Annotated in this window: 183 protein-coding genes and 3 pseudogenes (2 of these 186 running past the window's edge); 83 read left to right on the top strand and 103 right to left on the bottom strand. The window is 69.7% G+C overall.

Annotated features, from left to right (window positions below):
- From pglW to ACTRO_RS36545, 4 genes are all read right to left on the bottom strand, one after another.
- On the bottom strand, positions 1-1,409 hold the 5' portion of the coding sequence (gene pglW / locus ACTRO_RS36560; RefSeq protein ID WP_051451937.1) for a BREX system serine/threonine kinase PglW. The gene continues 3,049 nt to the left of window position 1, outside the view; only the first 1,409 of its 4,458 coding nucleotides appear in the window; its start codon is at positions 1,407-1,409; its stop codon lies beyond the left edge, outside the window.
- A 206-nt stretch (positions 1,410-1,615) separates the two neighbouring features.
- Positions 1,616-2,269, bottom strand: a complete 654-nt coding sequence (locus tag ACTRO_RS36555) for a hypothetical protein (RefSeq protein ID WP_034270626.1) — start codon at positions 2,267-2,269, stop codon at positions 1,616-1,618.
- A 172-nt stretch (positions 2,270-2,441) separates the two neighbouring features.
- On the bottom strand, positions 2,442-5,606 hold the full coding sequence (locus ACTRO_RS36550; RefSeq protein WP_034270623.1) for an AfsR/SARP family transcriptional regulator: 3,165 nt from the start codon (positions 5,604-5,606) through the stop codon (positions 2,442-2,444).
- Positions 5,607-5,823: 217 nt separating this feature from the next.
- Positions 5,824-6,312: a helix-turn-helix transcriptional regulator gene (locus ACTRO_RS36545; RefSeq protein ID WP_034270621.1), complete on the bottom strand. Its 489-nt coding sequence runs from the start codon at positions 6,310-6,312 to the stop codon at positions 5,824-5,826.
- A 380-nt stretch (positions 6,313-6,692) separates the two neighbouring features.
- Here ACTRO_RS36545 and ACTRO_RS47740 point away from each other — a divergent pair, with 380 nt between their 5' ends.
- Positions 6,693-7,055 (top strand): hypothetical protein, encoded by a 363-nt coding sequence (locus ACTRO_RS47740; RefSeq protein ID WP_157436645.1) that lies wholly within the window; start codon positions 6,693-6,695, stop codon positions 7,053-7,055.
- A 77-nt stretch (positions 7,056-7,132) separates the two neighbouring features.
- Here ACTRO_RS47740 and ACTRO_RS36540 read toward each other — a convergent pair whose 3' ends face one another.
- From ACTRO_RS36540 to ACTRO_RS36520, 5 genes are all read right to left on the bottom strand, one after another.
- Positions 7,133-7,570 (bottom strand): hypothetical protein, encoded by a 438-nt coding sequence (locus ACTRO_RS36540; RefSeq protein WP_034270619.1) that lies wholly within the window; start codon positions 7,568-7,570, stop codon positions 7,133-7,135.
- A gap of 173 nt (positions 7,571-7,743) precedes the next feature.
- Positions 7,744-10,128, bottom strand: a complete 2,385-nt coding sequence (locus ACTRO_RS36535) for an ATP-binding protein (RefSeq protein WP_051451936.1) — start codon at positions 10,126-10,128, stop codon at positions 7,744-7,746.
- 120 nt (positions 10,129-10,248) lie between these two features.
- On the bottom strand, positions 10,249-10,455 hold the full coding sequence (locus ACTRO_RS36530; protein WP_034270616.1) for a DUF397 domain-containing protein: 207 nt from the start codon (positions 10,453-10,455) through the stop codon (positions 10,249-10,251).
- Positions 10,456-10,979: 524 nt separating this feature from the next.
- The gene (locus tag ACTRO_RS36525) at positions 10,980-11,306 is read right to left on the bottom strand and encodes a hypothetical protein (protein WP_034270613.1); all 327 of its coding nucleotides are present in this window, start codon (positions 11,304-11,306) and stop codon (positions 10,980-10,982) included.
- A 100-nt stretch (positions 11,307-11,406) separates the two neighbouring features.
- Complete coding sequence (locus tag ACTRO_RS36520) at positions 11,407-11,700, bottom strand: hypothetical protein (protein WP_157436644.1); 294 nt, start codon at positions 11,698-11,700, stop codon at positions 11,407-11,409.
- 342 nt (positions 11,701-12,042) lie between these two features.
- Here ACTRO_RS36520 and ACTRO_RS50070 point away from each other — a divergent pair.
- Both ACTRO_RS50070 and ACTRO_RS46360 read left to right on the top strand, forming a co-directional pair.
- Positions 12,043-12,392, top strand: a pseudogene (locus tag ACTRO_RS50070) (IS1380 family transposase); the annotation flags it as partial.
- The gene (locus ACTRO_RS46360; protein WP_084316795.1) at positions 12,385-12,555 is read left to right on the top strand and encodes a transposase; all 171 of its coding nucleotides are present in this window, start codon (positions 12,385-12,387) and stop codon (positions 12,553-12,555) included. The pseudogene ACTRO_RS50070 and the gene ACTRO_RS46360, both read left to right, overlap by 8 nt.
- A 157-nt stretch (positions 12,556-12,712) precedes the next feature.
- Here the strand turns inward: ACTRO_RS46360 and ACTRO_RS36515 are convergent, their stop codons facing one another.
- Positions 12,713-13,195: an NUDIX domain-containing protein gene (locus ACTRO_RS36515; protein ID WP_034270608.1), complete on the bottom strand. Its 483-nt coding sequence runs from the start codon at positions 13,193-13,195 to the stop codon at positions 12,713-12,715.
- Positions 13,196-13,429: 234 nt separating this feature from the next.
- Between ACTRO_RS36515 and ACTRO_RS50560 the strand changes: the two genes are divergently transcribed.
- The 14 genes from ACTRO_RS50560 (at position 13,430) to ACTRO_RS51550 (ending at position 26,707) form a co-directional block, all read left to right on the top strand.
- Entirely contained in the window at positions 13,430-14,782 is a 1,353-nt protein-coding gene (locus ACTRO_RS50560) for a tyrosine-type recombinase/integrase (protein WP_063628132.1), read from the top strand.
- Between the two features lie 141 nt (positions 14,783-14,923).
- Positions 14,924-15,373: a winged helix-turn-helix domain-containing protein gene (locus ACTRO_RS36505; RefSeq protein WP_051451934.1), complete on the top strand. Its 450-nt coding sequence runs from the start codon at positions 14,924-14,926 to the stop codon at positions 15,371-15,373.
- Between the two features lie 86 nt (positions 15,374-15,459).
- The gene (locus ACTRO_RS36500; protein WP_157436643.1) at positions 15,460-15,699 is read left to right on the top strand and encodes a hypothetical protein; all 240 of its coding nucleotides are present in this window, start codon (positions 15,460-15,462) and stop codon (positions 15,697-15,699) included.
- 3 nt (positions 15,700-15,702) lie between these two features.
- Entirely contained in the window at positions 15,703-15,993 is a 291-nt protein-coding gene (locus ACTRO_RS36495) for a transposase (protein WP_034260505.1), read from the top strand.
- The gene (locus ACTRO_RS36490) at positions 15,990-16,910 is read left to right on the top strand and encodes an IS3 family transposase (protein WP_084315865.1); all 921 of its coding nucleotides are present in this window, start codon (positions 15,990-15,992) and stop codon (positions 16,908-16,910) included. Before ACTRO_RS36495 ends, ACTRO_RS36490 begins: the two co-directional genes overlap by 4 nt.
- Positions 16,903-17,253, top strand: coding sequence for a transposase (locus ACTRO_RS36485; protein WP_157436642.1), 351 nt, complete (start codon positions 16,903-16,905; stop codon positions 17,251-17,253). The genes ACTRO_RS36490 and ACTRO_RS36485 overlap by 8 nt, the downstream gene beginning before the upstream one ends.
- Positions 17,254-17,657: 404 nt before the next feature.
- A complete protein-coding gene (locus ACTRO_RS36480; RefSeq protein ID WP_034270603.1) occupies positions 17,658-19,904 on the top strand; it encodes an argonaute/piwi family protein in 2,247 nt (748 codons plus the stop codon).
- Entirely contained in the window at positions 19,901-21,214 is a 1,314-nt protein-coding gene (locus ACTRO_RS47735) for a PD-(D/E)XK nuclease domain-containing protein (protein ID WP_157436641.1), read from the top strand. Before ACTRO_RS36480 ends, ACTRO_RS47735 begins: the two co-directional genes overlap by 4 nt.
- Positions 21,215-21,292: 78 nt before the next feature.
- Complete coding sequence (locus tag ACTRO_RS50555; protein ID WP_051451933.1) at positions 21,293-21,493, top strand: FAD-dependent oxidoreductase; 201 nt, start codon at positions 21,293-21,295, stop codon at positions 21,491-21,493.
- A 7-nt stretch (positions 21,494-21,500) separates the two neighbouring features.
- Complete coding sequence (locus tag ACTRO_RS36470) at positions 21,501-22,925, top strand: FAD-dependent monooxygenase (protein ID WP_157436640.1); 1,425 nt, start codon at positions 21,501-21,503, stop codon at positions 22,923-22,925.
- A gap of 656 nt (positions 22,926-23,581) precedes the next feature.
- Positions 23,582-25,207, top strand: coding sequence for an IS21 family transposase (gene istA, locus ACTRO_RS36465; RefSeq protein WP_034270599.1), 1,626 nt, complete (start codon positions 23,582-23,584; stop codon positions 25,205-25,207).
- Positions 25,204-25,428: a hypothetical protein gene (locus tag ACTRO_RS36460; protein WP_034270596.1), complete on the top strand. Its 225-nt coding sequence runs from the start codon at positions 25,204-25,206 to the stop codon at positions 25,426-25,428. Before istA ends, ACTRO_RS36460 begins: the two co-directional genes overlap by 4 nt.
- Entirely contained in the window at positions 25,425-26,198 is a 774-nt protein-coding gene (gene istB, locus ACTRO_RS36455) for an IS21-like element helper ATPase IstB (RefSeq protein ID WP_034270593.1), read from the top strand. Before ACTRO_RS36460 ends, istB begins: the two co-directional genes overlap by 4 nt.
- A gap of 95 nt (positions 26,199-26,293) precedes the next feature.
- The gene (locus ACTRO_RS51550; RefSeq protein ID WP_051451931.1) at positions 26,294-26,707 is read left to right on the top strand and encodes a transposase; all 414 of its coding nucleotides are present in this window, start codon (positions 26,294-26,296) and stop codon (positions 26,705-26,707) included.
- Between the two features lie 5 nt (positions 26,708-26,712).
- Here ACTRO_RS51550 and ACTRO_RS36445 read toward each other — a convergent pair whose 3' ends face one another.
- The 3 genes from ACTRO_RS36445 to ACTRO_RS36435 form a co-directional block, all read right to left on the bottom strand.
- On the bottom strand, positions 26,713-29,976 hold the full coding sequence (locus ACTRO_RS36445) for a hypothetical protein (protein ID WP_034270590.1): 3,264 nt from the start codon (positions 29,974-29,976) through the stop codon (positions 26,713-26,715).
- A 724-nt stretch (positions 29,977-30,700) separates the two neighbouring features.
- Complete coding sequence (locus ACTRO_RS36440; protein ID WP_034270238.1) at positions 30,701-31,834, bottom strand: IS630 family transposase; 1,134 nt, start codon at positions 31,832-31,834, stop codon at positions 30,701-30,703.
- 332 nt (positions 31,835-32,166) lie between these two features.
- Positions 32,167-33,648, bottom strand: a complete 1,482-nt coding sequence (locus ACTRO_RS36435; RefSeq protein WP_051451930.1) for a recombinase family protein — start codon at positions 33,646-33,648, stop codon at positions 32,167-32,169.
- Between the two features lie 430 nt (positions 33,649-34,078).
- Here ACTRO_RS36435 and ACTRO_RS36430 point away from each other — a divergent pair, with 430 nt between their 5' ends.
- Positions 34,079-35,563, top strand: coding sequence for a YopA family protein (locus tag ACTRO_RS36430; RefSeq protein ID WP_034270587.1), 1,485 nt, complete (start codon positions 34,079-34,081; stop codon positions 35,561-35,563).
- A 303-nt stretch (positions 35,564-35,866) separates the two neighbouring features.
- The gene (locus ACTRO_RS44415) at positions 35,867-40,033 is read left to right on the top strand and encodes an alpha/beta fold hydrolase (protein ID WP_051451929.1); all 4,167 of its coding nucleotides are present in this window, start codon (positions 35,867-35,869) and stop codon (positions 40,031-40,033) included.
- A gap of 18 nt (positions 40,034-40,051) precedes the next feature.
- Here ACTRO_RS44415 and ACTRO_RS36420 read toward each other — a convergent pair whose 3' ends face one another.
- Positions 40,052-40,960, bottom strand: a complete 909-nt coding sequence (locus tag ACTRO_RS36420) for a hypothetical protein (RefSeq protein ID WP_157436638.1) — start codon at positions 40,958-40,960, stop codon at positions 40,052-40,054.
- Between the two features lie 309 nt (positions 40,961-41,269).
- On the opposite strand from ACTRO_RS36420, the gene ACTRO_RS36415 reads away from it, so the two are divergent.
- On the top strand, positions 41,270-42,535 hold the full coding sequence (locus ACTRO_RS36415) for a hypothetical protein (RefSeq protein WP_034270581.1): 1,266 nt from the start codon (positions 41,270-41,272) through the stop codon (positions 42,533-42,535).
- 190 nt (positions 42,536-42,725) lie between these two features.
- Positions 42,726-43,109, top strand: a complete 384-nt coding sequence (locus tag ACTRO_RS47730; protein WP_157436637.1) for a hypothetical protein — start codon at positions 42,726-42,728, stop codon at positions 43,107-43,109.
- A gap of 510 nt (positions 43,110-43,619) precedes the next feature.
- On the opposite strand, the gene ACTRO_RS36410 is transcribed toward ACTRO_RS47730, so the two are convergent.
- Positions 43,620-45,104: a recombinase family protein gene (locus ACTRO_RS36410; RefSeq protein WP_051451928.1), complete on the bottom strand. Its 1,485-nt coding sequence runs from the start codon at positions 45,102-45,104 to the stop codon at positions 43,620-43,622.
- A 642-nt stretch (positions 45,105-45,746) separates the two neighbouring features.
- On the opposite strand from ACTRO_RS36410, the gene ACTRO_RS36405 reads away from it, so the two are divergent.
- Together ACTRO_RS36405 and ACTRO_RS44410 are read left to right on the top strand one after the other, a co-directional pair.
- Positions 45,747-46,988: a PP2C family protein-serine/threonine phosphatase gene (locus tag ACTRO_RS36405; RefSeq protein WP_034270578.1), complete on the top strand. Its 1,242-nt coding sequence runs from the start codon at positions 45,747-45,749 to the stop codon at positions 46,986-46,988.
- A gap of 230 nt (positions 46,989-47,218) precedes the next feature.
- Complete coding sequence (locus ACTRO_RS44410; protein ID WP_051451927.1) at positions 47,219-47,683, top strand: STAS domain-containing protein; 465 nt, start codon at positions 47,219-47,221, stop codon at positions 47,681-47,683.
- 14 nt (positions 47,684-47,697) lie between these two features.
- On the opposite strand, the gene ACTRO_RS36395 is transcribed toward ACTRO_RS44410, so the two are convergent.
- The 3 genes from ACTRO_RS36395 to ACTRO_RS36385 form a co-directional block, all read right to left on the bottom strand.
- Positions 47,698-48,792, bottom strand: coding sequence for an HTTM domain-containing protein (locus tag ACTRO_RS36395; protein WP_425394896.1), 1,095 nt, complete (start codon positions 48,790-48,792; stop codon positions 47,698-47,700).
- 49 nt (positions 48,793-48,841) lie between these two features.
- The gene (locus ACTRO_RS36390) at positions 48,842-49,561 is read right to left on the bottom strand and encodes a DUF5819 family protein (protein ID WP_211244528.1); all 720 of its coding nucleotides are present in this window, start codon (positions 49,559-49,561) and stop codon (positions 48,842-48,844) included.
- Positions 49,562-49,865: 304 nt separating this feature from the next.
- Positions 49,866-51,197: an ice-binding family protein gene (locus tag ACTRO_RS36385; protein WP_051451925.1), complete on the bottom strand. Its 1,332-nt coding sequence runs from the start codon at positions 51,195-51,197 to the stop codon at positions 49,866-49,868.
- A 561-nt stretch (positions 51,198-51,758) separates the two neighbouring features.
- Here ACTRO_RS36385 and ACTRO_RS36380 point away from each other — a divergent pair.
- Positions 51,759-53,258: an FAD-dependent oxidoreductase gene (locus ACTRO_RS36380; RefSeq protein WP_084317222.1), complete on the top strand. Its 1,500-nt coding sequence runs from the start codon at positions 51,759-51,761 to the stop codon at positions 53,256-53,258.
- 123 nt (positions 53,259-53,381) lie between these two features.
- Here ACTRO_RS36380 and ACTRO_RS36375 read toward each other — a convergent pair whose 3' ends face one another.
- A complete protein-coding gene (locus tag ACTRO_RS36375; protein ID WP_034270575.1) occupies positions 53,382-53,720 on the bottom strand; it encodes a helix-turn-helix transcriptional regulator in 339 nt (112 codons plus the stop codon).
- Positions 53,721-54,065: 345 nt separating this feature from the next.
- Between ACTRO_RS36375 and ACTRO_RS49240 the strand changes: the two genes are divergently transcribed.
- From ACTRO_RS49240 to ACTRO_RS49235, 4 genes are all read left to right on the top strand, one after another.
- Entirely contained in the window at positions 54,066-54,305 is a 240-nt protein-coding gene (locus ACTRO_RS49240) for a LapA family protein (RefSeq protein ID WP_211244527.1), read from the top strand.
- Positions 54,306-55,306: 1,001 nt separating this feature from the next.
- On the top strand, positions 55,307-55,471 hold the full coding sequence (locus tag ACTRO_RS47725) for a hypothetical protein (protein ID WP_157436635.1): 165 nt from the start codon (positions 55,307-55,309) through the stop codon (positions 55,469-55,471).
- A 113-nt stretch (positions 55,472-55,584) separates the two neighbouring features.
- On the top strand, positions 55,585-55,851 hold the full coding sequence (locus ACTRO_RS36360) for a hypothetical protein (protein WP_157436634.1): 267 nt from the start codon (positions 55,585-55,587) through the stop codon (positions 55,849-55,851).
- Positions 55,852-56,196: 345 nt separating this feature from the next.
- Entirely contained in the window at positions 56,197-56,634 is a 438-nt protein-coding gene (locus tag ACTRO_RS49235) for a hypothetical protein (RefSeq protein ID WP_211244526.1), read from the top strand.
- Between the two features lie 27 nt (positions 56,635-56,661).
- On the opposite strand, the gene ACTRO_RS36355 is transcribed toward ACTRO_RS49235, so the two are convergent.
- The 3 genes from ACTRO_RS36355 to ACTRO_RS36345 form a co-directional block, all read right to left on the bottom strand.
- A complete protein-coding gene (locus ACTRO_RS36355; RefSeq protein ID WP_211244525.1) occupies positions 56,662-58,365 on the bottom strand; it encodes an aldehyde dehydrogenase family protein in 1,704 nt (567 codons plus the stop codon).
- Between the two features lie 56 nt (positions 58,366-58,421).
- Entirely contained in the window at positions 58,422-59,741 is a 1,320-nt protein-coding gene (locus ACTRO_RS36350; protein ID WP_034270565.1) for an MFS transporter, read from the bottom strand.
- Positions 59,742-59,823: 82 nt separating this feature from the next.
- Positions 59,824-60,747: a TauD/TfdA dioxygenase family protein gene (locus tag ACTRO_RS36345; RefSeq protein ID WP_034270563.1), complete on the bottom strand. Its 924-nt coding sequence runs from the start codon at positions 60,745-60,747 to the stop codon at positions 59,824-59,826.
- Between the two features lie 131 nt (positions 60,748-60,878).
- Between ACTRO_RS36345 and ACTRO_RS36340 the strand changes: the two genes are divergently transcribed.
- A complete protein-coding gene (locus ACTRO_RS36340; protein ID WP_034270561.1) occupies positions 60,879-61,475 on the top strand; it encodes a TetR/AcrR family transcriptional regulator in 597 nt (198 codons plus the stop codon).
- Between the two features lie 14 nt (positions 61,476-61,489).
- Here the strand turns inward: ACTRO_RS36340 and ACTRO_RS36335 are convergent, their stop codons facing one another.
- Complete coding sequence (locus ACTRO_RS36335) at positions 61,490-62,971, bottom strand: AMP-binding protein (protein ID WP_034270558.1); 1,482 nt, start codon at positions 62,969-62,971, stop codon at positions 61,490-61,492.
- A 335-nt stretch (positions 62,972-63,306) separates the two neighbouring features.
- Between ACTRO_RS36335 and ACTRO_RS49230 the strand changes: the two genes are divergently transcribed.
- The 3 genes from ACTRO_RS49230 to ACTRO_RS36325 all read left to right on the top strand — a co-directional run bounded on the left by ACTRO_RS49230 (position 63,307) and on the right by ACTRO_RS36325 (position 66,255).
- On the top strand, positions 63,307-64,371 hold the full coding sequence (locus ACTRO_RS49230) for a GGDEF domain-containing protein (RefSeq protein ID WP_051451924.1): 1,065 nt from the start codon (positions 63,307-63,309) through the stop codon (positions 64,369-64,371).
- 1,196 nt (positions 64,372-65,567) lie between these two features.
- Positions 65,568-65,729: a hypothetical protein gene (locus ACTRO_RS47715; protein WP_169739990.1), complete on the top strand. Its 162-nt coding sequence runs from the start codon at positions 65,568-65,570 to the stop codon at positions 65,727-65,729.
- Between the two features lie 118 nt (positions 65,730-65,847).
- Positions 65,848-66,255 carry an ATP-binding protein gene (locus ACTRO_RS36325; RefSeq protein ID WP_034270555.1) on the top strand — a complete coding sequence of 136 codons (408 nt, stop codon included), beginning with the start codon at positions 65,848-65,850 and terminating at the stop codon, positions 66,253-66,255.
- Between the two features lie 69 nt (positions 66,256-66,324).
- Here ACTRO_RS36325 and ACTRO_RS36320 read toward each other — a convergent pair whose 3' ends face one another.
- Positions 66,325-67,089 carry an SAM-dependent methyltransferase gene (locus tag ACTRO_RS36320; protein WP_245594598.1) on the bottom strand — a complete coding sequence of 255 codons (765 nt, stop codon included), beginning with the start codon at positions 67,087-67,089 and terminating at the stop codon, positions 66,325-66,327.
- 453 nt (positions 67,090-67,542) lie between these two features.
- On the opposite strand from ACTRO_RS36320, the gene ACTRO_RS47710 reads away from it, so the two are divergent.
- Both ACTRO_RS47710 and ACTRO_RS51545 read left to right on the top strand, forming a co-directional pair.
- Positions 67,543-67,692, top strand: coding sequence for a hypothetical protein (locus tag ACTRO_RS47710; RefSeq protein WP_211244523.1), 150 nt, complete (start codon positions 67,543-67,545; stop codon positions 67,690-67,692).
- Positions 67,631-68,065, top strand: coding sequence for an EAL domain-containing protein (locus tag ACTRO_RS51545; protein ID WP_157436631.1), 435 nt, complete (start codon positions 67,631-67,633; stop codon positions 68,063-68,065). The genes ACTRO_RS47710 and ACTRO_RS51545 overlap by 62 nt, the downstream gene beginning before the upstream one ends.
- A gap of 303 nt (positions 68,066-68,368) precedes the next feature.
- On the opposite strand, the gene ACTRO_RS36315 is transcribed toward ACTRO_RS51545, so the two are convergent.
- The 3 genes from ACTRO_RS36315 to ACTRO_RS36305 all read right to left on the bottom strand — a co-directional run bounded on the left by ACTRO_RS36315 (position 68,369) and on the right by ACTRO_RS36305 (position 73,390).
- A complete protein-coding gene (locus ACTRO_RS36315; RefSeq protein WP_034270550.1) occupies positions 68,369-71,272 on the bottom strand; it encodes a hypothetical protein in 2,904 nt (967 codons plus the stop codon).
- 222 nt (positions 71,273-71,494) lie between these two features.
- Positions 71,495-72,247: a hypothetical protein gene (locus tag ACTRO_RS36310; RefSeq protein ID WP_034270548.1), complete on the bottom strand. Its 753-nt coding sequence runs from the start codon at positions 72,245-72,247 to the stop codon at positions 71,495-71,497.
- 249 nt (positions 72,248-72,496) lie between these two features.
- Positions 72,497-73,390, bottom strand: a complete 894-nt coding sequence (locus tag ACTRO_RS36305) for a LysR family transcriptional regulator (protein WP_034270545.1) — start codon at positions 73,388-73,390, stop codon at positions 72,497-72,499.
- A gap of 156 nt (positions 73,391-73,546) precedes the next feature.
- On the opposite strand from ACTRO_RS36305, the gene ACTRO_RS36300 reads away from it, so the two are divergent.
- The 3 genes from ACTRO_RS36300 to ACTRO_RS36290 all read left to right on the top strand — a co-directional run bounded on the left by ACTRO_RS36300 (position 73,547) and on the right by ACTRO_RS36290 (position 75,796).
- Positions 73,547-73,906: a VOC family protein gene (locus ACTRO_RS36300; protein ID WP_034270543.1), complete on the top strand. Its 360-nt coding sequence runs from the start codon at positions 73,547-73,549 to the stop codon at positions 73,904-73,906.
- Positions 73,907-74,021: 115 nt separating this feature from the next.
- Positions 74,022-75,014, top strand: coding sequence for an ATP-binding cassette domain-containing protein (locus ACTRO_RS36295; protein WP_034270540.1), 993 nt, complete (start codon positions 74,022-74,024; stop codon positions 75,012-75,014).
- Positions 75,011-75,796, top strand: coding sequence for an ABC transporter permease (locus ACTRO_RS36290; protein WP_034270537.1), 786 nt, complete (start codon positions 75,011-75,013; stop codon positions 75,794-75,796). The genes ACTRO_RS36295 and ACTRO_RS36290 overlap by 4 nt, the downstream gene beginning before the upstream one ends.
- A 482-nt stretch (positions 75,797-76,278) precedes the next feature.
- On the opposite strand, the gene ACTRO_RS36285 is transcribed toward ACTRO_RS36290, so the two are convergent.
- From ACTRO_RS36285 to ACTRO_RS36275, 3 genes are read right to left on the bottom strand one after another with little or no spacing between them, the layout of a single operon-like run.
- A complete protein-coding gene (locus tag ACTRO_RS36285) occupies positions 76,279-77,172 on the bottom strand; it encodes an ABC transporter permease (protein ID WP_211244522.1) in 894 nt (297 codons plus the stop codon).
- 3 nt (positions 77,173-77,175) lie between these two features.
- Positions 77,176-78,024, bottom strand: a complete 849-nt coding sequence (locus ACTRO_RS36280) for an ABC transporter permease (RefSeq protein WP_211244521.1) — start codon at positions 78,022-78,024, stop codon at positions 77,176-77,178.
- Positions 78,021-79,061 (bottom strand): ABC transporter ATP-binding protein, encoded by a 1,041-nt coding sequence (locus tag ACTRO_RS36275; RefSeq protein WP_051451923.1) that lies wholly within the window; start codon positions 79,059-79,061, stop codon positions 78,021-78,023. Before ACTRO_RS36275 ends, ACTRO_RS36280 begins: the two co-directional genes overlap by 4 nt.
- 267 nt (positions 79,062-79,328) lie before the next feature.
- Here ACTRO_RS36275 and ACTRO_RS36270 point away from each other — a divergent pair, with 267 nt between their 5' ends.
- Positions 79,329-80,084 (top strand): class I SAM-dependent methyltransferase, encoded by a 756-nt coding sequence (locus tag ACTRO_RS36270; protein WP_034270535.1) that lies wholly within the window; start codon positions 79,329-79,331, stop codon positions 80,082-80,084.
- A 54-nt stretch (positions 80,085-80,138) separates the two neighbouring features.
- Here ACTRO_RS36270 and ACTRO_RS36265 read toward each other — a convergent pair whose 3' ends face one another.
- Positions 80,139-80,813, bottom strand: a complete 675-nt coding sequence (locus ACTRO_RS36265) for a TetR/AcrR family transcriptional regulator (protein WP_034270532.1) — start codon at positions 80,811-80,813, stop codon at positions 80,139-80,141.
- Positions 80,814-80,934: 121 nt separating this feature from the next.
- On the opposite strand from ACTRO_RS36265, the gene ACTRO_RS36260 reads away from it, so the two are divergent.
- Together ACTRO_RS36260 and ACTRO_RS36255 are read left to right on the top strand one after the other, a co-directional pair.
- Positions 80,935-81,681, top strand: coding sequence for a VC0807 family protein (locus tag ACTRO_RS36260; protein WP_034270529.1), 747 nt, complete (start codon positions 80,935-80,937; stop codon positions 81,679-81,681).
- Between the two features lie 5 nt (positions 81,682-81,686).
- Positions 81,687-82,598, top strand: a complete 912-nt coding sequence (locus tag ACTRO_RS36255) for a GNAT family N-acetyltransferase (protein ID WP_245594716.1) — start codon at positions 81,687-81,689, stop codon at positions 82,596-82,598.
- Between the two features lie 319 nt (positions 82,599-82,917).
- On the opposite strand, the gene ACTRO_RS36250 is transcribed toward ACTRO_RS36255, so the two are convergent.
- Entirely contained in the window at positions 82,918-83,130 is a 213-nt protein-coding gene (locus ACTRO_RS36250; RefSeq protein ID WP_034270523.1) for a hypothetical protein, read from the bottom strand.
- A gap of 225 nt (positions 83,131-83,355) precedes the next feature.
- Entirely contained in the window at positions 83,356-83,961 is a 606-nt protein-coding gene (locus tag ACTRO_RS36245; RefSeq protein WP_034270521.1) for a TetR/AcrR family transcriptional regulator, read from the bottom strand.
- 91 nt (positions 83,962-84,052) lie between these two features.
- Here ACTRO_RS36245 and ACTRO_RS36240 point away from each other — a divergent pair, with 91 nt between their 5' ends.
- Positions 84,053-84,970, top strand: a complete 918-nt coding sequence (locus tag ACTRO_RS36240) for an alpha/beta fold hydrolase (RefSeq protein ID WP_034270518.1) — start codon at positions 84,053-84,055, stop codon at positions 84,968-84,970.
- Between the two features lie 31 nt (positions 84,971-85,001).
- On the opposite strand, the gene ACTRO_RS36235 is transcribed toward ACTRO_RS36240, so the two are convergent.
- Positions 85,002-86,807, bottom strand: a complete 1,806-nt coding sequence (locus ACTRO_RS36235; RefSeq protein ID WP_051451922.1) for a DUF4132 domain-containing protein — start codon at positions 86,805-86,807, stop codon at positions 85,002-85,004.
- 200 nt (positions 86,808-87,007) lie between these two features.
- Here ACTRO_RS36235 and ACTRO_RS36230 point away from each other — a divergent pair, with 200 nt between their 5' ends.
- Both ACTRO_RS36230 and ACTRO_RS36225 read left to right on the top strand, forming a co-directional pair.
- Entirely contained in the window at positions 87,008-91,822 is a 4,815-nt protein-coding gene (locus tag ACTRO_RS36230; protein WP_169739988.1) for an RCC1 domain-containing protein, read from the top strand.
- 164 nt (positions 91,823-91,986) lie between these two features.
- Complete coding sequence (locus ACTRO_RS36225; protein WP_034270512.1) at positions 91,987-93,024, top strand: extracellular catalytic domain type 2 short-chain-length polyhydroxyalkanoate depolymerase; 1,038 nt, start codon at positions 91,987-91,989, stop codon at positions 93,022-93,024.
- A 228-nt stretch (positions 93,025-93,252) separates the two neighbouring features.
- Here ACTRO_RS36225 and ACTRO_RS46335 read toward each other — a convergent pair whose 3' ends face one another.
- The 5 genes from ACTRO_RS46335 to ACTRO_RS36200 form a co-directional block, all read right to left on the bottom strand.
- On the bottom strand, positions 93,253-93,378 hold the full coding sequence (locus ACTRO_RS46335) for a siderophore-interacting protein (RefSeq protein WP_157436629.1): 126 nt from the start codon (positions 93,376-93,378) through the stop codon (positions 93,253-93,255).
- Positions 93,379-93,504: 126 nt separating this feature from the next.
- The gene (locus ACTRO_RS36215; protein WP_034270509.1) at positions 93,505-93,861 is read right to left on the bottom strand and encodes a DsrE family protein; all 357 of its coding nucleotides are present in this window, start codon (positions 93,859-93,861) and stop codon (positions 93,505-93,507) included.
- A 106-nt stretch (positions 93,862-93,967) separates the two neighbouring features.
- The gene (locus tag ACTRO_RS36210; RefSeq protein WP_084316785.1) at positions 93,968-94,837 is read right to left on the bottom strand and encodes a peptidylprolyl isomerase; all 870 of its coding nucleotides are present in this window, start codon (positions 94,835-94,837) and stop codon (positions 93,968-93,970) included.
- 54 nt (positions 94,838-94,891) lie between these two features.
- A complete protein-coding gene (locus ACTRO_RS36205; RefSeq protein ID WP_034270506.1) occupies positions 94,892-96,808 on the bottom strand; it encodes a DUF2264 domain-containing protein in 1,917 nt (638 codons plus the stop codon).
- Between the two features lie 56 nt (positions 96,809-96,864).
- Positions 96,865-97,959: a substrate-binding domain-containing protein gene (locus ACTRO_RS36200; RefSeq protein ID WP_157436628.1), complete on the bottom strand. Its 1,095-nt coding sequence runs from the start codon at positions 97,957-97,959 to the stop codon at positions 96,865-96,867.
- 313 nt (positions 97,960-98,272) lie between these two features.
- On the opposite strand from ACTRO_RS36200, the gene ACTRO_RS36195 reads away from it, so the two are divergent.
- A complete protein-coding gene (locus ACTRO_RS36195) occupies positions 98,273-99,250 on the top strand; it encodes a hydroxyacid dehydrogenase (RefSeq protein WP_034278320.1) in 978 nt (325 codons plus the stop codon).
- 12 nt (positions 99,251-99,262) lie between these two features.
- Here ACTRO_RS36195 and fxsT read toward each other — a convergent pair whose 3' ends face one another.
- The 4 genes from fxsT to ACTRO_RS36175 all read right to left on the bottom strand — a co-directional run bounded on the left by fxsT (position 99,263) and on the right by ACTRO_RS36175 (position 108,255).
- A complete protein-coding gene (fxsT, locus tag ACTRO_RS46330; RefSeq protein WP_051451920.1) occupies positions 99,263-105,760 on the bottom strand; it encodes an FxSxx-COOH system tetratricopeptide repeat protein in 6,498 nt (2,165 codons plus the stop codon).
- A gap of 2 nt (positions 105,761-105,762) precedes the next feature.
- Positions 105,763-106,026 carry a hypothetical protein gene (locus tag ACTRO_RS36185; RefSeq protein WP_034270500.1) on the bottom strand — a complete coding sequence of 88 codons (264 nt, stop codon included), beginning with the start codon at positions 106,024-106,026 and terminating at the stop codon, positions 105,763-105,765.
- A 190-nt stretch (positions 106,027-106,216) separates the two neighbouring features.
- Positions 106,217-107,512, bottom strand: coding sequence for a UDP-glucose dehydrogenase family protein (locus ACTRO_RS36180; RefSeq protein WP_034270497.1), 1,296 nt, complete (start codon positions 107,510-107,512; stop codon positions 106,217-106,219).
- Between the two features lie 95 nt (positions 107,513-107,607).
- Positions 107,608-108,255 carry a TetR/AcrR family transcriptional regulator gene (locus tag ACTRO_RS36175; RefSeq protein WP_051452595.1) on the bottom strand — a complete coding sequence of 216 codons (648 nt, stop codon included), beginning with the start codon at positions 108,253-108,255 and terminating at the stop codon, positions 107,608-107,610.
- 105 nt (positions 108,256-108,360) lie between these two features.
- Here ACTRO_RS36175 and ACTRO_RS36170 point away from each other — a divergent pair, with 105 nt between their 5' ends.
- Entirely contained in the window at positions 108,361-109,077 is a 717-nt protein-coding gene (locus ACTRO_RS36170) for an SDR family NAD(P)-dependent oxidoreductase (protein WP_034270492.1), read from the top strand.
- Between the two features lie 123 nt (positions 109,078-109,200).
- Here ACTRO_RS36170 and ACTRO_RS36165 read toward each other — a convergent pair whose 3' ends face one another.
- Positions 109,201-109,404, bottom strand: a complete 204-nt coding sequence (locus ACTRO_RS36165) for a cold-shock protein (protein ID WP_034270489.1) — start codon at positions 109,402-109,404, stop codon at positions 109,201-109,203.
- Between the two features lie 399 nt (positions 109,405-109,803).
- Here ACTRO_RS36165 and ACTRO_RS36160 point away from each other — a divergent pair, with 399 nt between their 5' ends.
- From ACTRO_RS36160 to ACTRO_RS36135, 6 genes are all read left to right on the top strand, one after another.
- A complete protein-coding gene (locus ACTRO_RS36160) occupies positions 109,804-110,064 on the top strand; it encodes an STAS domain-containing protein (protein WP_034270486.1) in 261 nt (86 codons plus the stop codon).
- A 196-nt stretch (positions 110,065-110,260) separates the two neighbouring features.
- Complete coding sequence (locus ACTRO_RS36155; RefSeq protein ID WP_034270483.1) at positions 110,261-110,620, top strand: YciI family protein; 360 nt, start codon at positions 110,261-110,263, stop codon at positions 110,618-110,620.
- A gap of 1 nt (position 110,621) precedes the next feature.
- Entirely contained in the window at positions 110,622-111,854 is a 1,233-nt protein-coding gene (locus ACTRO_RS36150; RefSeq protein ID WP_034270481.1) for an RNA polymerase sigma factor, read from the top strand.
- 393 nt (positions 111,855-112,247) lie between these two features.
- Positions 112,248-113,285 (top strand): hypothetical protein, encoded by a 1,038-nt coding sequence (locus tag ACTRO_RS36145; RefSeq protein ID WP_034270478.1) that lies wholly within the window; start codon positions 112,248-112,250, stop codon positions 113,283-113,285.
- Between the two features lie 163 nt (positions 113,286-113,448).
- A complete protein-coding gene (locus tag ACTRO_RS36140; protein WP_051451919.1) occupies positions 113,449-115,074 on the top strand; it encodes an amino acid permease in 1,626 nt (541 codons plus the stop codon).
- A 129-nt stretch (positions 115,075-115,203) separates the two neighbouring features.
- On the top strand, positions 115,204-116,109 hold the full coding sequence (locus tag ACTRO_RS36135) for an acetamidase/formamidase family protein (protein WP_034270475.1): 906 nt from the start codon (positions 115,204-115,206) through the stop codon (positions 116,107-116,109).
- A 50-nt stretch (positions 116,110-116,159) separates the two neighbouring features.
- Here ACTRO_RS36135 and ACTRO_RS36130 read toward each other — a convergent pair whose 3' ends face one another.
- From ACTRO_RS36130 to ACTRO_RS50055, 5 genes are all read right to left on the bottom strand, one after another.
- On the bottom strand, positions 116,160-116,978 hold the full coding sequence (locus ACTRO_RS36130) for an ABC transporter permease (RefSeq protein ID WP_084316784.1): 819 nt from the start codon (positions 116,976-116,978) through the stop codon (positions 116,160-116,162).
- Positions 116,975-117,736, bottom strand: a complete 762-nt coding sequence (locus tag ACTRO_RS36125) for an ABC transporter permease (RefSeq protein WP_034270472.1) — start codon at positions 117,734-117,736, stop codon at positions 116,975-116,977. The genes ACTRO_RS36130 and ACTRO_RS36125 overlap by 4 nt, the downstream gene beginning before the upstream one ends.
- 15 nt (positions 117,737-117,751) lie before the next feature.
- On the bottom strand, positions 117,752-118,735 hold the full coding sequence (locus tag ACTRO_RS36120; RefSeq protein ID WP_034270469.1) for an ABC transporter ATP-binding protein: 984 nt from the start codon (positions 118,733-118,735) through the stop codon (positions 117,752-117,754).
- Complete coding sequence (locus tag ACTRO_RS49220; RefSeq protein WP_051451918.1) at positions 118,722-119,639, bottom strand: aminoglycoside phosphotransferase/kinase family protein; 918 nt, start codon at positions 119,637-119,639, stop codon at positions 118,722-118,724. Before ACTRO_RS49220 ends, ACTRO_RS36120 begins: the two co-directional genes overlap by 14 nt.
- Positions 119,640-119,855: 216 nt before the next feature.
- Entirely contained in the window at positions 119,856-121,304 is a 1,449-nt protein-coding gene (locus ACTRO_RS50055) for a carbohydrate-binding protein (RefSeq protein ID WP_034278309.1), read from the bottom strand.
- A gap of 378 nt (positions 121,305-121,682) precedes the next feature.
- On the opposite strand from ACTRO_RS50055, the gene ACTRO_RS36105 reads away from it, so the two are divergent.
- Positions 121,683-122,135 (top strand): DUF7144 family membrane protein, encoded by a 453-nt coding sequence (locus ACTRO_RS36105; RefSeq protein ID WP_051451917.1) that lies wholly within the window; start codon positions 121,683-121,685, stop codon positions 122,133-122,135.
- Positions 122,136-122,146: 11 nt separating this feature from the next.
- Here the strand turns inward: ACTRO_RS36105 and ACTRO_RS36100 are convergent, their stop codons facing one another.
- Positions 122,147-123,484, bottom strand: coding sequence for a chloride channel protein (locus ACTRO_RS36100; protein WP_034270466.1), 1,338 nt, complete (start codon positions 123,482-123,484; stop codon positions 122,147-122,149).
- Positions 123,485-123,753: 269 nt separating this feature from the next.
- Between ACTRO_RS36100 and ACTRO_RS36095 the strand changes: the two genes are divergently transcribed.
- Positions 123,754-124,995: a sensor histidine kinase gene (locus ACTRO_RS36095; RefSeq protein WP_051451916.1), complete on the top strand. Its 1,242-nt coding sequence runs from the start codon at positions 123,754-123,756 to the stop codon at positions 124,993-124,995.
- A gap of 13 nt (positions 124,996-125,008) precedes the next feature.
- Here ACTRO_RS36095 and ACTRO_RS36090 read toward each other — a convergent pair whose 3' ends face one another.
- The 3 genes from ACTRO_RS36090 to ACTRO_RS36080 all read right to left on the bottom strand — a co-directional run bounded on the left by ACTRO_RS36090 (position 125,009) and on the right by ACTRO_RS36080 (position 130,517).
- Complete coding sequence (locus tag ACTRO_RS36090; protein ID WP_034270463.1) at positions 125,009-125,764, bottom strand: class I SAM-dependent methyltransferase; 756 nt, start codon at positions 125,762-125,764, stop codon at positions 125,009-125,011.
- A gap of 43 nt (positions 125,765-125,807) precedes the next feature.
- On the bottom strand, positions 125,808-126,122 hold the full coding sequence (locus tag ACTRO_RS36085) for a nuclear transport factor 2-like protein (protein WP_034270460.1): 315 nt from the start codon (positions 126,120-126,122) through the stop codon (positions 125,808-125,810).
- Positions 126,123-127,733: 1,611 nt separating this feature from the next.
- Positions 127,734-130,517 carry an AAA family ATPase gene (locus tag ACTRO_RS36080; protein WP_084316783.1) on the bottom strand — a complete coding sequence of 928 codons (2,784 nt, stop codon included), beginning with the start codon at positions 130,515-130,517 and terminating at the stop codon, positions 127,734-127,736.
- Positions 130,518-130,999: 482 nt separating this feature from the next.
- Here ACTRO_RS36080 and ACTRO_RS36075 point away from each other — a divergent pair, with 482 nt between their 5' ends.
- Positions 131,000-131,422, top strand: coding sequence for a class I SAM-dependent methyltransferase (locus tag ACTRO_RS36075; RefSeq protein ID WP_034270456.1), 423 nt, complete (start codon positions 131,000-131,002; stop codon positions 131,420-131,422).
- Between the two features lie 198 nt (positions 131,423-131,620).
- On the opposite strand, the gene ACTRO_RS36070 is transcribed toward ACTRO_RS36075, so the two are convergent.
- On the bottom strand, positions 131,621-132,445 hold the full coding sequence (locus tag ACTRO_RS36070) for an SAM-dependent methyltransferase (RefSeq protein WP_034270453.1): 825 nt from the start codon (positions 132,443-132,445) through the stop codon (positions 131,621-131,623).
- 139 nt (positions 132,446-132,584) lie between these two features.
- Between ACTRO_RS36070 and ACTRO_RS36065 the strand changes: the two genes are divergently transcribed.
- Positions 132,585-133,451: a GNAT family N-acetyltransferase gene (locus tag ACTRO_RS36065; protein ID WP_034270451.1), complete on the top strand. Its 867-nt coding sequence runs from the start codon at positions 132,585-132,587 to the stop codon at positions 133,449-133,451.
- A gap of 14 nt (positions 133,452-133,465) precedes the next feature.
- Positions 133,466-133,657 carry a hypothetical protein gene (locus tag ACTRO_RS36060; RefSeq protein ID WP_034270447.1) on the top strand — a complete coding sequence of 64 codons (192 nt, stop codon included), beginning with the start codon at positions 133,466-133,468 and terminating at the stop codon, positions 133,655-133,657.
- Positions 133,658-133,706: 49 nt separating this feature from the next.
- Here ACTRO_RS36060 and ACTRO_RS36055 read toward each other — a convergent pair whose 3' ends face one another.
- Both ACTRO_RS36055 and bla read right to left on the bottom strand, forming a co-directional pair.
- Positions 133,707-135,359, bottom strand: coding sequence for a penicillin-binding transpeptidase domain-containing protein (locus ACTRO_RS36055; protein ID WP_157436627.1), 1,653 nt, complete (start codon positions 135,357-135,359; stop codon positions 133,707-133,709).
- A 108-nt stretch (positions 135,360-135,467) separates the two neighbouring features.
- Entirely contained in the window at positions 135,468-136,430 is a 963-nt protein-coding gene (gene bla, locus ACTRO_RS36050; protein WP_034270444.1) for a class A beta-lactamase, read from the bottom strand.
- Between the two features lie 87 nt (positions 136,431-136,517).
- Here bla and ACTRO_RS36045 point away from each other — a divergent pair, with 87 nt between their 5' ends.
- Together ACTRO_RS36045 and ACTRO_RS36040 are read left to right on the top strand one after the other, a co-directional pair.
- Positions 136,518-137,486 carry a LysR family transcriptional regulator gene (locus ACTRO_RS36045; protein WP_063628131.1) on the top strand — a complete coding sequence of 323 codons (969 nt, stop codon included), beginning with the start codon at positions 136,518-136,520 and terminating at the stop codon, positions 137,484-137,486.
- Positions 137,479-138,381: a serine hydrolase gene (locus ACTRO_RS36040; RefSeq protein WP_034278298.1), complete on the top strand. Its 903-nt coding sequence runs from the start codon at positions 137,479-137,481 to the stop codon at positions 138,379-138,381. The genes ACTRO_RS36045 and ACTRO_RS36040 overlap by 8 nt, the downstream gene beginning before the upstream one ends.
- Here the strand turns inward: ACTRO_RS36040 and sigJ are convergent.
- Entirely contained in the window at positions 138,378-139,334 is a 957-nt protein-coding gene (gene sigJ, locus ACTRO_RS36035) for an RNA polymerase sigma factor SigJ (protein ID WP_051451914.1), read from the bottom strand. The two genes, ACTRO_RS36040 and sigJ, sit on opposite strands and share 4 nt — an antisense overlap.
- Positions 139,335-139,442: 108 nt before the next feature.
- Between sigJ and ACTRO_RS36030 the strand changes: the two genes are divergently transcribed.
- From ACTRO_RS36030 to ACTRO_RS36005, 6 genes are all read left to right on the top strand, one after another.
- Positions 139,443-140,072, top strand: coding sequence for an LUD domain-containing protein (locus ACTRO_RS36030; RefSeq protein WP_034270437.1), 630 nt, complete (start codon positions 139,443-139,445; stop codon positions 140,070-140,072).
- A gap of 136 nt (positions 140,073-140,208) precedes the next feature.
- On the top strand, positions 140,209-141,669 hold the full coding sequence (locus ACTRO_RS36025; protein ID WP_034270434.1) for an SWIM zinc finger family protein: 1,461 nt from the start codon (positions 140,209-140,211) through the stop codon (positions 141,667-141,669).
- On the top strand, positions 141,666-142,856 hold the full coding sequence (locus tag ACTRO_RS44395) for a DUF5691 domain-containing protein (RefSeq protein ID WP_051451913.1): 1,191 nt from the start codon (positions 141,666-141,668) through the stop codon (positions 142,854-142,856). The genes ACTRO_RS36025 and ACTRO_RS44395 overlap by 4 nt, the downstream gene beginning before the upstream one ends.
- A gap of 8 nt (positions 142,857-142,864) precedes the next feature.
- Complete coding sequence (locus tag ACTRO_RS36015; RefSeq protein WP_211244519.1) at positions 142,865-143,986, top strand: ATP-binding protein; 1,122 nt, start codon at positions 142,865-142,867, stop codon at positions 143,984-143,986.
- Complete coding sequence (locus ACTRO_RS36010) at positions 143,986-146,376, top strand: DUF5682 family protein (protein WP_034270432.1); 2,391 nt, start codon at positions 143,986-143,988, stop codon at positions 146,374-146,376. Before ACTRO_RS36015 ends, ACTRO_RS36010 begins: the two co-directional genes overlap by 1 nt.
- Positions 146,376-147,539, top strand: a complete 1,164-nt coding sequence (locus tag ACTRO_RS36005) for a VWA domain-containing protein (protein WP_034270428.1) — start codon at positions 146,376-146,378, stop codon at positions 147,537-147,539. The genes ACTRO_RS36010 and ACTRO_RS36005 overlap by 1 nt, the downstream gene beginning before the upstream one ends.
- A 66-nt stretch (positions 147,540-147,605) precedes the next feature.
- On the opposite strand, the gene ACTRO_RS36000 is transcribed toward ACTRO_RS36005, so the two are convergent.
- From ACTRO_RS36000 to ACTRO_RS35960, 9 genes are all read right to left on the bottom strand, one after another.
- Positions 147,606-147,956, bottom strand: coding sequence for a hypothetical protein (locus ACTRO_RS36000; protein ID WP_034270426.1), 351 nt, complete (start codon positions 147,954-147,956; stop codon positions 147,606-147,608).
- Between the two features lie 140 nt (positions 147,957-148,096).
- Entirely contained in the window at positions 148,097-149,959 is a 1,863-nt protein-coding gene (locus tag ACTRO_RS35995) for a heparinase II/III domain-containing protein (RefSeq protein ID WP_051451911.1), read from the bottom strand.
- Between the two features lie 42 nt (positions 149,960-150,001).
- Positions 150,002-151,471: an RICIN domain-containing protein gene (locus ACTRO_RS35990; protein WP_034270423.1), complete on the bottom strand. Its 1,470-nt coding sequence runs from the start codon at positions 151,469-151,471 to the stop codon at positions 150,002-150,004.
- Between the two features lie 36 nt (positions 151,472-151,507).
- Positions 151,508-152,164, bottom strand: a complete 657-nt coding sequence (locus ACTRO_RS35985; protein WP_034270420.1) for a DUF624 domain-containing protein — start codon at positions 152,162-152,164, stop codon at positions 151,508-151,510.
- A 3-nt stretch (positions 152,165-152,167) separates the two neighbouring features.
- Complete coding sequence (locus ACTRO_RS35980; RefSeq protein ID WP_051451910.1) at positions 152,168-153,031, bottom strand: carbohydrate ABC transporter permease; 864 nt, start codon at positions 153,029-153,031, stop codon at positions 152,168-152,170.
- Complete coding sequence (locus ACTRO_RS35975) at positions 153,028-153,969, bottom strand: carbohydrate ABC transporter permease (protein WP_034270417.1); 942 nt, start codon at positions 153,967-153,969, stop codon at positions 153,028-153,030. Before ACTRO_RS35975 ends, ACTRO_RS35980 begins: the two co-directional genes overlap by 4 nt.
- A 59-nt stretch (positions 153,970-154,028) precedes the next feature.
- Positions 154,029-155,300, bottom strand: coding sequence for an ABC transporter substrate-binding protein (locus tag ACTRO_RS35970; protein ID WP_034270414.1), 1,272 nt, complete (start codon positions 155,298-155,300; stop codon positions 154,029-154,031).
- 32 nt (positions 155,301-155,332) lie between these two features.
- Complete coding sequence (locus tag ACTRO_RS35965) at positions 155,333-157,285, bottom strand: DUF2264 domain-containing protein (protein ID WP_034270411.1); 1,953 nt, start codon at positions 157,283-157,285, stop codon at positions 155,333-155,335.
- Positions 157,282-158,292 carry a hydroxyacid dehydrogenase gene (locus tag ACTRO_RS35960; protein WP_034270409.1) on the bottom strand — a complete coding sequence of 337 codons (1,011 nt, stop codon included), beginning with the start codon at positions 158,290-158,292 and terminating at the stop codon, positions 157,282-157,284. Before ACTRO_RS35960 ends, ACTRO_RS35965 begins: the two co-directional genes overlap by 4 nt.
- A 293-nt stretch (positions 158,293-158,585) precedes the next feature.
- On the opposite strand from ACTRO_RS35960, the gene ACTRO_RS35955 reads away from it, so the two are divergent.
- The 5 genes from ACTRO_RS35955 (at position 158,586) to ACTRO_RS35935 (ending at position 165,349) form a co-directional block, all read left to right on the top strand.
- Complete coding sequence (locus ACTRO_RS35955) at positions 158,586-159,698, top strand: substrate-binding domain-containing protein (RefSeq protein WP_245594596.1); 1,113 nt, start codon at positions 158,586-158,588, stop codon at positions 159,696-159,698.
- A gap of 85 nt (positions 159,699-159,783) precedes the next feature.
- Positions 159,784-161,823, top strand: coding sequence for an InlB B-repeat-containing protein (locus tag ACTRO_RS50550; protein WP_034270407.1), 2,040 nt, complete (start codon positions 159,784-159,786; stop codon positions 161,821-161,823).
- 136 nt (positions 161,824-161,959) lie between these two features.
- A complete protein-coding gene (locus ACTRO_RS35945) occupies positions 161,960-162,802 on the top strand; it encodes an LLM class F420-dependent oxidoreductase (RefSeq protein ID WP_034270404.1) in 843 nt (280 codons plus the stop codon).
- A 7-nt stretch (positions 162,803-162,809) separates the two neighbouring features.
- Entirely contained in the window at positions 162,810-163,328 is a 519-nt protein-coding gene (locus ACTRO_RS35940) for a cupin domain-containing protein (RefSeq protein ID WP_034270401.1), read from the top strand.
- Between the two features lie 749 nt (positions 163,329-164,077).
- Complete coding sequence (locus ACTRO_RS35935) at positions 164,078-165,349, top strand: HNH endonuclease signature motif containing protein (protein ID WP_157436626.1); 1,272 nt, start codon at positions 164,078-164,080, stop codon at positions 165,347-165,349.
- Positions 165,350-165,925: 576 nt separating this feature from the next.
- On the opposite strand, the gene ACTRO_RS35930 is transcribed toward ACTRO_RS35935, so the two are convergent.
- Positions 165,926-167,179: an MFS transporter gene (locus ACTRO_RS35930; RefSeq protein WP_084316782.1), complete on the bottom strand. Its 1,254-nt coding sequence runs from the start codon at positions 167,177-167,179 to the stop codon at positions 165,926-165,928.
- Positions 167,180-167,267: 88 nt separating this feature from the next.
- Here ACTRO_RS35930 and ACTRO_RS35925 point away from each other — a divergent pair, with 88 nt between their 5' ends.
- Both ACTRO_RS35925 and ACTRO_RS35920 read left to right on the top strand, forming a co-directional pair.
- On the top strand, positions 167,268-167,846 hold the full coding sequence (locus ACTRO_RS35925; protein WP_034270398.1) for a CGNR zinc finger domain-containing protein: 579 nt from the start codon (positions 167,268-167,270) through the stop codon (positions 167,844-167,846).
- Between the two features lie 259 nt (positions 167,847-168,105).
- Positions 168,106-169,608: a chitinase gene (locus ACTRO_RS35920; protein ID WP_034270394.1), complete on the top strand. Its 1,503-nt coding sequence runs from the start codon at positions 168,106-168,108 to the stop codon at positions 169,606-169,608.
- 91 nt (positions 169,609-169,699) lie between these two features.
- Here the strand turns inward: ACTRO_RS35920 and ACTRO_RS35915 are convergent, their stop codons facing one another.
- Together ACTRO_RS35915 and ACTRO_RS35910 are read right to left on the bottom strand one after the other, a co-directional pair.
- Positions 169,700-171,676 (bottom strand): glycosyl hydrolase family 18 protein, encoded by a 1,977-nt coding sequence (locus ACTRO_RS35915; protein WP_034278285.1) that lies wholly within the window; start codon positions 171,674-171,676, stop codon positions 169,700-169,702.
- Positions 171,677-171,726: 50 nt separating this feature from the next.
- Positions 171,727-173,025 (bottom strand): carbohydrate-binding protein, encoded by a 1,299-nt coding sequence (locus ACTRO_RS35910; protein WP_211244518.1) that lies wholly within the window; start codon positions 173,023-173,025, stop codon positions 171,727-171,729.
- A 262-nt stretch (positions 173,026-173,287) separates the two neighbouring features.
- Here ACTRO_RS35910 and ACTRO_RS35905 point away from each other — a divergent pair, with 262 nt between their 5' ends.
- Positions 173,288-174,205, top strand: coding sequence for a phosphotransferase family protein (locus tag ACTRO_RS35905; protein ID WP_034270392.1), 918 nt, complete (start codon positions 173,288-173,290; stop codon positions 174,203-174,205).
- A gap of 18 nt (positions 174,206-174,223) precedes the next feature.
- On the opposite strand, the gene ACTRO_RS35900 is transcribed toward ACTRO_RS35905, so the two are convergent.
- Both ACTRO_RS35900 and ACTRO_RS35895 read right to left on the bottom strand, forming a co-directional pair.
- The gene (locus ACTRO_RS35900) at positions 174,224-174,574 is read right to left on the bottom strand and encodes a VOC family protein (protein ID WP_034278281.1); all 351 of its coding nucleotides are present in this window, start codon (positions 174,572-174,574) and stop codon (positions 174,224-174,226) included.
- 20 nt (positions 174,575-174,594) lie between these two features.
- Complete coding sequence (locus ACTRO_RS35895; RefSeq protein ID WP_034270389.1) at positions 174,595-175,059, bottom strand: MarR family winged helix-turn-helix transcriptional regulator; 465 nt, start codon at positions 175,057-175,059, stop codon at positions 174,595-174,597.
- Positions 175,060-175,126: 67 nt separating this feature from the next.
- On the opposite strand from ACTRO_RS35895, the gene ACTRO_RS35890 reads away from it, so the two are divergent.
- From ACTRO_RS35890 to ACTRO_RS35880, 3 genes are all read left to right on the top strand, one after another.
- Complete coding sequence (locus tag ACTRO_RS35890) at positions 175,127-176,032, top strand: alpha/beta hydrolase (protein ID WP_034270386.1); 906 nt, start codon at positions 175,127-175,129, stop codon at positions 176,030-176,032.
- A gap of 138 nt (positions 176,033-176,170) precedes the next feature.
- On the top strand, positions 176,171-176,923 hold the full coding sequence (locus ACTRO_RS35885) for a GNAT family N-acetyltransferase (protein WP_034270383.1): 753 nt from the start codon (positions 176,171-176,173) through the stop codon (positions 176,921-176,923).
- A gap of 73 nt (positions 176,924-176,996) precedes the next feature.
- The gene (locus ACTRO_RS35880) at positions 176,997-177,665 is read left to right on the top strand and encodes a hypothetical protein (protein ID WP_157436625.1); all 669 of its coding nucleotides are present in this window, start codon (positions 176,997-176,999) and stop codon (positions 177,663-177,665) included.
- A gap of 15 nt (positions 177,666-177,680) precedes the next feature.
- Here the strand turns inward: ACTRO_RS35880 and ACTRO_RS35875 are convergent, their stop codons facing one another.
- A complete protein-coding gene (locus ACTRO_RS35875) occupies positions 177,681-178,571 on the bottom strand; it encodes a helix-turn-helix transcriptional regulator (RefSeq protein ID WP_034270381.1) in 891 nt (296 codons plus the stop codon).
- 142 nt (positions 178,572-178,713) lie between these two features.
- Here ACTRO_RS35875 and ACTRO_RS35870 point away from each other — a divergent pair, with 142 nt between their 5' ends.
- On the top strand, positions 178,714-180,159 hold the full coding sequence (locus tag ACTRO_RS35870) for an MFS transporter (protein WP_034270378.1): 1,446 nt from the start codon (positions 178,714-178,716) through the stop codon (positions 180,157-180,159).
- Between the two features lie 9 nt (positions 180,160-180,168).
- On the opposite strand, the gene ACTRO_RS35865 is transcribed toward ACTRO_RS35870, so the two are convergent.
- Both ACTRO_RS35865 and ACTRO_RS35860 read right to left on the bottom strand, forming a co-directional pair.
- Entirely contained in the window at positions 180,169-180,744 is a 576-nt protein-coding gene (locus ACTRO_RS35865) for a GNAT family N-acetyltransferase (RefSeq protein ID WP_034270376.1), read from the bottom strand.
- A gap of 19 nt (positions 180,745-180,763) precedes the next feature.
- Complete coding sequence (locus ACTRO_RS35860; RefSeq protein WP_034270373.1) at positions 180,764-181,447, bottom strand: alpha/beta fold hydrolase; 684 nt, start codon at positions 181,445-181,447, stop codon at positions 180,764-180,766.
- A 119-nt stretch (positions 181,448-181,566) separates the two neighbouring features.
- On the opposite strand from ACTRO_RS35860, the gene ACTRO_RS35855 reads away from it, so the two are divergent.
- Positions 181,567-182,586: a helix-turn-helix transcriptional regulator gene (locus tag ACTRO_RS35855; protein ID WP_051451909.1), complete on the top strand. Its 1,020-nt coding sequence runs from the start codon at positions 181,567-181,569 to the stop codon at positions 182,584-182,586.
- 476 nt (positions 182,587-183,062) lie between these two features.
- Positions 183,063-184,277, top strand: coding sequence for an IS4 family transposase (locus ACTRO_RS35850; RefSeq protein ID WP_051452410.1), 1,215 nt, complete (start codon positions 183,063-183,065; stop codon positions 184,275-184,277).
- 1,193 nt (positions 184,278-185,470) lie between these two features.
- On the opposite strand, the gene ACTRO_RS50040 is transcribed toward ACTRO_RS35850, so the two are convergent.
- Positions 185,471-186,088, bottom strand: coding sequence for a hypothetical protein (locus ACTRO_RS50040; RefSeq protein WP_342673784.1), 618 nt, complete (start codon positions 186,086-186,088; stop codon positions 185,471-185,473).
- 104 nt (positions 186,089-186,192) lie between these two features.
- On the opposite strand from ACTRO_RS50040, the gene ACTRO_RS50035 reads away from it, so the two are divergent.
- On the top strand, positions 186,193-186,357 hold the full coding sequence (locus ACTRO_RS50035; protein WP_245594594.1) for a hypothetical protein: 165 nt from the start codon (positions 186,193-186,195) through the stop codon (positions 186,355-186,357).
- Positions 186,358-186,443: 86 nt separating this feature from the next.
- Here the strand turns inward: ACTRO_RS50035 and ACTRO_RS51160 are convergent.
- From ACTRO_RS51160 to ACTRO_RS44390, 11 genes and pseudogenes are all read right to left on the bottom strand, one after another.
- Positions 186,444-186,686 (bottom strand): annotated as a pseudogene (locus tag ACTRO_RS51160) (transposase domain-containing protein); the annotation flags it as partial.
- Between the two features lie 1,227 nt (positions 186,687-187,913).
- Complete coding sequence (locus tag ACTRO_RS35840; RefSeq protein ID WP_051451908.1) at positions 187,914-189,947, bottom strand: hypothetical protein; 2,034 nt, start codon at positions 189,945-189,947, stop codon at positions 187,914-187,916.
- Positions 189,944-191,146 (bottom strand): VWA domain-containing protein, encoded by a 1,203-nt coding sequence (locus ACTRO_RS35835; protein WP_245594592.1) that lies wholly within the window; start codon positions 191,144-191,146, stop codon positions 189,944-189,946. Before ACTRO_RS35835 ends, ACTRO_RS35840 begins: the two co-directional genes overlap by 4 nt.
- Positions 191,143-193,539 (bottom strand): DUF5682 family protein, encoded by a 2,397-nt coding sequence (locus tag ACTRO_RS35830; RefSeq protein WP_063628130.1) that lies wholly within the window; start codon positions 193,537-193,539, stop codon positions 191,143-191,145. The genes ACTRO_RS35835 and ACTRO_RS35830 overlap by 4 nt, the downstream gene beginning before the upstream one ends.
- A 4-nt stretch (positions 193,540-193,543) precedes the next feature.
- Positions 193,544-194,692 carry an ATP-binding protein gene (locus tag ACTRO_RS35825; protein ID WP_084316779.1) on the bottom strand — a complete coding sequence of 383 codons (1,149 nt, stop codon included), beginning with the start codon at positions 194,690-194,692 and terminating at the stop codon, positions 193,544-193,546.
- A complete protein-coding gene (locus ACTRO_RS35820) occupies positions 194,692-198,075 on the bottom strand; it encodes a DUF4132 domain-containing protein (RefSeq protein WP_157436624.1) in 3,384 nt (1,127 codons plus the stop codon). The genes ACTRO_RS35825 and ACTRO_RS35820 overlap by 1 nt, the downstream gene beginning before the upstream one ends.
- A 144-nt stretch (positions 198,076-198,219) precedes the next feature.
- The gene (locus ACTRO_RS35815; protein WP_051451907.1) at positions 198,220-199,578 is read right to left on the bottom strand and encodes a sensor histidine kinase; all 1,359 of its coding nucleotides are present in this window, start codon (positions 199,576-199,578) and stop codon (positions 198,220-198,222) included.
- Entirely contained in the window at positions 199,575-200,321 is a 747-nt protein-coding gene (locus ACTRO_RS35810) for a response regulator transcription factor (RefSeq protein WP_084316778.1), read from the bottom strand. The genes ACTRO_RS35815 and ACTRO_RS35810 overlap by 4 nt, the downstream gene beginning before the upstream one ends.
- 30 nt (positions 200,322-200,351) lie before the next feature.
- Positions 200,352-201,089, bottom strand: coding sequence for a YoaK family protein (locus tag ACTRO_RS35805; RefSeq protein ID WP_034270364.1), 738 nt, complete (start codon positions 201,087-201,089; stop codon positions 200,352-200,354).
- Between the two features lie 76 nt (positions 201,090-201,165).
- The gene (locus ACTRO_RS35800; protein WP_034270362.1) at positions 201,166-202,281 is read right to left on the bottom strand and encodes a MerR family transcriptional regulator; all 1,116 of its coding nucleotides are present in this window, start codon (positions 202,279-202,281) and stop codon (positions 201,166-201,168) included.
- Between the two features lie 106 nt (positions 202,282-202,387).
- Positions 202,388-205,822 carry a glycoside hydrolase family 15 protein gene (locus ACTRO_RS44390; RefSeq protein ID WP_051451906.1) on the bottom strand — a complete coding sequence of 1,145 codons (3,435 nt, stop codon included), beginning with the start codon at positions 205,820-205,822 and terminating at the stop codon, positions 202,388-202,390.
- 343 nt (positions 205,823-206,165) lie between these two features.
- On the opposite strand from ACTRO_RS44390, the gene ACTRO_RS35790 reads away from it, so the two are divergent.
- The gene (locus tag ACTRO_RS35790) at positions 206,166-206,660 is read left to right on the top strand and encodes an RlpA-like double-psi beta-barrel domain-containing protein (RefSeq protein WP_034270360.1); all 495 of its coding nucleotides are present in this window, start codon (positions 206,166-206,168) and stop codon (positions 206,658-206,660) included.
- A gap of 42 nt (positions 206,661-206,702) precedes the next feature.
- Here the strand turns inward: ACTRO_RS35790 and ACTRO_RS35785 are convergent, their stop codons facing one another.
- The gene (locus ACTRO_RS35785; RefSeq protein ID WP_034270357.1) at positions 206,703-207,461 is read right to left on the bottom strand and encodes a VOC family protein; all 759 of its coding nucleotides are present in this window, start codon (positions 207,459-207,461) and stop codon (positions 206,703-206,705) included.
- Between the two features lie 83 nt (positions 207,462-207,544).
- Here ACTRO_RS35785 and ACTRO_RS35780 point away from each other — a divergent pair, with 83 nt between their 5' ends.
- Positions 207,545-208,186 (top strand): GNAT family N-acetyltransferase, encoded by a 642-nt coding sequence (locus ACTRO_RS35780; RefSeq protein WP_034270354.1) that lies wholly within the window; start codon positions 207,545-207,547, stop codon positions 208,184-208,186.
- On the opposite strand, the gene ACTRO_RS35775 is transcribed toward ACTRO_RS35780, so the two are convergent.
- The 9 genes from ACTRO_RS35775 to ACTRO_RS50025 all read right to left on the bottom strand — a co-directional run bounded on the left by ACTRO_RS35775 (position 208,169) and on the right by ACTRO_RS50025 (position 222,753).
- Complete coding sequence (locus tag ACTRO_RS35775) at positions 208,169-209,791, bottom strand: amino acid permease (RefSeq protein WP_051451905.1); 1,623 nt, start codon at positions 209,789-209,791, stop codon at positions 208,169-208,171. The two genes, ACTRO_RS35780 and ACTRO_RS35775, sit on opposite strands and share 18 nt — an antisense overlap.
- Before the next feature lie 43 nt (positions 209,792-209,834).
- Positions 209,835-210,836, bottom strand: coding sequence for a hypothetical protein (locus ACTRO_RS47700; RefSeq protein WP_034270351.1), 1,002 nt, complete (start codon positions 210,834-210,836; stop codon positions 209,835-209,837).
- Between the two features lie 216 nt (positions 210,837-211,052).
- Positions 211,053-213,461, bottom strand: a complete 2,409-nt coding sequence (locus tag ACTRO_RS44385) for a discoidin domain-containing protein (RefSeq protein ID WP_051451904.1) — start codon at positions 213,459-213,461, stop codon at positions 211,053-211,055.
- Positions 213,462-214,025: 564 nt separating this feature from the next.
- Positions 214,026-216,989 (bottom strand): AfsR/SARP family transcriptional regulator, encoded by a 2,964-nt coding sequence (locus tag ACTRO_RS35750; protein WP_084316773.1) that lies wholly within the window; start codon positions 216,987-216,989, stop codon positions 214,026-214,028.
- Between the two features lie 121 nt (positions 216,990-217,110).
- Positions 217,111-217,746 carry a DUF1707 SHOCT-like domain-containing protein gene (locus ACTRO_RS35745; protein WP_034270348.1) on the bottom strand — a complete coding sequence of 212 codons (636 nt, stop codon included), beginning with the start codon at positions 217,744-217,746 and terminating at the stop codon, positions 217,111-217,113.
- Between the two features lie 24 nt (positions 217,747-217,770).
- Positions 217,771-218,460: an alpha-ketoglutarate-dependent dioxygenase AlkB family protein gene (locus tag ACTRO_RS35740; protein WP_051451901.1), complete on the bottom strand. Its 690-nt coding sequence runs from the start codon at positions 218,458-218,460 to the stop codon at positions 217,771-217,773.
- A gap of 111 nt (positions 218,461-218,571) precedes the next feature.
- Complete coding sequence (locus ACTRO_RS35735; protein WP_051451900.1) at positions 218,572-220,758, bottom strand: ricin-type beta-trefoil lectin domain protein; 2,187 nt, start codon at positions 220,756-220,758, stop codon at positions 218,572-218,574.
- 2 nt (positions 220,759-220,760) lie between these two features.
- The gene (locus ACTRO_RS35730) at positions 220,761-222,140 is read right to left on the bottom strand and encodes a ricin-type beta-trefoil lectin domain protein (RefSeq protein ID WP_034270346.1); all 1,380 of its coding nucleotides are present in this window, start codon (positions 222,138-222,140) and stop codon (positions 220,761-220,763) included.
- Between the two features lie 208 nt (positions 222,141-222,348).
- Positions 222,349-222,753 (bottom strand): hypothetical protein, encoded by a 405-nt coding sequence (locus ACTRO_RS50025; protein ID WP_169739772.1) that lies wholly within the window; start codon positions 222,751-222,753, stop codon positions 222,349-222,351.
- A 177-nt stretch (positions 222,754-222,930) separates the two neighbouring features.
- On the opposite strand from ACTRO_RS50025, the gene ACTRO_RS50020 reads away from it, so the two are divergent.
- The gene (locus ACTRO_RS50020) at positions 222,931-223,923 is read left to right on the top strand and encodes a LacI family DNA-binding transcriptional regulator (RefSeq protein ID WP_245594591.1); all 993 of its coding nucleotides are present in this window, start codon (positions 222,931-222,933) and stop codon (positions 223,921-223,923) included.
- A 93-nt stretch (positions 223,924-224,016) separates the two neighbouring features.
- Here the strand turns inward: ACTRO_RS50020 and ACTRO_RS35720 are convergent, their stop codons facing one another.
- The 4 genes from ACTRO_RS35720 to ACTRO_RS35705 form a co-directional block, all read right to left on the bottom strand.
- Positions 224,017-225,192 (bottom strand): YncE family protein, encoded by a 1,176-nt coding sequence (locus tag ACTRO_RS35720; protein ID WP_034270343.1) that lies wholly within the window; start codon positions 225,190-225,192, stop codon positions 224,017-224,019.
- Positions 225,193-225,270: 78 nt separating this feature from the next.
- On the bottom strand, positions 225,271-225,753 hold the full coding sequence (locus ACTRO_RS35715; protein ID WP_051451899.1) for an SMI1/KNR4 family protein: 483 nt from the start codon (positions 225,751-225,753) through the stop codon (positions 225,271-225,273).
- A 216-nt stretch (positions 225,754-225,969) separates the two neighbouring features.
- Complete coding sequence (locus ACTRO_RS35710; protein WP_034270340.1) at positions 225,970-226,422, bottom strand: carboxymuconolactone decarboxylase family protein; 453 nt, start codon at positions 226,420-226,422, stop codon at positions 225,970-225,972.
- A gap of 102 nt (positions 226,423-226,524) precedes the next feature.
- Positions 226,525-227,580, bottom strand: a complete 1,056-nt coding sequence (locus tag ACTRO_RS35705) for a LacI family DNA-binding transcriptional regulator (RefSeq protein WP_034270338.1) — start codon at positions 227,578-227,580, stop codon at positions 226,525-226,527.
- 257 nt (positions 227,581-227,837) lie between these two features.
- Here ACTRO_RS35705 and panD point away from each other — a divergent pair, with 257 nt between their 5' ends.
- Positions 227,838-228,257, top strand: a complete 420-nt coding sequence (panD, locus tag ACTRO_RS35700) for an aspartate 1-decarboxylase (protein WP_034270335.1) — start codon at positions 227,838-227,840, stop codon at positions 228,255-228,257.
- 28 nt (positions 228,258-228,285) lie between these two features.
- Here the strand turns inward: panD and ACTRO_RS35695 are convergent, their stop codons facing one another.
- The 3 genes and pseudogenes from ACTRO_RS35695 to ACTRO_RS35685 form a co-directional block, all read right to left on the bottom strand.
- Positions 228,286-229,302: a GNAT family N-acetyltransferase gene (locus ACTRO_RS35695; protein ID WP_051451898.1), complete on the bottom strand. Its 1,017-nt coding sequence runs from the start codon at positions 229,300-229,302 to the stop codon at positions 228,286-228,288.
- 173 nt (positions 229,303-229,475) lie between these two features.
- A pseudogene (locus tag ACTRO_RS48385) lies at positions 229,476-229,988 on the bottom strand (phosphotransferase family protein); the annotation flags it as partial.
- Positions 229,989-230,549: 561 nt separating this feature from the next.
- Positions 230,550-230,686, bottom strand: partial view of an esterase/lipase family protein gene (locus ACTRO_RS35685; RefSeq protein WP_034270330.1) — the final stretch only. The gene runs 823 nt beyond the window's last position; the window shows 137 of its 960 coding nt (coding positions 824-960); the start codon falls outside the window, past its right edge — the gene reads right to left on this strand; its stop codon occupies positions 230,550-230,552.

Genomic DNA, 230,686 nt, shown 5'->3' with positions numbered 1-230,686 from the left:
TGGCCCAGCCCGTCGACGAGGGCAGCCGGGTGCAATCCCTGCTCCTGCTCCAGCCGCGCCAACAACTCGCCCTCGCTGCGCGCCGGCGGCTGGCCGGTCAGGATCAGGTATCCGACGGCGCCCAGCCCGTAGACGTCGAGTGCCGCCGGATCCGGGTACTCGGCAGAGAATTCCGGTGCCAGGAACATCCCAGCCCCTTCGGCCAGGTGACGGCCCGTGACAGCGTCGCGACCGAGCGACTTGATCCGCGACATCGCGGTGGAGGAGAAGTCGCGCGCTGCGGTCTGCCAGTCGATCACCCGCAGTACCGGGTGGGCGCCCTCGCGCCCGGCCGAGACGTAGATGGAGCGGGCCGCGAGGGTTCGGTGGTAAAGCGAGCGGCGGTGGGCGTAGCGCAGAGCCTCGGCGAGCTGGCGCACGAGGCCGAGCCGGGTTTCGAAGTCGAGCTGTTCCTCGTAGATCGTCAGGTAGCGGTCTAGGCGCAGGTCCTCGGCCGAGTGCCGGAACAGGATCGCGGGTCCGGCCTTGTGTGTAGACCAGTACCAGGCTTCCGCGATACCCCGGTGTCGCAGTCCCTGCAGCACGTTGTATTCACGCTCTGCCGCCCGAACGACGGCGGTGCGGGCCTGCTCGCTGGCGTCCTCTTCCGTGAGGTAGATACGTACCCTGCCTTGCTCGTCGGCCAGTCCCGTACGCCGAGCGAGCCGATCCTCCCAGGTCGGGCCCTGGTCGAGAGGCTTCGGCTCCAAGAGCCAGTCGTCCCCGAACTTCAGGTGAGCACGTGCCGCCGCGACGCCGATCTGGTGCAACAGCTTCGGCAGTTCGTCGGTGAAGCTCTCCGAGATACGGCTTTGCACCGATTGGGGCGCGCGACCAAGTAGATCGGCCCAGATCCTCGGCAACCCGGTGCTCCGGTCGTCGCGGCCGAAGACCTTGATGCGTTCGCCTTCGTCCAGATGCGATTCAAGGTCGGGCGAGGAGAGGAAGACTGCGGGCTCGATCCACGGAATCTGGATGTTCAGCCGGAGCTGCTTCGCGGCCTTCTTGAGCCGATCACGCAGCTCTTTGCACTTCAGGTCGGTGGCGTGGAGCGGATTGTGCTGGTGGAGGGTGTGCGCGCGTCCGTCGGACCCGGTGAAGCGGGACGTCCAGTCCGCGCCCCGGTTGGTGATCCTGCCAGGGTGGCCCTTGAGCTCAACCAGGTAGAGCCCGCCAGGCGTGGCGATGAACAGGTCGCACTCGTTGATCCGCCCGCTCAATGCCGTGAAGCTGAACAGAGCGACGGCCCGGTACGGTGGGGCGTCGGGCATGAACGAGCGGATGTGCGAGAGGCCCTCCTGCTCCCAGGAGTACGAACTTTGAGCCAGCTGCGTCCAGCGAGATGCCAGCCGATCCGGGCCCTGCGTCACGAGGCCCCTCCCCTTCATCCGTTCGGCACCTTGACCCACGCCAAGGCACAGCACCGTTGCGGTCGGTGCCGAGACGGTGACACCCCATCTTGCCAGCTCTGCGCTGGGGCGTGCCACCAACTTGATCGGCTCGGCATCCTCGGCCGGAGCCCTCGCCTCCACGACGCGGCGCCAACCGTGAAAGAGGGCTGGCGCCGCGTCTGAAGTCAAGGAAGTCGGTGAAGGGTCTTACCCGACCGGATCTCGACCCCGGCGATCCGCGCCCCCACGCTCGGCGCCTTGTCGAACCAGTCGGCAGGAAGGCGCAGCGACTCGGGCCAGCCGTGGTGGCGCACGACGGCGGTGATGCTGCAGTCGATCAACTGGACGACCAAGGCGGTGGCGCCGCGGACGTACCCGCTTTGAATCGACGGACGGCCCGCCCGCGTCTTGAGCGCCGTGTCTTTCGCCGACCCGGCAGCCGGGGTCTCGGAGCGCATATCGACCCGCTCGCGTGCGTCGGCATCGGCGCACCACCAGTACCAGTCTTTCGTCGCGGCGGCGTCGGCCTTCTTGTCGTACAAGCCGTGTGTCGCGGCGTCACGGGCGCTCGATGCAGACAGCAGCGCCTGGAATATCGTCGCCGTACCGGCGCGCAAGTCTTGCCCGTCGGCGCCGTACTCGGCTTCCGGGTCGCCGTTGCCGGCGAACCGCCAACCTGCCGGGCGTTTTCCGACGTACCAGGTCGAGACCCACGCCTGCCAGGTTTCGGTCAGCGGGGCGTTCAGCGTCCCGGAGTCGATCAGCAGCGCGTCGAGCGGGTGGCGCCCGGCGCAGTACTTGCCCCGCGCCTCCTCGGATTTATTGCTGCCGGGCCACACGGCCTTTCCCGATCTTTCCGGTTCCCGGCATTGTTCGCCCAGTGTGCGGAGATCGCGGCCGCATGCGGTACGGCCACGTGCGCTCGACGGACGCTCGTGGGCACGGTTTCGTCCCTTGCCGCCCTCGTCTCCAGGTACGTCGCTCCTCGAACGCCGGCGTGGCGGTTTCCGTTCAACTGTGGGAGTGCCGCCGGTCCGGCACGTTGCCTGGGGCGGGGCTATCGCTATAGGTGTGTCCGAGGAGCCGGTAAAGGCCCTGTGCTCGGCGGTGTTGGCGGTGTGCGGCGATCTTCTCACCGCGGTAGGCGAGGATGGTGCCAAGTGCCGCGCGGGCATCGGCCTCCTCGATCGGCGCGTTCGCGTTGCGAGAAAAGTCTATGGCCGTGCGCAGGTGGGCAATGGCCTCGCTGTGCCGACCCTGTGTTGCTTCGATGTGCGCGGCGGTGATTTCGGTGCGGGCACGCTGTTTCGGATCTCCGCGTTCGGCAATCAGGTGTTCGGCCTGGCGCAGGTACGTCTGTGCGAGCGCGCCGTTGTCCGTAGCGTTCGCCGAGGCGAGAGCTGTGAGGCTCTGGAGTTGGTAATCGTAGTCGCCGAGGGCTTGGTACAGATCGAGCGCGGTGCTCAGGGATTCGCATGCTGCGGTGTCATCGCCGGCACGGTGGGCGAGGATGCCGGTATTCAGGGCGAGGGCGGCGAGCCATTGCGGGTCGGTGCGTGCGGCTCCTTCTCGGCGCGCGCGCTCAAGGTACCGGGTAGCGTGCTCGATCTGGCCGGTGCGCTGATAGAGCTCGGCGAGATTGATCAACACCTCGCAGACCAAGGCCGGGTCTCCGCCGTCATCGGCGATCTCGAGCGCACGGCGGGCAGCACTGACGGCATCGATGAAGCGGTTTTGATCGAACAGGACGAGGGCGCGGTGGTAGTGGGCCAGGACACGGCCGTGGGGCAGGAGGAGTCTGGCGTAGAGCTCGTCACTGTCCCGGTAGGCGCTCACGGCGTCTTCGTGGCGCCCGGAGCGCCAGTGGATGCGGCCGAGTTCGAGCAGTGCGTCGGCTTCGCCGCGGTCATCGTGGAGCGCGCGCCAGGCGTTCAGCGCCGAGGTCGCCGTGTCGGTCGCGTCGCCGAACGCTCCGGTCCGCACATGCGCGGCGGTCAGGTGCACGAGGAGCTGGGCGAGGTCGGCGTCCGGGGGCCCGTTTCCCGCTGCGGCCAGGGCGCGGTGAGCGCGGGTGAGGATCTCGACGGCTTGGGGCCACTGGCCGCGCCGGTCGAAGTAGGGGGCGAGGATGGCTGCGAGGATGCCGGCGTGGCGGTGGCCGGGGGTGTCGGTGTGCGCGGCGAGCGCGAGCAGGTTGGCCGACTCGGTCTCGAGCCACCGGTGCGCTCCTGCGGGGGCGTCGGTTGCCAGCTCGGCGACGAGCGGGCTGGTGGGAACGCGGGCGGGAAGGCGTCGGGTGGGGCGCAGGGTGCGTTCGGCGTGTGCGGCTGTGGCGAGGTAGAAGGCGGTCATCCGTTCGAGCGCGGCGTCGATCTCGATGGTGTCTTGTCCGTCGGGCGGCTCGTGGGCGGCGAAGGAACGCAGCAGGTCGTGCAGGCGGTAGCGGTGGCGGCTGATCTCCTCGATCAGGTGCTGCTGCACCAGTGTTTCGAGCAAGACGTCCGCGGTGGTGGTATCGACGTCCGCGAGCGCTGCGGCGGCGTGGATGCCGAGATCGGGGGTGGGCTGGTGGGCGGCGAGCCAGAACAGGGCGCGGTGTGCGGCGCTGAGCATCCGGTAGGACAGGTCGAAGGCGCGGTAGACGGGAGCGGAGATGTGATCGGAGGGGTTCGGGGGCGGGTTCTCCAGGTGCTGGACGAGGTCGGAGAGGGACCATGCCGGGTGGGAGCGCAGGTGGGCTGCGGCGACGGTGATGGCCAGCGGCAGGCCGCCACAGTGTGCGGCAAAGCGGCGCAGGTCGCGGGTCTGTCCGGGGAAGCGGCGATCGGCGACGCGGGTGAGCAGGCGGGTGGTGGCGACGTCGTTGAGTGCGCTCAAGGTCAGGTGCCGTGCGTCCGGAAAGTTCACGAGGGGCCGGCGGGAGGTGACCAGGATGATTGAGCCGGCACTGACCGGGAGCAGCGGGATGATCTGGTCTGCCTCGCGCACGTCATCGAAGAAGACCAATATGCGTCGGTTGTGGGTGCTGCGGCGCCAGAGCGCGGCGAGTTCGTCGTGTGAGGCGGCTCGCCCGAGTTCCTCGACTGTGGTGCCGAGCGCCTCAAGGAGCATCACCAACGCGGTGCGGGAATCCAGCGGGTTCTGGCGCGGGTCGTGTGTGCGAAAACTGACCTGCAAGGCCCCGTCGGGGCAGCGCGGGGCGAGTTGGTGGGCGGCGCGCAGCGCGAGCGCGGTCTTGCCGATCCCGGGCATCCCGTCGATCGCGTACAGCGCGATCCCCTGCGGCCGGGCGAGTTCCTCAGCCACCGTGGCCATCAGTCCATGCAGGACCTCGTCGCGGCCGATGAGGTTGGCCGGGTCGCGGTCGAGGGTGCGGGGTGCGAGCGGTCCGGTTCGCGCGGGCGCGCGGGCGGCGTCTCTGATGGCGAGGGGCTCGCCGCGTAGCACGGACTGATGCAGCGCCGTGAGTTCGCGGCGAGGTTCGACGCCGAGTTCTTCGCGAATGCGCAGACGGGCGGCGCGGTAGGCCTCGAGGGCTTCGGCTTCGCGTCCGGCCGAGGCGAGCGCGGTCATGAGCATCTCGATGGCGTTCTGGTCGATCCGGCCGGTGCGCACGAAAGCGGCGAGCTCGCTGATCGCCTCATCTCGGTGGTTTTCGGTGCGCACGTCCAGGCTGATGCGGGCGAGTTGGCCGGAGCGGCGGCGCGCGAGCAGGTCCTGGCGTGCGGCCTCGGCCCATCTGCCGGTCAGTCCCTCGAGCGGTTCGCCGCGCCAGAGCGAGTCGGCCTGCACGAGCAATCCTCGGGCGCGTTGCAGATCGTGCTCGCCTGCGGCGGAGTTGGCACTGACGATCAACTGGTTGTAGCGGTGCGTGTCGATCTCGTGCTGCTCGGCGTTCAGACGGTATCCGCCGCCCGCCGTGCTCACGATGACCCCGACCGCGTCGCCCGCCGCGCGCAGGCGGCTGCGCAGTCTCGATATGTACACCTGAAGCGTCTCGCGGGCCCGGCCGGGCATCTCCTCGTCCCACAATCGCTCGGCGAGCGTCTGGACCGGCAAAGCCCGCCCGGCATCGAACAGCAAGATCGCGAGTATGGTCTGGGCTTTCGCCTGGCCGACCGTGTAGCTGCGCTCGCGCGCCCACACGTCGACCGGGCCGAGCAGGCGGAAGATCACGACCCCTCCTCACGGGCCGCAGCGTCGCGACCCGCCTTCTCTTCTGACATCGGAAAAAAGACCAGACCGAGTTGCGCGACTCCGATTTCCCGTAAAAAATTCGCACACATGAACGAAACATCGGTCGTGCAATATGCAGCAGCAATTGCGGTCGCACACGTGCGGATATCAGTGCTCGACTACAGGATATCAGCCGTATTTCCGATGCAATAGGGCGTCAAACTATAGGCTGCCATTGAATGTCGGATTTGAGTGATCCGACCCAGGACGCGAGCACGATCAAGCGCGGGGAGAGCTGGGCGCGCTCGAGGTGCGCGAAGGACCACGGCGAGATACCGATCTCAGCCGCCACCGCCGCACGGCTAAGCCCGATGGCGGCGCGCTCGGCACGCAGCGCCACGGCCAGCCGCCGGAGTTCCGTGCGCTCCCACGGCTCGCCGGCCACCACATTCGCAGCCCCGTCGCGCCTGCGCCCGTCCCGGTCGAGCACGACGAGCCGCACGCCGATCTCGCGGCCGAAAGCGCAGAAGTTCTCCCACGACGCCAGGCGGCCGCCCTCCCACTCGGTCACCGAGGACGCGCGCACACCCAGCGCCTCGGCAACCGCCTGCTGCGTCAGGTCTGCCTCGATCCGTGCTTCGCGCAGCTCGGCCATCCACCGCGCCGCCCGGGCCTGCGCGGCCGGATCCGCGTGGGCGCCCGTCATGGCATCGACCTTCGCGCGCGGCCTTCCACAGTGCCGCCGATACGCCTCCGGTGGTTCGGGCGTGATCGCACGAGCCCACCCCCTCGTTCGTCCGGCCCGGCTCCCGTCATCGTACGCAAGACGGCCGTGTTCTCGAACCCTGGGCACACCGCCGCGGCGGTCGAACACAACAAGCGCAGGCGTACGCAACGCGTACCATACGCGCCGGTCGGTGGCGCCGCCGTGATCCAGCACGCGTCAAGATTAATTAGAAGACGATTTCCTAGTGACCTGTGCATTTTCCGAGTCCCGGATAGATGATCTCCGAGTCTGCCCACCGGCTGGCGCTACTATCCTGCTATCGACTCAGAGCACGTCGATAAACAAGAGGGAGCATGCTGATGAGCGCGATACGTCTACGCGCGGCCGCCGTGACAGGAGTCACTGCAGCAGCGGTGGTCGCCGCGGCGTGGACCGCAGGAGAGACAGCCGCGGCCCCGGGTCGCGACCTGATGTGGACTGGTGGAGTCGCCAGTGTCACCAGGGTCGTGGTGGCGTCGGGAGCGAGCCGTGACGCTCCGGTCGTTGCCGCTGCGGAGGACTGCACACAGCAGGCCTCCGGCCGAGGCGGCGCGGGCGAAATGCGTGCGCCGCTGTGGATCGAGCGCGCCAGCAGCGAGAACGCCGTGGCGCGCTCGCAGTGGGTGGAGTACGGGAGCGCGGCCTACGTGCTCTGCATCCGCACGCACTCGCGCGAGGCCTGATCCGCCTTCTGCGACGGCCCGGTGGGATCGACTGCGCGCGCAGTCGATCCCACCGGGCCACACTTCAGAGCGCGATGCTAAGCCGGTCCGTGATCAGGCTGCCCAGATGGGTCGGGGCCGTTGATGTGCGCGATGTTTCTGCCCATGACCACCGGTCCGTGGAAAGTACCGCCGCTGATCGTGTTCGTGACGGAATTGTCTTGCGGCATCTCCGGTTCGATGCGCGCGGCCTGGGCCAGCCATGCGGTGAGCGCGAGCGCGAAGTCCTGGTCGAGTGTGGATCGCACGGCCAGGGCGGTGCTGAGCCGCTGGGCCAGCGCCAGGTCGCCGGGACGGTTCTGCAGCGCGACGAGTTCGTTCTCGCCGACGCTCACGCCGGGCTGCGCCGGCCCAGTGCGGGTATGCCGCAGAGGTTTGCGCACGAGCGCAGTCAGTGAGGCCCAGGCCTGTTTGCCCATCTCGCCCCCGGCCCCGCCGGCGATCGCCGCGAGCAACCCGACCGAGATCGGATCCATCCCCTCCACCCCCTCAAAAGAGCTGCTTCGCAGTTTACGACGAAACACGGCCGTGCTGAAAACGCAGGTAAGCCAGCAGCGGACGGCCTGGCACGGCCGTGCGGTGGTCAGCGGTCATGCAATGGATCTTGCGCGCCAGGGGCGTTGGTAGGCCGCGCAGGGCTCACGTGCTGTCAGCCATCGGAGAGTAGGTGGGCACGCAGGTTCGCGGCGGCCGGGTCCTCGTAGCGCTCCAGCAGTCTCACCGCCTCGGCCCGCAAGGAAGCGCGCTCCGTTCCGTCCTCGCACGCCTCGGCGAGGCCGGCGAGCGCGCCGGCGGTATCGAACGCCGTGGCGTGCTCGCGGCCGACCGCGACCGCGGTGCGCAGAAAGTCGATAGCCTCCTCGCCGCGGCCGAGGCGTGTAAGGGCCTGGCCGATCGCGGTAAGGGTCCGCGCCTCGCGCTGACGCTCGCCGAGCGAGCGGGCCAACCCGCAACACCGCCAGTAGCCTTCGAGTGCAAGCTCGGTTCGGCCCGCAGCCAGTTCCTCGCTCGCCTTCTCGAAATTGACGGCGTATTCGAGCCAGCGATTCGCGCCCGTCTCGGCGAGTCCAGCTTCTGCGCGATCGGAAAACTGCCTCGCCGCTGCGATGCGCCCGGCCGCGCGCTCGATGCGTGCGAGAACGAGCAGGGAACTGATACTCAAGGCCCGGTCCGCGCCCGCGTCCTCGAACAGCGCCAATGCGTCCGACGCACGCGCAGCTGCATCCTCGTTCCACCCGCCCGTCTCCGCAAGGTCGGCGAGATTGCCCTGAGCAACGCCCTGCCACACGGTCAGACCGGCATCGACGGCCTGCGCCAGCACACTCCGGAAACTCTCCCCGGCCGGTCCGAGGTCTCGATTGGAACGGTGCAGCAGGCCCAGCCGGTTCTCCGCGTCGATCATCCGCGGCACGTCGTCGGCTTCGGCAAAGACCTCGCGCGCGGCACCGAGCGCCTCACCGGCCTGCGCGGGCCTGCCGGTGAGCATAAGCGCGCTCGCCCGCGTCAACAGCACGTGCGCCTGGCCGAGCCGGTCGTCAACCTGCACGGCCGCTTCCAGGCCGATCTGCGTGATCTCCAGCCACTCGTCGACGCTTCCCGCCGTGGCGTGCAGCGGGCCGAGGCTCACCGCCAGCCGCCACGCCTCCGCGTCAAGGCCGATCTCGCGCGCTGCCCGCGCGATCGGGGCGAGATTCGCTTGCTCAGCCTGGTACCAAGCCGCGGCATCTTGCCGACCGGTCACCTTCGCGGCGGCCGGGAACGGGGCAATCTCATCCACCACGCCCGCCCGCAGGTCCTCGATCTTTTGACCGGCAGCGTGCGCCGTGTGCAGATACCACCGCACGGCCCGGGCGACCGCGTCACATCGCTTTTCCTCCGCCTCGCCCGCACGCGCCTGTTCGGCGGCGAATGTCCGCAGCAGATCATGAAACTGGTAGCGGGCCGGGCCGCTTTGCTCGATCAGATGCGCACCTGCCAGCACATCGAGAAGCCCGCCCGCCCGCGCGGCGGTCTCACCGAGAAGCGCCGCCGCGCACTCGATCCCGACATGCGGGCCGGGAAACAGCCCCAGCAGACGAAACGCGCGGGCCGCCGCGGGCGGCAGAGCGCGATAGGACCAGGCGAACACCGTGCGCACCGCGTCAGCCTCCGTCTCATCCTCCGCCGAAAGCACCTGCCAGAGCGAGGACTCCTCGCGCAGCTGCCCGATGAGCGTCTCCAGCGGCATCATCGGCCTGGCCGCAGCACGCTCGCCCGCGATCCGCAACGCGAGCGGAAGCCGAGCGCACAGCCGAGCGAGCTCCACCAGCGCCTCCGGCGGATCCCCGCTGCGGTACGGCCCGGTTGTCACCGCCACCAACTCCACCGCCTCCGACTCGGTCAGCAGCCCCACCGGCACCCGCAACGCCCCGTCCCGCGCAGCCAGGCCGGACAGACGGCTGCGGCTGGTCACCACGACCAGGCACCCAGCCCCACCCGGAAGTAGCGGACGCACCTGGCCGACCGTGGCCGCGTTATCCAGCACCACCAGCACGCGTCGATCCGCGAGTAAAGAGCGGTACAACCCGGCCCGCTCCTCCATGCCCGCCGGAACCTGGCGCGGCGCGGCGCCGAGCGCCTGCAAGAACCGCCCGAGCACCGCGGACGGATCGAGGGGGCGCACCGCGTCGTAGCCGCAGAGGTTGACGAACAACTGCCCGCCCACGAAGCGGGAGCGCACCCGGTGGGCGAACCGCACCGCCAACGCGCTCTTTCCCACCCCTGCCGTGCCCACCAGCACCAACACCTGCGCCGGCCCGGCGCTACCCGGCTCAATCGCCGCCGCGAGTCGAGCCAGCACCGCCTCGCGCCCGACGAACCCGCGCACATCCGCCGGCAACTGACCCGGCACCATGGCCGCACGCCCACCGCCGTGGAAATGCACCCCGCCGCTGATATCCCTGGCCTGCAACACCTCCCCGGCCGTGCCCGAAAGTATGGAGGAAACCGACGCCAGTTCAATACGCGGCGGATCGAGGCGACCGTCTTCGTCCATGGAACCTCCCCGACAGGCCCCTGCCCGGCGCCTCAGGGCCCTAACCGCGATCCGGGCAGGTCGCGGCGGCCCGCTCTGAAACCAGGGGATGGACCGCCGCGGCACACCACCGCCTTCCCGCTATTCGAGCGGCATCGTGAACTCGCCGTGGAACACGCCGAGCTCGAACGCCTCCCACTCCCCGCGCTCGAACACCAGCACCGGACCCTGCGGGGCCGCGGCGTTACGCACCCACACCCGCTCGCCCTCGAACCGCACCTCCACGCAGGTCGGCGGGCTGTCGCTGCTGAAACTGCTCTTGAACCATCCCTGGTCCTGCCGACACATATCGGCCTCCTTCGACCTCCACCCTCCGCGGCACCCCAGCACCATCAGTGCCCGAGGCTCGCGCTATGCGGGAGGGACTCGGTCTGTCGCGGCATGTGGCCGGCCACCCCTACGCCCTCCCTGTCGAGAATGCTGTTTCCGCACCGCCCTGACACCGCGCTTACTTCTTCCTTGACGTCACGCTTGCACCGCTTACCGCGCGGCGCGCTCCACCGGGAACATAACCGCGTGCACGGCGAAGAGACGATGTGCTGCCGAAGATCGCAAATTGTCCGCAATTCCGATGCCGTAGAGGTCGGGTGTTCATCTCGCACGTCACGCGACCCGCAGACTGGGGTGCCCCGAGTAGCACCCGGCGACGGCCGAGTCTTCTACCTCCTACCAGCGCCAATCACCGAGGGCAACCTGCCCGATATTCTCAAACCCGTCTACCCACGGCTCTATAAGCCCGCCGTGGAAGGCCTGGTGGGTCAGTTCGATCTCGCCGCGGCCGAGCCGGCGCAGCACGGTATGTGTCGAGGGTGTCAGGCTTGCCGACTGCGTTCATTCACGAACTCGGGCAGTGGCTCGGCTTCGTTCCACAGTTGGTTGTAGTAGCGGGCGAAGTAGGCAACCGCCCGGCTTCCGCGGATGCGCAATCCGGTCATCTCCTGCTCGGTTTCACCGGAGAAGGCGAGGAACACCGTGGCGTCCTCGGTATCCGCGTCGATGATGCACATGTTCAGCGAGTCGGCCCTGACGTGCCAGTCCAGGACGCGCACCTCGTAGTTCCGTACGCCAGAGGTTTCGGCATCGTGTGCTCTGGCCGACGCGAGCATCGTAGAGTCGGGCACTGCGATGATGCGTCGCATCGTGCGTCGCGAAGGATCTTCGCGCGCCCACTCGATGATGTTGCTGAAATATGCAGTCGCATCCCTGCCTGCGAACTCCGTCGGCGGCAGGCTCCGGATGTTACGTGGCCGCGACGCTGCGCCGGGCCTGCGAGATGCGCCTCCACATTTCGGAGTAGAACTCCGCGTTAGTTCCGTAGTAGTCCATCGACACAGTCGGCTCCGCGCACAGCTTCTCTCGAATCTCCAGAGCTACTTTGAGGATCAGCAGCAACGCGGCAAATACGGCGGGCAGTTGCCACGCGATCGAGAGGGAGTACAGGCCGCAGACGATGGAATACACCACCAGTATGACCAGCAGTATCATCATCGCCCGGCGTTCGACGCGTTCCCAGTCGAGTCGATCGAAACTCATGCTTATCTCCTTGCTGAGTTAACGGCGCGTGACGGCCGCAGAGAGGAAACGAAAATTCGTAGGAACAACGGCACCAGTGTGCTGATGGGCTGTCTGGTGTTCAACTCTCACGTGCTGGCCGTGGCTCCCAGCCCTCATGCGTTCGTACACGGTCATGGTTCCCTGCGGCGTAGCGGCTCCAGTCGGTGCCGGTCTCGGCGGCCAGCCGAGCGGTGGTGTTTTAGCCTCGGCGCTTCAGTAGCGACGTCCGGATCGTGGTCCTGATATACGAAAGTGCCCTCTGAGCTGGAATGATGTGGCTTCTCTAGGGTCACATGTTCCACTGCAGGGAGCACTTTCGAGGTGAAGAGTACATCGTCGCGTCCGCGTCTTGTCGTCTCGTCCGAGGGGCGGGGTGTGGTCGGGCGTGCCGGGTCACGGCTGTTGGCGGACTTGGCGAGACCAGGGGGCTGGAGTCCGGGTTCGTCGATGCCTTGGCGGCGCTGCGGCAACGGGCCGGCGGGCACGCGCCGGGGCGGGTCGCAGTGGACCTCGCGGTGACGCTGGCGGACGGCGAGGCGATCAGCGACCTCGCGGCGCTGCGCGACCAGGGGGATCTGTTCGGCCCGGTGGCATCCGATCCAACGGCCTGGCGTGTTCTGAAGTCGATCGACGCCGCGGCGATCACACGGCGAGGGCGAACTCGTGCTCGCCGAGCCCAAGAAGCTGCGCTACCGGCTGCTGCACGTCGCAGCACGCATCACCAGATCCGCAAGACGCGCACACCTGCACATTGCCGAGCACTGGCCCTGGGCGAAACAGCCGGCCACAGCCTTCGAACGCCTCGCCGCCCTGCCCAGGCCCCGCACCTGCTGACCGGCTACGACAACCCCGCCGGCCACGACCTGAAAGAGCCCGGAAGAACCCGACCACCCGCGTCGGCACCTCGACATGCCCCCGAATCGAGCGCACCAACCGGCCACCGCCCAGCAGGCTCAGAGCACGAACTCACACGCTTCGCGCAAGACACAGGCTAACCGAGGTGCTGATGGCCAGAAGCAAGATAACGCTCGTACTGGACGAGGCGCAGGCGCATGGATCGGTCCATCTGCAGCTTGGGCAGTCGTGCCACCTCAACCCAGCACACTTCGCTCGACTCGCTGCTCGCGGTGGGCTCGCCACCGACGGCGCGACCGACCAGCACGATGGAGAATTCTTGTCGGACCTCGTCGTTGCTTGTGTAGTGAATCACGTGTCGTGGGTCGGTGAAGATGCCGATAAGTCCCGTGATCTCGCAATCGATGCCGCTCTCTTCACATGTCTCGCGTACAGCAGCGTCGATCATGGATTCGCCGAGGTCGATTGCGCCGCCAGGGACGGCCCAGTTCCCGTTATCGGTGCGGCGGATCAGTAGGATTCGGCCGGAATCGTCGGAGACGACGACGTTGACGGACGGAACCATGCTGTTGACCGCAGGGGCGGTCGGGTCGTCGAAGTAGTCGATCCTCCTCGCCATCGCTTCTACTCTCTCGCTTCAAGCCGGACGCGATTTGCCCGGTCACGTGACCACCAATCTCCCATCACTGGCGACGTGGCAGCAAGCAACACGCGTCTGCGTTCTGAGAAGCTTGAAGATCCACGAAATCGCGCCAATCTGGTGTCGCCGAGCCCCTACCCGTGACTCGGCCTCCGCCCCAGACCTCGTCCAGCGACGACCGGCAGCTCTCGGCATGAGCACGGAAAGTTGAGAATGAGCAGATCAAGAAGAAGCAATGGTAAATCGTCCTGCTATCTCGGCGCAGACGGTCGCTGGCACGGCCGCGTGTCGGTCGGGCTCAAGTCAGACGGCTCACCTGACCGACGCCACGTCAGCAGCAAGGACAAACAGACCGTCCTCGAAAAAATCGAGCGCCTCGAAACACTGCGCGACGCCGGGAAAGCGGTACCTCCGAGTCGCATCCCCACGGTCGCCGAGTGGATGCGCACGTGGCTCGACACCATCGCGCCGCGCACCGCCCAGCCGAGCACCGTGAACGAGATCTACCGGCCCAAGGTGGAGCGGTGGATCATACCGATACTCGGTCGGCACCGGCTCGACCGACTCTTGCCCGACCACCTGGACGAGTTCTACACGACGTGTGCAGCCGCCGGTCTGTCGACCAAGAGCGTGCTGCTGTTGCACCAGATCGTTTCGCGCGCGCTCAAGATGGCGTTGCGACGGGAAAAGGTGCAACGCAACGTGGCCACACTCATCGACGCCCCGACCCATCGAGACGCGGAGATCGAGCCACTCAACGAAGCTGAGGCACGCGCCCTACTCGACTCAGCCCGCACCATGCGCAACGGTGCGCGATGGTCAGTCGCACTGGCCCTTGGGCTACGTCAGAACGAAGCGCTCGGCATGCGCTGGAGTTGTGTAGACCTCGGGGCCGGTACGGTGCGTGTCTTCCAGATCAAGCGCTCCCGCTATCAGCACGGATGCCCCAACCCGGCGGCCTGCGGCGCTGGCCACCACCGCCGGGCATGCAAGAGCCCATGCACGCGCCACAGCCGCTGCCCGACACCCTGCGCGAGGGGATGCACCCTGCACGCCCAGTTCTGCCCGCAGCGCTTTGGCGGCGACTGGGCATTCAAGCAGCCCAAGAGTGGGAAAGCCCGCACCGTCGTCATCCCGCAGCCACTCATTGAGCTTTTAGCCGAGACACGCAGACTGCAGGAACAGGAGAAGACCGCGGCCGGAGCCGGCTGGATTGACTGGGACCTGTGTTTCCCTGACACCGACGGCAATCCGCAGGAACCCCGGGATGACTGGGCGCACTGGAAAGAATTGTGCTTGAAGTCAGGAGTGCGCGAGGCCCGGTTGCACGACGCCCGCCATACGGCCGCCACCCTGCTGCTCGAGCAGGGCGTCGACATCCGCGTTGTGCAAGAGATCTTGGGCCACTCGACGCTGGCCGTCACGAAGAAGTACACGCACGTCACCCACCGCCTCGCGCGGGACGCGGCGGACCGGATGGCGCGAGCTTTGTGGCCCGATGCGACGGAAGGTACCACTGCGCCAGCGATCCCGACAAGACTTTCGACCAGCGCGAGATCCACCTGAAGAGGGGTCACCAAATCTCGGCCTCACCATCGCCGTCCGCCGCGATTCCGCCGTCAAGGTCGCACGGCTCGTCAGGGCGATCGGTAGCGCCTCGCACCCGGCCCGCCACAGACGGTAGCGGCGCGTCGTCGACGCGAGCAGGTGCGCCTTGCCGCGATCGAGCTCATGGACGCCGGGTGCGGGGACACCGAGATCGCGAGACGGCTGCGGGTGACCCGCAAGAGCGTGTTCGAGTGGCGACGGGCCTATCGAGGCGGCGGCCGTGAGGCGATGGCCTCGATCGGAGCCGCAGGCCGGCAGCCGTATCTCACGACAGAGCAGATCGCGCAGCTGACCGCGGTGCTCGATGAAGGGCCCGCGGCACACGGGTACGACGACGACCAGCGCTGGACGCTAGCGCGGATCAGAGACCTGATCGCTGAGCTCTTCGGTGTGCGCTACAAACACCTGAGCACGGTCCCGCGGCTGCTGCACCGGGCCGGGTACTCCTGGCAGGCACCGACCCGGCGCGCCGCCGAGCGCGACGAGCAGGCGATCGCCGCGTGGCGTGAGCAGACCTGGCCTGAGATAAAAGGACGGCCTCGGAGCTGAACGCCTGGCTGTGCTTCGAGGATGAGGCCGGCCAGGGAATGCGGCCACCGCGTGGCAAGACGTGGGGACCGCGTGGGGTGACACCGGTGGTGAAGGTCACCGCCGCGGGCACCAAACGCGTCTCGTTCGCGGGCGTGCTCGGCTTCCGGCCGGGCGCCGCTGACCGACCGCGCCTTATCCACCGCAGCATCGTCTACCACGGACGCAAGAACCAGAAGAAGGGCTTCGACGAGCACGACTACATCCGCCTGCTCGACGCCGCCCTGGACCCCCGTCAGTCTCGTAGACATTCGGAGCCGCTAAGGTGGCTGGTCTACGGAGGTTGAGCAGTGGGAGCAGCACGGAAGAAGTACACGGCCGAGTACAAGGCCGAGGCAGTGGACCTGGTCGTCAACTCGGGGCGCCCGGTCGCTGAGATCGCCCGCGACCTCGGCATCCACGAGGCGACCCTCGGCAACTGGGTCAACCTTGCCAAGAAGAACGGCACCGTCGCCGAGAAGCCCGTCACCGCCGACGAGCGCGCCCGCCTGCGGGAACTCGAAGACGAAAACCGCAAGCTGCGCATGGAAAGAGATTTCCTAAAAAAAGCAGCCGCGTGGTTTGCCAGCCAGAACCAGTGAGGTTCGCCTTCATCTCCTCCGCCGTGGAGGAACAGAAGGAATCGGGCATACCGCGCCGATACCGCTACCCGATCGAGCTGATGTGCCGCATCCTGGCGGTCTCCCGATCCGGGTACTACGCCTGGTCCAATCGCCAGGCCTGCGCACACGCACAGCGCGACGCGGAACTGACCGCCGCTATCGTCGCGATCGACCGGGCGCACGAGGGCCGCTACGGGATCGACCGCATCCACGCGGAACTCGCCAAGCAGGGCCACGCCACCTCCCAGCGCCGCGTCCGGCGCCTGGCACGAGCCGCGGGCCTGCGCTGCGTCCACCCCGCCGCCAAGCGCACCACCACGACAACCCAGGACCCTGCGAACAGCCGCGGCCTCGTCGACCTGGTCGAACGCGACTTCTTCCCCGACACGCCGAACGAGATCTGGTACGGCGACGTGACCTACATATGGACCATGACCGGCTGGTGCTACCTCGCCACGGTGATCGACGGGTTCTCCCGCCAGGTGATCGGATGGGCCGTGGCCGAGCACATGCGCGAACAACTCGTCCTGGACGCGCTGCGCATGGCGATCGCCCGGCGCCGGCCGCATCGGGGCCAGACCGTGATGCACACCGACCGCGGCAGCGTCTACACCGGACGCGCATTCCGCGACCTGTGCCTCGACCAGGGCATCCTGCCCTCCGTCGGCAAGACCGGGATCTGCTTCGACAACGCCGCCGCCGAATCGTTCAACGCTCTGTATAAAAAAGAACTGATACATCTGTCGGTCTGGGTCGACTGCAAGGCGGTACGCGCCGCCAGCTTCGAGTACATCGAGACCTACTACAACCGCACTCGGATCCAGCGTCAGCTCGGATACCTGAGCCCAGCTCAGTACGAGTCAATATTTGACAATAAGCTTTCATTAGCTGCATAATATTGCCTGTCTACGAAACTGCGCGGCGTCCACCCACCAGCAGCTCGGCGGTCCGATCGTACTCGTGTGGGACAACATCAACACGCATAAATCCGCCACGATGCGCGCGTTGATCGACAGACGGCCCTGGTTAACGGTCTTCCATCTCCCGCCCTACGCCCCCGAGCTCAACCCGGTCGAGGGCGTGTGGTCGGCGATGAAGTCCGGCTTGGCCAACCTCGCCAAGCGCAGCATCGAAGGCGTGAAATCCCTGGCCAAGACCAGGCTACGTCGCCTTCAGTACCGGCCGACCGCCCTCGCCGGGTTCCTGGCCAAGACCGGACTCGATCTCAAACCGCCGTAGACGCTACTCCCGCGAGCGAAGCTCTCTAGCCGCTACGGCGGTGACACGTTTCTGTCGGAGGTTGCCGCTACCGTGGTAGGACGCGGTGGATCCAGACCCGCCAGGGTCCGAGCTCCGCTGGCGCAGGAGCGATTAGCCGCTGAATAGCCGCTGCTGCGTCCTGGGTCGGGGTAGCCTCCGGTTCCGCCTGAGGCTAACGTGGCCGAGCCACGGCCAACCACGCTCGTCGCGCCACCGATCTTCGTGTCAGCACATCTGGTTTGTTGATCCTTTGCGTCGGAGTCAGCAGTAGCCCGGCGCAAGGCATTTGGATAAGGAGCTCCGGTCCTATGCCAGGCACATCCAATGAGCGTGCCGGATACTCGTCCCGGCCGCCCGGTTCACCGGCGCGGGGACCGAATATCGTGCTCAACTACCTGCCCGTGCGCTACAAGCCTGGCAAGTTCTCCGCGGGCGTGTTGCCCTTCGATGGCCCTGAACAGCTCAAAAAACTGAGCCAAGACCTCGCCGCCAGCCACGTAGTGGTGCGGCTGGGCCCGTCGATTGTCTGTGTGCCGACAACCGTCGATGCACCCGTGGTTGGAGCAGCCAAGAAGTTCGACACGGAAGAAGACCTGAGCGTCGTCACACCGCTGCTCCGCGCCGCCGTCGGCCGCATCCTGACCGAACGTTGGCGCTTTGAGCTACTGCGACGCCAACCGCTCGATTTCGTCTCCAGACTGCCCGGCCGCGATCTGCTTGTGAAGGCGGCGGGTGGGGTTCACCTAGAAGGCCTGCATGTCTACCCCCAGTACCGTCTAGAAGCCCGCAGGCGAGGGCCGGGCAAGATTCCGGGCCTTCTTGTCGGCATCAAGACCCGCTACGAAATCGACTTGCCGGTCAGTGAGTTGATGCGCCGCGGCATCTCCGTCCAGGGCAGATATGTCATGGCCCACGACGGCTCCAAGCCTACGCCTGGTATGGACCCCAGGGCCTCACGTCGGTTGCTGGGAAGGGTTACAGCTGTCCACGGAGACACGCTCCAGTTGACAGACTCCAGTGGTCGCAGCGAAGTCGCGGCTTCAGACGTCTGGTTGGAGTCACGCCGGGAGGCACTCGGCGATGTCCTCGAGGTAGCTGCAGGGCGAGATTTCAAGCGCATTGAGTCTCAGCTGGCGGAGGAACAGTTCCGCTTCGGTGGCGCGGAGGGTCGACTTGCCCGCATAGAGGAAATCAGCAACCGGTTGATCTCACTCAACCCGCTGACGATCGCGCCCGATGTTCGGGCTGCCATCGGCGCGCCCGCGGGCACCACGCGGCCTGTGCCCGTCCGCAAGATGGAGGCGCCCACGTTCGTCTTCGACCTGGCCGGCGGCAAGACTCACCGCTTCGTCAGACCCGGACTTGAGAAGTTCGGCCCCGTCGACTCTGAAGGCTTCACGCCCAAGACGCCGCGTATCACACTGATCACCCCGCAGCAATTCGCGGGTCGGGCCGAACAGTATCTCAATGGCTTGCTTTATGGGCTGCCCGGCACAAGCTATGAAAAGGGCTTCGTGCGCACCTACAGCCTGGTCGACTGCAAGGTCGAGCGCGTGGTCTTCGAGGGGGGCGCCTGCGACCCGGAGGCCTACCGCCAAGCTTGCCTGCGAGCCGCGGCAGGCACCCGCCCGGACCTCGCATTCGTCGTCGTCAGCGAAGAACAAGAGCACCTCGCCGGCGATGAAAGCCCCTACTACGTGAGCAAGTCGATCCTCATGGGCCAAGGGATCCCTGTCCAAGAGGTACAGATCGAAACTATCGAGACTGCCGACTTGCCCTCGACCTGCAGCAGCATCGCGATGGCATGCTATGCGAAGCTTGGTGGCACGCCCTTCGTCATCGCCACCACACGCAGACCCATGGCCCACGAGTTGGTGATCGGCATCGGCCGCGCCGACGTCCAGACGACACGGCACGGCACGGGTCAGCGATTCGTCGGGATCACGACGGTTTTCAGCTCCGACGGCAACTATCTTCTCTCCAACGCATCGCACCAGACCACGTACGAGCATTACCCGCAGGAACTCCTGAGGACCCTCAAGAGCTGCATCCGCGACGTGGAGTCCCGAGACGGCTGGCAGCGCGACGACACGATTCGGCTGATCTTTCACGTCTTCAAGCCACTCAAGGACGCGGAGGCCCAAGCGGTCAAAGGCCTGGTCGAGCAGCTGACGTCAAGGTATGCGGGCATCGATTTCGCCTTTCTCCACGTCAGCGATGACCACGACTGGCTGATGTTCGACCCCACGGGTGCTGGGCGCCGGAGCGGGCGTCGAACCATCGGCAAGGCAGTGCCCACACGCGGCCTCGCTGTAGAGGCCAGTGGAAGCGAGATGCTGATCACTGTCACGGACGCGGCAGACATGAAGCAGCCGTTGCAAGGAGCTCCACGGCCTCTGAAAATCCAGCTCCACCGGGAATCGACGTTCACGGACTTGCACTATCTAGCCGGGCAGGTTCTCCGGTTCTCGGCTCTCTCCTGGCGCCGGTTCTTCCCCGACCATCTACCCGTCACGATCCGGTACTCGACGCTGATCGCCGACCTGCTCGGCCACCTGCGGGCCGTCACTAATTGGAATCCCGATTCGATCTTCACGACCGAGCTTCGCCACAGCAGGTGGTTCCTGTGAGCTTTGAAACACCTGAAGTGCCCGAGGAAGCACCTCTCCAGCTCCTTATCGGGGCTCAGATCAGTGCACTTGAGCAGCGAATTGCCGAAGCAATCGCAGACGGTAGCTTGGATGGACTTCTGGCACGCCATATTTTGGCGGACAAGTCCGTCGCGATCGTCTGGGATTCTAGTTTGGGCGAGCGCTGGCGAGCTGAACCTGGCGAATCACCCCTCGACGCCAACGGACTGGCAGTGCTGGGTTTCGATATCGATTACTTCCCGAGTGAAAGGCCCTCGACAGACCGAAGCGCCCTCCATGAGGGACTGCGCAGACTCGCTGATCGTGATCCGCTTCGCGACAAGCTGGGATTTCCATACCACCCCGCACAGCTGGTGGGCATCAGCCTCGCAGTCGTCGCCGCTCGAACAGAACGGCCGGAATCGTCCCGATGGTTGCGGAACGTCCTGACAAGCCCCTCCTACCGGCCACCCGACGGGTTCCTCCAACTGCTCAAGTCCTACTGCGTGGCGCTCTTGGACAGCCAACCAGCACGGATCCCTGACACAAGCCCACTCACCGACGCCGTTGAGCTGGCCACAGCCCGATGGATATCGATGGGGAGGCACGGAGAACTTGAGCATGCAGACGCCGCCCGTTTGCTCGAACAGCGGACCCTGCAAGCAGTCCTCCGCACGGATGCCAGCCGACTCTCCGCACCGCGGTGCGCTCTGCTACTGCACGCCGCGATCGATATTGTGAACACGAGCGTCGACCAGGTGGTCTTAGGGCGTTCCCACGTAAGTCTCGTGCTACGCCGTTTCGAAGCCGCGATGCGCCGCTGGAGATGGGATGACGACGCACTTCAAAATCCAATCAAATGGCCAATCACTGCCGAACGAGAAGTCCAGGATATCCTGTGGATTATCCTGCGATCCGTCTTTGATGATGTCAAGGACGAGGAAACTCTTCCAAAAGTCGGCCACCACAGCTTTCGGGCTGACTTCGGTTTGCCAAAAATTAAAGTACTCGTTGAGGCGAAGTATGCCCGGAAGTCGGCCGATTTCGAGAAGATCGAGAAAGAGATCATGGAGGACTCCGTTGGCTATCTCAACCTGACCGATCTGTATAAGGAGATCGTCGTATTCATCTATGATGAGTCGAGCTCGGTCGAGCATCATGACCTGACCCGCCGGGCGTTGCTCGAGGTCCCGGGCATCAGCGAGGTGATCATCGTGTCGCGTCCCGGGGTGCTCGCGTCTGCGCCGCCTCCGCCAAGGCGTCCGCGCAAGAGCGCAGCCTCCCGACCACGCGCTACGCGACCAACATAGCTACGGGATTGGCCGCCGCCCTCCACGAAGGGGGACACGGCGCCACCGCTCTACTGGCCAGGTCTGGGAGTCGGTAGAGTGCGCGCAGCCGATTTTCGCCTCGTTTTGGCCGTGATCGAGAGGATTCTGATGGAGGTCCCGACCATTGTCGTGGGCGCCGGGCCGGTCGGCCTGACCGCGGCGATCGAATTGGCCCGTCGCGGCGTGCCGGTGCGCGTCATCGATCGGCTCGCGCTCCCCACCACAGAGTCCCGGGCCATCGGTGGTGTACCCCCGTAGCCTGGAGATGCTGGAAGCGATCGGCGTGCTCGACGAGCTGATCGATTCCGGAGTGCGGACGACGGCGCTGGAGATGAATCCGGCCGGCGGCAAGCCCTTCCGCATCGAGTTCGGGAGCGTCGACAGCGCGTTCCCGTACTCGATCATGACCGCGCAGAAGGAGACCGAGCGCATTCTTACCGGGGCGCTGGCCCGGCATGGCGTCACGGTGGAGCGAGAGTCGGAGCTCACCGGCCTGACTCAGGACGAATCCGGGGTAAGAGTTCTTATACGACTGTCCGACGGCTCGGTCCAGACCGCCACGGCGCCCTATCTGGTCGGCGCCGACGGCGCGCGCAGCGCCGTGCGCCACCTGCTCGGCACCGCGCTGGAAGGCGACTTCCACGGCGAGCGCTTCCTGGTGGGCGACGTCGACGCGGAGCACGGATTCGACCCGCACACCATGTATACGTTCTTCTCCCCGCACGACGGCCTGTTGATGGTCTTCCCGATGAAGGGCAACCGGGTCCGGTTGATCGCGCAGGTCTCGAACACCGAGGACGCTCCGGCGACCGAGCAGTGGCTGCAGCGCGTGACCGACGAGCGCTCAGGCGCACGCCTGAGCATCACGTACGCCAGATGGCTGACCACATTCGACATCCGCCACGCTCAAGTGCCGCAATACCGTCACGGCAGAGTCTTTCTGGCGGGCGCCGCCGCGCACGTGCACAGCCCTGCTGGGGCACAGGGCATGAACACCGGTATACAGGACGCCTTCAACCTGGGCTGGAAGCTGGCTCTGTGTGTCACCGGGGCGGCCGGATCGAAGCTGCTGGACAGCTACCACGCCGAGCGGCATCCGGTGGGCGCGCACGTGATCTCCTTCACCACCAAGATGACCAAGGCCGCGACACTGTCGCACCCCGTCGCGCAGCGCATCCGTGATGGTGCGATGCATGCCGCGACCGTGCTCGCCCCGGTACAGCACGCGATCGCGCAAACGGCCGAGGAGACGGGGATCGAGTACCACGGCAGCCCGGCGGTCGTGCCAGGCGGACTGAAGTCGAAGCTTGTCCCGGGAGACCACCTGCCCGATGCCCTGCCGGAACTGCGCACAGCGCTGGCAGCTGAGACGAGCCACGTGCTGGTGACCGTCGCCGCGCCTGTCGCGGCCGAACTGACCGGAGCCCTCGGCGCCGTCACGCGGCAGCTGCTGGTCGCCGCCGGCACCACCGGGATCCCGGCCGAGAGCGGCACGGCCTACGGCTCGCACGGGTACGCGATCACGATCGCGGATCCGCAGGGCCTCGCCGTGACACGCTTCGGTCTGGCTCGCGGCGGACGGATCCTGGTCAGGCCGGACGGGTACGTGGCCGCGCTCGCCAGCCTCACGGACGACGTCTCGCTGCATGCCTATGAGGCTGTCCTGACCGACTGGCCGGCCCGATCCTGATCCGGGGCGGGCACTTCGATCGAAGTTTGGCGGTGCCCCGACTCCGACGACGGGTCCACTCCGCGCGCTCGTTCAACACGTAACGGATGCGGCTGTTGATCCAGAGTTGAAGACCCAGATCGACAGCGCCTTGGCAGGGAGCTGGGGCCGCTGCCGAACTGCTGCTTGTTGCGGATCTGCTCGACTGCGAGCCGCATCCACCTCGTCTTCATCGGCGATTGACAGCTACTTCTCAAACGCGCCCTGGAGACCTGGCGTGAGCAGTCGGGAGATCAGCTACTTGCACCAAGGCCCCGCCCGAAAAAAGCGCCGGACGAGCTCCGGTGCCCGTAGTGGGCATCCTGAGACGGGTCGCGGGGCACCTCTCGCACGACCGGCTGATGTCGCGCGAAAGTGGCCGCCTCGTCGCTGTTACTGCGCTGAGCTGGGAGGATGGCGCCGCGTAAGCCGTATCGCAGTGACTTGTCGGTGTCGGCGGTCACGTAATTCCCCATCCTGACGGTTCTGCCGTCACGTAATTCCTCACCCCGTCCGTCACGTTATTCCTCAGTGGGAGCGTGGCTGGGGCTGGTGGTCTGGTCGGGCCTCGTCCGTGTGAGGCTTCCTCGTCAGCGACTTGACGGCGAGGGAGCACGATGGCGAGGAGAACCTTTCAAGTGATGGACATTACGGAGATTCTGGTCCATTGGTATGCCGGCCGTTCCCAGGTCGAGCTCGCGCAGTCTCTCGGGCTGGACCGTAAGACGATCCGCAAGTACCTGGCTCCGGCGATCGCGGCGGGCTTCGCTCCGGGCGGGCCGGTGATGGGCGAGGAGGACTGGCGGGTGCTGGTGCGGTCGTGGTTTCCGGACCTGGCCGACGCCTCGGTGCGGCAGATCACCTGGCCTGCGATCGCGGTGCATCGGGACTACATCGTGGAGATGCTCGCAGCCCGGGTGCACCAGTCCACGATCCACCAGCGGCTGCGCGATGAGCGGGGGCTGGTGGCTTCCGAGTCGAGTTTCCGCCGGTACGTGGCGGCGAACCTGCCCGAGGAGGTGCGCCGCGGCCAGGTGGCCGTACTCAACCCGTCCGACGCGGTGGCGGGGCAGGTCGCGCAGATCGACTACGGGCGGCTGGGGACCTGGACGAGCCCGCGCACCGGGCGCCGGCACCGGATCGAGGCGTTCGTGATGGTGCTCGCGCACTCCCGGCACATGTTCGTACGCCCGGTGATCGCGCTGGACCAGGAGTCCTGGACGGCCTCGCACGTGGCGGCGTTCGAGTTCTTCGGCGGGGTGCCCGCCCGGCTGGTGCCCGACAACCTCAAGACCGGGGTGGAGCGCCCGGACCTGTACGACCCGAGGATCAACCGGTCCTACGGGGAGTTGGCCGCGCACTACCGGACGCTGGTGGACCCGGCCCGCGCGATCAAGCCGAAGGACAAGCCCCGGGTCGAGCGGCAGATGCCTTACATACGCGATTCGCTGTGGCGGGGGCGGGAGTTCGCCTCCTTGGAGGCGATGCAGGCCGCCGCTCGCACCTGGTGCATGGAGGTGGCCGGGATGCGACGGCACCGGGGCCTGGACGGGGCGGCGCCGCTGGCGGTGTTCGAGGCGGCGGAGCAAGGCGCCCTCGGCGCCTTGCCGCGTGAGCCGTTCACCCTGGCGGTGTGGTCGAGGGCGAAGGTGGGCCCGGATATCCACGTGAAGGTCGGGCGGGCGCTCTACTCCGTGCCCTGGCGGCTGATCGGGCAGAGCGTCGACGCGCGTTCCACGGCGCTGATGGTGCAGATCTTCCACAACGGCGAACTGGTCAAGACCCACGTCCGGCACGAGCGCAAGCGCACCGACCTGAAGGACTACCCCGAGGAGAAGATCGCCTTCCACATGCGGACCCCGGTGTGGTGCCGGGAGCGGGCCGCCGAGGTCGGGCCGGGGTGCACGCAGGTGATCGAGTCGCTGTTCGAGGTCAACGCCCTCTACCGGCTGCGATCGGCCCAAGGGGTGCTGCGGCTGGCCGAGAAGCACACCGCCGCACGGCTGGAGGCCGCCTGCCACAAGGCGATCGAGGCCGGCGACCCGTCCTATCGCACGGTCAAGGGCGTGCTCGAGGCCGGGCTCGAGCACGACCCGGTGCCCGAGGGCAGCGGCGACGGCGGCGCCGCGGCGTTCCTGCGCGGCCCTTCGCAGCTGTTCGCCGACGTCATCCCCCTGTCCCTACCGGAGGCGCCCGCCACGGCGGACACCGGCGCGGCGACCGGTGCGACCGTGATCCCCATGCCCGGTGTGCGGGCGTCATGAGCCCCGGCGCGATACCCCTGGACCCGGTGACCGCCCGCGATCTGGCTGATCTGACCGCGCTACTTGCCGAGTTCCTCGAGGCCTCCGGCGCGGCAAGGGCCGGCCTGCGCCGCTTCACCGCCGAGAAGCCCGGCTACCACACCGAGCAGATCATCACCGACCTACGCGAGTACGCCCGCGACCTGGACCGGGCCCTTCCCCACGTAAGGAATCTCCCATGAGTATCCTGCAACCCCCGCTGCATGCGAGCCTGCGCGCCCTCAAGCTCTCCGGCATGCTCGACACCCTCGACACCCGCCTGGCCCAGGCCCGCGCCGGCGACCTCGGGCACCTCGAGTTCCTCCAGGTCCTGTGCGAGGACGAGATCGCCCGCCGGGAATCGGCCGCGATGAACCGGCGCATCCGCCGCGCCCGCTTCGAAACCCCCTCCACTCTGGAGGCCTTCGACTTCGCAGCAGCCCCGAAGCTGCCGGCCGCCGCCATCCGCGATCTGGCCGCCCTGCGCTGGCTCGGAGCCGGGGAGTCCGTGGTGCTCTACGGCCCGGTCGGAGTCGGCAAGACACACATCGCCCAAGCCCTGGGCCACCTGGCCATCCGCTCCGGCGCCGACGTGCGCTTCACCAAGACCGGCCGCCTGCTGGCCGACCTCGCCGGCGGACACGCCGACCGCACCTTCGAGCGCCGCCTACGCGAATACGCCCGCATCCCGGTCCTGATCCTCGACGACTTCGCCATGCGCGAACTGACCGCCACCCAAGCCGACGACCTCTACGAACTGGTCACCGAACGCGCCACCCTCGGCGGATCCATGATCCTGACCTCCAACCGGGCACCGGTCGACTGGTACCCCCTGTTCCCCAACCCCGTGGTCGCCGAGTCCCTCCTCGACCGGCTGATCAACACCAGCCACCAGATCTTCATGAACGCCCCGAGCTACCGGCCGAACAAGCGCCCCCGACAGTCGGCGACCGCTGTCCCCATGGACAACTAGACAGAAGTAGAACACTCACGATAGAACATCAACCAGAGGCCCGACCCTGAGGAATTCGGTGACGGCAGGCCTGGGGAATAACGCGACGGTCGACATTGTCGGACGCCGAGTTGGCGCTGATCGAGCCGCAGGTGGCCGCGCGGCGCGCACCGCGGCTCGAGCGGAAGGTCAGCACGGATCAGCCGCTGCACGACTTGCGCGAGACCACGAACGTGACGCTGTACGTCATCGCACGGGATGACACCTGGAAGTACCTTCCGCACGGCTTTCCGCCGTTCAAGACGGTCTACGGGTACTTCGCCGCCTGGCGCGACGACGGCACGACCGAGCACATCCACGACGTACTGCGCCGGCGCGTGGCCGCACTGAGGAGCCGAGCGCGGTGGCGATCGACTCTCAGACCGTCAAAGCCGCCACGAAAGCGCAGGCTGGGACCGTCGGGTGTGACGGGAACAAGAAAAGTGGGCGGCTACACCGGCCAACCCATCAGAACACGACGATTTTCGTGACGCTCCTAGCTAACTTTGAAGCTCAGCAGGTGAGCCGCGCTCTTCTCACGGACGGAGAAGTGCCCGTACACGGCGAACCGGACCACAAGGCGGAGCATTTCGTCACGAATCAATGTCTTGGCCTGACGGTCAGCTTCGGCGGAGCCCGCTTGGGGCTGGCCACCTTGCTTAGCCAACTCTGCAAGGTAGTTAGCGACGGATTGTTCCGCCTCCTTCTGCTCGGGCTCACTGATCGTGAGCACGGCCTCGAGATGCTTCGCCGTGTTTGAGTGCGCCGGCTCGAAGTCGACGAAGTTCGCGAAATCGATGATGAGAATCTCGTTGTTGAGGGCACCTATCTGGAAGACCGGTGTCGTTCCGATGAGTCCGGCGAACTGCCACTGGGCTTCGAGGCCGACAAGGCCGAACTCTCGCAGCGCCGCCTGCCGGAGTTCCTCCTGCTCCGTCAAAGGCGGCTGCGCCGGCGTCTCGCTGGGCCTTCCAGTCGCAGTCAAGCCGAGCGCCTCACGTAACGGCGTTGAGAAGGGAATGAGGACGACGACCCGAGCGGCGTTTGCTCTAGTCTCAGGCTCGCGAGGCTGCTGCAGTTTCGCGCAGGCCGAGAGGACCGCGCCTTGGGCGTCGACAATGGTGGTCTGCTGCGTTGCCGTGTTGTCCCGCGCGACTTTGAGGAAGGCCGCCATCACATGGCCGGCTAGCATCTCGCCCAGACTCGTTGCTGCGTCCGAGAGGTCAGAGTTTTCGCCGGTCAACAGCTCGCGAGGGATCGCCGATACGGCTTCTGCCGACGGCGTGTCGCTACTGGGCAGGTCGGCGGAATAGGCCGGCTTCGAGCCGGACCACGAGAGAAGCCGACCGGTCAGGTCGAAGTCGTTGAAGCGAGCCCCGGCCTCGGATTCAAACCGTGTCCGGCTCTGCTTGTTCAAGGGAGCGTGGATGACGCTTTCCGCGGCACCATCGCGCGCGTCCTCCTCCTTCTGTGAGATCACCGCGATGATTCGCTCTGCACGTTGACGCGCTGCCACCTCGTCCACGCCGTAGCGGTTCAGCCAGGCGAGGTACCGGCTGAGCGCGGTGCGGACCGCGGTGCGGATGGCCTCGCCTTTCGTCAGCGCGAGCTCTGGGCTGGGGGCGCTGCCGTCGATCAGCTCCGGGCGCATCAGTAGGGCGAGGATGATGACCTCGAGTAGATCGGAGCTTGGCCGAGTACCTCCGGTGAAGACCACTCCGAGGGTGGATAGTTCGTTGTCGCGGAGACTGCGTTGGCGGTCGTGCTCCCTCGCCTGGTCGAGAGCCGCCGGAAGAGTTTGCCAGAATTCTACCGGCGTTAGTTCGGCGAGTGTGTTCTCGACAGCGGCATTTCGGGCTTGTGGCGAGGTTGGGTGGATCGCGCTGCTGTGAATGAGTGTCCCGTCCCCGTCCAGATGTACGGCGGTGACCAACAGCCTGAGGTGCATGGCGCGCAGTTGCCTTGTAGCGTCATCAAGCGCGCCGGTGAGCTCGGTCTGCAGGGCCGCGAACTCGCCTATGGATGAGACTTCCGCCGGGGCTGCCATCCGTTCAATCTGTGTCCGTGCTGAGGCGGTGAACGAGACGTGCCGCCACCGCGCGAGGATCTGGATGATGGTCGGCCCGTCATCGACCTCGACGGCCCTCCGTAGAAGGCTCAGCATTCCTTCATTGATCACATTCACTTGCTCGATCAAGTGGCGTGCCGCCGTGAACGAGGTTCGCCAGGCCTCCTGCGGGGCGTTCTCGTAATCGACGCTGAGTGCGCCGAGAACCAGAGTGCGGATGTCTCGTTCCAAGAGCGAGACTGGCGCGGTGATTGTCTCGTTGATGCGACGGCGTGCGGCACCGTCGGCCGGCGGCCATGTGGCGCCGGACTCACGCACCTCGTCTACCACGGCGCTATAGGCAACCTCGAAGGTCTTCATCAGGGCGGCAACTGAGGCTTCGGCCCGAAACGTGGCGGCTCGCTGTGCGGCCTGGCGCACCAAACTGGCGGCTTTCCGGCGAAGGTCCGCGTCGCGGCTGATCGCTGCGGCTCTCGCCTGACTTTGAAGCCGCTCGATGATGCTCAGGGCCACGGGGCGATCTCGGCCCAGCCAGAGCCAATAGCCTTGTTCGGTGGCGGTGGAGTAGCGCCGTTCGTGCGCTCTGTATGCCCTCCAGACCGCATCCAGCATATCGCCAGTACTTTGGATTCCTTCCACCGCGTCGACTGGGCGATCGGCCCTAATCGATTCGAGAGCCTCGGTGTGGAGTGCATCGAGCGCTTGGAGGAATCGATCGGGCCCGACGTCGCGCACCTTCACACACCGGCGGGCCCACCATCTGACTGGCGGCCATGCCGCGGGGTCGATGGTGAGAAGGACCTGACCGGTCCCTCCGCGCAGTCTCCTGCCGGGCCAGCAGTGGATGACCGGCTGTTGAAGCTTGCGAACCTTCGCGTACCGTCGCAGAGCATTAAGCCGCCACGGCGACAGGTCGTAGACGACTACGGGTGTCGAGCGATGGACTTCAACATTGCGACCGCGGATCGCCGTAGAGGCGTAGAACATTTGCCGCGGCCCGCCGAACTCGCGCTCCATGAAGTCGATGGCGGCGGCCTCCCCGATCTCCCGCCGCAGTGCGTCCCCGAGCACGTTGGCGCGGTACGTCAATTGAGCTGATTGCGCCGTTGCCGGATCGATCGCTCTGATGGTCAACACGAAAAGGACGCCGATGGAAGCGACGGATGCGAGTCCGAGGATGATCGCGTCGGTTACCGCGATGCCATGCCCGTCATTTGCCGTAGGAGTCGACGGGGCTATCTGACGGCCGACGCCAAGCAGTACCAGGCCGTCGAGGATCATGGAGACCACGCCGAGCGCGACGATTGGCAGCGCACCCGAGCGGCTCAGAAACTCTCGGTAGGTCACTCTTCCGCGAGTCTGCGGCAACAGGCCGAACACGAACACCGCCAAGGCCAGGGCAAGCGAGACGGCGCCTGCCTGAACTTGCCAGAGAGTAGTGAGAAGCCCGGTGGTCGCTGCCCCGATTCCCCATGATCGCCTGAGCAGGTAGCTGAGAACTACAAGCGCTCCAAGACCGAAGATGGACAACAGAGCCAATCCGAGCGCACTACTCAACGCGTGGCCCAGAAGCTGGATGACAGCCCGCGCTCCGAGCGGCCACGGGGGCTCGCCAGCCCCGTCACGACGGGCACGCGCACGCTTAACGCGCAGCTCCTTCGCAACGCGCCGTCTCACGGAGCTGATCATCATGACTGCTCGCAACCTCCATACCATGAGCGAACGCCGGACTGCTCATCATACGGAGACGTTCTCCCTCTGAGCGCACACCAAGGTCATCCACCCGCGTCCAAGACATGCGGACGATTCGACTGGGCTCAGAAGTTGGCGGCGAGCCGTGGCCCTGTCGGTATCTCCCCGGACAGGATGACGCCGTGCCGCGTGGCGGCGACTGTAGGTCCAGCGGGCCAATCGAAGGAGGTTTCGGCTACGGCGCAAGGTGCGGTTGTGTCCTCCTGGCTTCACTTTAATTCTTGATAATGAGGACCAGTCCGCCGGCGATGCCGCACGCACCGAACCGCTCCAACCGCGCCTGAGCCTGGCGCACCCCGGTCATCCGCACCCACCACCTGCCCACGCCCGCGAACCCAACCTTTGCGGAAGATCCGCATCGACGCTTACGGGCATCGTCTCGCCCGTTGCCGACTGGGGAAGACACCATCTCGGTTCACCCGAAACACCAGCTCGCACGAGGGCACGCTCTGGAGTGGATCAGATATCCGATTACGCTCCGAGAATCGCCCACTCAGGCTTTCGGGGGCCGCCATGCGGCGGCCCCCGAAACTGGCACCCTACGTGTCAGGATCTCTCGAAGTCTTACGCCTCGATTGCGCTGAATCGGTTGACGCGAAGAAGGATCCTCGCCATACTCGAGATAGAGGCTCAGTGTGACGCGGAGCGTTCGGCTAGTGCCGTATCAGGCTACGTTCGCCCGGTTGACGATGCGGCGTAGTTCGCGGTTATCGGCGTTGCGGTTCCGCCAGGCGATGTAGCGGCGGATCATGCTGCCCTGTTCCTGGTGGGTGTGGTGGTCGGTGCCGTCGAGAGCGAAGTAGCGCAGGGCTGTGAACTGGGCTTCGATCCGGTTGAGCCAGGAGCTGTTGGTCGGGGTGTAGGCGAGCTCGACGTTGTTCGCCTTCGCCCATGTCCCGACTTTCTGGTCACGCCGGGTGCTCAGGTGCGGGGAGAAGTTGTCCACGATGATCGCCATGCGCATTTCGCGCGGGTAGAGGCTGCGTATGTACCGGCAGAACTCGAGGAATCGGGTGCGGGTCTTTCTCGGCCGTACGTGCCCGTAGAGCCGGTCGCGGCCGAGGTCGTAGGCGGCGAACAGGTGGCGCACGCCGCCGGTGCGGTGGTAGGTCGCGCGCAGGCGCGGGCGGGGCTCGCGTCCAGGTTCCTTCGCGTTTCCGCTGATCGCAGCCCATGCTCGGCCCGGGCGCGGTTGCAGATTGAGCGGCCCGAACTCGTCGATGCAGATCACGATCTCGGGCTCGCCGTCACGCGGCTCGGCCTCGCCGTCGGCGATCGCGTACAGTCGCTCGATCCGGGCTTTCTTCTGCTTGAACTCCGGGTCGGTCGAGCCCTTCCACGTCTTCAGGCGTTGAAAGGTGACGCCTTCCTCGCGGAGCAGGATGCGCAGGCCCTCGTGGCTGATGTCGTCGACCACCCCCTCGGCGACCAGGAAGTCCGCCAGTTTGGACAGGCTCCAGGTCGAGAAGGGCAGGCCGTGCTCGGCCGGCTTGGTCTTGGCAATCTTCTTGATCTCCCGGCGCTGCGGGAGGGTGAACTTCGGCGGGTGACCGCCGCGGTAGCGCGGGTAGAGGGAGTCGAACCCGTCCGCGTTGAAGTTGTGGATCACATCCCGTACGTGGTCCTCGCTGGTGAACGCGACCCGCGCGATGCCGGCGACGTCCATGTTCTGCGCTGAGAGCAGAACCATCTGCGCCCGCCGCCAGGTCACCACCGACCCGGTGCCCCGGCGCACGATCCGCACCAGGCGTTTTCCCTCGTCATCGTCAATCTCACGCACTCTGACACGCTCGGCCACCGACCCAGTCTCACGGATCAGGGCCCGAACGCCAAGCCACCCGGTCGAACAAGCTCGACCGGGTGAATGTAGCCTGATACGGCACTAGTTGCAGATCAGTCGGACACATAATTTCCCCACGGAGAGCTGTTTTCGGGCAGCTCTTTTTGGCGTCTGAGCTCGGGTTTCTCCCGTCTCAGGCGCTGCGTCGTTTCAGGCAGGGTGTCACCTCCTCACGTAATCGTCTTGCGGCGTCGGGCGCCGTCCGGCTTCCTTGCCTCTCCTCTCAGGGTCTCGTCGTGCGGTGTCGGGGTGGTGCGATGTGATGCCTGACGCGTGTGTCCGGGACGCGGTCAGACGGTGATGCGGATGGGCAGCTTCCCACTGACCTCGAGGGTCTTGGTGGGGTGGTGGTAGGTCAGGGTGCGCGCGGTGCGGCGCAGTTCGTCGATCACCTCCTGTGGCGTCGGAGTCACGGCCTTGGGCGCGACGGCGCGCCCGGGTATGGCGCGCGCGGGCGTTGCCGCCTTCACAGTGGTCATAGTCGTCGCTCGGTCGAAGACGAGTCGGTGGTGGAGCAGTGGCATGCGGGCGAGCAGGTGGGATTCGCGGACGTACGCCTGGGGTGTCCGGCTCGCGGAACTGCTGGCGCTGGAGTGTCCGTGCCGGCAGCGGTATGCGGCGGCGCCGTTGTTCCAGGACCCTTCCATGCGCCGGGCGCACTCGCCGCACAGCAGGATCCCGGTGTATCGGTAGTCGTGGACCTGGTCCGGGCGCGGGCTGTGGGTGCTCTGGACGGCGACGAACTGCTCCTCACTCACGAGGGCCTCGTGCGCGATGGGGATGGAGATGACCCACTGGTCTGGGGCGTTGCGGCGCACGTGCTGGGCGAAGCCGAGGGCGAGGTTGTCCTCGTCGACGAGTTCGTGCTTGGCAAACGTGCGCTTCCACACCGCATGTCCGGTGTAGACGGGGTTGGCGAGGATCGCCTGCACGGTCGGGATCTGCCAGGCCACACCGGCCCGGTGCGGGTTCCGCTGCGGGTCCGCGGCCGAGGGGCACGGGATCGCGGCGTCGTTCAGGGCCCGTACGATCCGGGCCAGTGTGTGTCCGTCCAGGCGCATCTGGAAGATCCAGACGACCACGGGCGCGGTTTCGGGGTTGGGCTCGAGGCACAGCAGTTGCCGGCCCCAAGCGGCGTGCTGGCGCTTGGGGTGCGGTCCGACGGCGACGAGCCGGCAGCCGTAGGCGGGCCGGCCCCCGACGTACCGGCCGTAGTCGCGCACCAGCGCGGTCATCGCCCCCACGGTGCGGGCCCGGGCACGGATGATCTCGCGCTTGGCCAGGATCCCGAGCAGCGCCACGAGCTCGTCGTGTCCTGAGGTGACCGGCCCGCCGACCTCTGGCATCCACAACTGCACGCCGTGCTTCTCCAGCAGCGGCAGGATCAGCGAGGCCTGGTTGCCGTAGAAGGCACGCTCGTAGGAGCCGATCACGATCGCGTCGAAGCCGCGGTTCGGATCCTTGATCGCCTCGATCAGCCGCGCAGCTTCGGGGCGCAGATGCCAGGCCAGCGTCCGGGACCGGCCGCAATCGAAGAACTCCTCGGTGATCCGGCCCTCGCCCGTGATCGTCGCCTCGGCCTGGTCGTGCTGCCAGGCATGCGAGGTGACCGGGTTCTGTCGATCCTCCGTCGAATACCGCCCGTAGAACGCGAACCTCAACAGCCCACGCCCGACCTCGACCGTCCGCGCCGCAGCAGACGACGCCCACGCGCGCAGCGCACCGACCCCGCCCGCCGCGGGCGGTGCGGTCCTGGTCGAGGTCTGGGTCATCACGCGCTTCTTCCAGTCAGCGGAGGTCGATAGATCGGAGGAGTCGGTCTCTTGTTGCTCAGCGTCCGTCCTAGCAAACCGGGGTGCCAGTCTTCCTCGCGGAAACCGTTCAGGTCAGCGAGCGCACGCGACGCCACACCCAAGCGCACGGGCGGCGCACCGCATGCACCGACGGCTCGCTGTGGACTGCTCTGGCCTCACGCGAGTACGGCGCGATTCCTCTTATCACCTAGGAAGACAACGCCCAACGCCCGTTCGAGGCGCGACGGCCATCCCATCTGCTGGCCGAAGCGGCCTGCTGAAGGTCCAGCATCTCCGGGCACGTGTTGGGGCCAGAGGAAGACGGCAGCGGCAGGCACCCGGGGCGGAGTGTCGGGTTCAGCGCATAATTGCGAGCACGTGGAGTTCGCGTTGCCCCATCATCGTTGCTATGACGTCGGACGCGCACGGTGGTGGTCGGGATGAGCCCTCGAACGAAACCCTCGACAGCCCCTGCATCGAGTTCGGCACCGGGCAGCCGCTCTATCCCCAGATCCTCAGGCACTTGTACACGCCGAACGCCCTAAACGAGCCGATCGCGCTTTACCGCGGCCAGTACTGCCTTCCCCCTTCGGACTGTGACGAGTTGGCCTACCACGGCACCATCGAGCTCAAGTGGCTCCCGCATCCCCAGATCGAGGCGTGCGGCGAACGCACTCTGGAGCTTCGCGACCGCTTCCGAGCCGAGTTGGCCCGGCGGGCCCAGCAGCCCGGAACCGCCTGGGTGATCATTCCCGGCGTGCGTCTGCCCGGTGTGCCCGGAGTGCCGCCCAAGCCCGCGCAAGCTGCTGTCAACACCGCGCCAGCCTCCGGGATCGGCGAGCAGCTGACCACCATGGTCTTTCCGTCTGAGTTCGGCGACGGCAGCGCCCTCTCGCGTGTCACCGGGCTGGTTGTGAACGGCTTCGACGCCGGCGACGGATCGCCCGTGATGGACCCGCGCGGTCTGAGGTGGCCGGTGAGCGCGCGCACCATCGGTAAGGGCGGCGGATGGGTGGTGACCGTGGACAGCCTCACTTTGAGCGACGCGGACTGGAAGGAGCTGGAACGCAACCACGGCTATCAGGCCACGCACGTGGTCGAGCTCGCCCGCGAGGACGGGGCGTGCTTCACTGCGGACCAGGCCGATACGGCACTGGAAGTGATCGGGTACGGGTTGACGATCGCTCTTGGACGGCACGTGTGCGTGATGCTGCCGGTCGGCTGGCAGCAGGAGGAGGCGGTCTGGACGCGTTGGCGCTTCCGCAGGATCGATCCGCACAGCGGCTCGGGCACCTGGCTCGACCATATGGTCGCAAGCACGCAAGTCGGCGAGCTGCTCGGCCGCATGCTCGAGATCTGGCAGGACGACCTGAGGCGCGAGACGCTGCGCGACGCCTCCTCCTACCTCGTCCAGGCCCAGGCCGGGCAGGCGGAGCTCGGGATCACGCTCCCGATCAGCGGGCTGACCCTCCTCAGCTACAGCCATCTGGTCGAGGAACTCGGCACGCACAGCAAGGCGCAGTGGGACAAACTGTGGGTCGAGGGGCAGATCCGCGAGCTGATCACCTCCCTGCGCAGCGCTGCCAATCTCGAGGTACCAGCCGACCAGGTGTATCTGGAAGCGCTGCGCGCCAGGCTGGCGGCGAAATCGTCGAAGGCCGTGTTCGATGGCCTGTCCTGCATCGTCAAGATGCGCAACGCGATCATGCACCCGAGCCGCGGAGAGCGTTCGGACTGGACGTACGAGGAGATCGTCGAAGGGTACCTGCTGGCGACCCACCTCTTCGAGATGGCCCTGCTCGCCTACGTCGGTTATCGCGGCAAGGTTCACCCGCGTATCTCCGCGGTGCGGATGGCGGGATACATCGAAGACGTGCCCTGGGCAACGGCTTGAGCCCTAGTGTCGTCCGGTCCTGCCTCCCCAAGGTGAAGCCCGGACGCGTCTGATCCGCCTGCCATCTGCCGCGTTCTCCGCGCATCGTGTCGGCGGACGCACAGGCCCCCTCGGAAGCACCGCATCTTCCGCGGTACACGCTGGTGATTGGCCCCCGGGCCTATCACGAGCCGGGCCAGAGCGAGTGCAGTTCGTTCGGGTTCCGGGCTCAACCTTGCAGCCGGTGTCGGTGGTGTTCAGTAACCTAGTCGGGCATCTCGGCCGAGCGCCGACGACGACGGTGGACTCGGAGAGGCGGCGCGAGTGCTGGGCGTGGTTCTGGTACACGGCGTGAGGTCCAACCACAAGACGTGGGAAAAGTTCGCTGACCTGATCGAAGGCGACGAGGACCTCGCGGAATCTGTGTGCCTGGTTAAGCCGTGGTTCGAGTACGCCACGGGCATCTGGTTCCCGAGCGGGGGGCGGCCGAGGCTTTTTCAGCGGATGCCGTCCATCGACACGGCTGCGGACAAGCTCAAGTCGCACCTGGCCGCGTACGCTGACGACTACGAGCGCCTCGTCCTGATCGGGCACTCGATGGGAGGCCTGGTCATCCAGCGGCACCTCGTGCGGATGCTGCACGACGGACGGGGTCTGGAGCTCCAGCGCGTCCGTCAGGTGGTTCAGCTGGCAACCCCGAACACCGGCTCCGAGTTGCTGCGCAGCTTGCGGCGGGCGCTCGTGCTCAACAACCCTCAGGAACGAGGGCTGCGGCCGCACGACGAACCGGTCTCCGACACTCTGCGCAGCTTGATGAGAGATGTCGTTCGCGCGCCGGCGGTGCCGACAGCTCACGGCTGCAGGATACCGTTCACCGTCTTCGCTGGGGAGAAGGACGGGATCGTCACTCGTGCATCGGCCCAAGCCACGTTCGACGATACGGGAGTGCTCCCCGGAAACCACTTCAGCATCATCCAACCGCCGGACAGGGATGATCTTCGCTACGCCGCCGTGAAGCGGCTGATCCTTGGAGCCGTGCGGAGCCCTGATCCGCCTGTACCGGATCCGCCTCCGCCAACTGAGATCAACAGGCTGGCGATATCCGCACTGCTGGACCCGGAAGCCTACTTCCGCCGCAGCGAACGCAGCATCCGCTTCACCCATCAGTGGAAACTGGTCGGGCGTGAGGCAGAGCTCAACGGCCTCCTGCAGTTCATGCGCGGCGGGCACGGCCGACTGGGGGTGCTGGTCGGGCGCGGTGGCCTGGGCAAGAGCAAGCTCCTGCACGCAGCAAGCCAAGGCGTGTCAGCCGACGGCCGCGTGCACATCAGATTCCTGGACATCCACGCGCCCTACGATTCGCACGCGCTCGCGGATCTTCCCGCGGGCGATCTCGTCGTCGTGATCGACGATGCCCACACGCAGCCGTATCCACTGACGGCTGTGATCAATGCCGTGCTCGAAAAGAACGAGCGAGCTCGTGTCCTTCTCGCCCTGCGGCCGTACGGCCAGTCGGTGGTTCGTGGTCAGCTGATCGCCGCGCGCTTGGCGTTCGACGAGGCATTTGCTGTGCGGTTGGAGCATCTGCGTGACGAAGACGCGCAGGATCTGGCCCGCGAGGCTCTCGGCACGCGCCACGCGCACTTTGCGCCTCGTCTCGCCGCCGCGGGTTACGACCTTCCACTCGTGATCGTGGTCGGCGCGGCGCTGATCAAGAACGGCGAGCTCGATCCTAACCACCTCGAAAGCAACGCCAGACTACGCGCCGCAGTGATGGACTCCTATGCGGCGGTGGTCGGCGCGGACGCGGCGGCCCAGTCACTCACCCGCGCCGAAGTCCTGACCGCCGTTGCCGCGCTGCAGCCGGTGCATGCGCATGACGAAGTCTTCAAGGCGGCGCTCTCGGGGATCGTGGCTCTACCATTCCGCCACGTTCAAGGCGAGCTCGACGAATTGGAGCGCATGGAGGTACTCCTCGCCCGCGGCTCAAGCTATCGCGTGGTGCCCGATCTGCTCGGCGACATGCTCGTCGCGCGAGCGGCATGCGGCAGCAAGGGGATCACTTCCACCGGATACATCGACGACGTCCTGCCCCACGTCGAAGGCGATGCCCTCGAGAACCTCATCGTCAACGCCGGGCGCATCGACTGGCAGGAACGCTCGAACCGCCCGAGCCGTTTGCTCGACGGACTGTGGGCCGCAGTGCAGCGGCGCTTCCGCGAGAGCGACTCCCACAAGCGGCTGGCGATGCTCAACATTTTTGCAAGGGTCGCCTTCTTTCAGCCCGCACCCTGCCTAGAACTCGTGCAATGGGGTGTGGAGAACCCCATCGCCGGCCATGGTCAACAGGCGGCAGACATCACAGCCGCCCAGAGCCTCCTGGCGGACGCCATCGGCCCGGTACTGCGCGGAGTCGCAGCGCACCGCGAGTACTTCGCGCCCGCCGTGGACCTGCTGTGGAAGCTCGCCCTCGACGACACTCGCGAGCCTGGGCGCTATCCCGCCCATCCGCTTGCAATCTTGGGCGGCCTGGCGAGATACACCCCAGCAGGGCCCTCGTGGCACCAGGAGCTGATGGTGGATGCCGTTGTCCGATGGGTCGGCGCAGCCGGTGGCGGCTCTATGGATCCCCTCACTGTCCTGTCTCCGTTGCTGGCAGCCGAAGGTCAGGAAGAGTCGTTCAGGCCCGATGCGCTGGTGTTGAGCAGTTTCCTGATCGATCCGCTCCACCCGCCCACCGCGGCCCTGCGCGAGCGCGTACTGAACCTGGTCTTCGAACGCCTGCGCTCCCCGGAACCGGGCACCATCGCGGCCGCACTGGGTATGGTCGGGGCCGCACTGTTCGGGCCCATTGGACGCTTCGGCGAGATCGCGCCCGAAGTCAGGGCACTCTGGGAGACCTCTCACCTCAGCGTCCTTTCAAGGCTTCAGGCCCTGCTGGAAGACGTTGTTCTCCCGGCGGCGCTCTACGTGTCACTCCGCCTGAAGATCCAGTGGCTCTCGGAGCACGGAAGCGCCCCGATCAGGGAGGCTTGCCGCGGGATCTTCGCCACGATCCCGACCGAACTCCGCAACGACTTGGCGCGCGCGCTCCACAGCGGGCCGATCGACCCGCCGGCGGACATGCGCGTGGAACTGGACCTTGAGTACCGCAACCGCGCCCAGCAGGACCTGTTCTCCGCCGCGGGGGCCAGACTCCGGGAGCTCGGGGATGCTCAAGCTGCTGAACTGATCGAGCAGCTGATCGACGAGCTGCACAACCTCATCGGAGACGAAACAGGCCAGCCGCGCCCCTTCCTGTTCGTCACGGTACGAGCCCGTCCCGCTCTGGGCAGGTCCCTGCTGGAGCGGGTTGCCGCCTCGCCTGAGGGCCAACTCGCCGGGCAGTGCTCCATCATTCTGCTCGCCCTCGTCGAGACAGCCGGCGAGGCGGCCGTCGGAGTGGCAAAAGATCTGCTCGCCACCGGTCATATGCACCTCGCCCGCGAAGTCGCCCTCGTCTTCGGGCTGCAGCGCGGACAACGCCAGTCCCTCCTGGACGGGGAACGGGAACTGCTGCGGACCCTGACCGCCCACGAAGACGCACGTGTATCCCAGCTGGCGTTCGGGGCAATCCGCTCGCTCGCCCAGACGGCCCCTGAACTGGCCGCGGAGCTCCTCGTCATCGTCCCACCCGATGACGAGCGCTTCGCCTGGGAAGAGTTCGCGACGTTCGTCGGCCCGCGAGGAGCCCTGCCTTGGCGCCTGATTCCCGAGGCACTCCAGGAACAGATCTTCTACAGCCTGCGGCAGCGCGACTCGCTGGAGGGCTACGCGCTCGGCGAGCTGCTCATCCAACTCAGCTACGACGATCCGCGGCGGGTGTTCGAACTGCTGCTGGGCCGGGCGAAGGCATTGAACAACCAGACCGCAGCCGGAGGATTCTCGCCGCTACGCAACAGGTCGACCGAGAAATACCGATTCCGGGAGCTTCCAAAGTTCCAGGACTATCTACGCGAGGTCCGGGCCTGGTTCATCGACGCGCCTGCCTCCGGCTGGCGCTCGGTGGTCGGTCCGCAGCTGTTCTCGGCTGTCGCCGGCACATTCGATGAAAGGGTCATCGAGGTCATCGAGGAGTGTTTTGTCGCACCGACCATCACGGGTATGAACGCCGTTGCCGTGATGCTTCGCAACGCCCCGAAGAGCCTGCTGGAAAACCTTGAGTTCATTGTCGCAGCCTTGCACGCTGCGCGGCAGGCTGGCCCAGAGTGCCTCAGCAACCTCCAAGGAGCGCTCCGTGGGGTGGCGTTCACCGGAAACCGGTTCGGGATGAGCTGGACGCATGTAACGGATACAGGAGATCAGAGATCGGCAGCAGCAGAGCTTGCCGACCGATGCCCGGCGGGAAGCATCGAGCAACAGTTCTATCAGTCGATCCTTGAGGCGGCTGACCGATGGAACGCGTACCTGTCGGCAAACGACGGTGTACCCACCGACGACAGAGACTGGTAGATCGGCCAGCCCGCTTCATCAGCGGAGCGGACTATTGTTCGACGATTCCGAGCGAGATGCAATCTGCTTCTCAAGCTCGGCAGTCAGTTGCTCTCGTCGCTTCTTGTTCTTCTTCTCCATCTCCGCATAGTGTGCGGCGAGCGCTGGGGGCTGCGGTAGCACCATGCTTTGAGACCGAGAGAGCCAGTAGGTGCGGGAGCGTTGCGGCGCCGGTCCGCTATCGAAGTACACTGTTTTAGGATCTCCGGGCGGGCGCAGGCGCCAGCCTGCGGCCACGTCCTTGATCGGGACGATCGGGGTTCCGATCAGCATTGGATACCACCAGTCATCGACGCCGTTGTCATTGTCGTCATGCACTGTGATCCAAACTGAGCCCCACGCCGGTGTATGGCCGACCTCGCCAGCCTCCGCGTACTTGTAGTTCAGGGCCCACTCGGCGAGCGGCGCCCGCGCCTCGAGCCAGAACGACCACGCTTGACCGGGCGAAAGTGAAAAGCTGTGTTCGGTGTCGAGCACGCGCTCACCGCTGTTGGGAATCGATTCGATGAGAATTGCGCCGACTGCCTTGCCATAGACGATCTTCTCGCTGCTGTTGGTGAGCTTCATTGCGCTCCGCACGGCGAGCATCGTCTGTTGGTCTCGTGGGAAGTTCCATGTAGTAGCCGGCGGGCACGGATTGGCGCGTCCGTCGAGCATCGTGGACGGCAGCAGCGGTCCAGTGAACTCGCCATAAGTCAGGTCGACCGTGGCCGCGTTCTGGTCCAGCCGCGTACGCGCGGAGTCCACCGCGATCGCTGTCCACTGGTCTCGTGACAGCTTGCCTTCCTTGACGAGCCTTCGGGTCAGCTCGGATGACCATGCTGTCGCAAGTGCCAATGCGCCCGTCGCAGCGCCGCCGAGCGCGATGAGGTCGTTACTCACGTCCACAGTGCGCAATTCTATGGCCGTGCACGGTTGGCGGCGACAACCGGCGTCGGCCCGTGGTAAGTCCGGTTGCGCTGGAAGTGGGCCCGACGTCCCTGGCGGTGTCGAGTGGTTACCAGTGACATGTGCGCCGACCCGCAGGTCTGGGGTTAGGCAGGCGCCGCCCATGCGGGGAAACGGGAACTGGCATCCACTAACTGCGGGAGGCGCCGACATGATTGCGCGGTGAGCGCCGCGCATGATCTACGAGGTGCCAAGAAAAATCTTCGGCTCCCGCGGAACGGATTCGGGAAGTAGTGTCGTGGAGGGTACGTGACTATCACCACCGCGACGACGGACACAGACATGGCCGAGGGATCCGCGCTCTCCAAGGACGAGGACGACGAGACCTACTGGCGCTCGCAGCTCTTCCTGGACGCGAGCGAGCAGGACGCGCAGCCGGACTGGTATCCGAGCCTGAGCAACGTCTCCACCGGCATGATGTACAACGCCGTGCTGCGCGCCCACGATCCGGAGCCAGCCGAGTACGTGACGATCCCGATCGCCACGACCGGCCGCACCGCGCAAGATCGCGACCTGGAGCTGGCCGTGGCGAACTGGAACATGCAGTGGGAAGCCGCCCAGTACCGCAGCCTGATGTTCGACGAGGAAGAACTCCCGTCCCCGGTCAGGGAGTTGGCCGAGCGCGGCGAGTTTAACGTCGTGTTCGTCCCGCGAACCAGGTCGCGGTACTACGAGCACGCCCCGCTGTTCCACCTAATCCCCAAGGCGATGCTCGACAGGCACGGCCTGCCCCAGATTCGGCGGGGTTTGTGGCCGTTCACGATGGATACGGCGGAACCGGACCGCTATCTCCCCGAAGACTTCGATGTCCGCCTCTCCCGAGCGTGGGCCTCCACCGTGTGGAGTCACCTCTTTCGCAAGTCGCCGCTGAATAGATTCAGCGACTCCGACCCGATCCGCCTCTTGGCCCACAACCTCGACTTCTGGCTGCCGGCCGGCACGGAAGTGGTCCAGGACGTGTTGCGCGGATTCGGCGAGACCGACCACGGAATTACCGCGCACCCCGTCCACTTCACCGACGGGACGGTCTTCGACGGTGGTGTCAGGGCCAATCCTCGGATGGGCGGGCTGCTGTGGTGCGGCGAGGAAGAGGCTGAGCAGATCGTGAGGCAGACTATCGAGACGGCCGACACCCACGGACGGCTCCGCGAGATCCTCGAAGCCGTGCGTTCCAACCGCGTCGAGGAGGACTTCTCCGACCGGTGGAGCTACGCCCGAGAAGACTTCGAACGGAAGCTCTATCACAAGCGGTTGAAGGTCAAGGTCCGGTTCGTGGAGCTGACCGAGACTGTTCCGGTCCAAGGTCCGGAGACCGAGGTCCTTGGCAACATAGTCACCGGCGACTTCCTCGCAATTTTAGACGAACGCGACCGCCAGGTCGTCGTGCTGCTCCACAGCGGTGTCACCAACCTCACGCAGGTTGCCGAGGTGATGGGCTACGCCAACCACAGCGCTGTCTCCAAGCGGCTCGGGCGGATCCGCAAGCAAGCCGCCGAGTTCTTCGACCTCCGCTGACCACCTCGCCCAAGCGAGTCGGGCGCTCACGGCCATGGGGCCCAGCAGTGGAATGCCGGCGGGCATCGCGCGTCGATGCCCTGAGACCGGCGCGATTTTGCCGATGCCCTGCTCGAATAGCCCTTGCACAGGATTCTGCTGTGCTGGGCTGCTCAGAGTGCGGGACAGGAGACCAACAGAGAGTTAGCCGGTGAGCAGCATAACGAGAGCGAACGAGAACCAGGCGGGCCAACTTGCGCCGACGGCGAAGGCGGGAATCAAGGTCGATGTTGCAAGCCTCGGGAGCATTACCGCCTCAGCAGAGTTGACTGAAGACCGTGCGCACATTCTGACCGCCACGGCGATCGAGATTGTCGGCGTGGCGTCGGCGTCGTTGCTGCCGCTGGCGACTCTCTACGCGGCCCGCGGAGTGCTCACGGCAACAGAATGCCTCGTAATAATCGGCGCGCAGTTCGCCCTGGTCCTTATGCTCACCGTACGCGCCTCGGCTCGGCTCCAACAGCGACGCTTTACTGGCAAACGTGGCCCGTCAGCACAGTCTCGGCCGGCCAGCCATGGTGGCCCCGAGATGTAAGCGGAGCGATGCGCCCGCTCACATCAGAACCTCGTACGGGAACACCAGTCGGAAGACCATCGCGCCCGGCGCCGCTTCGGGGGCCGTCATGTGACGGCCCCCGAAACAGGTACTCTGCTTGTCAGGATCGCTCGAAGTCATGCGTCTCGATTGCGCCGAAGCGCTTGACCTATAAGAAGACCCGAGTCATACTCGGAGTAGTGGTCCAGCTGACCCTGAGTGCCCATCCAGTGGCAGATCTTCGACAACACGCCACTGATTTGGCGGGGTTCGGACACATAATTTCCCCACGAAGAGCTGCTCGCGGGCAGCTCTTTTTGGCGTCTGAGGTCGGGTTCCTCCCGTCTCAGGCGCTGCGTCGTTTTCGGGCAGGGTTTCACCTCCTGACGTGATCCTCTTGCGGCATCGGATCGCCGCCGACTTTGGTGCCTCTCCTCTCGGTTCTCGTGGTGGCTGTGGTCGTGGTGATGCTGGGTGGTGTGCTGTCTGGCGCGTGTGTCCGGGACGCGGTCAGACGGTGATGCGGATGGGCAGCTTCCCGCCGTCGACCTGAAGGGTCTTGGTGGGGTGGTGGTAGGTCAAGGTGCGCTTGGTACTGCGCAGTTCGTCGATCACCTCCTCCGGTGTCGGAATCACGGTCTTCAGTACGTTGGTCCGCTGGGGTAGGGCGCGCGTGGGCGTTGCCGCCTTCACAGTGGTCATAGTCGTCGCTCGGTCGAGGACGAGGCGCTGGTGGAGCAGCGGCATCCGGGCGAGCAGGTGGGATTCGCGGACGTACGCCTGCGATATCCGGCTCGCAGGACCGCTGGCACTCGATTGCCCGTGCCGGCAGCGGTAGGCGGCGGCGCCGTTGTTCCAGGATCCTTCCATGCGCCGGGCGCATTCGCCGCACAGCAGGATCCCGGTGTACCGGTAGTCGTGGACCTGGTCCGGGCGCGGGCTGTGGGTGCTCTGGACGGCGACGAAATGCTCCTCACTCACGAGGGCCTCGTGCGCGATGGGGATGGAGATGACCCACTGGTCCGGGGCGTTGCGGCGCACGTGCTGGGCGAAGCCGAGGGCGAGGTTGTCCTCGTCGACGAGCTCGTGCTTGGCAAACGTGCGCTTCCACACCGCATGTCCGGTGTAGACGGGGTTGGCGAGGATCGCCTGCACGGTCGGGATCTGCCAGGCCACACCGGCCCGGTGCGGGTTCCGCTGCGGGTCGGCCGCCGACGGGCACGGGATCGCGGCGTCGTTCAGGGCCCGTACGATCCGGGCCAGCGTGTGCCCGTCTAGCCGCATCTGGAAGATCCAGACAACGACGGGCGCGGTGTCGGGGTTGGGTTCGAGGCACAGCAGCTTCCGGCCCCAGGCCGCGTGCTGGCGCTTGGGGTGCGGTCCGACGGCGACCAGGCGGTAGCCGTAGGCGGGCCGGCCCCCGACGTAGCGGCCGTAGTCGCGCACCAGCGCCGTCATCGCCCCCACGGTCCGGGCCCTGGCGCGGATGATCTCGCGCTTGGCCAGGATCCCGAGCAGCGCGACCAGTTCGTCGTGTCCGGAGGTGACCGGTCCGCCGACCTCGGGCATCCACAGCGCCACGCCGTGCTTCTCCAGCAGCGGCAGGATCAGCGAGGCCTGATTGCCGTAGAAGGCACGCTCATAGGAGCCGATCACGATCGCGTCGAAGCCGCGGTTCGGATCCTTGATCGCCTCGATCAGCCGTGCGGCCTCGGGGCGCAGATGCCATGCGAGTGTCCGGGACCGGCCTCGGTCGAAGAACTCCTCGGTGATCCGACCCTCGCCCGTGATCGTCGCCTCGGCCTGGTCGTGCTGCCAGGCATGCGAGGTCACCGGGTTCTGCCGGTCCTCCGTCGAATACCGCCCGTAGAACGCGAACCTCAGCAGCCCGCGCCCGACCTCGACTGTGCGCGCAGCAGCAGACGACGCCCACGCGCGCAACGCGCCGACACCGCCCGCCGCGGGCAGTGCGGTCCTGGTCGAGGTCTGGGGCATCACGCGCCTCACTGAGTCGTTCGAAGTCTGCCTGTCCAATGAGGCGGCTCCCGTGGGCATACCGTCCTCCCTGGCTTGTCGCAGCGCCAGTCATCGCGCCAGAATCCGCCCAGGCGAGCGAGCGCGCACAGTACCGAACCCCGGCACGCGGTACGGAGGGCCGCCTCGGCCGCGCCTGCCAATCACCTCTATCGATCAGCGAATGACTCTGCCGGTGGGAGATGGGAGGAGGCTCCTGTCTGGAGTGGTGGCAGGCCGGAGAACACCGCGCTCATAAGATGATCTACATCGCGCACGACCCATCATGGAGGGTCCTGACGCTCCGTTACCACCGGAGGTGCGACAGAGCCGAAGACCGTACAGTCCCAAGATCCCTGCTACACCACTCGGCGGGACGCCATCGGAGGTCTGTGTTCTGACATGCCGCGTTTGGAGCAATGAGCTCTTGCGGATGGTTGGCCGCGACATTCTGTACGCGTTGAACGCTTGCGCCCGGAGCCGGTGTCCATGGCTGCGTGAAAGGGCCTTCAAGGGGACCGGCTGTGACCGCCAGGGCGGACCCGAGCGTGTCGGGACCTGCATCGGCTACGTGGAGGCGGGTGGGCCGGGCCGGTTCTGGCGGGCGTTGAAGGGAAAGCGGCGATGGCGCGGGACCAGCGGCGGCGTGACGTGGACGTGGTGGACCGGTCCGAAGGGTTCGGTGAGCGTCTGCTCGGGGTGCTGCTGGACCGGGCGCACGAGATGCCCCCGGCGCTGATCGCCCCGCTGGTCGCCGAGGAGGTTGCCAGGGTGGGCGGGCGCGACGTCTCGATTCTGCTGCAGGACTACGGCCAGCGGATGCTCGTGCCGCTGCCTAGGCGGCGGCTGACCGTCGGCGAACCCGAGCCGATCGGCGACTCCCCCGCCGGCACGGCCTTCCTGCACGCAACCCCCGTGGAAGTCCCGGAGACCGACGGCGTCCGGATGTACCTGCCGCTGCTCGACGGCAGCGACCAGGTGGGGGTGATGGCCCTGACCATGGACGCCGTCGACGACGACGACCGGCGGCTGCTGCGCCGCCTCGCCGGTCTGGTCGCCGACACCATCGTCACCAAACACAGCTACACCGACCGGTTCTTCCAGGCCCGGCGCCGCGAACCGATGAGCCTGGCCGCCGAGATCCAGTGGTCCCTGCTGCCCCCGCTGGCGATGACCGTCCCCCAGGCCAAGGTGGCCGGAATCCTCGAACCCGCCTACAAAGTCGCCGGAGACAGCTTCGACTACGCCCTCAACGACGACCTCCTGCACATCGCCATGATCGACGCGATGGGCCACGGCCTGGACGCCGCCACGATGGCGACCGTCGCCATCGGCGCCTACCGGCACGCCCGACGCTCCGATATCGGACTGGCCGAGATCTACGCGTTCATAGACCGGGCCATCGCCCAGCAGTTCGGCCCCGACCACTTCGTGACCGCGCAGATGATGATCCTCGACATCGCCACCGGCCGTCTGCAATGGGTCAACGCGGGCCACCCCGCACCCCTGCTGATCCGCGACCACGAGGTGCTCGGGAAACTCGAGAGCCCGACCACCCTCCCGGTCGGCTTCGGCGGCGAACAACCCCGGATCAGCGAGCAGACCCTCCACCCCGGCGACCGCGTGCTCTGCTTCACCGACGGCCTGATCGAAGAACACGAAGCCGGCGAAAAGCAGTTCGGCGAGGAACAACTCATCAGCTGGATCAACCGCACCGAGCACGCCGAGAAAGGAGTGCGCGCGGTCGTACGCGCCCTCTCGCACGCCTTGATGCACCAACGCGGCGGCACGACCAGCGACGACGCGACCTTACTCATGATCGAGTGGCGCGGGGGCGTCGCCGACCACCTCGCCACGCTGGATTGAGCCGCAGACTGCACCGCCACCAAGGCCCGTCGATGGCCGCGCGTCCCGCGGGGGTGTCATGTGGCCAGACGGTGAGGTAGGGTACAGATACAACCACCTCATGACGCTCGGGACTCAGGCGCCGTGATCCCCGGCGCAGGGTACGCGATGGGAACGCGGTCGGCCCGAAGCGGCCGAGCGGCCCCGGTGAGCGCGCCCGGTGCATCCGCATCCGAGGACGCGAGGCCGACGTGAACGTGTTCGTGAGCAAGTGCGACGGCTCCTTGAGGGTCATCGCCCTGCGTGGAGAGATCGACGTGGCCGCGGTGGAAGACCTGCTCCTCGAGGTGACCGCGTTGGCCGAACCCGCACGCGGGCCGGTCTTGCTGGATCTCTCCCGGGTCACCTTCATGGACTGCGCGGGTTTCGAGGCTGTCTGCGCCGTGAACCGACAGGTGCGCGCCGTCGGCGGCACCGTGCGTGTCACCGCGGTTTCCCCCTCGGTCGCCCGACTGTTCCAGCTGGTCGGCGCGGCCGGTAGGACGCCGTATGGGCTGGCCTGGCCTGTTGCCGCGCGCCAGGTACCGTGTTTCGCCGCGGGTAATGCCACGCACCGGGCGAGGGAACGCACCGTCCTGTCGGCCCTGTGCGCCGGAGCGATCACCGGTCGCGGGGCTGGAGAACGACGGCTCGTGCGCCGGCATCCGGGTCTGTGACGCCGATTCCGCCGTCAGGTGCGATCCAGCGCGTCAGCTGTCCGAACCTCCTGCGCCGGGACGAGAGGATGCCCCATCGCGCCGGCATCCGGCAATGCCGGTGCGGTTCGCCGTACGAGCCGGCGGGCTCTCCGCTCCACGGCCAGGTAGAACCGGTCCGACAGGAACACGGCGTCCGCGACGACCATCGAGCCGGAGAACATGGGCAGACCCATGAGCACCGCGATGCCCAGATGCATGCAGAGCAACATGCTCAGGACGACGTACTTGAGGCGGCCGAAGAGGGCGAACGGGAAGGCCACCTGCACCAGGACGGTCAGGTACGCGGCTACCGTGATCATCATCGGGTGGCTGTCCGCCACGGCCGAGAGTGCCGGCCACGGCCGGAACAGGCTGAGGTGGAGAACGTAGTGCAGCGCGGTTCCGTTGTCCCAGTCGCCGCCCTGCACTTTGTAGAGACCCGCGGTGGCGTAGAGGATGCAGATCTGGGCGCCGATGACGACCATGCCGCAGTTGTGCAGCACCGTGACCACGACCCGCCGGGACACGCCGAGGTGCCGGGCGAACTCGGTGGCTGCGAACCGCGCGAACAAGCTCCCGGGCCGGTCCGCAGATCCCCGCAGCCGGGCCCTGCGCGCGTCGAGCGACCAGCGTCGGCCGCAGGCGGTGGCGACCAGGTAGATGCTCATCAGCGTGATCAGGTTGTCGCCGCCGTCCGTCATGAGGACGGACCTGGCGTAGAACGACGTCACCACGAGTGCGAAGACGATCGAGAGCATCCTGGTCCGCCAGCCGAGCGCGAACAGCACGCAGACGACGAGAGCGAACCCGTAGCAGACCTCGAAGTAGATCGGGCTGTCCGAGAAGGTCAGCACGCTGAACCAGCCGGTCCGGTCGAGCAGCTCTCGGGACAGCGCCGGCGTCATCGGGGAACCCGGGCCCCAGAGCTCGTCACGATGCGGGAACTCCCGCAGCAGATAGGCGAGGTAGATCAGTCCGTATCCGATGCGAAGCGCCGCCGCGGCGTACAGCGACCACGTCCGCTCGGTGAGGGCGAGCCCGAACGCGTCGAGGCGGCCGAGCACGCGCGCCAGGCCGGAACCGCTCACGGCCGGCACGCTCTCGCCTCCCGGCACGCACGCCGCGATCGATCCCTGTTCACCTGCCACGAGACGTCACCTTCCACCACGGTAGGGTCCTGATATCAGCGGCGGGCGCCTTCGGGCGCGGGCCGCCCGGCACGGCCTGCGCCGGGATGGGCTGCGTCACCACACGCAACTGGATGCTGTCGATAGCGCCCGCGCGGTGGGCCTCGACCCGGTCCACCGCGATGTTCCGCAAGTACTCCCGCACCAGCACAGCCCAGTCCGAGTCGGCTTGATCGCCGGCGCCGAACGCGGCGGCGTACGCGGTCCAGGCCCGGCGCAGCGTGTTCTGCGCGGTGTGGCTCGGGAATACGTCGTGCTTCACCGCCGCGTCGTCCAGGGCCGAGAGATCGAACCAGGAGCTGATCCGGGGCCTGCCGTCCGGCCCGGCGCTCATGGTCCGCGCCGAGATCTGCCAGTTGGCCGACTGGGGTTCCGGCGCGAACAGCTGCCAGTTCTGATCGAAGACAGGATCGATCCAGTCATCGATCTCCCTGCTGTAGCGCTGCGAGACGGCATTCACGGGCGCCACGTACAGACCGACCATCAGCAGGTGCAAGGCGGTGGCCACCAGACACAACGCGACCGCCGCGCCGGTGGCCGCCCGCAGCGGGCGCGGCAGCTCAGAGAGCGAAGACGGCTCGGCGTGGCCGGCCGGGGCCGACGGCGTCCGCTCGGCACGGACCTCGACCTGGTCGTCGAGTACGTCCAGGTCGGATTGCTTCACCTCCACCGAATCGATCCCCTCACCACGCGGCGACACCGGGCCCTGCCCATCCCGTCTGCTCCTCTCGGGTCAAACTCGAGACACACCCCGTGCGTCCCTCCTCCGGCGCCGGTGGCGCGCTCCCGTGGTCGGCAAGCGCGCCACCGGCGGATTCCGCGGTGGCCGTCGTTCTCCGGTCCGGCGCCCGACGACGATCGATCTCCGTCAGGCGCAGCGGCTACGTCCCTCGTCAGCGAGGCGATCCTCGCTTCGTCCGCGATGTAGCGGGCCGCACCCATCGTCTGGCGCTCGTAGAACGGCGGCCGAGTGCTCAGGAGCCGCCACTCCAACCGGTGTCGTGGCCTCCCGAGGCGTTACTCCAACCGCCGTCACTGCCTCCCGAGGTGCTCTGACCCGAGGGGCGGCAGGGCAGACACGGCTTGGGTTCCACCTTCACGGGCTTGTGGCACGGGCACGGCTTGGGCTTCGGAGGCATCACCGGCTTGTGGCACGGGCACGGCTTGGGCTTCGGAGGCATCACCGGCTTGTGGCACCCGCACGGCTTGGGCTGCGGATAGTGGTGGAACCCGCCGGTCATCCCACCGTTCTCGCCACCGTTCATTCCACCGTTCTCGCCACCGTTCATCCCACCGTTCATCCCGCCGGTCTCACCACCGACAGTGCCGCCGGTGGTGAACCCGCCGATGGTCCCACCGCTGATCGTCCCGCCGCTGATGGTGCCGCCGGTGATGATCCCGCCTGTGACGATCCCACCCGTGGTGATTCCGCCCGTCGTGATTCCGCCGAGCAGACCACCGGAGAGCAGGCCACCCGAAGTACCCCCGGTCAACAGGCCGCCGGACAGGAGTCCTCCCGTGGCCGTGGTGCCAGTGGTGGTCGTACCCGTCGTACCGCCCGTGGTGGTCGTACCCGTGGTACCGCCCGTGGTGGTGGCGCACTGGGGCCGGGTGATCGTGTTGGTATCCAGGGTCACGGAACCGGTGCGCGCCAGCGCCCGACCGGCGATGGTCGTCCCGGTGGTCGCGGTGATGGATGCCTGGGCGAGGATCGTACCGGTGAAGTTCGAGTTGGTGCCGAGCGTCGCCGAGCTCCCGACCTGCCAGAAGACATTGCAGGGCGAGGCACCGTTGATCAGCGCCACCGTGCTCGCCGACGCGGTGGTCAGCGTCGATCCGGCCTGAAAGACCCAGACGGCGTTGGGGTTGCCCTGCGCGTTCAACGTGAGCGTGCCGGTGAGCCCCATGGACGTCGAGGAGTTGTAGACACCCGGAACCAGCGTCTGTCCACCGAGATCGGCCGTGATGGTGCCGTCCGGCGCCTGTCCCGCGGCGTTGTTGTAGGCCACGGTGAGGTCACTCTGAGCCTGGCCCCCGACGGGATCGGCCCCCGTATGGACGGCGCCGTTGACGATTCCAGGGGGGAACCCGGTCACCGACGTTCCCGGGCTTACGTCGAGGTCTCCGTTGATGATGGAAGGGCCGGTATTGGTGACCGACTGGCCGCCGAGAACCGCGACGCTCTGCAGCGTACCGAGGGGAGGGGTGGTCGCGATCGCCTGCGCGACCGTGGGACTCAGCGCCACGGCGGAGACGGCGAGCGCCCCCGTCAGGGCCGTCGCGGCCCACACGGACGCCGTGCGCATCGGCGGAGAATCAGGGTTTCTTAGTCTCATTCGAGCTGCCTGCTCCCTTGTAAACTTCTGGCCTGTTCGCGGTCCACACAATGCAGCGATGAACCGGACGATTCTTCGGGGAAGACTAGTCCGCTATAAACTGTACGCATCAACCCACGCGGACAGATTTGAAAAAATCAACCATGCGTGGACGCCAGGCAGTAAGTCTTATTACTGCATAGATGCACAAATGCCCGCGCGGAAACATCGGCCCACTTCGGCGTATTCGCCTGGTCGCGCGCGTGGGCGTCCGCCGATGCCCGCCTCGTTCGTCACGTATCCGCTCGATGAGCCTTCTGACTTTCCCGGCGCGGATCCGCAGACCCTCAAGGCCGATTAGACTTGATGTAAGGAGACAGCGTCGCGGCAAGCGGCTGAACCCTGTCAGTCTCACTCCGAAGGCCTATGGGAACGCGATTTGTTTGATGAACAGAAACAGGTGTGCGAAGTCGTGTCGGGTCCAAGCACACGAACTCCGCGCTGCCGCGTCTTCACCTCCTCGCGGGTCGCTACGAGGCCTTCGGAGGCCTGGTGACCTCCGCGGTCGTGGTCGGTGGCGGTCCCAACGGCCTCGCCGCCGCCGCACTGTTGGCGAAGGCGGGGCTGGAAGTCACGGTGCTGGAAGCAGCGGAAGAGACCGGCGGCGGCACCCGCGGCCATGAAGCCATCCTGCCGGGGCTGATGCACGACCACTGCTCGGCCATCCACCCGATGGCCGTGACCTCGCCGGCGCTGCGCACACTCGATCTCGCGCGCCACGGACTGCGGTGGCTGCTGCCCGAGATCGACTGCGCCCATCCGCTCGAGGACGGGACAGCGGGCGTGCTGCTGCGCTCCGTGCACGAAACCGCCCGCGGCCTCGGCGTCGACGGCAACCGCTACCGGCGGCTCCTCGGACCGCCGGTGCGCCACTGGGACGCACTCGCCCAGGACGTGATGCGCCCCATGCTGCGCATCCCCGACCACCCCCTGCTGCTCACACGTTTCGGCCTGCCGACGGTGCTGCCCGCCACCGTCCTCGCGTGCCTGTTCCAAACGCCCCAGGCGCGGGCGCTGTGGGCCGGCATCGCCGCACACGCCTACCGACCGCTGTCCGATCCGTTCAGTTCGGCGATCGGCCTCGGCATCCTGACTGCCGGCCACGCCGCGGGCTGGGCGGTCGCCGAGGGCGGCTCACAAGAAATCGCCCGGAGTATGGAGCGAGCGTTACGCGAGCACGGCGGCGCGATCCACACCGGCGTGCGCATCACCGAGAGCAAGCAGATCCCGCCGGCCGACGTGACCCTCCTGGATCTCGACCCCGGCCAAGTCGCCTCCCTCTACGGCGACCGGCTGCCGCGCCGGGTTCGCGCCGCCTACCGGCGATTCCGCCGCGGCCCTGGCGCGTACAAGCTCGACCTCGCGGTCGAAGACGGAGTGCCCTGGCACAACGAGCACGCGCGACGCGCCGGCACCGTGCACGTCGGCGGCACCTTCGCCGAGGTGGCGCAGGCGGAGCGAGCCGTCGCCGCCGGACGCATGCCCGAACGCCCCTTCATCCTGGTCGGCCAGCAATACCTGGCCGATCCCAGCCGCTCCGTCGGCAACGTACACCCCGTCTGGGCCTACGCCCACGTCCCGCACGGCTACGACGGCAACGCCACCGACACCGTCATCGAACAGCTCGAGCGGTACGCACCGGGCATTCGCGAACGCATCGTGGGGTCGCACGTCACCCGGCCGGGCGACTTCGCCGCGGCCAACCCCAACTTCACCGGCGGCGACATCCTCACCGGCACCAAGACACCCCGCCAACTGCTCCTCGGAGCCCGCCTCGCGCTCGACCCCTACTCCACCGGCCTGCCCGGCGTCTTCCTGTGCTCGGCCGCCACCCCGCCCGGCCCAGGCGCCCACGGCATGTGCGGCGCGGGAGCGGCGAACTCCGCACTGCGCTTCCTCGGGTCACCGTCACGCGACGCTGTGGCACCGAGGTCCGCGTTCGACGACGGCGACATGTCGCGCCGCGTCCCCGGCGAGATCAGAAAACCGTAGGTTGTTGCGACGAACGTGCACGTGCGGAGCCTCGCAACGCCGACGGCCGCTAAACGGGCCCACCCGCGGCCGTCGAACCCGTTTCTCGTGACGCGCCGGAGACAAGGCGCTTTGGACGGGAGCCTAAGCTACGCCCCCGGCCTCCGGCACTGCGCTCCCCGGGGCTCGGTCATCGTGCTGCTCGCCGCTGTGTCCGAGCAGGACGGCCAGGACCTCGCCGACCGCGGGTTCCCGGCTGCCTGGTTCGAGCAGCGGGAGGTGGGCCTGGATCTGGTAGCGGTTGCGTCGCCCGTCCTTCTCCTTGATCACGTATCCGGCCGCGGTCAGATCGGTGACGATGCCGTACGCGCTGCGCTCGGTCAGCCCGAGACTGACCGCGATCTCACGCAGCCGCACACCCGGGTCGCGCGCGATGCACAGCAGGACCCGGGCGTGATTGGTCAGGAAACTCCAGTTCTCCACAGATACAGGCTAACATATTCTAGAAATGCATTGCTAGTTTCTTGTTTCCAATGTAGATTGGAAACAAGGCGCCGGGAGGATCGACCGCAGACGGCGGCCAGGCTCCCGGGCCACCTTGGGGGAAGCACGCGAGGCGGGCACACGCCCCGGCTCCCCCGCTTTCAAGGGAATCCCCTCATGACCGACCAACTGACCCCCGAAGCACCCACCACCGTCCCGCCGCGATCCGTAGACGGCAGCACCGTCCGACCCCCGCCGACGCCCCCGACCGCACCGACGCCCGCACCCCAGGCACCTGCCGAACCGTCGGCACCCGCGGGACCGGCACGAACCAGGACCAGCAGCGTGCGGATCGCACTGATCGCCGGCACGCTCGCCCTCGCCGCGGTGCTGATCTTCATCATCCAGAACACCAGCGGCGTGAGCATCAACTTCCTCGGCGCGCACCTGCACGTGTCACTCGCCGTCGCCATGCTCCTCGGCGCCGTCGCGGGCGCACTGATCATGGCCGCCGCGGGAACCGCCCGGATCACCCAGCTGCGGCAGAACATCCGCCGCGAACGACGCAACTCACGCGACCGGTAACCAGCCCGGGAGAGCCGAACTCGACACCTAGTCGGGTCCGTCGAACCCGCGAGCCGGAAGGGGTTGGTGAGGTGACTCCGATGGGCGAGTCCCGCCCCGGCGGGCAGAAAGTGCCCGCCCGGATGACTCCGAGCGGGCTCCGAAAATCCCGCGCTCGCCCTACGTATCAGATGCACTATATATGATCAATGGCATATGTGAGCCGCCGTTGACCGCGCTTGAGGGTGATTGCGTGTGATCGCCCGGCCGACCCACGGCCGACTCGAAGTGGTCGGGTCGCGCATCGAGCGCCTCGGCGCAGGCGTACCACAGCATTGATATCGTTCGTTGGCTGATCTCGTTGTTCGGGCTGCCACGGCCCCTCCGGTACCGCCGCGGGCTGTGGTTGCCGAAATCCTCGTCCGTGCAGGTCAGCCGACAGTTAGCGTCCGACGTGCTCCAAGGCTTCATACAGAGTTCTTCGCGTCACGCGTGTTCGCCCGTCCCGGCCCCGCAGCGCCGTCACCCTCGAATCCTCAGTCATGCCTGTCGAGTCATCCCCGAGGTGGGGCGATCTCGGTCGTCCTCGCGAGCCTTGGCCCATCAGCTCGAACCGCCTTGCGATCTCCTCGATGAGGGCGACGTCGGAGTCCCAGGTCTGGCTGCCCATGCCGAGGATGAAGCCCGCGTGGCCGCTTACAGCGAAATACTCGTCGGTGTGCTGTATGGCGGCGCCGTCGGCGCTCCGGACGACGAAGTCAAGCGCTCCGGACCGGAACTCGACCGGACCGTGGTCGCATCGGCTCGTACGGGGGCGGGCGGAGGCGCACACAGGAGTACAAACGCTTGCGCACGGTACAGGCATTGTGAGGAGATAGGAAAGCGGGACAAAACCCGCATGGTCGATAGGCGTCCAGACCCCGCGCCTCGGTCACTGAAAGCGCACCGGCAGAGTGGACTCATCCTCTGCCGGCGCAAAGTGGAGCGGTCGTCGCCAGGCACCGCTCGGCCGAGGAGCGGACATGAACGATCACAGGGGCGTGCCGGGCGCCCGCAGCGGCGGCCCGACGATCCACGACGGCGCGACTCACACCACGCACGAGTCGCGCGAGGGCGGGGTCGGCAGCCGAGAACGAGCGCCGGCCTCTCCGCGTCGCCTGGGGACTTCCGAGGCAGACCGCGCGTGACCCACCCGCACCCCACACCGGCTCCGAGAGGGCCGCTGTTCACCACGGCCCTCCGCATTCCCGGGCCTTTCGGCCAAGACGAATTGGCGGATGCGCTCAGGCTCGCCCACACGGTGGCGATCCGCGACCGCGGCCACGACATCCAGGCCGTGTTCGCCGTCATGAACGAGGATTGCGGCACGGACCTGAGCCAGGACCAATGCACGCAGATCGCTCGCGCGGTTCTGTACTTTCTATGCGGCATCGGGGCACTCGACACCCGGGACACGATCAGTGCGCTGAACAGGTGGCATCTGAAGAACCGTCGCAGGCAGGACGTGCTGGCATGGGCGATCGCCGAGACGCTGCGAAGGCTCTGGCCGCCCTCCAGCGCGGCATGAGCGCGACCGAGACGGGTCCGGGCGGGCGAGACGGCCTGTAGTACGTCTGAATTCGGCCGCGTGCTCGGACCTGCGATGATGGTGGACCGTGCAGGTTCGTCTGATCTACCGGTTCGCTCTCGCAGTGCTCTCCTGGCTTGTGCTACTGACCAGGTCGCAGGCTGCTTAGAACACCGAAATACTGGTGCTGCGGCACGACGCGGTCCGCCGGCGCACCAACCCGAAGCCACGGCTCGACTGGAGCAACCGGGCCGTGCTCGCGGCGCTATGCCGGACACTGCCGAGGAACCTGCCGCACCGCACCGCACCGTCACGCCCGGCACCCTCCTACGATGGCATCGGCGCATGGTGGCGAAGAAGTGGACCCAGCCGCGGCCGCCAGGCAGGCCGCCGCTCGCGGGCGCCCTGATCGAGCTGAACATCCGTCTCGCCACCGAGAACCACGCCTGGGGCGTCGTCCGGATCCAGGGCGAACTGCGCCGCCTCGGGCACCGGATCGCAGCAGGCACCATCGGTAAGATCCTGCGCAGCCGACGGATCCCACCGCCGGCTTTACGGGACGAGACGTCGTTTGTCGACCTTTCGGCCCGGCTGGCACCATCCGCCGAGGAACGCGAGCCTGCGCAGCGTAAGAGTGGAGGCCGCGGCCGAGGCGGGCGCTTCGCGCGATTCGACCCGCACTGCCGGATGTCCGCAGGAGCACGGCCGGTCGCGCTCTTCGCGCATCGCGCGGAAGGTGTCCTTGCGGCCAGGACTCACCGCCGCGATCACTGCCGTCGTTGATGAACTCCCCGGTGAGCAGGTCGGGAATCAGCCTCTGAGCGCGGACGCGAAGATACCGGGCAGCCCTTTGACACCGGGGGACGCCGTGAAGCGGGTGAGTCGCTCGATGGTCGTGGGCCCGGTGCGGTTGGTGGCGAAGTACGGCGGGGGTGGGGAGAGGGAGGCGGAGCCGGTGAACGCGCCGCGCGGCATCGGTGCGAAGGGGGCGCGCAGCACCGTCTTCTCGACGTCTTCGAGCATGAAGGCGTTGTGTACGAACCCTGTGCCGGATCCGATGGCTTGTCTGGTGTGGCCCGGGAACGCGCCCCACGGGGTGTAGCCGAGGAGGAAGCCGACGGCGGACCAGCAGTTGACCCCGACGGTGCCGTAGCGCAGCGCGCCGATGGCGGCGTGTACGGCCTGTGCCTCGCGCCTCATGGTCTTCGGGTGGATCAACATGGTGGCGCCGAGGGTCCCGGGCAGCACGTCGTTGGCGAACTCGACGGCGTCGAGCAGGTAGGTGGGCGTGTCGCCGCCGGGCAGACGCACGACGCCGAGGGCGCTGGCGAACACCTCGGTGGTGAGCATGGCATCGTCGTGCCCGGTAACGTCCGGCACCAGGATGCGGTCGCCGTGAGGCCCGTGGATCTCCGCCGTCGGGTAGGTCTCGCGCACGGCGGCGAGCCGTTCCCGAGCGCCGGGGTAGTAGTCGGAGCGCGCGGGAAGCGAGCGCAGGACCCTGCGGATCTCTTCGAGCAGCCGGTCCGTGCCGGGCCAGCCGCGCGGGACGACCAGGATCTGGCTGGCGATGCAGTTGTGCCCGGAGTTGTTCATCTTGCTGGTGACGATATGCTCGGCCTGGTAGCGGAAGTCCGCCGCGCTCCACGGCCCGGGCACGACGATGCACGGGCTGACTCCGCCGAGTTCGCTGCTGAACGGTTTGGTCACCAGCGGCCGGTCGGTGCGGCGCCGGGCTTCCGCCTCCTGGCCCGTGCCCCAGACGATGGCGTCGTAGGTGCGCTCGCTCCCGGTGATGTGGAGGGAGTCGATGCCCGCGTGGCCGACAAGGTGCGTGCCTTCGGCAGCTCCCCCGTCGACGAAGCGCACGAAACCGCGTTCCCGGAACTCGGCGAAGACCGATTCGAAGTGCGGGCGGAGGTAGGCGTTGACCGGGTTCATCTTGGCGACCACGACCTGGCCTTCGACATACAGCTTGTGCAGGATGTCGAGCGCGGTGATCGCCGCGACGTTGCCGGCGCCGAGCACGAGTGCGACGCCGGGCGCGGCGGGTTCAGCCCGATATATGCGCGCAGCGCGTTCGAGCACGTCGTGCGGCGTGGTGCCCGGACGCGTCCAGACCTTGGCCGTATAGCCGCTCAGGAGAAGGCGGTCCCATCCGGTGGCGGGGAACACGTCCACGACGACGCGGTCGTCATCGCTCTTCACCGCGCCGGGCTCGACCGGCCGTCGGCCGTCGCGGATCCTGCGCAGCACGTGCAGGTACGCGGACGCCGTCTGGGCCAGCGCCCAGGGTCCGCCGGCCCAGTCCTCGGCGGCCCACGGTGAATCGGCGGCGTAGCCCTTTGCCGCCGCAGCCGCCGCGACCATCGGGCCCGCTGCGCCGGGCACCTTGGCCAGCAGTCGTTCAAGCATCGCCAGGCGCTCGTCGAGCCCGGTCCGGCACCAGGAGGCTGCGTTGCGGCCGACGTCGGCCACGGTGAGGTCGAGGTCTGCGAAGTCGGCTGTCGGCACGGCGTTCACGGTCGCTCCGAGATGTCGGTGGGTCGTGGGGACGGGTTCGGCCTGGCTCAGCGGGCCAGGCGGCGCGCGTCGCGGGCCGGATCGACCAGCGTTGCCGCCGCGAGCGCTCCGACCAGGAGGATCACGCCCGTCAGCTCGAGGGCTTCGCGGTAGCCGCCGGCGCCGTGCGCATCGACGAGATGTCCGACGAGCGCGGGGGCGATCAGCCCGGAAAGTGTGGCGACCGCGTTCATCACGCTGAGCGCACCGGCGCGGCGTGACGGCGGGGCGAGCTGCGCGACGGTGGTGACCGCGATCGTCACCATCACGCCGGCGAAGCCGATACCCAGCACCAGCACGAGCGCGAAAGCCGGGCCCCGCCCCAGGAACGCGAGCGCGAACGCCGCGAGGCCGGCCACGGTCAGAGCCAGTGCGCCGAACCGGGCGCGGACCCACCGGCCCTCGACGCCGCGCCGAAGCAGCCGGCCGGCGAGCGCGCCGTGCCCGAGGATGACGACGGTGTTGACCGCCCAGATTCCGGCCACCAGGCTCGCCGAGGACGCCGTGGTGTAGCCCACCGCATCGTGCAGGTACGAGGGAATCCACACGAGGGAGAGCGCCACGACCCAGTACGTGCAGAAATACGCGACGGTCGCCCCGATCCAGGTCCGGGTCGCGCAGATACGCCGATAGCCGACCGGCGCGATGTCGGAGGCAGGTGTGGGACCAGCGGGCGTACGCGTCGGCGGCCTCTTGGGCTTTCGCGCGCCGCGATGCTCTGAACCGAACGCGAGCCACGCCGCCGCCCACACGAGTCCGGCGCCACCGACCGCCCCGAATGCCGCGCGCCAGCCATGGTGATCGATCAGCCAGGTCAGCGTCGGCGCTGAGACGATCACGCCGAGGGCGGTGCCGGAGAGGATCAGGGCACTGGGAAGGTTGCGCCGTGCGTCGGTGAACCAGGACAGCGCGCTGTGTTCGGCGACTGGGAACGCCGGGCCCTCAGCCGCGCCGAGCAGAATGCGCGAGGCGAACAGCAGGGCCACGCCGCCGCCGAGCGCCAACGGCAGCTGCGCGAGTGACCACAGCAGGGCCATGCCCAGCAGGAGCCACCGCGGCCGCACTCGGTCGGCCGCGAAGCCCACGGCCAAGGTGCTGACGGAGAACAGCAGGAAGAACGCGCTGTTGGCCAGCCCGTACGCCGTCGCGGACAGACCCAGGTCCCGGCGGATCGGATCGGCGGCAAGGCCGAGCACCGACTTGTCCGCGAAGTTGATCATCATCAGGACGACGAGCAGCCCGGTGACGACCCAGGCTCGCGCCCGCCCCTCGCCGGGCGCGGGCTCGAGGGCGGTCGGGTGGGCGGGTACGACTTCGATGTCGGACACGGCGGCTCCGCGGGGGACGTGAGGGACGAAAAGGCACGAACACGATTTGATTGACCTGCGGTGGACTGCGGGCGCGGCCGCGTCAGGACAGCGGCACGCCCGCGATCGAGATCCGCTCCATGACCCGGCGCTGCGGGAAGTAGTCGTTGATCGCGTAGTGCTGCGTCGCGATGTTGTCCCAGATCGCCACGGATCCGGGCTGCCAGCGGAAGCGGACCTGGTACTCGGGTATGCGCGCCTGGAGCACGAGTTCGCACAGCAGCGCCCGGCTCTCGTCTTCCGGCAGCCCGGCGATGCGGATCGTGAACGGCTCGTTGACGTACAGGAGTTTGCGACCGGTGCGCGGGTGGCGCACCACCACGGGGTGCTCCACGATCGGAAGCCGCTGCCGCAGCGCGATGATCTGCGCCGGCGTCATGGTGGTGCCCCAGCTCGGTTCCCAGTCGTGGACGGCGCTCGAGCCCTCGATGCGCTCCTTGAGTCCCTCGGGCAGGTTGTCGTAGACGGCGTACATGTCCGTCCACATCGTGTCCCCGCCGGCCGGCGGGACCTCCACCGCGCGCAGCACCGCGCCGAGCGCGGGGGCGGCCATGAACGAATGGTCGCTGTGCCAGATGTTCTCGTGCCCGAAGGTGATCTCGTCCTTGGCGAGCCGGGAGACCTCGACCGAATCGCCCTGGGGGAAGAAGGGGTTGGCTTCCGGCGCGCCCCACACGTCGACGAGCGCGCGATGCGCCGACGGGGTCATGGCCTCCTGACCGCGGAAGAAGAGCACCTTCCACTCCAGCAGCGCCGCCCGCAGTTCCCGCGCCAGCTCGTCGTCGACGGGCGAGGACAGGTCCACGCCGGTTACCTCCGCGCCGATGTGCGTGGTCAGCGGGCACAGGGAGATACGGCGGTACTCGATTTCCTCGGCGCCGGCCGCCGAGCGCTGGAGCATGCGCGGCCCGTAGTGCATCAGCGGGTTGTTCACCAGCGGCGCCGTTGCCGTGGACGCAGTCGTCATGGAAGCCCTCCATCAGGCCGAAAATTCGATATCGACAGTCTCGTTATGAAGGGCTGGCCGCGCAAGAGGGCGGCGGCGGAATTCTCGCGGCCGCGCCCGGCACGCGCAGCGCGGTGCCGTAGGCTCTGCGCATGGGCGGCGTGCGCAGGAACGGATCCGAGACGGGGCCGGGACGCCCGCGCCTGGAGATGGACGGTCCGGTCCTCGGCGCGGTGATCGACTTGATCACGGAGAAGGGGATGAGCGCCGTCACGATCGACGCCGTCGCGGCACGGGCCGAGGTGAGCCGCGCGGCGATCTACCGGCGATGGCCGACCAAACACGACCTGCTCGTCGCCGCCGCCGAGACCCGTGTGGGCGAGCACGACGTCCCCGACCAGGGGTCGTTCCGCGCCGAGCTGGCCATGTTGCTCACCGCTCGCCTCCAGGTCTACCGCATGCCCGGCACGAACCGGCTGCTGGCCGGCCTGATCGGCACGGGAGCCGAGCACGAGCCGGCGCCGGCCGTGTACGCGGTCTACACCGAGCGCATCACCGAGCAGACGCGGCGGATCATCAGACGTGGCATCGCCCGCGGCGAGGTGCGCGCCGAAGTCGACGTGGACGCCGTGACGACGCTCATCGCCGCGGCTCTGCCCTTCCGCCTCGTCGCCGAACTGCGCCCGCCGGACGACTCCCTGGTCGAACAGGTCGTCGACCTGATCACACGCGCTGTCGAAACACCCTGACGAACGGCCCGCCGTCAGCGGGCGGACGCGGGAGCCGTGATCTCACGTTTGAGGATCTTGCCGGTCGGGCCCTTCGGCAGAGAGTCGAACAGCCACACCTCGCGCGGATACTTGTAGGGCGCCACACGTTCGCGGACGAACTCGCGCAGTTCCTCGGGCCGAGCCCGGACATTCGGGCGCAGCGCGACCGCTGCGGCGATCTCCTCGCCGAGCTCCGGATGCGCGACGGCGAGGACGGCCGCCTCGGCGACGGCGGGGTGCTCGTAGAGGACCTCTTCGATCTCCCGGGGGTAGACGTTGAAGCCGCCGCGAATGATCAGATCCTTCTTGCGGTCGACGATGTAGTAGTAGCCGTCCTCGTCCACGCGGGCCAGATCGCCGGTGCGCAGCCAGCCATCCTCGAGCGCCTCGGCCGTGGCTTGCTCGAGACCCCAGTAGCCGGCCATCACGTTGCGGCCGCGCACGCACAGCTCTCCCACACCCTCGCGCACGTCGATGAGCCGCATCTCGGCCCCGCGGATCGCGGTGCCGACGGAGCCGGGCCTACGCGGGCGGTCCGGGTGGTTGAACGTGGCGAGCGAGGCGGTCTCGGACATGCCGTACCCCTCCAGCACCACACAGTCGAACGCTGACTCGAAGCTGTGGAACAGCTCGACCGGGAACGGCGCTCCGCCCGAGACGCATACCCGGAGCGAGGCGGTGTCGATGGATTCCCCGGCCTGCCGACGGGCGGCCAGCAGCGCCGCGAACATCGTCGGGACGCCCAGCAGCACGCTGACGCGCTGCCGCTCGATCGCACGCAAAGCAGAACCCTGCTCGAAGCGCGGCATGAGGCTGAGCTTCGCGCCGGTGCGGACGGCCGCGTTCATCGCGCACGCACCGAAGACGTGGAAGAGCGGCAGCGCGCCGAGCAGCGTGTCGTCCGGGCCGATGCGCAGCAGGTCTTCCGCGGCGATCTCCGCGGTGCGCACCAGGCTGTCATGGGTGAGCATCGCGCCCTTCGGCGCGCCGGTGGTGCCGGAGGTATAGAGGATCACCGCCAGGTCGTCCGCGTCGCGCAAGACCCCGAGCGCAGGAGCGGGATGGTCCGCCAGCAGGGAGGGCAGGCAACCCGGCTCGACCGGGACGATCGTCGCGCCCGTCCCGTCGCACGCGGGCACCGCCTGTTCCATGGCCCCCGGGAAGACGAAGACGAGCCGCATCCCCGAGTCAAGCACATAGTGGGCTATTTCGCGCTGCTTGAGCAGCGGGTTCATCGGTACGACCACGGCCCCGGCGCGCAGCGCGCCGTAGTAGAGGGCAGGGAACTCCGTCAGGTTCGGCAGCATCAGCCCGACCCTGTCGCCCACCGCCACGTCGTGCGAGGCCAGGAACGCGGCGACACGGCCGGCCGACTCGTCGAGTTCGGCATAGGTCAGCTCGTTGCCCGCGAGTTCGACCGCGCAGCGCGCGCCGTGGCGCGCGGCGGCCCGCGCGAGGAGATCAGCGAGACTCACAGAGGGTCCTCTCGGGCAGCGGTCAGCCGCGCGGTCCGGGACGTAGCGCCGGCGCGGGGGCGGTGAGCAGGCGGGATTCGCCGCCACGGGATAAAAACGATATGGAGAGTATCGTTATTGGCTCTGGGGTACAAGCCGTGCGGACTTACTCGTCCGCCAGGTCGGCGCCGCCCGTTTGCGCAGCTCTGCTAGGCGCGTGCGTCCCGGGCGGTCACGGCGTGCACGGCGCGCGACTTCGGCTGCCCGTTGCCGCCGCCTCGTCCGACCACTGCGGCGCGCACATCGGGCCTGCGTGTTGCTCCGGCCAGCCGCACCGCGCTCGGTAGCTTGGTTCCGTGCGACCGCCAGCCGAGCCCCCGGCGACCCCAGGGGCCGTCACGCCGCAGTTCGCAGCGTCGGTCGCGGGCGGCCTGCTGATCATCGGCGCAGCGCTGAGCGCCGGGCTGACCGCATCGCTCGCAGTGAACTCGCCCGAGCTGATCAATGCCTACCGCCCGGCGGTCTACGCCGTCAGCGCGGTCGCAGGAGGGCTCGGCCTGGCTGTGATAGCCGCCCGAAACCGGCTGCCGCTACGGCTGCTCTACGGCTACCCCGCGTTCGCCTACATCCTGATCTGCGCACCCGCCGTCGTCTCGGGCACGAGCACGCTTTTCGGCCAAACCCTGATGCTGTGGCCGGTGCTGTACTCCGGCTACCTGATGCCGGAAACGGTCACCTGGGTCACCCTCATCGCGGGCCTGGCCGCATCCGGCGCCCTCGCCGGCGCCGCGCAAGGCTCGACCGGGCATGCGGCCGGGCTGGGGATCACCCTCGGCGTCACGCTGCTGGCCAGCTCAGCGGTCGTGATCTCGCTGCGCCGCCGGATCGACACGCTGGTGGAGCACATGCGCCGGGAGGCACGTACGGACGCGCTGACCGGCCTGGCGAACGTGCGAGCCTTCGAAACCGTGCTGGATCGGGAACTGCTCATCTACGAGCGGCACGGGTCACCGCTCTCCCTGCTCGCCATCGACATCGACTATTTCAAGCGCATCAACGACGCCGCGGGCCACCCGGCCGGCGACGCGACGCTGCGCAGGCTGGCGGACCTCTTCACGCACGCCGTCCGACGCAGCGACACCGTCGCCAGGGTCGGCGGCGAGGAGTTCGGCGTGCTGCTGACCGACACCACGTGCGCCCAGGCGGCCGAACGCGCCGAGGCACTGCGCCAGGCGACCCAGGACGCCTCCGCGCACTGGCCACAGCCGCTGACCATCAGCATCGGCGTGGCCACCATCCCCGACCACGCCCTCGATGCGCCGACCCTGCGCGCCACCGGCGACACAGCGCTGTACGCGGCGAAGTCCGCCGGCCGCAACACGGTTCGCACCGCCCCACGACGCGGACAGGACTCCCCCTGACACCGACGTCGCGCTTTGATCCGCACAGGGGACACCCCCCGCATGAAAGCTCGACGATCTGTACGGTCACATCCCCCGACAAGAGGAAGGCCGGCATCGGCTTCACCCATGGAATGGTCGTGGACGACGTCGAGGAGCTCGGCCATGCGCAGCTGCCGCCGCGCAGGCGGGAGAGCCCTCCGCCGATGTGCATCACGCAGATGTTGTCGGCCGCGCAAAGCACTTCGGATCCGGTCGCGACAATGTCGGCGATCTTCTCGGCGAGCATGGCTGTAGATGGCGCAGGGTTCTTCAACGCGATGGTGCCGCCGGACCCGCAGCAGGATTCGACGCCGGAGAGTTCGACGAGGAAATGGAACGGGCGAGTTGACCGGCGGCTCGAGAGCGAGGTGTCGGCATTGCGATGCCGATCCGGAGATGGGCCGCGGCGCCGGGGACGTCGACGGCTGGGCCATGGACTGCCGCATCGGAACAATGGCATATGCTCTCAATGCCGCTGCGATCGAGCCTGCCGGCATGACGTCCGCGACGATGTTTCCGTCGACGACTTTCTACGGCGCCTGGGGAGCTTCCACAGCCACAGAATGCCCGATGATTCTCGGCATGCGGGTCGACTCGGTATTTGCTTCATCGTGCGGCCTGGGCTCGTCTCCGACAGCGGCCGCGGCACGTAAACGAAGCACCGCAGCGCTGTCTCGCCTGTTTGACCGTGCTGCGCCATAGATCTGGGCCGAAAAATTTCAGTTGAACGAAGCACGCGACACGCAAGCGTCAGATACTGCATTGCAGCGTCCGCTCATTTCGGGGACCGTCGGACGACGGCCCCCGAAAGTGGATACCCCACCCGCATGCTTCTCTCGAAGTCACGCACCTCGATTGCATCGAATCGCTTGACCAGAAAGAGGATTCGGGCCATACTCGAACGAGTGGCTCGGCGTCACTCTCAGCGCCTGGGCAGTTGCAGATCAGCGACAATCTTCCAGGGATTTGGTTGGGTTATGGTATCGATCCCCCCTCGGACACTTATCCTTTCCACGGAGAGCTGCTTGAGGGCAGCTCTTTTTGGCGTCTGAGGTCGGGTTTCCCCCGTCTCAGGCGCTGCGTCGTTTCGGGCAGGGTTTCACCTCCTCACCCGTGACCTGGACGACCGAGTACACGGCCTTGCCGTCGCGGCGCTACGGGCCGAAGGCCGGACCGTGGAGGACGAAGTTCTCGCCCATATCTCCCCGGTCCACCCCGAGAACGTCAACTTCTTCGGCGTCATCGACGTCGAAGGCGAACTCGCCAAGCTCGACGGCGACGGCTTCCGCCCACTGCGCGGCGGGATTTCCGACGGCACGATCCCGCAGGCCGGGTGAGCCCGGCACGCCGTTTGAGGCGGCGTGGGTCGCTCGAAGCCGCTTCCTTCGCGCCCTGCCAGTAAATCAGAGTCCTGCGCCACATTGACCCGAAATCTACTGCTCAGGAGGGCACCGGATGGCCGGCGGATGTACGGGGAGCGGCGCGACCAGTTCGGACCTGTCGGGCAACGCCGGCGATGTCGTCCAGGCCCGCGACATCGCCGGCGGCATCCACTTCCACGGCCGCGGTCGTGATTCCTCGCCTGTCTTCGCGCAACTGCCCGCCGACGTACGCGGCTTCGTCAACCGCACTGCCGACCTGCAACGCCTGGACATCATCCTCGGCCAGGACCTCGAACACTCCGGCTCCGCCTCCGTCTGCGTCATCGCCGGAACCGCCGGAGTCGGCAAGACTTCCCTGGCCGTGCGCTGGGCACACCGCAACCGGGAGCGCTTCCCCCACGGGCAGCTGTACGTCAACCTGCGCGGCTACGACCCCGCGAGCCCGTCACCGCTGTTCAGGCCCTCGAACGCTTCCTCATAGCCCTCGGCGTTCCCGCAGTAGCGATCCCCGCCGAGGTGGAGGACCGCAGCGCTCTGTTCCGCACGCTGCTCAGTTGCGCACGCCGACCGCGGCGTAGGCCGAATATCGGGCCACGTCTCCGCCAAGCGGATCGGTCAGCTCGCTGGCCGGATCAGGCCGCCAGCAGATCATGTCGGCGACGCCCGGCGGAACCACCTCGTATCCGGCGCCACCCATCAGCGCAGCCAACTCCTCGCGGCCGCGTGCGTTCATCCCCGCCGTCGCACCACGGTAGACGTCCTGCATCTCGCCCATCCGCTTGGGCTGGTAGTCGGCGGTGGCGTGGCTGATCGCCAAGTATGAGCCCGGCGCAGTGGCGTCGCGGTAGGCGCCGAGAATCCCGGCCGGATCGTCGCTCTCGGGTACGAAGTGCAGTACCGCGAACATCAAGACGGCCACAGGCTTACTGAGATCGATCAGGTCGAGCAGGGTCGGATCGCGCAGGACAGAGTGCGGGTCGCGCAGGTCCGCGTGCATGACGGCGGCGTTCGGTACGTCGGCGAGAATGGACCGGCTGTGGGAGACGGCCACCAAGTCGTTGTCGACGTACACGGTGCGCGCTGCAGGGTTCAGGCCTGAGACGATCTCGTGCACGTTGCCGACCGTCGGGATGCCCGACCCCAGATCGATGAACTGATCGATTGCCTGGTGTGTCAGGTAGGTCAGCGCACGGCGAAGGAACGCCCTGTTCGCCCGCATAACGTGGGGCAGGTCGGGCCAAACCTCGAGCACCTTCGCGGCCAACTCCCGATCGGCGGCGAAGTTGTGGCTCCCATCGAGGTAGTAGTCATACATGCGCGCCGGTGCCGGTCGCTCGATGTCGACGTCATCCGTTGCCCATGCTGGACGTGGACGGTGGGTCATGCGTTACGACCTCTCTCCCCGGGAAGCGTTCGATGCTGTCACGACTCAACGTGCACAGCTACACACCGAGTGATGATACGTGCCCCCGTCTACCTGACGTAACCGGTAGACAACGGTCAAGAGCCCCCTGCGACCCTGAAAGCCGGCCGTAATGCGTACTTCCATGGCAGGGCGGGCGCCGGCTTGCCGACTCGATCGTGTGGAAGACATGTACTCCGGCTACGGTCAGGTCCAACCCAAGATAGAGCTCCAGTCCCGCAACCGGCCGCGTCCGGCTGCCCTACCGTCGCTTCGACGGGCACCACGCGCTGATCACGAACGCGCCGTGAACGACGACGCTACCCACAGACTCCTGAGGCAGCTCACGGCCAACCCCCGGCCGCCGTGGCCCGCCCGATGGTCGGACTCGCCCGCGACCAGACGCTCGACCTGCTCGGCAGCGTCGGATTCGGGCGCATCGTGTTCATCCGCGATGCACTGCCCGCCATCCGCCGGATCGACCTGGTCATCCGCACCCACGAGGCGCCGCCCTGACCCGAGCGGCCGGAGGGCGCGGCGTCGCGCGCTCGTCGAAGGAATCGTCCACATGGCCAACGAACTCGGCCTGACCACCGTCGCCGAAGGCGTGGAAAACAGAGAGCAACACACACGACTACGCGCCGCCGGGAGCGTCCGCCCGCATGCGCCCTGCCCCGCTCCCGTCGCTCAGAGATCCGCCTGCTCATCACAAGCGGCCCGGCTACCCGTAGCCTCGCCCAGGTCCGCAGGAAGCGAGCAGGTTCTCTTCGTGCCCGATTACCCGCCACCCGCCCGTCCCGACCGGCTGCTCGTCGGCGTAGAGGGGATGGGCAGCGCGGCCTTGAGTGCCGCAGCCGCGCACGGCAGCCGGAAGGCGCCGCGGACCTAGCCCAGGACGGTGCCGAAGCAGTCGCGGGCCAGGGCACGGCGACACCGCGCCCGCGACGGAGATGACCCGATGTCGGGTTCCAGGGTTCAGTCCAGAACTCCGCCATACCCGCGAACAAGGCACTCGACTTCGGCGGGGGCGGTGGACCGTCCCCGCCGAAGTCGACCAGCCTTCCCGCGCGTCGATGGGCCGGTGGGCTCAGCGCGTTCGGGCTACACCGCGATACTGCGCCGCACCGGCGGCGAACTTCGAGGTTGACTACTGGCTGAAACCGGGTTGTGTCCGGGTACTGAAACGCGGAGCCTACCGGTGGACGCGAACGGAGATCTTCGGCCGTGTGGCGCCGACGGCGCCGACGATGACCTTGATCGATTCGGGACTGAGCAGCAGGCCGTCTCCGGCATCGGCGAAGCTCGCCGTGCCCTCGGCGATCGACGGGTTGAGCAGCCCGTAGTCGTAGGTCTTGAGCGTTCCGTTGCGGGTCAGGCCCTCGATCGCCAGCGTGACCGGGCTGACGTCGTCGGTGTTGATCAGGCAGATCGACTCCGTTCCGTCGAGGTACGAGGCGTAGGCGCGGACCGTGGAGGTGGACGAGGGTGTGATCTCGGTCAGACAGGCGCCGGGCTTGGTCATCAAGGACGCGAGGACGAAGCCCCAGTAGGCGGGCAACGGGGTGTCGAGCGACGGCTCCTTGAGGCCGGACTCGTTCACGGTGGTTTTCCCGGGGTGCGGCGCGCTGAGCGCGGGCGTGAAGGTGATGCCGGTGCTCACGATCCCGTCACCTGCGGCATGCCCGGTCGTCAGCGGGGCGGTCAGGGTGATCCCCGTGCCGTCCGTGGCCGCCACCTCGCCGGTGGCGTGATTCCTCTTCAGCGGTGTGGTCAGGGTCAGGCCGCTGCCCGCATCGCGGGTCGCGGCTCCTGCGGCATGGTTCTTCTTCAGTGGCGCGGAAACGCTGATGCCGGTGCCGAGATCGACTACGGGGACTCCGGCGGGGTGGGCCGCGGCTATCGGCCGCGAGAGGTTCACGCCGGTTCCGATGTCGACCACCGAGGCGCCGGCGGGATGCGAGAGGGCGAGCGGGCTCGAGAGGGTGACCCCGGTGCCGGCCGCGCCGGCACTGCCCACGTTCTGGATGATGGAGGTCTCGAAGCTCGCCCCGGTGTCGACGGTGACGGGGTGACCGGCGAAGAGCCCGGTGGTGCTGGCGACCTTGAGGTTGGTCGCGCCCGGCGCGGCCGGGGCCGCCAGGGAGACTGTCGTCTGCGACCCGACGGCGGCGACCGCGGACACGATCTGCAGCTGCGAACCGGTGCCGATCATCAGCGGGTGTCCCACCGTGATGCCGGCGACACTGGCGAGGTAGACCGTGCGGTCCCCGGGCTTGACCGGCAGGACGGTGGCAGTGGGAGCCGACGCGCTGGAACCGACCAAGGTGATGGTGCGGACCTCTTCGGCGGAATCGGCGTCGATGGTGATCGGGTCGCCGACGTAGTTGGCGACGCCGGTGTTGGAGTCGTTCACCGCGACGACGTAGAGCACGGTGTCGCCCGCAGAGGCCGGCGCCGCGAGACTGGTGCCGAGACTCGATGAGGTGCCGACGGCCGCGATGGTGGCCGTCTCGGCTCCAGAACCGGAGCCGATCGTCACGGTGGCGCCCGTAGCGAACCCGGTCGGCATGAACACGGGAATCGACTGGCCGCCCATGCCGGTGCCGACGATGCGGATCGTCTTGTCGCCGGCCACGGCGGGCGCAGCGAGCGCAGCGGTGCTCGCGCCGGTGCCGACAGCCTCGACGACGTGCGATTCCGCACTCGTCCCGCTGCCGATGACGACCGGGGTGCCCGGCGCGAAGAACTGGTCGTAATCGGTGGTTGCGCCCACGGTGGTCAGCGAGGAGGTATCGGTGACCTTGATGACCCGCGCGCCCTTGGCCGCCGGTGCGGACAAGGTGGTGTTCCCGGGAAGCGCGGTGATCTTGCGTGACTCCACCGCGGAGCCGGTGTCGAGCGTGAACTGATGGCCGTAGTGGAATCCGGTCGGATCGGTCACGGCGATATTGCGCGCCCCCGCCACCGCCGGAGCCGAGAGCGTCGTCGCACTGGGTCCGGGCGTGCCGGTGCCGTTGGACAGGAAACCGAAGTCGCCGTTCATGTTGTCGCTGTTGTGCACCTGCCACCACAAGTACGATTCCGCGCCGACCGACAGCCACTTCAGCGCCGTCGCCACCGCGAAGAGCGCTGCGACCGGCTGCGCGTTGTACACGATCTCCGACTGTGACACGTTCGATTCGCTGACCACGACCGGGGAGTTCGGCGCGTACTCGCTGATGATCGATTGCAGGTATCGCATCGCACCCGGGATGCGGTCGACCGTCTCGAACAGTTGCGCGTTGGAGAGAACGGGGATGCCGAAGACGGGATACCAGTGGAAGTCCACGAAGTCGATCTGGTCGGCGTTCTGCTTGAGCACCGTCCTGTTCCACAGGTCTGGGTCAGCCACCCATGTCCCGGTTCCCCCGGCCACCGTGCGGTCGATCGTCATCGGGAACCCGACCCTGGTGGCCGGATCGACACGGTGCATGGCCTCGAAGTACGGGCGTGCGTTCGTCGCATAGGACTGTGGCGTGTGCGGGTCGGAGTGCTGGTCGAGCTCCCACGTCCCGTACCCCTCGTTGCCCAGCAACCACACCGCCGTCTTGGCGTCGTAGTTCGGGAACGTCAGCGCGCTCGCCACCCAAGCGGCCGCTGCATCGGGGCCCTGATTCAGACTCCCGTAGTTCACGGTGACCATCGGAGCCGCGCCGATCTGCGCGAGCAGCTCCATGTACTGCGGCCACGGCAACGCGGCAGTGGGCGCCATCCAGTTGACGTAGTCGGCCCCGGAACCGCCGGGGTAGCGGATCCGGCCGATACCCGCGGCCGTCAGCAACCCCGGGACGACCGGGTCCGCGAAGTTCTGGTCGCCCGAGGTCGTGTTGACCCCCAGCGCCTGAGCCGTCATCGTGAAGCCGTCCGAGTTCGGGCCCATGGCCGCGCTGCGCGCCGTCGGCCCGCCCCGTTGCGTTGCCGACTCCGCGGCGCTCGCGGGTTGCTTCACCAATCCGGTGAGCGCGACCGCGCCCCCGGCTGCCGCACCCATCCCCAGCAGCGCGCGCCGGTTCAGACCACTGGTTCCGTCTCGCAGTACGTTGGCGTCCGAACTCATGACAAGCCCCTTCCGCATGACAACGTTGTCTTTTCCTCGTGAGGGAACTTATACCGGGCCGAACATGTACGTCCAGACCAGCTTGGCCAGTGAGACAAGCCCCTGCCGGTGGAAGGCGTCACCCGCGCTGCCGGGCAGGCGAGCCGGAGCCGGCGGGCTGTCCGAGACCTGCTGAAAGCAGATCTCGGACAGCCCGCAGCATTCACGCATTCTGAGTCGGAACTACTCCACGCCGTAGGCGTCGGTGACCGTCTGGGTGACGGATGCGCCGTCAGCCGACTTGAGCGTCACCTTGAGCGTGACCAGCTTGCCGGACTGCCCGGTGTGGTCCACGTAAGCGGTCCAGACGCCGTTGATCTGCTTGACCTTAGCGGTGAGCCAGTCGACGCCGTCGTCGTATGAGTACGACAGCGAAGCCGATGTCAGTGTCCCGGGCGTGTAGCCCTGCTGTCCGGTGGCAGCCAGTGTGATCTGCTGGGGGCCCGGAGTGACGTTGTTCGACGGGTCGAGGGCGATGCCGTAGGACGGGTAGAGCAGTGGCAGGGACTGCGAGTAGGCCTCGCCATCCAGACGCGACCGGAAGGTGAAGTCGGTCTCCACGGTGCCCGAGCGCTGCCATACATCCGTGTGCCAGGCCCGCTGCTGCGAGAGCTTCAGGGTGTAGTCGGCCCCAGCGCTCGGAATGTCCCACACGTTGTACGGGCCGAACCATGATGCGCCGTAGTCGGTACCGTCGGCGCCGACGAGGTCGACCGTGCCGTTGTCGCCGAAGGATCCCTGGAGGCCGACGTGGTCCGGATTGCTGTCGCCCCACAGGTTCTGGCTGAAGTCGACGCCGATCTCATTACCTTGACGCTCACCTTGCAGTGTCTGCGCGCCGGCGGGGTCGAGTCCGACGACCGGCCGGATGACGCCCTTGTACCAGTCCTCGGTGCGGACGCTGCCCGGCGTGTAAGTGCGGTCGATATCCTCCATGGTTTCGGTGAACGGCCAGTGGCTCTGGGCCGCGTGCTCCCAGGCGATCCAGGCCGATTCCCGTGCCCACGAAGGCTTTCGTGAGCCAGAGTCTGCTGCCGGTCCGGTTCCGAGGGCGGTGGTCCTGTTGATCAGCAGGCGCGGGTTGCCGGTGCGGGGCCATCGGATCCGGCGGTAGTCGAGGCCTCCTCGCCGACATCCGAGTGTGCACTCCGGAGCAGCCTCAATCCTCATCTGTATCGACGAAGGCTACAGCCGGGCTTCGCCCAGATCCTCGACGACTTGGGCCATGGCCCTTATCCGGTCGTTCTCCGATTCGGCGTGCCACACCAGTCCCCAGTGGAGTTCCGGGCCGTCCTCGATGAGCCGATAGGCGATATCCGGGCGGGTCTGGAAACGCGTGACGTGCATGCCCAGGCTGTGGACGGATTCCCCGGCGCTGACGATGGCGTAGATGTCCTCGAGAGTGGGGATCGGCGCCTGGTGGCGGGGGATCGCGCGGCCGGAGGGGGTGAAGAACGGTTGGAAGGCGTCCTCCCAGTACTCCGGCTCCGTCGATCGGGCCGATAGGACGCTGTGGTCCGCGAGAACCTCCAGTGAGACCGGGCCCGGGTCGGCCAGCGGGTGATCCAGCGAGCTCATGAGGACCTTTCGTTCGCGGAACACCCTCGGCCCGACGATGAGGTCGTCCTCGCGAATCGGCGTCCAGGCGACGAGGACGTCGAACTCGCCGCGCCGCAGCAGTCCGAAGGCGTCCACGTAGTTCGCGTGCCTGACCTGCAGCTCCCAGTGCGGGTGCCGGGTGCGGAACGCGGTCCAGTAGGGCTTGAGTTCGTGGCCGTTGATGGCCAGCATGCCGACGCGCAGAGTCCCGGTGACACCCTTGGCGGCCATCCGGGCCCGCCGCATGCTCTCCCTGAGCCCCTGATAGACCGGGATGAGATCGGTACGCAACTGCTCGCCGATCGGCGTCAACCGGACGTTGCGGCTGGTGCGCACGAACAGCTCGGCGCCGATCACCCGCTCCTGCTTCTTGATCGCCTGACTGACCCGGGCCGGCGAGACGCGCAACCGCTCTGCCGTCCGCCCGAAGTGCAGCTCCTCGGCCAGCGTCAGAAAGATCTCGATGTCACGAAGCTCCACCGCACCCCCTCGCGATCGTGAACCGCCATGTTAACCGACGTTGCAAGATCAGCCGTTGATCCACTCCCGGTCGAGGCAGAACAATTCTGGCATCGACGAGAGGAGAGTTCGTCCCATGACGTACCTCGGCCACCGGGCACCGGCACGGGTGGCACCGTGAACATCATCGCCTCAACCGTGGCGCTGACCGTCGCGGACGTCGCGGCGTCCAGCCGATTCCTCGCCACCCATCTGGGCTTCCGCGAGGTGGCCGTCACCGACGGATTCATCCGGCTGGCTCGCGACGACGGCGCCGCCGACATCGAACTCTGGGCCGGCGGGCAAGCGCCGAGCGGGGCGGTCGTGTCCTTCACGGTCACCGGCATCGCCGCCGAGCACGAGCGCCTGCTGCACGAAGGCGCCGAGGTCAGCACACCACTGCGACGAGAGCCGTGGGGTGAGTGGTCGCTGCGGCTGACCGATCCCAACGGCGTTGTGATCCAGCTCGTCGAATGGGCTCCACCGGCCGGTCTCTGAACCGGACGCCGTTCCGCATCACCCACACCCCTGCATAGGAAGGCTTTGCCATGCCCGAAAAACCGTACAGCCGCATCCGCCGCGCGCCGCGCCCGGACGAAGAGGTCTGAACGCCATGACGACCATCCCTGCCGGCGCCGCGATCTCGGCCCGCGACCTTCGAAGGTCCTACGGCGACAAAGTCGTACTCGACGGCATCGACCTGACCGTCCCCGCGGGCACGATCTTCTCCCTGCTCGGCCCGAACGGCGCCGGCAAGACCACCGCCGTGAAGATCCTCTCCACCCTCGTCTCCGCGGACCCGGCCTCCGGCGCCGTCCACGTCGGCGGCCACGACCTGGCCGCCGACCCGCAGGCGGTGCGTGGCGCGATCGGGGTCACCGGCCAGTTCTCCGCCGTCGACGGCCTGATCACCGGCGAGGAGAACATGCTCCTGATGGCCGACCTGCACCACCTGTCCAAGCGCGAAGGCCGTCGGGTCGCCGCCGAGTTGTTGGAGCGCTTCGACCTGCTCGACGCGGCGAAGAAGCCCGCTTCCACCTACTCCGGCGGGATGAAGCGCCGCCTGGACATCGCCATGACGCTGGTCGGGGACCCGCGGATCATCTTCCTCGACGAACCGACCACCGGCCTGGACCCGCGCGCCCGGCACACCATGTGGCAGATCATCCGGGAGCTGGTCGGCGGTGGCGTCACCGTCCTGCTCACCACCCAATACCTCGACGAGGCCGAAGAGCTCGCCGACCGGATCGCCGTGCTCCACAACGGCAAGATCGCGGCCGAGGGCAGCGCCGGGGAGTTGAAGCGGCTCGTGCCCGGAGGCCACGTCCGGCTGCGCTTCAACGACCCGGCCGCCTACCAGTGCGCCGCCGGCGCTCTGCACGAAGCCACCCGGGACGACGCGGTACTCGCGCTGCAGATCCCCAGCGACGGCGGCCAGCGCGACCTGCGCGCCATCCTCGACCGGTTGGACGCCGCCGCCATCACCGCCGACGAACTGACAGTACACACCCCCGACCTCGACGACGTGTTCTTCGCCCTCACCGACACCGCCCCGAAGCCCAGCCACGCCGACGTGTCCGGCCTGCAGGAGGAAACCGTCCGATGAGTTCCCTGACCCTCGCCGCGCGCGACTCCTCGACCATGCTGCGCCGCAACCTCCTGCACGCCCGGCGCTACCCGTCCCTCACCCTCAACCTGCTGCTCACCCCGATCATGCTCTTGCTGCTGTTCGTCTTCATCTTCGGCAACACGTTCAGCTCGGGCATCAGCGGCGTTCCGAACCGGACCGCGTACATCGCCTACGTCGTCCCCGGCCTGCTGCTGATGACCATCGGCAGCACCGTCGTCGGCACCGCGGTCTCGGTGTCCAACGACATGACCGAGGGCATCATCGCCCGCTTTCGCACGATGGCGATCCACCGACCCTCGGTTCTGATCGGGCACGTCGTCGGCAGCGTCCTGCAGTCCATCTTGAGCGTGGTCCTCGTCGGCGTCGTAGCCGTGGCCATCGGCTTCCGGTCTCACGCAAGTGCCCTGGAATGGCTGGCGGCGTTCGGGCTACTGGTTCTGTTCGCCCTCGCGCTCACCTGGATCGCCGTCGGCATGGGCCTGATCAGCCCGAGCGCGGAGGCGGCCAGCAACAACGCCATGCCGCTGATCCTGTTGCCGCTCATCTCCAGCGCTTTCACCCTGATCCGCTCCATGCCCGGCTGGTTCCAACCCATCGCCGAATACCAGCCGTTCACGCCGGCCATCGAAACCCTCCGCGGCCTGCTGCTCGGCAGCGCCGTCGGCCACAACGGATGGCTCGCCATCGCCTGGTGCCTCGGCCTGGCCGTGATCGGCTACTTCTGGTCGACCGCGACGTTCAACAGCAACGAGAAGTAGAGCCCGCGCCTCGGTCAAGTCCTGCCGCCACCGGTGGGGGTCCATGCCAAGCTTGGACCCCCACCTCTCGCGGAATTCCATGCACGCGACTACTGGTCGTCCGTGTGGCTCAGGGCGAATTGCCCGATAGGTCGCATCGAAGTGCGTCTAGGCAAATTGTAGTTCGCCCCTCGGACGCTTATTCTCTCCACGGAGAGCTGCTTACGAGCAGCTCTTTTTGGTGTCTGAGCTTGGGTTTCTCCCGTCTCAGGCGCTGCGTCGTCTCGGGCAGGATTTCACCTCCCGATCCCTGTCCACGGCACCTGACTGACTGCCGCGGGGCCGATCGCGGATCCGCTCACGTCCCATCCGAACGGCCGCGGGTAGAGGACGTAACCCCCGGACGGCAGATCGGCCGGAGCAGCCGTGCGCCGACGAGCGCCTCGGGCGCGAGTGGTGACGGGGATCGCCGGAGGTCCTGCCGTGCTGTCGTGATGGCGGGGTCAGCTTCCTGTGCTCTCGTATCGCAGCATCCCGCGGCGAAAGATCGACACCGCCAGCAGCAGACAGTACCCTGCGACAGCCGGGGTGGCTAGCACGATCCACAGGGCGTGGCTGCCGGTCAGGTAGTCGGCCGGGTAGAAGCCGACGAAGGCGAACGGGATCACCACGGTCAGGGCCACGCGCAGGACGGGCGGGAAGAGCGTCAGCGGATACCGGGTCAGCTCGCCCGCCTGGTGGACCGCCATGGCGAACAGCGGGCTGGGGCTGGCCACCCAGAACGAGACCGAGTTGGTCGCCAGGCTGATCGCGATCTTCACGGTGATGCCGCCGGCGAGCAGGATCAGCCCGACCGCGACCTCCGCCACGGTCCAGTGGATGCCGCTGTGCCAGATGCCGAGCACCAGCATGGCGACGCCGGTGGTGAGGTTGCCGAGGCCGTTCAGGCCGATCTCGGAGCTGCTCACCTGCAGCAGGACCGGGTACGGGCGCACCAGCATGTAGTCGAGTTCGCCCTGGTTGATCAGCTCGGCGACGCGCCACATGCCCTCGAAGCACAGGCTGCCGACGCCCTCGCCGACGGTGACCATCCCGAACATGATCAGGATCGGCCAGAGGGACCAGCCGTTCAGGTCCGGGATGAGCCGGAAGATCGCCGTGAGGAGCACGACGCCAACCGCCTGGGTGAGCACGGCGGCCAACATCATGATCCAGAAGTCGGCCCGGTACTCCATCGCGCCGCGCAGGTGGGTGCCGAGCAGTCTGAAGTACAGGCGCACGATCCGCAGCGGCGAGTGGCCCCGGTCGCGGGTTCGGTGGTCTTCTGCCGTGCCGGGACTGTCGTCGAGCTCTGAGGTTGCGCCGGCCCTGGTCGGTGTCGTGCTTCCGGTTCCCACGCGTCAGCCTCCGTGAATGGTCAGTTGTCGCAGCGCTCCGCGCCAGGCCAGCCGGCCGACGAGCCAGAGCGCGATGGCCCAGGCTAGCTGCACCGCGACGAGCCGCACCGCGTACCAGCCGGTCGCGTCGCCGATGAGGATGAGGCCGGGGGTCGAGGACATCCCGGCGAAGGGCAGCCACTGCGCGGCGGCGCCGAGCCAGTGCGGCAGGAGGCTGAGGGGCACGACGGCACCGGAGAGCACGCTGGTCACGGCGAGCCGCGCCCATTGCAGGCCGACGTAGTTCTTGGTCCAGAAGCACAGCAGGCCGGTCAGGTAGATCACGCTGAACTTCAGCAGCGCGATCAGCGCGAAACTCCCGAGGAACAACACCAGGTAGGCCGCCGACGGCAGCGTGATGCGCAGTCCGAACGCGAGCATCACAGCCCAGACGAAGCAGATGCCGGCCAGTTCGGTCACCAGGCTGCCGGCCGTTTCCGCGAGCCGCGCGCCCTGATAGTCGATCGGCTTCACCAGATCCAGCGCGACCTGGCCGGTGCGGATCCGGCGGGAGATGCGGAAGTCGGACAGGGTGGAGACGAGGGTGCCGGAGCTGAAGCCGACGAGCAGGTACACCTGCATCTGCGGCCAGGTGAACCCGGGGATGGAGCGCGAGGCGAGCAGCGCGTGCCAGACCGTGAGCATGGCCACCAGCTGGAACAGCACGCCGAGCAGGCTCAGCGCGAACTGCAGGCGGAAGGCGAGTACCGAGCGCAGTGTGGCCGCCGCCATCGCCCGGTAGGGGCGGGCTCGCGCAGCGAAGCCGACCGGCGCGATCGCCCCGGTGTGCCGAGTCGGGACCAGCGCGCTCACCCGAGGTCTCCGGCGGCGACGGGCTCGTTCGGCTCGGCCCGGGCCAGCAACTCCCCGGCGTAGACCCGGCGGATCACGTCCTCGATCGAGGGCTCCTCCACCTGGAAGTCGGTGATCTCGGCCAGGGTGCCGACGGCTGAGACGATCTGGCCCGCGGTCGTGGTGAACCGGTCGAAGCGGACCGTCACCGCCCGGGCGTGCTCCCCGGCGCCGACCTCGCAGGCCGGAAGCAGGGCGCCCAGCGCCGCCACGTCGATCGCGTCGGCCATCTCCAGACGCAGCACCCGCTCCTTGGCGAACTGGTCCTTGAGCGCGACCAGGTCGCCGTCGAAGATGATCCGGCCGGCGTCGATGATGACCAGGCGACGGCAGACGTCTTCGATGTCCTGCAGGTCATGGCTGGTGAGCATCACCGTGACGCCCTCGTCGCCGAGCGAGCGCAGGAAGGCGCGCACCCGTTCCTTGACGGCCACGTCGAGGCCGATCGTCGGCTCGTCGAGGTAGAGCACCCCGGGATCGTGCAGCAGCGCCGCGGCCAGATCGGCGCGCACGCGCTGGCCGAGCGAGAGCTTGCGGCCGGTGACCGGCAGGATGTCTTCGAGCCCGAGCACTTCGTCGAACCGTGCCAACCGGGTGCGGTAGACCGACTCCGGCACGCTGTAGATCTCGCGGAGCGTGGCGAGCGAGTCGGCCACGCTCAGGTCCCACCACAGCTGCGTGCGCTGGCCGAACAGGACGCCTATTCGCCGGGCGACGGCGGCGCGCTGCTCGTGCGGCACCATCCCGTCGATGCGCACCTGACCAGCGGTGGGGACCAGGATCCCGCACAGCAGCTTCACCGTGGTGGACTTGCCCGCCCCGTTCGGGCCTACGTAGGCGACCGCCTCGCCGGGCTCGACGCGCAGGTCGATCCCGTCGACCGCCACCTTCTCCTGATAGGTCCGGCTGACCACGTGCTTGAACGAGCCGGCCCAGCCGGGCTTCTTGTCGGGCTGGCGGAAGACCTTCGTCAGTCCCCGCGCATCGATCACCGCCATGCCAGTCCCCCGAAACTCGGTCGTCGTATGCAGATCTCAGATGAATCCGGCACTATGCGTGTCCTGCTATGAGCGCCCGGCGAGCAGGGCGATCCGAGCTGGCCGGAAGGCCGGGACCGCCTTGGAGAGCGCTCTCCAATCTGCTCCGGATCATAGGAAGCAACTTCGTAGACTGTCAAACGCTTTTCACCGAGACGCACTGGTGGCGCGGTCTCGGGTTCGGCGGCGCGGTAGTGTCCTCGACGTCAGATGTGACGGGAGGAACAGGTGAGTACGAACGAGGTTTCCGGGCGGTCTGCATCGGACGAGGCGGCGCGGGATTACCGCGCTTCACGCGAGATCCCGCTCGAGGGCTTGGCGGCGTGGCGCGAGGCGATCGCGGAACACACCGGCTGGGGTCCGGGCATGACCGTGCTCGACGTCGGTGCGGGAACGGGGGGATTCGCCCGAGCCCTGCGGGCGTGGTTCGGGGTGGACGTCGTCGCCGTGGAGCCCGATCCCGCTATGCGGGCTCTCATTCCAACCGATGACGGAGTCGTCGCCGTACCCGGATACGCCCACGACCTGCCGGTCACCGACGGCGGTGCACAGGGGGCGTGGCTAGGTTCGGTCATCCACCACCTGCCCGATCTGAACGCTGCGGCCGCCGAACTGCGCCGCGCACTCGTCCCGGGGGCGCCCGTGCTCATCCGCAACACGTTCCCGGGCCGCGCCGGCGAAGACCTGCGCATCCGGTTCTTCCCGGAGACCGCCGAGGCCGTCGCCGGCTATCCGAGTGTCGACGAGGTCGGCGACGCGTTCGCCGCGCACGGCTTCGACCGCCGAGCCCTGATATCCCTGCCTCAGGTCAGCGCGCCGAGCTTGGCCGCCTATGCGGCCGGATTGCGCCGCGCGGCGGACGGAAAGCTGCGCGCCCTGTCGGACGAGCAGTACGCGGCGGGACTCGATCGGTTGCACGCCGCCGCACGGGAGCGCCCCGAGGAGCCCGCGGTGAGCTGGATGGACCTGCTCGTGCTGGACTGAATCAGAGGACGAATATTCGCCGCGCCGGAGGTCGTGGCGATGGCGTGAAGGCCCTTATGCCGAATCAGCGCCCTCAGTCTTGACGCCGTAGTCGCCGAGCGAGCCGTGGAACTGGTCGAAGGCCGCGTTCGCGGCGCGCGTCAGGGCCTCGGCCAAGGGTGCGGCGGGTTCGGCGGCGAGGAGACGGCGTCGGGCTTCGTAGTACAGCACCCTGATGACACCGATGATGTGGGCGGCTGCCAGCCGTGGCCTGAGATCGTCGGGTTCGGCGCCCATGTCGTGCGTGAGCTGTTCGGCCAGGGCGAGTTCGCGCTGGTCGTGCATCTGCCGCTCCCGGGCGACGAGTGCGGGGCTGGATTCGACGAGCCGGGCGAAATCCGGGCCGCGGTGGGCCAGCGTGGGGTCGCCGGCAGCGAGCGCGTCGAGGTAGAAGCGGCGGGCCGCTTCGAGCGCGGACTGCGCGGGCGCACGGGCGGCCACCGCGTCGGTCAGTCCGGCGATGATCGCCTCGCGCCGGTCGAAGACCAGGTCCTCTTTGACCGGGAAGTGGTTGGTCACGGTCATTTTCGCGACGCCTGCGGCCTCGGCGACCTGCGCGATGGTGACCTTCTCGAACCCGCGCTCGACGAACAGCCGCGTGGCCACCGCCGCGATCTCGTCCCGGGTCTGCTGCTTCTTGCGTTCGCGCAAGCCGGCGCCGCCGGGCGCCGGGCTGAGGGCTTCGGTCATGAGCCCAGGATAGACCTAAGTTTAGGTTCGGTACAATCTTAGGCTTGACCTAGTCATTAGGTCAGACATAATCTTGTGCTGAGCCCAGCCAAGGGCCGCCCGCCGACCCAGGAGAGAACCCGTGCACACCGTCACCGCCACGCGCCGGCCCACCGCAACCGAAGCCACGGCCGAGCAGACCACCGGCGGCGCGACCGCGCGGCGCCCGGCAGCGACGGACCCGCGCTCGGCCTTCGCGCCGCTGCTCGTAGACGTCGCCGTACCACTCGGCACCTACTACGTGGCGCACTCCGCGCTCGGGCTGAGCACCGCCGCCGCCCTCATCGTCAGCAGCCTGATTCCAGCCGCGCGCACCCTCGCCGGACTGTTCGGCAAGCACGAGCGCAACGCCCTGGCCACGCTCATGCTCGTGGTCAACCTGGTCGGCATCGCGCTGACTTTCGCCACCGGTGACGCCCGGCTGATGCTGGCCAAGGACTCGGCCATCAGCAGCGTGATCGGCATCGGCATGCTCGCCTCGGTGTTCGGCCGCAAGCCGCTGATGTCCGCAGCCCTCAAACCGATGCTGACCAAGGGCGACCCCGCGAAAGACGCCGCCTGGGACCAGCTCACCGCCGGCTCTGCGCGCTTCCGACGCAACGAACGCGCCTTCACCCTGATCTGGGGAACGTGCCTCCTCACCGACTGCGTGGTCCGCTTCATCGGCGCGTTCACCCTGCCGGTCGCCACGATGACCTGGCTGGGTACCGTGATCCTGGTCGGCGCCATCCTCCTCGCGATCGCACTCAGCGGCCACGCATCGAAGACCATCGAGAAGCTCGTCGACGAAGCCGCAATCGCAGCCTCAGCCTCAGCCTCAGCAGCGTGACCGCGATGACCCGCGTCCTCGGAAGATCAATCGACCCTATAATCCGCGAGCAGTGCCCTCATATCCTTTGCCTGGAGGACGATGTGACGTCGATCATCCGACTCGACGCCGTCGAAGACGGACGCCCTCTGGGGCCGCGGATCCCGTTCGTCGCGGAGTCCGAGGGCGTGCCGGTCGCCCACGGCGATCTCATGGCGCGCTCATGGATGGGAGACGAGACCGGCCGTCTGGTCGACGTGCGATGGGAGCCCGGCCACAGCGAGGCGGCACGGCTCGTCGTCGAGGCGGCCATTGCCGCAGCGCGGCCCGGAGACGTGCTCAACGCCGCAACGAATGCCGAGATCCATCCGGATCCGTCCGAGCGTGTCGCCGTGTTCGAGTCCGGCGGATTCACCTTGTGGCAGGAGAAAGAGGGATTTCGGTGGGCCGACGAAGGCCAGGATCTGCCTGTCCCGCAACGCATCACGGCGCGCCCGCTCTCCGAGGTCGGCGCCGGGCGTTTCGCCGCGGCACTCGCCGCGTGCTCGGCCGACACGCTCGATCGGATCGACCGGGACGCTATCACCGCGATGACACCAAGTGCCTGGGCGCAGGCGTTCCTCGACGCGTCGCAGGACTCGACCTGGCTGCTCGCCGAGGAGGCCGAAGGAACGGCGGTCGGCCTCGTCTCGGTCGGTGAGTTCGATCCGGGCGTCGGCACCATCACCTACATCGCGGTCCTGCCCGGGCAGCGCGGCCGCGGATACGTCGACGAACTGCTCAAGCTGGCCAACCGGACCGCGCGCGAGCTGGGCTTCCGGGCCATGCTCTCGGACACCGACGTCCTCAATACCCCGATGCAGCTGGCATTCCACCGCAACGGCCACAGCGCACAGGCCACCGCCTGGCACAAGTGGATGCATCAGCGCGCTGTGTGAATCGGAGCTCTGTCATCGCCTTCGATTACCGAGCACTTCGGAGGAATCTGTTCAGTTTCCGAGTATCACGGTGCTGAGCATGACGGCTGCTTCGGATGCCGCCTGCGCAGGCGATCCGGCCGTCGGCCGGTGCGCGGAACTCGGCCCCCATTGCAAACCCCTTCCGTGAAGTGACGTCGGCCCGCGCCCCGGTCACCGAGTGCAGCGTCGGAGAAGGTATCCGGGCCCCCGCATCACGCCCGGAGGGGAAAACGACCGTCGTCCGTCCGCATGGGTGGCGGACGGACGACAGGGGTGAATCAGAGGTCAGCGACTGACGTCAGCAGATGCCGTTGTACGTGACCCGCTGTCCGCCGCACGTGGTGTACTCGCAGTAGATGTGGCGGCTGGGGGTCTCACACTGGGTGTACTCGATCCAGCAGTAGCCCTCGTTGACGCCCCTGATGCCGATGCAGGAGTCCGCCTTGGCCTGCCACGTCGGAACGAGGCGGCCAAGCAGGGAGTCCCCGATGACCTTGAACGGATTCGCCATGGTATTCACCTCCTTGCCGATGGAACGCGAAGATCCCGCCGGCTCGGCGCGATCTTCGGGTGTGCTAGGACGCGTGTGCTGTAAGCGCTTACTCGGGTGCAAGAGTTATGATATGCACGACTCTGTTCACTGTCAATATCAGTTTTCTTATTCAATATCCGCAGTCTGATGAATATGGCTGATAATTCGGTTCTCGACCTCGCCGAACCGGGAACCCCGAGGGAGTCACGCGCGGCCGGACCGACCGCCGCCACGCAGCGCCTGCGCGAACGCGTCGATGCTCACGCCCGCGACGGCCCGCAGCTGTGCCGGGCTCGATCCGCTTCCGCTCAGGATGGCGAGCGATAGGTTCACGGCCGCCATGTGCAGCGCGAAGTCCTCGGCGTCCTGGTCGTTCAACCGGCCGGCTTTGAGCGCCGAGCGCAGGCGCAGGCGCTGGGCGCCCAGCGCCTCCTTCGCCCGCGCCGCGGCGCCCGGGCTCAGTGTCGCAATCGCCATGGCCGACTGGGCCATCAGGCATCCGTCCGGGAGCTCGGGGTCGGCGATGCGCTCGAGGGTGACCTCGAAGAACGCGCGGACGGCGGCGACGGGCTCCGATCCCGCGCGGGCGAGAGCGGCGTCGTACCTGGCGCCGAAGCGCGCGGCGTACCGGTCCAGGCAGCGGACGAAGAGCGTGTCCTTGTCGCCGAGCGAGGAGTAGATGGAGCTGCGGTTCAGGCCGGTCGCCCGGGACAGATCGTCCAGCGACGTCTCGGCATAGCCGACGCGCCAGAACTGGATCATCGCGGCGTCGAGCGCCGTCTCCATGTCGAACTGCTTCTTGCCTGCCACGTGGCACCTCCTCGCCGGGCGCTCGTTCCTGCCGCGTTCGCGCACCCTATTATCTTGAACCGATCAGTTCAAGATGTGTTAGCCTTCGGGCATGTCAGCCTCCGCCGAAGGTAATCCGTTGCCCGATCTGCCCCTGCACGACCTGGCCGGGTTCGTCCACCGCCAGGTCGACGCGGACGGTGTGCGCCTGCACGCCGTCGAGGGCGGCCGGACGAGCGGCCCCGCGCTCGTCCTGCTCGCGGGGTTCCCGCAGACCTGGTGGGCCTGGCGGAGGGTGATGCAGAGCCTTGCCGACCGGTTCCACGTCATCGCGATCGACCTGCCCGGTCAAGGCCACTCGGAGCGTCCGGAGCGCGACTACGACACGCACACCGTCGCCGGCACCGTCCAGGCCGCCGTGCGTGCTCTGGGGGTCTCGAACTACTGGCTGGCCGCGCACGACATCGGCGCCTGGGTCGCCTTCTCCCTGGCCCTCGGCTTCGAGGACCGGCTGCACGGGGTCGCCCTGATCGATGCCGGGATTCCCGGGATCACCCTGCCGGAGGCGATTGCCCTCGACCCGGATCGGGCGTGGAAGACCTGGCATTTCGCGTTCCACCTCGTGCCCGAGTTGCCCGAGACGCTCCTGGCCGGCCGCGAGCGGGAGTATGTCGGCTGGTTCCTGAAAATGAAGGCCCTGTCCCCCGACGCGTTCGATGACGCAGAGCTCGACCATTACGCAGCGGCCGTCGCGGCCGACGGCGGCCTGCGCGCCAGCCTCGCCTACTACCGGGACGCCGCCGAGTCGGCACGCCGGAACCACGAGGCGCTCAAGCGACGGCGGCTGGCCGTGCCCGTGCTCGGGATCTCCAGCAGCCACGGCTCCATCCCCGACATGGCGGCCTCCTTGAGCCCCTGGGCCGAGCACGTCAGCGGAGTCATCGTGCCCGACGCCGGTCACTTCATCCCTGACGAGCAGCCCGAAGCAGTCGCCGCCGCCCTGGCCGCCTTCATCCTCGACAGCGCCTGACGACCCTCCCCGCCGGCGGCGAGTCAGGGCTCTACGCCGTCGTCAGATCGGTCAGGTCGCGCAGCACCTCCGAAGCGGTGATGGCGTCGAGCGTCGCGAGCGGCACGCGGTCGCGCTCCACCTGCCAGAGCACGACTTCGGGCAGGCTGGTGAGCCAGACCTCTGTGATTTTCTGTTCGTGGCCGAGCAGGTGCAACCCGCCCATGACGAGCCCGGGTTCGATGCCGAGCGCGACGCAGCCGCCGCCGGGGACGGGCCGGGACATCCATGTCTGTATACCGTGGTCGGAGGGGTCGCCGCGGCGCCAGCCGAAGCGCTCCAGGCCGACGACCTTGCCCGCGGCGACGGTGAGGTCGTCGAAGCGCTCCAAGACCGTGGACTGCTTCTCCTCCTCCGTGAGCCGGAAGACAGCGCGTCCGAGTTGCTGGAACGGCTGGATGAGCATGTAGTCGGCGAACAGTTCCGGCCAGGCCGTCGCCTCGTCGCCGAGATCGAGCGGGTACACCAGGCCGACCGACGCGGCCGGGTCGAGCGTGTACGTTTCATCGGCGGCGTCGGCGAGGGTGCGGTCCTCGGCTATTCGGAAGGCGGTCCGCAGCTCGCCGCCTTCGGTGTAGGTGCCCCAGAGCAGCGTGCGCGCGACGCGGAAGACGACGGGGTGGGCCACGACGTACTGCTGGAACTCTTCCACCGACCAGCGGCGCCCGAGGACCATCGACCGCTCCAGGCGGCGGATCTGGTCAGCGGCCAGCGTGCGGGCCGCCTTCTTGAACTCCGTGTACTTCGCTCGGGCTTCGGCGGCCCGCTTCGGATCGTCGGCGGCCCCGGGCGTCGGGAGGTCTTTGAGCCGCTTGCCGGCCTGGTCGGTGACTACGGGCTTGAGCTGCTCGTCGAGCTTGACGCTGAAGGTGCGCTGGCCGAAGTCGAGCTCGAGGACGCCTTCCCGGTCCAGACCGAGATCGGGGACGACGCGGTCGGCGAGCTGCTCGGCCGACAGGCCGAGGGCGTCCGCGACGGCTCGGATCTTCTCGACGGCCCGCTCTCTCAGCGCCTTGAACTTCACCCTCTGCGATATGCCGTACAGCTGGGTCAGCGCCGTGTTCCCGCCGATCTCGGCGAGGACGTCGAGGCCCTGCACGGCCCGATGGTGCGCGCTCTCACCCGGCCAGAGCCGGATCAGCGGAGCCAGCCGCATCGCGACCGCGTCGTCTCCGAGCTGTCCGAGGGCGTCGAGCGCCCAGGCGTCCGCGGCGGGCATCCCGGCGGTCCGCCAGCCTTCGAACAAAGCCCAGGCGAACTCGGTGAGGGACGCGGCGTCGAGGGCGGTGCGTACCTCCTCGAAGGCAGGCAGCCACCGCTGCGGCTTGGAGATCGCGAGCATCAGGCACAGGTTCCGCACCGCTTCGGCGGGCAGCGCGGTGGCGCCGCCGGCGAGCCGCACCTGCGGCAGCAGGCTCGGATCCGTCCACAGCGGCAGCGTCGGCATGACCTTCGGAATCACCGGCTCGACGACCTCCGCGACGAGATCGGCGACCGCGCTCTCCGCCTGCGGGCCGTAGGTGGCCGCGGCCGCGCGGACATCGGCCTCGAAGCCCGCGTCGGCCAGCGTGCGCAGTGCCCGTTCCGCGGAACGCCTGGCCGGGCCGGACTTTCCGAGCGCGTCGGGAATCAGCGCGCGTGCGGCCAGATCGGGGTGCCTGGTGAGCCAGGCCAGGGCGTGCGGGAGAGCCTTCTTGGGCTGCGTGAGCCAACCGGCCATCAGCCCGGCGACCTCGGTGTGGGCGAAGGGCAGCAGGACTCCGCCGTAGTTCGCCGGGTCGTCGCCGACCCGCTTCATCAGCAGCCTGTGGCCTCCCCGCTCGGATCGAGTTGATCGCGAGTCTAGGCGGCCCCACCGACAACATCGGACGCAGCCGAAGAGCGGTGTCTATCCGGAGTAGACGACGACTGTTACAGTCTCTTTCGGTGGCGGCCCGGTGACCCGCTGTCGGTGTCCCGCCGGGCCCAATGAGTGCGCTTACTGGTGGGGAGACTGGTATGAGTGCGTTCCTTCGCTATGCCCCGAAACATCGCAGAGCCCGTATTCCGGCCGTGCTGGCCGCGCTGGCGCTCGGCGCCTGCGGACTGACGGCGGCGGCCGCGACCACGGCCGCCGCGGACACGGCGACGACCCCGCTGACGGTGTGGGGCGCCAACTACGACGGCGAACTCGGCGACGGCACCACGAACAACGCGCAGACGCCGGAGCAGATCACGCTGGCTCCCGGTGTCAGCGCGGTCCAGGTCGCGGCCGGTGGGTCGGCGAGCTACGCGATCGGCTCCGATCAGCAGATCTACAGCTGGGGTGACAACCAGTTCGGCGAGCTGGGCAACGGCTACATCGAGGCGGATTCGGTCGAGCAGCCCGAGCCGATCTCGCTGCCGGACGGCGCCGTGCCGGTCGGGATCGCGGCCGGTTCGGAGAGCGCCGTCGCAGTGGACTCGGCCGGCCGGGTGTGGACCTGGGGCGACAGCGAGTTCGGCGAGCTGGGCAACGGCACGCAGACGAACAGCGGCGTGCCCGTGCAGGTGACGCTGCCCGGCGGCGACAAGGCCGCGTCGGTGGACGCGTCCGGCTACAGCGTGGCCGCCGTCGGCACCGACGGGAAGCTGTTCACCTGGGGCATGAACGAGAACGCCGAGCTCGGCGACGGCACCACCACCGAGCACCACAGCCCGGTGCAGGCGACCATGCCGGGCGGCGATCCGGTCGCGCAGGTCTCGCTCGACGACGGGCTCGGGCTCGCCGTCGGCACCGACGGGAAGCTGTTCAGCTGGGGCACCTACAACTACGACGGCCAGCTGGGCGACGGCACTACCGACCCGCACCTGTCGCCGACGCAGATCAGCCTGCCGGACGGCGTGCACGCGGCAGCCGCCGCGGCCGGGACCGAGTTCGCGATGGCGCTCGGCGTGGACGGGCGCGTCTACACCTGGGGCTCGGACGAGTACGGGCAGCTCGGCGACGGCGGCCCGACCTCCGAGGTGCAGCTGAGCCCGAAGGCGATCACGCTGCCCGGCGGGGTCCTCGCCGCCTCGGTCGACGCCGGCGGCGGAGCGAACGGCTACGTGATCGGGCAGGACGGCGTCGTCTACGACTGGGGTTACAACGGCTACGGCTTCTCGCTCGGCAACGGGACGGATCAGGACTCGAGCTCTCCGGTGGCCATTCAGCTGGCCGACGGCGCCAAGGCCGCCTCGATCTCCGCGGGCGGCGCCGTGCTGGTCACCCAGGACGTGCCGAACTTCGTGATCGCCAACCCGCCGACGGTCACCGCCTCGGGCTGGCAGTACACGTACGGCTTCACCGACAACGGCGTCCCGGCACCGACTTTCACGCTGTCCGCCGACGCGCCGAGCTGGCTGAGCATCGACGCCGGGTCCGGCAGGGTGACCGGCACGGTCCCGGACGGCATCAGCAGTTTCACCTACAGCGTCACGGCGACCAACCCCAGCGGCAGCTCGACCGCGGGGCCGTTCACGGTCACGATCAAGCCGGGGACGACCGTCTCCGGCCGCATCGTGGGGCCGGACGGGGCGACTCCGGCTCCCGGCAGCCTCGTCCAAGCCTGTTCGGCCGACGCGACCGAGTGCCAGCAGGCGACCTCCGGCGCGGACGGCGGCTTCAGCGTGAAGGCGGTGGTCGCCAGCTCGGTCGTGCTCACGGCTTATCCGCCCGCTGAGAGCGGCGAGGGGTCGGTCTCGACGAACGCCATCACGGTGCCGGCGGCGGGAATCCAGGGCGAGACCCTCGCGCTGTCCGGTGTCGCCTCGCTCTCCGGCGGCCTGACCGTCGGCGGAACCGACACCCCGACGCTGTACTGGGGCAACCCCTCCGACACGTCGGTCAGCGGATGCGAGGGCGGGCTCGGCGTGGTGAGCGTCGTCGGTCTGAACAACGACACCGGTGACTACCAGGCCAGCTTCACTCCGCTGACGGAGACGTCTTACGGCTCCGGCGACTATGCCGGCACCATCCCGGCCCTGGCCCCGGTGCACGGCCCGGCGGAGATCGACAGCTCCACGACCTGCCTGCCGCGCGGCACAGTGCAGCCCGCCTCGGGCGCGGTCGGTAGCAGCGTCCTGATCACGGGTAGCGGCTTCACCGGCGCCACCGCGGTCGACTTCGGCGCCACGCCGGCCACCGCGTTCACCGTGCTCGACGACGGTGACCTCCAGGCCACCGTCCCGGCCGGAACCGGAACCGCGCAGATCGAGGTCACGGCCGGCGGCAACGCCATCAACGCGGGTCAGTACTCGTACTCGGACATCTCCTCGGTCGGCCCGTCGACCGGGCCGAACGCCGGTGGCACCGCGGTGTTGATTGCCGGAACCGGGTTGTCCGCGGCGTCCACGGTCGAGTTCGGCGACGTCGGCGTGCCGTTCACCACGGTGTCGGACAACGAGATCGAGGCGGTGAGCCCGCCGGGTTCCGGCACCGTGGATATCAGCATTCAGACTTATTACGGTGCGACCACGCCCACGGTGGCGGCGGACCAGTTCTCTTATACGGGTGGCGCCGCGGACACCGGGCACGGCAAGGCGGCGAGCGCACGGCCGGAGGCGGCCGCGGCGAAGACCCTCACCGACGGCGCGAGCGGGCACAGCCAGGCGGTGCAGCCGATGGACACCGCCATCACGTTCACCCAGGTCATGGACTTCATCGACAGGTATCTCGAGCAGGTCCCCTCGTTCAACTACCCCGGGACCAACGTCGTCAGCTACATGCAGGCGATCTCCGCCGCGGCGCAGGCGTTCCTGCACCCGAGTTGCGCGACCGGGAAGCAGGCCACCATCAACGCTGCGCTCGCCGCGCTGCAAGGTCCGATCCGCGCCTTCGGCGCCGCGCTGGCCGCCGGTGCCGACATCGCGATCCCCGCGCTCATGGCGGACTCGCTGGTACTCGCGCCGCTGATCCCGGCGATGGAGGCCGCACTGGCCACCCCGGCCGCTCAGATCGCGCTCGACGTGGCCACCAGCTTCGCGGCCAACTGGATGGCGAAGCAGGCCGTCACGGCCGCGGCGACGATCGCCTTCGACATCTTCTGTCCCGACGCCCCGCAGCCGGACAACGCCTACATCGACCCGTCCGGCACGGTGCTGGACACCCATGGCAACCCGGTCCACGGCGCCACAGTCACCATCCTGCGCGCCGACACCGCCTCCGGGCCGTTCACCGCGATGGACCCGAGCGCGCTGGGCATCCGGCCGGCCGTGGACCCGGAGACCACCGGGGCCGACGGCACGTTCCACTGGGACGTCTTCTCGGGCTGGTACGAGGTCCAGGCCGACGCACCGGGTTGCACCGACGCGCAGGACACAGGTAAGACCTCGGCCACGATCGGCCCGTACCCGGTGCCGCCGCCGCAGCTCGGCCTGACCATCACCCTCGCCTGCAGCGGTGAAGCGCCGGCGCCGACCCCGACCGTGACGCAGCTGGGCGCGGCCAGCGGCCCGGCGGCGGGCGGGACCGCGGTCTCGATCATCGGCACCGGATTCACCCCGGAAAGCTCCGTGTCCTTCGGCTCGGCGGCGGCAACCTCGGTGACCTTCCTCTCGCCGGAGCAACTGACCGCCATCGCCCCGCCCGGTTCCGGCTCGGTCGACGTCACGGTCGGCAACGGCCCGGCCGTGAGCGCGACGTCGAGCGCCGACCAGTACTACTACGGCTCCGCGCCCGCGATCTCCGGGCTGAGCACCGGCAGCGGACCGGCCGGCGGCGGCACCACGGTCACGATCAACGGCAGCGGGTTCACCGGCGCGAGCGCGGTCTCGTTCGGCGCCGTCTCCGCGGCCTCGTTCACCGTCGTGTCCGACACGCAGCTCCGGGCGACCACGCCGGAAGAGACCCAGGGCACTGTCGATGTCCAGGTCATGACGCCGGCCGGGGTCAGCCCGACGACGTCCGCGGACGAGTTCACCTTCCAACAGACCGCCCCGGCGTTCACGGCGGACACTCCGCCGGCGACCGCCACGGTCGGCCAGCCGTACAGCTACACCTACGCGGCCACGGGGGTTCCGGCGCCGACCTTCTCGGTCGCGTCCGGTTCGCTCCCGGCTGGTCTCGCGCTCAACGCGGCCACCGGGCTGCTCTCCGGCACACCGACCGCGCCGGGTGCCGCGACGTTCACCGTCAAGGCGGACAACGGCGGGGGCAACGCCGCGGTCGGCCCGTCCACGACGATCACCGTCGCCGCGTCGAGCGGGCCGACGATCGATCAGCAGGCGACCGCGTCCGGAACGACGACGGCCACCGCGCATCTGACGACCGCCGGTTCCGGCGACCTGATCGTCGCCTTCGTCTCCGGGGACGGGCCGTCCGGCGCGTCGCAGAAGGCGAAGGTCTCCGGCGGCGGCCTGACCTGGACCCTCGCCAAGCGGACGAACGGCCAGTACGGGACCGCGGAGATCTGGACGGCCCGTGCGAGCTCAACGTTGTCGAACCCTGCGATCGCCGCGACCCTGACCACGACCGGCTACGGCCTGTCCCTGACGGTCGTCGCGTTCGGCAGCGCGACCGGCACCGGCCAGACCGCGGGCGCCTCGGCGGCGAAGGGCGCGTCCACGGCGAGCCTGACCACCTCGGGCGCCGACGGGTGGGTCTTCGCGGTGGGCAACGACTGGACGGCCTCGAGCCCGCGCATCGTCGGGCCGAACCAGACGCTGCTGACCCAGTCCACTGATGGCAAGGGCGACACGTACTGGGTCCAGTACGTCACCGCGCCGATTCCATCGGCGGGCACAGCAGTCACGGTCAACGACACCGCGCCCACCGGCGACCGGTGGAACCTGGCGTTGGTCGAGATCGACTGAGAGAGCCGCTGAGAGGCCGCCGACCGGCGGTATGTGGGTGGGTCACAGCGGGCGCATACGCCGGTTGTGGCCCACCGACGTGTCCGGGGCCGCTTGCACGCCGGATGCTCGCTTGGGCCGCCACGTCGCGCGGCCGAACCGGTCGCGATCAAAGGTGATCCCTTATGGCCAGTGTTCCCCCGCTCCGACGACGTCGTGCCCTGACATGGCTGTCCGTCGTCCTCGCCGCCCAGGGCGCCGCCATCGCCGCCGCGGCCTCTCCCGCGCAGGCCGCCGGCTCGCTGCCGTCGTACGCCGTCAGCGCCGACTACGTCTCCGGGGTCTCGTCCGGCGGCAACATGGCCAACCAGCTCGCGGTGGCGTACTCCGGGACTTTCAAGGGCGCCGCGATCTTCGCCGCCTCGCAGTACGACTGCGCGCTCGACAATACCTATCAAGCAGTTTACGGGTGCGCGGAATCGCTTTATCCGGCCTACCTCAGCACGGATGAGGCGAACGCGGCCACCTTCGCCGCCGAGGGGCTGATCGACCCGACGGCCGATCTCGCCGGACAGCGCGACTGGGTCTACCACGGCACCGACGACACCGTCGTCGCCGGCGCCCTCGACCAGGACGACGTCTCCTTCCTCCAGCACTTCGGCGCATCCGTCACCTACGACCACTCGACCGCGGCCGGGCACGGGTGGATCAGCCCTCTGGGCCCGGGCGCCTGCTCGGCGTCGCAATCCCCGTACCTGAACGACTGCGGGACCGACCCCGAGGGCGCTTTCCTCAAGCAGCTGCTCGGTTCCGTCAACGCCCCTCAGGCCACGACGACGGGCACGCTGCTGTCGTTCAACCAGAACTCTTACGTGCCGGGCGGCAGCGCGGCGGCGATCAGCATGGGCCCGACCGGGTACGCGTACGTCCCGCAGTCGTGCGCGTCGGGAGCCACCTGCCGGTTGATGGTCGCGCTGCACGGGTGCGAGATGAGCGCCGGCAGCATCGGTCAGAGCTTCGTGAAGGACTCGTACCTGGACAACTACGCCGACACGAATTCCATGATCGTGCTGTACCCGCAGGCCGAAGCGACCGCTTTGATCAACCCGCTCGGCTGTTGGGACTGGTGGGGCTACCTCGGCGCCGGGGACGCCGCCTATCCGACGAAGGCGGGCGTGCAGATCACCGCGATCATGAACATGGTCCGGGCGCTCGGCGGCTGACCAGGCAGATCGCGCCGCTACTCCTTTCCCGTGGCCAGGGTGGACTCGCCGGCGGCGAAGGCGTAGCCGCGCGGGTCCACGCCGGTCAGGGCACGTAGTTCGGCGAGGGCGGCCCGGCCGGGCACCGTCTCGGGTTGTCGCGGATCACCCAGTCCACGTAGACGCCCTCGGGTGCTTCGAGATCACTGCAGTCCGGCTTGGTCGGCACTTCCTGGATCACTCGGCCGGTCACATGGCCGGGCGCATGAAGAGCCGGAACCAGTGGTCGTAGCCCAGGTACGCCAAGTCCGTGAGCGAGCGGCCGCCCACGGTGACCCTTCGCATCGAGGGGGAGGCCGGCTCGCCGCGGAGCACGGTGAGGTGGAGGGTCCCGGGCTGCGCGGACAGGAGACGAGGGGTCTGCGCTATGGAGATTAGGTTAGCCTAACCTAACTGTCTCATGTCTGGCGAAGCCGGCCGCCACCCGTCGTGCCGCGGCCGCTAGAACGTGATGACAGTGGCCTGCTCGAGGGTGAACCGCAGGAACTCGTCGCGCGCGACGTGCAGACCGAGGCCACGCTGAAGAAGCGCGCCCTCGGTGCCGTCGGCGCGCGCGGCGTTGACGCAGGCCCCGACTACGACGCCCCGGGCGATGAGCTCGTCGATCTGCCGGTTGAAGGTCGCGACGGCCTCGCCGCCGCTCGCGCCGGCCAGGCGGCGCTGCGCAGGGCCGAAGCAGAAGACCTCGACGGTGACGCCGTTCTCCGCAGCGACCTCGTGGATGCGCTGAGCGACCCGCGTCCCGGTGGCGAGCGAGTCATCGTCGTCGTGGAACACGTGGATGACGGTCTTGGGCATGGCGGGTCTCCGATCGTCCGTTCGTTCGCCGAGGCGCTTTCGGAGCCTAACAGCCGTCTCGGGGAACGGACGATCACGTCTCGATCGGTGGACCCGCCGCCCTGGGCTAGCGCACCGTCACCGACTCGATCTGCACCGACTCCTTCGGAACACCGTCACCGGCGGAGTTGGAGTCGTCGGTGCCGGCTTGAGCGATCTGTTGAAGGACGTCCAGGCCCTCGGTGATCGTTCCGAAGGGGGTGTAGGCGGGCGGGATCGGCGAGTCCTTATAAACAAGGAAGAACTGGCTGCCGTTGGTGCCCGGGCCGGCGTTCGCCATCGCCACCGTGCCGGCCTTGTACGTAACCGCGCCGGTTGCGTCCGGAGTGCCGAGGGAGGCCAGGTTCTCGTCCTGGAACTGGTAGCCCGGACCACCCGATCCGGTTCCGCTCGGGTCGCCGCACTGCAGCACGTAGATCCCGGCGGTCGTCAGGCGGTGGCAGGGCGTGGTGGTGAAGTATTGCTTGTTCACCAGGTAGACGAAGGAGTAGACGGTGTACGGCGCGGCCTTGCCGTCAGCCGTGAACTCGATATCCCCGCGATTGGTTTTGATGGTGATCGTGTAGGCCCTCTTCGCCGCCGCCGCGTCGTAGTCGGGTATGCCGACGTTCCGGGCTGCCGTGCCACATGCCTCGTAGCCGGTCGGCTCGGCGGTGATACTGGCCGCGGCGACGCAGGGAGCTGGCGCTCTGCTGGCGGAAACCGGGGGGAGCGCCGCCCGGCCGACCGCTGAAGGGTGCGGATCGTGCCTCACCAGCTGGCCCAGGAAGAAAGCGCCGAGGGCGAGACCCCCGATGACAGCGAAGGTCACCACAGTGATCAAGACGGTCTTCGGCGAGCGACGGCTGGGCTGCTGCGGATAAGGCTGCTGCGGTTGACCCCACCTCGCCGGTACGGCGTCCTGCGGACCGCCGTCCTGCGGATCCCCGCTGTTCATCAACCGACCCCCGATTCAAGCTGTGACCAGGCAAATGCCTTGGGCTGGGGCACTCTACTCCCCCGCCGGTCGCAGGGCGACGCGATGGCCGTCGGGGAACGTCGCGATGATCGATCCGTCGGCTTGGATCTGTATGGAGGCAGCGGCGTCGGTCGCGCCGGCCTCGGCGGGGCGGGTGAGGGAGGCGAGCGAGGCGTACCAGGCGCGGCCACCGGGGTGCGCGGCATGCAGAGCGGGGGCTGCGGAGTGCGAACCGTACGCGTTGGCTTCGGCCGCCTCGTGCACGCTTTGCCGTGTCCAGCCGAGGATTCCGGTGAGCGAGGACGTCAGGCCGTCGCTCGGGCGGCTCACCGCATCGTCGTGTATCGCCAGCGGCTCATGGCCGGCGACGGCGTAGCCGCCTTCGCGCACGCCCCAGCCCTCCGTGGCGTCGACGGCGTGGATCCGCAGGTCCCAGCAACGCCACGCGATGGTCCAGCTCTCGATCTGTGCGCCCTCGATCGGCTGCGCCTCGCCATCGGCGCGCGTCACGTGCGGGATGTGGACGGAACCGGCCCATGCGGCATCGCCGTCCGCGCTCGCACCGAGCCGGGTGAAGGCTCCTCGGCGCGACGGCGTATCGTCCGGCGAAATCAAGGCGATGTGGCTGTCGACCCGGCACACCCACGACTCCTCTGCGGTGTCGGGGGCGGTGGCGGTGCTGTACGCGAGCTTCGAGTAGAACGGATCGTCCTGCTCGTGTCCCGAGCTTCGATCGACGTGGTCTGATCCGTGGTTGTGCAGACGCACGATGCCGTCGTTCTGCGTGCCCTGGAGGATCCAGTTCGGGCCGTTCAACACGGTGACGAAGTCGGCCCGCTCGACCGGCAGGGGTTCTTCGACCGCGGTCCAGACCCGGTGGTCCGACGGCAACAGCAGGCCGAGGAACGCCTTGCTCGCCCAATAAGGCGATGCAGGGCCCGAATACGGCTGCACCGTCGGCAGGTGCTCGCCGTACCAGCCCAGCGAGAGCAGGCCTTGGGCGTTCACGGCGCCACGGTCGATGAAGTGCTTGGCAATTCCGCTAGCGGCACGCCGTGTCTCTCCCGGGCTCAGCGGAGTGCAGTCGAACAGCTCGCCGACCCACAGCGGGGCCGCCGCGCCGAAGCGGTAGGTCAGGGATCGGCCTTGGTGCATCGGAGCTCCATCGCCGCCGATGAACTTCGGGTAGTCCTCGAGGAAGCGGCGCAGCCGGGACCGGTAGACCTCGCGTGCTTCGACAGCACGAGCGCCGCGAGCGCCTCCATCAGCGATTCTCGTCCACATCAACGGATACAGGTGCAGAGCCCAGGCGTTGTAGTAGTCGAATTCGCTGGTACGCCCGTCGGTGTACCAGCCGTCACCGACGTACCAGCCTTCGAGCGCGTCGAGGCCGCGCACGATCTCATCGTCTCGGTGATCGGCGCCGACCGAGGCGAGGAACTCCTCGGAGATCGTCTGGAACAGCATCCAGTTGTTCGGCCACGTGTGGTTGCCGATGAAGCCGCCGAGCCACCGTGTCACCCGCTCTTGGACGTCCGGCGCCAGCTTCTCCCACAGCCACGCGCGGGTTTCGTGCAGGCCGAGGGCGATCGACGCGGCCTCGACCATGGGTTGCGTGGCACGGCCCGGCACGATGGGCAGCCACGCCTCGGAGCCGGCCGGATCGGTGCCTGCTGCGATCCCCGCGGCGTAGCGCTCCAGCAGCTTCGTGGCGACGGGCCCCTCGCCGCGCTCTCCGGCGATGCGGAACGCGGCGAGCAGGAAGGTGCGCGCGTATCCCTCCAACGCGTCGGAATCGTTGCCGCTGTGCGAGGTGTGGGTGCCAGGGAGCTGATAACGCGCGAACGACGGCGATGCGTACGGGGTGACGGCGTCGAGCAGGCGGTCGGCGAGACCGGTCCAGTCGGCGCGGGTCCAGCCGGTGTACGGGGCGAGGTCGGAATGGTCCATCAGATACTCCCGTGGGTGCGATCGAACTTCGCTTCGTCGGGCGGTGCGGCTTTCGGTCACGCGGCTCGCGCGGCGCGGGGGATGCGCGCTGCTCCCCCGCACGTCTCGCGCACGACCAGCGTCGGCAGGAGCGTGAGGTGGTGCACGGGAGTGGCCGGGCCGTTGCGGATGCGGTCGATCAGCCGTTCCAGGCCGATCTGGCCGAGCGCCTGCTTGGGCGGGGCGATCGCGGACATCGGGATGCTCGCGACCGAGGCGATCTCGTCGTCGTACGAGACCATCGCGAGCTGGCCTGGAATGCGAACGCCCCGATGCAGCAACAGGTTCTGCAGCGCGAGAGCTTCCTCGTCCCCGTGCGCGAGCACCGCCGTCACCCGGTGCGCTGCGAGAGTATCGGCTGCCTGCGCCAAGGCGCGGTCGAGTTCCCCGTCCGGTCCAGGTGCGTGCGGCACGACCAGCACTGGCATATCAGTAGCCAGATTAAGTGCCGTCACGGCCCGCGCGTAGCCGGCTCGTAGCAACGGGGCTGTCGGGCCTAGATCCTTGACCAGCAACGCTATTCGGCGATGACCGAGTCGGGCGAGGTGTTCGACGGCACCGCGGGCTCCGGCGTCGTGGTCGGTCACGACATGGTCGAACACGTCGACGAGTCGCTCGCCGGCGAGTTGCCGCTCGACCAGCACCACCGGGACTCGCAGCTTGCGCAGCTCTTTCTCCAACTGGGTGTGCCGGGAGGAGCCCTCCGGCGCCGGCGCCAGCAGCAGTCCGTGCGCGCCATTGTCCAGGTGGCGGCGGATCGAGCGCAGATCTTCGTCACCGTCGTAGTGGGAGAGGGCGAGCATGAGGTGCGCGCCGGCGTCGTCCGCGGCCTCGCGTGCTCCGGCGAGCACCGATCGAAAGTAGGGCCCGGCGGGCAGCACGACGCCGATCTTGAGCTCGCGCTGCCGGTCGGCTCGTCGCTCGGCGTCCGGATCGATCAGGGCGACGCCGCCGTGGAAGCGCCGGGCCAGACCCTCGCGTTCGAGGTTGTCCACGTCCCGTCGCACGGTCACGTCGGATGCGCCCAGCACCGAAACCAAGTCGCTGATCCGGGACGTGCCGTGCTCGCGCAGGTGTGCGAGCAGCAGTTCCCGGCGGTCCGGAGAGAACACGGCCACCCCTCGGGTTTCGATTCGGCTTGGGACCGTTTACGAATGAACAGCACTGTGCGTCTTGGGAGGGTCGATCCGCAAGGCCTGCCTCGATTCAGCGGGCAACGGTCGCATGCGCTCCAGTGCGAAGCGTCGCAAATTGGGCAGCGCGCGTGTCTTATTGCTTTCGATCGGCTGGGAATGGTTTCGCTTGTTTGTCTCGCCTTGACCGCACCGCGCGTGCCGAAGACGCTTGATCCGCCGCCCGGACCCGCTAGGAGTTCTTGCTGTGACATCCGTTGCACGCCTTGAGCGGCCACGCGTCGTGCTCGCCATGCGCCCTGATCTCGAGCCGCAGTTGTTCGATCCGGCGCTGCGCGCAAGGCTCTCCGAAACGGCCGATGTCGCACCGGTCATCGTGTCCGACGCCGCCGCGCCTGTTGCGGCCACGCTGCTCAACGAGGCCGAGGTATTGCTGACTGGTTGGGGCGCTCCGTGTATCGACGAGGCGGTGCTTGCGGCGGCTCCGCGGCTGCGGGCGGTCGTGCATGCGGCCGGGTCGGTGCGGGGCATCGTCACTCCCGCTTGCTGGGAGCGCGGCATCGCCGTCTCCACGGCGGCCGCAGCCAACGCGCGGCCGGTGGCCGAGTACACGCTCGCGATGATCCTGCTCATCGGCAAGCAGGCGCTGGAGATTCGCGAACGCTACCGGACCGAGCGTCGCTCGTACTTCTGGCAGCTGGAGTACCCCGACGCCGGCAATTACGGCCGGACTGTGGGGATAGTCGGCGCCTCGCGGACCGGCCGGGAGCTCATCCGCCTGCTCGCGCCGCACGACATACGAGTTCTTGTTTATGACCCCTATCTCACAGCTGAGGACGCCGGCGATCTCGGCGTGGCCCGGGTTGACCTCGATGAACTGTGCGCCGGCAGCGACATCGTCACCGTGCACGCGCCGGAACTGCCGAGCACCCGTGACCTGATCAACCGGGATCAGCTAGCTCTGATGCGCGATGGCACGACCCTGATCAACACCGCACGCGGATCCCTGGTGAACACGGCGGCACTCCTCGACGAGCTGGGCACCGGACGAATCAACGCCGTGCTCGACGTGACCGAGCCGGACGTCTTGCCCGCCGACTCGCCACTGTTCACCCTGCCCAACGTCGTGCTCACTCCGCACATCGCGGGCTCGATCGGCACCGAGCTGCGCCGCCTGGGGGCCTCGGCGGTCGCCGAGATCGGCCGTTACGCCCGCGGCGAGGCGTTCGCCTTCCCGTTGCTGCACGCGGAGATCGACCGCACAGCCTGAGAGCGAGCAGGGTCAGATCGGTTGCGGCTCCAGGCTCCAGTCCAGCCGCTCGCCCGCCCGGGCCGCGTTCGTGCGGTGATGCGTCGGACCCAGAACCGTCTCCATCTCCTCGACGACCCGTGCGCGCAGTTGCAAGGCCTCTGCCTCCGAACCGAGGGACTGCAGGCTGATCGACAGGTTCGACTCGATGGCGAGCACGTCCGGGTGTTCAGGGCGCAGGACCTCCGCCAGCTTGCGCGCCGCGTCGTGCCCCAACTCGGCCGCCCGGGCGTGTTCTCCCGTGTCGGCCAGGATGACGGCGAGGTTCGCCGCGGCCACGAGCGTGTACGGGTGCTCACTGCCGAGCAGGGTGTGGAATCCCGAATGGGCGCGCCGAGACGTGCGTAGCGCCTCGTCCAGGTAGTCGAGCTTGCGCAGATAGGCGGAGATGTCGTTCAGGCAACACAGCGTGTAAGGGTGCTGTGGCCCGAGCTGCTGCTCGTATACCTCGAGCACGGCTTCGCTCAACCGCAGCGCGGCTTCGTCACGCCCCGACGCCGACCGCGCCACCGCGTAGACCAGCGCGGCGGACTGCAGATCAGAGATCGGAGCCACGATCTTCGTGCGGTAGCAGGTAAAGGTGTCCCGGGCGAGGGTCAGCGCTTCGTTCAGCTCGCCGGCCTTCAGCAGCGAAGCGGCCAGGCTGATCGCCGTACGCAGCGCTTCCGGGCTGTACTCCCCCAGCTCGTGCCGGTAATGCCCCAGGCTCCGGCGCAGGAGGTCGACGGACTGTACGTACTGGCCCGCGTCGCGCAGGTCGCGTGCCAGGTTCTGGACCGCGTAGCGGGTGCGCGGATGCATCGGACGGAGCACCGACGCCATCCGCGTGCACGTGCTCTGGTCTAGGTCTGCGGCCTTGTAGCAGTCGCCGAGCAGCCGGTAGTCCACGGCGAGATCACTCGCTGCGCCCAGTAACCGCGGGTCATCCTCGGAGTAGACGCGGCGGTGCCGCGCATAGCTCTCCGTGTCGTTCTCCAGGGCCTCTTTGAACCGATTGAGCCCTCGAAGATCGCTGCCCAGCGAACGGCGGCCGGCCAACGCATCGGGGTGCTCCTCGGTATTCAGCCGCTCCTGTTCCGCGATCACCTCAAGGTCGATCTCGTACGCCTCGTGGAAGGAACCTTCGGATCGCAGCACAGATGCGTGCAGGCTTCGAAGCACCAGCCACTGCCGGTAGAGCGCCGCTCCCGCAGCCGTCCGTCTTCCGCCGAACTCGTCGATCCGCCGCAGCCAACGCTCTTCGAGGCCGCAGCCGGTTTGCAGGGCATTGCGATAATCGCCGCGGATCCACAGGTAATGCACCCGCTCGATGAGCAACTGCCGCACGGCGATCTCGTCGCAGTCAACCGCGTCGGACGGCGCCAGGTGAGGCCACAGCCGCGCGTAGTACGGCCAGTTGTCCGGGTCGTCCGGACCACCGTCACTGGGCTCGGGCCGCGCGGAAGCAAGCATGCGATGCACGACGTGGCGGGCCTCCTCCACCCGATCCGACGACATACGATCCCTGATGATCGCCTGGACCAACCGGTGCATGCGCAGGTCCCCGGTGGCTTGATCCTGCTGCAGTAAGGAGAATCGCACCAGTTCCGCGACCACCGCGCCGAGCATTTCCAAGTCGACGAGGGACGGGTCGTGCTCGCGCAGGGCCTCGAGCATCGCGGCCGAGCAGATCAGGCCGGACAGGGAGATGGCGTCCGGGTTCATGAAGGCGCACAGCTCAAGCAGCCTTGCTCCCGACGGCTGCCGCCGTTCCAAGCCCTCCATCACAGCGCTCCACGTCGCCGCAAGCGAGACCAGACCGTCCCCCGCCGCGGCAGCCTCCAAGAGATCAAGGTACTGCGAGGCGGTTTGGCCACTGAGGGCAAGCGCAGCAGCCACACTCTCCAGCGCCAGTGGCAGGTGGCCCGCGAGGTCGGCCGACCGAACAGCATCCTGATGCTCAAGGCCCAGCGCGATCCGACTCAGATACTCGAGGCTCTCCGGCTCTGTGAATGCGTCGATGTAGAGCGGAACGGCTCGCTCCGCCCAGGCCGGGTCGCGCGAGATGATCAGCACATGCCCGGACGTGCCGGCGGTGAGGAACGGCTCGAGCCGGCTCGGATCCACGGCGTTGTCGTAGATCAACAGCCAGCGCCCGCCCTCGCCGCGCCGCAGCGCGTCACGCAGCGCCGCCGCGTCCTCGGTGCAGGACTCGCCGACGCCCGGCAGCCGCATCCGGCGGGCGGCCTCGGCCATCGACTCGTCGATGAACTCCGTGGTCTCCGCATCGATCCACCAAATGAGGTCGTAGTCGGCGCTGAAGCGGTGCGCGTACTCACAGGCCAACTCCGTCGTGCCGACACCGCCGCGGCCGTGCAGCGGCGCCGGCAGGACCACCGTCATCGAGTCTCCGACGAGCCGGTGGCGCAGCGCCTGCATCAGCGCGTCCCGTCCGGTGAACAGGGCGTTGCGGGTGCCCACGTTCCAGATCGCCGGTCGGGCGGATGGGAAGCGCCGGCTCGCCGGCGGCCGGACCCTGGCGATCCCGGCGTCCGACACCTCTGCCAGATCCAGCAGGATCCGTGTGGTGGCAACGGGATCGGTCTCGCCTTGCAACTCCGCGGTCGGCACGGCGAGCCGGCTCTCGGCCGGCAGCTCGGCCAAAGCCGCGACGGAGAGCCTGCCGGTGCCGGCCCAGTCGCGAAGCTGCGCCATCGCCTCGGCATCCCGCGCGGTCGCCTCCGACATCAGGGCGACGATCCTGGCGTGCCGCTCGATCGTCGGAAGCGCGGAAGGATCGCCGAAAAGCGCGTATATCTGCGCATTGAAGTCCGCCTGGAGGTAGAGGGCCTCCAGCCACTCGGCCCACAGCCGGTCCGCGGCCGCATAGGCGATGACCAGCTGCTCCGGCCGGCTCGGCTGCAGCCGCACGGCTTCGGCGAACATCGCTCTGCGCAGGGCCTCCGGCATCTCCGGAAAGCCGGCCACCTCACCCTTCGTCAGCACCTCGGCGAGCCGGACATACGAGCTCAGCAGTGAAGTCCGGTCGTCGGCGGCGACCACGAACGGGGCCAGGATCTCCTCATAGTTGTAGAAAGGCACATAGGGAATCTCGACCCGGCTCCAGTACTGGGTCTCGGCCAGTTCGTCCAGATCGAGCTGTGCGAAGCGGCTGCGGGCGGCCGCCCGCAGCGCGTCCGCCCGGCCGCTCTCGCCTCCGTCCACCCGCATCGGCACCGCCAACAGCCGGATCGGATGGTTGGTCCACCGGGAGACCGCCCCGGCGAACTGCAGCGCGCCTTCGAGACCGCGGCGATTGAGCGTGAAGCTCTCCACCACGACGTCGGGCAGGTGCAGGGTGCAGATGTCGGCGATGTCGCTGAGGCCTTTGCGACTGTCGATCAAGGCGTAGTCGTAGTTCTGGATCATGTCCGCGCGGAAGGCGTCGAACAGCTCGCCGCCGCCCAGCCGTTCGTAGAAACGCTCCCAGTCGAGCGTCGCGACCGCGTTGGTGTAGCTGTGGTTCTGCAGGCCCGAGGACATGTAGTGCAGCGCGCCGTCGCCCGGGAAGGGCCAGCGGATGGCGAGCGCGTAGTCCCGCACCCGGGCGAAACGGCGATACCAGTTGCGGCCGCGGTTCTCATCCGGGGTCTCCGCGGCCACGTCCTCGAACTCGCGCACCATGTCGACCACGCCCCTCAACGCGGCGAACGCCTGCGGATCCAGGAGCGAGGGCGGGAAGTACCGGTGCAGCCCGGGCGACTCCAGCTCGAAGTCGACGATCAGCACCCGCTTGCCGTTCGCGGCGAGGATCCAAGCCAGGTTGGCCATCGCCATGGTCTGGCCGGTGCCGCCCTGGAACGAGTGGAAGGTGACGACCTGCCCGACGCGTCCCTGCTGGGTGTCAGACGACTGTCCCGTCCACAGACGGCCGGTGAGAGGCTGCGGCGTCTCCGTGCGCCAAGGCTCGAGCACGGGTGGAATCGAGGGATCGGAGACGGCACCGATCCCGAACGCGGCTCGCACCGATACGGCACGCTCCACGGTTTCCTGGGCGAGACGTGGCTTCCCGAGTTGCCGTTGGACCGACTCGAGCGCGTGGTAGACCTCGATCAGCGCGTCGAGTGCGGCAGGGTCCTGTGTATCTCGCTCGAAGGCGCGCATCGCCGCATCGGCAGCCTCCTGATAGCAGACCTCAGCCACGTCGAGGCGGGCTCTGCGCTGAGCGAGTTCGGCGAGCTTCACCTGAGTGGCCGAGGCCGCCATCGACGAGCGCGCGCCCTGCCGCCGGGGCGTGACCGCGTGGAACTGCAGCGCGCACCGGTACAGGCGCTCGGCCTCGTCGTAGAGGTCCAGGGCAGCGGCCTCGTCACCGAGCTGCGTGAACGTGCCGGGAAGAGCGTGGTCGTCCGGCTCACGGGCGTTCTCCCGTGCCAGCCGCGCGCCCGGCTCCCCCGCCATCAGCCTGATCAGGCCGTGCGAGATGCGCGAGATCGACGCCGCCTCGGCCGCCGGCTCCTGAGCCTGCAGGGCGGCGCGGCGCAGCAATCGCGCGTGGCTGGTCAGGAGTGCCGAGCACACGGAAGCGGTGAAGCGCCGCTCGTTGGGGAGGATGCGCACCAGCGTGTCCAGGCACGTGGCCACCTGCTGATCGCTGGGCAGGGCAAGCAGATCGCAGAGCAGGTCGGCCGCCGCCGTCTCCGCGCTCGCGGTCGACGAGGCCGAAGTCAGGACCGTGACGATCAAGTACTCGCCGAGGCGGTCCGGGCGCAGCGGATTGAGCACGTGCGGCCTCGGATAGAGCTGACCCAACCAAGCCAGTGCCCTGCCGACGAAGGCGGAATCAGGATGCTGTTCAAGCGCGACGCCGAGCAGCCGGCGCGCTTCCTCCTCGGTTCGAGCGCCGACGAGGGTGGCCAGCGCCACGCACCGCAGCCTCGCATCCGGTTCGAGCCCAGCGGGCGCGGTCGCGTTCCAGTAGCTCTGCTCATGTTCGAGGATGCGCTCGACTCCCGGCCGCTCGTCCGATCCGCTCGGTCGGAGCGCGTTGTCCATCGCCTCGAACAGGATCATCAGCGGAAGCGAGAACTGGTCGCCCTCAAGACCGAGCGTCTCCGGCACGGCGCCGAGATCCGGTAGCCGACGGGTCTCCTGGTCCTGATACCAGGCTGCCGTGAAACTCTCCATCGCACTCTGATACAGCTGCTGCCGCTGCGATCCGGTCAGGGCGGTCGTGGCGGCGTCCACGATCTCCGCGCCCGACAGCACGTTGCGGACCTGGCCGGAGGCGTTGCGGTTCAGACTGATCAACAGGTCGGAGCGCCCGTCGCCGGATGCGTCGCTGGTGCGGTGTAGCAGCAGCACGCGGATCGGCGCGAGTTCGGTCGCGTGCGCGTGCATCTCGTCGAGATCCGCACGCAGGCGGTCCTGGGGCATCCGCTCGACGTAGTCGACCACGATCAAGCGCGGCTGCTGAAGGCGGATCAGCTCACCGATCCGGTGCGGCGCATCAGACCCCTGTTCGTCCGGCCACAGTCCGCTCGTCCAGCCCTCCCGCGCCATCTCTCGGCACAGCTCCCGGGCGAACCGCGTCTTCCCGGCCCCGCCGTCGCCGGTCACCACCGCCACGGACATCGCGGCCGAGGCCCGGCACCAGTCCCGCATCCGCCGCAGCTCGTCGTCGCGGAAGAGGAACGGCACCACGCCGTAGTCCGTGTGCAGCAGGTCGGACGGGCTGGAGCGGGCCTCCTTCTTGAACTGCGCATCCATACGCCGCAACGGATTCTCGGCCGCGTCGATCGGAAAGAGGCGCCGCCAAGTGCCGAGCGTCCGCCCCACGGCCTCGCGGGAGTTCGCGAACAGATGCGCGCCGAACTGCGCCAGCCGCGCGTCGCCGCACAGTTCTTCGTTCAGCAGAGCCGAGATCGGCGTCGCCAGCGCCCCCAGGTCGCTCTCGAGATCGCGCGACCACCCGACCACCCCGACCACGGCCTTGCGGGAAGGGCACACCAGCGGAGCGCCGGAAAGCCCCGGCTGCGCCTGCCCGGCCTTCAGTTTGAGGAAGCCCTGCTGCAGCCCTTCGAACGTGAACGTGGCCTGAGAACCCCGAGGCCCGCCGGCCTGCTCGAACTCCTCGCGGGTATGCCCCCAGGCGTACACCGGCCGCCGCTCGTCCGGCAGCTGGTCGCTCAACAGCACGCACGGGTGCGTGAACGGCTGGTCCAGCTGCAGCAGCGCGAGATCCGGAAACGGCCAGTTCCGCTGCCATCCCGGCGCCGCCGAGCGCGCCTCGACATGCGCGCGCAGATCCCCGGCCCCGCCCAGCGATCGGTGCGCGACGATCCCCACATGCTCGCGCGCGTCGACCACGTGCGCGCACGTGAGCAGCCAACCGGCGCCGACGAAGAACCCGGTCCCCAGCGGCATGCCGTCATCGAGGTCGAAGATCTGCACGACGTGGCGGCTGAACAGCTCGCTGTCGAACGAGGTCATACCTACCGGTCCCAGACGAGTCGCCCGAGCAACCCCTGGAGATCTAGATCAGGATCCTGACCCGGGTCCAGCGCCTTGGCCTCGTAGTGGAACTGCGAGTAGGCGCGCAGCATCACGCTCAGTCGCACCGCCAGTTCACTCGAAAGGGTGCCGAGGACGCCGCAAGCGCGGATCGCCACGGCCTGCTCGGCGATCGCCGCCATGCGCCGGACCATGGCTCCGTGCCCCGCAGGCCACGGGACACCCACCCCGAACTCACCGGCCATCGGCAGCTCCTCCGCACACGGCGTTGCATCCGCACGCCGCAGCCGGTCCGCGATCGCACTGGAATCGCATCGCCGCGGCGTGTTACCCCGCCTGATCGGGATCGACGGTATCTGTCAGATCATCAGTACCCTGCGCAGCACCGTCCCAACGTGCGCGCGTGGCCCGGATGCAGGCCGCGCGCACCACGTTTCAGGGCCTTGTGGTGGCCCGGCCCACGGACAGGTAGGTGAATCCGGCCGCGGCCATGGCCTCGGGGTCGAGGACGTTGCGGCCGTCGAGCAGCACCGAGCCGGTCATCGTGGCTCGGGCCTTCTCCCACGGGACCTCGCGCAGCTCGGGCCACTCGGTGACGATCATCGCGGCTTCGGCGCCGGTGACGGCGTCCAGGGGGGTGTCGTGCCGGGTGGTCAGCATCCACGGCTCCTGGCGGGGCAGGCGGGCCATCGGGTCCCAGCAGCGGACCGTCGCGCCCTCGGCGAGCAAGCGGGCCGCGATCACGGTGGAGGGGGCCTCGCGCATGTCGTCGGTGCGGGCCTTGAAGGTCAGGCCCAGCAGCGCCACGGTCTTGCCGGACAGGCCGCCGAGCTCCTCCTTCAGCCGGTTGACCGCGCGGCGCCGCTGCAGGTCGTTGACCTCGATGACGGCGTTGAGCAGCTGGAACGGGTAGCCGGAGTTGGCAGCCAACTGCTTGAGCGCGACGCTGTCCTTCGGGAAGCAGGAGCCGCCCCAGCCGAGTCCCGCCTTCAAGAAGTGGGCGCCGAGCCGGTGGTCCGCGCCGACCGCGGCCATCACCCGCTCCACGTCCGCGCCGGTGGCCTCGCACAGGTTGGCGACCTCGTTGGCGAAGGAGATCTTCGTGGCCAGCAGGGCGTTCGCGGTGAGCTTCACCGTCTCCGCACTGGGCACGTCCATCCGCAGGACCGGGCCGTCGATGCCTTCGTGGATCTCGGCCACCAGCGCGGCGGAGGCGTCGTCGAAGGCGCCGATGACGATCCGGTCCGGGCGCAGGAAGTCCTCCACCGCCCGGCCCTCCGCGGTGAACTCCGGGTTGGAGGCGTAGCCGACGTGGCCGAGGCCGGCCTCGTCGAGGTAGGCGCGGATCTTCACGCCGGTCCCGGTCGGCACCGTGGACTTGACGACCAGCGCCTTGAGGTGGACCGCGTTCTTGAGCGCCTCGACGACGGCCCAGACCCGGGACAGGTCCGCGTCCCCGGAGGCCGTGGGCGGCGTGTCCACGCACACGAACACCGCTTCGGCTCCGGCCGCGGCCTCGTCGGCGTCGAGGGTGAAACGCAGCCGCTCCGCGTTGCGCGCGATGACCTCGGACAGGCCGGGCTCGTAGATCGGGACCTCGCCGGCGTTCAGCGCCGCGACCTTCTCCGGCACGATGTCGCGCACGACCACCTGGTGCCCGAGGTCAGCGAAACAGGCCCCGGTCACCAGACCGATGTACCCGGCACCGAAAACGGCGATTTTGCGCGGCATGTTCCGTTCCCCCTACAAGTTCGTTCTGACCGAGGCTGACACTCTACATTCCGTACTATCGCATCGATCTGAACGCCGGGTGGACTGCCGGACCGTCATCGGGGCGGCGTGGCCGCGAGCATCTGCGCGGCGGTGAGGGCGGGCACCGGCAGCGGGGTGGCCGCGGCGGGGCGCAGCGCGTCCAGCGCGAGGGCGAGGTGGCGGCGCCAGGCCTGCGGGGCCGCCTCCCGGGTGGCGTCGATGATCCCTGAGATGCCCCAGAGCAGCAGGATGACGTCGGCCGACTCGACGTCGGCCCGCAGGCTGCCGGCCGTTTTCGCCCGTTCCATGATCCGCGTCTTGAGCGCGCCCATCCGCTCCCGCGCGGCGTCGATGACCGGGGTGTCGCCGATCCGCGTGCGGTAGATGTCGGTGTAGCCGCGCTCCGCGGCGATCAGCTCGCACATGCCGCGCAGGTAGCCGACGAAGCCGTCCCACGGGTCCTCCTCCCGCAGCGCCTGCTCGGCGAGCAGCACGGACTGCTCGGCCACCGGCCCGAGCGCCGCGTCGACCAGCTCCCCGCGCGAGGGGAAGCGGTTGTAGAGGGTTCCGATCGAGACGCCGGCCTGCTTGGCGATCTCCTCCAGCGGCGATTCCAGGCCCTTGCGGTGGAAGACGTCCCGGGCGGCGAGCACCAGCAGCTGCCGGTTGCGCGCGGCGTCCTGGCGCAGCGGGCGTCCGGCGCCCGGATTCGTGCCGGTCATGGACGCCATTCTAGCGAACTTGAGGATCACCTCAGTTTAGGGCTACAGTGAGAGCGCACGGAAAGTTGAGGATCACCTCAACTTAGCGATTTCAGGGAGGAACTCATGGGGACCATCGCGATCTACGGTGCCGGGCCGTCGCTCGGCCAGGCCGTGGCCCGCCGCTTCGGGCGCGAGGGCTTCCGGGTGGCGCTGGTGGCGCGCGACCCGGAGCAGCTCGGGGAGAAGGTCCGCGCACTGGCGGACGAGGGCATCGAGGCCGCCGGCTTCCCGGCGGACATCGCCGACCCGGCCGCGGCGCTGCGGGCGGCGGACGAGATCGAGGCCCGCTTCGGCGCGATCGACGTATTGGAGCACAGCCCGACCCCGGGCCGGCTGTTCGCGGGGCTGCTCGAGCTGGAGCCGGCCACCGTCTCCGCTCTGGTCGACCTGTACCTGCTCACCCCGATCGCGCTGGTCAACCGGCTGCTGCCGGGCATGCGCGAGCGCGGCAAGGGCTCACTGCTGTTCACCATGGGAGCCGCCGCCGTGCACCCGATACCCCAGTTCGCCGCGGTCAGCGCCGTCCTGCCGGGGTTGCGCGGCTACATCCACACGCTGCACCAGACGCTGGCCGAGGAAGGCGTCTACGCCGGCGCGCTCATCGTCGGCGCCTTGATCGAGGGCAGCGCCGCGCACCGCAATGCTGCCGCCTTCGCGACCGAGGGCCGGCAGATGCCGACGGTCTCGCCCGAGGACCTGGCAGACCGGCTGTGGGCCCTGTCCGCCCAGCGCGACCGCGTCGAGGAGATCCTCGCCCCGGCGCTCGAACCCCGGGGCTGACCTGGCTTTATCCGAGGGGGCGTGCCTGAGCAACCGTGCCTGAGGGGGCGGGCCCGAGCGGCTGGGGAAACGGCGAAGGGCCGCCGGTTCACCCGGCGGCCCCGATCTTCGGCGTTACGAAAGTCAGATGGTCACGATGTTCGCGGCCTGCGGACCCTTGGGGCCCTGCGCCACGTCGAAGCTGACGGACTGGCCTTCCTTCAGCTCACGGTAGCCCTGGCTGGCGATCGCGGAGTAGTGCGCGAACACGTCCGGGCCGCCCCCGTCCTGCTCGATGAACCCGAAGCCCTTTTCGGCGTTGAACCACTTCACGGTGCCGGTTGCCATACTGAAGAACTCTCCTTCATGAAACGCTCGCCCCGGGCCTGAAAGTGCAAGTCCGCGCTGCGATCAGCGTTCCATCTACAGCTCCAGGTTAGCTGATGAAATCCCGGACGCCGGTCACCGGCCCGCGAGAGCGCGGCCGGTACTGGGCTCGATCTCCGCGCGGGCGGGCCGGCCGAGGCGGTTGCGGGTGCCGCCGAGCGGCGTCGGGGCGGCTGCGGCTCCGGTCCAAGCTCGGGCGCCAGCCCGGAATCCGGCTCGGGCTCGGGATCGGGCGCCAGTTCGGAGACCGGCGCGAGCTCGGCCGGGGCCGAGGTGGTGAGCACGTCCAGGAGCGGGCCGACGCGGTGGCCGAGCTGGGACGGGTGGCGGAAGGGCGCCGAGGAGTCGACGAGGTAGCGGGTGCGCCGGCCGACCCTGGTGGTCGACGTGGCGGCCGTGGGGTTCTGCGACTGCGCCGGAGTCCGCGAGCTGAACGCGGCCGCGCGCCGCACCCGGGCGGAGGGCGGCGAGTTCCGGCTGCTCGGCGCGGACGAGTCGTTGCGCCGCGTCTGCGAGCTGGCCGGGGCGCGGGACATGCTCGCCCCCTGCCTTCCGCCGGATCCGGCCGACCTGATCCGCGGGTCCGCCGTCACCGGAACCCCCGACCCGCTGGACTCCTGAATCCGGCCCGATCCGGCGCGACCGAGCCCCGGCTGAGTCGGCTCGGCCGAGAATGCGGCTCGAACCAGCGCGACCGTCCCGGCGGACTCGGCTCGATCGGCTCCGGGGCAACTGCGTCCGGCGCGGTGTCGATTCCGGGGGCGGCTCCTTCGTCGTGTGGTAAGAGTGCACCGCTATCGCTGAGAGGAAAGCCGCCATGGCGCATTACCTACTGCTGATCCACGACAACGAGTCCTACGAGGACACCGCGGGCGAGGCCGTCATCCAGGCCAGGGACGAAGGGCACGACCGCTGGCGGGATGAGCATCGAGACGTTCTGCTCTACTCCGGGCATCTGCAGCCGACTTCGACCGCGACCACGGTGCGCGAAGACGGGCTCGGCGGCTATCTGACCACGGACGGGCCTTACGCCGAGACCAAGGAGGCGCTCGGCGGCTTCTACGTGATCGACGTGCCCGATCTCGACGCGGCGCTCGCGGCGGCGCGGAAGCTGCCCTACTTCGGGCCGGCGGGCGAAGCCATCGTCGAGGTGCGGCCGCTGTTCCACGCCGGGTGACGTGGTGCCGGACGTCGCCGAGGCCGTAGCACGCGCCCACCGCGAGCAGTGGGCGTTCGTGCTCGCCTCCACCGTGCGTGTCACGCGGGATCTGGACCTGGCCGAGGAGTGCGTGCAGGACGTCTACGCCAAGGCTCTGGTCGCGTGGGCGACTACCGGCGTACCCGGCCGGCCCGGGGCCTGGCTGACGACCGCGGCCCGCAACCGAGCGGTGGACCTGATCCGGCGCGCCGCGCTCGAGCGCCGGAAGCTGCCGCTGCTGGCGCAGGACGAGGTCGTCGCCGGGCCGGCCGACGAGGACGAGGAGTTTCCGGATGAGCGGCTCCGGCTGATCTTCACCTGCTGCCACCCGGCGCTGGCGCTGCAGGCGCAGGTCGCCTTGACCCTGCGCTTGGTGTGCGGGCTGACCACGGCTCAGATCGCCCGCGCCTTCCTGGTCACCGAGACCACCATGGCGGCGCGGATCACCCGGGCCAAACGGAAGATCGCCGCGGCCCGCATCCCCTATCGCATCCCGGACGCGGACGAGCTGCCCGAGCGGGTGGACGCCGTGCTCGCCGTGGTGGATCTGCTGTTCACCACCGGCCACACCGCGCCGAGCGGCGATCAGCTGGTGCTGGCCGAGCTGGTGGACCGCGCCACCATGCTGGCCCGGATGCTCAGGCTCCTGCTGCCGGGCCACGCGGAGGTGGCCGGGCTGCTCGCCTCGGTGCTGCTGACCGACGCGCGCCGCGCGGCCCGGACGGACGAGTCCGGCCGGCTGGTGCTGCTCGCCGACCAGGATCGGAGCCGCTGGGACCGGGAGGCGATCGCCGAGGGGGAGGCGCTCGTGCGCGTCGCGCTGCGCGCCCGGCCGCCGGGCCCGTTCGCGCTGCGGGCCGCGATCGCGGCCGTGCACGCCGAGTCGCCGTCCTGGGAGGCCACCGACTGGGCGGAGATCGTCGGGCTCTACGACCTGCTGATGCGGTGTCGGCCGACGCCGGTCGTGGCGCTCAACCGGGCCGTGGCGCTGGGCTTCGCCGAGGGCGCCGAGGCGGGCCTGGCCGCGCTGGCCGACCTCGCCGCCGAGCCGACGCTGGCTTCTTATCCGTACCTCGGCGTGGCCAGAGCCGACCTGCTGCGCCGGCTCGGCCGGGACGGACTCGCGCGCGCGGCGTACGAGGAGGCCCTGCTGTTCACCGAGAACAAGGCGGAGCGGGAGTTCCTGGCCCGTCGCATCGCACAGCTCGAATAAACCTCTCGGCCGACTTCCCGCAGGACCGGCCGGGTGGCGGCCCCGCGTGTCCGCCCTCTCCGCCCGGAGAGTATGACTGCTCTTATACAGAGTCCAGAGAACCGATCGAAGGCCACGACGATCTTCGCGATGGAATCGATCATCCGGCTGTATCGGGCGAACACAGTTCCCGCCCATATACCGCACTCCCGCCGTCCTCGTCGGTGACTTCACCGGAACGACGAACGACAGGGCACTGAATTCGACACTCTACGCTTCCTGTCCCCGGGCCACTGTTGCGTCACACTGCGTGCGCGTGATATTCAGTTCCCTGATTTTCAGGCCTGTTTGAATGATCATCAGTCCCATGGGTCACAACGGAGCGGCGCCAACGCCGCGGAAGGCGGGGGGCATATGCCAGGGTTCGGTCTGCGCCCTAGACGCCTGCGCCTGGACCCCGATCCGGCGTTCGGTGACGGGGAGCTGCGCCGTGCCCGGGACGCGGCCGCGATGGGCGGCTGGGAGGCGGTGCGCGACCTGCTCGCCGCCACCGGCGAGGACTGGCAGCTGCGCACCCACCGGATCACCGTGCTCGCCAACGCGGCGCTGGGGCTGGAGTGGCCGCGCGCCTGGCAGCTGGCCGAGCCGGGCAACCCGGACGCGCACACCGTGGCCGTGCACGCCGAGGCGGTCCGCCTGCACGGCATGATCATCCGCCGCGACCCCGCCGCCACCGACCAGGCCGCGATCAGCTTCGTCACCGGCGCCCGGGAGGCCGCCGAGCGCAGCCCGCTCGACCCCACGCCCTGGATCAGCCTGCTCTCGCTGGCCGGCGTGCTGGGCGACTCGGGCATCGAGGTGGCCCGCTGGAGCGACCTGTCCTTCGAGTCCGGGGCGCGCAGCTGGCTCTGGTTCCAGGAGGCCGTCGCCCGCCACCCCGACTCCTGGCACGCCCACCACCGGATGCACGAGGCGCAGCTCGCCCGGCTGCGCACCGGCCCGGCGCACGACCTGGTCAGCCTGCTCGACTTCGCCACCGCCGCCGCCGCGCACGCCCCGGTCGACTCGCCGCTGCGGGTGCTGCCGCTGTGGGCGCACACCGAACTGCGCTTGGGCGGGGTAGCCGGATTGCTCAGCCCGGCCGAGCGGGAATGGCTGGGCCAGCGCAACGAGCAGGACGTCGAGGACGCCTACCGCCAGTGGTTCCGCGGCCAGGACCCGGCCAAGCACCCGGCCGCGCCCTACGACCTGAACATCCTCGCCTACCAGCTCGTCGAGACCGGCCGGCGCGCGCTGGCCGGCCCGGTGTTCGCCGCCATCGGTTCCGCCGCCACCACCGCGCCGTGGGCCCAGGCGGCCCGCCTGAGCGGCGCCGCGAACGGACCCGAGGCCTTCCTCGCCGCCCGCGCCGCCGCCGAGTCCGCCAGCCGGTCGGGCCCGCCCCCGCCCTGACGCCAGCCGGTCCCTCGACCCCGCCCGTCCCACCGCGCCCGACCCGCCCACGGGCGCGACCGCACCGCCCCGCACAGCACCGCCCCGCACAGCACCACCCGCACCGCCGCACCAGCACCGCCCGTCCTGCGCACTCCCTCTCTCTTCCCCGGAGCGAACCCCCGTGGCCGACGACAACGACATCCGCATAGACACCACGAAAGCAGCCGTGGCCGGCGACACCGCCGACACCGACGAGCTGCACCGGCTCGGCTATCCCCAGCTGCTGCACCGAGGCCTGACCGGCTTCCGCAACATGGGCGTCGCCTTCTCGATCATCTGCATCATCGGCGGCGTGTCGCTGATGTACGGCACCGGCATGAACGACGGCGGCCCGGCCGACCTGTTCTGGGGCTGGATCGTGGTCGCCGCCCTGATCCTGGCGCTCGGCTCGGCCATGGCGGAGGTCTGCTCCTCCTACCCGACCTCAGGCGGCCTGTACTACTGGTCGGCCAAGCTGGCCAAGCGCAACCGCGCCGCCTGGGCCTGGTTCACCGGCTGGTTCAACGTCCTCGGCCAGATCGCCGGCACCGCGGGCGCCTCCTTCGGCGCCGCGTTCTTCATCAACGCCTTCGGCCAGATGGAGGGCTGGTGGCGTACCACCACCGGCACCACCGTCGGGGCCTACGTGATCGCCACGGTGGTGATCGGCATCGTGGTCACCTTCGGCCGCAAGCTGGTCGGCGTCATCGGCGCGATCAGCGTCTGGTGGCACACCGGCTTCGCCTTCGCCATGATCGTCGCACTGGTCGTCGTCCCCTCGCACCACACCTCCGTGCACGACGGCCTGATCGCGTTCCACAACGGCACCACGTTCCACTGGCCGCTCTACGCGGCGCTGCTCGGCCTGCTCGTCGGCGCGGAGACCTTCACCGGGTACGACGCGTGCGCGCACCTGACCGAGGAGACCAAGCAGCCGGGCATCTCGGCCCCGCGCGGCATGGTCCGGGCCATCTCCATCGCGGCCGTCCTCGGCATCCTGATGATCGGCGCGCTCAACTTCGCCATCCAGGACTACGCGAGCGAGGCCGCCGGCACCAAGACCGGCAACCCGGTCGGCGACATCCTGGTCGACGCGGTGGGCGTCGGCTTCGGCAAGATCATGGTCGCCGCGATCGCCATCGCGCTGCTCTACTGCGTCAACGGCAACCTGACCTCGAACTCGCGGATGATCTACGCGTTCTCCCGCGACTTCGCCCGGGTCGACGACGGCCGGTCGCACTCGCTGTCCAAGCTGCTCAGCTCGGTGCACACCGGCAGCCGGGTCCCGCGCCTGGCGGTCTGGGTCGCGGTCCTCGGCGCCTGCCTGCTCGGCGTGCTGAACCTGTGGAGCGCGGTCGCGTTCAACGCGGCCATCACCATCAACGTCATCGGCCTCTACACCGCCTACGCCATCCCGGTCTTCCTGCGGCTGCGGCTCGGCGACGACTTCCAGCGCGGCCCGTGGCACCTCGGCAAGTACTCCAAGCTGGTCGGCTGGACGGCCGTGGTCTGGGTGGTCTTCGCCGACATCCTGTTCGTGCTGCCGACGACGAACCCGGTGCTCACCCGCTCCACCTTCCCCTACACCCTGCCGGTGTTCGTCGTGGTCATCGGCGGCGCCGCGCTGTGGTGGCAGCTGTCGGCGAAGAAGTGGTTCGTCGGCCCGCGCTCGCTCGGCACCCCTGAGGAGCTCGCCGAGATCGAGCGCAAGCTCGGCCGGGTCCCGGCCGAGGTCGCGGCCGCGCCCGCGGACCGGGTCGCCGGCTGACCCGGCGTCAGCGGGCACTATAGGCACCACCACCCGCCGGGCGGCGCGCCAGCCGCCCGGCGGGCGCACGCCCCCCGCGGCGGCCGGCCACCCCGGCCGCCGCTTTCGCACGACACGAAGGAGCCCTCCGTGCACCTGGGAACCGACACCGTCCACTACGCCTGGGACCGCGACCTGGCCCCGGCCCTCGAGCTCGGCGCGGGCACGGTCGAGCTCGACCTGCTCGACTCCGGCGCCGGCCAGTTCGACGCGACCAGCACCGCGGGCAGCCTCGGCAGCCTCGACTTCGACCGGGTCAACCCGGTCACCGGGCCGATCCTGGTGCCCGGCGCGGAGCCGGGCGACGCCGTGCTCGTGCGGGTGCTCGAACTCGCACCGGCGTCCTGGGGCTGGTCGGCCAACATCCCCGGCTTCGGCCTGCTGGCCGAGGACTTCCCGGAGGCCGCCTTCGTGCACAGCCGGATCGGCGAGAAGGAGGTCGAGCTCGACTTCGGGCCGGTGCTGCCGGCGCTCCCGATGATCGGCACGCTCGGCGTCGCGCTGCCCGAGGCCGGGCCGCACCCGCTGCTGCCGCCGTCCCGGCACGGCGGCAACATGGACATCCGCCAGCTCGGCGCGGGCTCGAGCGTGCTGCTGCCGGTCGGCGTGCCGGGCGCGCTGCTCTCGCTGGGCGACGCGCACGCGGCCATGGGCGACGGCGAGATCTGCGGCACCGGCGTGGAGACCTCGGCGCGTGCGGTGATCGAGATCGAACTGGTCAAGGACCGGCCGATCTCCGGGCCGATCCTGCAGACCGCGCCGGCCGCCCGCCGCACCGGCGCCGCGCTGGTGACCACCGGCGTCGGCCCCGATCTGCTCGCAGCGGCCAAGGACGCGGCCCGCTCGCTCGTGGACGAGACGGTCCGGCGCACCGGGCTCAGCCCCGTGCACGCCTACATCCTGGCCTCGCTCAGCGCCGACCTGGTGATCAGCGAGATCGTGGACCTGCCCAACTTCGTCGTCTCGCTGCACCTGCCGTTCGAAGTGCTGGGCTGACGCGGATCCAGGTGGCCCGGGCGGCGCGGACGCCGCCCGGGCCCGACCCGTCAGGCCGTGAGTTTCCGGCCCAGCCTTCGGGTGGCGAGGAGCATGGCCACGGCGCCGAAGACGACGAGGTAGAGGCCTGCGATGACGAGGGTCAGCGCCGGAAAGCGGCCGAGGGCCGGCTCGCGAATCAGCTCTATGCTCTGATACAGCGGCAGCACCTCGATCACCGGCCGGAGCCAGACCGGGTAGGTGGTGACGGGGTAGAAGGTCGTGGCGAACAGGTACATCGGCAGCATGACCAGCTGGACCAGCTGGAAGTCCGGGAAGTCGCGCAGGTAGGTCGTGACCGCGAGCCCGCCCGCCGCGAAGGCGAAGCTCACCAGGACGGCAGCGGGCACGGCCCACAGGATGGCGACCGAGACGTCCAGCCCGAGCAGTGTCGCGGCGGCCAGGAAGCCGACGGAGGTCAGCAGGCCGTTGATGACCGCGCTGGCCACCTCGCCGATCGCGATGTCGACGGCGGACAGCGGCGTAGGCACGATCGCCTCGTAGGTCCGGTCCACCCGGATCCGGCTGAAGACTCCGAAGCCGGTCTGGTTGAACGCCGTGTTCATGGCCGTGGTGGCCAGGATCGCCGGCGCGACGAACGCGGCGTAGCGCACGTGGACGCCGGGCACCGAGCCGACCAGCGTCCCGACGCCGAAACCGATCGTCAGCAGGTACATCAGCGGCTCGACCAGGCCGAAGGCGAGCTCGGTGACCGACCTGCGGTAGATCATCAGGTTGCGCTCGACCAGCGCTGCGGCGCGGCCGACGGTCCAGCTCGCCGGCTTGGGCGCGGACGGCGCCGACGGAGCGGTCAGGGTCGTGGCACTCATGCGTGCAGCCTCCGGCGGTAGGCGAGGCGGGCGAGGACGAAGCCGAGCACGGCCAGGGCGCCGAGGTAGCCGATCCGGGCCGCGGTCGGGCCGGCCGCGGCCGTGCCCAGCGAGAGCGAGCGGCACAGCTCCACGCCCTGGGCGAGCGGCAGCGCCTCGATCAGGACCCTGAGCGGCCTCGGCAGCTGGGACAGGGCGAAGAAGGTCCCGGAGAACATGTACATCGGCATGATCACCATGCGGAAGACCGTGTTCCCCTTTCTCAGCACCCGCACGCCGACGGACCAGGCCGCGGCGGGCGTGGCGAAGGCGAGGCCGGTGAGGGCCGCGGAGAGCAGCACCCACGGGCTGCGCGCGCCGGAGACGAGCCCGAAGCAGGCCATCACGATCACGAACGCGGCGCTGGAGGTGATCACCCGGAAGCCGACGAACAGCAGGTGGCCGGCCATCACCTCCTCCGGGTCCAGCGGGGTCGGCAACGTGCTCTGATACGCCCCGTCCGGCATGGCCGCGGTCGCCACCACCCAGGAGGACTCCAGGAACGCCGTCTGCATCGCGGCCGCCGCCAGCAGCCCGGGAGCGAAGAACGCGGCGTAGGAGGCGTCGCCCATCCGGGCCGAGGAGTGCAGATCGACCAGGTGGCCCAGGCCCGCGCCGATGCCGATCAGGAACAGCAGCGGGTTGGCGAAGCTGATCACCGCGGTGCCGCGCCAGGTGCGGCGGTAGCGCATGAACCAGTACTCGAAGACGCGCAGCATCTCTTCGACGCCCCCTCAGTCGATCAGCGAGCGGCCGGTCAGCTTGAGGAACACGTCCTCCAGCGTCGCCCGGCGCACCAGCGCGGTCAGCGGGATCAGGCCGAGTCCGTGTACGGCGGCCAGCGCGGCCTCGCCCTCGTCGGCGTACACGAGCACCCGGTCCGGCAGCGGCTCCACCCGCGGGCCGTTCTCCGCGCCGTCCCCGGCCAGGGCAGAGCCGCGCAGCTTGGCGCTGGAGGCCTCGGCCAGATCGAGCGGGAAGCGCAGCTCGAGCACCTCGCGGGTGACGTGCGCGCCGATCAGGTCGCGTGGCGAGCCCTGCGCGACGATCCGACCGTGGTCCACGACGAGCAGCCGGTCGCACAGCTGCTCGGCCTCCTCCATGTAGTGCGTGGTCAGCAGCAGCGTCACGCCGTCCTGCTTGAGCCGGTAGAGCCGGTCCCACAGCACGTGCCTGGCCTGCGGATCGAGCCCGGTGGTCGGCTCGTCGAGCAGCACCATCTCCGGGGTGTTGATCAGCGAGCGGGCGATGGTCAGCCGCCGCCGCATGCCGCCGGAGAGCGACTCCACCGGGCTGTCGGCCTTCTCCTCGAGCCGGGCGAAGGCGAGCAGTTCCTCGCTGCGCTGCCGGATCGCGGCCCGCCCCATCCGGAAGTATCGGCCGTATATATAGAGGTTCTCCCGGACGGTCAGCTCGCGGTCGAGCGCGTCGTCCTGCGGGACCACCCCGAGGCGCGAGCGGATCTCGGACCCGTGCGTGCGCGGGTCCAGGCCCAGCACGCTCAGCTCGCCGCCGGTGCGGGGCGAGGTGGCCGCGATCATCCGCATGGTGGTGGACTTGCCGGCGCCGTTGGGGCCGAGGAAGCCGATGGACTCGCCGCGGTGCAGCTCGAAGTCGATCCCGTCGACGGCCGTGAACGCACTCTGCTCTCCGCGAGCAGGGTACGTCTTCGCCAGGCCGGCGGCGCGGACCAGGGTTTCTGGGTCAGATCCCGGCATGACGCATCCTCACTTCGGCTTCGTCGCGCCCGAGCGCGTCGAGGTTGTCGAGATGGAACTTCTTGGCGTTGAAGGCACGCACCCACAGCCCTGCGGCCCAGCACAGCTGGAGCTCGTCCGGGTCGAATCTGCGGCCGCGGGCGTCCTGGTAGTGCTCCAGGAAGGCTGCGGTGCGCTCGACCGTGGCACCGGACCCGGTCGGCCCGCCCTCGAACATCGCGGCGGCCTGGCCGGCCATGACGACCTCGGGTTCGTAGATCACGCTGTCCCAGTCGTGTACCGCAAGCGGCCGGCCGTCGTGGAACTTGACGTTGCGTCCGTCCCAGTCGCCGTGCCCGATGACGCGAGGGGCGTCCTGGATCGCGGCCAGTCGCTCGCGTACGGCCGCGCCGAGCTCGTCCAACCACGCGGTGGCCGGAACGTGCTCGGCGTTCAGATCCGCGTCCCGGTCGTCCGGGACCGGCCAGACCCCGTTCTCCTGGTGGTACCAGCAGATCCAGGCGGGCGCGGGCCGCAGTGACGGCTCGGGCGGGAGGTCTTGCGCGCAGATGACGAAGTCGGCCAGCAGCCGCGCGAACAGCTCCGGCGCGGCTTCCAGCGCCGGCTGCTCGCCGCCGGGCAGCGACGCCTCGGCGTTCGCGGCGTATGCGTCAAGCGGTGACGGCCCCGCAAGCGGCTGCGGGCAAGCGAATCCGGCTTGCCACAGGGCGCGCTGCACCCGGGTGCAGGCTTCCAGCCGCGCATCCGCGGGCCGGACCTTGACCACGACTTCACGTCCGTCGGCGAGTCTGAGGCCGTAGACGGACGAGAGATGGCCGGCCTGGAAGGTGCGCTGCGTGACGGAGACGCCGAGGTGGCGCGCGCACCAGTCGGCCAAGGCCCGTTCATTCACTTCCGCGCGCATGCGTCTCCTCTGAACGGGGCAGCGCCATGACCGATCATTGCCACCGGGCCACAGCAGACGGTACGTCTCCCCCAGGAGTCTGCACGAAATTGGCTCTACTCTGCAATATATTTACGAAGACAGCGCAAACATCTAAGATTTCAGGCGCTCGGCGCAAAGCGGCCGCCCCCGTACCGACCGACATCGGTACGGGGGCGGCCGCCGTGCGGGCTTCGCCTACCCGGTCGGGAAGTCGAAGTAGTGCAGGCTGACGAAGGGCGGATTGCCGGACGCCCCCGAGGAGAAGACCAGGTAGACGTTCTGCGTGCCGGTGACCTTGGTGATGTTCGCCGGAACCGTCTTCCAGGTGCTCCACCCGCCGGTGTTGCCCACCGCGAAGGAGCCGACGATGTTGGTCGGACTGCCGATGGCGACCTCGACCAGGCCGCTGACACCCCCGGCCGCGCCCGACGCCACCCGGGCGTCGAACTGGGTGGAGCCGCCGGAGCCGAAGTTGACGCCCGGATACTCCACCCAGTCGCCGTTGGTCAGCTGGGAGAGCTGGTTGCCGTCGACGCCGGAGGGGTTGGAGTCACCGGAGGCCGCCGACTTCGTGATCGTGCCCTGATGCGAGCTGTAGCAGTCCGCGGAGATGTTCGAGGTGGCGGTGGTCGAGCACGTGGTGCCGCCGCCGCTCCCGCCGGTGCTGGACGGGCTCGGGCTCGCACTGGTCGGCGGGGGCGAGCTCGGCGGCGGCGCACTGCCGGTGCTCTGATACGCGGCCACGTACTGCACGCTCATCGTGCCGCCCGAGGTGGTGGCGGTGGTCGGGGAGGTGCAGCCGCACACCCCGTTCGGATACCCGCCGCCCATCGCCAGGTCGAAGATGATCGAGAAGTTGTGGTCGATCGCGGCCTGCCAGGTCGCCGTGGCCACCTGACTCTCGTTGATCTTGAAGAACTGCGTGCCGTCCAGATACCAGGTCACTGATTCGGCCGAGGTGTTGGTGCGGTTCACGATGACCGTGTAGGTGTGGTAGCCGGACTGGCAGCCGGAGCAGCCGAGCAGGCCGCTGCCGATGCCGTTGGTCTCGTTGCACGGGCCGCCCGGATCGGTGCCGCAGTGCAGCGTGCCGGAGTGCTCGGACAGGGCGTTGACATCCTCCATGATGTCGATCTCGCCGTTCTCCGGCCACTGGCCCGGGCCCAGCATCCAGAACGCCGGCCAGTAGCCGAGGCCGCCGGTGGGCTGCTGGATCGAGGCGGTCACCTCGAGCTCGCCGCCGGCCGGGGCGCCGACGTTCGCGGTCTTGGTCTGGATCCGGCCCGAGGTCCAGGCGGTGCCGCTGCGCAACGCGGTGATGTCCAGGTCGCCGTTGCCGTCGAGGTGGACGTTCGAGGTCGAATTCGTCATGGTCTCGATCTCGCCGGTGCCGAAGGTGGAGCCGGCGCCGGTGTCGTACATCCAGTTGGAGGTGCTCACGCCGGTGCCGGAGCCGCCGGCGAAGTCGTCGCTGAACATGGTGGTCCAGCCGGAGGGCGGGGCGGGCACCGCGGCCGAGGCGGCGGTGCTGCTGAGCACGCTCAGGCCCAACCCGGCCAGCGCGGACGCGGCGAGCATGGCCACCGCGGCCCTGATCGAGCGGCGCCGTCCGTCGGGCGCCGATGGGGATAAGGCTTTGAACATCGACAAGCGCTCCTCGCACTCGAGAAGGTGGATGCGGCGGGCCGCCGTGGGCGTGCCGCCGCAGGATCCGAACACCGGTGCAGGTGGGTCAGGGAGCGCTCTCCGCATGTTGTGTGTAACTCCGCGGTGCGGACCCGTCAATACCCCGGAAACGTTTTCGGCCGCTCCGGAAACGTTTTCGACCGGGCTGCGCGGGCGCTGCGGACCGCCCCGGGGCCAGCCCGGGCCGGGCCCACCTGCGCCGTTCGCCCTCACCCGGACGGCTCAGCACCAGGGCGCCGCCGGGTCTCCGGAACCGGTCCGCCGGATTAGCGTGGAGCTGTCCTCGATGAGCGTGGGCGGGCGGGTCCCGCCCCGGACGTCACGGTGGAGGATTCGATGGCATCGACTACACATCGCGGGCCGACCGACACGGGTTGGCGCGGGGGAGCCCCGGTCGAGCGGGGCTCCGAGCGGCGGGGGACGGGCGGGCTGGCGCCGTTCGGCGGCGTCCTGCTGCTCCTGCTCGGCTTCTTCAACCTGCTCGACGGCATCGCCGCGATCAACCGCTCCCACGTCTTCGTCAACGGCGCCGTCTACGCCGTCGGCGACCTGAGGTCCTGGGGCTGGACGATCATGGCGCTGGGGATCCTGCAGCTCCTCGCGGGCCTCGGAGTGCTGGCCGGCAGCGAGGCGGCGCGCTGGTTCGGCGTGCTCATATTGGCGCTGAACGCACTGGCCCAGATGTTCTTCATCCCGGCTTATCCGTTCTGGTCGCTGCTGATCATCGCGATCGACATCGTCGCCATCTACGGACTCGCCGTGGCGGGTCGCCGATCCGCCGTCGAATAGCGGGCTCGGCCTCAGGTTCGCGGCGCCGCGGACGGCACGGAAGTGGCCGTCCGCGGCGCCGCGAACCGTACCGACAGGACGTGGCTGACCAGCACCGCCACGATGACCAGCGGCATCACGGTCACCCCGGTCCGGCCGAGCAGCAGCGTCACCAGCAGCACCGAGGTCATCGGCAGCCCGAGCAGCGCGGCGCTCAGGGCACCGATGCCCATGGCCGCACCGGCCGCCGTCGACAGGCCCGCCACGTGCGAGAGCAGCAGGCCGGCGGCCGCCCCGAGATACAGCGACGGGAACACCGGCCCGCCCCGGAACGCCGCCATCGACAGGCAGTAGGCCAGCCCCTTGCAGGCCAGCAGGAGCACGAGCGCGCCGACCGAATAGGCCGCGCTGGAGCCGACCAACGGGCTCAGCCCGGTCTGCCCCGAGAACAGCACGTCGGTCAGGGCGTGCCCGCTGCCCTGCGCGTAGGCGGCGGCCAGCCCGGCGACGGCCACGCCGATGGCCGGCGTCAGCAACAGCCGCGTCCGCGTCGAGGCCGCGACGGGCCGGCGCAGCAGCTGCGCACACCGCTTGATGAGCAAGCCGAGCAGGGCGCAGCCCACGCCGAGCACCAGCGCCCAGCCGAACTCAGCGACGGTCGGGCTGGTGGCGTGCGGCGGATTCTGGATCGTCAGCGACAAGGTGCCCAGTCCGGTCCAGGAGCCGAGGCCGACGAAGATCAGCGCGCCGATGCCGGCCGCGAGCAGGCCCGGCAGCAGCACGATCTGGAGGTCCGACCCTCCCAGCCCGGACGCCTCCATCAGCAGGAACGCACCGGCGAGCGGGGAACCGAACAGGGTGCTGATCGCGGCGAAGCTGCCCGCGGCGCCCGCGACCGCCACCGTCTTCTCGTCGGCGTCGCGCTTGAGCGCCCGCAGCACCAGTGCGGCCGCTCCCCCGCCCAGCGCGACCAACGGCGCCTCGGGCCCGATCACCGCACCGATCCCGATCGACACGACGGCGGCGAGCAGGATGCCGGGCAGGTCCCAGCCGCCGGACACGCCCTGCACCTTGAACCCCTCCGACGGCTCGTGGCCGCCGTTGCCCGGGAGGTAACGGATGATCAGCGCGACCACGATGCCGGCCGCGGCCAGGAACGGGACCGGCCACCACAGCGGGGCCGAACGGTATCCCAGCGCCTGCGGCCAGGAGGTGTAGAGCCAGGTCTGCATGTGCTCGGTCAGCTGCAGGAAGCCGAACGCGCCCGCCGCCAGCGGCACCCCGAGCAGCGCGCTGAGGACCAGCAGCACCACGTAGCCCCGCGTGCGCAGCGGCGCGAGCGGATCCGTGGCCGGGGGCGTGATCGCCACGTGGGTCCTCCGGCGGTTGAGATGGCGCCATTGCACTGCGTCTACGCAGTCCACTGTCTCTCCGCGGCTGCCGAAGGGGCGGCCGGGCGGTCCGCACGGGTGACGTCGCGAGCCCGCCGAGGGCCCGTCCGGAACCCGCCAGGAGCCTGCTCGCGCGGCCGGCAAGGGTGGACTTAACCCCACCGACCAGCGGCGTCGCCCGGTTCTACGCTGCCCTTGCGGCGATATTTCGCCCGGAGACACCGGGCAGGCGCGGGCACGGAGGACGCATGCGGATCAGAGGCTACGACCTGGGGGCGCGGATCAGGCGCAGCGGGTTGACCGTCGGGCGCGGCCTGGCGCAGGCGGTGCTCTCCCAGGCGGTGTGCATCCCGTTGACCATCGCCACGCTGCTCTCCACCGCCTTCATCGCGCTGGGCGTCGGGTTCGTGCTCGCGCCGCTCTCGCTGCGCGGGGTGCGGAACCTGGCCGGCCTGCAGCGGCGCTGGGCGGCGCGGTGGTCCGGCGTGGAGATCCCGGAGCCCTACCGGCCCGAGCCGCGCGACGCGCACGGCGGCGCGGCCGGGGCCGGACAGCGCAGGCTGTGGGTGCTGACCGATCCGGCCAGCTGGCGGGACCTGCTGTGGACGGCGCTGAACGTGCCGGTCGGCCTGGTGCTCGGTCTGCTGCCGCTGTGCCTGATCGGATACGGACTCGAAGGCGTCCTGGGCGCGCCCTGGGCGCTGGGTATCGGCGAAGACCACCCCGTGTGGTGGGTGATCTCGTTCGTCTCCGGTGCGGCCGTGCTGGCCGTCGAGCCGTACGCCGGCCCGCGGATCCTGCGGGCTCACGCGCTCTTCTGTGCCGCGCTGCTCGGCCCGTCCCGTGCCGACCTGGCCGGCCGCGTCGACCACCTGGCCGAGACCCGCAACCGCCTGCACGACGACGCGGCGACCGAACTGCGCCGCATCGAGCGGGATCTTCACGACGGAGCGCAGGCGCGGCTGGCCGCGGTGGGCCTGAACATCGGCCTGGCCGAGCAGCTGATGCGCACGAACCCCGAGGCAGCCGGCGAACTGCTCGCCGAAGCACGCTCGACCAGCGGCCAGGCGCTGGCGGACCTGCGCTCGCTGTTGCGCGGCATCCACCCGCCCGTCCTCGCCGAGCGCGGCCTGGCGGACGCGGTTCGCGCGCTGGTCGTCTCGCTCCCGCTGCCGGTCGATGTGAGCTTCGACCCCGACATCAGCCTGCCGCGGGCGCAGCAGACCGCGATGTACTTCGCGATCTCGGAGAGCCTGGCCAACGTAGCCAAGCACAGCAGCGCCACCCGCGCATGGGTCCAGGTGCACCGCCAGCCGGACGCGAGCGTGCTCGCCGTGGTCGGTGACAACGGCGTGGGCGGCGCCGACCCGGCCGGCGGCGGCCTGCGGGGTGTGGAGCGGCGGCTCGCAGCCTTCGACGGCGTACTCGCCGTCACCAGCCCGATGGGCGGGCCGACCAGCGTCATCATGGAGCTTCCGGGCGTGGCCTGAACCTGACGGCTCGTCAATCCTTCGGCGCGACTGCTTCGAGGAAGAAGCGGTGCTCATGCACGATGAGGCCGCCCTCCGCGAGGATCTTTCGGTCCATGTCCCGGAGTTCGACCTCGTATGCTGCCGGATCAAAGCCCGGCACCTGCCACGCGACCATCCGCAGTTGGTAGACCACGGCACCGATGTCGCGGAACGTGCACGGCAGCAGCACCTCGTCTGCGTGCTCCACACGAAGCCCGGCCGCCTCGAGCTGTTCGACGGCGACGTTCAACGTCCACGCGTCCGGCGGCTGCGCAGCCGGCACCCGCAGGAGCTCGTTGAGTTCGAGGTGATTGCGGCTTCCGACCTGCTGAGTGAGGAGACGGCCGCCGGGAGCCAGCAGCGCCGCGAGCGCGCCTGCGTCCAAGCGTCCGTGGCGATTGAGGATCAGGTCGAAGCCCGGCTCGCCGTCGGCCACCGCACCTAGCCGGTCCTCGACGCGCACACCGAGCGGGACCAGGCGCTTTCGGGCGATCGCGATGTTCGGGCCCCACCTCTCGACGGCCACGCTCCGCGCCGGCAGCGGCGCGAGGCCGGAGACGAACTCTCCCCCGCCGGTGTCGACATCGAGCAGGGACTGCGCATTGCGCACCAGCTCACCGGCCCGCTGACGATAATCCCAGGGCAGCTCCGGGCTCTCGACTCGGCCCGCCAGGTACGAGAAGTCCCAACCGCCGCGATCGAGCGTCCACGCCTCGTCGACCAGGTCCTCAAAGCTCCGCGACACCATCGTCGCACGGTAACGCGGAGCACGAGCCCTGACGAACGGTTTTTCAGGCCTGCCCGGTCTCGAAGCGGGAGATCTTGTCGCCCGACACGGTGAAGCGCCACGTCGTCCGCATGGCGCCCCAGGTGTCGTTCGCGTAGTCGGCTTCCAGAGCGGTCCCGCCGTCGGAGATCGACTCGACCTTCATTCGGCCGTTGCTGCCGAAGATCTCGCGCTGGACCCAGTCACGCAGATCGCGATCGGTGCCGTCGTCGCTCATGGTGGCGTCCGGCGTGAGCATGCTGAAGAACGCGGCGGAGTCTCCGGCGTTGAGCGCGTCGATGAACTTCGCCACGGTCGGGTCGAGCTGGTTCGACGTCATGCTGCCTCCAAGGGGTCGGCGAGTGGCCGTCCCCTTAACGATCACCGAGCCACGAGGTCACTCGCCAGTCTCGACGACCGTGTAGGCCGTCTGTAACCGATCCGGCAACGCAGCGAGCGTGCGTGGCAGGCGTCGCGGACCCGGCGAAAGTTTGAAGATACGGCCTACTGCGCATTGATGATCGGCTGAGTGTTCCTGGGGCGTGGTGCCTTGCCGGGTCGGGGTGGTTGTCGGGGTGTGGGCGGCCGCTTCGCGTCGCCCGTTTCGTCTGACCACCCACCCACCCGTTGCGTTGGCGGGGCGGGCTCGGGTTTCAAGATCGAAAGGCGCCGCTGGCAGGCCCTTCCCTCGGAGAGGGATGCCGGAGTCTGTGGGGTGCTGGCTTTGGTGGGGCGGGCTGTGGTCCGGGGTGGCCGGGTTGCGGGTGTGTGCTCTCTCCCCGGTCGGTCCCCGGAGGCAATCAGGAACCCGCCGGGAGCTCAAGCGGCGGCGGTTTCCGCTGATGCTCGATTCTGCATCGCGCCGCTTGACCTCCCGGCAGAACCCTGATCGGGCTTCGCCTGCCCGACCGAGGAGAGAGCACACCCCCTGGGGGAGTGGTTTGAGCGGCGCTCGGGCCCGGGTCCCTCCCTGTGGCCGGGCCGCGCTCGATCCGGAAGGATTCTGCATCACCCTGATCCGACCATCTCGATCATCGATCCGCGCGGCGGGGCCGGTGGTCCGGCCACGCCTGATGTGAGATCTGGCATCGCCGTCTGAGCCGCTGTTTTCTTCTCTAGTCCTTCAACGCCGGGGAGCACGCCCGAGTTCCCCTTAAATCTCCGGAATCTTCCTTATCCAGTAAAAGCCAGATATACGGCTTTTGTCGGTGGCGGCGTCTAGCATGGAAGCGTACGGAGGTTGTCGGGACTTGGGACTTGTGGCGGGAGGGGTGGTGGAGGTGACCAAGGGACGCGCCCGTCGGAGCGTACGACGCCGGATCGGAAGATCCCGGGCCGCATGCCGCACGGAATCGTCACCGTCCAGCACGTACGAGATGCAGGAATTCCCCTCAGCGCACGACCGAGCCACGCGATCCCGCGCCTCGCATGACCACCGGGACAATCACACCAGGGCGATGCAGAATCCTTCCGCACCGAGCACGACCAGGCCACCGGACAGAACCCGGCCCGAGCGCAGCCCGCACCACTCCCTCAGGGGGTGTGCTCTCTCCTCGGTCGGGCAGGCGAAGCCCGATCAGGGTTCTGCCGGGAGGTCAAGCGGCGCCCTGCAGAATCGAGCATCGACCCAAGTCACCGCCGCTTGAGCTCCCGGCAGGTTCCTGATTGCCTCCGGGGACCGGCCGAGGAGAGAGCACACACCCGGCACCCGACCACCCCGAACCCCAGCCCGCCCCGCCAACGCCAGCACCCACGAGGACCCGGCACTCTCCGAGGGAAGGGCCCGCGCCGGAGGCGAGATCTTGAAACCCCAGCCCACCCCACCAACGCAACGGGTGGGTGGGTGGACAGACAAACCGGGCGGCGCGAAGCGGCCGCCCACACCGAGACGACCACCCCGACCCGACAAGACACCACACTCCAGGAGCACTCAGCTGATCATCAATTCGCCCTAGGCAAGCGCCTCGGGGAGTTCCGCGCGTCTGGTGATGCCGAGCTTCCGGTAGACCCGGGTCAGGTGTTGTTCCACCGTGCTGATCGTGACCCACAGCGCGCTGGCTATCTCGCGGTTCGTATGTCCGAGCACGACGAGGCCGACGATTCGGCGCTCGGCGTCGCTCAGCTCCGGCGCGGCGGACTGCACCAGACACGCCTGCGCGCCGACGGTGCTGGGCACGGCGGGCACGGCGGGCACGCCCGCGCTCATCCGGCGCAGCAGGCCGATCGCCTGGCACTGGCGGGCGATGGTGCGGGCGGTGCGCAGCGTCAGCCGGGCCCGGCTGGTCTCCCCCGAGGCGTCTAAGGTCTCTGAGACATCGGCGTAGGCGCGGGCCACTTCGAGCCAGTCCTCCGCCCCCTTGAGCAGCTCGATCGCCTCGCGCAGCATCGTCATCCGGTGCTTCGGCTCGCCCGCGCAGGCGAGCACGCGCAGCGCCCGGCCGCGCAGCATGCCGTGTTCCGGTGCGAGCATGTTCAGCTGTTCGGCGGCGAGCCGGGCGGCGCATTCGCGCTCCTCGGCGGCCAGGTGCGCGGCGGCGAGCCCGAGCCGCCAGGGCACCACGCCGGGCATGTCGCAGCCGAGCGCCACGGCGGTCTGGCCGCACTCGCGCAGGTCGATCAGGGCGTCGCCGACCCGGCCGGCTGCCAGGTAGTACAGGCCGCGGGCGAACAGGTAGCGCAGGCCGAAGACAGTGCGCATCATCCCGGCCGGCACCGGCAGGCCCAGGTACCGCGCGGCGTCCTCGTCCCGGCCCGACTCGGTCGCGGTCATGACGAGGGTGGCGAGCACGGCACCGGCCGCCAGACCCCAGCCGCGGATGCTGATCAGGTCGAGCGCCTTGTTCGCGTCCGCGGCCGAGGCGGCCAGATCCCCCTTGGCCAAGACGATCTCGGCGCGCACGGCCAGCAGCAGCGCCTCGAGCGTGGTCTCGTCCGCCGCGATAGCCGGGCCGAGCAGCGCGTCGCACCAGAACGCCGCGGCGTCCGGGCGCCCGATCCGCAGCAGCACCTGCAGCGCGACATAGGCCTGAGTCGGGTACTCGCCGCCCGGGCGCATCCGGTGCAGCGCCTCCTCGGCGGCCGCGGCGGCCGCGGGGCCGTCGATCCCGGCCGTGGCCAACGCCGCGGCAACCAGTGCCGCGGGCGTGGCGCCGTTGGCGGAGGCGCCCCTGAGCCCTAGCCGCGTGCGGTGCGCCCGCACGGCCGCGGCCTGCTGCGGGAACGTGAAGGCCGTCCACAGCAGCGCCTCGTCCAGGCCCTCCGCACGCTCGCCCGCGCCGACCGATGCGGGCAGCAGGTCGAGCACTTCGGCGCCGAGGTCCGGACGGTCGTGCCAGTACAGCGCATGCACCAACGCAGCACACTGACGCGTGCCGAGCCGTCCGTCACGCACGGCCGCGACCAGATCCGGCAGGTAGGGGGCGGCGGCCGACGGGTCACTGCGCCACTTCGTCCGGGCCTTGAGCGAGAGGATCCGCGCCTGCCGGCCACAGTCGTCGCACGCTGATTCGGCCTGCCGCAGACAGGCCAGCGCGTGCTCCGCGTCGCCCGCGGCGAGTGCCTGCTCCGCCGCCTCGAGTAGCACCGGCACCGCCCACTCCGGCTCGATCCGGTCGACCGCTACCAGGTGCCGGGAGACCGCTTCGACCGGCTCCCGGTCCCGGTACGCCAGCAGGGCGGCCGCCGCGTGCATCTCGGCCAGCTCGTCCGGCCGCAGCGTGTCGAGCACCGCGGCGCGCGCCTGCCGGCAGCGGAAGCGGCCGGCGTCGAGCAGGCCGGCCCGGGTGAGCGCGGCCATGCCGCGCTCCACCGCCTCCTGGGTGGTGTCGAGCAGCCGGGCCGCGCGGGCCGGGGCGAAGGCGGGTTCGAGCACGGCGAAAGCCTGCGCGACGGCCTGCACGGCCGGCTCGGCCGAGCGCAGGCAGGCGCGGAACGCGTGGGCGAAGACCTCACCCGGCACCAGGAACGGCTCCTGGTCCGGCGGCATGGCCAGCGCGTCCTCGATCAGGGCCCGCAGCAGCAGCGGATTGCCGCCGGTCACCGCGTGCGCCCGGCCGGCCCGCTCGGCCCCGGACAGCCCCGGGAACCGGTCGAGCAGGGTGGCCACGCCCTGGCCGCTGAGCGGGGCCAGCCGCAGCGGCCGCGCTTCGCCGTTGCGCCGCAGCGCGGCGTGGATCAGGGGGCTGACCGGTGCCGGCCCGTCGCCCTCGGTCAGCACGATCATGGTGCGGGTCCCGCGCAGCCGGGCGATCAGCGAGGCCAGGCACTGCTGCGAGGCGAGGTCCGCGTGCTGGGTGTCGTCGACCGCGATGACCAGCGGCGCGACCTGGGCGACGTCCGCGAACGCGGAGCACAGCCGGCGCAGGGCGCGCGCGGTGGACTGCTGTTCCGCGCCGAGCATCGCGTCGTGCCAGCTGTCGGCTGCGACCTCGGCCATCAGCGGGCCGATCCGCTCGGCGACCCGGGCCAGCGAGCGCGCGTCGTAGAGCAGCTGATCGACCACCCCGAGCGGCAGATCGCGCTCCTGCGGCGACGCGGCGGCGCCGAGCACGCTGGCCCCCTCGCGGGCGGCGAGGTCCCGGAACCAGCCGAGCAGCGCGGTCTTCCCGCTGCCCGGCGGGCCGCTCAGCACGGCGACCGGGCTGTGCCCGGCCACGCACGCGTCGAACACCTCGGCGAGGTGGCGCGTCTGCCGCTCGCGTTCGACGAGCGTGGTGCACACCTTCATCGCAGACATGTCAGTCCCCTACTACGAGTGGTGACACGGCCGTGGCGAAGCACCGCACAGCACGGTGCCGGGGCAGCCGACGCGCAGCGCAGCGGGCCCACCGACGCCGCATACGAACGCATGACCACCCGGCGCGGGGCGGGAACCGCCCGGCGCTCGACCACCAGAATCAGAAGTAGAATAACGGCAAGTGGCCGCGCCGTGGCAATCCCCGCAGTCATTTTTCTCGTTCTCGTCAAACGCGACCGCCCCTGCCCCGTAGGGCGCGGACCGAAACACAAATGCACTTTCGGATTGCGGAACGAGGCGCCGAGCCGACGCCATAGCGCAGGGGACTGACAAAGATATCAATCGTTTCTCTTCGATCCCGTCTCCGACCCTTGCTATGGCGCGGTCCGCGCGGAGCGGCGGAAAAGCTGGGGTGGTGCCCCGGCGCAGCGCCTGAGATCGTGGCGCCGAGCCGCCCACCGCCGGAGGGGTCCACGGAAGACTTGATCCAGTTCATCAACGCGCAGGCCGAGCAGGTGCGCGGCCTCGACGTCGGCGACGAGATCGCGGACGCGCTCGCGCGGCTGGACCCGGGCGCGCGGGTGGCCGTCTTCGGCTGCGGGCCGCGGGTGCCGGACGGCGGGTCGGAGCGGCTGTTGGCCGACTTCGACGAGCAGGTGGTCGGGCAGCTGCGCTCACGCCATCCACGCGACCGGGTACGGCACAACCTGGGCATCCGCCTCGACGTGCCGAACCAGGCGGTCGACGCGGTGATCGTCACCTCCCGGCTGCGGGGGCTGTGGGAGCGCTTCGGCGCCGACGTGCTCGCCGAGGCCGCCCGCATCGGCGCGCGCACCCTGATCACCTTCGACGACTCGGCGGTGACCCCGGCCGCACCGTCTCACACACCCCTACCACGCGATTAGGGGTGGGCCGCCGCCGCGACTGGTGCTTGGGCGTTTCGGATGAGACTTCGAATATCAGTGGTCGAGATCAGTGCAACGAAGCCGTGGTGGGCATTCCCTCATATGATGAAGGTTGCGGAGCCAGGATGCTGTTTCGCATCAGGCTCCGGAACCTCTTCGTTCGCCGTACACTCTTGCCGTCCTGCCAGCGGGAACGGCTCAGCCGCTGCGGCCGACTCCGGCGAAAGTCGAGTAGCGGGCGACGTCGCCGCCGAGCGGGTCGTCTTCGAGCTCGGCCGGGTCCGGGCGCCACAGGATCACGTCGGTCAGGCCGGGCTCGAGCAGGTCCCAACCGGCCGCCAGAGCCTGGATCTGGGCGCGGTCGCGCGGGACGATGCCGTGGCTGGCGTTCTCGTAGACCTTGGTGATGCCGCCGGTGTTCGCCGGCCGGTACTCGTTGGTGCCGTGGGTGAAGACGAAGTAGCTGCCGGGCGCGACGGCTTCGCGGTAGGCGGTGACGATGCCGATCGGGTCGTCGGCGTCCGGCACGAAGTGCAGGGTCATCAGCATCATGACGGCGACCGGGCGGCTGAAGTCGAGCAGGTCCTTGACCTCCGGGCTGGCGAGCACGGCGTCCGGATCGCGCAGGTCCGCCTGGACGTACGCGGCGTTCGGCTCGTCGCGCAGCAGGGCCTTGCCGTGCGCGGCGGCGACGGCGTCGCAGTCCACGTAGAGGGTGCGGGCCTCGGGCCGCACGGCCTGCACGATCTCGTGCACGTTGCCCGCGGTCGGGATGCCCGAGCCGAGGTCGAGGAACTGGTCCACGCCGGACTCGGCCAGGAAGGTCACGGCCCGGCGCAGGAACGCCCGGTTGGCCCGGCACATGTAGGGCGTGTCCGGCCACGCCTTCAGCGCCGCCTCCGCCAACTGCCGGTCGGCCGCGAAGTTGTGGGACCCGCCAAGGTAGTAGTCGTACATCCGGGCCGCCGACGGAACCTCGAGGTCGACGACATCCGGCGCCCAGGCCGGCCGATAGGAACCCATTCCCGTATCTCTCCCTTGATCGGTCGGGTACAACCGTACCCGGCCCGCCCGGGTACCGGAACCTTCAGCCGCCAAAGCGTGACGTGGCCTCGAGTAAACCGCTTGCCGCCGCCCGGACCGGCTGGCAGCATCGGCGATCATGCACCGCGACGAACACGCCGGCCCGATCGACCTGCGGGCCATGCAGGGCCTGGCGACCCGCCTGTTCCCGGAGGCGAGCTGGCGCCATGCGGGTGACCTGGCCTGGGCCGCCACCTGCGCGGGCGAGGCCGAGCAGGGCCCGACGGCCGTGTGGCGCGATCACGATCGCGTCGTGGCGTGGGGCTGGCTGGAGGGCCCCGGCGAGCTGACCGTGCAAGCCGACCCCGCCTATCCGGCCGTGGTGGACGAGGTCCTCGCCTGGGCAGAGCATTCGAGCTCTGTCCCGGTCAGCACCACGATCAGCGACAACGAGCCCCACATCGCCGCCGCACTCACCGCCCGCGGTTACCGCGCGGCGGTGGACCGCCCATTCTTCTCCTGCCTCGGCATCGATCTCAGATCCCTGCCGCCGGCGTCCACGTTGCCCAGCGGTTATGAGCTACTGCAATGCAATGCCGCACACATTGCCACCCGCGCGGCAGCCCACCGCGAGGCCTGGTCTGCCTGGGGTTCGACCTACCGCGAGCAGCAGCACGCTGCGATGCGCGGACTCTGGCCGTACAAGCCGCAATTCGATCTGCTGGCGATCGCCCCCGACGGCACCCCTGCCGCCTACTACCAGGGCTGGTACGACGAGATCAGCCGCGTCGGCCACTTCGAGCCCGTCGGCACCCACCCGCAACACCGCCGCCTCGGCCTCTCCCGAGCGCTCGGCACGGAACTGCTCCGCCGCTTCGCCGCGGCCGGTGCCCGCATGGCCACCGTCAATCCTCGCGGCGACGATGCGTACCCCGTGGCCAGGCTCACCTACGAGACGATGGGCTTCACCCCGTTCGGCCGGACTCACACCTACGGTCAGGCGTGAGGATCGAAGTCGGCGTGGGTGAACCGCATGGGCTTCAGGACACATCCGCGGCGCTCAGCCCGGTCTCCGCGCATGCTGCTGCACGCCCGGCTGACTCCTGCTACCAGTTCGGTTACACGTACAACATCAGCAGCTACGAGATCCAGCCGGAGTTCACCGGCGGCTCGGGGCACACGACGTACTCGTTCACCGACGCCTGCGGCTGAGTCCGACCGGCCCGCGGCGCGCGCCTTCCGGTGCGCGCCGCGAGACCCGTCAGGGCTCCACGGTCCGCAGCACGCTGTTCGCCTCGGGGCCGGCGACCGAGGCGCCGTAGCCGCCGTCGACCGCCAGCGCGCAGACCGCGTAGTCACCCCGGTACGCGATGGTCCAGCTGTTGTTGGAAGCGCCGACCTCCGCGGTGCCCGTCTTCCCGTACGTGTCGGCCGAGGGCGTGACGACGCCGGCGAGCGTGCCCTGGGTGATGACGGAGTGCATCAGGGTTCGCAGGTTGCTCAGATCGTCCGCGGGCATCCGGTCCGCCGTGATCTGGGTGGTTCCGGGAATCAGGATCGGCTGCCGGAACCGGCCGTCCGCCACGGTCGCCGCGACCGAGGCCATGGCCAGCGGCGACGCGGTGATCTTGTCCTGGCCGACCATCTCCTCGGCGGCGGAGTCCTCGGCCGCGTAGGGGACGTGCGCGTACGTGGTCGGCTGGTTCAGGCCGATGTCCCAGGGCTCGTCGAAGCCGAAGTACTTCCGGGCCGTCGCCGAGATGTCGGACGTCGTCAGCTTGTTATAGAAACTACTGAATGCGTTGTTGCAGGACTGTGCGAAGTCCTGCAGGAAGTCGTTGCCGGGCGCGGCCTCCTGCTCGGAGTTGTGCAGCGCGAGCCCATCCGCCTCGAGCACCTTCGGGCAGGGCACGGGCTGGCTGAGGCTGGTGACGAGGTTCTGGTCGAGCAGCGTGGCCGAGGAGACCACCTTGAACGTGGAACCGGGCGCCAGCTTGCCGACCATCGCCGTGTCCGGGCCGCCGGGCGGGTTGTTGGCGATGGCGAGGATGGCGCCGGTGGAGGGCTTGACCACCGCGACCGAGCTGTTCGGGGCGCGGTCGGCGGCCTTCTGGGCGGCTGCCTGGACGGACAGGTCGATCGTGGTGCGCACGGCAGCGGCGGCGGTCGGCCGGGCGACCGTGGCGACTTGGCCCGCGACGGTGCCGTCGGCCTTCTCGATCTCGACCGTCGTGCCGGCCCGGCCGCCCGAAGGGGTGGCGTTCTGCTCGATGGTGTGGACGAGGTTGGCCAGGCTCGGCGCGTTGACGGAGGTGATCGCCCGGCCCGAGGCGTCATCGACCTCTGAGACGGTCGGCTTGGTCGTGCCCAGGGCCAAGTGCTCTCCGGCCTTGAGGCTGGTGAACTCGATACTCGGGCTCCACTTCACGAACCAGCGCGACTGCCCCTGCACAGTTCCCTGATACGCGGCGAGCCCCGAGGTGTAGGACCAGGGGCTTGCCGGCGAGCCGACCTGCGCCTCGATGCTGAAGGTGAGCCAACCGGCCGAGCCGGTCGTATTCGGCTGCGTCGTCAGACCGCTGAGGTGCAGGTCTCGCTGGTAGGCCGCGAGCGCGGCGCCGGCGGCGGCCGGTGCGTCGGTCAGGTTCGCGGCGGCGTGCAGGTCTCCGCGTTGCCAGGCGGCCAGGAACGCCTCGCCGGTCTGCTGGGCGCCGGACGCGCCGCTGCGCGGGTCGGGCGAGAAGCCGAGGGTCGGCGCGGCCGCGGCGCTGCGCCCGTGCGCGCTGGCGAACCCGGTGGCGACCAGCGTCACCGCCACCGCGACGACGAGCGCGCCGACGGCTCCGAGCACGCCCCGTCGCGGCACTCTCCGACGCGGCTTCGGGTTCCGCCGCGGCGGCTCCGGCTCGCTCATCAGACCTTGGATATGGCGTATGCGGGCCATGGGATCGTCGTTCATCGAGTTCATGGGTTCTTCCCACCCCTTTCTTGCCGGTGCAGATGCCCTGCCGGTGCAGATGGCTCAGTCGAGTTGCTGGAGGGCGAGCTTCGTGGCGTCGGCGATCAGGCCGTCGTCCGAGCTCGCGTTCTGGGTGCCGCGATGCGAGAGCACCGCGATCACGATGGGCGCGCCGTGCGTCGGCCAGAGCACGGCGATGTCGTTGCGGGTGCCGTAGTCGCCGTTGCCGGTCTTGTCGCCGACCTTCCAACCGGTCGGGACGGCGGCGCGGATGTACGGGCCGCCGGTGGTGTTCGCCTGGAGCCAGGCCGTCAGTCGGGCACGGCGGCCGGCCGTCAGCACGTCGCCGAGCACGAACGCGCGCAGGTCCGCGGCCAGCGCGCGCGGCGTGCTGGTGTCCTGGACCGCGCCCGGCACTGCGGTGTTGATCGTGGGCTCGGTGCGGTCGACGTCGGTGGTGGCGTCGCCGAGCGAGCGCAGTGCGCTCTGCAGTCCGGCCGGCCCGCCGAGCCGCCCGAACATCAGGTTCAGCGCGGTGTTGTCGCTGACCTCGATCGCGGCGGACATCACGGCCGTCAGCGTCATACCGCCCTGCACGTGCTTCGAGGTGACGGGCGAGTAGTCGACCAGGTCGGACGCGCTGTAGGTGATGGTCTGCGCGAGCTGCGCGTCGGTCTCGCGGCGCAGCAGCTCGCCGGCGGCGAACGCCTTGATGGTCGAGCAGAAGGCGAACCGCTCGTCCGCCTGGAACGCGACCGAGCGGCCGGTGCCGGTGTCGATCGCGTACACGCCGAGTCGCGCGCCGTAGCGGGACTCGAGCTGCTGGAAGGCCGCGGTGTCGGTGGTGGAGGACGGCGCGGTGCCGGTCGTGGCGGACGACGTCGCGGCGGCCGTGGCCGTGGTGGTCGCGGCCGCGGGCGACGCGGCCGGCTTGGCCGAGCAGGCCGTCAGGGCGCCCGCCGCCATCCCGATCGACGCCGCGGCCGCCGCGATCCGGCCGGAGACCCGCTGGGGGAACATCTTCATGATCCGACAGCCTGGTCCGAGCCCATCCATGCGGTCAAAGACCCTTGTGCGCGTTTCCATGCTGTTCTGGCATATGATCTGGTCTCCATGGACCTCGTCAGCGCCTGCCGCATCTTCGTGAGCGTGGCGGAGCGCGGCAGTTTCACCCTCGGTGCGGCCGCCGAGCGCATACCGCAGTCGGTGGCGAGCCGTCGCATCGCGGCGCTGGAGCGGCATCTCGGCCAGCCGCTGTTCGACCGGACGACGCGGCGCGCCGCGCTGACCGTGTTCGGCCGGGACCTGATCGTGCCGGCCAAGCGGCTCGTGCAGCAGGCCGAGGCGCTCGACCACCATGCCAAGGAGGCCCGGCTCCGGCCGCTGACCCTGGCCGTGCCCGAGACCTGCAACGTCCGGGACCTGGCCCGGCTCGACGCGGCGGCCCGCGACGCGCAGGTGGTCCTGGACATCCGCACCGCCGATCCGGTGCGCCGGGCCGAGTGGCTGCGCGACAAAGAGGTGCGGGCGGTGGTCGAGGCGGTGCCGCCGAGCGGCGCGGCCTGGGTCGTCCCGCTGGGCATGGCCTCGCGCGCGGGCGGCGACGGGCGCACTGCTGCCGAAGGCGCCGCCCCGGCCGCCCACCCGATCCGGCTCGAGTCCCTGCGGCCCTCGCGGGCGGAGCCGACGTACCGCCGCGTGTGGATCCAGCCGGAAGACGACGTTCCCTACGTGCGCGACATCGCGCAGCGTGCCGGCCACCGTGCGGCGTTGCTGCCCGCGCAGATCTCGGTGGCCGCCTCACTCGTCGCGGCGGCGGGCGCGGCGATGCGCGCGGGCGACTTCGTGCTCTGCTCCGCCCGGCAGGCGGGGGATCTCGGCCTGACCTGGCGGCCCGTCGCGGATGCTTCCTTGGCACGCGGCTACGCCGTCTCCGCCCACGTCGGCGACGACGCGCTGCTGATCCGCGATCTGTTGGGCCCGGAGTTGGCCCGCGCCCTGGGCGTTCCGGCCGGGTCACCGATCACCACAGTACCCGTACAACAGAGCATTGAGCCGGAGGCGAGCGATGCCGATGCATGACAGAGATCTGATCGATGGACTGCGGGACCGGCTCGCGGCGGCCGGACTATCAGGGTCCTTTCTTGTCCGGAATCTCGCCACCGGCGAAGAGATCGGCATCGAACCGGACCGCGCGTACCCGATCGCGTCGGTGGTGAAGGTGCCGCTCGCCATCGCCGTGCTCGAAGCCATCCGCGTCGGGAGGCTCGACGGCGCGACGGCGCTGGAGATCATCCCCGGCGGCGGTGACGAACAGTCCTCGCCCGGCATCGCCAAGTTCGCCCACCCCGTCCGCATCGCCGTCGACGACCTGCTCTACCTGGCGATCGCGATCAGCGACAACGCCGCCGCGGACGCGCTGTTCGACCTCGTGCCGCCGGCTGAAGTGGACCGCGTGCTGGCGGACGCGGGCATCAGCGGCATCGCGGTGCGGCACCCGATGCGCGACCTCTACGCCGTCGCGATCGATGGGCTGAACCAGGCCGGCGTGCAGGTCGCGCACGCCATCGCGGTCGGGGCGCGCACCCCTGGCGGCGGCCACCCCGTCGCTCAACTCGACCTGACCCGCGCGAACACCGGCACCGCCCGCGCCATCGCGGACCTGCTCGCCGCGCTGTGGACGCCCTCCGCCATCCATCCGGAGGTCGCCGCGCGTACTCGGGCCCTGCTCCGCAACGCCCTGGTCCAGCGCCGCCTCGGTCCCGACTTCATCTCCGACTCGACCACCTGGGCCTCGAAGTCCGGCACCCTGCTCAACCTGCGCCACGACGCCGGCGTCGTCGAACACGAGGACGGTGAGGCCTACGCCGTCGTCGCCCTCACCGAATCGGCCGTCCCGGCCGCCGCTCAGCCCGCCGCCGAAGCCCTCATGGGCCACGTCGCGCGCTCGCTGCACGACCGGCTGCGGGAGCGCTAGGCCGTGGCCCAGCGGCGCAACTTCTCCGGGTTGCGGATCGCCCAGATGCGGGTGATCCGGTCGTCGGCGACGTCGAACGCGAAGACGGTCAGGGTGACGCCGTCCTGTTGGGCCACCAGGCCGGGCTGACCGTTGACGCTGCGCTCCAGCAGCGTCATCGCGCTGAGCGCCCGGTTCGCGATCTCCATCCAGGCGTGGGCGATCCGCTCGCCGCCCTCGATCGGTTCGAGGAAGGTGACGGCTTGGCCGCCGCCGTCCGCGGTGGCGACGGCGTCCGGGTCGAGCAGGCCGATGATCGCGTCGATGTCCTTGGCCTCCCACGCCGACTTGAACGCCCTGACGACGTCGCGCCGGCGTTTGGCGGCGGTCGTCTTCGTGGCGGGGCGCGGGGATTGGACGCGGCGGCGGGCCGAGGAGGCCAGCTGGCGGCACGCCGCGGGAGTGCGGCCGGTGATCTCGGCCACCTCGCCGAAGGGGTAGCGGAAGACGTCGTGCAGGATGAACGCGACCCGTTCGGCCGGGGTCATCGCGTCGAGCAGGACGAGGAAGGCCATGCTGACCGACTCGTCCATGGTCACGCGCTCGGCCGGGTCGGCGGCGGCGCCCGGACGGCTGCCGGGCCACTCGGCCGGTTCGGGCAGCGGCTCGGGGATCCACTCCCCCACGTACGTCTCCCGCCGCGCGCGGGCCGAGCCGAGCAGGTTGAGGCAGACGCGGGTGGCGACGGTGGTCAGCCACGCACCGGGTGACTCGATGGCGTCTCGCTGCTCCCGGGACATCGCATACCAGCGCGCGTAGGTCTCCTGCACGGCGTCCTCGGCCTCGGCGAGCGAGCCGAGCAGGCGGTACGTCAGGTTGATCAGCTGGCGGCGCTCGCCCATCACCGTGCTGAGGCCGGTCTCGAAGTCACTGTCCACGTCCACGCCTTGTCGCCTCCCGTCGTCCGTCCGCATTGGTTCGACAAGACAGGCCCGCGGAATGTGAGGCGGGCGCGCCTCACATTCTCGACGGCCATCTTGTCGTACTGATCGAACGCCCGCGACGAACGACAGGAGCCCGACATGTCCACCCCCGTCACGACCCCGCTTTTCACCGACCCGGCGTCCACCGCTCAGCTCGAACGAGTGGCCGCGGCCTTGCGCGGGAAGAACTTCGCGGCCGAGGTCCTCGAGGGCGCGGCCGCCGCCCGCGTCCGGGTCGAAGAGCTGATCCCGCCGGGCGCGAGCGTGCTCACCGGCGCCAGCGAGACGCTCCGGCTCTCCGGCATCGACGCGGACATCAACGAGAGCGGCCGGTACGACGCCATCCGGCCGCGCGGCATGGCTATGGACCGCGCCACGCAGATGGACGAGATCCGGCGGATGATCGCCAGCCCCGACGTCATCGTCGGGAGCGTCGCCGCGGTCACCGAGGCCGGCTCCCTGGTGGCCGTCTCCGCCACCGGCAGCCAGCTCACCGGCTACGTCGGCGGGTCCGCTCAAGTCGTCCTGATCGTCGGCGCGCAGAAGATCGTGCCCGACCTCGAGACGGCGCTGCGCCGCATCGAAGAGCACTGCCTGCCGCTGGAGAGCGAGCGGACCCGCCAGGCCTACGGACAGCCCAGCGCCGCGAACCGCGTGCTGATCCTCAACGGCGAGCTGCACCCCGGGCGGTGCACCGTCCTGTTGCTGGATGAAGCCATCGGGTTCTGACACGCCGGTGCGCCCACCGTCGCGGCGCCCAGGCGGACCCCGCTGTCTATGGCCTCGACTCTGAGATTCGACCTCTTATCGGGTCGGTCCGGATGCCCGCCGGTTTCTGTCGGAGGGGTCGTCTAGGGTTTGGACCATGGCACCGGAAACCAGTTCCGGCTCACCTCAGCGGTGGTCGGTGGCGCAGATACATGCCCTGGCTCCGGACCCGGCATCGCAGAAGGCGGGCACCAAGCTCGCGGCGCCGGGTCCGTGGAGCGAGACGGGGACGAGCCCTGGCGCGAACCTGTTATGGGGGGACTGCAAGGGCAGCGGCTCGAAGCCGTATCAGGTCACAGTCGAGCTGTCCGCGCCCGCGTTCGCGTGCAGCTGCCCCTCGCGCAAGTTCCCCTGCAAGCACGCCCTCGGGCTGTTGCTGCTGTGGTCGGCGGGCACGGTGGCGGACACTCCGACGCTCCCGGCGCGGGTCGAGGAGTGGCTCGGCGGGCGCAAGGACCGCGCGCAGAAGGCCGAGGCGCGCAAGGCCGCCGTGGCCGAGAAGGCGGCGGAGTCGGCCAACGACCCGGAGGCGGCGCGCAAGGCCGCGCTGGCCGCGGAGAAGCGCACCGCCCAGCGGGCCGGCCGGATCGACGCCGGCTTCGACGAGCTCGAACTCTGGCTCACCGACCAGGTGCGCGGCGGGCTCGCCGGGCTGCGCGGCTCCGGCTACCGGCCGCTGGACGGGCTCGCCCGGCGGCTCGTCGACGCGCAGGCGGCCGGCGCGGCGGCCCGGGTGCGCGACCTCGCGCCCGCGCTCTCCGCCCCCGACTGGCCCGACCACACGCTGCGCGGCTTCGCGCAGCTGAACCTGCTGGCCCAGGGCTGGCGCCGGCGGGCCGACCTGCCGGGCCCGCTGGCCGCCACGGTGCGCCGCCGGGTCGGGCTCGCGCCGTCCACCGAGGAGATCGCCGCCGTCGGCGAGCAGGTCTCCGACCGCTGGCTGGTGCTCGGGCTGCGCGACGACACCCCGGACAAGCTGGTCGAGCGCCGGGTGTGGCTGCGCGGTGAGGACAGCGGCCGGATCGCGCTGCTGCTCGCCTTCGCCCCGCAGGGCCAGAGTCCGGGACTGGCGCTGCCCGTGGGCAGCTCATTCGAGGCGCGTCTCGCCTTCGCCCCGGAGGCCGTGCCGCTGCGCGCCATCGTGCTCGAACAGGGCGAGCTCCAGCCGTCGCCGGCCGACGGGCCCGCGCCGGGCGGCGGGAGCCTCAGCCAGGCCGCCACCGCGTACGCGCGGGCCGTGGCCGCGGATCCGTGGACCACCACCGTGCCGGCGCTGATCGCGGCCGCGGTGCCGGTGCTCGAACAGGTCGGCGACCGACGCGAGTGGCGGATCTGCGACGCCGAGAACGCGCAGACCGTGCCGCTGGTGCGCCCGAGCGCCGGCGAGACCGCGATGGCGCTGGGCACGGCGGCCAAGGACCCGGACATCCCGCGCTGCGCGTACGCGCTGCTCGCCGCCGGGGGCGGCCGGCCCGTGCCGGTCTTCGGTATCTACAGCCTGTCAGGTTTCTCCCCGGTGACGCTGTGGGGCGAGGAAGGGCCGGTGAGCCTGCCGTGAGTCAGTACCCGAGTTCGTCGTGGTCGGAGGTGCTCTCGGCCGCGCTGGTCGGCACCGACCGCCGTCCGTTCGTGCCCGGGGCGGCCGGCCCGGAGGCCGGCGACCCGGCACAGGAGCTGCTGCGGCAGGCCATGGTGCTGACCGTCCCCGCGCTCACCGGCGCCCCGCCCGCCCGCCACGAGGGCGCGCTGCCCGAGCCGGCCCCCGCCGACGGCAGGCCCCTGATATCTCCGCTGGTCCAGCTGCGGCTGCGCTCCCTGCTCGACGCGTACCCGAAGTACCTCGGCGAATGGCTCGCCGCGGTGCAGGCCGCGGGCCTGCGGCTGCCCTCGGCGACGATGCCGGCCCTGCTCGACGTCGGCCGGACCAACACGGCCATGCGTCCCGCGCTGGCCCACGTGCTCGGTCCGCGCGGGCAGTGGCTCGCCGGGCAGAACGCGGATTGGCGCTACCTGCGCCGGGAATCTGTCGGACCGCTGCGTCCGGAGGACTGGGACGGGCCCGACCCGGACGCGAGGACCGCCTACGCGAACGGCCTGTACGCCGCCGACCCGGAAGCCGCCCGCGCCCTTTTCACCGCTGCCTGGCCGACGCTGACCGCCACCGTGAAGCTGAGCCTGCTCAGCGTGCTCGGCCGCCACCGCACCGACGCGGACCTCCCGTTCGTCGAAGGCCTGGCCAAGGATCCCTCCAAGCAGGTGCGCGAAGAAGCCCACGCGATCGAGGCGCAACTCAAGGGCCGCGATCAGCGGGCCGAGTCGCGACCTGCCGAGGCGTTCACCGCCGAGATCACCCGGATGGCCACGGCCGAGGTCCCGACCCACGACATCTACCGCTACGCCGCGCCGCAGGCGCACCGCCCCTGGCCGCTCGACGCCGCGCGGGTGATCCTCGCCGTCCTGCTCGAGCACAGCCGCGAACGCGACACCACCGCCGCCGGCGCGGCGGCCGAGAAGCGCGCCCGCGGCAGCGACTGGGCCGCCGGCCACCTCATGGGCATGCTCGCCGACTGCGCGCCGCTGGAGCTGCACCCCGAGGCGGAGCGCGTGAGCCAGGCTCAGGCCGCTGAGATCGCGGCCGGCCGGGTCCACCACCTCGACTTCCACGAACTGCTCAGCCCGCTCGGCTTCCGCGCCGACATGCACGCCGAACTGACCGCACCCGCCGACGCCCCCGGACAGGAATGACCAACGCCATGACGCCGACCAGCACCGCCACCGCGAATCCGACGCCCGCCGAGGACGCCCTGCGCCCGCACGCCGAGGACGCCTTCGCCGGCGAGCTCGACGCCCTCGCCAAGGGCGACGACCGCCCGCGCCCGCCGCGCTGGAACCTCTCCCCGCAGGCCGTGACGACCTACCTGCTCGGCGGCACGGCCGCCGACGGCACCGCGATCACGCCCAAGTACATCGGCCCGCGCCGGCTGGTCGAGGTGGCCGTGGCCACCCTGGCCACCGACCGCGCGCTGCTGCTGCTCGGCGTGCCCGGCACCGCCAAGAGCTGGGTCTCCGAGCACCTCGCCGCGGCGGTCAGCGGCGATTCGACGCTGCTGGTGCAGGGCACCGCGGGCACCTCCGAGGAGGCGATGCGCTACGGCTGGAACTACGCCCGGCTGCTGGCCGAGGGCCCGTCCCGGCAGGCCCTGGTGCCCTCGCCGATGATGACCGCCATGGCGAACGGCAAGGTCGCCCGGGTCGAGGAGCTCACCCGCATCCCCGCGGACGTGCAGGACACCCTGATCACCATCCTGTCCGAGAAGACCCTGCCGATACCCGAGCTCGGCGACGAGGTGCAGGCGGCCAAGGGCTTCACGGTCATCGCCACCGCCAACGACCGCGACCGCGGTGTCAACGACCTGTCCTCCGCGCTGCGCCGCCGGTTCAACACCGTCGTGCTTCCGCTGCCGGCCACGGCCGAGGACGAGGTGCGCATCGTCGCGCAGCGGGTCGAGTCGCTCGGCCGCTCGCTCGAGCTGCCCCCGGTTCCGGCCGCGGCGGAGGAGATCCGACGGGTCGTCACGGTCTTCCGCGAGCTGCGCTCCGGGCGCACCGAGGACGGGCGCACCAAGGTCAAGTCGCCCTCCGGCACGCTCTCCCCGGCGGAGGCGATCTCCGTGGTCACCGGCGGGATCGCGCTGTCCGCGCACTTCGGCGACGGCACGCTGCGGCCGGAGGACGTGGCCGCGGGCCTGATCGGCGCGGTGATCAAGGACCCGTCGGCGGACCCGGTGGTGTGGCGGGAGTACCTGGAGACGGTCGTCAAGCCGCGCGACGGGTGGAAGGGCTTCTACGAGGCCTGCCGGGAGCTGTCCGCCTGATGACGAGCACGCACACCGACGCCGGCCCGAGCGTGGCGGTCCTCGGGATCCGCCACCACGGGCCCGGCTCGGCCCGCGCGGTCGCCGCCGCGCTGGCCGAGTACGCGCCCGACCGGGTGCTGATCGAGGGGCCGTCGGACGCGGGCGCGCTGATCCCTCTGATCGGCGCGGCCGAGATGGAGCCGCCGGTCGCGTTGTTCGCCTACCGCGAGGCGGACCCGCAGCTCTCCGCGTTCTGGCCGTTCGCCGAGTTCTCCCCGGAGTGGGCCGCGCTGCGGTACGCGCTGGCCCAAGACGTGCCGGCAGGGTTCTGCGACCTGCCCGCGGCCGCCAGCCTCGGCATGGACCGCGGCGGCGACGGGCCGACGGACGAGTCCGCCGAGCCCGGCGAGCAGGCAGAGCCCGAAGAAGGCGCCGAGCCCGCCGCGCCGGAGGAGCCCACGCCGGACGAGTCTGCGCCGCCGCGTCGCCGGGACCCGATCGGCCAGCTGGCCGAGGCCGCCGGCTACGAGGACGGCGAGACCTGGTGGGAGGACGTCGTCGAGCACCGGATGCACGCCACCGACGCGCTCGACGCCTTCGCCGCCGTCGCCGAGGCGATGGGCGAGGTCCGCGCGCACGAGGAGACCAGCGCGTTCGACGCCGTGCGTGAGGCGCACATGCGCACCGCCGTGCGCGCGGCGCTGGCCGGCGGCGCGCGACGCATCGCAGTGGTCTGCGGTGCGTACCACGTGCCGGCGCTGCTCGGAATCGAGCGCGGCAAGGCGAGCGGCCTGCCGACGGCCACGCAGGACAAAGCCGCGCTGGCCGCGTTGCCCAAGGCCTCGAAGGCCACGGCGACCGCGCTCACCTGGGTGCCGTGGACGCACAGCCGGCTCTCCTACCACTCCGGCTACGGCGCCGGCATCCAGTCCCCCGGCTGGTACGGGCACCTGTTCGCGCACGACGACCACATCGCCGAACGCTGGCTCACCCGGGTCGCCGAGCTGCTGCGAAAGGAGCGCGTCCCGGTCTCCAGCGCGCACCTGATCGAGGGCGTGCGGCTGGCCGAGACGCTCGGCGGCCTGCGCGGCCGCCCTCGCCCGGGCCTGGCCGAGCTGACCGAGGCGACCGTCGCGGTGCTCTGCGAAGGCTCGCCCGAGCTGCTCTCGCTGATCGAGCGCGAGCTCATCGTCGGCGACGTGCTCGGCGCGGTGGCGCCCGAGACCCCGATGGTGCCGCTGGCCGCCGATCTGGCCCGCGAGTCCAAGCGGCTGCGACTGCCGCGGGCCGCCGCCGAGAAGGCCTACGACCTCGACCTGCGCACCCCGAACGACCTCGACCGCTCGAAGCTGCTGCGCCGGCTCGCGCTGCTCGACGTGCCGTGGGGCGAGCCCGGCAAGTCCAAGTCCACCGGCACCTTCCGCGAGTCCTGGCGGCTGGTGTGGGAGCCGGCGCTCGAGGTCAAGCTGGTCGAGGCGAGCGTGTGGGGGACGACGATCCCGAGCGCAGCCACCGCGCGGATGCTGGAGCGGGCGGCCAAGGAGACCTCGCTCGCCGAGCTCACCGGCTTCGTCGAGCGCTGTCTCGCCGCGGACCTGCCGGACGCGGTCGGGCCGATGGTGGACGCGGTGCAGAACCGGGCCGCCGTGGACACCGACATCGCCGAGCTGGCCGGCGCCCTGCCGCCGCTCGTCAACGTCCTGCGGTACCGGGACGTGCGCGGCACCCGGGTGGAGTCGCTCACGACGGTGGTGCGCGGGCTCGGCGTGCGGCTGGCCATCGGACTGCTCGGCGCCTGCGTCGGCATCGACGACAAGCCGGCGATGAGCCTGGCCGTCCGGATGTCCGAGGCCAACGGCGCGATCCAGCTGCTCGAGGATCCCGAGGTGGGCACGCCCTGGACCGAGGCGCTGACCAGGGTGGCCGACTCGGAGGCCGCGCACGGGGTCACCGCCGGGCGCGCGGTGCGGCTGCTGAGCGACAGCGGCATCTTCGACACCGACGCGGTCGCCGAGCGGATGGCCCGGGCGCTGGCCCAGGGTACCGAGCCGGCTCGGGCCGCGGCCTGGCTGGAGGGCTTCCTGGCCGGCAGCGGGCTGCTGCTCGCGCACGACAAGACGATGCTGCGGCTCATCGACGCCTGGATCTGCGACCTGGACGGCGAGCGCTTCGAGACCGTCCTGCCGCTGCTGCGCCGAACCTTCGGCACCTTCGCCGGGCCGGAGCGCCGGGCCATCGCCGAACAGCTGCCCGACCTCGCGTCGGGGTCGGCCGATGGCGAGGCGGCGGAAGGCGCCGCGGCCGTGGACGCCGATGCGCCGGAGTGGCTGCTCGCCGCCCGGGCGGAGGCCGTGTCCACGATCGCGCTGCTGTTGACCGGTACGGCGAGAGAACGGGAGCTGGTCTGATGACGGCGGCCTTGGAGACGAGCGAGCGGCTGCGGCGCTGGCGGCTGGCGCTCGGCAGCGAAGCCGAGGGCTGCTGCGGCGGCCTCGGCGGAGACGACACGCGGATGGACGCCGCGCTGGCCGGGCTCTACGGGGGCGGTCCGGGCGCGGGCGGCGGGCGGCTCGGCCGCAGCGCCGGCCTGGGTTCCTCCGCGCCGACGGTCGCGCGCTGGCTCGGCGACATCCGCGAGTTCTTCCCCACCACCGTGGTCCAGCTGATGCAGCAGGACGCGATCGAGCGGCTCAACCTCAAGCAGCTGCTGCTGGAGCCGGAGCTGCTGGAGTCGGTCGAGGCGGACGTGCACCTCGTCGGCACCCTGCTCTCGCTCAACAAGCTGATGCCGGAGGAGACGAAGGAGACCGCGCGCACGGTCGTACGCAAGGTCGTGGACGAGCTCGAGGCGCAGCTGGCGCAGGGGTTCCGGGCCGCGGTGTCCGGGGCGCTGAACCGGGCGGCGCGCACGAACCGGCCGCGGCCCCGGGACATCGACTGGAACCGGACCATCCGGGCGAACCTGAAGAACTACCAGCCCGAGTATCGCAGCGTGGTGCCGGAGCGGCTGATCGGGTACGCGCGCGCGGCCCGCGCGGTCAAGCGCGACGTGGTGCTGGCGATCGACCAGTCCGGCTCGATGGCCGCCTCGGTGGTGTACGCCTCGCTGTTCGGCGCGGTGCTCGCGTCGATGCGGGCGCTGAAGACCTCGCTGGTGGTCTTCGACACCGAGGTCGTGGACCTGACCCCGGAGCTGGCCGACCCGGTGGACGTGCTCTTCGGCACCCAGCTCGGCGGCGGCACGGACATCAACCGGGCGATCGCCTACTCGCAGTCGCTGATCACCCGCCCGACGGACTCCATCTTCGTGCTGATCTCAGACCTCTACGAGGGCGGCGTGCGGGCCGAGATGCTGCGCCGGGTCGCGCAGATGACCGCGGCCGGAGTCCAGGTGATCGTGCTGCTCGCGCTGTCGGACGAGGGCGCCCCGTCCTACGACCGGCAGAACGCCGCGGCGCTGGCCGCCCTCGGCGTGCCCGCCTTCGCCTGCACGCCGGACCGCTTCGGCCCGCTGATGGCGGCGGCGATCGAGCGCCGCGACCTGAGCCAGTTCGCCGGCGAGGAGGTCTGATACGGGCCCGCGCACGCGACGGCGCCGCACACCCCGGGGCAGGGGTGTGCGGCGCCGTTCTCCGGCTCAGACGGTCTCGGGGAAGAGCACGGACAGGTACTTGGGGAACGGGCCGTAGGTGATGGCGCGCGCGGGGACCCGGAAGGCCGCGCCGTCGCAGTTGATCCCGGTGAAGACGAGCGCGTCGCGGTCGGTGAGGTTGGTCAGGGGGCCGGCGATGTTGTCCGCGTCGATCCTCAGGCAGCGGTCGTTCGCCGGGTTGATCAGCGCGTTCTCGCCGGTGTTGTAGTTCCAGTAGATGAAGTTGCCCGCCGCGCGGGGCTGCGGCGTCGCGTCGGCGAAGGCGGCGCCGGCCGGGGCGGCCACCGCGAGGGCGCCGGCCAGGCCGACCGCAGCGAGGGGACGGGAGATGCGCATGGTGGGGTGCTTCCTTTCCGCAGGGGGTGACGGGTGATCCGCCGCGCGGGAATCTTCCCGACCTCCTCCCTGGGTATTCCGATAATCACACCAATGTGTGACTGCCTGTCAACCCCGGTTGCCGGTCCGCTGACGAGGTGTTATGCCGCCCGCTCCACCCGCCATGTGAAGGTGCCGCTCGAACCCAGCGCGGTGACGTCGATCTCGAGGCGGGTCAGCCGCTTTCCCCACACGTCGGCGAGCCAGGGGTCGTCCAGCTCCCGCACCGTGACGGCGGCCGGGGCCTGCGGCGGATCCCACGAAATCGATGCCCGGCCGGCTCCGTCGACCGCCTCGACCAGGGCGCGGCCTTCGCCGGGTGCCACGTCTCCGGCGAGCATCAGGTGGATGAACGTCTGAGCGCCGCCCTCGTCGTGAAGCGCCTCCCACGTCTCGGTGACGCGGACGCGGTGGCTGCGGCGGTCGAGGCGGGCGTCGCGGCGCCAGCGGACGAGGCCGGGGGCGGGGTAGGCGGCGGCGATGTCGAGCGCCAGGCCCGGTTCGTCGCCTTCGAGGTTCGGGGTGACGTCGCGGGCCGCGTACTGCGCACCGGCGGCCTGCGGGGTCGCGCGGATCTCGGGCACGGAGTGCCAAGAGCTTTGCATGGTCCAGATCTTGTAGCGGTCCGGACTGAAGGTCTGGGCGGTGTACGTGGGGCGGCCCGGGTCGACGACCACGGGGACGCCGTCAAGGGCGACGACGATGCCGCCGACATCGTTGTGGTTGTGGTGCTCGCCGTTGTGGCCGCCTTTGACCGCGAGCGTGATTCCGTTGGCCGTGCCCGCTTTCTCGCGCACCAGCAGAACCTGAGTCGACGGCAGCCAGACCTCGCGCGGCAGCGGTGCGTCGGTCGTTGCGGCCTCGACCCACTCACGATCCGTCAGTGCGCGCAGCAGCCTGCCGAGCCCTTGCTCCTCCCGCGCGACGGGTGCGTCGCCCTGGCGGTGGGTGGCGGCGTGGGCCTGCGCTTTTGCGTCGCCGACGCGGCGGGCGGCTTGGTGCAGGGCACACCAGGGCAGCTCGCCGGAGGGGAGCCGGGCGGCTCCGTCGGCGAAGTTGAGGTACCAGTCGCCGCCAAGCTGCATCCGATGCGGGAAGGCGATGACCTGGCGCAACGACTCGGAGGTGATCGCGCCGAGAGCCCCGCCGGAGGCGTGGTGCAGCAGGTCCAGCGCCTCCAACGCGCGGCAGGCACCCTGCCACCAGTACATGAAGCCCTCGTCGATCGCGCCGTCCGCGGGGATCGAGGCGATGTACTGATCGAGCCCTGCCACGACCGTTTCGACGACCTCGTCCCGCACCTCCGGCTCGTCGATCAGAACGAGCGCCGCAACGAGCACGTTGCTGTGGATCCAGGCGCTCCAGTTGTGCACGTCCTGCAGCCAGTGCCAGTCCCGGCGGGTGACGAACGGAGTCAGGACCCGGCGATCCACCTCGTACCGGATCCGAGCCCTGATACCTGGCGCGCGCTCGTCCAGCTGCTCGCCGAGCAGGTGGTCGATCCAGGCCAGCTGCGCGGCGACGTCACCCGCGCGCAGGTCGAGGAAGGGCCGGGTGACGTCGGTGACCGCGCCCCCGCGGGCGAAGCAGTCGTCGTGCGCGGGCAGGCACCAGGTGCTCTGCTCGCACAGCAGGGCGACGCCGTCGACGACTTCGTCGATCCAGGCCTGATCCAGCGTCACCGCGGCCATCACCGCCGCGCGGGTGAGCCGGTGTTCGCGGGTGAATACGACGTCCTCGTACTCGGCCCGGTCCCCGTCCCGGACGTACCGGGCGAAGCCGCCGGCCAGTGGGATCGGCCACGGCTTCGCCCGGTCGGCCGCCGCGCGATCCGCGAGTGCGCGGATCGTCGGCGCGTGCAGGGATTGCGCCGACCACACCGAGCGGTCGCCCGCCCTCGGCACCGCGAGGGCCTCGGCACAGGGCAGCAGCTGTCCGCGGACGCCGCTCGGTGTGGTCGGCATGTTCCCCCTCTTTTCGGTTGGGCTCGTCAGGTCAGCTCAGGATCAGCCGGCCGCGGAGATCTTCCACTGCTGGTTGGTGCTGCCGCTCGAGGCGTACTGGGCCAGGCTCGCGCCGTTGGTCGTGCGGCCCATGCCGTCGATGTACAGGCCGGTGCCCCGGTTCTTGATCATGACGTAGTTGCCGTCGCTGACCAGGGTCCACTGCTGGTTGGTGCTGTTGCTGTAGCTGTACTGGCCGACCGCGGCGCCGTTCGTGGTGCGCCCCATGCCGTCCAGGTACATGCCGGTGGCCCGGTTCTCGATCAGGACGTAGGTGCCGTCATTGACGATGCTCCACTCCTGGTTCGTGCTGCCGGACGACGCGTACTGCTCCGTGTCCGAGCCGCTCGTGGTCGAACCCGCGCCGTCGAAGTACAGGCTGGTGGCGTCGTTGCGGAAGCTGACGTACGTGCCGCCGCCGGTGCCCACGCCCCAGGCGTACTGCAGCCGGGTCAGCCCGCTGGAGTTGACCAGGGAGAGCGCGATCGACGAGCCGCTGCCGGTCTTGCTGGTCAGGCTGTACCAGTCGCCGTCACGCAGGCCCGGCCAGTAGACGCTGCCGACGCCGAGGGTGCGCAGCTCGCTGCTCACGCCCCGGACGTACTCGGCGAAGTAGGAGCCGCTCTCGATGCTGTAGTCGATGGGGTCGTATTCGACGCTGTTCTTCGATCCCGTGCTCATCGGCGCACCCCACTCGGTGGCGATGGTCCGGCTGGCGTAGCTGCCGATCTCGCTGGAGATCCCGTTCGCCCAATCGGTCTCGTCGTTGTACGGCGAGCTGACGAAGAAGGTGTAGTAGTGCGCGCCGATCAGCGTGCCGTTGAGGGCGCTGTCGCCGCCGACGGTGGAGACACCGGTGGCGTATCCGGAGCCGTCCAGGATCACGTGGCCCTTCGGCACGCTCGAGTAGCGGGAGAGCCAGTTGCTGTAGAAGGTCTGCAGCGCGGAGGTGCTGTAGGCGTAGGGCTCGTTGATGACCTCGAAGTAGACGTTGGCGTTGCTGCCGTACTTCGCGGTGACGGTGTCCCACATGGTGTCGAACGCGCTGACGCTGTCGGGCTCGCCGTTCTCCCAGGCCCAATAGGACAGGATCACGTTGCCCTTGGTGAGCGCTCCGTCGATGGCGCCGGTGTAGACGCTCCAGTCGTTGGCGACGGTCGGCTCGTTGATCGGCATGCGGACGGTGTTGGCGCCGGTGAGGGAGTCCAGCTGGCCGACCACCTGCTGCCCGACGGTGTAGGCGGAGGAGTAGGTGTCGGTGGAGCTGAGTCCGGACGGGTAGAGAACCCCGTTGACGAAGTTGTCTCGCTGATCGGCCCAGTTCACGCCCTTGAAGCCGGCGGTTCCTGTGGCCGCGTGCGCCTGGTGCTGGCCGGCGGTCAGCAGCGTCGCCACGGCGAGAGCGCAGGCGAGCAGCGCTCTGACGACCATGGTCGGGCCTCTGCGGACCGCACTGTCGTGGGAGGTGGCCAACGGTACATCCTTTCCCTGTGTGGGGTGGGGCCGGCCTCAGCCGAGGCCGGTGTCCGTGGTGGTCAGCGAGGCGACGATGTGGCGCGTGTTCGCCCAGACCACATAGAGGGCGGGCCCGGGCAGCACGGCCAGGCCCAGCACGGGTTTGCCGACGATCGCCGCGAGCAGGACGCCGAGCACGGCCAGGTTCGCCAGGCTCAGGTACCACTTGCGGATGGAGAGGTAGGCGCAGGCGAGCAGGCCGGCGGCGGAGAGCCGGCGGCCGGACGCGAGCATCGCCGTGGTCATCAGGACGACCACGGCGATGAGCGCGGCGAGCATGGGGATCACCGCCCTGGCCGGGGTGCCGGCCGCGGCCTCGAGGTCGACGCCCAGCACGATCACGGCCGCCGCGGCGACGGCCGCGACGGCCAGCGAGCGGGCGAAGGCGGCCCGGTAGGCGGACCAGAAGACCCGTCCGACCCGGTCCGTCTCCTCCCCCATGCACGCGCACGCGGCGAACGCGGCCGTGACCGCCGGCCCGCACAGCGCCGCCAGCGCGGTGAAGAAGGGCCAGGCCTCGATCTGCGAACCGGTGAAGGCGAAGGCGAGCAGCACCGGCAGGCCCGCGGCCAGCAGGCACAGGTTGAGCCGGAACACGGCGTAGACGTAGCCGAAGATCGCCTCGTAGGGCAGCGCCGTCTTGGATCCCATGGCTCAGCCCTTCATTCCGGAGGTCGCGATGCCCTGGATGAAGTAGCGCTGCCCGAACAGGAAGATCACCAGGATCGGGAGCACCGAGAGGACGGAGCCGGTCATCATCATCGCGTAGTCCGCGTTGAACTCGCCGATGAACGACTGCAGGCCCAACTGGATCGTCCAGTGGTCGTTGTCGGTGAGGTAGATGAACGGCCCCATGTAGTCGTTCCAGGTGGTCACGAACGTCAGCAGGGCCAGGCTGGCCAGCGCGGGCTTGGAGAGCGGCAGGATGATCCGGGCCCAGATGCCGTACTCGTTGAGCCCGTCGATACGGGCCGCCTCGCACAGGTCGTCCGGGATCGTCAGATAGAACTGGCGCATCAGGAAGACGCCGAACGCGCCGAAGGCCTGGATCAGGATGAGCGAGAGGAAGGTGTCGGTGAGCCCGGCCTTCACCATCATGATGTACTGCGGCACCATGTACGCCTGCCAGGGCAGTGCGATCGTCGCGATGTAGAGCACGAACAGGGTGTCCCGGCCGCGGAACTTAACCTTCGCGAACCCGTACGCGGCGAAGCTGCCGGTGAGCACCTGCAGGAAGGTGATCACGATGCTGAGGAACACCGTGTTGCGCAGGTAGGTCGTCATCGGGATCTGCGACCAGATGTCGGCGAAGTTGCGCCACTGCACGTCGTGCGGGATCCACTGGATCGGGATGGTGAAGACGTCGTTGTTGCGCTTGAGGCCCGCGCTGATCATCCACGCGAATGGCAGCAGGATCGCGGCCGCGGCGGCGATGAACAGCGCGTACAGGATCGTGCGGCCGATGACGCGGCGGGCGGAGCGCGGCGTCTGACGGCGCTCCAGGGCGGTGGTCGTCACTTGCGCTCCCTACGGCCGTTGAACCAGAACTGGATCAGGGTCAGCACCAGGACCAGCGCGAACAGCAGCACGGAGATGGCCGAGGCGTAGCCGTACTGGCCGTCCACGATGCCGGTCTGGTAGATCTGCTGGGCGAGCACCAGGGTGGCGTCGCCCGGTCCGCCCTGGGTCATCACGTAGATCAGGTCGAAGACCTTGAAGGCCTGCACGGTCAGCAGGATCAGCACCAGGAAGCTGGTCGGGCGCAGCCCCGGCACGGTCACCGCGCGGAACCGCTGCCAGGCGTTCGTGCCGTCCACCTCGGCGGCCTCGTACAGCTCCTTCGGGATCGCCTGCAGCCCGGCCAGGAACAGGATCATGTAGTAGCCCATGTCCCGCCAGACGCTGGTGACGATGACCGCGGGCATCGCCCACGTCGTGGAGGTGGTCCAGCCCGGGCCGTGCACGCCGAACCAGCCCAGGAACTGGTTGACCGGCCCGAACTGCGGGTTGAACAGCATGTTCCACACGATCGCGACCGCGACCAGCGAGGTGATGTACGGGAAGAACGCGACGGCGCGGAAGAAGGCCACGCCGCGCATCTTCCGGTTCAGCAGCAGCGCCAGGCCCAGGGCGGCGAGCATGGTCAGCGGGACGTAGCCGACCGCGTAGTAGAGCGTGTTCCACAGCGCCGTCATCGAGGCGTCGTCCTTGAACAGCCTGCGGAAGTTCTTCAGCCCGACCCACGACGGCGGGTTGTAGCCGTCCCAGGAGGCGAAGGACAGGGCGAACATCGCGAGCACCGGCACGAGGGTGATCGCGACGAAGCCGATCAGGTTCGGCAGGATGAAACTCCAGCCGATCAGGGCGTTGCGCCACCCGCGGGAGCGCCGGCGCCGCGGTCTGGGCCGGGCGAGCACCGACGGCGAGTCGGGCGACGCGGTGATCAGGTCGGTCATCGTCTTCCTCCCGGTCCGGTGCGCGGCGGTGGGGCTCGCCGCGCACCGGACCGCCTCGACTATTCGACTTCGGTCTGCACGCGGGAGTCCATCTCCGCGATTCCGGCGGCGATCGACTTCTGCTTGGTCATCACGAGCGTGTGCTCGGCGGTCAGGATGGTGTCGATCTGCGAGCTCTTGTCGTTGACCGGCATCTCGAGCACGACCTTGTCCGGCTTGAACGCCGTCTGGAAGCCGGCGTCGGTGGGCATCCCGTCCAGTCCGAAGTAGACCTTGCGGGTGTCGTCGTTGAGCAGCGCCGGCACGATGCCGATGCCGGCGACGATCGCGGCGCCCTGCGGTCCGGTGGCGAAGTCGATGAACTTCTCCGCCGCGTCCACGTTCTTGGCCTTCTTGTTGATGGAGAAGGCGGTCGGCGAGCCGAAGGTGGTGACGCCGCTGGCGCCGGAACGCTGCGGCATGGGCGCCATCGACCAGTCGATGTCGGTGGTGCCGGACTTCTTGTCCGCCCACAGGGTGCCGATCAGCCAGGTGCCCATCGGCAGCATCGCGGTCTTGCCGGTCTCGATCATCGCCTGGTACCCGGTCTTCTGGGTGGTGGCGGTGCCGTAGTCGAGCGCCGCGCCGGCGTTCTGGATGCCGAGGGCGATGTCGTACTGGTCGGTGAAGAACTCGTACTTGCCGCCGATCAGGTCGCCGCCGGTCTGCGCGGCCGAGATCGCCTGCACCACCGAGCGCCAGGTGTGGTGGTAGGTGCCGTAGACCTTGCTGCCGCCCGAACCCGTGGTCAGCGACTCGGCCAGGGTGGCGTACTCGTCCCAGGTCATGTTCGTCGGGTACGGCTTACCTGCGGCGTCGAACAGCTTCTTGTTGTAGAACAGGGCCCAGAAGTCCTGGCGGTAGGGCAGCGCGTAGTACTTGTCGTTCATCTTGAACGAGCTCAGGCCCTGCAGGGAGGGGGCAGTGCCGGAGGACGCCAGGGAACTGATGTCGCGCAGCTGGCCGCGCTCGGCGAACTGGCCGTAGTCGGTGGTGTTCTTCATGGTGATGATGTCGGTGGAGTCCCCGCCGGAGAGCATCACCTTCACCTTGGTGCTGTAGTCGGCGGCGAGGATGTCGACCGGCTTGATGGTGATGTTCGGGTAGAGCTTCTGGAAGGCGTCGAACAGGGCCTTGAACTCGGGCGTGGTCGACATGCTCCAGGTGCTCACGGTCAGGGTGACCGGCCCGTCGCTCCCGCTCGACGAGCCGGAGCTGGAGCCGCAGGCCGACAGCAGCGGGCCGGCCGCCGCGGCGGACGCGGCGAGCTGGAGGAACTTCCTTCTGTGCACGGGTTTTCCTTCCTCGACGTGGAGTGGAGCGGTCAGGCAGCAGGCAGCGTGGCGACGGTCTCGGCCCGGTCGGGCCAGGTGATCGAGACGGTCGTGGCGCCCGGAGCGGGTTCGGGCAGGCGGAGCCGGGCTTCGGGGGCCCGTTCCGCTTCTCCCAGGGCCAGGGCGGCGATCTTCCAGAGCCCCGGCTCCGGGTCGGCGAGCAGCCAGGGCGTGGCGGTCCACATCCCGAGCGGCGTCGCGTCGTGGCCGCGGTGCACGCCGGTCTGGTCGAGACCGTGCAGGGCCACCGCGGTGGAGGTGTGCCGGCCGACGACGACGGCGCCGGCCGGCCCGACGTAGGTGGAGAGCGGGTCGGACCCGGAGACGGGCCAGCCGCCGATCCGCAGCGCGACGACCTCGTCCCAGCCGGGCGCGCCGGCCGGGTCGACGCGCACGCAGCGCACCTCCCAGGCGCCGCGCACGATCGAGACGGTGGTGACGGTGGCCGCGTCGATCGCAGTACCCTGACGGCCGGAGCCGTGCTCGGGCCCGCTGCGGTCGGGGTCGAGCCAGCGGCACCGCGCCCGCGAGGCCAGCAGGACGGCGCCGTCGAGGTCGGCCGCCTCGAGCGTCTCGAAGCCGGACCGGTGCGTGGGGCGCCCGTCGCCGTCGAGCAGGACGACGGACTGGTCGGTCGGCGCGTCCCAGCCCTCTTCATCGACCTGCGGGCAGGTCGCGGTGGAGTAGCCGATGCGGGCGTAGAGCGGGGAGTCGCCGGTCCGGTCGCCCGGGCGGGCGTGGTCGGTCCCGTGGTTGTAGACGCGCACGACGCCGTCCGCGGCGGTCGAGCTCAGCGCCCAGCCGGGGGCGGAGACGAGCGCGAGCTGGTCCGCCTCCTCCACCGGCAGCGGCAGCTCAGTGCTCGTCCACACCGGGTGGTCGGCCGGCAGGGCGAGGCCGAGCATCCCCTTCGCCGCCCAGTACGGCGATCCGGGTCCGGAGTAGTTCTGGGCCAGGCCGCGCCACTCGTGGTGCCAGCCGAGGGTGAGCAGCCCGTCTTTGTCCGGGGCGCCGCGGTCGACGAAGTGCTTGACGATGCCGGTGGCCGCGCGGCGCAGCCGACCCGGTTCCACCGCGCCGGTCCCGGCATACGCGCCGATCCAGAACGGTGCCGCGGCGGCGAAGCGGTAGACCAGGCTGCGTCCCTGCAGCAGCGGCGAGCCGTCCGCGCCGACGAGCCGGATCGCGTCGAGCAGGAAGCGGTCCAGGCGCGCGGTGTACTCCGGCAGCAGGGGCGCGGCGAGATCGGCGGCCCCGGACATCCGGCTCCACAGGATCGGGTACAGGTGCAGCGCCCAGCCGCAGTAGTGGTCGAAACTGCGCTCGTCGCCGTCGCTGTACCAGCCGCCCTCGCGCACGAAGGACTCGTGCAGGGCGAGGTCCGCGTGCATGTCGTCGAGCGACCAGGGCCCTGAGACGGAGGAGAGGAACTGCTCGACGACGATGCGGAACCAGAGCCAGTTCGTCCGCGGATAGTCCTTGTCCCCGACGACCTGGGCCAGGTAGTCCACGACCCGTTCCTGTACGCCGCCATCGAGCTGGTCCCACAGCCACGGCCGGGTCAGGTCGAGGATGAGCGCGATGGAGGCCGCCTCCACCTTGGCCTGGCCGTGCTCGCGCGGGGTCACCCAGCGCTCCGGCGACGTGGGGTCGGTGCCGGCCGCTATCCCCTCGGCGTAGCGGGAGAGCAGGTCCAGCGGGTCTTTGCCCTGCTCGCCGGCCAGTCGGAATCCGGCTAACAGAAAGGTCCGGGCGAAGCCTTCGAGTCCGTCCACGCGGGTGCCGTAGCCGCCGGGGGCGCCGGGCGGGGTGATCAGCGCGTGCGACGGGGAGGCGTGGCGCCGGGCGGCCAGCAGCATCCGGTCGGCCAGCGCTGTCCAGTCGTCGCGGGTCCAGCCGGTGTACGGGGCTATGTCCGAGTCCTGATCCCGGAGCGAGCTCATGCGCTGACCTCCATGGCCTCGCGGGTGACCGGGTGCAGCGGCGCCTCGCCGCGGGCGTAGCGCTCGAGTTCGTCCAGGGCCTGGGCGCTCATCCGCCGGGTCTCGGTGCCGAGGGACCCGGCGATGTGCGGGGTGATCATGACGTTCGGCAGCGAGACCAGCAGCGAACCCGGGGGCAGCGGGTCGGGGTCGGTGACGTCGAGGATCGCGTTCAGCCGTCCCGTGACGCATTCGCGTTCGAGCGCCGCGGTGTCGATGACGGAGCCGCGGGCGGTGTTGATCACCGTGGCGCCGTCCGGCAGCAGGGCCAGTTCGCGGGCGCCGATCGCGTGCCGGGTCTCGGGCAGCTCCGGCAGGTGCAGGGAGAGGATCTCGGACCTGACGAGCAGTTCGTCGAGCTCGACCAGGCGCCCGCCGGCCGCGGCCACCGCCACCGGGTCCGCATACGGGTCGGTGACCAGGATCTCGCCGGTCTCGAGCAGGCGCAGCCGGTCCATCAGCTGCCGCCCGGTCCGGGAGAACCCGACGATGCCGATCACCCGGCCGTAGTTGGACAGGTCCTCCCGGTCGCCGACGGCGTGCCAGCTGAAGGGTTCCAGCCTCGACTGGCCGGCCAGCACGTGCGCCTTCTTGCCCGCGAAGATGATCGCCGCCAGGGTGTACTCGGCCACCGGCGTGGCGTTGGCCTCGGCGGCGCTGGTCACCAGGATCCCGCGGTCCCACAGGGACTCGGAGACCACCGGCCGGACGCTGCCGGCGCAGTGGAACACGGCCCGCAGCCGGGGCGCGGCCGCGAGCGCGGCGGCGTCGAGCCGGGGCGAGCCCCACGAGGTCAGCAGCACCTCCGTCTCGGCGAGGCGGGCCCGGACGGCGCTCTGGTCGAGGTCCTCGGCCCAGACCGGATCGCCGAGCTCGGCCGCGGCGCGCAGCCGGCCGAGCTCGCCGGGTCCGAACTGGATCCGGAACGTGCCGCGCCGCATCACGAGCATCGCCTGCGGACGGTGCATGCGCTCCCCCTCTGCTGAAGTCCTCATCGACCTGATCGACGATGCTCGCCGACTGCTGATCGAAAGTGTTCGCTTACGTTCGATCGCTCAGTGAGAGGAGTAGAGCGCACACAAAACCGCAACACAAGGCCCCGTTATCGACTTGTGACCCCACTAGACCTGAACCAATCAGTGCGATTATGATCGAAGTCGATCGTATGAACGCTGGCCTCCGCGCTGTGCCATGATGCACACGGCGTGCCTTCGTGACGTTCGATCACGACCCTGACACGTCAAGGAGTGGAGGCTCCGCCGTGACCGAGACCGAGCCACCGCTGCTGCCGGTGCAGCGCCGGGAGAGCGTGCTGGCCGAACTGCGCGCCCGCGGCACGCTGCGGGTCGCGGACGTCGCCCGGGCGCTCGGGGTCAGTGCCGTGACGGTGCGCCGGGACATCGCGCAACTGGCCGACGAGGGCGCGATCGAGCGCGTGCACGGCGGAATCCGGCTGCCTCGCGGAGGCGGCGCGGTAGCCGTCCCCGAGGACGCCGCCGCCCCGGGCGATCCGGACGAGGCCGACCTGCCCCCGGTCGGCATGGTCGTGCCGTCGCTGGACTACTACTGGCCGCAGATCATCCGCGGCGCCCGCGACGCCGCCCCCGCGGCCGGGGTGCGGATCGTGCTGCGCGGCTCGTCCTACGACGACGTCGACGACCTGCGCCGGCAGACCCTCTGGCTGCTCGAGACGGTCGGTATCCAGGGTCTGCTGATCGCCCCGCCCACGGCCGGCGAGGCGGCCGCCGAGCTGATCGGCTGGCTGGCCGCGCTGCCCGTCCCGGTCACCTTCGTCGAGCGCTCGGCCACCGTCGGCCCGTTCCACGAGCACGTCGAGTCGGTGACGACGGATCACAGCTTCGGCGCCGGTTTGGCCGTGCGCCACCTGGCCCTCGAGGGCCACCGCCGGATCGGCTTCCTCGCCTCCTCGACCAGCCCGCACACCCAGGCGGTGCGGCGCGGCTGGCGCGAGACCGCCGAGCAGATCGGAGTGGAGCTCGACGGCACCCCGGACGTGCTCACCCCCGACTACCGCACCCCGAGCTGGAACGCGCGGCTCGACGAGTTCCTCGACGCCTGCATCGCCAGCGGAACCAGGGCCCTGCTGGTGCACTCGGACCGGGAGGCGATCTCGCTGGTCGGCCGCTGCCAGGAGCGCGGTATTCGCGTCCCGCAGGATCTGGCCGTGGTCGCCTACGACGACGAGGTGGCGGGCCTGGCCGACCCGGCGCTGACCGCGATCCGCCCGGCCAAGCTCAGCCTCGGGCAGACCGCGGTCGAGCTGCTCGCCAAGCGCATGCAGGGCGACCCGGACCGCCCGATGCACCGGATCCAGATCAGTCCCCGGTTGGTGATCCGCGACTCGAGTGTCTGACGTCTGACGCGCCCTCCACCCGTTGACACGCCGCCGGATGGTCGAACTCGATCACATCTAGCTATCGTATGGTTACCCTCCATGCATGATCAACACATCGCGTCTGACGCGGTTCTCGGCGGTGGCCGCGCTGACCGCGGCGACCTGGACGGCTCTGCCCGGCAACGCGTTCGCGGCGAACGTCACCACCTACGCCGCGCTGCAGGCCGCGTTCACCAACCCGGCGAGCGCGGGCGGCGTCGTGACGCTGGACGCCGACGTCGTCCAGGGCGGCAACGCAGACCTCTCGCTCGCCGCCGGCTCCTCGCTCGTGCTCGACCTGTCCGGGCACAGCCTGGACACCGGCTCGATCAAGCTCGGCTCCGGATCGAAGCTGACCGTCACCGACTCCAGCGTCGGCGCCGCCGGCACGCTCACCGCGCTGGCCGCGAGCGGTGACGGCGCCGGCATCTCGGTCGACGGCGCCACGCTCCTGATCGAGGGCCGGGCCGTGGTGCACGCCACCGCCCGGCAGAGCACCGCCGCCGGGATCGGCGGCGACTCGCGCCACCCGGAGAACGGCTCCGTCACCCTCACCGGACACGCACACGTCCGGGCGGCCGGCGGCCAGTTCGGCGCGGGCATCGGCGGCGGTGACCACGGTGCCGGCGGCACCGTCACCATCAACGACCACGCGACGGTCACCGCCGCCAGCACCGACGGCGCGGGCATCGGCGGGGGCGACTACGCCGCCGGCGGCACGATCCACATCACCGATTCGGCGCACGTCACCGCGACCAGCGGTGCGGGCGCGGGCATCGGCGGCGGGTACTGGGGCGGGGACGGCGGCGCGGTCACCATCGACGGCGCGGCCACGGTCCACGCCACCAGCACCGGGCGCGGCGCCGGAATCGGCGGCGGGCAAGCCGCCCTGACCAGCCCGCCCACCGGCGGGAACGGCGGCACCGTGGCGATCGGCGGCAGCGCCGGCGTCGTTGCGGAAGGCTCATACATCGGCGCCGGGATCGGCGGTGGTGGCAACGGTGCCGGCGGCTCGCTCACCGTCACCGGGCACCCGATCGTCGTCGCGAAGACCACCGGGTACGGCGCGGGCATCGGCGGCGGGTACCACGGCGCGGGCGGCCATGTCCTACTCGACGGCGGCATGGTGACCGCGGCCAACCGCGAGCACTACAGCCACACGTCCTCCGCGGTCGGCATGGGCGACGGCGACACCACGTTCGGCTCACTCGCCGTCAACTCCCCCGCCACGCTGGAGATCCCGGAGGGCGCGGTCCTGCGGGTGCCCGCGGGCATCATCGTCACCGGCAACGGCTCGCTTCACGACGCGCCGGGCGGCACGGTCGTGAACGACGGCGCGATCCAGCTGCCCACCGCGAACGTTCAGTGGCAGCTGCTGGGCCTGCTGCCGCACAACTACCTGGTCACCTTCAACGCAAACGGCGGCACGCCCACCACCGCGGTCCGCGTGTTCGCCACCACCTTCGCCGAGGGTGCCCGCACCGTCCCCGCCGATCCGACCCGGGCCGGCTGGGACTTCGAGGGCTGGAACACGAAGGCCGACGGCAGCGGCCAGAGCGTGCACTTCACCGCGAACACCGTGATCAGCGCCGACGAGACGCTCTACGCCCAGTGGGGTGCGGCAACGGTCACCGAGGCTGTGCCGCGCGGCAAGGCCAAGCCGGGCCAGGACCTCCCGGTCGACGTGACCGTCCACGCGCTCGATGCCGTCGCCGGGATCCCGCACGGCACGGTCACGCTCTACATCGACGGCAAGGCCGTGGCCACCGCCACCCTCGACGCGCACGGCCGCGCGGTGCTGACATACCCGCACGTGACCAGGGGCGAGCACGTCCTGCGCGTCGTCTACACCCCGTCCGGCCGGGAGTGGGGCCCGTCACGGAGCCCGGAGATCAGGATCCAGGCGGGCAAGCCCTACCCGACGCAGCACGGTGGCCACCCCGGCAACGGTCACCCCGGCACAGGCGGCCAAGGCTGGCACCGCCCCGGCCACCTCGCCTCGACCGGTCCGACCGGCCTCGTCGAGGCGGCCGGCCTCGGCCTGCTTAGCCTGCTCGGCGGCCTGGCCTCGCTGCGGGTCGGCCGGCGGTTCCGGCGGCGCTGAGCCGAGAGCCCGCCGGATCCGTCAGCAGGTCCCGAGGAGCGCATCGGCCACGGCCGATGCGCTCCTGCTGTCATACCTTTGACACCTTCGGGGGAAGTGGGGAATCGCCCGGCCCGCGAGCTCCGTTGCACCAGGCGTGACTGATCACCTGAAGAAGATCGAACTGGGCTCCTACGGTGTGTGGCGGGGCGGAGCGGTCTCGCCGGAGCTCGCCGTCGAGCTCGAGCGGCTGGGCTACGGCGCGCTCTGGCTCGGAGCGTCGCCCTCGGCCGACCTGGCAGAGGTCGAGCAGCTGCTCGACGCGACCGAGAAGCTGGTGCTGGCGACCGGGATCGTGAACATCTGGTCGGCGCCCGCGGACGAGGTCGGCCGCTCGTACCAGCGCATCGCGGCCCGGTACCCGGACCGGTTCCTGCTGGGCATCGGCGCGGGCCACCCGGAGGCGACGTCGGAGTTCACCAAGCCCTACGAGGCGCTCAACGCCTACCTGGACGTTCTCGACGCGGCCGGCGTGCCCCAGGAGCGGCGCGTGCTCGCGGCGCTCGGGCCGCGGGTGCTGCGGCTGGCCGCCGAGCGCACCGCCGGGGCGCACCCGTACCTGGTCAACGCGGAGCACACCCGCGAGGCGCGCGAGATCCTCGGCTCCGGGGTCCTGCTCGCGCCCGAGCAGAAGGTGGTGCTGGAGAGGGACCCGGCCGCGGCGCGCGCCGCCGGCACCCCCACCCTCAAGCGCTACCTCGGGCTGCGCAACTACGTCAGCAACCTGCGACGGCTCGGCTTCACCGAGGACGAGGTGCGCGGGGACGGCAGCGATCGGCTCTTCGACGCGGTGATCCTGCACGGCGAGACCGAGGAGATCGCCGCCGGCGTGCGGGCCCACCTCGATGCCGGCGCCGACCACGTCTGCGTCCAGGTCATCGGCACCGACGACGTCCTCCCCGGCTTCCGCGAGCTGGCCGGCGCGCTGGGCCTCGGGTGACCGGCCGATGACCTATCCCATGACGTCGTATCCGGAGCCCCGCTACACCGGAGAGGGCGGCGAGGTCAGCGCCCGCCTCCGCGCCGCCGACGCTCCGCCGGATCTGACCTATCAGAGCGGCAACCGGGTGCACTACCTGGCCACCGGCGCGAGCACGGACGGCAAGTTCGGCCTGTACCGCTGGGACTTCGGCGCGCAGCCGAGCGGCCCGGCCCCGCACTTCCACCGCACGATCGCGGAGTCCTTCTTCATCCTGGCCGGCACGGTGCGCCTGTTCAACGGCGAGAAGTGGGTGGACGCCACGGCCGGCGACTACCTCTACGTGCCGGAGGGCGGCATCCACGCCTTCCGCAACGAGTCGGGTCAGGAGGCGTCGATGCTCATCCTGTTCGCCCCCGGCGGCCCGCGCGAGCAGTACTTCGAGACCCTGGCCGCCCTCGCCGGGCAGCCGGACACCGAAGAGACCCGCGCCGCCCGAGAACGCAATTCCCTGATGCACGACAACTTCTGGGTCTCATACGATTGATGATCGGCTGAGCGGTTGTCGTTGGGTTGGGGCGGGCGCTTCGCGTCGCCCTCGGTTTCGTTTGTCCGCCCCGCCCACTCGTTGCGTGGGTGGGGCGGGTTGGGGTTTCAAGCTTTCGCCTCCGGCGCGGGCCTTCCCTCGGAGAGAGATGCCGGAGTCTGTGGGGTGCTTGCGTTGGCGGGGCGGGCTGGTGTTCGGGGTGGTCGGGTGCCGGGTGTGTGCTCTCTCCTCGGTCGGTCCCCGGAGGCAATCAGGGACCTGCCGGGAGGTCAAGCGGCGGTGGTTTCCGTTGATGGTCGATTGTGCATGGCGCCGCTTGACCTCCCGGCAGAACCCTGATCGGGCTTCGCCTGCCCGACCGAGGAGAGAGCCCACCCCCTGGGGAGTGGTGTGAGCTGCGCTCGGGCCCGGGTCCCGGCCGGTGTCCCGGTCGCGCTCGGTGCGGAAGAATCCTGCACCGCCCTGACCCGACCGACGCTCCTCTTCGGCTGCCTGGTTCGCTCAGCCTTGTGGTGTGGTGTCCGGTGGTTCGGCTGTGCTCGATACAGGATGTTGCATCACGTAGATTCCTGTATCGCCGGTTGCGGTACCGCTCCCATCTCCTACTTCAACGCCCGGGAGCATCCGCGAGTTCCCGGGAATATCCCTGATTCTTTTACCACGCAAGGGTCGTATACACGCCTTTTGTCAGTGGCGGGCTCTAGAATAGAAGTGTTCGGGGATGTCGGGGCCGGTGAGGGGAGGGTGTCGTGGACGGGGTGACTGTGGAGATCGCGTCGATGTCCCGCGTGGTGCGGGGGGTGCTCGAGCGTGCGCGGGCGGGTGGGGATGATGTGGGGCGGGTTGATGCGGTGCGTGAGGCGATCGTGGAGGTGGGCCGGGCGGCGCAGGCGCTGCAGGGGATGCTGCTGGCGCTGGTCGGTGAGGGCGACCGGCTGGGTATCGCGCGTGGGGGTGTGGGTCCGTGGCTGGGGACGGTGCTGGATGTGACCGAGGGCCGGGCCCGCGCGCTGGCGCACGACGCCCGGCTGCTGGCACGGCTGCCGGGGGTGGAGGCGCAGTTGTGCTCCGGGATGATCGGGCCTGATTCGGCGCGGGCGTTGGCGCGCACGGTCAAGGCGGTGCGGGCGACGGGCCTGGACCCCGCGGAGGAAGCCGCCAAGACGCTCGAGGTGACCCGGGAGCGCGGTGCGCGGGCCGGGCTGGAACGGGTACGGGTGCTCGAGGAGCAAGTCGCGCCGGGTTCGATCGAGGCGCGTCACGCGCGGGAGCGCGAGCGTTCTTTCGCCCGGATCAGCACGTGCGGGGAGGGTCAGATGCACCGGTGTGAGATCCTGCTCGATCCGGTGCGCGGCGCCGTTTTCCAGGCCGCGATCGATCTGCAGGTCGCCGAGATGATCCGGACCCGGCAGTTCGACGGCGGAGAGATCGTACCGGAGGATGTGCGCAGCACCGAGCAGATGAACGCGGAAGCGGTCACCCGGCTCGCACAGGTCTTCCTCGATGCCCCGCCCGAGCAGCGCCACGCCCACTTCTCCCTGCCCGCGCTCGCCGTCACCATCGAGCCTCCCGCACCCGCGGCGGCCGTGAAGAAGCCTGCCGCACCCGCGGCGGCCGTGAAGAATCCTGCCGTGCCCGCGGCGGGCATGAAGGATCCTGCCGTGCACACGGAGATCCCCGCCGGCTGTGCGCGCACGGTGTTCGGGGCGTTGGTTCCGGCCGGGCGCCTGCCCAAGCGCGGTGATCCGCGGCGCCACGAGCTGGTGACCGACGGGCGTACGGGCACCTTCGACGGGATCGCGCTGGACGGTGACCCCCGGGCGCGTCTGGCCTCGCCCGCGCAGCGCGGGTTTCTCGCATGGCGCGACCGGTACTGCACCTACCCGGGCTGTGACCGCCCCCTCACGTTCGCCCTGCACGCCCACCACGTCGTGCCGTTCGCGCACGGCGGAGAGACGAGAGTGGGAAACCTCCGCCTGTACTGCGCGAAGCATCACACCACCGTCCACCAGGAGCGGTGATGCACGATCCTGTATCGGCCCCCGGGCTGCCGGACACTGCTGGGCACGGCTCCCGGACCACGCAGCCGAAGAGAAGCGGTCCCATACAGGCGGTGCAGGATTCTTCCGGATCGAGCACGGCCAGGCCACGGGATGGGACCCGGGCCCGAGCGCAGCTCACACCACTCCCCAGGGGGTGGGCTCTCTCCTCGGTCGGGCAGGCGAAGCCCGATCAGGGTTCTGCCGGGAGGTCAAGCGGCGCGATGCAAAATCGAGCATCAGCCCAAGTCACCGCCGCTTGACCTCCCGGCAGGTCCCTGATTGCCTCCGGGGACCGACCGAGGAGAGAGCACACCCCCGCAACCCCACCACCCCAAACACCAACCCGCCCCACCAACGCCAGCACCCCACAGACCCCGGCCTCTCTCCGAGGAAGGGCCTGCCAGCGGCGATTTTTGTCTTGAAACCCCAGCCCACCCCGTCAACGCAACGAGTGGGCAGGGTGGGCAAACGAAACCGTGGGCGAAGCGAAGCGGCCGCCCCAACCCGACAAGCCAACTACACCCCGCCAACACTCAGCCGATCATCGATTCGGTACTAGGCACGCTCTATGCAGCCCTGGCCCGCGGCAAGACCCGCGACCAGGGCCGAAGCGGGCGCGTTGGCGACACAGACCCCTGCCACTACCCACCACAGCAGCGCCGGGCCGCCGGCGGCGAGCAGCCAGGCGCTCAGCAGCGGCGCCAGGAAGGTCGCGACGCCCCAGCTCAGGCCGTACACGGCGAGGTAGCGGGCGGCGGCGCCGGGCGGCGCGAGGTCGCTGACTAGGGCGAGCGACCGGCCCATCACGAGCAGCTCGCCGATGCTGATCAGCGCGGTCGGGCCGAGCAGCGTGGGCAATGTGTGCGCGAGGGCGAATCCGGCGAGGCCGAGCGCCATCAGCACGTAGCCGCCTGCGAACATCGATCCGACCGGCAGCTCGGCGATCCTGCGGATGCGCATCACCGGACGCACCACCACGAGCGTCAGCGTCGAGGCGGCCATGAGCAGGCCGGCGCTCGCCGGGTTCAGGCCGTATCCGGCCAGGGACAACGGAAGCGCGACGATGATCAGCATGTAGATGCTCGCGAAGACGGTACCGCCGGCCGTCACGAGCAGCAGAGTCCTGTCTCGCCAGGGCGACGTGGTGCCGGAGCCAGCGCCGGAGCCGGACTCCTTCGGCGCTCCGGCTCGGCGCGGCCTGGCGGCGTCCGGCTCCAGCGAGCAGCGCACGAGCAGCGCGCAGGCCAGGCAGCTGGCCGCGTCCACGACGAACAGCCAGCGCAGGTTCGAGCGGCCGACGAGATCGGCGACGAGGCCTGCTCCCATATTGCCGACCGAGAGCGCGGTGGTGAGCAGCGCGAAGGCGGCGGTCCGGTCGGCGGGGCGCACCGCGTCGGCGATCATCGCCTGGCTGGGCGGCTCGTAGAGTTCGAAGGCCAGGCCCAGAACGATCGCGAAGACGGCGGCGAGGGCCAGATCCGGCGCCGCGGCGAGGCCGAGCTGGGCGGCGGCGCAGCCGAGGAGCCCGATCAGGATCGTGCGGCGCGGGCCGCACCGCTCGGCGAGGCGGCCGCCGAGCAGCCGGCTCGGGATGGTGGCGAGTCCGAACGCCGCCGAGACCGCGCCCGCCGTGGCCAGCCCGGCGCCGAGGTCGCGGCTGAGCAGCACGGTCAGGAACGCGAGGGAGAACGCGCCGAGCTGGTTGACCGCCCGGGCCGCGATCAGCAGCCTGACCTGGGTCGGCAGGCCGCGTTCGGTTTGCCCCGCCTGGTCCGGTTCGGCGGGCGCCGACGTGGTCGCGACGCGCATGGCGAGCCCTCCCTGACGCAACTCGTGACTGACGAAACCTGTATCGTTGGTTATCAACCTAGACGCGGGGAGAGTGACCGGTCAAGTGATGTTCGATAGTCACGTGGCGCTGCTGTTGGAGGCGTCCGTCTCGTTCGTGAACGACTTGACCGAGGGCGAACGCCGCGGAAAGCCTTATGCCGCACCGGTTGGCGAGTCGCTGTTGACCGCGGCGGCGTCGGCCATCCCGGCCGGGACGCAGGGCAGCCGGCCGGCCCGGCTGCCGCTCGACGGCGCCGAGTACCTGGCGCGCGCCGCGCAGGTGATGCGCCGCGTCTTCGAGGCCATGGAGGACGGCCGGGTGGACGACGCCGCCGAGGCCGTCAACCTTCTGCTGCGCGACACGGGCGCCCGCCCACAGCTCGACCGCGTGCCCGGGGAGCCCTGGCAGCTGCACTTCCACGGCTCGAACGACGGGTACGGGGTCGGCTGGTCCGCCGGATGCGCGACGGCGCTCGCGCTCGCGGTCGGCAGCGAACTCGCCGGCCGCCTCGGCGTGTGCCGCGCCCCGCACTGCGACCGTGTGTACGTCGACACCTCCCGCAACGCCGTCCGCCAGTTCTGTTCGGCCTCCTGCCAGTCCCGGGTCAAGGCCGCCGCGTTCCGCGCCCGCCGCGGCCAGGGCTGAGCCTGCGAGCAGGTATAGACCTGCTGCACGACCGCGGCGCCGGCCCCCGGCGCCGGGCCGCGGCCCGGCCGGCAGCGCGGCTTGAGCCGTGATTGAGGATCACTTAACCGAGCAAGCCTTGACCGCGCCAGTGGTCTAGTCCAATCTGTGACCTCATCAGGCCCCTGCGGACGACCGCCGCCCCGCGGCCGAGCCCGACCGCGCCCGCCCGCGACCCGCGGGCCGGCCGGGGGCCGACGAGAAGGAGGACACCCCACCCATGCGCTTGCGCAAGAGCGTCCGAGCACTCCTGGCCGTGGCCCTCGCCACCGGCGGCACCGCAGGCATCCTCGCGGCCACCGCCGAGGGCGCCCAGGCCGCCGCCACCGCCATCCCCGCCCACGTCTTCGCGCCCTACTTCGAGGCATACAACGGCGACAGCCTCTCCGGCCTGGCCCAGCAGTCCGGCGCGAAGTATCTGACCATGGCCTTCATCCAGACCGCGAGCAAGGGCTCGTGCACCGTCGACTGGAACGGCGACAGCAGCACCCCGATCGGCACGGCCTTCGCCAGCGACATCGCCTCGGTCCGGGCCGCGGGCGGGGACGTGATCCCGTCCTTCGGCGGGTACACCGCTGACGACACCGGCACGGAGATCGCGGACAGCTGCACCACCGTCGCCTCCATAGCCGCGGCCTACGAGAGCGTCATCACGACCTACAACGTCACCCGGCTCGACCTGGACACCGAGGACAACTCGCTGACCAACTCGGCCGGCATCGACCGGCGCAACAAGGCGATCAAGATGGTCGAGGATTGGGCCGCGGCCAACGGCCGTACCGTCCAGTTCTCCTACACCCTGCCCTCGACCACGAGCGGCCTGGCCGACTCCGGGCTCGCCGTGCTGCAGAACGCGGTGAGCAACGGCGCGCGCATCGACGTCGTCAACATCATGACGTTCGACTACTATGACGGCGCCACCCACGAGATGGCCACCGACAGCGAGAGCGCGGCCTCCGGCCTGCACAGCCAACTGGCCTCGCTCTACCCGAGCGACAGCAGCGCCCAGCTGTGGAACATGATCGGCGTGACCGAGATGGTCGGCATCGACGACTACGGCGCGGCCGAGACCTTCACCACCGCGGACGCTCCGACCATCGAGAGCTGGGCCACCCGGCAGGGCCTGGCGGAGCTCTCCTTCTGGGCGCTGCAGCGCGACAACGGCGGCTGCCCCGGCACCGCCGGTTCCGACAGCTGCTCCGGCATATCGCAGAGCACGTGGTTCTTCTCGAACACCTTCGAGCCCTTCACCAGCGGCGCGGGCACGACCCCGAGCACCAGCGCTTCGGCGTCCGCGTCGGCTTCGGCCAGTGCGTCGCCGAGTGCCTCGGCGTCCGCCTCGTCCTCTCCGACGGGCGGTACGGGCACGTGCACGGCGACGGCGTGGAACTCCACGACCGCCTACAACGGCGGTGCGGTCGTCTCGTACAACGGCCACACCTGGACCGCCAAGTGGTGGACCCAGGGCGACATCCCCGGCAACAACTCGCAGGGCGTGTGGACCGACAACGGCGCCTGCGCCGGCGGAACCCCGACCGCGACCTCGACGACGTCCGGCGGTTCAGGCTCGTGCACGGCGGCGGCCTGGAACTCAACGACCGCCTACAACGGCGGCGCGGTGGTCTCGTACAACGGCCACAAGTGGACTGCGAAGTGGTGGACCCAGGGCGACACCCCGGGCAGCAACTCGCAGGGCGTGTGGACCGACAACGGAGCCTGCTGATAACAGAGCAAGAAAGAACCGGGTCGCGAGCCTTGGCGAGGCTCGCGACCCGGTTCCTTTTTCAGCGGAGGTCAGCGGAGATCAGTCGCTCTCAACAAGCGCCGTTGTCCGTCCAGACACCCTGCGAGTTGTTGCCGGGGATGTCGCCCTGGGTCCACCACTTCGCGGTCCAGGTGTGGCCGTTGTAGGACACGACCGCGCCGCCGTTGTAGGCGGTTGTGGAGTTCCACGCCGCGGCCGAGCAGCTGCCCGAACCACCCGTCGGAGAAGACGAAGTGGTCGGGGTTCCGCCGGCGCAGGCGCCGTTGTCGGTCCACACGCCCTGCGAGTTGTTGCCGGGGATGTCGCCCTGGGTCCACCACTTGGCGGTCCAGGTGTGGCCGTTGTACGAGACGACCGCACCGCCGTTGTAGGCGGTCGTGGAGTTCCAGGCCGCCGCTGTGCACGTGCCCGTACCGCCCGTCGGAGAGGACGAGGCGGACGCCGAGGCACTCGGCGACGCACTGGCCGAAGCCGACGCGGACGCCGAAGCAGAGGCCGAAGCCGAAGCCGAAGCGCTCGCCGAGCCGGTCGGCGGCGCCGGGCACGAGGCCGCGGAGCCGTTGATGTCGCTCACAGTGTCGTTGAACAGCGTCGCCGCCGGGTCGAGATCGTAGAGCGAGAACATCATCGCGCCGCCGAGGCCGTTACAGTGCGCGTAATCGGACAGCGCCTGGATGGACTGCGCGTCCTCGCCGGTCCAGAAGTTGGTGCCGTCGTAGAAGTACGCGGCCTCAGCCACCGGATCCCAGTACGTGTCCGCGGAGTTGGCCACGATGCCGGTCAGCTCCTTGTACATCTGCACACCCGGCACGTTGCCCGAGTCGGCTGCTCCGCCGGCCGGACTGCTGGCCGGTTGGAACAGGCCGTGGTTGCTGCCCGCGGCCACACCCGTCCAGCCGCGGTAGTAGAACGGAACGCCGACCGTCAGCTTGTTGGCCGGGAATCCGCCCGGGATGCCGTACTGCGAGTCGCCCACCGTGTACGCCTTGACCGCCTCGTCGACCGAGTACTTCTCGGTGCCCGGGGAGACCGGCGTCATCGGGTCGTTCGGATCGTCGTAGATCGGCGCCTGGTGGTTGGTCGGGCCGGTGGCCTCGAAACCGCCGTGCATGTCGTACGTCATCGCGTCGCCGAAGGTCAGGTACTGGCCGATCTTGTCGGTCTCGATGTTCTGGATCTTGTCCTGACCGGACGGAAGGGCGGCGGAGAGGGTGTACTGCTTGCCGGTGGTGGCCGTCAGGGCAGTGAGCTCGGTGCGGAACTCCTGCAGCAGCAGGGTGTAGTTCTGCTTGTCCGCCGGGCTCGCGTCGTTGCCGAGGTGGCCGCCGCCGCCCGGGTACTCCCAGTCGATGTCGAAGCCGGAGAAGATCCCGGCCGCCGTGCCGGCGCCGCCGTAGCCGCCCTGCGAGGGCAGGTTGCCCTTGATGAACATGTCGATGCAGGAGGAGACGAACTTCTGCCGCGAGGCCGCGGTGGCGGCCACGTCGGAGAAGTACTTCGAGTACGTCCAGCCGCCGAGGGAGACCTCGACCTTGAGGTTCGGGTACTTCGCCTCCAGCTCCTGGAGCTGGTGGAAGTTGCCCACGATCGGCATGTTGTACGCGTCGGCGGTGCCGTCCACGCTGATGTCCGAGCCGAAGGACTTCTGGTAGTCGGCGAACGCGTCGCCCGCGCCGTCGCCGGCGTTCGGGTCGTTCTCGCCGGCCGGGTCCGGGTCCGAAGCCTTGGTGGCCTCGAAGCAGGTCTTGTTGGCCGGGTCGATGTTCTCGAAGTCGTAGATCAGGTAGTCGAGTTTGCCCGCCATGCCCTCGGTGTCGAGGTTCTTGAGGTAGAAGGCGTTCTGGTAGATCGACCACTGGTCGAAGTAGGCGATCTTCAGTCCGCCGGAGGTGGCCGCGGCGCCGGTGGTGTTCAGCGGCGCGGCCTGCGCGCTGCTCGCGCCGAGGACGGAGAGGGTGGCGGTTCCGACCGCCACCGCGAAGGCGGTACCCGCGGCAGCGAGCACCGCCTTCAGGGATCTGCGCATGGTTCGCTCCTGGTTGTAGGGGTTGCTGATGCGCCGGCCGGGCCAGGGGTTCAGCACGGGCCGTTGTCGGTCCACACGCCGGCGGCACCGCCGGGCGTGTCGGCCTGCGTCCACCACTTGGCGGTCCAGGTGTGGCCGTTGTAGCTGACCACGGCACCGCCGGTGTACGCGGTCGAGGAGTTCCACGCGGCGGCCGAGCAGGAGCCGGTGGTCTTGGTGCTGCTCGGGGAGCCGGTGGCGGTGGCCGTCGCGGTCACCGTCGGGGAGGCCGAGGCGGACGGGCTGGCCGGGGGCGCGCTGGTCGGCGGGGTGGCCCCGGCGAACTGCGCGGTGTACTTGGTGAAGTCCCAGGAGTTCTGCGGCACGCCGGAGCAGGAGCCGGAGAGCTGGCCGTTGTTGTCCGCGGGGGTGCACTGGCGGTCGCGGTTGACGTCCCAGAAGGTGTAGCGGCCGAGCCCGTGGCTGGTCGCGTAGCTGAGCACGGTGGAGAAGTCGGCCTGGTAGAACATCTCGGCCGAGTCGGTCCGGCCGTTCATCATCGACACGCCCTCGTGCGCGTAGGCGGTGGCCGAGTCCCAGCCGAAGGTGCTCATCAGCAGCGTGTGGTAGGCCTCGAGCGCGCTGGTCTGCGCCGCGGCGCCGCTGAAGCCGCCGTCGAACGGCATGATCGAGTAGTTGTTCGGCGTGAAGCCGAGCGACTTCGCCTCCTGCAGCAGCTGGGTGCCGAACCAGCCGGTGCCGGCGGCGGTGCCGGGCATGGTCACCGAGATGTACATGCCGGGGTTGTTCTTCTGCAGGATCTGGGCCGCGCCGAGCTCGTTCGCGATGGCCTGGGTGTTCTCGTACTCGGGCTCTTCGAGGTCGAAGTCCATCGCGTGCAGGCCGTACTGGGTGACCACCTGCTGGTAGGCGGCGGCGGTCGCGGCGGCGGTGCCGCAGACCTGGCCGAGCTTGGTGCCGCCGTAGCCGCCGATGGACACCGAGACGTCGCCGCCGGCGGCGCGGATCTCGTTGATCACCGGACCGACGGTGGTGTCGCCGGACGTGGGGTCGGTGCCGTTCCAGGTCGGCGTGCAGCCGCCGGAGTTGGGGGCGAGGATGAAGGCGATCTCGAACGCCTTCTGCCCGCTCGCGGACATGACCTGGGTGGGGTCGGGCTGGCTGCCGTCGACGAACAGGTAGGGCGCCGAGGCGTACCAGTTGGAGCCGAGGGCGGAGGTCGCGGCGTATCCGGTCCCTGACGCGGCCAGGACCCCGCCGACGCCCAGTCCGGCAGCGGCTAGCACGGCGACGAGGCCGGTGCGCCTGCTGCGCAGTCGGCCTCGGCCGCGGGATGTCATGATGTCCATAGGTGTTCTCACCACTCCGATGCGTTGCTGTTTCACGGCGCTCCGGCAGAGCCGAAAGGTCGACGCCGCGAGCGTGGGTGCGCGCCGGTTCGTGGGCGAGTCGGCGCGGTGGGATAGATGTACTCGCGAAACTGAGAGATCGTCAATACTGGTCTAGTCCAATGGGACTAGACCATGCAGATCGACCAGCGAGAATCAGCAGGTAGAGACGTTGATCGTTCGCAGTGTACGAGTGATAACCCGAGTTTAAGGAAACCTTGAGATGATCTTAAGCTTCGGCGACGTCACCTCGGCGGCCGCGGAACTGCTCGGGACGCCGGTCCCCGAAGCGGTCCGGCTGCCCGCGAGCCACACCAACGAGACCTGGCGGGTGGCGACCGCGGCCGGAGCAGTCTACGTGGTCAAGATCGGGCCCGCCGGGTACGCGGCGAAGTGGCGATCAGCGCATCAGGCTCTTGATCTGGCGGCCGCGGCCGGCGTGCCGGTGGCCCCGCTGGTGCGCTCCGCCGTGCGGGGCGACCGGTTGGTGCGGGCGTTCGGCTGGGTCGAGGGCCGCCCGCCCGAGCCGGGTGCGCTCGGCCCCGAGGGTGTCCGGCGGCTGTTCACCGACCTCGGCGTGGCGCTGCGCGCGCTGCACGGGATCGAGCGCGATGGATTCACTTCTCGGCTCGACGGTTCCGCGCCGTCCTTCGCCCGATGGCCGGACTATCTCAGCGTTCGGATCGAGGCGATCGCGGCCCGCTGCCGCGCGACCGGCGCGCTCGAGGAGAGTGAGCTCGCTCGGGTACTCGCCGCGGTCGAACGGCTGATGGCGCACGTGGGCGACGAGGCCCGACCGACCTTGTGCCATCGGGATCTGTACGCCGACAACCTGCTCGTCGAGCCGAACGGACGGCTGGCGGCGATCCTTGACTTCGACACGGCCGAGGTGTGGGACCACGCCGGCGAGTTCGACAAGCTGGATCGCTTGCTGATCCCCGCTTTCCCGGGCGCGCGGCGCTGGTTCGACGCGGCGTACTGGGAAGGGCTGCCGCGCCCGCCGCACTGGGACGAGCGCGTGCGCCTCGTCGCCTTGATCGAGGCACTCAATACCCTGCCTAACGCGATCAGCGCCGGGTGGGAAACGGCTTTCGCCGACGATGCCCGGGCGCGGATGCGGAGCATGATCGAACTCTGCTAGACACTTGTTCGACCCCTGTCACACCGAAGGGCCCGGCTCGACGCAGAACTCATTGCCTTCCGGGTCCGCCATCGTGGTGAGCGCCGCGAAGTGCCGCACGACGGTCGCGCCCAGGGCCTCGAGCCGGCGAACCTCGTCGTCCATCGGGCCCGGGGCGCGCAGGTCGAAGTGCACCCGGTTCTTCGCGGTCTTCGGCTCGGGGACGCGGGTGAACCAGATGTTCGGCCCGCCCCACCCGGCCGCCTCCAGGAACGCCTTGTCGGGCGTCGCGTCCTCGTCGACGTCGGTCCCGAAGACCGCCGCCCAGAACGTCGCGAGCGCCCGGGCGTCGTGAGCATCGAACGAAACGCTCTTGATGACACTGGCCATGCGCGCCATGGTAGCGAGGATCAGCCGGCCGGAGCGCCGATCCGGCCGTCCTCGAGCGCCGAGCGCAGCACCGCGAAGGCCCGCGCCGCGTCCGCGATCGCGGCGGGCCCGAGCGGCCCCGCGACCAGCTCGGCCAAGGCCTCGCCGACCGTCGGCACGGCCGCGTCGACCAGCCGCGCGCCCTCGTCGGTCAGGACCAGCAGCGAGGAGCGGCGGTCGTCCGGGTTCGGCTGCCGCTCGATCAGGCCGGCCCGCTCCAGCCGATCAGCGCTCTTACTGGTCGCGCCGATGCCGACGGCGAACTCCGCCGCGAGGTCCGCCACCCGCGCCCCGGGATGCTCGCGCAGGTAGTGCAGGAACTCGAACTGCGAGGTGACGATCCCGTGCCGCTCGCGCAGGCGGTCGTTGAGGGCGTTGTAGAGCCGGGTCTCGCAGCGCACCACGTCGGCGAAGAACCGGGCGAGGGCGGCCGGGTCGTTGCTCAATTTAGCTTCCTAGGCATATAGTGTTCGAGAAGATACTTCCGAGGATACTTCTAAGGAGAGCGTACCCGTGAGCAGCGAACAACGCGCCCGTCTCGACGCGCAGATGCGGCACCCGCGGCCCGAGCAGGAGCAGCCGCCGATCGAGGAGGTGCGGGCTGATTTCAGGGAATTGATGGCACGGATGGCGCTGCCGGACGGCTTCCGCACCACCCCCGCGACCCTCGGCGGCCGGCCGACGCTGCGGGTCGAGCCGGAAGCCGGGGCGCGCCCCGGCACGATCCTCTACCTCCACGGCGGCAGCTGGATCGCCGGCTCCCCCGAGACCGCGCTCTGTCTGACCGCGAACCTCGTGGTCAGGACCGGCTTCACGGCCTACTCGGTGGACTACCGCCTGGCCCCCGAGCACCCGTTCCCAGCCGCGATCGACGACACCGTCGCCGCCTACCGGGAACTGCTCGAACGCGGCGAAGACCCGTCCGCCATCGTGTTCGCCGGAGACTCCGCCGGCGGCGGCCTGTGCGTCACCGCCTCCCTCGCCGCGCGCGACGCGGGTCTGCCGCTGCCCGCCGGCATCCTCACCTTCTCGGCCGGCCTCGACGCCACCCGGACCGGCGAGAGTATGCGGACCAAGGAGGGCATCGACCCGATCTTCAGCCGCAAGGACTTCCAGGAGACCTCGCCCATGTACCTGGCCGGAGCCGACCCGAGCCAGCCGCTGCTGAGCCCGGCCGTCCACGCCGACCTGACCGGCTTCCCGCCGCTGCTGCTTCAGGTCGGCGGCAACGAGATCCTGCTCGACGACTCCACCCGCCTGGCCGTGCGCGCCCGGGAGGCAGGCGTCGACGTCACCCTCGACGTCACCGCCGGCGTGCCGCACGGGTTCCAGGTGTTCACCGGCGTCCTGGACGAGGCGAACGAAGCCCTCGACCGCGCGGCCCTCTTCCTCACCCAGCGCGCCCGGTCACGCCGGTAGGGAGCCACCAGCGCCGCCGGTCATGACCGTCGCAATGATCGGCAGAGCTTTTCATTAAGTCTCGATCTTCGTCGAAACGGGGGCCCGCATCGCCGAAGCCCCTGGCGGGAGGGGACATTCGTCTGCGAAGATCAGCCCATGACGACGGACCCGCTGGTGGCAAGAGCTCGCGCGCTGTGGCAGGAGCTGGCCGGCGAGCCGGTGTCCTTCGATCCGGCCGGCGGCGTGCGGGTGGTGGTGGCGCCGGAGTCGCGATTGTGCCCGCGGGGCTGGGTCGGGGCGGTCGCGATCGGCGGTTCGGTGCTCGTGACGGCGCCGGACGAGAGCGTCGCCGACGCGGTCGGCACGGCGTTCTGCGGCCTCTCGGTCGAGGCGATGGTGAACCCTGATACCGTCGCCGCGATGCTTCCGGTCGCCGAGAGGCTCGGCCCGGCGACGCTGGCCTACCTCAGCCCGGCCGAGTTCCGGCCGGCGGTGGCGAGCGGCCTGGTCGTCGAGCAGCTGCCGGCCGAACATTCCGACCTGCGCGAACTCGAGCGGTCGGCCACCGCCGAGGAAGCCGGCGAAGCCGGGCTCGACGGCGTCACCTCACCCGCCTTCGTCGTGCGCATAGACGGCACGGTCGTCGCCGCAGCCGGATACCGCGGCTGGCCGGGCCGCACCGCCCATGTCAGCATCCTGACCGCACCGGCGTGGCGCGGCCGGGGCCTCGGCCGGGCGGCGGCGTCCAGCGCCGTGGCCCACGCGCTCGCGGAGGAGCTGCTGCCGCAGTGGCGGGCCCGGCCGCCCGCGTCCCGCCGCGTGGCCTCCGCGCTCGGCTTCCGCGAGCTCGGCGCGCAGCTCAGCTGGCGGCCGACTGGAACGGTTAAGCTCGACGAGCCAGAACCCTGATGGTTCCGGGAACGGCCGCCGCGCCGGGCGCGGCGGCTGGACCCGGGCGGCCGCGCGGGCCAGAATGCATCCCGTGATAGGTGAGCAAGGCACCGCTTCGGTCCAAGCCCCCGTCGAGCGCTCGTTCCTGACCTGCACCACCGAGGTCGCCCTCCTCCTCGAGCTCGACATCAGTACTCTGCTGAGCGGCCCCCGCGCGGCGCGCCACGTGGCCGCCGCCGTGCGCCGGCCGCTGCTCGAGCGCCCCACCCTGGCCGAGTCGTTGTTCCGCCCGCTGCTGGCCGCCGCCGTCTACGAGCCGGACCCCAGCTTCTGCCGCTGGTTCATCGAGCCCGCGCTCTACGCCTTCGGCCGCCGCCGCGTCTGCCAGGCGCTGGTCGACTACCTGCGCGAGGGCTCCGACGCCGAGCGGGCCGGCGCGATCAGGTCCTGGTACTGGGCGCACCTGCCGCTGCGCGCGAGCCGCCGCCCCGCCTACGCGCCCACCGGCATCCGCGACCCAGCCCTCGACGAGTCGCGCGACATCGTCGACGCGTGGCTGGAGACCTCGCTGCGCATCTTCGAACACAGCGACGACCTCAAGACCCGCCGCCGCGTCCTGCTCCAGCTGCCCGCCTCCCCCACCGCCTACCCGCCGCACCTGCGCGGCCTGCTCGACGAGAACGTCGCCGTCGCGCAGGTCCATGAGGACCAGCACATCCGGCACTGGGGCGACGCCGTCGCCGGCCGCCGCGCCGATTGATCAGGAAGACACTGCCTAGTCCGCGATGCGGCTGAAGGCGGCCTCCGGTGCCGCCGTGTGGACCGAGTGCGCGAGCAGGGCCAGCCCTTCCGCAGCCGGCGTGCCTTCGGCGGCGGTGTAGACGAGCAGGCGCTGGCCCTCGTCCTCGGCCGTCGTCAGCGTCTCGAAGTCGAGTTCGAGTGCGCCGACCACCGGGTGGTGGAGCAGCTTGCGGCCGGAGGTGCAGTTGCGCACCGGGTGGCGGGACCAGAGCGACTCGAACTCAGGGCTGTTGATCACCAGCTCGCCGACCAGCTCGGCCAGCTTGGGGTCGCCGGAGAAGCGTCCGGCGGCCAGCCGCAGATTCGCCACCGCACGCTGCGCCTCCTCATCCCAGCGGGCGTAGAGCTCGCGGGTGTGCGAGTCCAGGAACAGCATCCGCTGGAGATTCGGCCGCTCGGTCGGACGCTCCGGGGCCCGCTCGGGCAGGTGCGAGGCGACCAGGGCCCACCCCATCCGGTTCCAGCCCAGCACATCGCTGCGGCGGTCCATCAGGATCGCCGGGGTGTCGCCGAGCCCGGCGAGCAGCTGCCGGAGCCCGGGGCGCGCGAACTGCGGCCGGGGCGCCGGAGTACGACGGCGCGATCCACCGGAGTCGGCCAGGTGGCGCAGGTGCGCCCGCTCATCCTCGGTCAGCCGCAGCGCGTCGGCGAGGGCCTCGAGCACCTGCACGGACGCGTGCACGCTCTGGCCCTGCTCGAGCCGGGTGTAGTACGCGGCGCTCACCCCGGCCAGCTGCGCCAGTTCTTCGCGCCGCAGCCCGGGCACGCGGCGGCGCGACCCGTAGTCGGGCAGGCCCACGACCTCCGGACGCAGACCGGAGCGACGCGACTTGAGGAACTCACCGAGCTCAGCGGAATCAGCCACGATCTCAGTATCCGCCCGACAAGGCCGCGCATCCCCGCTCAGCCTGACCCTGTCATGCATAGGCATCGGCGTGGTATGCGGCCGGTGCCTACGTAAAGCAGACGTCTGGCTGGCCGCCGTCCGCGAACGCAGACTTCCCCTCATGTCAACGCTGAACGATCTCTCCGAACCCGTCACCGAACCGGCCTCGTCCGCGGCTCCGGTCCGGCTGGACCGGCGGCTCCGGCTGGTCCTCGTCGTCCTGCTGGCCGCGCAGTTCATGCTCGCGGTGGACTTCTCGATCCTGAACGTGGCGCTGCCCGCCCTGGGGCGCGGCCTGGACTTCCCGCTCGGCGACCTGCAATGGGTCGGCACCGCGTTCGCCCTGGCCGCCGCAGGCTTCACCCTGCTCTTCGGCCGCGTGGCCGACCTGATCGGGCGGCGCCGGCAGTTCCTCGCCGGGCTCGCCCTGCTCGGCATCTCCTCGCTGGTCGGCGGCCTCGCCGTGGATCCCGGGATGCTGCTGGCCGCGCGGGCCGTGCAGGGCCTGGCCACTGCGGCGGTGACCCCGGCCGGCCTGTCCCTGTTGACCTCCGCCTTCCCGCAAGGACCGTTGCGGGACAAGGCACTCGGGCTCAACGGCGCGTTGATGTCGGCCGGCTTCACCACCGGCGCGGTCCTCGGCGGCGTGCTCACCGACCTGCTCAGCTGGCGCTGGGCGTTCTTCATCAACGTGCCGGTGGCCTTCGCCGTGCTCGCGGTGGCGCCCCTGGTGCTCCGCGACAGCCGGGCCGCCGAGCGCCCGCGGCTCGACGTGCCAGGCGCCGCGGCCGTCACCAGCGGTCTGCTGGCCGTCGTATTCGGGCTGACCACGGCCGGCGAACACGGCTGGGGCGACCCGATCGCTCTCGGCTGCCTGATCGGCGGCATCGTCCTACTCGGCGCCTTCGTGCGGATCGAGCGGGCCGTGCCGCGGCCGCTCGTCCCTGTCAGCATCCTGACTCGGCGCACGGTGGTGGTGGGCAACCTGGCCGGCCTGATCGCCTTCGCCACCGAGACCTCGCTGGTTTTCGTGCTGACGCTTTACCTGCAGAAGGTGCTGGGTTTCTCGGCCATGGCCGCCGGGTTGTGCTTCGCCGTGCTCGGACTCGGCACCGTCATCGGCGGCGTCCTCGCGCCCCGGATGCTCGGCCGGATCGGCCCGCGCTCCACACTGATGTACGCCGGAGCGGTGCAGGCTCTGGCCACGGTCCTGCTGCTCGCACTCGGCCCGGGCCACGGCTCGCTCGGCCTGATGCTGCCCGCCACATTCCTCGGCGGGGTCGGCAACATGCTGGTCATCGTGGCCTTCATGGTGCAGGCCACCTCTGACGTGCCGCAGCAGGATCAGGGCATGGCGACGGGGCTGGCCACGATGACCCAGCAAGTCGGCATCACCATGGGCACGCCGATCATGAGCGCCGTCGTGACGGCGCGCACCAATGGCCTGACCGACCCGGCCGCCATCCTCACCGGCGTGCACGCGGCCGTCTTGGTCAACGCGGCGCTGGTGGCGGCCGGCGTGCTGATCGCGGCGCTGTTCGCCCGCCGCCGCGCCACGAGGCGCTAGGAACCCGTGCTAAAGCGGCTCGATCAGCCTGCTGACGATCCACGCGTGCTTGCCGACCTGGCGCACCCGGGTGAATCCGTGCTCTTCGAAGAGCTCGACGGTGGCGCTGAACAGGAATCGGCCCGGCGCCGTGCGGCCGGCGGTGACCTCGGAGATGGCCTCCGTGCGTCCGCCGCCGGCCCGGCCGATCTGCTCGACCGCACCGCGCAGCGCCTCCCGGGCCACGCCCTGCCCGCGGTGGCGGGTGTCGACGTAGAAGCAGGTGATCCGCCAGTCCGGCCGCGGCGGAGCGTCCTTGTCGTACTCGCGCCGATGCTTGATCGAGGGCAGCTCCTCGGGCGAGCCGTACTGGCACCAGCCCTGAGCCTTGCCCTCGGCATCGAGGACGAGCGCGGCGTGGGCGCGATCAGTACGCACGCGCTCCTCCTTCTGCTCGCGGTTGCTGCGCCCCGCCGGGTCCTTCTCGTTGTGCGGCTTGTGGAAACCGATGCACCAGCAGCCGCCGAAGACGCCGTTGTTGCGCTCGACGAGTTCGGCGAAGGCGGGCCAGGTCTCCGCGTCGAGGGGCCTCGCCGTGTACGTCATCAGGCCACCGCCCTTCCGGTCAGCTCGTCGCGGCTTCGTGGAGTTTGCGCGCCAGTTCGGCGGGCTGGGTGAACATGGGCCAGTGTCCTGAGTCGATGTCGATGTACTCGACGTGCTCGGCCTTCGCGATCTCGGGCACTTCGCCCGCCTCGATCCACCCCTTGGCCTGTTCCGGCGAGTACTCCGGGCACACGAGCACGGTGCGAACCCCGTAGCGGCGCTCGTCGGCCAGCTGCACGATGCCCTTGGCCACGCCCTCAGGCACCGGGATCGCGGCCGCGGCGATGCTCTGACGCGCGTCCTCGTCGAGATCGACACTGTCCGGGCCCTCGAACGGCTCCCAGCCGGGGAAGGCCATCCCGCCGTCGCGCACCTCGAAGAAGGAGGCGTACTCCTGGCCGTCCGGGCTCGGGAAGCCGCCGATCAGCACCACCGCGGCCACCTCGTCGGGCCGCGCGTCAGCCGCGATCCAGGCCAGCGAGCCGGCCGCGGAATGCCCGACCACGACCGGCTTCTCGGCTGCGTCCACCGCGGCCAGCACCGCGGCCCGCTGATCCGCGAGGGTCGCGGCCGTGTTGCCGTCGCCCTGGCCGGGCAGGCGCACCGGCACGGCGCGGTGGCCGAGCCGCTCGAGCTCCGCGACGACCTGGGTCCAGGCGTCGCCGCCGTCGAGCCAGAGTCCGGCGATCAGTACGAAGTCCATGAGGGGTGCGCCCTTTCGATCAGTACGGCAGGCAGGCTCCGAGGGGAGCAACGGCTATGCTAGGACTCATTCCGGACGATCGGCTTCCGGATTGCGCGCGGCGCGGATAGCGTGTCTCCGTGCCGAGATCGGAGCCCGCCGCGCCCAGCCCGACCGCGCGTGCCCTGCGCACCCTCGAGATTCTGCAGAACCGGCCGGTGACCACGGCCGATCAGCTCGCCGCCCGGCTCGGGGTGACCGAGCGCGCGGCCCGCCGGTACGTCGAGATCCTGCGCGAGGCCGGGATCCCGGTGGCCTCGGTGCGCGGGCCGCACGGCGGCTACCGGCTCGGCCGCGGCACCCGGCTGCCCCCGGTCGTCTTCACCCAGGAGGAGGCGCTCGGGCTGGTCATGGCCGTCCTGGACGGCCGGCCCGCCGCGATCGACGCCGACGACCTCGTGGGATCCGCGCTGGGCAAGGTGATCCAGGCGCTGCCCGCCGGGATCGGCCGCCCGGCCGGAACGCTGCGCGCGCACACCGCCGCCGTCCCCGACCGCGAATCCGCCCCGACCGACCCGGCCACCACCAGCGTCCTGGTCGACGCGGTGGCGGCGCGGCGCCGAGTCCGCCTCACCTACCGCGGCGAATCCGGCCGCGCGTGGGCGGGCGACGTCGACCCCTGGGCCGTGGTGGTGCGCCACGGCCGGTGGTACCTGCTGTGCCATTCCCACCACGCGAACGCGATCCGCACCTATCGGATCGACCGCGTCGAGACGGCGGAGCCGATCGCGGGGACCTTCGATCTGCCGGAGAACCTCGATCCGGTCGCCATGCTCGAGGAGAACCTCGGCGCCGGCTGGGAATTCTCCACGCGGGTCGTCTTCGCGGCGCCCCACGCCGAGGTCGCACGGTACATCAGGCCGCCGATGGGAAGGCTGGAACCGCTGGACGACGCGTCCTGCGTGCTGGTCGGCACCACCCGGAACACGGCGATGTACGCGCAGGAGTGGCTGGCCGGGATCCCGTTCCCGTTCCGCGTCGAGGGCGGCGACGAGCTGCGCGCAGCCATGACGAGCCTTGCCGTCCTGCTGAACGCTGCCATTGCCGACCCACCTGCGTCGCCAGCAGGGGCAGCCCACTGGGAGTTGATGCCCGGCTGAGTGCTCGTGGGGCGTGGGCGTGGTGGCTAGTCGGGTCGGGGTGGTCGTCGTGGTGTGGGCGGCCGCTTCGCGTCGCATGGTTCGTCTGACCACCCGCCCACCCGTTGCGTTGGTGGGGCGGCTGCAGTTTCAAGATCAAAAAATGCCGCTGGCAGGCCCCTCCCTCGGAGAGATTGCCGGGATCTGTGGGGTGCTGGCGTTGGCGGGGCGGGCCGGCGTTCGGGATGGTGAGGTTGCGGGTGTGTGCTCTCTCCTCGGTCGGTCCCCGGAGGCAATCAGGAACCTGCCGGGAGCTCAAGCGGCGGTGGTTTCCGCTGATGGTCGATTCTGCATGGCGCCGCTTGACCTCCCGGCAGAACCCTGATCCAATGCCACGTAGCCTGGGTTGATCATGTGTGTGGCCTGGGTGTTGGGGGGTGGTGTCGTAGTCTTGGTTCGTGTCGGTGGACTCTGGCGTGGATCGCGGGCGTGTGGTGATGGATCAGGTTTCTCTCGGGGTGCTGGTCGAGGCGGTGCCGCGGTTCAAGGTGGATCAGGCCTTGAACGACGAGAGGATCAGGGCTTTGCGTTCGGATGGGAAGCTGCCGCCGCATGTGACGGCGTATCTGACGATGGCGATGGCGCTGTTCGCGCAGGATGCCGCGGAGGAGGTCGCCACGAGGGTGACCGGGTCGCTCGACGCGTTCGGGGTGTGGGACGCGTCCTGGGGCGTGCCGACCTCCTCCGGGATCACGCAGGCGCGTAAACGGTTGGGCCGTGATGTGCTGCGGCGGGTGTTCGGGTACTGTGCCGAGCCGGTCGCGGTTCAGGATGAGACCCGGGGCGCGTTCGCGTGCGGGCTGCGGGTGATGGCGATCGACGGGTTCGCGATGGACGTGCCCGACACGCCGGGCAACGTCGCGGAGTTCGGGTACTCCACGACCGGGGGCAATCCGTCGGCGTTCCCGAAGGTGCGGGTGGTCGGGATCACCGAGTGCGCCAGCCACTGCTTCGTCGACGCGCGTATCGGTCCGTACACCACCGGGGAGCAGAGTCTGGCCGCGCCGCTGCTCGCGCGTCTGGACCGGTCTTGGCTGCTCACGGCGGACCGCGGGTTCTACAGCTTCCCGGCCTTCTCGGACGCGGCCGAGACCGGGGCCGGGCTGCTGTGGCGGGTCAAGGCCGACCTGCGCCTGCCACCCCTGCGGGTACTCGAGGACGGCACGTACGTGTCCGTGGTGATCGACCGCGAGATCCGCGGCGCACGGCGCGAGGCGATCGTGCGGGCCGCCGAAGCCGGAGAAGAGCTCGACCCGCACCAGGCCCGCCGGGTACGGGTGCTCCAGTACGACGTGCCCGACCGCGCCGGGCCCGCCGGCACGGAACTCATCTGCCTGATCACGAACCTGCTCGACCCGCAGAGCGCGCCGGCCGAGACCCTCGCGTACTGCTACCACCAGCGGTGGGAACAGGAGAGCGCGCACGACCAGCTCGAGACCGACCTGCGCGGCTCCGGGCGCGTCCTACGCTCGAAGCTACCCGACCTCGTCTACCAGGAGGTGTGGGCCTACCTCCTGGTCCACTACGCGATCAACGCGCTGATCTGCCGGGCCGCGACCGGCGCGGACATCGACCCGGACCGCGTCTCCTTCGTCAAAGCCGTGCGCATCGCGCGCCGTACCGCCACCGGTACCGCGCGCTTTTCCCCCTGAACAGATGAAAGCCCCCGCCGCCCGCGCCGCCGCGCAACTGACCGCACCCGCCGCACTCAACCCGCCCCGTCGCGAACGCACCTACCCCCGCGCCGTCAAACGCATCCGACACAACCCACACCGGGTGAAAAAGGCCGCTGATACCGGCATACGGCACCCGAACCCGCCCACCATCCGAATCTTCCGCACCAACCCACCCGCCACCAGCGGCCGAACAAGATCAACATAAGCTACGTGGCATTGGTTCCTGATCGGGCTTCGCCTGCCCGACCGAGGAGAGAGCACGCCCCCTGGGGAGGGGTCTGAGCTGCGCTCAGGCCGGGTGCGGTGGCTCGGTCGCGCTTGATGTCGGATTCTGCATCGCCGTTCCGGGTCGCTCTTTTCTTTTCTACTTCTTCAACGCCGGGGAGTTCGCCCGAGTGCCCGGAAATCTCCAGAATTATTGCTTATCGAATGAAAGCCGGATTCACGACTTTTGTCAGTAGTGGCGTCTAGTATAGAAGCGTACGGGGATCGGGAGTTGTGACGGGGGGTGACGGGATGCCTGGGCATGTGGCATCAGGGGTGTGGCCGAAAGCGGTGCAGGATTTCCTCTCGGGATGCGACCGGGCCACGCGGCCGTGCGCATCACGGGAGCACCGGGTGGATCCGACCAGGGCGATGCAGAATCCTTCCGCATCGGACACGGCCGGCCTGCGGGATTCTGCCGCGAGATCTGCGATCGGGGTGGATCGCACGAGGGCCGTGCAGGATTTCACATCAGTCGCGACCCGGGCATCGGCGCCTTCGCGCGGATCGAGAATCGGATGTTCGGATCAGGGTGATGCAGAATCCTTCCGCACTGAGCGCGACCGGGCCACGGGACAGGACTCGGCCCGAGCGCAGCTCAGACCCCCTCCCCAGGGGGCGTGCTCTCTCCTCGGTCGGGCAGGCGAAGCCCGATCAGGAACCAATGCCACGTAGCTTATGTTGATCTTGTTCGGCCGCTGGTGGCGGGTGGGTTGGTGCGGAAGATTCGGATGGTGGGCGGGTTCGGGTGCCGTATGCCGGTATCAGCGGCCTTTTTCACCCGGTGTGGGTTGTGTCGGATGCGTTTGACGGCGCGGGGGTAGGTGCGTTCGCGACGGGGCGGGTTGAGTGCGGCGGGTGCGGTCAGTTGCGCGGCGGCGCGGGCGGCGGGGGCTTTCATCTGTTCAGGGGGAAAAGCGCGCGGTACCGGTGGCGGTACGGCGCGCGATGCGCACGGCTTTGACGAAGGAGACGCGGTCCGGGTCGATGTCCGCGCCGGTCGCGGCCCGGCAGATCAGCGCGTTGATCGCGTAGTGGACCAGGAGGTAGGCCCACACCTCCTGGTAGACCAGGTCGGGTAGCTTCGAGCGTAGGACGCGCCCGGAGCCGCGCAGGTCGGTCTCGAGCTGGTCGTGCGCGCTCTCCTGTTCCCACCGCTGGTGGTAGCAGTACGCGAGGGTCTCGGCCGGCGCGCTCTGCGGGTCGAGCAGGTTCGTGATCAGGCAGATGAGTTCCGTGCCGGCGGGCCCGGCGCGGTCGGGCACGTCGTACTGGAGCACCCGTACCCGGCGGGCCTGGTGCGGGTCGAGCTCTTCTCCGGCTTCGGCGGCCCGCACGATCGCCTCGCGCCGTGCGCCGCGGATCTCGCGGTCGATCACCACGGACACGTACGTGCCGTCCTCGAGTACCCGCAGGGGTGGCAGGCGCAGGTCGGCCTTGACCCGCCACAGCAGCCCGGCCCCGGTCTCGGCCGCGTCCGAGAAGGCCGGGAAGCTGTAGAACCCGCGGTCCGCCGTGAGCAGCCAAGACCGGTCCAGACGCGCGAGCAGCGGCGCGGCCAGACTCTGCTCCCCGGTGGTCGTACGGACCGATACGCGCGTCGACGAAGCAGTGGCTGGCGCACTCGGTGATCCCGACCACCCGCACCTTCGGGAACGCCGACGGATTGCCCCCGGTCGTGGAGTACCCGAACTCCGCGACGTTGCCCGGCGTGTCGGGCACGTCCATCGCGAACCCGTCGATCGCCATCACCCGCAACCCGCACGCGAACGCGCCCCGGGTCTCATCCTGAACCGCGACCGGCTCGGCACAGTACCCGAACACCCGCCGCAGCACATCACGGCCCAACCGTTTACGCGCCTGCGTGATCCCGGAGGAGGTCGGCACGCCCCAGGACGCGTCCCACACCCCGAACGCGTCGAGCGACCCGGTCACCCTCGTGGCGACCTCCTCCGCGGCATCCTGCGCGAACAGCGCCATCGCCATCGTCAGATACGCCGTCACATGCGGCGGCAGCTTCCCATCCGAACGCAAAGCCCTGATCTTCTCGTCGTTCAAGGCCTGATCCACCTTGAACCGCGGCACCGCCTCGACCAGCACCCCGAGAGAAACCTGATCCATCACCACACGCCCGCGATCCGCGCTATCCACCGACACGAACCCAGACTACGACACCACCCCCCAACACCCAGGCCACACACATGATCAACCCAGGCTACGTGGCATTGAACCCTGATCGGGCTTCGCCTGCCCGACCGAGGAGAGAGCCCACCCCCTGAGGGACCAGTGCGAGCTGCGCTCGGGCTGAGTCCCGTCCCGCGGCCCGGCCGCGCTCGATGCACGATCTTGCATCACCTTGATCCGACCATTCCCAATCCATGCGAAGGGACCGGTGGTCCGGCCACGCCTGATGTCGGATCTGGCATCGCCGTTCTGAGCCGCTGTTTTCTTCTCTGAACCTTCAACGCCGGGGAGCACGCCCGAGTTCCCCGGAAATCTCTGGAATCTTCCCTATCCAATAAAAGTCAGGTACACGGCTTTTGTCGGTGGTGGCGTCTAGCATGGAAGAGTACGGGGGATCGGGACGTGTGACGGGAGGGGCGGTGGACGGGATGGCTGTGCAGATGAGGTCATGGGTGTGGCCGAAAGCGGTGCAGGATTTCCCCTCGGGTTGCGGCCGGGCCACGCGATGCTGTGCAGTACGTGAGCACCGGGTGGATCCGACCGGGGCGATGCAGAATTCCACCGCAGGCATGACCGGAACACCGACGCCTTCGCGCGGATCGAGAGCCGGGATGGCCGGATCACGGTGATGCAGGATTCTTCCGGATCGAGCGCGACCGGGCCACCGGCCGGGACCCGGGCCCGAGCGCAGCTCGCACCGGACCCTCAGGGGGTGGGCTCTCTCCTCGGTCGGGCAGGCGAAGCCCGGTCAGGGTTCTGCCGGGAGGTCAAGCGGCGCGACGCAAAATCCACCACCAGGGAGAATCGCCGCCGCTTGACCTCCCGACAGGTTCCTGATTGCCTCCGGGGACCGGCCGAGGAGAGAACCCACCCCCGCAACCCCACCACCCCCAACCCCAGCCCGCCCTCCCAACGACAGCACCCACCCAAACCCGGCACTCTCTCCGAGGGAGGGCCCGCGCCGGAGGCGAGATCTTGAAACTCCAGCCCACCCCACCAACGCAACGGGTGGGCGGGTGGACAGAAGAACCGTGGGCGACGCGAAGCGGCCGCCCACGACCACCACGCCCACCACGACCCGGCAAACCACCACCCCCAACCAACACTCAGCCGATCATCAGCTCGCGTTAAGCGTGTCCTGCGTGTGCTTTCTCCGTAGCGGCGTCATCGGCAGGACTCGACCGCGAGAAGGCAGTCGACCCAGGCGCGGGCGCGTGCCGGGCGGTCCTCGGTGACGAGGGTGGCCGCGTAAACGTCGAGGAGCGCGGAGACCGCGCTCAAACCGTGCCGACCGAGGTCGTGCGCGAGCCGGTGCACGCGGTCGGCGGCCGCGTGCGCGAGCATGCCGACGCCGCGATGCGCGTGCTCGACGAGCAGATCGGCCGCGTCGTCGAGCAAGTCGAGAGCCGCCGCGAGCGGACGTTTCCCCCGGGTCCGCGCGACCCCGCCCGGCACCCGGCCGCGCCCACCCGTCTCCGCCAGATCCGGCACCACGAGCGGCGTGTCCGCGCCTCGCCAGATCGCCAGGGGCCTGAGATGGATACGGCCCGACTGGACCGTCACCGTCCCGCTGACCAGGCAGCTCACCTCACCCCCGGACAGCGCTTGCCCCACCGCGTTCAGCGCATGCTCGCTGTAGGCGCTGTAGTCCGCGGCGATGGTCGCCTCCGTGCCGTGCTCGTCCACGACGAAGGCCTCGAGACGCTGCTCCGCCGGGTCGTATCTGAGCCCTTCAACGTTGCGCACCGCGAGCACGAACACGTCCTCCGCGGCCACGCGCGGGCACAGCAGACGCGGGCCGCGCCGGGCCAGCCTGGCGAGCAGGGCATTGAAATCGCGGATGACCAGCGATTCCGGCAGCGCCCGCCACGCGTTGCCGACCGGCATCACGGCCGTCTTCGCAATACTCTGCGAGTTGAGGTCGATGACCCGGCTGGCGCTGCGGCTGGCCACCTCGGAGACGAGGTTGGCGGCGGCGAGGTGGTGCAGCGTCGAACCCGCGACACGACGGCTGCGCAGCTGCGCGATCGTCGGCGCCTTCTCCTCGTCCACCGGCCAGGTCCGGCGCAGCACGAGCACTGTGCCGTCGAGCGGATGCGCGAAGAACAGCTCGGCCGTGCGGAAACCCGCTCCCCCGGCTATCCGGCAGCCGAGCCCGACCAGCCGGACGCGCTTGAGCGGCGTGCTGCGCGGCTCGGCCGTGCCGAGGATGGCGCGCGCGGACGCCGGCGTCCGCGCGGCCGCACGGTGGCGCGCGTGAAACTCACTGATGAGGTCCGCGGTGCGACGCATCTCGTGCCGTGCGCTGCGTTCGGCGTACCAGTCGGCCTGATCGGCCAGGTCCTCCAGCACCGCCGCAGGCCACAGCATCGAAGCCGCATCCAGTTCCCTCGCCAGATGCCGGACGTTCCCACGCAACAACGGGCCCGCGTTCGCGGTGCCGTCGAGCAGAAGAGTGTCGACGACTTCGGCGGCCGCTGCGAGCGCACTGAGGTCGATCTCGGCCGTCTCGGTGGCCGAAGCACCGAGATGTACCCGCACACCGCCGGCGGCGGGCACCGCCTCGGCGTCGCCGTGCGCCTCGATCGAAGCCCGGTAGCCCCAAACCGCGAGCACGACCGCCTCGGCCCGATGCGCCTGCGCGGCATCCGTCGTCGCATACGAAGGATCGTCCGGCACGAGGAAGGTGACCGTGCAGGTGGGAAGCTCGACCCGGGCGGGCGACGCGCCGACGGCCCTGTGTACGACCACGTCGAACCCCTTGGCCAACTGTCGGCGCGCGGTCTCCAAAGACCGCGCGCCGAGGACACGCCCGAGCGTCACGTCGTCGATGTCTGCCGGCGACGACAACGTGCCCTGCGACTCTGCCGTGCCCTTCTCGCTCGGGCCCGAACCACCGTGCCACTCTTGGTAGGCCAGCACGAGCCCGACACGGTGTCGGCAGAGCCCGGGAGCGGCACAGCTGCACGCCGCCTCGGCGAGCGCCGCCGCGGCCGGAAGGACGGTGGTGACCCCGTCGGGATACGAGGCCTCCACCGCGCCGTCAGCCGAGACGCCGATGGAGGCGCCGAGGCCGCCGGCGAGCTCCTTGACCGCACGCTTGACCAGGCCTCTGTTACCGAGGGCGGTCAACGCGTCCTCGTTCAGCGCCAGCAGATCGCCGCGGACCGTCGCCGCCGAGCCGGCCTCGCCGCTCATCGCCCCAGCCTCTCCGCCACGAACTCCGCCAACTGCCCCGGCGTCATCGCCCCCACATGCGCTCCCACGTTCGCCAGCCGCTGCGCCATGGCCCGGTCGTAGGCCGGCAGCGCCTCCTCGTCGAGCGCGGCCAGCCCGAGCACGACGGAGCCCTGCTGCACCAGCGACCGCACCTCGCCCACCAGTCGTGAGCTGTCCCCGCCCTCGTAGAAGTCCGAGATCACCGCCACGATCGCGCGGCGAGGGTTCTCCACGAGTTGCGCGGCGTAAGCCACCGCCTTGGCCACGTTCGTCCCACCGCCGAGCTGCGCCTTCATCAGCAGCTCGACCGGGTCCGCGACGTCCGCGGTCAGATCGACCACGCTGGTGTCGAACGCGACCAGGTGCGTCTTGAGCCCGGGCAGGCTCCACAGGCAGGCCGCGGTGACGGCGCTGTGGATCACCGAAGCGGCCATCGACCCGGACTGGTCGACGAGCAGGATCAGCTGCCAGGTCTCGAGATGCCGCCGGGCCCGCGAATGGAAGCGCGGCTGCTCGATCAGGAGCCTGCGTTCCTCCGGCTGGTAGTGCGCCAGGTTCGCGCGCACGGTGCCGTGGAAGTCGAAGTCCCGCGCCAGCCTGACCCGGCTGGGCCGGGCCACCCGGCTGCCGTGGAAGGCCGCACGCAGCTGCGGCTGCAGCCGCTCCATCAGATCGCGCACGACCCGCTCGACGATCCGCCGGGCGAGGGCGAGCACCTGCGGGTTCATCAGATGCTTGGTACGCAGCACGGCGCGCAGCAGCGTGGCGCTCGGCTCGATCCGGCTCAGCAGCTCCGGATCGGTGAGGATCTCCTCGATGCCGTACTGGTCGACCGCGTCGCGTTCGAGCCGTTCGACGGTGTCGCGCGGAAAGAGCTGGTGGATCTCGTCGAGCCAGTCCACCACCGTGAGCGCGGAAGCCTCGCTGCCCCCGCGCCGGTCCTCGCCGCTACCCCCGCCCGGCGTCGAAGGGCGGATGCCGCGCCGCCGCAGGTCCTCGTCTCGGCCGTAAAGCCAGTCGAGTGCGGCGTCCTGCCGGCATGCCACACCGTTCGCGGCATCGTCGATAGGCAGCGTCTGCTGTACCGCCGCGCCCAGGATCAGCCGCCACCGCTCCAGATCCGGGTCGATCCGGCCCGCGCCCTTGCCCATGTCCGCACGCACGTCCGCACGACTCATATCCGCACGCCCTTCACCAGCTGCTCCGCTTCCGTTGAGAGCAGCCCGTGCTCGACCAGCTCGGCGAGGGCGGTCCGTTCCCGGCTCCTGGCCTCCATGCCGTTCGCGGGCGAGACGGAGACCCGAAGCAGCCCGCGCGCGTCCCCGCGCAGGCCGCGGCGGTCGAGAAGGCTCCGCGCCACGGCCTCCTTCTCCCGCGGCGGGAAGTAGGCGAAGGCCATCCGCAGCGCGGGCAGGGCGCCGAGGAATTCGTCCTCGGTCATGGCGCCCACCACGCCGTCGAGCAGACCGATCATCTCAGCGCTCGATGCCTCCTCGCGCGCGAGCGCGAACAGCCCGGCCAGCCAGTCCCCGATCCGCCGCACCCCGATCCCCGGCGGCACGGCCACCACTGCGCCGCCGACGCCGACGACGCCACCTCCGACGCCGAGGCTCCAGCCGAGGCCCAGTGCGGCGCCGCGCAGGTCCGGCGGCGCCTGCTGATCACTCGCGATCCGCGCTGCGGCGGCGGTGACCTCGGCCCGGTCCACCGTCAGCACCGGCTCCGCGTGCCGAACCGCGTCGCGCAGCGCCGCTAGCGCCGTCGACCGATGCGGATCCGCCGCTGTGTCCGGCCCAGTGACCGCATGCGCGAGCCGCAGCAAGCGCTCGGCCGCGGCCGCGATGACGTGCGTCAGGCTCGGACTGCGCGCGATCCGGAAGACCCGGTCATGCCGCCACAACCCAAGCGATGCCGAAAGCACCGAGCCGAGCGGCCCGAGATCAGCACCGCCCGCTGAAGCGGTGTCAGCAAGCACGTCGGCGATCAGCGCCAGGATCTGATCGGCATCGGCCGGAAGGCCGCACAGCACGGTGTCGAAGAGCGTGCCGGAGAGCAGCGGCAGCACGTCGACGCCGCCCACCCCGGAGACCCGCTCCTTGAGCGCCGAGGCCGCCGCCTGCGCCAAGGTCGCCCCGTGCGCCCCGGCCTCGATGAGCGCGACCAGCCGCCGCTCCCCCCACCCGATCCGCCACCGTTCCCGCGAAGCCGGATCAAGCCCGTCCGCCGGCCCCGCCTCCCGCTCGGCCCCCGGCACGCCGAGCACCCGCAGCTGATGCAGAACGCTGCTGCGCGCGAGCCCGGTGGCGTCGCAGAGGTCGAGCTCGAGTTCGCCGGAGCAGTCGTCGAGACCGAGCCGTTCGAGCTGCGCGAGAGCGTCGTGGACGAGCGGCGGCGCCGGAGTCTTCGCGTGCAGGCGCCCCACCCGCGCCCCGCTGATCGCCGCGACCATCTCGACCACGACCGGATGCGACCCCGGCGTCAGTCCCCCGCCCCGCCCCCAAGGCACCGGCTGCCCGAGGTCCTCCGAGACCAGTGCGCTGACCAGCCCGTCGAGCAGGTCGACCCGCGTCGGCACCCGGCTCCCGCGCAGCCGAGCCAGCCCCGAAGCCTGAGCCCCCGCCGCGATGAGGTGCGCGGTCGAAGCCGCCAACCCCCGCTGCCGAAGCCGCTGCGCGACGGCCTTGACCACCTCATCCGCCGCCCGCCGAGCCCCGTGCTCCCAGAGCAGCTGGTAGTACTCGGGCGAAGGCATGCCGGACTGGTAGCCGGTAAAGGCATCTAGCCGCCGGAAGGAATAAGGCACCAGGTAGCTGGACACGCGCGCCCCGTCCTCCGGCGAAGGCACGTCGGGCCAGGCCGCGTTGTCGGCTGCCGTCCCAGCCCCGTCCCCTCGCGGGGCGCCGGGCCTGTCATCTTCGCGCCTCGCACCCTCGACATCAGCGCCCTGGTCCACGAGGCGCCGCAGCGCGGCGGTGTGGAAGCCGCCCGTCACGACGACCACCGGTGCGTCGCCGGCCTGCGCCGCCGCCGCGCGGATCCAGCGCGCCATGTACCGCTCGCGCTCGGCGTCGCCCTCGCTCGCGTCCAGGTCGCCGCGCAGCAGGTCGAAGTACGCCGTCAGCCGCTCGGCCAGGCCGTCGCCGTCCTCGACCTCGAACATCCGGTCCCAGAGCTCGTCGACGCTCGACGCGCGCAGCTCCCGGCACAGCCGCTCCATCGCCGCCGCATAATGCAGCTCGGCGTCCGCGTAGCGGTTCGAGCGGTCGCGGAACGCCGGGTGCCAGGCAGGCAGGTCGATGAACAGCGGCACCGACTTCGCCGTGCGGGCCGCCGTCAGCGCCGCCCATTCCGGCGAGTACGCGCAGAACGGGGCGTACGACGCGAAGCCCGGCCCGCTGCTGAAAACCGCGATCGGCAGGCGGTGGCGCAGATACAGCTCGCTGATCCGCTCGTTCATGTCGGCTGGGCCCTCGACCAGCACGTACGCCGGACGCAGCCGCGCGATCGTGCGCGCGACCAGGCGTGCGCAGGCGGGCGAGTGGTGGCGCACTCCGATGTAGGTGATCGACATCGGCTCAGCCCGGCAGCAGGTGGCGGGCCTCGTGCAGGTCGCGCCACAGGCCGTCGCCGCGGCTCTTCGCCTGCTTCTCCAGGTAGCGACGCAGCCTGCTGAGGTCGTCGGCGCTGTCCTTGGCCACGGTGCCGGCGAGGCACGCGGCCACGTCGGCGACGCCGCCGGACTCGCCGCGCAGGAACCAGCCGCGCAGGCCGACCGCGTGCGCCACCGAGACCGCCTCGGCCGTGCTCATGATCGCCGAAGGCCGGTCTACCGGGGTGCCGTCGGCGGTCACGCCCGTACGCAGGTCGCGGAACGCCCCGACCAGGACCTCGAGCACGTCCAGGCGCGGCGGCGCGGTGACGCCCGAGGCCTGCAGCAGGCGTTCGACCTCCTGCTCGACCAGCGCGAGCTCGGTCTCGAAGTCCGGGATGGGGAAGACGGTCTCGAAGTTGAAGCGCCGCTTGAGCGCCGCGCTCATCTCGTTGACGCCGCGGTCGCGGGAGTTGGCCGTGGCGATGACGTTGAAGCCCGCCCGGGCGAACACCGTCCCGGCGGCACCGAGCTCGGGCACGACCAGGGCGCGCTCGGACAGCGGGGAGAGCAGTGTGTCCTGCACCTCGAGCGCGCAGCGGGTGATCTCCTCGAACCGCACGATCAGCCCCTCGGCCATGCCGCGCAGCAGCGGCGCGGGCACGAGGGCGCGCTCGCTCGGGCCTTCGGCGACGAGCAGGGCGTAGTTCCAGGAGTACTTGATCTGGTCCTCGGTGGTGGCCGCGCCGCCCTGGATGGTGAGGGTGGAGGTGCCGCAGACCGCCGCCGCGATCAGCTCGCTGAGTAGGGACTTGGCCGTGCCCGGCTCACCGACGAGCATCAGACCTCTGCTGGTGGCGAGGCTGACCAGGGCGCGGTCCACCAGCGCCGGATCGCCGACGAACTTGCGGCTGATCCCGAGGCTCTCGTCACCGATCACGAAGGCGCGCACGGCTTGCAGGCTCAGCCGCCAGCCAGGGGGACGGTGGCCGCCGTCGCTGTCGGCGAGCCGGGCGAGCTCGTCGGCGTGGCGGATCTCCGCGGGCGGCCGCTGGAGCTCGCCGACTGCGCCGGCCACCGCGGGCGCGGTGGTGTCGGGTGCGCCGGCGTCGGGCGCGGCGGGTTCGTTCCGCATCAGGGTTCTCCATCGACGAGTCGGTTCAGGTCGCCGATGAGTTCGGAGACGGTGATCGGGTCGAGATCGTGCAGGGGCGACGGCGGCAGGCTCCGGCCGGAACCGTCGACGTGCGGGGCTTCCAGGATGCTGACGGAGTCGACGCGCGACCGGGCCTCCGGGCCCGCGGTGTACTGGAAGTCCGGCTTGAGTGCGAGCGCGAGCCATCTGCCGTCCGGCGTGGGGCGCAAGAGGCACTCCCGCGGACCGTATCCGTACGACCTTTCTCGCTGCCAGCCGCGTTCGAGCAGTTCACGCATCCTCTCACCGAGGACCAGCGCCTCCTGGTATCGGGTGAACGGCGCTCCGGTCCGCTCCGCGCCGACCAGACCGTAGACGGGCCGGCCGAGCTGCGGGAAGGGTTGGATGATTTCGTAGTCTGCGAACAGTTCGGCCCACGCGCCGAGATCCGCGCCAAGCCGGGCCGCGTGCGCGATGCGGACGGTGGCCTGCTGTGGGAGCTCGTACGTGCGGTCCTCGACGTCTGCGAAGGCGCCGTCCTCCGCTATGCGGAACGCCGTGCCGGGACCGGAATCCTCGCTCAGCCAGACCAGGCCGCGTGCCATCGTTCCGACCAGCGGGTGCGTGAGCAGGGTACGGAGCTCCGACGTGCTGAAGGCACGGCTCATCGACATCGCCGACTCCAGCCGCTCGGCCGCGTGGGTGCGCACCAGCTTGGCGTCGTCGATCAGGCTGCTGAGCCGTTCTCGGGCGGTCTCGGCGAGTTCCGGGTCGTCCTGGCCGGGCTTCGGCTGCGGGAGCGTCGCGTACGTCGCGCCCTGTTCGTCGGCGAGCGAGTAGCCGCCGAGTTCGTCGAGCTCCACCCGGAACCGGCGCGGGCCGTAATCGAGCCAAGTGCCCTGCTGCGCATCAAGGCCCAGGTCGGGGATCAGGCGGTCGACGAACTGAGCGGGCGTCATGCCGCGGGCCGCCGCGAGGTGGCCCACCTTCTCCCCGGCCCGCTCGCGTAGCGACCGCCCGGTCGTGGTCCTTGATATCCGGTAGAGGTGCAGCATCGCCTGATCGGTGCCGAAGTCGTCGAGCACTTCGAGCCCGAGCGTCGCACGGTGGTTGCCGTTCTCACGCGGCCAGCCGCTGATCAGCGAGACGAGGTGGCGCACGGTCGACGCGTCACCCAGAAAGCCTTGGGCGTAGAGGATCCAGGACTCTTTGGGCACGTAATCCCGCGCGCGCCACGCGGCGAACAGCGCACGGCCGAAGCCGCAGAGCGAGACCGGATCGGCCAGCTCGACGACCGTCTCAAGGCCCGCATACGGCTCGCCCGGCCTGGAGAGCATGAGCATGGTCAGCACATGCCGCACGGACTCCTCCGGCAGAGCCTCCTTCCGGCCGCGCAGCAGGATCTGCGGCAGGTGGGCCTCGCTCAGCCAGTCGGCGAGCTTCGGTGCCCGAGCGGGGATGAGCTCGAGCGGGTCCGCCTCGACGACGGACTTGACCTCTACCGCCGCCGACGCGCCGTATTCGCGCTCGGCGATGCTCGCGACCTCGACGCCGACCTTGGGCTCGGCGAGGTAGCGCAGCGCGTCCTCCGCGAGCGGACGCAACTGCTTGTCGGTGCCGAGCGCGTCCGGGATGAGCAGGACCGCGGCATCGGCACCGTGGCGGGCGAGCCACGCCCGGGCCGGCGGACGGCCGCCGTCGAGCCGCTGCAACCACTGCGCCATCAGCCGGGCCACCCGCAGCTCCACGATCGGCTGCAGCACCGCGCCGCGGTGAACCAGGCTTCGATCGCTGCCCTGGTAGAGGATCGGCTCGATCGCGTCGGTGCCGAAGCGCACGAGCAGCGGGCCGAACGCGTAGACCTGATCCGACTGTCCGAAACCGGAGCGCAGGAAGGACAGTGCTCGGCGTGCCTCTGCCTCAGGTGCATGCAGCAGGGCGCCGCGCGCGTCGTGGTCCCAGCGGGTCAAGCCCCGGGCCTCGATCTCTTTGAGGATCGGCTCCCAGTCGGACTCGAAGGTCTTCGGCCTGCCGTGGTCGAAGGTCTCGCGCTCGCCCGGCAGCCAGTCGATCCGGCAGATCTCAGGGGCCTGTAACGCATCGGGCGCCGGTTCGACCGGCCCGGCCGCCGATCCGCGGGCCGGCCGGGGCCTCGGGCGCTTGCGCGTCCACGGCGGATTCACGAGTAGCTCGGGCAGCGTCTCGACGGGTGCGGCGGGCCGGCCGGCGGCCAGCGCGCGCAGCTCGTCCACCAGCGCTCGCTCCGCCTCGGTGAGCGTGGGCCGGACACTCGGGACGAGGTCCGCGTGCCGGGCCAGGTGGCCGACGAGGAGGTTGCGCGCGAGGAGCGCGTTCTCGGCAGCCTCCGCGGCGCACGCGGCCCCGGCCAGCAGGCGCGTTGCGCGACGCGGAAAGCGCTCGGCCGCCTGCGCGGCCGCGGTCGAGACGTGCTTCATGGTCAGCCGCTGCGTCATGACGGCGAAGGCTTCGTCTCCCGGTATCCGGGCCAGCACGTCGAGCGCGGCGCGGCGCACGGCCGCGTCCGCCCATCTGTTGTCCAGCACGGGTGGGAAGAGCTCCACCGCCGCCGGGCCGAGCGAGATCGCGAGCGTGGCCAGGAGGCCGAGGTCGACGTGGCCCATCTGAAGCACCTTGCGCTTGCGCAGGGCTTGCCATTCCTCGACACCGCCGACCGAGCACTGCAGAAGCACGACCAGCGGCCGCCATTGCTCTACCTGTGTCCTGATCTTCCCGCCCTCGGCACAGGCCTGCGCCACCCACGCCGCCTCGGTCGGCGCGAGGTACGCCGCCAGGACCCTGTCACGCAACTCCGATCGATGTGCTGCGAGCACTTCGACGGCCTGCGCGTACGCGGGCTCGGACGCCGCCGCGAGGTACCCGCGCAGGCACCGGAACAGCTCGAGCTGCATGCCGCGCAGACCGGCGTAGCTCGACACGGCGAGCCGTGGCTCCGAGCGGTAGTAGGGACTGGTCAGCTCGATCCGACCGGCTGCGAGCGTGGCCTCCACCGCGAACGGCAGGCCGTGGGCCGTGATCCAGGCATCGAGGTGCGCCCGGAGATCGGTGCCGGATATGGTTTTGGCCGCCAGGGCAGCCGCCGCGGCTCCGGCCGGCGACGTCTTACCGGCCAATTGAGCCTTGAACGCCTCGGTCAGCTCCGGAGCGGTGCGGGAGTTCTCGATCAACTCCGTGGACGCCGCGGCCACCTGCGCGTGCAGCTCTTCGAGTGGTCCCGTCGCGCCGGTGTGCGCGGGCAGCTCGATCGCCGACGCCTGCGATCCGCCCCGCCGGGGATGCAGGACCCGCATCCACTCGGCCGGGATGACCAGCTCCTCCTCCGCCCCCGAGACAGCCGTGCTCACCTGCACCTTCTCCCCCTCCTCAGCACTCGATCCCCACCCTCTCCGGAGGGGATGAGGCCATCTTAAGGAGATCCACTGACAGAAATCGCGGCCGCCGGAACAGCGTTCTCGGACGCATCGAAGCGACCGGCGCGACGGCGCCGGCTAAGTCGCAGCGCCGAGGTCGAGTTCGACGGTCAGGCCGCCGCCTGGAGTGTCGCGCAGGGCTGCGTCGCCGCCGTTCGCCGCGGCCAGCCGCTGCACGATGGCCAGTCCGAGGCCGTGGCCGCGCGGCTCGGGGTGGCCGTAACGGTGGAACGCGGCACGCTTGCGCTCCTCGCTGAGTCCTGGGCCGTCGTCGACCACGTGCACGATGGCGCGGCCGGCGCGGCGCAGCACTTCGACGCTCACGTGGCCGGATTCGTCGACGGCTTCGAGCGCGTTGGCCACGAGGTTGTCGAGCATCTGCTCCAGATCGCCGGAGCCGAGGGCGGCGGTGACGGGCTCGGTCCGCGCGCGCAGCGTGACGGCTCGCTCGGCCGCGACCGGCTCCCAGGCGGCCACTCGTTCGTCGACGACCTCGTCGATACGCACTGGCTTCCGCTGCGGGACGGCGGCCTCCGCGCGGGCGACCGCGAGCAGGCCGTCGACGAGGCGGGAAAGCCGGGCGACCTCCTCTTGGGCACCGGCGAACTCGGCCGCCGCGTCCTCGTCGGAGACGTTTGCGGCCAGCAGATCCAGGCGCAGCCGCAGCGCCGTCAACGGCGTCCGCAGCTGGTGGGAGACGTCGGCGAGCCAGGAGCGGTGGCCACCTACCAGGGTCTCGATCCGCTCGGCCATCCAATCGAAGGTCTCAGCGAGCTGTCGTACTTGCCCCGGGCCGGTCTGCGCGTCCGCGCGCACGCTCAGATCGCCGGCGCCGAGCCGGGATGCGGCCACGCCCAGCCCTTCGAGCGGGCCGGTGATCCAGCGGGCCAGCCGGACCGACAGGATCGCCGCGAGCGCCAGCACTCCTATACCGGTGATGGCGAGCCAGCCCCACATGGCGGTAACGCGGTCGTCGGTGGGGTCCATCGTTCGGGCGAAGACGACCGCGCCACTCAATCGGCCCTCGTCACCCACCGGCGCGCCGACGAGCAGCCACTGACCTTTCTGCGCGGTGAGGTCTTCGTCGGGATTGTCACCGCGATCTCCGCTGAGTACGCGACGGGCCAGGGCATCGGAGACTGCGCGGAAGTCGTGTGAGCATTTGCTGGCGGCCGTCACGGACCCGTCGGACGTGTAGACGATGGCGCAGTCGCCGCTTTGGGCGGGCTGGTCCAGCGCGGCGAGCATCGGGGTTCTCGAGTGATGGTCGGACAAATACTCTTCCGCGGTGTTCGCCACGGTCCGCGCGGCGGAATCGGCGTCGAAGCGGAAGTTGGTGCGCTCGTTGTGCGCGATCGACACGCCGAGCGGTACGACGGCGAGCACGATCAGGGCACTGAGCAGGGCGAGGAACGTGCCGGCGATGCGCCTGATCACGGCGTGCAGTCCGGGTCGACCTCGCCGAGGCGGAAGCCGCGACCGTAGACCGTCTCGATCAGCCCGGCTATGCCCAGCTTGCGACGCAGCGCCGCGACGTGGACGTCGAGGACCTTGGTCGGGCCGTACCAGTGCGCATCCCAGATCCTTTCCAGCAGCTCCTGCCGCGTGACCACCCGGCCGGGGTCCGCGGACAGGCACTCGAGAATCTCGAACTCCCGCGGCGTCAGCGCGACCTCGCTTCCGTGCATGGTGACCTTGCGGGTCCGCGAGTCCACCGAGAGCGGGCCGTGCTGGACCGCGCTGGGCGCGGCGGGCTGGACACGGCGAAGGACGGCCCGGATGCGGGCGAGCAGTTCGGCCAGGCCGAAGGGCTTGACCAAGTAGTCGTCGGCACCTTCGTCGAGCGCGGCGACTCGGTCATGTTCTTCGCCGCGCGCTGTGACCACGATGATTGCCGTGTTGCCACGGCCAGCCAGCGCGCGGCACACATCCACACCGTCGCAGTCGGGCAGGCCGAGGTCGAGCAGGACGACGTCGGTGGGCCCGGCGGCCAGAGCCTGCGCTCCGGTGCCGACGACGCGAGCGACGTATCCGGCCCGCTCGAGGCCGCGCACCAAGGAACCGCCGATGCCAGGATCGTCCTCCACGACCAGCACGGTCGTCGGCCCGCCGGCAGTCGCCGCGCCTCCGGCGGGCCCGCCCCTGATCGCGGCCCCGCTCCTGGTCGTGCCTTCTGCCATGCTCGCGACTGTATAGCGTCCGCCGGCGCCTCAACTCACGGGCTTCACCCACGGCTCGCGCGAGTCGAGCTGGCGCGACGTGAACACGCTGGCGCCGAGCAGCAGCAGGAGCGCGACCAGAAGGCTCACGCTCGGATGGCTGTGCCGGACTGCGAGCGCGCCGATCAACGCGCCGACGAACATGGTCAGCACGGACAGCAACCGTCGTCCGGTCTTGCCGCCCTGCCCGCCGGCCGCGCGGCTGTCCGCGCTGGCGCCGGTGATGGTCATGGTCAGCACGGTCGTGGTCAGGTCGGGCACCGCGAGTGCGCGGGCGGACGCGTTCTGCACGCCCATGGCCAGCCCGAGCAGGCAGATCAGCGCGTAGCGGCTGCCCGCCGAGGTGGCCGGGTGGGTGCTCCCGGCCACCGCGTACGCGACAGCGATCAGCACCATCTCTATCGTCAGCGCGAAGTGGACCAACCGCCCGCGGTGCTCGCGCCGCTCCGACGCGACCCGGCCCCCGATCAGCGCGCCGGCCGCGAAGGCGGCGAGAGCGGTGACCGAGGCGGGCAGCGAGAACCCGCCGGTACCGGCGAGCGCGAAGCCGCAGAAGACGACGTTGCCGGTCATGTTCGCGACGAAGACGTGGCCGAGCACCAGGTAGCTGTAGGCGTCGACGAACCCGGTGATCAGGGTGAGCAGGAGCAGCAGCGGAGCGAGCGGGCCGTGCCGCTCGCCGCGTTCCGGGACGACGGTGTGCCAGGCCCCGAGGAAGACTTCGGACATACCGCCTGACTCTAGAGGCTGTCCGGCGGCGGGTGCCCGGCGCACGCCCACCCACTCGGGGCGAGGATGGAGATGGTCAGGCGACGAGCAACCGCAGGCCGAGCTCGGCTGCGTCGAGGGCGAGGAGCTCGCGGTTGCGCTCGGACCACCGGCCGGTGGCGAGGTCGTCGCGCAGGCCTTCTACCGCTCTCCGTTCGGCCAGCGGCCCGACCCGGGTCCACACCGACATCGCGCGGCGTACGTGTTCTTCCAGGTATGCCTCGGGCCGGCGCCAGTAGGCCTCGAAGAACCCGTCGGCGCAGTCCCACGGGATCAGCACCGGCTCGATCCGCGCACCGATCGACCCGGCCAGTTCCTCGACCGAGGGCCGCCCTTCGACCAGCTCCGAGACCTCGGGCAGGTAGTCGCGGCTCAACCAGAAGCGATGCCGCCATGCGGTGTCGCTGCCGTCGTGGGTGAACACCACCACGCGCCGCGCCACCCGCCGCATCTCGCGCAGTCCGGCGATCGGGTCCTGCCAGTGGTGGACGGTGCTGAAGGCCATCGCCGCGTCGAAGGACTGATCCTCGAACGGGAGCCGCTCCGCCGCCGCGGCCACGCACAGCGCCGCGCCCGCCGGACGCTGTGCTCGCATGACCGCGGACGGCTCGACCGCCGTGACGTCGCGGCCGACCGGCTCGTAGGAACCAGTGCCGGCGCCGATGTTCAGCACCGTGCGCGCGTCTCCGAGCGCGTCCCAGACCTTTGCCGCGATCCGCGGTTCGGTGCGCCGCGTCGCCGGATAGGCGGATCCGATGGTCTCGTACAGCTGCGCGCCGAACGGCTTCAGCTGCTCCTCCGGCGTCGTCTTGATCCCCATTGCCCGTGCCTCCAGTTCTCGGTCTATGGCCGTCACCATGGCGGCGGCGCGGTCGCGCTGTTCCAGCAGCAGGCCGCGCAGCCGGCGCAGGCGCGCGACCGCGTCGGCGGCCGGGTCGTCCACGAGGTCTGCGATCTCGCGCAATCCGAAGCCCAGTCGCCGAAATGCCAGCACCTCCCGAAGCCGCTCCACATCCTCCGCCGAGTAGGCCCGGTAGCCGCCCGCGGTCCGCGCGGACGGTTGGACGAGGCCGATCTCGTCGTAGTGATGCAAGGTTCGAACGGTCACGTCGGCCAGTTCGGCGACCCGTCCCACGGTCAGGTGCTCTTCCACGCTCCCGACTATCCGGCATCACGTCACGTGAGGGTCAACCCGCATACGACGATTCAGCCCCGCCGGGCACGCCGACGGGGCTGAATCCTTCGTTGCCAGGCCGCGGTCAGCAGCCGTTCAGTCCAGCCCAGGCAACGACCGAGACGTTGGCCGTGTACGAGCTGTTGGCGCCGTTGAACGTGAAGGAGCGGTTGTTGACGTAGCTGCAGGAGCTGCCTTCCTCCACGTTCGTCCAGGTTCCGTTGAGGTCGAACTTGTACTGCAACGTGCTGCCGGACACGGCGGGGACGATGATCTGCCACTGGTTCGTGCCGATCTTCGTCATCGGGTACAGCCCGGCGGACCAGTCGTTCGCCGAGGACATGCCGATGCCGAGTGCGGAGAAGTTGCCGGAGATGTACACCTCGTCGCCGGACGGGGTGGTGGAGGGGACGGTGACGTCGATGACGGCCTGGGCGTTGCCGCAGGTACTCGGGCCAGCCCAGTTGAGTACCGTGTCGTTCTCGGTGCCGCTCACGGTCACGGACCGGTTGGCGACGTAGCCGCAGGTGGCCGTTTCCTCGACGTTGTTCCAGTCGCCGCCGAGGTCGTACTTGTACTGCAGGCTCGCCGCGCCGCTCGCGGTAACGGTGGCGGTGTAGTGAGTGTCGTCGATCTTTGTCATGGCCACGCCGGTCGCGGCCCAGTCGGTCCCGCCCTGGCCGAGGACGGAGAAGTCGCCGTCCAGGTAGACGGTGTCGCCGGATGCGGCCGTGTTCACCGGGACGGTGACATTGAACGTCTCGGTGTAGCCGACCGAGGTCTTGGCGGACACGCTCGAGGACGCAGCCGAGACGTCGCCATCGGTGTCATAAGCCTTGACCGTGTACGTGTACGTGGTTGCCGGGCTGAGGCCGGTGTCTGTATATGAGGTCGAAGTCGTCGTGCCGACCTGCGTTCCGTTGCGCAGCACGTAGTAACCCGCGACGGCGTAGCTGCCGCTGGTGGTCGCCGCAGCCCAGGTCAGCGGGACGGTAGTAGTGGTGACGGTGCCGACGGTCAGGCCGGTCGGCGCGTTGGGCGCTACTCCGGCCGCGTTCGTGGTGGCGCTGACCGACGAGCTCGCCGCGGAGGTCCCGGCGGAGTTGTACGCCTCGACCGTGTACGTGTACGAAGTCGCGGCGGTCAGGCCGGTGTCGGTGTAAGAGGTCGAGGTCGTCGTGCCGACCTGGGTGCCGTTGCGCAGCACCTTGTAGCCGGTCGCGCCGCTCGAGGCGGTCCAGGACAGCGAGACAGTGCTCGAACTCTTGGCGGTGACGGCCAGGCCGGTCGGCGCCGCGGGGACGGAGACCGGGCAGGTGCTGAACGTCTGGCAGACGATGGCCGGGGTGTCGATGTCGCTGCCGTGCGAGATGTCGTCGGCGAGGCGCACGTACTGGGCCATCGACCACATCAGCGGATCGGCCGAGTTGTCCGGCTGGCCGAGGGTCCAGCCGGTGCCGGAGGCGGTGGCCGCGGTGGAGCCGCCCCAGACCTGCTCGGGGATCTGGCCGTCGGCCTCCGCGGAGGCCTGCATGATGCCCAGCTGGGTCTCGGCGGCGGAGACGCTGCCGTCGGTGACGTCGTACTCGCCGCGCTCGCCGTTGAAGACGGGCCACAGGTTGCCCACGCCGGCGCCGGTGTAGTCGGCTCCGGTGGAGGTCTCACCGTAGCCGTCGTGGTTGTAGCGGTGGTACATCACGCCCTGCGGAGTCGTGACGCCGATGGTGGAGTCGACCACGGACAGGGAGTTGGTGATGTCGGTGGCCGAGGCGGACTTGATGCCCAGGCGCACCAGCTCGAGGAATCCGGCGTCGACGACCGCGCGCTGGTCGTAGCTGCCGCCGCCGTTGGAGATGCTGATCGTGTTGGAGTCGTTCGGTGTGCCGTTGGGGGCGATGCGGATGAAGTACGAGCCGCTGCCGAGCGATCCGCTGGTGGTGTAGGTCCAGCCGTCCACGTTCGACGCCCAGGTCTTCGCAGTGCTCAGATATGTCGCGGCATCCGTGCTGTCACCTTGGCTGGTGGCCAGGGAGTAGGCGCACACCAGGCCGGCGATCTCGGCGGCTACCGTCGAGGGCGAATATCCGCCGTTCTCCTCCCACCGCTCCTGGCCGGTGTACGGGCCGTTGGCGACGATGTAGTTGGCCTCGGTCTTGAGCGTGGCCCAGTCGGTGGAGCTGGTGTCGCCGAGCTGGTAGGCGAGGATGATCGGGTCGGCCGACTCGTCCATCTGCTGGCCGCCCCACTCCTGGTTGCCGTTGAGCCAGGTGTTCTGCTTGGCTTCGCCGCTGGATTCGATCTCGTACTTGAGGATGTAGGAGAGCGCGGCCTGGGCGTCGGTGGAGTCGCCGGCCGCCAGCAGCGCGGTGGCCATCTCGTACTCGTCCCGGGTCCAGACCAGGTGGTAGCCGTGGTTTCCGGCCCCCGCGGCGCTGGTCGAGGCGCCCCACGGGTCGGTGGGCGAGGCGACGAAGCCGCCGACGTACGTCTTGTCCTCGTCCGCCTTCAGCTCCATCAGCGAGACGTAGTACTGGTTGAGCAGGGCGGCGCTGCCGGTGCCGCCGGAAGAGGCCGGCTCGACCGAGGCGGGCGGCGCGTTGAGACCGGCCAGCCAGCTGTGCCAGCCCGACTCGAAGCTGCTCTCCAGCGAGCTGAAGCCGCTGCCGAGCGCGGTGGAGGCGTCGCTGATCGCGGCGGACTCGCTGGTGTCGAAGGCCAGCGCGAGGGTGAAGGTGGTCGAGCCGGTGGAGCCGACCGGGATCTGCGCGGTCTGGTCGAGGTGGCCGCTGCTGGAGACACCGGAATAGGTGGTGGCGATCCCGTACCCTGACGTCAGTTCACTGACGCCCGAGCTGCTGGTGCCGACGTACCCGGTGCTGGAGGTCGAGAAGCCGGAGCTGGCGGCGAGGGCGCTGGCCACGGGGCCGTTGACGGCTTCGAGGTCGCCGCTGGCGGTGTCGGTGCCGCCGGTGTTGCCGTCGCCCTGGTCGTCCAGGTAGGGCTGGTAGTCGGCGTAGAGGTAGAGCGGGCTTGAGGTGTTGTTGGTGAACGTCGTCTGGATCAGGATGACGCTCGCGTTCGGGTCCGCGATGTAGGTCTTGGTGATGGTGAAGGCGCCGTTGGTCGCGGTGTTCGTCTGCTGCCACGTCAGCGAGGTGGCGTCGGCCAGCGTGACGGCGTGGGTGGTGTTGGAGACCTCTGAGTCGGTGAAGCTCGAGCCGTTGCTGACGTAGTACTGCAGCCCGTAGGTGTCGGGCTCGTCGTCTTCGGGGTAGAAGGCGTTCTCGAGTTCGCCGTTGCCGATGGTGTAAGACACCTTCGACGCGGAGCTGGTGGAGTCGGCGAAGCCCTGGACCCCGCCGCTCTCGTTCCAGTACGGGGTGGATCCGGGGCCGCCGGACGCGCTGGCCGCGAGGGCGGTGGCGGTGACGGCGGTGAGCAGTCCGGCGGTGAGCGCCAGGACGCAGGATACGGATGTCAGGGATCTGGTTCGGCGGTGCCTGCGGGGTGCCGAGGCCATCGTGCGTTCTCCTTCGAACGAAGAGGGACCGACGGGTCGCGTCAACCCCGTCGCGCGCGGGCTGGGTGGGAGTCCCGCGTCGACGGCCGCCTGGTTGGTTGTGCGACCGAACAAAATTGGTGAGCGGTGCGTAACGTAACAGACAACGAAGGCCTTCGCTAGGCCTTCCGGGTGGGGATTATGAGCGAATCCCTTCGTAGATCAGCGCACGTGGCGCAAGTGATTGTTGGACCAACATCCAAAACCGGTCGGCCCGGGACCACTCACCCGGACGGTCCCGTACCCGCGCGCGGGGCGCGCGGCGCGGGCTTGGATGGGAGGGAAGTCGAGGAAGGGAGTGACCATGAGAGCGCTCCGGCGCTCCGGCCCGGCCGGCCGCGGCCTCCGCGCGGCGCTGTTCGCGCTGGTCACGCTGGCGGGCTGCACCGTCGCCCGGCCCGCCGCGGCCTCGACCGGCGCTGTGGAGAATCCCGCCCCGGACGGCGGCCCGATGGTCTTCAGCGCGACGGCGACGCTCGAGGCGGGCGTGGTCTTCGACGCGCTCGGCGATCACGTGCACCTCGGCATCTGCTCCGGCCGCGACCCGGTCGGCATGTTCGCCTCCTTCACCGCGTACCTGGTCGAGGTCCCGACGCCGCTGCTGGGCGGGAACGTCGAATGCGGCAAGCACATCGCCATCACCAACACCGCAGGTCGGACCGTGAGCGCCACGATCGTCGGCTCCTGCGGCTCGTGCTCCGGCGGCGACCTGGCCCTGAGCCCGGCCCTTTTCGCCCGGCTGATCAGCATGGATCAGCACGACACGACGATCCCGGTGACGTGGAAGTTCGCCGACTAGCCGCGGCGCGGATCCGGTTCCGGAACCAGGCCCTGAGCTCGGCTACGGCGCCAGGCCGGTTTCGGGAGAACGCGGCGTGAGGCAGTAGATGCCGCCCGCGGGATCGCGCATCACGGTCCAATACCGGCCCTCGCACACGAACCGCGCGCCCAATTCCTCATGCCATGCCCGGACCGCCGCGATGTCCGAGCAGGCGACGTCGATGTGCGCGCAGGCCGGTCCGGGGTCGTCGCAGCGCTGAATAAGAACCCTGACCGGGAAGTGAGCGGGAGTGCGCAGCCGGCCGAACTCGGGATCCCCGACCGGCCCGGCGTCCCAACCGGTGAGCTCGGACCAGAAGTCTGATTCCCCGTCGAACACCTCCGGCGCGAGGTCGAGACAGATCTGGTCCACCCGGGTGAGCGCGCCGGACGGGGTGGTGACGGCCGGGGGCCACTGGGACTGACCGTCCCAGTCGGTCAGGCAGAACGGCTGGCCGGCCGGAGAGCGCAGCACCGACAGGCCCTCCTCGGCGAGCACGCGCGTGGCGCCGAGGGCGACCGCCCGGTCCGTCGTCTCGGCCAGGTGCGCGACCTCGAAGTCCAGGTGCGCGCCGCCGCCCTCGAACACGCCCTGGAGTTTGAGGTAGGCGTCGCCGCGCGGCGGCAGGAGGGTCGCGAACTGCTCGTGCCCGCCCCGCCTCGGCGAGAGCGTCGTGCCGGACACGCGCGTCCAGAACCGGGCCGCCTCGGCGAAGGCGTCCAGCGGCCGATCGATGAAGGCCCACACCCAGCGGACGTCGGACACACGCGCAGCAGCCATACCGCGACCCTAACGCAGCCGAGACCTCTTTTCATCAAACTTTTGTTCTCGAAGTGAGTCCGAACCCGTACACTCTTGTCGCCATGGAGAAGCTCGACATCGCGATCCGTCCGGCCGGGCGCGCCGACGTGCCGGAGGCCGCGCGGATGCTGGCCCGGGCCTTCCTCGACGATCCGGCGTTCACCTACCAGCTGCCGCACCAGCCCTCCCGGGAGCGGCGGCTGCAGCGCTATTTCAGAACACTGCTTCGCCGCGAGGCGCTGCCGCTCGAGGCGACGGAGCTGGCCCTCATCGAAGACCGGATCGTGGGCGCGACGATCTGGAAGCCGCCGGGCGCCTGGCAGCCCTCCGCCACGGTGCAGATCGCCGCGCTGCCGGGCTACATCACCTGTTTCCGGGCCCGTTCGCTGCGCGCCCTGCACACCGAGTCGGTCATGTTCAAGGAGCATCCCCGGGACGATCACTGGTATCTGCACGTGATCGGCACCGATCCCGCCTGGCAGGGCAAGGGCGTCGGGGCCGCGCTGCTGCGCTCCCGGCTAGAGCGCTGCGATCGCGAGGGCCTGCCGGCGTATCTGGAGTCGAGCAAGCTCTCGAACGTGCCGCTCTACGAGCACTTCGGCTTCGAGGTGACCGGTGTGCTCGCCATGCCCGAAGCGGCGCCGCCGATCACCAAGATGTGGCGTCCGGGCAGACCTGGGGTGGGTCTAGACCCCGGTCGGTGAAGAGCGCTGCGCGCCGACCAGCTCACCTTCCAGCGCGGCCAGCTGCTCCGGGGTGCCCATGGAGCGCGGGCCGATGAACCACTTGCGCGCCGACAGTCCCCACCACAGCGCCGCGCCGCCGATCACCAGCAGGAAGGCGGGCAGGGTGTAGGGGAAATCGCCCCAGGTGAAGACGGGCTGCACCACGGGCAGGCAGAAGAGCACGTCCGCGAGCGCGACCCAGCCCACTGCGATCCAGCCGACCGTCTTCGACCAACGGCCCAGGTGCCAGGCGCCGCGCTCGAAGTCGTCACCCAGCCGCAGCCGGAGAAAGACAGGGATCGCATACGCGGTGTAGAGGCCGATCACGTTGACGGTCACCGCGGTGGCGAAGGCGACGGTGCTCCACAGCTGCAGGGCGCCGATCAGCAGCGCGCCGAGGCAGGAGAACCAGACGGCCACGCGCGGCGTGCGGCTCTCCAGGTCGACGCTGCTCATCAGCTTCGAGAGCCGGTGGTTGCGGCCGTCGTCGGTGCGGGCGAAGTCGCGGGAGAACGCGTAGACCATGCGCGAATTCGAGGCCAGACATCCGTTGACGCACACGAAGAGGGCCACGGCCAGGCCGAGGACGAGCAGCTTGCCGAAGGTGAACCCGAGCGCGTCCACGAAGATGTCGCCGACCGGGCTGTGCGTGCGGGTGCCCGCCGCCTCGCTCGCATAGTCCTGAATCGCCGAGGACAGCGCGTAGATGACGATGGCGCCGAGCACGGTCGCGGCCAGGATGGCCCGGACCATGCCGCGGGCGGCGGCCACACCCGGCTGCTTGGTCTCCTCGGACAGGTGCGCGCACGCGTCGTAGCCCACGAAGGTCTCGGCGCCGACCAGCAGGCCGAGGATCGAGACGTACCAGTTCCAGTGAAGGGTGGAACGGTTGACGAAGGTGGTCAGGACGAAGCCGGCGCTCTGGTGGTGCTCGGGCACGGCTAGCAACGCGATGATGATCACCAGGCTCAGTACCGTGTTCCACCAGATGCTCAGCGCGCCGAAAAAGCCGATGATCTTCCCGCCGAAGGAGCCGAGCACCGCCATCACGAGCAGCACCGCGACGTAGACGATGCCCTCCAGCGTCGGCGTGACGTTCCAGCCCCACTGCATGTCGCCGAACGCGCAGGCGAAGAAGGTGAACCCGTACGAGGACGCGGCCACACCCGCGACCAGGCCGACCACGTTGAACCAGCCGGTGAACCAGGCCCAGGCCGCGCTGTGGTGCCGGGCGAGCCGGGCGGACCAGTAATACAGGCCGCCGGAGGTGGGATAGGCCGAGGTCAGCTCGCCCATCGCCGCGCCGAGCGCGAGCACGAGCAGGCCGACGCCGAGCCAGCCCCAGAACACCACGGCCGGTCCGCCGTAGACCATGCCGATCAGGCCGTAGGTCAAAGACATGCCGCCGGTGACGCAGATGATCGAGTAGGCGACGCCGGCGTTGCGGAATCCGCTCAGACCGCGGCGAAGCAGCTGAGGATAGCCGAGGTTGCGCAGCTGCTCGGCGTCCGCGGCCTCCGCTTCCTCCGCTGCGACGAGGGCCGAAGCCTTGCCGGTGTCGATGCGGATCGGAGAGTTGCGCACGTGGACTCCAGAACGGGGAGAGGGGCTCGGAACACGGCGGTGCTCAAGACGCCGGGTCCGCGACGGCGGCATCCGGCGGGAGTTCGATGCCGGTGATCGCGGCCAGCTCGGCGGCGACCAGCCGGGCCTCGGCGGGTCGACGGGCCTGCAGTAACGCGTCGGCCAGCGCGACGAGGTCGTGGCCGGCCTGCGGGTGGCGGCGCAGTTCGGCGCCGCGGAACCAGCCGTCGAAGGCGGTGTCCAGGTCGTGGGCGAGCCGTTCGTTGAACCAGCTCAGCTCGGCCGGTCGCAAACGCGGGGTGATCGCCGCCCGATCCAGTGCGGCGGCCGCGTGCACGCCCATGACCACGAGCGGCGAATCAGGGGCCGCAGACGCGGCGACAGCCGCGGCGTAGTCGAGCAATGCGATGCTCTCGCGTGGCGGGCCCATCCGCACCCGGGCGATCTGGGCTCGGAGCATGTACTGGTGGGCCAGCCAGTTCTCCGGGTCGCGCTCGAGGGCCGCGCGGAACCACTCGAAGCTCTGCTCCCCGCTCTCGAACGAGGCCTCCCCCCACTGCATCCGCTCCGCCCGGCCCTCCCCCAGCACCGGGGCGAGTGCCAGCAGGCTGATCCACGGGCCCGGATCGCCCGGGGCCAGCTCGGCGAGCTCCTCCAGCCCTCCGACCACGGCCCGGGCCGATTCGTCGGTGGCGGACGGATCGCGCCGAAGGATCAGGGCCCTGAGTTCGAGGACGTCCACGTGCGCGCCCAGCACCCGCGCGTCCAGGCTCTCCGGCTCGGCCAGCAGCCAGGCGGTGGGCCACTGCAGCCCGAGCGCGCCACGTGCCAGGACGCTGATGCGGTGCCCGCGCAGCGGCCAGTCCTTGCCGCTGACCGCGAGCAGGTCGCGGGCGTGCTCCCAGCTGCCCATGGCCGCGTGCCGCGCGGCCCGGCGCAACGGCTCGTCCCCGAGCGCCGGCTCGTCGGCGACGGCCCGCACGAGCCAGGCGTGCAGTGAAGCCGGATGGCGCTCCTTGCGTCCCAGCCCGAACGGCGGCGGCAAGCTCCCCCCTCTCCTCGCGCGCCGCGCTCGGAGTGGATCAAGGCACGACGACGGTTGTGTCTTGGTATCACGCGGTCACGCTCCGAGGCAAGAGCGTAAGGGACGCGGCCGGGCAGGGCCCGGCCGCGTCTGATGAGAATCGAAGATTTCGTTGTCTCCGCTGGTACGGGAGCTGTTCAGCGGTGCCGGAGTGACGTCCGGCACCGCCTGTTCATATCAGCTTCCGTAGGCCTGGAACTCCCACAGCGAGTAGCCGTACTGGGTGGCCCGCGCCGTGCCGTACATCCGGACGTACCGGCCGCTGCCCGAGACGCTCAGCGTCTGGTTTCCGCCGGTGCCGGTGGTGGTGGAGTAGATCGTGGTCCAGGTCGAGCCGTCGTTGGAGGTCTGGATCTGGAACGCGGTCGCGTAGGCCGCCTCCCAGTCGAGCGCGACCTGGTTGACGGTGTGCGTGGCGCCGAGGTCCACTTCCAGCCACTGCGGGTCGCTGAACGCGCTGGACCAGCGGGTGCCGGTGTTCCCGTCGGTGGCGGCCGCGGCGGTGAAGGACGCGTTCTCCAACGACGAGGCGGTGGTCGTCTTGCCCTGGGAGAGCAGCGAGCTGCTGGTGCCGCTGCCGCTCGAGAAGAGCTGGAACTCCCACAGCGAGTAGCCGTACTGGGTGGCCCGCGCCGTGCCGTACATCCGGATGTAGCGTCCGGAGCCGGAGATGTTCAGCGTCTGCGTGCCACCGGTGCCGGTGGTGGTGGAGTAGATCGTGGTCCAGGTCGAGCCGTCGTTGGAGGTCTGGATCTGGAACGCGGTCGCGTAGGCCGTCTCCCAGTTCAGCACCACCTGGCAGATCGACGTGGTCTGGCCGAGGTCCACTTCCAGCCACTGCGGGTCGCTGAACGCGCTGGACCAGCGGGTGCCGGTGTTGCCGTCGACCGCGGCCGAGGCCGGATCCCCGGCGTTCTCCAGCGAGGAGGCGGTGGCGGTCTTGCCGAGCGCGACGTTGGTGGTGCCGCAGGTCCCGCCGCCGGCCGCGTTGACCGTCCAGGTGAAGGAGGTCGTGCCGGTGGCTCCGGTGCCGTCCTTCGCGGTGACCGTCACGTTCGAGGTGCCCGCCGCGGTCGGGGTGCCCGAGATCAGGCCGGTCGAGGCGTTGATCGACAGGCCGGCCGGCAGGCCGGAGGCCGTGTAGGTCAGCGTCTGCCCGGAGCCCGAGTCAGAGGCGCTCACCTGCGCGCTGGCCGCGGTGCCCACCGTCGAGGTCTGATTGCCCGGGTTGGCCACCGTGACGGTGTTGCCGCCCTGGGACCCGCCGGTCGGGAAGTTCCATATCTGCGTGGCCGCGCCGGTGCAGGTCTCGATGTCGAGCCGGGTGCCGCTGTTGCCCCCGGGCTCGGTCAGGCAGAGCCCTGAGTTCGGGTTGGTCACCTCGCCGTTGGCCTGGTGCGTCCAGTTCTGGGCATTGGAGCCGTTACATGGATACCAGTCCACGTTCGTGCCGCTGGTCGTGCCGGCACTGACCACGTCGAGGCAGCCGCCCTGGACCCGCACGGTGCCGTCGGAGTAAGGCGACCACTGCTGCCCGGCGCTGCCGTTGCACGCGCTCAGGTACAGCGGGTTGCCCTCGGTGTTGAGCGAGTTCTGGTTGGTGGCGCACAGTCCGCCGTTGCCGGTGAGCTGGCCGGTGGCGGTGGCCGTGCCGGACGGCGTGGAGTTGCCGCCCTGCTCGTACACCGCGACGTAGCCGACGCTCATGGACGCGCCGGAGCTGGTGGCCGTGGTCGGGGTGGCCGAGCCGTAGATCCCGTCCGGGTAGTTCCCGCCCATGGCCAGGTCGAAGATGATGAAGAAGCCGTGGTCGATGGCCGCCTGCCAGGCCGCGGTGCCGACCGAGGCCTCGGTGATGGTGGACTCGACGTTGCCGTCCATCAGGAACTCGAGGTATTCGGCACTGGTGTTCACCCGGTTGATGATGACCGAGTAGGTGTGGTAGCCGGTCTGGCAGCTCGAGGAGGTGTCCGGGCAGGCCATCAGGGCGTGGCCGGGGCTGTTGGCCGAGTCGTGCAGGGTCTGCGACGCCTCGTTCAGCCCGTTGACGTCCTCCATCATGTCGATCTCGCCGGACTGCGGCCAGCCGCCGCCGGTGCGCATCGGCGAGCCCAGGGCCCAGAACGCGGGCCAGTAGCCGAGGCCGTTGGCCGGGTTGGGCTGCTCGATCGACGCGGTCATCTCGAGCTGGCCGCCGGCCGGGGCCTGGAAGTCGTCCCGGGTGCTCTCGATCCGGGCGGAGGTCCAGGCGGTGCCGCTCTCGGTGGCCTTGAGCACGAGGTGGCCGTTGCCGTCCACGTAGACGTTGTTGGTCGAGTTCGTGGTCTGCTCGTGCTCACCGGTGCCGTAGCCGGTACCGATGTCGTAGAACCAGTTGCCGGCCGACGGCGCGGTGCCCGCGGAGCCGGCGAAGTTGTCGGAGAAGACGGTGTTCCAGCCCGACGGGGCGGGCGGGACGGTGGCGGCGTGGGCGGCCGGTGCGGCGGCCACGGCGACGGCGAACGAGCCGGTCAGACTGCTCGCGATCAGGGCCGCGGTGGCCAGGAGGGAGCGTCGGCGCGGTGGTGGGCTGCTGTGCTCAGGCATGTGCGTGTTTCCCTTCGGCGCGGTGCGCGCGCGGGCGCGGATGGATCAGCGGCGCGAGTGGGAGAGCGCTCTCCAATCAGGGAATTGTTTACGGCGCGGTTACCGGGATGTCAAGGGGCGAGCGACGGTTCCGGAACCTGGACGCGCTGGTACCTCGGCCCCGGCTCCTCCGCTTCGCTATGTTCGCCGGGGCCTACATACGAGCGCACGGTTCCCTGTGCTATTCGGGGGCACGGCCCCCGAACCCCCACGCCGGGGACACCCCGGACCCCGCGCGTAAGTCGGGTGGGAGGTCGGGAGGAATCGGCGGCCGTAGCCGGCGGGGGTGGATGGACTGCCAGTTGGGCGCGGGTCTACCGGGGTGCGTGGGCCGTTAGCCGGTCGTTAGCACGGTATGCGAGCTTAACTATGAGAACCGCGCCCGCAGGTACACGGCAGAACAATGCTCGTACTTCTGGCACGGTGGCCGCGGCATTCGCGCCGGCGTCGGAGACCTTCGCGTCCCCGGACCGGGCCGCGGCATCCGGATAGGTCCGTCGCACCGCGGCGGGGAAAGGTGCCAGGTCATCCGGAACGTCCGTGGGGGACGGCCGCCCGGGCTTGGCCCAGGCTTTCGAGCGCTTGGGCCAGGCCCGCTTGGTCACCGAGATCCCGGTACAACGCGAGGGCGAGCTGCAGTTCGCGGGCGGCCTGCGGATGCCGGCCGTCGCGCAGGTGGACGACGCCCAGGTTGGCGTGGGCGTCCGCCTCGCAGTAGCGGTCCCCGAGCCGCCGGCACAGGTCGACTGCCTGTTCCAGCTGCCTTTCCGCGGCTGCATAAAGACCCTGATGCCGCTCGGCGGCGCCCAGGTTGACCATCGCCTCCACCAGTCCGCGCTGGTCCCCCACCGAGCGGTAGAGCGCGATCGCCTGGCGGTGCCGGTCGGCCGCCGCCACGGCCTGGCCGCGGCGCAGGTCGAGAACGCCCAGGTTGGTCAGCGCGTCCGCCTCGCCGGCCACGGAGAGCAGGTCGTCCGGGCCCAGCCGCTCGCGCAGATCCCGGTACAGGCCGAGGGCTTCGGTCAAGTGCTCCGCCGCCGGGCCGAAGTGGCCGAGGCTGCGCTCGGCCACCGCCAGGTTCACCAGGGTCCTGGCCACCCCGAGCGTGTCGCCGTGGGAGCGATTGAGCGCGAGCGCCTGCCGCAGGTGCCCGACCGCCTCCTCGAACCGGCCCTGATGCCGTTCGACCAGGCCGAGATTGTGCACGGCGTGGGTCTGGCCGCGGGTGTCGCCGGCCGCCGCGAACAGCGACAGGGCCAGGTTCAGCAGGTCCGCGGCCGAGGCGAACCGGCCCTGGCGGAAGTCGACGCTGGCGAGGTTGCGCAGCGCGGCCGCCTCCGCCGAGACGTCCGCGATGAGCACGGCGGCACGGCGGGCCTGTGTGTGTACGAGCATGCCCTCGGGGAAGTGGCCCTCGCTGTCGAGATAGCGGTAGATGACCTCTGATAAGCGCGTGGTGTACGCCGGCCACCCGGAATGCGCGGTGTGCAGGGCCATCGCGACCAGATTGGCGCGTTCCGCGTCGAGCCAGGCCCGGGCCGCGAGCGGTTCCTCGACGTGTGGCGCCGGTCCGGGCGGCGCGGCGACGGCCGGACGGCGCGAGGACTCGGCCGGGAACAGCGCGTCGATCGCCTTCGCGGCCGTATACAGGTAGAGGTCGAACAAACCGGTCAAGGCCGCGTGCCGGTCGGGCTCGGATTCGCCGGCCACGGCCAGTTCCCGTGCGTAGGCGCGCAACAGGTCGTGCATCGCGTAGCGGCCGGCGCCGGCGCTCTGCACCAGGTACGCCCGGGCGAGCCGGTCGAGCAGCCGCCGAGCCGCGGCCAGGTCGATGCCGAGAAGCGCGGCCACCGCGTACGCGTCGAAGTCCGGGCCGGGATGCAGGGCACTGAGTCGGAACGCGCGGGCGACCTCGGGCTCGAGAGTGCGATAGGACCAGGAGAACACGGCCCGGATGGCGCTCGCCTCATCCCCGCCGGCGTCGAAAGCATCGAGCCGGTCACGGGAATCGGCCAGGTCCGCGGCGATCTCGTTCAGCGGGACGCCCGGACGGAGGGCGGCGAGCTCGGCCGCGATGCGCAGAGCCAGCGGCAGTCCGCAGCACAATTCGGCCAGCATCCGCGCGGCCGACTCGTCGCGTACCGCGCGCTCGCCGATCAGCTCCCTGAGTAACGCCACCGCCTCGTGCGGAGGCAGGACGTCCAGGTCGAGGCGGACGGCCCCGTCGCGGGCGACCAGGCCGCCGAGCGCTTCCCGGCTGGTGACCACGACCGCGCAACCCGGCGCTCCGGGAAGCAGGGGCCTGACCTGCTCCAGCCACCGAGCGTTGTCCAGCACGATCAGTACTCTGCGGTCCGCCAGAAGGCTGCGATACGCCGCTATCCGCTCGTTGCTGCCGGCCGGTATGCGTGGCGCCGGAACGCCGAGCGAGACGAGGAATCCGGCCAACGCGTCGTCCGCGTGCACCGGGTCCTGCGGGTCGTATCCACGAAGGTTGACATACAGCTGGCCGTCCGGGAACCGCGGCGCCGCGGCGTGCGCCCAGCGGATCGCCAACGCGGTCTTGCCCACCCCGGCCGTGCCGCCGATGGCCGAGATCAGCACGGTGGCGGCGTCGTTCGCGGCGCGGTCGAGATGCGCGGTCAGCCGGGCCAGTTCGCCGTCCCGGCCGACGAATCCGGCCACCGGTGGCGGCAGCTGCCGCGGCACGGCCGACGGCGCGGGCTCGGGCGCCGCGGCCTCGTCGGAGAGGATCTGCCGGTGCAGTCGGCGCAGTCCCGGGGTCGGCTCGCTGCCGAGCTCGGTGACCAGCACGTGCCGCGCTTCCCGGTACACCGCCAGCGCCTCGCCGCGTCGGCCGCAGCGGTAGAGCGCGAGCATCAGCAGGCCGTGCAGCTGCTCGCGCATCGGGTGCTCCTGCGCCAACTGCCTCAGCTCACTGATGACCTCGGCGTTGCGGCCCAGCTGCATCTGCGCCTCCAGCCGCACCTCCCACACCTGCAGCCGCAGCTCGGACAGCCGCGGCGCCTCCCGGGCCAGCGCGTCCGAACCGAGGTCCGCCAGCGGCTCCCCGCGCCACAGCTCGAGCGCGTCCGCGGCCAGCTCGCCGGTCTCCGACCAGTCTCCCGCGCGCGCGGCGACGCGGGCGGCGTCCAGCAGCGCCTCCGCCCGCGCCACGTCGAACCCGTCCGCCCCCAGCCGCAGCAGATACCCGCCCGGCTCGGTCAGCAGCCGCCGGTCGGCCGGGGCGCGCCCGGCGTCGAGCACCGTGCGCAGCCGCTTGACCTGGTTGTGCAGGCTGGCCCGGGCGGTCGGCGGCGGCGTCGCGCCCCAGAGCGTGACCAGCAGCTGCTCCACGCTCACCACCCGGCCGGCCGAGAGCAACAGTGCCGCCAACAGCTCGCGTTGCCGCGGCGACAGGTTCGTCGGCGATCCGTCGCAGCGGACGATCACCGGCCCCAGCAGTCCATACTCCACTGTCTCAGGCATGGCAGACCCCTAGCGTCACAGTGTCCTGTGTTGCGCACGCGTCCGCCGCCCGGGGCCCACGGGCGGGGACGGGGCCGCCGGTGCGCCCGCCCCACCAGGCGGCGCACGCGGCGGCGACACGTCAGCGCGGCAGCGCCGGGTACCGGACCGGCCGCCTGCGCAGCCAGTCCATGAAGCCGCGCAGCGGCGGACGGGCGGTGATGTTCCCGCTGCCCACCGAGCCGGAGACTTCCACCCGCAGATACGTCGCCGCCGGCGTCGGGCTCCGCGGCACCCGCACCTTCGTGTTGCCGCTGCGCACCGACACCTCGTCCATCAGGACTTCGATGCCCGGCCGGGTCACGATGGTGATGTTGCCGCTGCGCACGTCCGCCTGGATCTTGAGCAAGGGGTGCGCGATGATCGCCTCGGTCAGGTCGATCTTGATGTTGCCGCTGCGCGCCTTCAGGTTCATCGCCCGAGGCACCACCCAGCGCCCCTGGCGCTGCGCGCTGCCGCTGGTGACGTCGATGCTCACCAGATCCTTCACCTCGGCCGGAGCCGATCCGACCGCGCCCGGGGCCGTCGGCAGGTCCCGCACCAGGACCTCGAGCTCGCTGCCGGTGCGCGCGTTGAGCGCCCGTTCCAGCCGTTCGTCGAGCTCGTCCATGGTCAGCCGGCCGTCGCCCGCCGCGATCTGCAGCTGCTCGGCCACCCGGTCCCGATCCGCGTGCGAGACCCTCAACTCCGGCCGCTGGGGCAGCCTGTCGTCTGTCATGGGAGGTAGCGTATGCGGTCCGGGTCAGCCGGGACCAGGTTCGTCGGACTCGAGCCCGGTCTGACGCAAAGTCAGGTTCAGCCGGCCCGAGCCCAGACCGGTCGCCGGATCGCCGGTTCCCGGGTAGAGCCTGGGCACCGCGTGGTAGGCGAAGCGGGACGGCCCGCCGAAGACGAAGGCGTCTCCCGAGGCCAGCTCGACGTCCCGCCAAGGGCGGTTGCGGCTGGTCGTGTTGCCGAGGCGGAAGACGCAGCGGTCGCCGATGCTCAGCGAGACGACCGGCGCCGCGCAGCGCTCCTCCCGGTCCTGGTGCATCCCGAGCTTGGCGTCCCGGTCGTAGTAGTTGATCAGTGTGGTGTCCGGCGCGTAGGCCGCCGCCGCGGCCGGATCGTCATAGGCCTCGGCGACCGCACGCCGCCCCAGGTCGGCCAGCCAGCCCGGCAGCTCGGCCACCCGCGCACCGTTGACGTCGTCCGCGGTACGGGAATAGCGGTAGGGCTGCCAGTGCCAGCCGAGGCACACCGTCTGCACGGACATCACCCCGCCCGTGGCCAGCTTCGTGTGCCGCATCGGCACCGGTCCGCGTGCCCACTCCCGACCCGCCGCGACCAGCTCCCGCTGCTGCTCGAGCGTGAGCCAGCCCGGCAGATGCACCGCACCCGGAGCGATCTCCACCCGCGTGCCGCGGTCCGGAAGCTCGGGGAACGGGATCACGGTTCCATCGTAAAACGGCCCGGGCCGGGCGCGCCCGAGTGCGGCGCGCCCGGCCCGGCCGGTGCAGTTGCTGCTGTTCTTGCTGTTCTTGCGGCGCGGTGCGCCTGATCTTTAGTTGTACGAGGTCAGGTACGCCACAGTGCTGCTCGAGTTCACCGTCGACCCGTTGTTGTCGACGATATGCGAGATGGTGCCGGTGCCGCCCAAGGAGACGGTGACCATGTCGTGCCACTGCACGCCCGAGCTCGTCGGCGAGGTGAAGGCGTTGGCGCTCACCACGCTCGAGTTCGTGCTGAAGTAGCAATAGCTGCCCAAGCCGTACGCGTTGAACGACGTAACCGAGTTCGCCACGTTGATCGACGGGTAGCCGTCCGAGGAACCGTCCATCCAGGAGGACTGGTTGGGCGGGTCGTACGGCATCTCGCTCTGGAAGAAGTAGTCAGAGCCGCCGTTGCCGTTCCACTGGACCTGCACGGCCTGGTAGTGCTCGACCGCGAGCCCGTACATGGTCACGTTCGCGCCGTTCACGACGAGGCCGTTGGCCGCGGTGTTCGTGCTCCAGCCGACCGTGCCGCCGTTGCCGTGGTCGGCCCGCCACAGCCACAGGTCGTCACCCACCACGTTCGCGCTGTTGACCACCAGCGTCTGCGTGGCCTTGCCGACGGTCGCGCCGCCGATCCGGGCGAAGACGTCCGAGAGCACGGTCGGGTCGCTCGCGTGGCTCGCGCTCGAACCGCTCGGGCCGATCTGGATCAGCGTGGAGCTGTTGGTGGTGCCGGCGTCGAAGAGCAGACCCGCGATCCGGATCCCGTTGACGTCGGCGGTGGACAGGATCGTGTTGCCGCCGTTGGACACCAGCGTCGCAATGCCCAGGCCGAGCACCACCGTGTCAGGGTTCGTCACGTTGATGGTGCCGTTGATCTGGTAGACGCCCGGGGTGAACAGCAGGTCCTGCCCCGCCGCGAGCGCCGCGTTGATCTGGCTCACCGTGCTGCTCGGAGTGGCGATGTAGAAGTCGCTGATCGGCAGCGAGGTGCCCGCGGTGTTGCCGCCGGACCAGCTGGCGCCCTGGGAGTTCGTGCGGTTGGAGGGCACGAACACGTCCCAGTTGCCCGAGCCGTCGATGTAGAGGTAAGGCTTCTCGTCGACCGTCGGCGTCGTGCCGACCGTCGTGTCCGGCGGACTCGGGAAGCTCTGCGACGGCGCGCCGGTGTCACCGACGAACACCATGTTCCAGTTCGACCCGGTCCAGCTGCCCATCTTGTCGTTGCGCATCAGGAACTGCTGCTGGGTGCCGGAGGTCACCTTGCCGGTGATCACCGAGTCGCTGATGTAGCCGCCCGAGGACCAGTTGCTCGAGCTGTTGCCCGAGGTGTAGTCGTCCAGCGTCAAGTTGCCGTTGATCTGCACCCGGCGCATCGGGTCCGCCTGGGAGACGGCCCACTCCATCGTGCCGGAGGACGGGTCGTCGGTGATGTTCTCCACGTCGCGCCAGAAGTTCGTGGTCGCGTTCCCGCCGGACCAGGCCGCGTCGGCGTAGATCCCGCCGGTGATCACGGTCTGGCTCGGGTTCTGGCCGAGGCCGATGACCTCGGTGTAGAAGCCGACCGGCACCGTCACGTTGTAGGTGCCGGGCTCGAACGCCAGCGTGTAGCGCTGGGTGCCGAACTGGTTCGACTGCTGCGTGGAGTACACGGCGTTGATGTCGGCCTGGATCGTCGAGGTGGACATCGAAGGCGTGAACACGTACACGTTCGACCCGAGGGCCGGCGTGGTGCCGGTACCGCCGCCGCCGCCGGTGGTGGTGCCGCTCGGCACCGTCCACTGCTGGTTGGAGGTATCGCCGCAGGCCCAGATCTGGACCTGCGTGCCCGAGCCGCCGTAGCCGGTGTCGTCGAGGCACTTGCCCGAGTTCGGGTTCAGCAGCTCGCCGTTCGTCTGCGGCACCCACGTCTGCGCGGCCGTGCCGTTGCAGTCGTAGAGGTCGACGAGCGTCCCGTTCGCCGTGCCGGCCGCATCCACGTCCAGGCACTTGCCCAGCACCTGCAGCGTGTTGCTCGAGGTGACCGTCCACTGCTGCGCGGTCGTGCCGTTACAGGTGTAGACCTGGATCGGGTTGTAATCCGCCGTGCTCGCGGACCGGTCGTCCAGGCACAGACCCTGATAGCCGGTGATCGTCCCGGTCGCCGCGGCGTGCGCCTGGTGGGCGACCGCCACGCTGAGTGCGAAGGCCAGTCCGATCGTGGTCAGCAGCGCGGTGGAACGCCGCGTCAGGCCCCTGAATCCGATCGAGGTCATCGTCACGGGATGTTCCACTGCTGGTTGGAGGTGTCGGCGCAGGCCCAGATCTGGACCTGCGTGCCCGAGCCGCCGTAGCCGGTGTCGTCGAGGCACTTGCCCGAGTTCGGGTTCAGCAGCTCGCCGTTCGACTGGTGCACCCAGGTCTGGGCCGCGGTGCCGTTGCAGTCGTAGAGGTCGACGAGCGTCCCGTTGGCCGTGCCGGCCGCATCCACGTCCAGGCACTTGCCCAGCACCTGCAGCGTGTTGCTCGAGGTGACCGTCCACTGCTGCGCGGTCGTGCCGTTACAGGTGTAGACCTGGATCGGGTTGTAATCCGCCGTGCTCGCGGACCGGTCGTCCAAGCACAGGCCCTGGTATCCGGTGACGGTCCCGGTGGTCGTCGTACCGCCACCGCCACCGCCGCCGGTGGTCGTGCCCCCGGTGATCTTGTTGAAGATCGACGAGTACTGGTACCCGGTGCCCTTGTCGTAGCCGTCGACCTCCCAGAAGGAGAGCTCGCCGACTCCGTTGTTCGCCGCGAAGCTCTCCAGCGTGGAGGCGTTCGCGGTGGTGAAGTTCTCGTTGTCGTCGTTCTGACCGGCGATCGGGGTGAGCCCCATCATGTTGTACGCGGCGGAGGTGGAGATGCCGTAGAGGCTCGCGAGCTGGCTCGCGGACGCGGTGGCCGCCGACTCGGCGTCGTTCAGGGCGTTCTGCCCGTTGCCGAAGTCCATCGTCATGAGGTTGACGACGGAGACCTTCACGCCCTTGGACTTGGCGTCCTGCAGCAGCGCGTACTCGGAGCCGGTTCCGGTCGGCAGCCCGTTCGGCGCGACCGCCAGGGTGAAGTCGACCTGAACCGCCGGGTCCTCGGCCTGCAGCGCGGCCAGCGCCTGGTCGCGACGGGCCGTCGAGGCGGTGTCGGAGAGCACGCCGCCTTCGATGTCGAAGTCGAGCCGGGTGGCGCCGGTGGTGTTGACCACGTTGAGATACGCGGCCGTAAGCGACGAGACGCTGGTACAGGTCTGCGCCAACTCACCGCCGTCCGCGCCGCCGAACGAGACGATGACGTTGCCGCCGGCCGCCTGCAGCGAACTGATCTGCGAGTTGAACTGTCCGACGCCGTAGCCGCCGTCCTCCCATTCCGGCGTGCAGCCGGACTGCGGGATCAGAAAGGCGAGCGTGTAGTACTTCAGACCCGTGGCGGCCATGTCCGAAGCCATGTCACCGGAGTCCGAAGTGGAGATCTGCAGGTAGGGCGCGGCGTAGTGGGCCGGGAAGGACGCCGCGGCGTCCGCCGTCCCGGCCGTGGCCAGGCCGAGTCCGCCGGAGACCATGGCGGCTCCGGCGACCAGGGCGAACGCCCTGGTTCTGTGCGTGGGTGCGGTGCTGCTGCGCATCGGCGATCCTCTCGACACGAGCGGATGGCGGCGGGGTGGGAATCCCGCCTTCGGGGTGAGAAACTGCTTGCGTCGCTTCTGAAACAAGACGGAAACGACCGGCGCCGTTGATTGCAGCAATGCCGTCGAATGGAGTCAACCACTCTGGTCCAGACCTGTTCTGACCGCCTGAGATCGTTATGGGGGAGAGATGAAACAGACGGCTGTTTCAGGTTTTGGTACCGGAACCACGGATAGCGAGATCGAGAACGGGGCCGGCGCTGAAGCCGGCAGAGGGACCAGCGACGGAAGCGGCGACGTGATCGACAGCGTGATCGAGAACGGCAGTGGCGGCGTGATCGACGGCGGTAGGGGAAGCGTGATCGAGAGCGGCGTCGGGGCGGGCGACGCCGGCGCGATCGGGGGCGGTGGGGACGGCGGCGAGCGCGGCGACGGCAGCGGCGGGGCGGGGGCCGAAAGCGGAGACAGGAGTTTGATTCACCCTGAATCCGATGCTGCAGGCCGCCGCGACCAGGCCGTTCCCGAGGCTGCGAAGGATCTTCAGAGCCCTGACCCCGAGATCGCGAAGGACCGCCAGCACCCTGGCGTCGAGGTCGGCCGCCAGCGCGTTCACGCCGAAGCCGGGAAGAGTCGTCAGGATCCTGACACAGATATCGCGGACGGAGGCCGCGGTACCTGGGTCGTCTCCGAGCCCATCAGGACCCGCCCCCACACTTCCGGTTCCGACGTTGCGGACGGCCGCACCTGGGCCGATACCGACGCCGGCAACGGCCGGGTGACGGTACGGGCCGTGGCCGCCGCGGCGGGCCTGTCGGTGGCCACCGTCTCGCGCGTGCTCAACGACCGCGAGAACGTCTCCGCGGCGACCCGCCGCAAAGTGCAGGACGTGGTCGAGCGACTCGGCGCCCGCGCCCCCGAACCGCGCCGCCGCTCCCCCGTCCAGGGCCCGCGCCCACCGGTCTTCGTTCGCTGTCCGTACCTGCTCACGGACTATTTCGGCCACATCGTGACTTCGGTGGCTGAGACTCTCGCGCTGCACGGGCAGGAGATGATTCTGGACGTGGGTGACGCGACCCTGAGATCCACCGCGGTACGCGGTCTGCCCACGCGCAAAGACGCGCATGGCGCGGTCCTGATACTGCCGCCCGAATCACGCACGGATCTTGAAGCGCTGGCCGCGCGCAGCTACCCGTTCGTCATCGTGGACCCGCGGATCACGGTCCCGCGCAAGACGGTGTCGATCTCGGCCGCCCACTTCTCCGGCGCCCGCGCCGTGACCCGCCACCTGATAGGTCTAGGCCACCGACGCATCGGCGTAATTTCCGGTCCGCCCTACTGGCGCGCCCGCGACGACCGCGTCGGCGGACACCTCGCCGCGCTGTCGGAAGCGGGCCTCCTCGGCGACCCGGCACTGATGCGCCACGGCGAGCCCGCCGCCCACACCGGCGTCACCGCCGGCGGCGAACTGCTCGACCTCCCCGCCCCGACCAGACCGACCGCGATCGTCTGCTTCAACGACAAGGTCGCGGTCGGCGTCCTCGAAGCGGCCGCGGCCCGGAACCTGCGCGTGCCCGACGACCTGTCCGTCACCGGCTTCGACGACATCGACGTCAGCCGCGCCACGACACCGCGCCTGACCACGGTGCGCCAGCCCCTGCAGGAGATGGGCCGCGTCGCCGTCACGATGCTGATGCGTCAGCTCGAGGGCCACGCCCACGAAGCGCTGAGCATCGAACTGGCGACGGAACTGATCGTCCGCGAGAGCACCGGCCCGGCACACTGACGGACTCTGGAGGGACGGACCGGCTCCCCGCGCCGGAAGGGTCCGCCAGTGACGGGCAGGCCGAACCATGGCGAGACTCGATCTTCCCTTGTGTCAGTCCTGATCCACCTCCAGCACGGTGAGCGTCGGTCCGCCCTGGCCCGACGGCGGCTCGGTGACGAAGAACAGCAGTCTGCCGTCTCCCGAGAACGCCAGCCCACGCGGCGCGGGGGCTCCGGACTCGGGTCTGCCGTAGTCGCCTGCGGGGCCGCTGCCGCTCGCGGCGCCGGCCGGGTCGCCGAGCCGCCAGACGTAGACGTGCGAGCCGGGGATCGCCGCCGTCGCGGCGAGCTCCGTGCCGTCGGGCGACACGGCGACCGCGTCGGGGCCGAGGCCCGTGGCGTACTGACCGGCGACCGCGAGACTGGCCGTGGAGAGCGCGTCGACAGTGGTCTGCGATCCCAACGCGGCGAAGGCGGTTGCTCCGTCCGGCGACGCGGCGAGGTCCGCCAGCTCGCTGCCGCCGAGACTCGTCGTGCGCACCACATTGAGCGACGGGTCTGCGCCGGCCGACGTCGCGTACGTGGTGGCCGTCGTCGGGTTGACGTAGGGCTCGCTCACCACGAGCGTGCCCGGCGCTTCGCCAGAGGCTGCGACGAGCGGTGCGGCCGCGTAGTGCGTCTCCGCGGCCGAGCGCTGCTGGGCGGAGATCTCCCTGGGCAGGGCCACCTTCGGCGCTGCGGTGTCCGTCGCGAGGACGGCCACGCCGCCACTGTCGGGGGTGCCTGCACCGTGATCGCAGCCGTAGCCGATCCAGACGTCCGGGCCGGTGCGGGCGAGGTTCGTCGGGCAACTCCTGTGCGGCGGCAACGGGAAGCGTGCCTTCTCGGTGAACGTGCCGGTGTCGATGGCGGCTACCGCGTCGGCTCTGGAAAGCGCCACGTAGAGCGTCCTGCCGTCGGCACTCAGCGCCAGACCGTCGGCGCCCGGTTCGTGACCGAGTTGGCCGAGCACCGTGCCGCCGTATCCGACCTCTTCGACGCCGTCGCCGCCCCCGCCGGAACTGACGAAGACGCTGCGCGTCGCGTCATCGGCGACGATCGCGCCGAAGCCGGGCAGGGCCAGCGGCGGAGTGCGAGCCGCCGGCACGATCGTCATGCGCGCGTCGTCTGCGTGCGCGGTGCTCGGAACCGCCGCCAGAGCGGTCAGTGCGAGCGCTGCCGCCACGACCTTTGCGGCATGGTGATAGGCGGCGGCAAGCCGCGTGCGGATGTTGATGGGATTGGCCATAGTGGTCCTCTGATGTGGTGGCCCTCTGATTTGCAATGCATGCCGGGCGAGGCCGGTTGAGGCAATAAGCGGGCTCGCTCATACGAGCCCGTCTAGAAAACCCTGAAAGTCTGGGGCGATGCGCCGAGGAATACGGTCGTCGCCGATATAGACGACGGATGGTTCGCCCTGTGGACCACATTCCGCATAGTCGAGCATCACCGTGTCCCGGCCGCCGGACGGAAGCATGCAGATGACGATGCCCGGCGGATATTCCCACTCCTCGACCAGGAACCTCGACATCACGTCGACGCCCCACCGCCCGCCGATGCCGAGCAGTGCCAGGATGGCGATCAAGCGCCCAGACTGGTCCTCAGCAGGAAGCCCGCGACCGTCAACTGCGACCGCGGCCCGGTAGTTCTGCCGCGCAAGGATCCCGCCGTTGCGCTCGCCGAGTGCATTCAGATATGCGCGCGGCAGCCGTACCTCGAGTGCCTTCTCCGCCCGACGGATCAGTTCCTGGTCGAGAGGCGGAGAGTCGTACATACTGTACTGCTCTTCCGCGAAAATCCGTTGCGCCACCTGCCCCCTCCGTTCACGCCGCCCATCAGTTTCGGATGAATCCCCGAGCCCCATCTGATGCCAGCCTAACGACCGATCCGCATCTGTTACGGATTTTCGACATGATTCAGGAGAATGGAGTAGTGATGAGATCATAAGACGATTGTCGTGCGCAAAAATCGGCCCTGACGCCGCCGTGAAGCGCGGAATCAGGGCCGAGGGAGAACGCGGGCAGGCTTACCAGGCGCCTGCGATCTGACGGGTGGTCGCGTTGAGGCGGTTGAAGAGGTTCGTCACGCCGATCATCAGCACGATGCCGGCCAACTGCCGCTCGTCGTAGTGCGCGGCGGCGGCGTCCCAGATCTCGTCCGAGACGGCCTCGGGGCGGTCGGCGAGGCGGGTAGCGGCCTCGGCGAGCGCGAGGGCGGCTCGCTCGGCGTCGGTGAAGTAGGGAGTCTCGCGCCAGGCGGCCACAGTGCCCACCCGTTCGTCGGTCTCGCCGGCTTTGCGGGCCGACTTCACACCGGCGTCGACGCACGCGCTGCAGCCGTTGATCTGGCTCACTCGCAAGTGCACCAGTTCCAGCGTGGCCTCGGGCACGCCCGCGGTCTTGGTCTGCTTGAAGACCTCCTGGATCGGCTGCATCGCGCCGGACAGGATCATGGCGGGGTTCTTCATTCGGGGCTGCATCTTCTTCTCCTCGGTCGCTCCGTCACGCTCGGGCCGCTCATCCGGGCCCTCACTGGTTATGACGGATGCCGCCGGAGAAGTGTGACGGGCAGCCGCTGCGGGTCACGCCGAGGCGCGCACGACCAAAGTGGGGTCGAAGATCGCGGTGGCCACGGGCAGGTCAGGACGGTCGATGCGGTCGAGCAGCAGGCGGGCCATCTCGGCCGCCATCTTCTCCACCGGCTGGTGCACGGTGGTCAGCGGCGGACGGCAGAGCAGCGCGGCGTGGCTGTCGTCGAAGCCGACTACGGCCGTGTCCTCGGGGATGCGCCGGCCGCGCTCGTGCAGCACCGTGACGGCGCCGAGGGCCATCAGGTCGTTGGCCGCGAAGACGCCGTCGATCTCCGGGTACTCGTCCAGGAGCCGGGCCATCGCGGCGCTGCCGCTGTCCTGCGTGAAATAGCCCTCCACCGCCGGGATGTGGGCGTAGCCGTACTTCGCCATCTCGTCCCGGAAGCCGTCGAGGCGGTCTCGGCCGGCGGGCATGTCCAGCGGGCCGGATATCGTCGCGACGTGCCGGCAGCCGCGCCGGGCCAGGTGCTCGGCGGCGAGGGCGGCGCCGGCCCGCTGCGGCGAGTCGACGTAGCTGATCCGCAGCTCGCCGGAGGGCCGCTCGGACAGCACGGCGGGCAGGCCGGACTCGGTCAGCATCCGCGGCAGCGGGTCCTGCTCGTGCGAGGAGACCAGCAGCACGCCGTCGACGTGGCCCTGGCGCAGGTAGCCGAGCAGCTGCCGGCGCATCTCGTCGGTCTCCACGAACATCAGCACCAGGTTGACCGCGCGTGGGCGCAGCACCGAGAACAGCCCGGAGACGATCCGGCCGAAGAACGGGTCGGTGAAGATGCGGCCGACGAACGGGTCGGAGACCGGCACGCTGCGGTGCTCGCCCTCCGAGACGACCAGCGCGACCGAGTTCGTCCGCCGGGTGACCAGCGAGCGCGCCGCCTGATTGGGCACGTACCCGGTCTGCTCGACGGCCGCCCGCACAGCCTCGGCCAGCTGCGGATCGACGTTGCGTACGTTGTTGATCACCCGCGAGACAGTGGCTCGGGACACCCCGGCGACTTGCGCGACGTGTTCGAGTGTCGGCGAGGCGGTCGGAACCGGCTTGGCATCCACGCAGGGATTGTAGCCGCGCAGGTGGTGGCTGTGACGCGGTAGGTGAAGGAAGCGGGGAAAGAAAGTGTAATCCTGGGGCGGAAGACTGTTTCGGGTGCCGGGCGGGAGGGGGCGAAGACGAGGCAAAGACGAGGTCAGATCAAGGCTGCGGGGCTTTCGGCGTCACGATCACGAAATCGGCGGGTGCGTTAGGGTGGGAAGGACCGAGAGGGGAGCGCTCGCGTGCCCTCTACCCGGATTCGAGAGCTGGAGGCTCCGTGTACCGCACGATGCTCAAGTCCAAGATCCACCGTGCCACCGTCACCCATGCCGACCTGCACTATGTCGGCTCGGTGACGGTCGATCGCGACCTGATGGACGCCGCGGACCTGCTGCCCGGGGAGCTGGTGGCGATCGTGGACGTGACGAACGGCTCGCGCCTGGAGACGTACGTGATCGAGGGCGAGCGCGGGTCCGGCGTCATCGGGATCAACGGTGCCGCCGCGCACCTGGTGCAGCCCGGTGACCTGGTGATATTGATCAGCTACCTGCAGGTGGCGTACGGCGAGGAGGGTGGCTACGCCCCGCGCGTGGTGCACGTGGACGCCGGTAACCGCATCGTCGATCTCGACGCCGACCTGTCCGCGCCGGTCGTGGGGACGCCGGCGCAGCGCTCGCCGCATGCCGTCACGGCCTGAGTGACGGGCTGGGCCGGCGTCCCGATCGTCACTGTGCCGGGTCGGATTCGGCCCGCTTCGGCGCGGAGTAGACCAGCCTGCGGGCGAAGTTGCGGTAGCCGACGCGCTCGAACGCGGCGGCCATGGGGCGGTTGACCAGGTCGGTGTCGGCGCGGATGGTCTGGGCGTCGACTTCGTCGACCAGGATGCGCGTGATCGCGCGCAGGATATCGTCGCCGTAGCCGTGGCCGCGGTATTCGGGGAGGACGCCGAGGTAGCCTACGACCGGGAAGGCCAGATTGCGCGAGGGGACGGCGAATCCGACGACGTCCCCGGAGGCGTCCTGCGCGACTCGCCACCAGGTGCGTTCGCCGACCAGCATCGTCTGGCACGCCACGACATCCTCGCGGGCTTGTGCTTGCGCTCCCACGACGGCCGCTGCGGCGGTCGAGGTGGTGTCGAGCGAGCCGGCGAGCACGCGCGCGAACAAGTCCACGAACACCTCGTCGTCCGGCTCGGCCCGGAATGTGAGCCGGCTGGTGTCGAGCGGCAGGCCGTCGGCCGGGGTCCACTCGTAGCGCAACCGCTCGAGCAGGTCGGTCAGTCCGGCCCGGGCCACGGCTTCGACGCGCCAGCCGAGCGCTTCGACGACGTCGGGGTGATCCCGCCAGTCGCCGGGGACGAAGACGTGGTAATCAGGGATCTGTATCGTGCTGAGCCCGTACTCTGCGACGTAGTGCTGGTGGGCGGTCCGGATGAGCTCGCCGGCGAGGGCGACGCGGCGCGCGCCGGTGCCGATGGATCCGTGCACGAAGAAGGCGTCGAGCGAGGCGGGCGCGGCTTCGTCAGGGCTGCCCCACCAGACCGCGACGGCGAGGGCTTCGCCGGACGTGTCGTCGACGGCGAGCCAGGTCCATTCGCGCCGGTACTCCCCCGCGTCGAGCTTCTTGCGGTAGCCGGCCGGGGTCAGCGGGCAGGCGGCGTCGCGCTGGACGAGTGAGAGCGCGGCGTCGAGGTCGAGATCGGTGTCAGTGAGCGGACGGGACGTGGTGGTCCACGAGTTCAAGGATGCCTCCGAGGCGGTGCGATTCCACGATCTTGGTCGTGGCAGGACGTGACGCGAACACCGTGGGCCTCCTTTCGTCGAGAGTCGTGATGATCGGACGGACGAGGGCAGAGCGTAGATCGGGCACAGGGCGGCGTCAACACGATTTGCGCCCGCCGCACCGGCCTTCGGCCTCAGCTCGCCACGCGGGCGGCCAGCCAGCCCAGCGCGCCGAGGCCGAATTCGCGCTTGAGGTCGAGGATCGGCTGACGGCGGGGCGAGGAGGGGAGGAACGAAGCCGCCAGACAGAACCCTGCGTGCGCCGCTATCAGGCCATCGATGTCGTCGGAATCGGCCCGTGCGGCCAGGGGATGCGTGGCGCCGTAGGGCTGCGCCTCCACGCCCTCGGCGGCCATCGACGACAGCAGCGTCACCAGGTCGATCAGAGGATTGCCGCGAGTGGCGAAGGCCCAGTCGACCGCCCACACCTGCTGCTCGCCGACCAGTATGTTGCCCGTGTGCAGATCGTGATGGACCAGGCTCTCGCCCTGGGCGGCGAGTAGGCCGTGCCGTTCCAGGGCGCACAGGTCCTCGAGGTTGCGCGCGGCCCAGGGCGAGACCTCGGCGAGGCGGCGCGGACGATCCTCGGCTTGGGTGAACCAGCCCCAGCCGCCGAGCCTCGGGCGGCGCGTTTCGGGCGGCGGGACCTGTTCGGGGGGCCGGGGCTCCGGCCGCGGCGAGCTCGCCGACCAGCCCTAGGATGCGCTCCACCTCAGCCGCGGGCCATGTCCGCTGCGGTGGGCGACCGCGTACGGCCTCGAACACCAGGCCGACCCAGGCCTCGTCCTCGAACGCGCCGAGCAGCCGGGGCGCGGGGGCGCGGGGCGGAAGCGCCGCCGCGACGACGGCCTCGTCCCGATGCAGGAACGCTTCGGGGACGCAATCCGCCGGGACGGCCTTGACGAACACCTCCGCGCCGGCCTCCGAGCGCAGCAGCGCGACCAGCCCGGGCGAGGAGCCGCCGGCTGGGTCAAACCCCTGCGTCACCGCGCCTCCGAGTACCGTCTCGATCCGGTTCCGCAGGCACTCGGGAGCCGTTTCCCACGCGATCCGCCCGTCCGCCATCGGCCCTCCCGCATTTCGCCGCACTAGAAGAACTCGAGGATAATCGAGCCTTCAAACAGCGGTCCGGGCGAGCGTCGGCGGTTCGCTCTCCCGAGCGAACCGCCGACCGGGCGGGTCCCCCACGAACCCTGATCAGCTTCCAGTCAGAGCACCGGGCCGGTGACCGGGAGCACGATCTGGCACGGGATGGAGCGCTTGTGCGCCGGATCCAGCGCGTTGAGCATGTCGGTCAGCGCGATCGGGTCGTAGGCGATCTCGAGGTGGTCGCTGCCGTCGAGGA

This window comes from Actinospica robiniae DSM 44927, from assembly GCF_000504285.1.
GTDB lineage: Bacteria > Actinomycetota > Actinomycetes > Streptomycetales > Catenulisporaceae > Actinospica > Actinospica robiniae.
The sequence above is the reverse complement of the archived record's forward strand: the minus strand, read 5'-3'. Positions and strand labels throughout refer to the sequence as shown.

Excerpts from the sequence above, each read along its gene's own strand:
- ACTRO_RS35825 (WP_084316779.1), bottom strand. The coding sequence starts at position 194,692 with ATGCGGAACGAACCCGCCGCGCCCGACGCCGGCGCACCCGACACCACC.
- ACTRO_RS36470 (WP_157436640.1), top strand. The coding sequence starts at position 21,501 with ATGCTGGAAGCGATCGGCGTGCTCGACGAGCTGATCGATTCCGGAGTG.
- ACTRO_RS36265 (WP_034270532.1), bottom strand. The coding sequence starts at position 80,813 with ATGACCGAAGCCCTCAGCCCGGCGCCCGGCGGCGCCGGCTTGCGCGAA.
- ACTRO_RS36145 (WP_034270478.1), top strand. The coding sequence starts at position 112,248 with ATGCCAGGGTTCGGTCTGCGCCCTAGACGCCTGCGCCTGGACCCCGAT.
- ACTRO_RS36195 (WP_034278320.1), top strand. The coding sequence starts at position 98,273 with ATGCGCCCTGATCTCGAGCCGCAGTTGTTCGATCCGGCGCTGCGCGCA.
- ACTRO_RS36165 (WP_034270489.1), bottom strand. The coding sequence starts at position 109,404 with ATGGCAACCGGCACCGTGAAGTGGTTCAACGCCGAAAAGGGCTTCGGG.
- ACTRO_RS36000 (WP_034270426.1), bottom strand. The coding sequence starts at position 147,956 with ATGCGCATCTCCCGTCCCCTCGCTGCGGTCGGCCTGGCCGGCGCCCTC.
- ACTRO_RS36320 (WP_245594598.1), bottom strand. The coding sequence starts at position 67,089 with ATGTATGACTACTACCTCGATGGGAGCCACAACTTCGCCGCCGATCGG.
- ACTRO_RS36545 (WP_034270621.1), bottom strand. The coding sequence starts at position 6,312 with ATGACGGGCGCCCACGCGGATCCGGCCGCGCAGGCCCGGGCGGCGCGG.
- ACTRO_RS35925 (WP_034270398.1), top strand. The coding sequence starts at position 167,268 with ATGTTCGATAGTCACGTGGCGCTGCTGTTGGAGGCGTCCGTCTCGTTC.
- ACTRO_RS36095 (WP_051451916.1), top strand. The coding sequence starts at position 123,754 with ATGCGGATCAGAGGCTACGACCTGGGGGCGCGGATCAGGCGCAGCGGG.
- ACTRO_RS36430 (WP_034270587.1), top strand. The coding sequence starts at position 34,079 with ATGACGTCGGACGCGCACGGTGGTGGTCGGGATGAGCCCTCGAACGAA.
- ACTRO_RS36435 (WP_051451930.1), bottom strand. The coding sequence starts at position 33,648 with ATGACCCAGACCTCGACCAGGACCGCACCGCCCGCGGCGGGCGGGGTC.
- ACTRO_RS35835 (WP_245594592.1), bottom strand. The coding sequence starts at position 191,146 with ATGAGTCGTGCGGACGTGCGTGCGGACATGGGCAAGGGCGCGGGCCGG.
- ACTRO_RS35780 (WP_034270354.1), top strand. The coding sequence starts at position 207,545 with ATGGAGAAGCTCGACATCGCGATCCGTCCGGCCGGGCGCGCCGACGTG.
- ACTRO_RS35995 (WP_051451911.1), bottom strand. The coding sequence starts at position 149,959 with ATGCCGACCACACCGAGCGGCGTCCGCGGACAGCTGCTGCCCTGTGCC.
- ACTRO_RS36515 (WP_034270608.1), bottom strand. The coding sequence starts at position 13,195 with ATGGCGAGGAGGATCGACTACTTCGACGACCCGACCGCCCCTGCGGTC.
- ACTRO_RS47740 (WP_157436645.1), top strand. The coding sequence starts at position 6,693 with ATGAGCGCGATACGTCTACGCGCGGCCGCCGTGACAGGAGTCACTGCA.
- ACTRO_RS36385 (WP_051451925.1), bottom strand. The coding sequence starts at position 51,197 with ATGCGCACGGCGTCCGTGTGGGCCGCGACGGCCCTGACGGGGGCGCTC.
- ACTRO_RS36070 (WP_034270453.1), bottom strand. The coding sequence starts at position 132,445 with ATGGGTTCCTATCGGCCGGCCTGGGCGCCGGATGTCGTCGACCTCGAG.
- ACTRO_RS35830 (WP_063628130.1), bottom strand. The coding sequence starts at position 193,539 with ATGTCGATCACCTACATCGGAGTGCGCCACCACTCGCCCGCCTGCGCA.
- ACTRO_RS50055 (WP_034278309.1), bottom strand. The coding sequence starts at position 121,304 with ATGTTCAAAGCCTTATCCCCATCGGCGCCCGACGGACGGCGCCGCTCG.
- ACTRO_RS36205 (WP_034270506.1), bottom strand. The coding sequence starts at position 96,808 with ATGGACCATTCCGACCTCGCCCCGTACACCGGCTGGACCCGCGCCGAC.
- ACTRO_RS36130 (WP_084316784.1), bottom strand. The coding sequence starts at position 116,978 with ATGAGTGCCACGACCCTGACCGCTCCGTCGGCGCCGTCCGCGCCCAAG.
- ACTRO_RS36445 (WP_034270590.1), bottom strand. The coding sequence starts at position 29,976 with ATGATGATCAGCTCCGTGAGACGGCGCGTTGCGAAGGAGCTGCGCGTT.
- ACTRO_RS35930 (WP_084316782.1), bottom strand. The coding sequence starts at position 167,179 with ATGCGCGTCGCGACCACGTCGGCGCCCGCCGAACCGGACCAGGCGGGG.
- istB (WP_034270593.1), top strand. The coding sequence starts at position 25,425 with ATGAGTATCCTGCAACCCCCGCTGCATGCGAGCCTGCGCGCCCTCAAG.
- fxsT (WP_051451920.1), bottom strand. The coding sequence starts at position 105,760 with ATGACCTCGTTCGACAGCGAGCTGTTCAGCCGCCACGTCGTGCAGATC.
- ACTRO_RS36410 (WP_051451928.1), bottom strand. The coding sequence starts at position 45,104 with ATGCCCCAGACCTCGACCAGGACCGCACTGCCCGCGGCGGGCGGTGTC.
- ACTRO_RS35850 (WP_051452410.1), top strand. The coding sequence starts at position 183,063 with ATGGATCAGGTTTCTCTCGGGGTGCTGGTCGAGGCGGTGCCGCGGTTC.
- ACTRO_RS35720 (WP_034270343.1), bottom strand. The coding sequence starts at position 225,192 with ATGGCCAATCCCATCAACATCCGCACGCGGCTTGCCGCCGCCTATCAC.
- ACTRO_RS36175 (WP_051452595.1), bottom strand. The coding sequence starts at position 108,255 with ATGACCGGCACGAATCCGGGCGCCGGACGCCCGCTGCGCCAGGACGCC.
- ACTRO_RS35805 (WP_034270364.1), bottom strand. The coding sequence starts at position 201,089 with ATGTCCGAAGTCTTCCTCGGGGCCTGGCACACCGTCGTCCCGGAACGC.
- ACTRO_RS36125 (WP_034270472.1), bottom strand. The coding sequence starts at position 117,736 with ATGCTGCGCGTCTTCGAGTACTGGTTCATGCGCTACCGCCGCACCTGG.
- ACTRO_RS35870 (WP_034270378.1), top strand. The coding sequence starts at position 178,714 with ATGTCAACGCTGAACGATCTCTCCGAACCCGTCACCGAACCGGCCTCG.
- ACTRO_RS35750 (WP_084316773.1), bottom strand. The coding sequence starts at position 216,989 with ATGCCTGAGACAGTGGAGTATGGACTGCTGGGGCCGGTGATCGTCCGC.
- ACTRO_RS36055 (WP_157436627.1), bottom strand. The coding sequence starts at position 135,359 with ATGAGCGAGCCGGAGCCGCCGCGGCGGAACCCGAAGCCGCGTCGGAGA.
- ACTRO_RS35785 (WP_034270357.1), bottom strand. The coding sequence starts at position 207,461 with ATGGCTGCTGCGCGTGTGTCCGACGTCCGCTGGGTGTGGGCCTTCATC.
- ACTRO_RS36275 (WP_051451923.1), bottom strand. The coding sequence starts at position 79,061 with ATGGCGGTGATCGATGCGCGGGGACTGACGAAGGTCTTCCGCCAGCCC.
- ACTRO_RS36170 (WP_034270492.1), top strand. The coding sequence starts at position 108,361 with ATGGGGACCATCGCGATCTACGGTGCCGGGCCGTCGCTCGGCCAGGCC.
- ACTRO_RS50550 (WP_034270407.1), top strand. The coding sequence starts at position 159,784 with ATGATCAACACATCGCGTCTGACGCGGTTCTCGGCGGTGGCCGCGCTG.
- ACTRO_RS35975 (WP_034270417.1), bottom strand. The coding sequence starts at position 153,969 with ATGACCGACCTGATCACCGCGTCGCCCGACTCGCCGTCGGTGCTCGCC.
- ACTRO_RS35915 (WP_034278285.1), bottom strand. The coding sequence starts at position 171,676 with ATGCGCAGATCCCTGAAGGCGGTGCTCGCTGCCGCGGGTACCGCCTTC.
- ACTRO_RS36235 (WP_051451922.1), bottom strand. The coding sequence starts at position 86,807 with ATGAAGCGGGTCGGCGACGACCCGGCGAACTACGGCGGAGTCCTGCTG.
- bla (WP_034270444.1), bottom strand. The coding sequence starts at position 136,430 with ATGAAGATGTTCCCCCAGCGGGTCTCCGGCCGGATCGCGGCGGCCGCG.
- ACTRO_RS35860 (WP_034270373.1), bottom strand. The coding sequence starts at position 181,447 with ATGGACTTCGTACTGATCGCCGGACTCTGGCTCGACGGCGGCGACGCC.
- ACTRO_RS36525 (WP_034270613.1), bottom strand. The coding sequence starts at position 11,306 with ATGCGACGCATCATCGCAGTGCCCGACTCTACGATGCTCGCGTCGGCC.
- ACTRO_RS36180 (WP_034270497.1), bottom strand. The coding sequence starts at position 107,512 with ATGCCGCGCAAAATCGCCGTTTTCGGTGCCGGGTACATCGGTCTGGTG.
- ACTRO_RS36120 (WP_034270469.1), bottom strand. The coding sequence starts at position 118,735 with ATGCCGGGATCTGACCCAGAAACCCTGGTCCGCGCCGCCGGCCTGGCG.
- ACTRO_RS35900 (WP_034278281.1), bottom strand. The coding sequence starts at position 174,574 with ATGGCCAGTGTCATCAAGAGCGTTTCGTTCGATGCTCACGACGCCCGG.
- ACTRO_RS35735 (WP_051451900.1), bottom strand. The coding sequence starts at position 220,758 with ATGACCTCGATCGGATTCAGGGGCCTGACGCGGCGTTCCACCGCGCTG.
- ACTRO_RS36325 (WP_034270555.1), top strand. The coding sequence starts at position 65,848 with ATGGCCGGCGGATGTACGGGGAGCGGCGCGACCAGTTCGGACCTGTCG.
- ACTRO_RS36295 (WP_034270540.1), top strand. The coding sequence starts at position 74,022 with ATGACGACCATCCCTGCCGGCGCCGCGATCTCGGCCCGCGACCTTCGA.
- ACTRO_RS44385 (WP_051451904.1), bottom strand. The coding sequence starts at position 213,461 with ATGCCTGAGCACAGCAGCCCACCACCGCGCCGACGCTCCCTCCTGGCC.
- ACTRO_RS36085 (WP_034270460.1), bottom strand. The coding sequence starts at position 126,122 with ATGACGTCGAACCAGCTCGACCCGACCGTGGCGAAGTTCATCGACGCG.
- ACTRO_RS36015 (WP_211244519.1), top strand. The coding sequence starts at position 142,865 with ATGACGCCGACCAGCACCGCCACCGCGAATCCGACGCCCGCCGAGGAC.
- ACTRO_RS36530 (WP_034270616.1), bottom strand. The coding sequence starts at position 10,455 with ATGTGTCGGCAGGACCAGGGATGGTTCAAGAGCAGTTTCAGCAGCGAC.
- ACTRO_RS35710 (WP_034270340.1), bottom strand. The coding sequence starts at position 226,422 with ATGCAGCCCCGAATGAAGAACCCCGCCATGATCCTGTCCGGCGCGATG.
- ACTRO_RS35745 (WP_034270348.1), bottom strand. The coding sequence starts at position 217,746 with ATGACAGACGACAGGCTGCCCCAGCGGCCGGAGTTGAGGGTCTCGCAC.
- ACTRO_RS36030 (WP_034270437.1), top strand. The coding sequence starts at position 139,443 with ATGTCCACCCCCGTCACGACCCCGCTTTTCACCGACCCGGCGTCCACC.
- ACTRO_RS35810 (WP_084316778.1), bottom strand. The coding sequence starts at position 200,321 with ATGGCAGAAGGCACGACCAGGAGCGGGGCCGCGATCAGGGGCGGGCCC.
- ACTRO_RS36090 (WP_034270463.1), bottom strand. The coding sequence starts at position 125,764 with ATGGTGTCGCGGAGCTTTGAGGACCTGGTCGACGAGGCGTGGACGCTC.
- ACTRO_RS49220 (WP_051451918.1), bottom strand. The coding sequence starts at position 119,639 with ATGCGCGCGGAAGTGAATGAACGGGCCTTGGCCGACTGGTGCGCGCGC.
- ACTRO_RS36345 (WP_034270563.1), bottom strand. The coding sequence starts at position 60,747 with ATGACGACTGCGTCCACGGCAACGGCGCCGCTGGTGAACAACCCGCTG.
- ACTRO_RS36290 (WP_034270537.1), top strand. The coding sequence starts at position 75,011 with ATGAGTTCCCTGACCCTCGCCGCGCGCGACTCCTCGACCATGCTGCGC.
- ACTRO_RS47725 (WP_157436635.1), top strand. The coding sequence starts at position 55,307 with ATGAACGATCACAGGGGCGTGCCGGGCGCCCGCAGCGGCGGCCCGACG.
- ACTRO_RS36225 (WP_034270512.1), top strand. The coding sequence starts at position 91,987 with ATGGCCAGTGTTCCCCCGCTCCGACGACGTCGTGCCCTGACATGGCTG.
- ACTRO_RS36010 (WP_034270432.1), top strand. The coding sequence starts at position 143,986 with ATGACGAGCACGCACACCGACGCCGGCCCGAGCGTGGCGGTCCTCGGG.
- ACTRO_RS36310 (WP_034270548.1), bottom strand. The coding sequence starts at position 72,247 with ATGGAGGATATCGACCGCACTTACACGCCGGGCAGCGTCCGCACCGAG.
- ACTRO_RS36040 (WP_034278298.1), top strand. The coding sequence starts at position 137,479 with ATGCATGACAGAGATCTGATCGATGGACTGCGGGACCGGCTCGCGGCG.
- ACTRO_RS36340 (WP_034270561.1), top strand. The coding sequence starts at position 60,879 with ATGGGCGGCGTGCGCAGGAACGGATCCGAGACGGGGCCGGGACGCCCG.
- ACTRO_RS35920 (WP_034270394.1), top strand. The coding sequence starts at position 168,106 with ATGCGCTTGCGCAAGAGCGTCCGAGCACTCCTGGCCGTGGCCCTCGCC.
- ACTRO_RS49235 (WP_211244526.1), top strand. The coding sequence starts at position 56,197 with ATGGTGGCGAAGAAGTGGACCCAGCCGCGGCCGCCAGGCAGGCCGCCG.
- ACTRO_RS36215 (WP_034270509.1), bottom strand. The coding sequence starts at position 93,861 with ATGCCCAAGACCGTCATCCACGTGTTCCACGACGACGATGACTCGCTC.
- ACTRO_RS35985 (WP_034270420.1), bottom strand. The coding sequence starts at position 152,164 with ATGGGATCCAAGACGGCGCTGCCCTACGAGGCGATCTTCGGCTACGTC.
- ACTRO_RS36025 (WP_034270434.1), top strand. The coding sequence starts at position 140,209 with ATGGCACCGGAAACCAGTTCCGGCTCACCTCAGCGGTGGTCGGTGGCG.
- ACTRO_RS36255 (WP_245594716.1), top strand. The coding sequence starts at position 81,687 with ATGACCCGCGTCCTCGGAAGATCAATCGACCCTATAATCCGCGAGCAG.
- ACTRO_RS36460 (WP_034270596.1), top strand. The coding sequence starts at position 25,204 with ATGAGCCCCGGCGCGATACCCCTGGACCCGGTGACCGCCCGCGATCTG.
- ACTRO_RS35885 (WP_034270383.1), top strand. The coding sequence starts at position 176,171 with ATGACGACGGACCCGCTGGTGGCAAGAGCTCGCGCGCTGTGGCAGGAG.
- ACTRO_RS36520 (WP_157436644.1), bottom strand. The coding sequence starts at position 11,700 with ATGAGTTTCGATCGACTCGACTGGGAACGCGTCGAACGCCGGGCGATG.
- ACTRO_RS36105 (WP_051451917.1), top strand. The coding sequence starts at position 121,683 with ATGGCATCGACTACACATCGCGGGCCGACCGACACGGGTTGGCGCGGG.
- ACTRO_RS50560 (WP_063628132.1), top strand. The coding sequence starts at position 13,430 with ATGAGCAGATCAAGAAGAAGCAATGGTAAATCGTCCTGCTATCTCGGC.
- ACTRO_RS36185 (WP_034270500.1), bottom strand. The coding sequence starts at position 106,026 with ATGGCCGGTGAGTTCGGGGTGGGTGTCCCGTGGCCTGCGGGGCACGGA.
- ACTRO_RS35940 (WP_034270401.1), top strand. The coding sequence starts at position 162,810 with ATGACCTATCCCATGACGTCGTATCCGGAGCCCCGCTACACCGGAGAG.
- ACTRO_RS36230 (WP_169739988.1), top strand. The coding sequence starts at position 87,008 with ATGAGTGCGTTCCTTCGCTATGCCCCGAAACATCGCAGAGCCCGTATT.
- ACTRO_RS44390 (WP_051451906.1), bottom strand. The coding sequence starts at position 205,822 with ATGGCCTCGGCACCCCGCAGGCACCGCCGAACCAGATCCCTGACATCC.
- ACTRO_RS36005 (WP_034270428.1), top strand. The coding sequence starts at position 146,376 with ATGACGGCGGCCTTGGAGACGAGCGAGCGGCTGCGGCGCTGGCGGCTG.
- ACTRO_RS35865 (WP_034270376.1), bottom strand. The coding sequence starts at position 180,744 with ATGACGTACACGGCGAGGCCCCTCGACGCGGAGACCTGGCCCGCCTTC.
- ACTRO_RS36405 (WP_034270578.1), top strand. The coding sequence starts at position 45,747 with ATGGCGCGGGACCAGCGGCGGCGTGACGTGGACGTGGTGGACCGGTCC.
- sigJ (WP_051451914.1), bottom strand. The coding sequence starts at position 139,334 with ATGCGGACGGACGACGGGAGGCGACAAGGCGTGGACGTGGACAGTGAC.
- ACTRO_RS36155 (WP_034270483.1), top strand. The coding sequence starts at position 110,261 with ATGGCGCATTACCTACTGCTGATCCACGACAACGAGTCCTACGAGGAC.
- ACTRO_RS35960 (WP_034270409.1), bottom strand. The coding sequence starts at position 158,292 with ATGCACCGTCCGCAGGCGATGCTCGTGATGCGGCGCGGCACGTTCCGG.
- ACTRO_RS35965 (WP_034270411.1), bottom strand. The coding sequence starts at position 157,285 with ATGAGCTCGCTCCGGGATCAGGACTCGGACATAGCCCCGTACACCGGC.
- ACTRO_RS36250 (WP_034270523.1), bottom strand. The coding sequence starts at position 83,130 with ATGGCGAATCCGTTCAAGGTCATCGGGGACTCCCTGCTTGGCCGCCTC.
- ACTRO_RS36240 (WP_034270518.1), top strand. The coding sequence starts at position 84,053 with ATGTCAGCCTCCGCCGAAGGTAATCCGTTGCCCGATCTGCCCCTGCAC.
- ACTRO_RS35790 (WP_034270360.1), top strand. The coding sequence starts at position 206,166 with ATGAGAGCGCTCCGGCGCTCCGGCCCGGCCGGCCGCGGCCTCCGCGCG.
- ACTRO_RS51545 (WP_157436631.1), top strand. The coding sequence starts at position 67,631 with ATGCACTGCCCGCCATCCGCCGGATCGACCTGGTCATCCGCACCCACG.
- ACTRO_RS36315 (WP_034270550.1), bottom strand. The coding sequence starts at position 71,272 with ATGAGTTCGGACGCCAACGTACTGCGAGACGGAACCAGTGGTCTGAAC.
- ACTRO_RS35840 (WP_051451908.1), bottom strand. The coding sequence starts at position 189,947 with ATGAGCGGCGAGGCCGGCTCGGCGGCGACGGTCCGCGGCGATCTGCTG.
- ACTRO_RS36045 (WP_063628131.1), top strand. The coding sequence starts at position 136,518 with ATGGACCTCGTCAGCGCCTGCCGCATCTTCGTGAGCGTGGCGGAGCGC.
- ACTRO_RS36080 (WP_084316783.1), bottom strand. The coding sequence starts at position 130,517 with ATGTCTGCGATGAAGGTGTGCACCACGCTCGTCGAACGCGAGCGGCAG.
- ACTRO_RS36210 (WP_084316785.1), bottom strand. The coding sequence starts at position 94,837 with ATGAACAGCGGGGATCCGCAGGACGGCGGTCCGCAGGACGCCGTACCG.
- ACTRO_RS36535 (WP_051451936.1), bottom strand. The coding sequence starts at position 10,128 with ATGGACGAAGACGGTCGCCTCGATCCGCCGCGTATTGAACTGGCGTCG.
- ACTRO_RS35905 (WP_034270392.1), top strand. The coding sequence starts at position 173,288 with ATGATCTTAAGCTTCGGCGACGTCACCTCGGCGGCCGCGGAACTGCTC.
- ACTRO_RS35730 (WP_034270346.1), bottom strand. The coding sequence starts at position 222,140 with ATGCGCAGCAGCACCGCACCCACGCACAGAACCAGGGCGTTCGCCCTG.
- ACTRO_RS36540 (WP_034270619.1), bottom strand. The coding sequence starts at position 7,570 with ATGGATCCGATCTCGGTCGGGTTGCTCGCGGCGATCGCCGGCGGGGCC.
- ACTRO_RS35910 (WP_211244518.1), bottom strand. The coding sequence starts at position 173,025 with ATGGACATCATGACATCCCGCGGCCGAGGCCGACTGCGCAGCAGGCGC.
- ACTRO_RS36065 (WP_034270451.1), top strand. The coding sequence starts at position 132,585 with ATGCACCGCGACGAACACGCCGGCCCGATCGACCTGCGGGCCATGCAG.